The organism is Bradyrhizobium mercantei (genome assembly GCF_001982635.1).
In the GTDB taxonomy this organism is placed as follows: Bacteria; Pseudomonadota; Alphaproteobacteria; order Rhizobiales; family Xanthobacteraceae; genus Bradyrhizobium; species Bradyrhizobium mercantei.
On the sequence record NZ_MKFI01000004.1, the window covers coordinates 285,467 to 515,516 of the forward strand.

A 230,050-nucleotide genomic window follows, 5' to 3' on the forward strand; every position below is an offset into this window, starting at 1 on the left:
CGGCAGCGGCCATTTCGGCCCAGTCGCCGACACGGCCAAGATGGCCCGAGTTGCGCAGCGCGACCGCGGCGAGCCCGGCCTTCTTGCACTTCTCGATGCCGAGCTTCACCGCGATCGGCGTGACGGTCTGGCCGTAGCCGAACTTGCCGTCGACCACCGCGAGCGACGGCGTGTCGACCACGACCTCTGGGGTCTGGTTCGGCACGATCGAGCCCATCTTCTTCCACCTGACATAGACGGGAACGCGGATCACGCCGTGGCTGTCGTGGCCCGTCAGGTTCGCGGTCGTCAGATAGGTCGCGATGCGCTTGGCCTCTTCCGGAGAGGACTCCGAATGGGAAAACACCTCGGACACGAAGTTGATGAGGTTATCGACCTTGATGGTGACCATGAAAAACTAGCTCGCTCGATTAGGCGTGGGTTTTGGCGTGGCCGCCGAGATAAGCCGCGGCAATGGCTTCATTGCCCCACAATTCGTCGGGCTTGCCTCCGAGCACGATCCGCCCGGTTTCGAGAACAAAACCGTGATCAGCGACCGAGAGTCCCATGCGCGCATTTTGCTCGACGAGCAAGACCGTGGTGTCCTTCCTGATCTGCGAAATAATGCGAAACACCGCCTGCACGATCACAGGTGCGAGGCCGAGCGACGGCTCGTCGAGCAGCAAGAGCCGCGGCTTGGCCATCAGGCCGCGCGCGACTGCGACCATCTGCAACTGGCCGCCGGACAGCGTCCAGCCCAACGCGTTGGAGAATGCGCGAATATCCGGAAACAAATCGAACATCGCATCGGCCTCGCGCGAGATCTGCGACGCCGGCACCTTCCGGTTCGACGCGCCGAGCATGATGTTCTCTTTCACGGTGAGGCCCGGAAACACGCGGCGGCCCTCCGGCACATGCGAGATGCCGAGCCGGACGATCGCTTCCGGCCCGAGGCCGGCGATCGAGTGACCATCGAACATGATGTCGCCCGAAGCGGGCTTGGCGAGGCCCGAGATCGCCCGCAGCGTGGTCGACTTGCCGGCGCCGTTGGCGCCGAGCAGCGTGACCACCTGCCCCTGCTCCACGGCGATGGTGACGCCACGCAGCGCTTCGATCTCGCCGTAGCGGACCACGAGATTGCGGATTTCGAGCAGCGGCATCATTCGCTCCCGAGATAGGCGGAGACGACGTCGGGATGGCGCAGCACCGCCATCGACTCGCCGTCCGCGATGCGGCGTCCGAAGTTCAGCACGGTGATGTGCTGGGCGGCTTCCGAGACCAGCGTCATGTCGTGATCGATGATCAGGATGGTGAGGCCTTGCGCTGCGATGCGCTTGAGCAGCTCATGCAGCTCGAGTTTTTCGGTCGAGTTGAGGCCGGCGGCCGGCTCGTCGAGCAGCAGCAGCGTCGGGTTCGAGGCCAGCGCCCGCGCGATCTCGATCAGGCGCTGATGGCCGTAGGAAAAGCTCGAGATCAGTTCGTTGGCGCGGTTGCCGAGGCCGACGAAGGTCAGTGCCTCCATCGCCCGCTCGGTCAGCGCGTCGTCGCCCTTGCCGATCATGGTGTTGCCGGGGCGCTCTGCGCCGATTTCGACGTTCTCCAGCGCCGTCATCGAGCGGAACAGGCGGATGTTCTGGAAGGTGCGCCCAAGTCCGGCGGCGGTGCGCTGATGCGGTGCCATGTTGGTGATGTCGGTGCCGTCGAGCACGATCCTGCCCGCGGTCGCCTTGTAGAGGCCGGACAGCACGTTCAAGGTCGTGGTCTTGCCGGAGCCGTTGGGGCCAATCAACGCATGGACGCTGCCGCGCTTCACCGCGATGTCGACGCCGTCGACCGCCTTGAGGCCGCCGAAATGCTTCGAGAGCCCGGTGACCTCGAGCACGATATCGCCACCTGATGTCGCGGGCTTGAGCTGGAGCGCTCCGGCAACAGGCGGCGCCCTGGTGTGCGCACGCCAGCGCGTGAACGCGTCGGACACGAAGCCCCAGATGCCGTCAGGCATGAAGCGGATGATCAGGATCACCGACAGGCCGTAGATCGCAAGATAGAGACCCGGCACACTCTTGAGGAAGCGCAGCCATTCCGGGATCAGGATCAGCAGGCCGGTGCCGATCACCGAGCCGACCGGCGAGGCCACGCCGCCGAGCAGCGACATGGTCAGGAACTGGATCGATTCCGCAAACGAGAACTGGTCCGGGCTGACATAGGCGAAGCCGCCGGCGAACAGGCCGCCCGCGAGACCGCCGAGCACCGCGCACACTGCAAAGGCGGAGACCTTGGTGCGGAACACGTCGATGCCGTTGACACCCGCCGCGAGCTCATTGTCGCGCACCGCGCGCATGGCGCGGCCAAGCTTGGTGTCGGGCAGATGCCAGACCAGATAGCCGACGATGGCGAGCATCGCGACGCAGAAGGCGAGATAGCTCTGCGAGGACTGGAACAGCTCGGGCCGGCGAATGTTGGCGACGCCGTCGGGCCCGTGGGTCACCCCGATGGCATTGATCATCACCAGCGTCACGATCTGCTGGAATGAGATCGTCACCATGGCGAGGTAATGCCCGCCGAGCCGCAATGTCGACATGCCGAGGAACGCGCCAGCGACCAGCGTGATCGCGCAGCCGCCAACCAGGCAGAGCCAGAAGTTCAGATGCAGGTCGGCGGTGCCGAGGCCGACGGCATAGGCGCCGAAGCCGAAGAACGCGGCCTGCGCCAGGTTGATCTGGCCGCACAGGCCAAGCACGACCGACAGCCCGAACACCGCGATCGAGAACGTCGTGGCCTGCAGCAGGATGTTGAGGATGTAACCGTCGAACCGCATGCCGGCGGCGAGCGCCACCAGCACCGCGGCACCGATGAAATACGGCAGATGCCGGATGATCAGCGGCTTCGAGCGCACGGCCGGCGCCGGAATCATGTTGTCGCTGGCGCTCATGCTTTCTCCGCGACGCGTTCGCCGAAGATGCCCTGCGGCCGGAACACCAGGAAGGCGATCAGCACCAGGAAGGCAAAGCCGTCCTTGTACGGAACCGAGATATAGGCGGCGCCGAAGGTTTCGATGACGCCGAGCGCGAGACCGCCGACGATGGCGCCGGCAACATCGCCGAAGCCGCCGATGATGGTCGCGGCAAACGCCTTCAGCGCAATGGTCGAGCCCATCTGGATCGAGACGAACAGCACCGGCGCCACCAGGATCCCGGCGAGACCGCCGAGCACGGCTGAATAGATGAATGTGATCATGATCATGGTGGAGACGGAAATGCCGAGCAGCGAGGCCATCTCCTTGTCCTGCGAGGTCGCCTGCAGCTTCTTGCCGAGCAGCGTCTTCTCGAAGAACCAGAAATTGAACAGCACCAGGAGGATCGTGACGCCGATGATCAGGAGATACTGGCTGTCGAGATAGACCGGGCCGAGCTGGATGCCGGGCGTATCGAACCAGCCCTGCAGCACCTGCGGCTGCGGACCGTAGATCGCAAGCACCGAGTTCGACAGCAGGATCGAGGCGCCGATGGTGGCGATGATCACGGGCAGATAGGTGCGGTGGCGCAGCGGATAGTAGACGCCGAGATTGAAGATGACGCCGAACAGCGCCATGCCGGCGAGCGCGATCAGGAACGACAGCCAATAGGGCCAGCCGAGATCGACCGAGAACACCACCATCAGATAGGCGGCGACCATCGAGAATTCGCCTTGCGCGAAGTTCACCACGTTGGTGGCGCGGAAGATCAGCACGAAACCGAGCGCGACCAGCGCGTAGACCGCGCCGATGCCGATTCCGGTGAACAGCAGTTGGAGAACCAGATCCATGACAGCGCTCGATTGAAAGGCGAAGCGAACATCCCGGCATCAGCCGGATCGGAGTGATTGCCGTTCGGGAGGTGGTAGGGCTCTCTCCCCCCTTGCGGGGGAGAGTTGGAGAGAGGGGTAAGCCACGAATTCCGCCCGAGCGGCTTACCTCTCTCCCTAACCCTCCCCCGCAAGGGGGGAGGGAACCCATCCATTCGGGCCTCCCTGACCCGCTCGGATCAGTCGTTGAAGTCGATGTGCTTGTCGTAGACGATCTTGCCCTTGTCGTTCTTCACGACATTGTAGCCGTGCAGGCCGTCGCCGTTCTTGTCGAAATTATACTCGCCCTCGGCGCCGGCGAATTTCTGCGTCGCTAGGATGGCGTCGCGGATCTTGTTCGGATCGGTCGAGCCGGCCTTGTTGATCGCAGCCGACAGGATGGTGATCGCGTCATACGGCCAGGCGCTCTGGTTGTCGGGTGCGGTCTTGTAGGCATCGCGATACGCCTTACCGAACGCCTTCGCGGCATCGCTGGAATCCTCGGCGAAGTCGGCGACACCGTAGGTGTTGAACAGCGCAGGACCCGCGAGCTTGGTCGAGGAGACCGCCACGACCGAGGGCGAACCGACCCACGGAATGTTGACGCCGAGCTGGCGCAGCTGCCGGGCAAAGATGCCGAGGTCGTTTTCGAAGGTGAAGTAGGTGCCGAGCACATCGGCGCCGGACTGCTTCACCGCCAGCACGACCGGGGTGAAGTCCTGGCTCTGGTTGGCGTAGCCCTGGTCAAGCACCGGCGGCGCGCCGAGCTTGGTCAGCGCTTCCGAGAGCGCCTTGCCGCCCGCGGTGCCGAAGGCGTCGGTGGAATGCACGATCGCCCATTTCTTCTTGCCGAGCGTGTTGACGCCGAAGTCGGCGATCACGCGGCCGGAATAATTGTCGTTGGGGCGGAAGCGGAACAGCCACGGATTGCCCGAATGGGTGAGATCGGGATTGGTGCCGCCGATCATCACGGGCTTGCCGACCTTGATCACGTCGGGCGCCATTGCCTGCACCTGGGTCGAACGGATCGAGCCGAGGAACGCAACGATGTCGGACTGCGCGGCGAGCTTGGAGAACGCGAGCACGATGCCCGGATTGGTCGTCTGGTCGTCCTCGATGACGAGCTCGACCTGCTTGCCGAGCACGCCGCCGGCCTTGTTGACCGCGGCCAGCGCCAGCTTGGCGCCGTTCTGGGCCCACAGCCCCTGCTCGGCTGCCGGTCCGGTCACCGGCACGCACATGCCGATCTTGATGGTCGCTCCTTGCGCCCAGGCGCTGCGCATCAGCGCGGGAGCAGCGAGACCTGCCGCCAAGCCGGCGGAAAATTCACGCCTCGTCAGTTTCATTCAATCCTCCCTTTCGTGCGCCGAGCTTGATGCCGGCTGCGTTGCGACGAGCTGACGCGTCGATCTGTTGTCCAATCCGCGGCCATCGATCGGCGCGACGAACAAACGTGAGCCCCGCTGCAGCGCTCCAGGCGCACAACGGCGGCCATCAATCTGGCGTTTGCCGTAGCTAAACATGATTGCACATTGCACGCAATAGCCAAAAGTTCGCTGGCAACGGTGCGTAGATGCCTGCTACCAGCGACCATGACGGGATCACGTGATAGTGTGACCGACGGGCAGCCATCGATGTCGATTCCAAGAGCGAAATCGCAGACCAGACGGAAACAGCCGGCCTACGCGCTGATCAAGAGCGCATTGGCAAAGCACATCCGGGCCGGCGACGTCCCCGCCGGCGCGGTGCTCTCCGAATCGGCGATCGCAACCTTGTTCGGCTCCAGCCGCTCTCCGGTGCGGCAGGCCTTCGAACAGCTCGAGCACATCGGCCTGGTGCGCAGGTTCGACGGCCGCGGCGTCATCGCAGGCAAGCGCAAGGCCGAACCGCGCCGCGTCCCGATCACACCGGAAATGTTTGGGCTGACCGACGGCCCCGTCGACGCCGTGCGCAGCGACGCCTGGGACGCGCTCTACTACAAGCTCGAACGCGAGATCATCTACCGGTCGCTGTTCGGACGCTTCCGCGTCAGCGAGCTTGCATTGGCGCGGCACTTCCGGGTCGGACGCACGGTTGCGCGCAATCTGCTGCTACGTGCGCAGGCGATCGGAATCCTGGAGAAAGGCGCCAAGGCGCATTGGTATGTGGTGCCGCTCGACGAGGATCGTCTCCGCGACATCTTCGAGGTGCGCGCAACGCTCGAACCGCTGCTGCTCAAATCGGCGACGGCGAAGATTCCCGCCGCGCTGCTTGACCGGATGGCGGAGCGGCTGCGTGAGGGGATTCAATACCGCGACCGCGTCGGCGTCGGCGAACTCGACGAGATCGAGGGCGACCTCCATATCCGCTGCCTGGGCTACGGCGCCAATCGCGAGATGGTCGAAGCGCTCAAGCGTACCCATTGCGCCTTCGTGATCGGCAAGCACATTCAGGTGGCGCTGACCGCGCCGCAGATCGATTCCTTCATGGACGAGCATCTCGTGATCATCGACGCCCTGCGCGCGCGCGACGGCGATGGGGCGGCCGAGATCCTGCGCCGCCATATTGAATGGTCCCATTCGAAGGTCGCGGGCTGGATTGCCGAATTCCGCGCCATCAACGTGATCTCGCGCGTGCCCTATATGGCCTGACGCTACTCGTCCGCTGCCACTTCGGCGTCCTCCGAGCCCATCCCGGCGAGGCTCGCCTCCAGCGCGCCCAGCATCTCCTGTAGCTCCGCAAGCTTGCGCGCGCCATAGCGCCTGGTGATCGCGGCATAGATCACCTCCGACGTCGGCGCCACCGCCTCGATCAGTTTCAATCCCTTGGCGGAGATCGAAACCACCGCACGCCGCGCGTCGTTCTCCGCGGCCTTGCGCTCGATCAACGCGCGCGCCTCGAGATCGCGCAGGATGCGCGACAGGCTCGGTCCGAGCAGAAACGCCACGCGGGCAAGCTCGGTGACCTCGATCTCATCAACCGCGGTGAGCGCACGCAGGATCCGCCACTGCTGCTCGGTCAGCCCGTGATTGCGCAGCGAGGGACGGAATTGCCGCATCACCGCTTCGCGCGCGCGGAGCAGCGACATCGGCAGCGAGCGCGAGAACTCGCGCATCGGGGCGCGGCGCGCCGACGCGTCGTCATCCTGCCCCGGCCGCACGTCGTTCGAATTCTTGCGTACCATCGCTCAATCCACCGCAACGATCTTTTGCGTTGCAGCATGCCCCGATTCAGTTTGCGGGAATTCATTTAACATGTTAATCATCTCCCGACATCCACTTTTGTGTAGCACGCATGGCCCTCTCCAAGGACGATATCCGCGCTGCCGCCGAGCGGCTCGACAGTGCGGAAAAGACCCGCAAGCAAATCCGCCAGCTCTCGCTGGAATATCCGCGCATCACCCTCGACGACGCCTACGCGATTCAGAAGGCCTGGGTCGAGATGAAGGTGGCGCAGGGCCGCGTCGTCAAGGGCCACAAGATCGGCCTGACCTCGAAGGCGATGCAGAGCGCGCTCAATATCGACGAGCCGGATTCCGGCGTCCTGCTCGACGACATGTTCTTTGCCGATGGCGGCCTGGTGCCGACCGATCGCTTCATCGCCACCCGCGTCGAGGCCGAACTCGCCTTCGTGATGAAGCATAGCCTGGCGGGGCCGAACTGCACGCTGTTCGACGTGCTCAACGCCACCGATTTCGTGGTGCCGGCGCTGGAGATCCTGGACACCAGGGTCGAGCGCGTCGACGCCGAAACCAAGGCGACGCGCAAGATCTTCGACACCATCGCCGACAACGCCGCCAATGCCGGCATCGTGCTCGGTGGCCGGCCGATCCGCCCGCTGGAGGCCGATCTGCGCTGGATCGGCGCGCTGTGCTTCCGCAACGGCCAGCTCGAGGAAACCGGGCTCGCCGCCGGCGTGTTGAATCATCCGGCGACCGCGGTGGCGTGGCTTGCCAACAAGATCGCGCCGAACGGTTTGGCGCTGGAGGCCGGACAGGTCGTGCTGGCTGGCTCCTTCATCCGTCCGATCGAGACCCGCAAGGGCGACACCATTCAGGCCGACTACGGACCGTACGGTTCCGTGAGCTGCTACTTCGCCTGACGCACTCAGCAGGAGACCTGCATGCCGCATTTTACGCTTGAATATTCCGCCAATCTCGACGGCCTCGTCGACATGGGCGCGACCGTCGAAGTGGTCCGCAAGGCCGCGGTCGAGACCGGCATCTTCCCGCTCGGCGGCATCCGTGTTCGCGCCGTCAGGTGTGAACACTACGCGATCGCCGACGGCCGCAAGAACTACGGTTTCCTCGACATGGTGCTGCGGCTCGGCGAGGGCCGCGACCTCGCCGCCCGCAAGAAGGCCGGCGAGCATATCTTCAAGGCGCTGTCGGCGCATCTCGATCCGGTATTCGCCAACAGCAAGTTCGCTCTGTCGTTCGACATGCAGATCAACGACAAGGAAACCAGCTGGAAACGCAACAACATCCACGACGCACTGAAGGTGGAGACGGTCAATGGATAAAGCCCCGAAATCATCCGCCGACGTATTCCAGGCCAACCGCGATCGCGCCGGCCCCCTGCTCGCCAAGTTGAAGGCCGACGGCATCGGCAATGTGATCGACGGCAAGGTCGTGCCGGCGGCCTCCGGCCAGACCTTCGAGACGAAGTCCCCTGTTGACGGCGCGGTGCTGGCGACGGTCGCCCGCGGCGATGCAGAGGATATCGACCGCGCCGCAACCGCCGCGGCCAAGGCGTTCAAGGCCTGGCGCGACATGCCCGCCGCACAGCGCCGCAAGTTGCTGCATCGCGTGGCCGATGCGATCGAGGAGCGCGCCGACGACATCGCCGTGCTCGAATGCATCGACACCGGCCAGGCGCACCGCTTCATGGCCAAGGCCGCGATCCGCGCCGCGGAGAATTTCCGCTTCTTCGCCGACAAATGCGGCGAAGCGCGCGATGGTCTCAACACGCCCTCGGACGAGCACTGGAACATCTCGACCCGCGTGCCGATCGGCCCGGTCGGCGTGATCACGCCGTGGAACACGCCGTTCATGCTCTCGACCTGGAAGATCGCGCCCGCGCTCGCAGCCGGCTGCACGGTGGTGCACAAGCCCGCCGAATGGTCGCCGGTGACGGCCGATATGCTGGTCAAGCTCGCGAAGCAGGCCGGGCTTCCCGACGGCGTGTTGAACACCGTGCATGGTTTCGGCGAAGAGGCCGGCAAGGCGCTGACCGAGCACCCCGCGATCAAGGCGATCGGCTTCGTCGGCGAGAGTTCGACCGGCTCGGCGATCATGGCGCAGGGCGCGCCGACCCTGAAGCGCGTGCATTTCGAGCTCGGCGGCAAGAACCCGGTGATCGTGTTCGACGACGCCGATCTCGACCGCGCGCTCGATGCCGTCGTGTTCATGATCTACTCGCTCAATGGCGAGCGCTGCACCTCGTCGAGCCGGCTGCTCGTTCAGGAGAGCATCGCCGGCAAGTTCGTCGAGAAGCTGACTGCGCGCGTCAAGGCGCTCAGGGTCGGTCACCCCCTCGATCCCACAACCGAGATCGGGCCGCTGATCCATGAGCGGCATCTCGCCAAGGTGTGCAGCTATTTCGACGTCGCCAAAAAGGACGGCGCCACGATCGCGGTCGGCGGCAAGCCGCATGACGGGCCCGGTGGCGGACATTATGTGCAGCCGACGCTGGTCACCGGCGCGAGCGCCAAAATGCGCGTCGCGCAGGAAGAGGTGTTCGGTCCGTTCCTGACCGTGATCCCGTTCAAGGACGAGCAAGAGGCGATCGAGATCGCCAATGGCGTCCAGTACGGCCTGACCGGCTATGTCTGGACCGGCGAGATGGGCCGCGCGCTGCGCGTTGCCGATGCGCTGGAAGCCGGCATGATCTGGCTCAACTCGGAAAACGTCCGCCATCTGCCGACCCCGTTCGGCGGCATGAAATCGTCGGGCATCGGCCGCGACGGTGGCGACTACTCGTTCGACTTCTACATGGAAACCAAGCACGTCTCGCTCGCGCGCGGGACGCACAAGATCCAGAAACTGGGAATTTAAACCAGCACTGTCATTGCGGGGCGACGCTTAGCGGCGAGCCCGAAATGACGGACCACAAATTGAGGAAACACCAATGCCCGTTCCGACACACGTCTTCGACCCGCCGTTCAACATCATCCGCTGCAGCCACGCCGTGCTCGACGTCACGGACCTGGAGAAGAGCGCCGCCTTCTACGAGAAGACTGTCGGCCTCCATGTCGAGGACCGCGACGACAAGTCGTTGTATCTTCGCGCCAGCGAGGAGCACCAGCACCACTCGGTGGTGCTGCGCAAGGCGACGAAGGCGGCCTGCAACCGGCTCGGCTTCAAAGTCGGCAATGACGGCGACCTCGACAAGGCGGCCGCCTTCTGCTCCGAGAACGGCATCAGCTACGCCTTCGTCGACCAGCCGTTCCAGGGCCGTACGCTGCAATTCACCGATCCGTTCGGCTTCCAGATCGAGCTCTACGCCACGATGGAGAAGCGCCCGCATCTCTTGCGGCGCTACGATCTCTACAAGGGCTGCCATCCGCAGCGGCTCGACCATTTCAACGTGTTTGCGGCCGAGGTGCAGGACACCGTCGATTTCTACGCCCGGCTTGGCTTCCGCCTCACCGAATATGCCGAGGAGGACGGCGACAACGGCCGGATCGCCGCCGCCTGGATGCACCGCAAGGGCAACGTGCACGACTTCGCCATCACCAATGGCAAGGGTCCCCGCCTGCACCACATCGCCTATTGGGTGCCGACCGCGATGAACATCGTGCATCTCTGCGACGTGATGGCCTCCTCCGGCTTCCTCAAGAACATCGAGCGCGGCCCGGGCCGGCACGGCATCTCCAATGCCTTCTTCCTCTACATCCGCGATCCCGACGGCCATCGCATCGAGCTCTACACCAGTGACTATTTCACCGGCGATCACGACCACGAGCCGCTGCGCTGGTCGCTGCGCGATCCACGCCGTCAGACGCTATGGGGCGCCCCGGCGCCGCGCTCCTGGTTCGAGGAAGGCTCGACCTTCGCAGGCCAAGCGGTGCGCGAGCCGCGCTTCGTCGCCGACGTGCTGGTTGCGGACTGATACACGCCTCTCTCCACACGTCGTCCCGGCGAAGGCCGGGACCCATAACCACAGGACCTCGTTGCTACCGAGATTGTCGCCCCGCATGCCATAATGTGAGGCCTGTGGTTATGGGTCCCGGCTCGCGCTTCGCTTGGCCGGGACGACACCAATGATTGGATTACCGATGTCTGCCCCTCGCCTCGCCACCTATTCCGTCAACGGCGCCACCAGCTACGGCGCCGTCACCGACACCGGCATCGTCGACCTCTCGCCGCGCTTCGCCAAGGACTACCCGACCCTGCGCGAGGCGATCGCCGCCGGTGCGCTGACCAAGCTGGTCGAGGACGCTGCCAAGCGCCCCCCCGATCATGCGCTCGACGCGGTCGCCTGGCAGCCGCCGATCCCGGCGCCGGACAAGATCATCTGCATCGGCGTCAACTATCCGGACCGGAATGCCGAGTACAAGGACGGTTCGGATGCGCCGAAGTACCCGAGCATGTTCCTGCGGGTGCCGCGTTCCTTCGTCGGCCACAACACCCCGGTGGTGCGGCCACGCATCTCGCCGCAGCTGGACTATGAGGGCGAGCTGGTGCTGGTGATCGGCAAGGCCGGCCGGCACATTCCGGAAAGCAGCGCGCTCGATCACATCGCCGCGATCACGCTCTGCAATGAAGGCACCATCCGCGACTGGGTACGCCACGCCAAGTTCAACGTCACCCAGGGCAAGAACTTCGATTCCACCGGCAGTCTCGGCCCGTGGATCGTGCCCTACACCAGCGAAGCGCAGATCGCTGATATCCGTCTGACCACGCGGGTCAACGGCGAAGTGAGGCAGGACGACCGCACCTCGCGCTTGATCTTCGGCTTCCGCTACCTCATCAACTACATCTCGACCTTCACGACACTGGTTCCCGGCGACATCATCGTCACGGGGACGCCAACCGGCGCCGGCGCGCGGTTCGATCCGCCGCGCTATCTGAAGCCCGGCGATGTCGTCGAGGTCGAAGCCGAAGGCGTCGGCATCCTGCGCAACGGCGTCGTCGACGAAGCCAACTAACCCCGCAAGCGAGTGGACAGTGCCATGACCTCAACATCCGGCGGCGAAGCAATCGTCAACGGCCTCGTCGCCCACGGCGTCGACACCGTGTTCGGCCTGCCCGGCGCGCAGATCTACGGCCTGTTCGATGCGTTCCACCAGGCGCAGCTCAAGGTGATCGGCGCGCGGCACGAGCAGGCCTGCGGCTACATGGCGTTCGGCTACGCCCGCTCCTCTGGCAGGCCCGGCGTATTCAGCGTGGTGCCCGGCCCCGGCGTGCTCAACGCCTCGGCAGCGCTATTGACCGCGTTCGGCTGCAACGAGCCGGTGCTGTGCCTGACCGGCCAGGTGCCGACGCAGTTTCTGGGCAAGGGCCGCGGCCATCTGCACGAGATGCCGGACCAGCTCGCGACGCTGCGCACCTTCGTGAAATGGGCGGAGCGGATCGAATATCCCGACAACGCGCCCGCAATGGTGTCGCGTGCGTTCCAGGAGATGATGTCGGGCCGGCGCGGCCCGGCCTCGCTGGAAATGCCGTGGGACGTGTTCACCCAGCGCACCCAGGTCGGAGCCGTCAAGCCGTTCGCTCCGCTGCCGGCACCGCAGCCGGATCCTGATCGCATCAAGGCAGCTGCCGATCTGATCGCCGGCAGCAAGGCGCCGATGATCTTCGTCGGCAGCGGCGCCATCGAGGCGCGCGAGGAGATCCTCGAGCTAGCCGAGATGATCGACGCGCCTGTCGTCGCATTCCGCAGCGGCCGCGGCATCGTCTCCAACGCGAATGAGCTCGGCCTCACCATGGCCGCAGCCTACAAGCTCTGGCCGAAGACCGACCTGATGATCGGCATCGGCACGCGCATGGAGCTGCCGACGATGTCGCGCTGGCCCTATCAGCCGGCCGGGCTGAAATGCGTGCGGATCGATATCGATCCCGTCGAGCTGCGGCGCTGGCCGGCCGATGCCGGCGTGATCGCCGACGCCAAGGCCGGCACCGCCGATCTCGTCGCGGCCGTGCGCAAGGCGGGCTACAGCAAAACATCCGGCCGGCGCGCCGCGATCCGTGAGGCGACCGCGGCCACCGAGCAGGAGATCCAGCGTATCCAGCCGCAGATGGCCTATTTGAAGATCCTGCGCGAGGTGCTGCCGGCGAATGCCATCGTCACCGACGAGCTGTCGCAGGTCGGCTTCGCCTCCTGGTACGGCTTTCCGATCTATGAGCCGCGCACCTTCGTCACCTCAGGCTATCAGGGCACGCTCGGCTCGGGCTTCCCGACCGCGCTCGGCGCCAAGGTCGCCAACCCGAACAAGCCGGTGGTCGCGATCACCGGCGACGGCGGCTTCATGTTCGGCGTGCAGGAGCTCGCCACCGCTGTGCAGTTCAAGATCGGCGTGGTGACGCTGGTGTTCAACAACAACGCCTATGGCAATGTCCGCCGCGACCAGCGCGAGCGCTTCGACGGCCGCGTCGTCGCCTCGGACCTCGTCAATCCCGACTTCGTCAAGCTCGCGGAATCCTTCGGCGCCGGCGCCGCGCGCGTCACCTCGCCCGATCACTTCCGCCCCGTGCTGGAGAAGGCGCTGGCCGATGGCGGTCCCTACGTGATCTCGGTGGAAGTGCCGACGGATTCGGAAGTCAGCCCCTGGGCGTTCATTCATCCGGCGAGAAACAACTAAACGGTCCTCACGCCGCGGTGCAGCCGCGACGCGGCGATCACGAGCAGGCCGGCGCCGGCGACCGACCAGCAGGCGACCGGCGCCCAATGCACCAGCGGCGCATAGTCCGGCAGCTTCTGCAAGCCGCCGGCGACCGCCGCCATCCGCGCAAAGGTCGCAAGTGCCAGCGCCGAGAACACCAGCCCAGTGACCTTGCCTTCGGCGCCGGTCTCCCCGATCGCAAGCGCGGCCGACACCGCGCTCATCAGCATGCAGCCCCAGGCCGCGCCCGCCATGAACTGCGCCACGATCAAAACATTGAGGCTGCCGGCGATCTCGGCGGCGATGATGGCGAATGCACCGAGCAGTCCTGCGGCGCCCATCACGATCAGCCCGCCGCGATGCTTGACGACGATGCTCGCCGGAAACATCGCGATGTTGAAGCCGATCCAGAACACCGGCATCAGCCATTGCAGTTCGTTCGCCTTGGCAAAGCGCAGGTAGAACGGCGCGCTGTTGATGTTGAAGTGCAGTTGATAGCCGAGCGAGAGCAGTACCATCGATCCGATCAGGAACATCGGCACCGCGCCGAGTCGCTTTGCCGGCGGCGCAAGCCGCTCGGGCTGCACTTCCTCGGCGATGCGGCGCTCGATCCCTGAAAACGCCAGCGCGGTCAGCAGCAGCACGGCACCTGATAGCACGAACGGCAGCCGCGCATCATGGTCGCGCAGCACGACGCCGAGATAGGGCGAGACCGCGCCCGCGATGCCGTAACCCAGCATCGCCAGCGCGGCGAGGAACGGGACCGACGGTTGCGCGCGATATCTGCCTAGCAGCGTCAATGGCGGCGCGCGCAAGGCCGACGATGTGACCGCCCAGACCACGATCAGCACGATCAGCCAAACCCTTGCGCCCGGCCCGGTGCCGGCCACATAGGGCAGCGCGACAAAGGCAGCGCAGGAGATCGCCGCGAGAACGCCGACGAACAGGCCGAGGCGACCGACCAGTATCGAGATCCTGTCGGCGGCCATGCCCATCGCGGTGTCGGTCATGGTGAAGATGGCCTGATCCATCATCAGGATCAGGATGACGGTAGACGGCGCGATTCCGACATCGGCGCACAGCTTCGGCAGATAGATCAGGTAGGTGGTCCAGCCCAGCGTGAACACGAGCTGCAGCGCGGCGAGATAGACGCCGGTGCGATTGACGGCGCGGTCGGCCTTGGTGGTCATCCGCCAAGTCTAGACCACCAGGCGCCTCAGCGCACCTTGCGAAAGGTCAAATTGATGCGCTGGCGGCCGAGCACGCTGTGCTCGCCGTCGGCGAGCGGCGCCACGCCGTGATAAAATAACCGTGACGGCCCGCCCCACACCGCAACATCGCCATGTTCTAATCGATAGCGACGGGGCGTGTCGCTGCGCTTGAGGCCGCCGAACAGGAAGATCGCCGGCAGCCCGAGCGAGATCGAGACGATCGGCGCACCGTAGTCGAGCTCGTCCTTGTCCTGATGCAGCGACAGTTTTGCACCGGGCACATAGCGATTGATCAGGCAGGCTTCGGGCGCGAAGCCGTTGAAGCCGGCCGCGGCCGCAGCATCGGCCGCGAGCCTTCGCAACACCTCCGGCATCGCCGGCCAGTTCTGTCCCGTATCAGGATCGATCGGATCATAGCGATAGCCATTGGGATCGGAGACCCAGCCGAGGCTGCCGCAATTGGTCATGGCGACCGACATGCGGTGGCCGCCTGGCGTGATCAGATGCCGGAACGGTGACTGCTTGACGATCACGCGCAAGGCCGGGATTAGCTCGGCCTCGAACGGCCGGACGAAGCCGCGCAACAGCACGGCGCCATCAGCGATCGTCTCGCGCGGCGGCCGTGCATCGCCTATTGTCTCGAACAGATCAGCGGCCACGCCTCTCTCTCATTCACTTTGCGTCGTGGAAGATCACACCAATGGTGTGGCGATGGCCGGAACGAATCCGGCTGACGCCGTGGCGGAGATTGACACGATACGGCCCGCGCGTCCCCTGCACCGGCCGATGGTGCACGGCAAAGGCCACCGCGTCACCCTTCGTCAGCGGCACCACCTCGGGCCGCGACTGCATCCGCGGCCGCTGCTCGGTCAGCACGAATTCGCCGCCGCTGAAGTCGCGCCCCGGCTGCGACAGCAGGATCGCGACCTGGATCGGGAACACGTGCTCGCCGTAGAGATCCTGGTGCAGGCAATTGTAATCGCCCTCGCCATATTGCAGCAGCAGCGGCGTCGGCCGCGTCTGCCCGGCATCATGGCAGCGCTTCAGAAATGCCGCGTGCGACGAGGGATAGCTGATCTCGATCCCCATCGTCTGGTTCCAGCGATTGGCGGTGGCGGTCAGCCGCGCATACAGCACAGGCCGCAGCTCCGCGATCAGATCCGGCAGCGGATAGGAGAAGTATTTGTACTCGCCGCGGCCAAAGCCGTGGCGGCCCATCACGATCCGGCTGCGGAACCGGCGGTCATCGGGATACAGCGCGGCGATGGCATCGCACTCTTCAGGCGTCAGCAAGCCGTTGAGGACCGCGCAGCCCTGCCCGTCGAGGTCGGCCGTGATCTGGTCCCAAGCGAGCCCGTCGACGCGGGCCGGGATGCCGGAGGTGGGGCGGGTGATGGTCTTGGCTGTTGCTGTCATGGGACGGAATCTGGCCCATGATGGCCGACAGCGCCACCCGATTTCCGATCCGAATAGGCCGGGAACGCCGCCAAAATCACGCTGTCGTCCCTGCGAAAGCAGGGACCCATAATCACAGGTGCTGGTTGTTAGAAAGCCGTCTGGCCGCCCGCCCCTTTCGGAAGCCGCGGCGTATGGGTCCCTGCTTTCGCAGGGACGACCCGTGGTGAGAGTGTCGGTCGCCCGTCAAGCGAAACGGCGCGCGGAAAGAATCTAGCCCCGCACCGGCAGCGTGATCACATCATAGCCGTGGCTGATCTTGCGCTTCAGCACCGGGTCTTCCAGCTCGAACTCGAAGCGGCTGGCCGGGCGGATGCCGCCCTTGGCCGCGAAGGTGCCGCCGAACATGGCGCAGCCGTCGGGCAGTTTGCCGCCATCGAATCCGCGCGCGATCAGGTCCTGCACCGGCAGCATATGATCGAGCGTCCCTTCCTGGTAGAGCACGCGCTCGCCGCCGATTGTGGCCCAGGAGCGCAGGATCAGCTGGTCCCAGTGACCGATGACATCCTCGAGCTCCCAGAGCTCGGAGGCGACAGGCTTGTCGCACATCTGCTTCGACACGGTGACGCTGTAGCTCTCGACCTTGCGGTCGGTGTGGTCGGAGCCGCAGCCGACGAAGGTGCGGCCCTGCCAGCCGATCAGCACGAATTCGACCTCGCCGCTCGACTCCTCGCCGCAGACCTCGATGGCATCGGCGAAAGTCAGTCGGCGCGCCGAGCAGCGGTAGTAGATCGGCGTGGTCGCGGGGCGCGCGATGCCGAGCGCTTCGAGCTCGGCGATGTGCTTGTCGCGCGCCACCGGATCGCGGCCGGTCCAGCCGGCGATCACGGCTTGCTTGATTTCAAGCGTGAGCGGCGTCGCGGCGCCCTTGTCGTCGACGTTGAAGGTGAGATCAAACACGGATGACGGTCTCCATTCCGGCCGCAAGCTCGAAGATGCGACGATCCGAACCGCCGGCGGCCGCGAGCATCAGCCCGACCGGCGCCTCGCCCTCGCGATGCGCGGGCAGCGAGATGGCGCAGCCGTCGAGCACATTGATCAGCGAGGGATTACGCAGCGCACGCAGATTCTCGGTCGCGAACGCCTTGTCGTCGGCGAGGCTGGCGATGCTCGGCGGCAGGTTCGCGGTGGTCGGCAGCACCAGCGCGTCGTAGGGCGCGATCCGCGCCTCGGTGCGGGCGATGAACGACCGCCGCGCGTTGATAAGGTCGATATAGTCGGCCGCCAGAAAACCCTCGCCGCGCTGGATCCGCACGGCGACGCGAGGATCGTAGATGTCGCCCTTGCTCGCGAGCAGGAAGCGGTGCCAGGCATAGCTTTCGGCCGCGGAGAACCCGCCCTTGGTGTTCATCACGCCGACATCGAGCAGCTCGGGCAGCTCGACGTGCTCGACCAGCGCGCCGGCCCGCGACAGCGCCGCCAGCGCACGCTCGAAGGTTTTTGCGACGGCATCATCGAGATCGTCGAGCGCGACCGTGGTCGGCACCGCGAGCCGCATGCCCTTGATCGGGCGCGGGACGACGGGCGTCACCGGCTCGTCGGCCAGCACCGCATCGAGCGCGGCGCAGCAGGCCACCGAATTGGCCAGCGGGCCGTAGCTGTCGAGCGTGAACGACAGCGGCACGCCGCCATCGAGCGGAATCCGGCGCTGCGTCGGCTTGTAGCCGACGATGCCGTTGAAGGCGGCCGGAATCCGGCAGGAGCCGCCGGTATCGGTGCCGAGCGCGCCGAACGCCATGCCGTCGGCGATCGAGACTGCGGCGCCCGAGGACGAGCCGCCGGGCACGTGGCCGGCGCTCCGGTTCCAGGCGCTCTTCGGGGTGCCGTAATGCGGATTGATGCCGATGCCCGAATAGGCGAACTCGGTCATGTTGGTGCGGCCGATCACGACGAAGCCGGCGCGCTTGAGCCGCGCCACCACAGGCGCGTCGGCATCCGCCGGCGCGGAATCGTCCAGCGCCCGCGAGCCCGCCCGCGTCACCTGGCCCTTGATGTCGAACAGGTCCTTGATCGAGACCGGAATGCCGGCAAAGGGCGACGGCGCGGCGTTGGCCTTGCGCAGCCGGTCCATCGCGTCGGCGGCGTCCAGCGCCGCATCGCGGTCGACATGGATGAAGGTGCGCTGGCCCTCGCCTGCTGGATCGGCGATCCTGGCGATACATTGCTCGACGAGCTTGCGGGCAGAGGTAGCGCCGCTGGCGAGATCGGCGGCAAGGGAGGCGAGCGTCGGATTTTTCGGCATGGCTTTCACTTCACGGCTTGCACTTGATGGCTTCAGCCGATTGTCGCGCGAACCGGGGCCGATTTCCAGTGCGCCGGCCCCAAGTCTCGCATCACTATCACTTCAGCCCGAAATAGGCGCGGTGCAGCTCTTCATTGCCGCTCATCTCGGCAACCGTGCCGGAGAAGCGGATGCGCCCGCCTTCCAGCACGAACACGCGGGTCGCAATCTCGAGGAAACCGATATTCTGTTCGGCGATCAGGAGCGCCAGTCCGCGGCCCTGCAGGCTCGACAGGGCGCGCAGCACCTCCTTGACGAACAGCGGCGACAGCCCGGCCGAGGGCTCGTCCATCACGAGTAGTTTCGGCTCGGCCGACAGTGCCTTGGCGATGCCGAGCATCTTGCGCTGGCCGCCGGACAGGCTGGAGGCCGGATCGCGGCGCTTGTCGCGCAGCACCGGGAACAGGCCGTAGAGCTCGTCGACCCGCGCGCCCGGATCCGCATGGCCAAGCGCCTGCGCGCCGACGCGGATGTTCTCCTCGATCGACAGATCGGGAAACACCGCGAGCTCCGACATGTAGGTCATGCCGCGCTTCATGCGATCCGAGGAGCGCATTTTAGTGATGTCCTCGCCGCCGAGCTTGATGTGGCCGCTGCGGGCCTCGATCAGGCCGACCAGCGATTTCAAGAAGGTGGTCTTGCCCGCGCCATTGGCGCCGAGCAGCAGCACGGTTTCGCCGGGGCGGACGTCGAGATCGACGCCCCACAGGACCTGCATGGTGCCGTAGCCGGCGTCGACGCCGGTGGCGTCCAGAAGCGGCGCTGCGTCAGTGGGCATGCTCGCCTCCCAAAAACACTTCGATCACCTGCGGCTCGCGTACTGCGGTCGCAAGTGTGCCTTCAAAGATCTCCTTGCCCGCATTGAGCACGATGACGCGGTCGGTGATCTGTTCGATGAAGCCCATCAGGTGCTCGACCACGATGATCGCCATGCCGGTGGCCGCGAGCGCCTTGATGCGGCCGGCGATCCAGTCGAGCTCGGCCGGGTTGAGGCCGGCCGCGAGCTCGTCGAGCAGCAACAGCCGCGGCCGGGTAGCGAGCGCGCGGGTCAGATCGAGCATCTTCTGCTGCGCACTGTTGAGGTCGGCAGCGGGACGGTCGGCGACCTCCTTCAACCGGTACTCTTCAAGCAGTTCGGCAATCGACGGCGCGCCGGTCGCGCCGCCATAGGCCAGCGCCACCTGGATGTTCTCGCGCACCGTCAGCGACAGGAACGGCTTCGGCACCTGGAAAGTGCGGTTGATGCCGCGGTGAACGAGCTTGTGCGAGGCGACACCGCCGGCGGACGCGCCGTCGAACACGACCTCGCCCCCGTCAGGCGCATAGAGGCCGGAGATCACGTTGATCGCCGTGGTCTTGCCGGAGCCGTTCGGACCGACGAGCCCGAGGATCTCGCCGGGCACGACGTGGAAGCTCAAGCCATCGAGCGCGTGGAAGCCGCCGAAGCGTTTGACCAGCTTCGAGACGTCAAGGATGGACGTTTTCTCAGGGGACATGCCACCCCCTGCGGGTCGCCAGCGACACCAGCCCTGCGGGCAGGAACAGCACCAGGCCCATGATCAGGAGACCATAGATCAGCTGGAAATACTGCGGCGTGGTGAAGCCGATCAGATTGTAGATGCCGTAGAGGATCAGCACGCCGACGATCGGTCCGGTGATGGTGGCGACCCCGCCAAACAGCGCGAACACGATTGCGAAGATCGAGAACTCGCCGGAGAACACATTGTCGGGATAGAACACCGAGACGTACCAGGCGTAGATGCCGCCGGCGAGGCCTGCGACCAAAGCCGAGGCAAGCCAGGCGATCACCCGCATCTTGATGATGTTGACGCCGGCCATCGAGGCCGACACCGCATCCTCGCGCACGGCCTGCAGCGCAAGGCCGAACGGCGAGTTCTTCAGATACACCACCGCACCGACGGTCAGCGCCATCACCACCACGGCGGCGTAATACGCATGGGTCGGGTTGAACGTGCCGGTGAGCGACACGCCGTAGGGGCCCTTGGTGATCCCCTCCAGCGCCGGGTTGGCGACGAAGTGCAGCACCGCGAGCGAAGCCGCGAGATTGGCGATCGCGAAATAGGCGCCCGACAGCCGCAGCAGCGGCGTCAGCAGCAGGCCGAGCAAAATCGCGACGCCACCGCCGACCAGCACGGCGAACGGTGCCGGCGTGTGCAGATGCATCACCATGATGGCGAAGCCATAGGCGCCCGCGCCGAAGAAGCCGACATAGCCGAACGGCAGATAGCCGGTGAACCCATAGATGATGTTCACGCCTTGCGCGAGGATCAGGAAGATCACGAAGTTGAACAGCAGCAGATGGTTTTGATAGACGCCGGGCAGCAGTGCGAACACCACCACCAGCGGCGCCAGGATGAACAGCAGGTGTTTCGAGGCGTTATGCAACGCGCACCCGCCTTCCGAGCAGACCGCTCGGGCGCAACAACAGGATCACGATCAGCAACACATAGGGCAGCAGGTCGGCCCAGGAACTGAGATAGGTCTGCACCAGCATGTAGCAGAGACCATAGACGACACCGCCGAGCGCGGTGCCAAGCGGATTGCCGAGCGAGCCGAGCACGACGATCGCAAACGACGTCACGGTCGCATCGGCGCCGAACGCCGGCGTCACCGAGCCGAACATGAAGGGCGCGAACACGCCGGCGACCGCCGCGATGCCGAGCCCGATCCCGAACGCCGCCGCCGAGACGCGATCGACATCGATGCCGGTCGCCAGCGCCTCGTCGCGACGCGACATCACCGCTCGGGTCAGGGTGCCGAGCCGCGTGTGATAGAGATAGAGGTAGACGAGCGCGATCGCGATCAGGCTGGTGATGGCCGCGATCACCCAGGGCGCCGGAAAGCCCTGGCCGAAGATCTGGATCGGCCCCGCCCCGCCGGCCTTGCCACCGAACCATTTGACCTTGATGGTCGTGAACACGGTGCCGAGCAGCCGGCTCTGGATCGAGCGCTCGCTGGTGCCGGCGAAGATCGTGGTGACGGCTTCGATCACCTGCGACAGGCCGAAGAACAGGATGATCGACAGCATTTCCGGATTGGCCGAGCCCTGCAACCGCGGCACCAGCACCCAGTACAGCAGCACGCCCGCCAGCACGAACACCACGAAGGCCAGCGGCACCGCGAACAGCGGGTCGATGCCGGCGATGCCGACCACGCCGAGCGCGATGAAGGCGCCGAGCATCAGGATGTCGCCATGCGCAAGATTGACGATGCGCATGACGCCGAACACGAGATTGAGACCGATGCCGACCAGGCTGAAATACAGCCCGAACAGCACGCCGGCAACGAGCGCATAGGTCATGCTACCGCTCGCCGCCGAAGGTTACGCCTGCCGCCCTTAACCTGCATCACGGTGCCGGATAGATCGGCTTGCCGGTGGCGGTCTCGTGCGGATAGATCGAGACGAACTTGATGTGATCGTGCTCGTCGACCGTGAGCTGGCCGAGCGGCGTCAACTCGCCGACCTGGCCGCCGGTCTCATCCAGCGCGAAGGTGCCGTCCAGCGTCTTGAGCTGGCCGCTGAGCGAGAACACGGCGCGGCGCAGTTCCATCTGGTCGAGGCTGGTCGCAACCGACAGCGTCTTCTCGATCACCAGGGCCGTGGTGTAGCCGGCCACCGCGTTGAAGCCGAACTCCATCTTGCCGTCATTGTACTTCTTGGTCCAGGCGGCGCGGAAATCCTTCATGTTCATCCCGAAATTGACGGGATAATCCAGCTCGGACGGCGGCACGTAGGTCCAGATGTGCTCCAGGCCCTTGGCGCCGACGTTCTTCTCCAGCAGCTCGGTCTCGAGGCCGGCATAGATCGCGAACAGCATCTTGAACTTGGTGCCGACGTCCTGGACGTTGCGCAGGAAGGCGATGTCGTTCGGCGCATAGCCGAAATGGATCACCGCGTCGGGATTGGCGTTGCTGATGTTGTTGATGATGACGTTGTAGTTGGTGGTCTCGGTCGGGACGCCCTGGTCGTAGACGATCTCGATCGGCGCGCCGGACTCCTTGACGAACTTGCGGAACGCGTTGGCCTGGGTGCCGGTGAACTCGTTGGTCGAATAGAGAATCGCGACCTTCTTGATGCCGAGGCCCGGGCCGTCATGGCTGATGAAATCGGCGACCGGCTTCGGCCAGACCGTCGACACCGGGTCGGCCATCAGCGCGATGTAGGGATTGTCCTTGGAGAAGAAGCTCGCGCCGGTGCCGGTCTGGTCGAACAGGAACATCTTGTGATCGCGCGCGATCGCAACCGCGGGCGCAGTCAGCACCGATCCGGAATCGGCGACCAGCAGGTCGACCTTATCCTGGGTGACGAGCTGGTTATAAAGCGTCGCGGCGGTCGCGGTGTTGCTCTGGTCGTCATAGGAGACGAGCTTGATCGGGATCTTCTTGTCGAACGCCTTCACGAAGACGCCACCCTCGGCGTTCTTCTGCTCGACCCACAATTTGAGGGAGCTGTAGACCGGCATCGAGATCGAGGCGTAGCGCCCCGAGGATGCGTAGAGCGTGCCGATCTTGATCTCCGACGGTGCGTCGGCGGCCACAGCCTGCGTAACGCTGGCCTGCGTGACAAATGCGAGGCTGGCAGCGAGTGCCGCGCCGATGATCCTCAGCATGATATTATTCCTCCCGGACTCTTTTGAACGTAGCTTCGACGCGGCCCTTCTACGCGCCGGATCGGAGCGGCACAAGCATTGCGGCCTTAGCAATTGTGCGAGGGGCGGAATATGCGGCATGCGCAGGACACAGGCCGCCGCGCGGCGCATGGATGGACCGTTGACGGCCCTCGGTCCGATGGCGCATCAAGACTGTAACGATTTCGGGAGGAAGTATCAGACATGGCCGAACCCGCGCGCGCGAAACCCAAGCCGACACCCGAGACCCAGCATTTCTGGGATGGCACCAAGGCCGGCGAGCTGCGCCTGCAGCGCTGCGATGCCTGCGCCAATGTCTACTTTCCGCCGCGGCCGTTCTGCCCCTCCTGCGCCTCGCGCAAGGTCTCCGTCTTCAAGGCCAGCGGCAAGGGCAAGCTCTACAGCTATGTCATCAACCACCGTCCCGCCGCGCCCGGCTTCACGCCGCCTTATGCGATCGCCGTGGTCGAACTCGACGAGGGCCCGCGCATGATGAGCAACATCATCGATTGTCCGCAGACGCCGGAGGCGCTTGAGCTCGACATGCCGCTCGAGGTCGCCTTCGAAGCGCTCGACGACAAGATCACCCTCCCCTTGTTCCGTCCGGCGAAGGGGTAACGCGATGCGCAGGAACCAGGTTGCCGTCGTCGGTGCGGCCGAAACCACCGAACTCGGCGTCATCCCCAACATGTCGCAGATCCAGCTGCATGCGGACGCGGCGCTGAACGCGATCGCGGATGCCGGCCTGAAGCTGTCCGACATCGACGGCTTCGCCACCGCGGTCGAAACCCCGCAGCAGATGGCGCACTATCTCGGCATCACGCCGACCTGGGTCGACGGCACCTCGGTCGGCGGCTGCTCCTTCATGCTGCATGTCCGCCACGCCGCGGCCGCGATCGAGGCCGGCCTGTGCAAGACCGTGCTGATCACCCACGCCGAGAGCGGCAAGTCGATGATTGGCAAGCAGCCGCGCTTCACCGCTCCCGACAGCCTCAACGGCCAATTCGAGGCACCGTTCGGCGTCTACGGCCCGCCAAGCATGTTCCCGATTCCGGTGCTGCGCTTCATGAAGACCCACGGCATCACGCATGAACAGCTTGCGATGGTCGCGGTCGTGCAGCGCGAATGGGCGGCGAAGAATCCGCGCGCCACCATGAAGGACCCGATCACGGTCGCCGACGTCCTGAACTCGCGGATGATCGCCTATCCGTTCCGCCTGCTGCAATGCTGCCTCGTCACCGACGGCGGCGGCGCGCTGATCCTGACCTCGGCCGACCGCGCCAAGGATTTCCCACGCAAGCCGGTCTACATCCTCGGCACCGGCGAGAGCGTGGAAACGCCGATGGTCAGCCAGATGAAGACCTTTGATAGCTCGCGCGCCTTCAAGGTCGCGGGTCCCCTGGCCTTCAAGGAAGCCGGCATCACCCACAAGGACGTCGATCATCTGATGATCTACGACGCCTTCGCGCACCTGCCGCTGTACGGCCTCGGTGACCTCGGCTTCATGCCTTATGAGGAAGCCGGCAAGTTCATCGCCGACGGCAACACCCGCCCCGGCGGCAAGCTGCCGCTCAACACCAATGGCGGCGGCCTGAGCTACATGCACTCCGGCATGTACGGCATGTACGCGCTGCAGGAGAGCGTGCGGCAGATGCGCGGCATCGCGCCGGCGCAGGTGCCGAACGCGAAGATCTCGGTCTGCCACGGCGTGGGCGGCATGTTCGCCGCAAGTGGCACGATCATTTTTACGAACGAACGATAGCAATGGCCGGCGCGAGCGCAGCACCCGATCCGTCATTGCCGGGCTTGACCCGGCAATCCATCTTCTTCTGAAGAAAGATGGATGCGCGGGTCAAGCCCGCGCATGACGAGTGGGGTTCTGCATCGGCCGGCGAACACACGCCACCCAGGAGAACCCACATGGCAAAATCACTGCAGGATAAGGTCATCATCGTCACCGGCGCGGGCCGCGGCATCGGCCGCGAGATTGCGCTGCTCTGTGCGGCGGAAGGCGCCAAGGTCGTGGTCAACGATCCCGGCGGCGCGGCCGACGGTGGCGGCTCGAGCGCGGCGCCCGCCGAGGAGGTGGTCGAGGAGATCAAGAAGCGCGGCGGCACCGCAGTGGCGAACTTTGAATCGGTCGCGGAAGCCATCCCCGCCAGCAAGATCGTGAAGACTGCGACCGATCACTTCGGCCGGCTCGACGGCGTGGTCAACAATGCCGGCATCCTGCGCGACATGATCTTCCACAAGATGAGCGTGGAAGCCTTCGAAGCCGTCATCAAGGTGCACCTGATGGGCTCGTTCTATGTCAGCCACGCTGCGGCGCGGATCTATCGCGAGCAGGAGTCGGGCTCGTTCGTGCACTTCACCTCGACCTCCGGCCTGATCGGAAATTACGGCCAGGCCAACTACGCCGCCGCCAAGCTCGGCATCGTCGGCCTCTCGAAATCGATCGCGCTCGACATGGGCCGCTTCAACGTGCGCTCGAACTGCGTGTCGCCGTTCGCCTGGACCCGCATGATCGGCACCATCCCGACCGAGACCGATGCCGAGAAGGCGCGCGTCGAGAAGATCAAGCAGATGGGCCCGGAAAAGATCGCGCCGGTCTGCGCCTATCTGCTCTCGGATGCCGCCAAGGACGTCACCGGCCAGATCTTCGGCGTGCGCATGAACGAAATCTTCCTGTTCGGCCAGCATCGTCCGGTGCGCTCGGTGCATCGCGGCGAAGGCTGGACGCCCGAGACCATCGCCGAACACGGCATGCCGGCGTTGAAGGGATCGTTCGCCAAGCTCGACCGCTCGGCCGACGTCTTCACCTGGGATCCGATCTGAATTTCGATCTGACGGTTTTATGAAACAGTCGCCTCCGCGAAACGACGGAGGCGACACACTCTTTGGTTGTTTCTTCATGGCGTGCCCGCATTGTGCCAGAATTGCGGGGGTATAATCGTCCTCCCGATAACAAAAAGCCTGGGAGGACTTCCGTGACAAATCCAAGCAACACAGAGAAACACGAGGGCGACGGAACGAAGGCGTTCGACCGTCGAACGATTTTGCGCGGCGCAACCGCGCTTGCTGCAACCGCGATGGCCGCATCCGATGCTGCAGCGCGCGACTTCGGCCCCAATGCGGAGCCGCAGCGTTATCCCGATCCTGATATCGTCGTGATCGACGACAAGCGCTTCAAGGCCAAGGTCGGCAACACCGCGATCAAGCGGCTCTACACCGGCTGCCTCTGGGCCGAAGGCCCGGCGTGGAATGCACAGGGCCAGTATCTGGTGTGGAGCGACATCCCGGCCAATCGGCAGTTGCGCTACCTCGACGATGACGGTCACATCTCCGAGCAGTTCCACAAGCCGTCGAACGAAGCCAACGGCTCGACCTTCGATTTCGAGGGCCGCCAGATCACCGCCGAGCGCACGCGGCTGGTGCGCTACGAGCACGACGGAACCGTGACGTCATTGGCCGAGCAGGCCAATGGCAAGCAGCTCAACGGACCGAACGACATGGTCGTGCACCCGAACGACAAGTCGATCTGGTTCACCGATCCCGGCTACGGCGCGATCTCGATCTATGAGGGCCAATTGGCCAACACCGGTTCGAAGCAGCCGTACCAGAAGGAGGCGGTCTACCGCATCGACGCTGCGACCGGGCAGATCACCAAGGTGGCCGACGAGCCGTTCAAGCCGAACGGGATCGCCTTCAGCCACGACTACAAGAAGGTCTATGTCTGCGACACCGGCATCACGCATTATCCGAACGCGAAGAACATCGTCTGGCAGTACGACCTCAACGGCGACAAGCTCTCCAACCCGCGCACGCTGATCGACATGACGCTCGACGGCAAGTCGGGCTTCCCCGACGGCATGCGCGTCGACATCGACGGCAACATCTGGGTCGGCGCCGGCTGGGTCGGACCGGGCTATGACGGCGTGCAGGTGTTCGCGCCCGACGGTCAGCGGATCGGCCAGATCCTGCTGCCCGAGACCTGCGCCAACCTCACCTTCGGCGGCAAGAAGCGCAACCGTCTGTTCATGACCGCGAGCCAGTCGCTCTATGCGGTGTATGTGGAGACGAGAGGCGCGCACAACTGCTAGCGCGCTGCCTATCCGCCGTCATTGCGAGGAGCGAAGCGACGAGGCAATCCATCTCACCGCTTGCGGCCCAATGGATTGCTTCGCTGCGCTCGCAATGACGGCGGAAAAAGTCGCGGCTCTAACCGCTGTTCCTCAGCCCCGCAGAAATCCCGTTGATCGTGATCTGGATCCCGCGCAGCACCTGCTCGTCGGGGTTCTGCGCGCGATGCTCCTTCAACAGCTCGACCTGCACGTGGTTGAGCGGATCCATGTACGGAAAACGGTTGCGGATACCGCGCTCCAGCAGCGGGTTGCCTTGCAGCAGCCGGTCGTGGCCCATGATGTCGAGCAGCGTCTCGATCGACAGATGCCACTCGCGGCGGATCTGGCCGAAGATCTTCTCGCGCAGCGCGACGTCGGGCACCAGCTCGGCATAGCGTGAGGCGATCGCGATCGAGCTCTTCGCCAGCACCATGTCCATGTTGGAGAGCAGCGTGCGGAAGAACGGCCATTCCCTGTACAGCTCCTGCAGGAACGGCATGCCTTGCTCCGGATGCTCCGATATCCAGATCTCGACCGCGCTGCCGAAGCCGTACCAGCCCGGCAGCATCAGCCGGCATTGCGCCCAGGAGAACACCCAGGGAATCGCGCGGAGGTCCTCGATCTCGCGAGTCTTCTTGCGCGAGGCCGGACGGCTGCCGATGTTCAGCGTCGCGATCTCGTTGATCACAGTCGAGCCCCAGAAATAGTCGGCGAAGCCCTCGGTTTCATAGACGAGACCACGATAAGCCTTGAAAGCGAGCGCGGAAATCTCCTCCATCGCCTTGAGGTATTCGGGGCGCGGCGCGCTCTGCCGCGGCTGCAGCAGGCTGGTCTCCAGCGTCGCCGCGGCGAGGATCTCCAGATTGCTGCGGCCGACCTCGGCGTTGGAATATTTCGACGAGATGATCTCGCCCTGCTCGGTGATGCGGATCTGGCCGTTCACGGCGCCGCCGGGCTGCGCGATGATCGCATCATAGCTCGGGCCGCCGCCGCGGCCGACCGAACCGCCGCGGCCGTGGAACAGGCGCAGCCGCACGCCGTGACGTTCGAACACCTCGACGAGGCCGATCTCGGCCTTGTAGAGCTCCCAGCCCGAGGTGACGAAGCCGCCATCCTTGTTGCTGTCGGAATAGCCGAGCATCACCTCCTGCACGCTACCGAGACTGTCGACCAGCTTGCGGTAGTCGTGCAGCGCCAGCATGCGGTCCATGATGGCGCTCGAGGCCTGCAGATCCCCGATGGTCTCGAACAGCGGCACGATGTTGACGGCGCTGCGGCCGGACGGATTGACGAGGCCAACCTCCTTCAACAGCACCGCGACCTCGAGCATGTCGGACATGCCCTGGCACATCGAGATGATGCACTGGGAGATCACCTCGGGACCGAATTTGGCGTGCGCCTCGGCCGCCGCCCGGAACACCGCGAGCTCGCTTTGGGTCTCCTCGGAATATTTCACGAAGGGCGAGGCTAGCGGCCGCGCGCTGCGCAACTCGCCGAGCAGCAGGCTGACGCGCGCGTCCTCGCCGAGCGCCAGATACGACATGCCGGGATTGGCGGTGTCGAGCAGCTCGGCGATGGTGCGCTCATGCACCGCCGAATTCTGGCGGATGTCGAGCCGCGCCAGATGGAAGCCGAAGCAATCCACCGCCCGCCGCAACTGCCGCAGCCGGCCGCGCGCGATCACGCCGGAATTATTCGCGATCAGCGAACGATTCAGCACGTCGAGGTCGGCCTGGAATTCCTTGACGGTCGCATAGGGCTCGGCCTTGCCGACCGGCGGCCGCGTGGTCTCGACCTCGAGTCTCGCGGCAGTGGCCGCGAGCCGCGCATAGATGCCCGAGACCGCCAGACGATAGGGCTCACCGCTGCGATGCGGCGAGGTGTCGGGCGAACGCTCGGCCAGGATCCGCAGTTCCTCCGAGACGTCGGCGAGGTGCGCCGCCAGCGACAGCTCGGCGCCGAGCGCGTGCAGCTCCTCGAGATAGAAGCTGAGCACCCGGCTCGATTGCAGCCGCAGCGTACCGCGCATCACCTCTGCGGTGACGAACGGATTGCCGTCGCGGTCGCCGCCGATCCAGCTTCCCATCCTGAGGAACGAGGCGAGATCGCCGCCCTCGCCGCCCTCCTTGTTCAGCCGGTCCTCCAGCGCGCAGTGCAGCCGCGGTACCTCTTGCAGGAAGGTGTAGTCGTAAAACGACAGGCCGTTGGCGACCTCGTCGAGCACGGTCAGCTTGGTCCGGCGCAGCAGATTGGTCTGCCACAGCGTCACGACCGCGCGGCGCAGCTGCTCGTCGCTGGCTTCGCTCTCATCGGGCGTCATCTGCAACCGTTCGCGGCGGTCGAGCAGATCGGCGATCTCCATCTCGCGGTCCATCGTGCTCTTGCGGCGGACCTCGGTCGGATGCGCTGTCAGCACCGGGCTGACCAGCGCGCTCTTGAAGAAACTGCGCAAATCGGCCGGGCTGATGCCGGCCTGCCGGGCATGGACCAGCGTCTGCTCCAGCGTGCTCGGCCGCGGCGCGCCACTGGGCCCGCGGCTGCGCATCTGGCGGATGTTGTTCTGGTCCTCGGCAATGTTGGCGAGGTGGGAGAAATAGCTGAAGGCGCGGACGATCCGCAGCGTCTCGGCGATCGACATGCCGTCGAGGATGCCCTCCAGCTCCTGCCGCGCCAGCTTGTCCTCGTCACGATGGAACCGGACCGAGGTCTGGCGGATGCGCTCCACCAGGTCGAAGGCGTCGGCCCCCTCCTGGTCGCGGACCGTGTCACCCAGCACGCGCCCCAGCAGCCGGATGTCGTTCCGGAGCCGTGCATCCTCCTCCTGCGCAGTTGCTTCGAGAAGGCTGACCTCCGCGGCGCGCTTGGCACGGATGTCGGTCTCGGAAGGCATGGTCTGGGGAGGCAAAGTCTGGGGAGACATGGCTTGGCTACTCCAGAGGCTGCCCGGCTCCTCCCGAGTTTGCGCTTTTTTTGCCGCAGCGCAAGATGAACTTGGGGGCGGTGCACCACCGCAGTCGTCCCTGCTTTCGCAGGGACGACTGCGAGTTTGCGGCCCTAGATCCGCCGCCCTGCCCGCTCCCAGTACGGGTCGCGCAGCCGGCGCTTGAAGATCTTCCCGGAATCCTCGCGCGGCAGGCTGGTCTGGATCTCGATATGCTTCGGCACCTTGTAGTCGGCGAGCGCGGTCTTGAGCTGGGCGCGGACCGAGGCGATGTCGAGCGCGACGCCCGGCTGCGGCTCGACCACCGCCATCAGCGCCTCGCCGAACTCCGCATCGGGAATGCCGAACACCGCGCAATCATGCACGCCGGGCACCGCATGCAGCACGGCCTCGATCTCGGCCGGATAGATGTTGACGCCGCCCGAGATCACCATGTCGCGCTTGCGGTCGCAGATGAAGACATAGCCGTCCGCGTCGATATAGCCGACGTCGCCCGAGGTGATGAAGCCCTGCCGGTCGATCTCCGCGCGCTTCTCCGACTTGTTGTGATAGGTGAAATCGGGATTGCCGGCGATCCGCGAGTAGATCTCGCCGATCTCTCCCTGCGGCACCTCCTTGCCGTCGTCGCCGATGAAGCGCAGCTCGGCGCCAGGCGAGATCTTGCCGACCGTACCGGGCTTCTTCAGCGCGTCCTCGGAATTGGCGAAAGTCACCGCGCCCGACTCGGTCGAGCCGTAGAATTCGTAGATCACCGGCCCCCACCACTCGATCATCGCGCGCTTGACGTCGGGCGGACACGGCGCGGCGGCATGGATGACGTGGCGGAGCGACGACATGTCGTATTTCCTGCGCACCTCCTCCGGCAGCTTCATCAGGCGGATGAACATCGTCGGCACCATGAAGATGATGTCGATCTTCTCGCGCTCGATCAGTGCCAGAAACTCCTCCGCGTCGAAGCGCGGCATCAGCACCAGGGCGCCGCCGAGCTTGCCGGAGCGCAGCCCGAAGGAATTCGGCGCCGAATGGTAGAGCGGCCCCGGCAGGATCGCACGCGCGCCGGGCCGGAGGCCATAGATCATCTGGCGCATCGCTTCGGCATTGGCGGTCTGCTCCGGCGTCGGCGCGAAGCGGCGCACGCCCTTGGGATGGCCTGTGGTGCCCGAGGTGTAGATCATGTTCTGCGGCTGCGGCACGACAGGACCGTCGTAGCGCGGGAATTGCGCCAGCCAGGATTCGAAATCGATCGCGAAATCCGGCGTCGCGAGGTGATCGGGATTGATCTTGTAGTTGGCGAGGATTTCCGGCGGCGTCGGCACGCTGAGCACCGTGACATCATCGGGGATCGCGCCGCGTAGCGGATGCAGCATGTCGGCATGGCCGATCAGGACGCGCGTGCCGGAATCGGTCAGCACGTAGTTGATCTCCTCCGGCTTGAAGTGCCAGTTGATCGGCACGCCATAGGCGCCGAGCCGCATCGCCGCGTAAGCAGCCTCGATGAAGGCGATGTCGTTGCGCATCAGCATGCAGACGCTGTCGCCCGGCTTGACGCCGAGCTGGTTCAGGCCGCTGGCGATGCGCTCAGTGCGCTCGGCGACATCTGCGTGATCGCGCCGGCGGCCGCCGCTGACGATGCCGAGGAAGGGTTGGGACGTTTCGCTCATTTTGTTGTTGTTCTTCGTTATCGGTTAGCAAGGTTGGTTGTGTCCGTCATGGCCGAGAGAGCCCGGCCATGACGCCAGCACGCATCACACATCCGCGAACTTCGGCGCGCGCTTCTCCAGATTGGCGCGCACGGATTCGGTCTGGTTCGGGCTGCCGAGCAGCTTCTGCTGCTCGACGGATTCCGCGAGCAGCGCGGCGGCCGGATCGACCGACAGATTGCTCAGCATGCGCTTGGCGGCGCGGATCGCATCCGGGCTCTTGCCGGCGATCTCGCGCGCGACCTCGAGCGCGGCAGCGCGCGGGTCGTCGCAGATGCGGGTGGCGAGGCCGTAACTTTGTGCCTCCTGCGCCGAGAAGATGCGGCCGGTATAGGTGAGCTCGCGCAGGATATCGTCGCGCACGAGGCTCGCGAGGATCGGCGTGCCCGCCATGTCGGGGACGAGGCCCCATTTGATCTCCATGATCGACATCCGCGCGTCCGTCGAGAGGAAACGCATGTCGGCGCCGAGCGCGAGCTGGAAGCCGCCGCCGAACGCGACGCCGTGGACCGCGGCGATCACGGGCACCGGGAGTTGGCGCCAGCCCCAGACCGCCTGCTGCGGGGCATTGGCCTTGCCGTGGGTGCGGATCGTGAGGTCGCGGTTTGCGCCGCCCGGCACTCCGTTACCGCCGTCCTTCATGGCGGCGAACCGGCCCATGTCGAGGCCGGCGCAAAAGGCCCGGCCCTCGCCGGACAGCACGACCACCCGGACGTCTTTTTCCTTGGAAAGACGGTCGGTTGCGGCGACCAATGCCTCGAACATCGCGGCATCGAGCGCGTTCATCTTGTCGGCCCGTACCAGTCGGACATCGGCGATACCGTCCGAAATCGATATCGAAACGCGATCTTCCATCATTCCCTCCGCTTTGTTCCTTGAGTTGGCGCTTTACAGAAAGGCCGTTGTCCGCTTTTAGTCAATCGACCAATTAAATGACAACCCCCGTGGAGGAAACGATGTTCTCTGATCAGCTTCTTGCCGGGCGGCGCATCCTGGTAACCGGCGGCGGCACCGGCCTCGGCAAGGCCATGGCCACCCGGTTCCTGCAACTCGGCGCCGAGGTGCATATCTGCGGCCGCCGCAAGAGCGTTTGCGACGAAACTGCCACCGAGTTGATGGCCGAGCATGGCGGGCGCGTGGTCAGCCACGGCGTCGATATCCGCAACGCCATGGCGGTCGACGAGATGATCGAAGCGATCTGGACCACCAGCGGTCCCCTCACCGATCTGATCAACAACGCCGCCGGCAATTTCATCTCGCGTTCGGAAGAGCTTTCCGCGCGGGGGTTTGACGCCGTGGCCAACATCGTCATGCACGGCACCTTCTACGTGACCCACGCGGTGGGCCGGCGCTGGATCGCCGGTGGCCATCGCGGCAACGTGGTGTCGATCACGGTGACCTGGGTGCGCAACGGTTCGCCCTACGTGGTGCCGTCGGCGATGAGCAAGTCGGCGATCCACGCCATGACGATGTCGCTCGCGATCGAATGGGGCCGCCACGGCATCCGTCTCAACACCATCGCACCCGGCGAGATCCCGACCGAGGGCATGAGCAAGCGCATCAAGCCCGGCGACGAGGCCGGCGCGCGGACCAAGGCGATGAACCCGATGGGCCGCGTCGGCACCATGGAGGAATTGCAGAACCTCGCGGTGTTCCTGATCTCCGGCGGCTGCGACTGGATCAACGGCGAGACCATCGCCATGGACGGCGCGCAGGCGCTGGCGATGGGCGGCAATTTCTACCAGCTGCGCGACTGGAGCGACGACGACTGGACCAAGGCGCGCGACTCGATCAAGGCCCAGAACGAGAAGGATCGCGCGGCGCGGGGTTGAAGCGACAGCTCGCGCCTCAACCACAACTGTCGTCCTTGCCTAGTGCGCAATTGCGCACGGGAGCAGGGACCCATAACCACCGCTCAAAACCACCGAGCACGCTGCGGCCACAGCGCGCTCGACAACTCGATTCTGTGGTTATGGTTCCCGGGTCGCGCTTCGCTTGCCCGGGACGACGATGTGGATGGATCGTGCACCACACCCCGTATTGTTTTTCGCGCGCGATGCAGCCACACTCCGCGCCAACAAAAAGCATCACGGGGGAAACATGTCCGACGCGCCGAAACTGAGCAATCTCGCCGACATGGTGCGCGACCGCGCCAAAAGCCGCGGCGATGCGCTAGCCTATGAATTCGAGGGACGACAGACCTCCTTCGCCGAATTCGATATCAAGACCAACCGCGTCGCCAACGCACTGATCGCGATGGGCGTGAAGAAGGGCGAGCGCATCGCCTATCTCGGCAAGAACAGCGACTTCTATTTCGAGCTCCTGATGGGCGCGATGAAGGCCGGCGTGGTGATGGCGCCGGTGAACTGGCGGCTCGCGGGTCCCGAGGTCACCTTCATCGTCGACGACTGCAAGGCGCCCATTCTGTTCGTCGGTCCCGAATTCATCACGCAGGCGCGCAATATCAGCGACAAGCTGCCCAGCGTCCGCACCATCATCACGACCGAAGGTGGCGCGCCGGAATGGCCCGACTTCCTCGCCTGGCGCGACGCGCAGAGCGGCGATGATCCGCGCATTGCGATCGAGCCGAAGGATATCGCGATCCAGCTCTACACCTCGGGCACGACAGGCAAGCCGAAGGGCGCGATGCTGTCGCACGCCAATTTCCTCAACCTCGTGCAGAGCGGCAATGAGGCCGAGAAGCCGGAATGGAACCGGTGGACCACCGACGACGTCTCGCTGGTCGCGATGCCGATCTTCCACATCGGTGGCTCCGGCTGGGGGGTGATGGGGCTCTATCACGGCGCCCGCGGCGTCATCGCGCGCGAGTTCGATCCGACCAAGGTGCTCGATTTCTTCGAGCAGTCCGGCATCACCAAACTGTTCATGGTGCCGGCGGCGATGCAGTTCGTGGTGCGGCAGCCGCGCGCGCGGCAGGTCGATTTCTCGCGCCTGAAATACATGCTCTATGGCGCCTCCCCGATCCCGGCGGCGCTGCTGAAGGAGTGCATCGAGGTCTTCAAATGCGGCTTCGTGCAGATGTACGGCATGACCGAGACCACCGGCACCATCGTGGCGCTGCCGCCCGAGGATCACATCGAAGGGCTGGAGCGGATGCGCTCGGCCGGCAAGGCGCTGCCCGGCGTCGAGCTCGCGATCCTCGACGGCGACGGCAAGCCGCTGCCGCCCGGCGAAGTCGGCGAGATCGCCACCCGCTCCGGCTCCAACATGGCGGGCTACTGGAATCTGCCCGAGGCCACCGCGCACACGATCGATAGCAACGGCTGGCTGCGCACCGGTGATGCCGGCTACATGGACAAGGATGGCTATCTCTACATCCACGACCGCATCAAGGACATGATCATCTCCGGCGGCGAGAACATCTATCCGGCCGAAGTCGAGAGCGCGCTGTGCGACCACCCCGACGTGGCGGAAGCCGCCGTGATCGGCATCCCCGACGACAAATGGGGCGAGGCGGTGAAGGCGGTCGTGGTGATGAAGCCGGGCAAGAGCGCGACCGCGAGCGACATCATCAACTTCACCCGCGAGCGCATCGCCGGCTACAAGACGCCGAAATCGGTCGACTTCATCCCGGCGCTGCCGCGCAACCCGTCGGGCAAGATTTTGCGGCGGAGCCTGCGGGAACCATATTGGGCCGGCAAGGACCGCCAGGTGAATTAGCCCTCTCCGTCGTCCCGGCCAAGCGAAGCGCGAGCCGGGACCCATAACCACCACTGTTGGTGGTGGTAATATGCTGGGGCCACATCTCGCTTCATCAACAACCTTTTGTGGTTATGGGTCCCTGCTTTCGCAGGGACGACGATGCTGAGAGAGATGTCGGTCACGCCTTCTTCATCTTCTCCCGCAGGACGCGCCAGCGCCCCTGCGCCTCCTCCGGCCAGACCGCTCTCCGATCGTAATACTCGGCGAACACTTTTGCGCCCGGAGGGAACGTCACCCAGGGCAGTTTCGACGAGGTGAAGATGTGGACATCGGGCGGGCATTGGCTCGGGTCGTCCGTCGTGCCGACGCGGACGAAGCGGACCGCCGGTCCCGCGCCCGGATAGTTGCTCCACACCGCGACCTTGCAGATCGGGCAGCGCGCGATCTTCTGGCCCTTGCCGCTCGCCGACGGCGTGTCGACGATCTCGGGCTCGGCCGCGATGTGCGCGACCCGCTCGGCCTCGTACATCGCGTTGAGCGCATGCACGGTGCCGGTCTCGCGCTGACACCAGGTGCAGTGGCAGGCGTGCACGATCAGCGGCCTGCCGGCGAGACGGTAACGGACATTTCTGCAAGTGCATCCACCTTCCATGTCGTACCGCCTCTCTGTCAACCTAATGCTTGCCGGCTCCCATGTAGCCGAACAGGAAGCCCGCCACCTTGCGCTTCTGGATCTCCTCGCTGCCTTCGGTGATGCGATAGCGGCGGTGGTGGCGATAGATGTGCTCGAACGGCTTGTGACGCGAATAGCCCATGCCGCCGTGCACCTGCATCGCGCGGTCGGCGGCCTCGCAGCACAGGCGGTTTGCCCAGAAGTTGCACATCGAGACCCGGTCCGACAGCGTATGCTCGACCTGGGCCTGAGTCAGCTGATCCATCTCCCAGGCGGTCTTGCGGATCAACAGGCGGAGCATCTCGGCTTGCGTGGCAAGCTCGACCAGCGGCCACTGGATCGCCTGGTTCTCAGCCAGCGCCTTGCCGAACGGTTTTCGCTCGCGCGCGTATTTCACACTCTCATTGATGCAGTAGACGGCAGCGCCGAGCGAGCTTGCCGCCTGGCGAATCCGGTTCTCGTGCACGAAGCATTGCGCCAGCGACAGGCCGCGGCCGACCTCGCCGAACTGCGCATCCTCCGGCACGAACACGTCGGTGAAGCTGACCCGCGGGTGATCGGTCGGCATGTTGAAGGTCCACATATACTCCTCGACCTTCACGCCCGCCGATTTCGCCGGCACCAGGAAGCAGGAGATGCCGCGGGCGTCGCCGTCATTGCCCGATGTGCGGGCAAACAGCGCGCAGTGCGTGGCGACATGCATGCCTGTCGTCCACATCTTCTCGCCGTTGATGATCCAGCCCTTGACGTTGTCGCGGGTGGCCTGGACCGCCCTCGTCTCCATGTGCGTGGCGTCCGAGCCGTGCTCAGGCTCAGTCAGGCCGAACGTGATGCGATATTTGCCGGTGATCGAGCCGTCGATCATTGCCTTCTGCTCGTCGGTTCCATAGCGGTCGAGCATGGTCACGATCGGAAGATTGCCGACGATCGAGTGCTCGTTCTGCAGATCATTGTGCAGGCCAAGACCCTTCGAGGCGAAATGCTCGCGGATCACAGCCATCCAGAGATTGGAGCCGTCCTTGCCGCCATAGCGCTTCGGGATCGCGAAGCGCAGATGGCCGGCGGCGTCGGCCAGGTTCTTGGCCTTGCGCAGCAAGAGCTCCCATTCATGGCGCGGCAGGCCACCCTTGTCGAAATCGGTGCGCGCCCATTCGCGGCGATGATCGAAGAAGCGGATGTTGTCGTCAGCTTCTTCCAGCGGCTTGATCTCGCGTTCGATGAAGCGATCGAGCTCGGCGAGATAGGCGGTCAGGTCAGCCGGCAGGTTGAAATCCAAGGCGGTCACTCCCGGAATGATTGTTGATTCTGGTTTTGCGTTTAGGCGCTATCGCGCATCCGCATTCCGATCGATTAAGGTGAGAAGCACGCCCCCAAGTCAAGCAGCCGAGTGAGGCTTGCGCGCGCGGTCGCGTTGCGTAATTGGATGGCACGGAACGAGGTGCAGGCGTTAGGATATCAGCCATATTCTTCGCCGCAGAAAATTCACGGGAGCAAACATGGATCTGAAATTCTCCAAGGTGACGCGCAAGGGTCCCATCACCATCGTGACGCTGTCGCGGCCCGAGGTTTACAACGCGCTGCATATCGACGCGCATTTCGAGCTCAACAAGGTGTTCGACGACTTTTCCGCCGATCCCGAGCAGTGGGTCGCGATCGTCACCGGCGCCGGCGACAAGGCGTTCTGCGCCGGCAACGACCTGAAGTGGCAGGCCGCCGGTGGCAAGCGCGGCTGGGACAAGGGCGGCTTCGCCGGGCTCACCACCCGCTTCGACTGCGACAAGCCGATCATCGCCGCCGTCAACGGCGTCGCGATGGGCGGCGGGTTCGAGGTCGCGCTGGCCTGTGACCTGATCATTGCCGCTGACAATGCGACCTTCGCCCTGCCCGAGCCGCGCGTCGGCCTCGCCGCGCTCGCCGGCGGCCTGCAACGCCTGCCGCGCCAGATCGGGCTGAAGCGTGCCATGGGCATGATCCTGACCGCGCGCCATGTCAGCGCCAAGGAAGGCCTCGAGCTCGGCTTCGTCAACGAGGTGGTGCCGCAGGGCGAGGCGCTGGCCGCCGCCGAGCGCTGGGCCGAGACCATCGCCAAGAACTCGCCGATGTCGATCCGCGCCTCCAAGCAGGCGATCCAGAAGGGCCTCGAAGTCTCGCTCGAGCAGGCCATGACCGAGCAGCGCGAATACCCAGCGGTGAAGGCGATGGCCGCCTCGCAGGATTACATCGAGGGCCCGAAGGCGTTTTCGGAGAAGCGCCCGCCGACGTGGTTGGGGCGGTAGCGGCTCTTTCCGCGTCATTGCGAGGAGCGAAGCGACGAAGCAATCCATGTCTCGGCTTGCGGTGAGATGGATTGCTTCGCTTCGCTCGCAATGACGACGTGGGGGTGGAGCGCAGCAATACCCATCAACGCTTGCCAGGCGTCGCGATGGGTATCGCTTCGCTCCACCCATCCTACTTTCCGAGTTCCCTCTTATACGACGCGTAGTTCGGCTGATCGACGGCGAGCTTGTCCATCGTGGTCTGCCAGAGATGCTCTGATAGCCCCGGCGTTGTCAGATCGACCTCGCCGCTCGCGATCTTCTCCGACAACGCGCGGTTCAGCTCCATCAGCGAGCCGTCGGCGCCGAGCAATTGCTTCAGCCGCGCGGCCTCGGTCGCATCGCCGGCCTCGGCAAGCGCAAGTTGCCGCGTCACCAGGTCGAGCGCGTTGATGCCGACGCGCAGCTTGAAGCCGTTATGCCCCTTGATTACGGGCGTGATCTCATTGCGCAGGAAATCGGCGACGGCCTTGATCAGCTCGGTGGGTGTGGGTTCGTCCTGCATCTCAACGACCTCTCGGTGCCAACAAACGCAGCAGATCGATCTCGGTCTCCGACGCGCGCCGCCCGATCATCGCGCGTTCCATCGAGTGATCGGGACCTGAGCGGAAGCGCTGCATCATGCCGCAGCACATCACGCCCCAGCGCAGCGTGCCCATCACCTCCCAGAACATCACGCGATCAGGATCGGCCTTGCGGCCAGCTTCTTCATAGCCAGCGAACAGATCTTCGCGGGTGCCGAAACCGCCGACCGGCTTGTCGATCTCGCCGAAGCGCCACGAATTGACGCAGATCCACCCCAAGTCTTCCATGGGATCACCGGTATGCGCGAGCTCCCAGTCGAGCACGGCGCGCACGCCATCGGGACCGATGATCAGGTTGCCGTGGCGGAAGTCGCCATGCACCAGCGTCACTTCGGATGACGGACCGGGATCGTGATCGCGCAGCCAGCGCAGCGCCAGCTCGAACACCGGGCGTGGCCAGTTGAAGCTGTGATACTCGCGGGCGAGATCCTCGATCTCCCTGGTCGCGGTCAGGCTGCGCAGCTGCGGCAGCTTCGCCTGCGGCAGGCCGTGAATGCCGGCGATGACGCGGCCGAGCTGGCGGGCCAGGCGCGGACGCACGCCAGCATATTCCTCATCGCGCAAAATTTTCCGCGCGATGGTCTCGCCTTCCACGCGCGCCATGATGAAGCCGCGGCCGAGGCCGTCCTCCGGCCTCAAGACATGCATCACCTTCGGCGACGGCAGGCCCGCGTCATGCGCGAGCTGCATCAGCGTCGCCTCGGCATCGAGGCCGGCGGCGCGGCCGGGCGCGGCACCGTAACCGGGCGGCGCGCGGCGCAGGATCGCGCCGACATTGCCGTCCGGGTGCACGATGTCGAACGTCCAGGTCTCCTGGCTCGCGCCGCCGGAGAGCTTTGCGGCGCCGGTGACGCCGGTCGCGCCCGGATGAAACGCGGCGACGCAACGGGTGAGTTCGGTCTCGATCATTTGCCCTTGAACTTCGCCGGCCGCTTCTCGAGGAATGCGGTGACACCTTCCTTGAAATCCTCGGCGCGGCCGGCGATCCGCTGCGACTCGAATTCCAGATTGAGCTGATCCTCGAGGGTATTTTCCGGGCTGTCCCAATAGAGCTTGCGGATCAGCGACAGCGCGACCGTCGGGCCGTTGGCTAGATCGTGCGCCATCTTCATCGTCTCTTCCATCAGCGCGGCGTCGTCATAGACGCGGTTGACGAGGCCCCATTCCAGCGCCTTCTCGGCCGGCAGCCGCTCGCCGAGCAGCGACAGCTCGACCGAACGCGCCTTGCCGATCAGCCGCGGCAACAGCCAGGTCGAGCCGCAATCCGGCACCAGGCCGATGCGGCGGAACGCCTGCAGGAAATAGGACGAGCGCGCACACAGGATGAGGTCGCCCATCAACGCGAAGCTCATGCCGGCGCCGGCGGCCGGACCGTTCACCGCCGTCACGATCGGACAGTGCAGCTTACGCAATCGGCGCAGGAACGGATGAAATGCGGCCTCCAGCGCCGCGCCGGCGTTGCTCTTGCCGGGCTTCTGCTGCTGGTTGCGACCCTGCAGATTGGCGCCGGTGCAGAAGGCACGGCCGGCGCCCGTGATCACCAGGCAGCGCACCTCGTCCCGCTTGTCGTCGATCGCATCGAGCGCCTCGGCAAGGCCGCCCAGCATGTCGATCGACACCGCGTTCATGACTTCCTGATGGTCGAGCTTGAGGATTGCGACCGATCCGTCGAAGTCGAGCGTGACGTGCTTGAACTGCATGGTTTCCTCTTTACGTTGCTTCCGAGGTTGGTACCGCGGTAGGTCGATGTTTCGACCCATATTTGATTTTTGTGCCGGGCTTGTCCATGGTCGGCGGCAAGCCCATCCGTGAACGCGTGATTACCGCGCACCAAACCAAATGGAAACCCCAATGAGTGGCATCTTCGATCTCACCGGCCGCGTCGCTGTCATCACCGGCGGCAATGGCGGCATCGGCCTCGGCATCGCGCAGGCGTTGAACGCCGCCGGCTGCAACGTCGCGATCTGGGGCCGCAACGCGGAAAAAAACGCCAACGCCGCCGCCTCGATGAAGGCGGGCCCCGGCAGGGTCGCCACGCAATTCTGCGACGTCAGCGATCCCGGCTCGGTCAAGACCGCGATGAAGGCAACGCTCGACACCTTCGGCCGCGTCGACGGCTGCTTCGCCAATGCCGGCATCGGCGGCGGCGGTCGCCGCTCCTTCATCGACCGCACCGAGGAGGAATGGCGCAAGATGTTCGCGACCAATCTCGACGGCGTGTTTCACGTATTCCAGGCTGCGGCACGCCACATGACGGAGCGGTCCGAGGCCGGCGACAAGTTCGGCCGGCTGGTCGCAACCTCGAGCCTCGCCTCGCTGTTCGGCACCGCGCGCAACGAGCACTATGCCGGCACCAAGGCCGCGCTGAACGCACTGTGCCGCGCGCTCGGCGTCGAGCTGGCCCGCCACGGCGTCACCGCGAACGCCATCCTGCCCGGCTGGATCAAGAGCGACATGACCGCCGGCATCATGGCCAACGACAAGTTCGTCGCCAACGTGATGCCGCGCATCCCGGTACGCCGCTTCGGCGAGCCGAGCGATTTCGGCGGCATTGCCGTGTATCTGATGAGCAAGGCGTCGTCCTATCATACGGCGGATTGCTTTGTCATCGACGGCGGTTACACGGCGTTCTGATTGTTGCAGCGCTTCCGCATCCACCGCTGTCGTCCCTGCGAAAGCAGGGACCCATACTCCGCAGCGGATGTTGTTGAAGGGACACCTCGTTCCGGCACCGCGTAACAATGGCCATTCGTGGTTATGGGTCCCTGCGTTCGCAGGGACGACGCCGAATATGTTGCACGCCTTGTGAGTCATACATCCGCATCCTCGCGGCCCTGATGCGTCCGGGTCTTGCGTTTACTTGCCCTCTTCCGGCGCAGAGGCGCAGGGAAAGCCGGGTGCCGATCGCAGCGTCGCTTCCGTCGCGGCAAAACTGCTGCTAAGCGTTCCACCTGCGAGGGCGCAACGAGGCGGCTTTCGTAAACCAAGAGGGAGGATATTTCAGATGTTTTCACACGTGATGGTTGGCACCAACGATCTGGACAAGGCCAAGGCGTTCTATGATGCGCTGCTCGGCACGCTCGATGTCCGGCCGGCCCGGGTCGACGGTCACCGCATCATGTACCTCACCAAGGCCGGCATCTTCATGGTTTCCAAGCCGATCGACGGCGAACCGGCGACGCACGCCAATGGCGGCACGATCGGCTTTGCGTGCTCTTCGCCGGAGCAGGTCGAGGCCTGGCACGCGGCCGGCATCGCCAATGGCGGCAAGCCTATCGAGGATCCGCCGGGCGTGCGCGAAGGAGGCGGCATCAAGCTCTACCTCGCTTACTTGCGCGATCTCGACGGCAACAAGATCTGCGCGATGCACCGGATGGTCTGACGATCCGCACGCATCGTGCGCGGCGGCGTTCAAACAACGTTTGAAACGCCGTCGCGATATTCCGCGATGCGGTAGCGATCGTACGAAATCGGTGCTCGCGCTTCGCGCCGCACGCGTCTATTGTCCGCCGCGAAACGCGCCTTCGCGAGGGAGAAAAGACAATGAAGCATGCCTATGTGCCGCGCACCACGAACTACACACTCAATCCGGGCGACGAGCTCAATGATCTCCGGATGTCGGACAAGGTCCGCCCGCTCTACGACCATGTGAAGCAGTTCATCCGCGACACCGTCGACCCGATGTCGGTCGAATTCTATCGTGCCGGCGAGAAGAAGACCAACCGCTGGAGCTTCACGGACGAGCAGCTCGCGATCCTGCAGAAGGCCAAGGACAAGGCCAAGGAAGTCGGTCTCTGGAACTTCTTCCTGCCCGACGCCGAAACCGGCGACGGCCTCAACAATCTCGACTACGCCTATATCGCCGCCGAGCTCGGCAAGAGCCCGCTGGCCTCCGAGACCATGAACTGCTCGGCGCCCGACACCGGCAACATGGAGGTGCTCGAGCGCGTCGGCACCAAGGCGCAGAAGGACAAGTGGCTGAAGCCGCTGCTCAACGGCGAGATCCGCTCGGCCTATGCGATGACCGAGCCGAACGTCGCCTCCTCCGACGCCAAGAACATCTCGACCACCGCAAAGCTCGTCGGCGACGAGTGGGTGATCAACGGCGAGAAGTACTACATCTCCGGCGCCGGCGATCCGCGCTGCAAGATCATGATCGTGATGGTGAAGACCAATCCGGACGCGGCGCCGAGCAAGCAGCAGTCGCAGATCCTGGTGCCGATCGACACCCCCGGCGTCGAGATCCTGGGCCCGATGCACGTGTTCGGCCATGACCATGCGCCGCGCGGCCACATGCATCTGCGCTTCAACAATTGCAAGGTGCCGAAGGAGAACATGCTGCTCGGCGAAGGCCGCGGCTTCGAGATCTCGCAGGTCCGCCTCGGACCGGGCCGCATCCATCACTGCATGCGCACCATCGGCAAGGCCGAGAAGGCGCTCGACATGATGGTGCAGCGTGGCCTGACCCGCGAAGCCTTCGGCAAGAAGATCGCCCATCTCGGCGGCAACATGCAGATCATCGCCCAGGCGCGCTGCGAGATCGAGGCGATGCGGCTGATGGTGTTGAAGGCGGCCAAGGCGATGGACGTGCTCGGCAACAAGGAAGCCCGCGTCTGGGTCTCGATGGTCAAGGCCATGGTGCCCGAGCGCGCCTGCAAGGTGATCGACCAGGCGATCCAGATGCACGGCGCCACCGGCATCTCGCAGTGGTCGCCGCTCGGCGAAATGTATCAGGACGTTCGCCATCTCCGCTTCGCCGACGGTCCGGACGAGGTGCACTGGATGGTGGTCGGCCGCCACGAGCTGAGCATGCCGTAGTCGTTCCCTCCCCCTCTCCCCGCTCTCGCGGGCAGAGCCAAGCAGGTCTGCAAGGCGGGTTCGCGCAAGCGTAACCCGCCTTTTGCTTTCCGAACCGCCGGCGGCGGGTTACGCTTCCGCCTTCGCTCGATGAGCTACGGCGGACAAGTCGCCAACCCCGCCCTACATTTTCGGATCATCCCATGGAATACGCCCCCGACGACCTCAGCCAGCGCGAACGCTACAAAGTGCTGACCTCCTTCGTGCTGCCGCGGCCGATCGCCTGGGTGACGAGCACGAGCGCGGACGGCGTGGTCAACGCGGCTCCGTTCTCGTTCTTCAACGTGTTCTGCGAGGACCCGCCGCTCTGCATGTTCGCGGTCAACCGCAGGCCCGACGGCCGCGAAAAGGACACGCTGGCCAACATCCAGCGCCTGGGCGAATTCGTGGTCAACCTCACCGACGAGCCGCTGGCGCGCGCGATGCACGAGACCTCGGGCGACTTCCCGCCCGAGATCGGCGAGCCCGATTATCTCGGCTTGAAGCTTGCGCCCTCACGCAGGATCGCGGTACCCAGGCTTGCGGACGCGCCGTTCGCGATGGAGTGCAAGACCTGGAAGCTGATCGACGTCAACGGTGACCGGCAGCTGATCATGGGTGAAGGCATCCATTTCCACATCCGCGACGAATTGTGGGATCGTGAGGCGATGCGCGTCCATATGGAGCGCTACCACCCGATCGGCCGCATGTTCGCCGATCGCTACTGCCGCACCGACGACCGCGTGGTGTTTCCCGCGGCCGAGGGCGCACAGAAGAAATAGCCGAGGACAAGACAATGAGTGAAGCATTCCGCGACAACGCCGCGCAGAGCCGGTTCGAACTCGCCGTCGACGGCCACACGGCCTTCGTGGTCTACCGCAAGACGCCGGACACGATCACGCTGGTTCACACCGAAGTGCCGCCGGAGCTCGGCGGCCGCGGCATCGGCTCAAAACTCGCCCGCGCCGTGCTGGACGCCGTGCGCGCGCAGAAGATCAAGCTCGTCGTGAAATGCGAGTTCCTCCAGGGCTTCATGAAGAAGCACCCGGAGTATGACGATTTGCTGGGGTGAGCGTGGTCCGTAGGGCGGGTTAGCCCACGGGTCCGCGCGAAGCGCGGCCCGATGACAGACTCCGGCGTAACCCGCCGAATTTCCTCCGCGCATGACGGCGGATTACGCTTAGCTAATCCGCCCTACGCAGCTGACCGCCAGGCTTCAGCGCCAGAACTTCCACCACGGACGCGAGGCCTTGCCGCCTTGCACGCGCTTCTGCCTCGCCAGAACTTCCGCTTCATCGTCGTCCAGCCAGAAGTTCGCTCCGTCGGCATTCAATCGATCGAGCGAAACGCCGGTGAATGATTTGCAGATTTCGAACACGAACGCTTCGCCGAGGTCAGGCTCGGTCATGTCGTCATATTCAGGATGGGCGGGATCCCGATACGTAACCTCGCCATCGACGTCGTGACGTTCGAATTTGGCAAGATAGGCCTCTTCTACCGGAAGCCTCGGCCCCTCGTCCGCGAGCACGATCCCATCATAGCCGTGTTGACGGCGGATCAATCTGCCCTGACGGTAGACAGCAAATCCCCAATGCGCGACGACACTGTGCAGCGCCAAGATCGCAATCTCGGCGTCGGAAAACCTTCGAAGAATTGAATTCTTCAGCGCGGCCGACGCCTGATCCAGCTCATTGCGATCCTCCTCGTAAAAATGCCCGACGAGGTGGCTGTAGATGATCGTGCAATCGTCGACGGCGCCGATCCAAATGCTCCCCGCGCCTGCGCGACGAAACGGCGCCTCATCGACCTTGCCATACCTGTGGTAGCCGAGCTCATCGAGAAGCCTCTCGGGCCCGCCATCGATCCTGGCGGGCCGTATGAGCATCGTCTGCGTGTTCCAGGTCACCGTACCACCCCGCAATCTGTAATTGTAAGGCGGCAATAGCAGCGATCGCTCAGCGTGTCACGACGCCGCCTGCTCGCCCACCTTGTCCTGCGTCTTGGTCTCGAAATCGCTGGCCTCGTGCCGCTCGTGGAGCTGGCTCGACGGCTCGCCCCAGGTGCGATTGACCATGCGGCCGCGCTTGACCGCGGGCCGCGCCGCGATCGCGTCGGTCCAGCGCTGCACGTTCTTGTAGTCCTGCACCGAGAGGAATTCGCCGCCGCCGTAGAGCAGGCCCTTGGCCAGGCTGCCGTACCAGGGCCACACCGCCATGTCCGCGATCGTGTAGACATCGCCCGCGAGATATTCGTTGTCGGCGAGCCGGCGGTCGAGCACATCAAGCTGGCGCTTCACCTCCATCGCAAAGCGATCGATGGCGTATTCGATCTTGGTCGGCGCATAGGCGTAGAAGTGCCCGAAGCCGCCGCCGAGATAGGGTGCGGCGCCCATCTGCCAGAACAGCCAGGAAAAGGTTTCGGCGCGGGTCTTGGCATCGGTCGGCAGGAACGCGCCGAATTTCTCCGCGAGGTAGACCAGGATCGAGCCCGACTCGAACACCCTGATCGGCTCCTTCCCGCTGCGATCCATCAGCGCCGGGATCTTGGAGTTCGGATTGACACCGACAAAACCGCTGCCGAACTGGTTGCCGTCGATCTTGATCAGCCAGGCGTCGTATTCTGCACCCTTGTGACCCGCGGCGAGCAACTCTTCCAGCATCACGGTGACCTTGACGCCATTCGGCGTCGCCAGCGAATAGAGCTGCAGCGGATGGCGCCCGACCGGCAGTTCCTTGTCATGGGTCGGACCGGCGATCGGCCGGTTGATGCTGGCGAAGCGCCCGCCGCTCTCCTTGTTCCAGGTCCAGACTTTCGGCGGCTCGTAGGCAGAGGTGTCAGTCACGTCGTTGGCTCCCGGTTTCCGTTTTTCCATGGCGCGGCGACCGCCGCGCCCATCCGCATGTCCGCACTAGATGGTGGGCACGCTCCGCTTTGCCCAGCCCGCATTATCGCATTTTCTACCTTGCGGAATGCGTGGCAAGCGATGCAGCCAGAGCAGCGCCTGCACGCAAGATCGCCGCAGCCGAAAGCCGCTTGGCTTCGCCGACCGTCCTGCGCTAGCGTCGCAGGGGCTGACGCCAACAAGCACAAGAAGCAGCCGCCGGGAGAGAACCAGCCCATGAAATCACCGATCTGCGACATGCTGGGAATCGATTTCCCCCTGCTCGCTTTCAGCCATTGCCGCGACGTGGTGGCAGCGGTCAGCCGCGCCGGCGGCTTCGGCGTGCTCGGCGCGACCGCGCATTCGCCGGAAACACTGGAGCAGGAGCTGAAGTGGATCGACGCGCATGTCGACGGCAAGCCCTACGGCATCGACGTGCTGATCCCGGAAAACATCTCGACCGCGGGTGAGAAGAACGTCACCTGGAAGAGCCTCGAGGCGCGCGTCTCGCAGGAACATCGCGACTTCACCCGCAATCTGCTGAAGAAGTACGATATCGAGCTGACCAGCCGGAATGTCGCCGATAACCAGCCGCAGCCGTTCGATGCCGAGACCGCGCTCCAATTACTGGACGTCTCGTTCCGCCATCCGATCAGGCTGATCGCCAACGCGCTCGGCGTGCCGCCGAAGGCGATGATCGAGATGGGCCGCAAGCACGGCGTGCCGGTCGCGGCGCTGGTCGGCTCCAAGGAGCACGCGCTGCGCCAGGTCGCGGCCGGCGTCGACATCCTGGTCGCGCAGGGCACCGAGGCCGGCGGCCATTGCGGCGAAGTCTCGACCATGGTGCTGGTGCCCGAGGTGATCAAGGCGGTGAAAAATATCCGCGACGTGCCGGTGCTCGCCGCCGGCGGCATCATGACCGGCAGCCAGATGGCGGCCTGCATGGCGATGGGCGCGGCCGGCGCATGGACCGGCTCGGTGTGGCTCGCCACCGTGGAGTCGGAGACCTCGGAGATCTTCCGCGAGAAGATGATCGCGGCCTCCTCGCGCGACGCGATCCGCTCCAAGGGGCGCACCGGCAAGCCGGCGCGGCAGCTCCGCTCGGTGTGGACCGACGCCTGGGACCGCTCGCCGGACAGCCCCGGCGCGCTGCCGATGCCGCTGCAGAGCATCATCAGCCGCGACGCCTTCAACGCGATCGACCGCGCCGCCGCTGCCGGCAACGAGAAGGCCCGCGACCTCGTCAGCTACTTCGTCGGCCAGGGTGTCGGCCTTGTCGACAGCGTCAAATCCGCCGGCGCCGTGGTGCAGGAGTTCAAGGAAGAGTTTGTCGAAGCCGTCGAGCACATGAATGCGCTGATGGCGGAATAGTATGCCCACCGTCGTCATTGCGAGGAGCGGAGCGACGAAGCAATCCATCCATCCCCGTGCCGAGAAATGGATTGCTTCACTTCGCTCGCAATGACGCCTCAAACAAGCATCGAATCCAATACCGCAGAGTGAAACAACAAGAATGTCGAACAGCATCCCCGAAGACCGCATTCCCGTCATCGTCGGCGTCGGCGAGATCGTCGATCGTCCAAAGGACATCGCCGCCGGCCTCGAGCCGCTCACGCTGCTGGAGGAGGCGCTGAAGCGCGCCGAGGCGGACAGCGGCGCAAAGCTGCTCGCCGACGTGCAGTCGCTCGATGTCGTCAACTTCCTGAGCTGGCGCTACCGCGATCCCGAGAAGCAGCTTGCGAAGCGGCTCGGCATTGCGCCCGCGCATCTTTATTACGGCCCGGTTGGCGGCGAGAGCCCGATCCGCTATCTGCACGAGGCGGCGCAGCGCATCGCGCGCGGCGAATGCAGCGTCGCGGCGGTGTGCGGCGCGGAGGCGCAGTCGACCGCGACCAAGGCGCAGCGCACCGGCGTCGAGCTGCCGTGGACGCCGTTCGCGCATGACGTCGAGGAGCCGAAGCGCGGCGCCGCGTTCCAGAAGCCGATGGCCGTTGCGCTCGGCGTGTTCCGGCCGATCACGGTCTATCCACTCTATGAGTCCGCGACCTCGGCGCATTGGGGCCAGACGCCGCGCGAGGCGCTGAAGGAATCCGGCGACCTTTGGTCGACCTATGCACGGGTTGCCGCCGACAACCCGAACTCCTGGCTGAAGAAGAAGTTCAGCGGCGACGAAATCACCACGGCAACGCCCGATAACCGCATGATCGCCTGGCCGTATACGAAACTGATGGTGGCGAACCCGACCGTGAACATGGGCGGCGCGCTGATCCTGACCAGCCTCGCGAAGGCGCGCGCGGCCGGCGTGCCCGAGGAGAAACTGATCTATCCGCTCGGCGGCGCCTCGGCGGAGGAGCCGCGCGACTACCTGATCCGCGACCAGTTCGTCGAGAGCCACGCGCAGACTGCGGTGCTGAAGACGGTGATGGATCTCGTCGGCGGCGACGGCAAAAAGTTCGACGCGATCGAGCTCTATAGCTGCTTCCCCTGCGTGCCGAAGATGGCGCGCCGGACGCTCGGCCTGGGCAGCGACGTGCAGCCGACCGTGACGGGCGGCCTGACGTTCTTCGGCGCGCCGCTCAACACCTACATGACGCATTCGGCCTGCGCGATGGTGCGCAAATTGAGAAGCGGCGGCACGCTCGGCCTGCTCTACGGCCAGGGCGGCTTCGTCACCAAGCACCATGGCCTGGTGCTGTCGCGCGCGGCGCCACAGGCCGCGCTCAAGCAGGACACCTCCGTGCAGGCGGAAGCCGATGGCAACCGGCGCAACGTGCCCGAGTTCACCGACAAGGCCGGCGGCAAGGGCAAGGTCGAGGCCTTCACCGTGATCTATCGCGCCAATGGCGAGGTCGAGCACGGCGTCACCATGCTGCGCACCGAGGACGGCCGTCGCACGCTCGGCCGCATTCCGGCGAGCGACACCGCGACGCTGGCCTATCTGCAGAGCATGGATCGCACGCCGGTCGGCACCACGGGCAACATCGTCGCCGCCGGTGACGGCATGCTGGAATGGCGGGTGGGTTAGTTCTCTGAGCTCCCTCGCCCCGCTCTCTTGTCCGCCGAAGCCCGCCTTCGGGCGAAGGCGGATGCGGGGAGAGGGTTGGGGTGAGGGGCTCTTACCACGAGCCGTGACCGCTGTGGGACCTGTACCCCCTCACCCGGATCGCATTGGCATGCGATCCGACCTCTCCCCGCAAGCGGGGCGAGGTAAGAGGGACGCCGCGGCGTCCCTACCCCTTTACATCCTGCTTTTCGGAGGCCGTGGTCGGCTTGCCCTTGGTGGCGCCGGCACCGGTGACGCGGACATGATCGCCGTCGGCGAGGCCATCCGGCGGGGCGGTGATGATGCGGTCGTCGGGCGCGAGGCCCGAGGCGAGCTCGATCTCCTTGCCGAGGTCGCGGCCGATCGTCACGGTCTTGAACAGCACCTTGTCGTCGGGGCCGACGGTTGCGACCCGCAGGCCGCTGCTGTTGAAGATCAGCGCGCTGGCGGGAATGCTGAGCGGCGTGGAGTCGCGCTGCAGATTGAGCTTCACGCTGGCGTAGCTGCCCGGCATCAGTTCGCCGGAGGAGTTATCGAGCCCGAGTTGCATCCGCGTGGTGCCGGAGGCGACATCGACCGCCTGCGAGGAGGCTTCCACCGTCGCCTGGAATGTGCGGTTCGGGTAGTCCGGCAGGGACAGCGTGGCCTTGGCGCCGATCTTGATCGCCGGCACGTAGTTCTGCGGCACGTTGACATAGACGCGCAGCTTGGTGATGTCGGAGACCGTGAACATCGCGGGGCCCGAATTGCCGCCGGCGTTGATCAGCGCGCCGACATCGGTGTCGCGCGAGGTCACCACGCCGTCGAACGGCGCTGTGATCTTCTTGTAGCCGGCGAGCGCTTCCAGCCGCTCGACATTGGCCTGACCGGCCTTGACCGCGCCGTTCTTGTTGGAGAGGTCGGCAGTGCGCTCGTCAATCTCCTGGGCGGAGACGAAGTTCGAGGCCACCAGCGTCTTGCGCCGGGCCAACGTGGCCTCGGAGAGCTTGGCCGAGGCCTGGGCGCTGGCGAGATCGGCGCGCGCCTGCAGCAATTGCTGGTCGAGGTCGGGCGCCTCGATCTCGGCGATCACCTGGCCGGCCTTGACGCGGGCGCCGATGTCGGCGTCCCAGTTCTTCAGGTAGCCGGACACCCGGGCATAGATCGGCGCGCGGGAATAGGCCTCGAGCCGGCCCGGCAGGTCGATCGTCGGGCTCAGCGCCTTGGCGCTCGGCAGTGCCACCGCAACCGTCGGAATGGCCTGGTCGTCGGTCCATTCCTTCAGCTTGGTGTCCTGCTCCTCACGGGCGCGGATCCCGGTGCCGACGATCAGCCCCGCGCCGACCAGTGCAACCACGCCGAATATGCCCAATCTCCGGCCGGACACCGGTGGGCGCTTTTCAGTGGGCTGCATGCGGAATCTCCGATGAGGCGGCGGCTTTGGCGCCTTGCTTCTTGTGTACCATACTGAATACCACGGGAACAAACATCAGCGTCGCTGTTGTGGCGAAGATCAGGCCTCCGATCACGGCGCGGCCGAGCGGCGCGTTCTGCTCGCCGCCCTCGCCGAGCCCCAGCGCCATCGGCGCCATGCCGATGATCATGGCGAGCGCGGTCATCAGCACCGGGCGGAACCGGACGAAGCCGGCCTCCAGGGCGGCCGCGACGGGGTCGCCGAGCTCCTCATAGCGTTCGCGGGCGAAGCTGATCACGAGCACGCTGTTGGCGGTGGCGACGCCCATGCACATGATGGCGCCGGTCAGCGCCGGAACCGACAGCGTGGTCTGGGTCGTGAACAGCATCCAGACGATGCCGGCCAGCGCCGCGGGCAGCGCCGTGATGATCACGAACGGGTCCGACCAGGACTGGAAGTTCACCACGATCAGGAAATAGATCAGGACGACCGCGCCGAGCAGGCCGAACAACAGGCCGGTGAAGGCCGAGTTCATGGTCTGCACCTGGCCGAGCAGCACCACGGACGAGCCCTTCGGCACCTCCTTGGCGGTGTCCGCGATCAGCTGGCGCACATCGGTCGCGACGCCGCCGAGATCGCGGCCCTGCGTCGTGGCGTAGATCTGCACCAGCGACTGGATGTCGTATTGCGACACCACCGCGCTCGAGGTCGCGCGCTTGATGTCGGCGATGCCGCCGAGGATCGGCGCCTGGGTGTTGCCGGTCGCGGTGATCGGCAGGGTCTGCAGCGCGCTCAGCGAGTCGATCTGGTATTGCGGCGTCTGCATCACGATCGAATACGAAACGCCGTTGTCCGGATTGAGATAATAGGTCGGCGCCACCTGCGACGAGCCGGCAAGGTTCACCACCAGCGCGTTGGTGACGTCGCGCTCGGTCAGGCCGACATATTGCGCGCGGGTGCGGTCGACATCGATGTTGAAGGTCGGGTTGTTCGGCGACTGCTGGATCCGCGCGTCGGCGATGCCGGGAATGCGCTTGATCTTGGCCAGCAGCTTGTTGGCATAGGCGTAGTTGGCCTCGAGATTGGCACCGCGGATCTGCAGATCGATTGGCGCCGGCGCGCCGAAGTTCAGGATCTGGCTGACGATGTCGGCCGGCAGGAAGGAGAAGCTGGTGCCCGGGAACAGCCGCGGCAACTGCTCACGCAGCGTGCGCACGTGCTCCTCGGTCGGCTTGTGACCTTCCTTCAGCTTGATCTGGATGTCGGCATCCTGCGGGCCGATCACGCCGGTGTTGTTGTAGGTCAAATTGATGCTGGAGATCGGCATGCCGATGTTGTCGGTCATGGTCTCGATCTCGCCCGGGATCAGCTTGCGGATCGCCTTCTGGACGTCCGCCATCTGGTTGGCGGTCTCCTCGACGCGGGTGCCGACCTGGGTGCGGACATGCATCAGGATGTTGCCGGCGTCGACCGCCGGGAAGAAGTTGCGGCCGAGGAACGGCACCAGCAGGAACGACGCGGCCACGACCGCGAGGAAGCCGCCGACGAACACCTTGCGATGGCCGAGCGCCATCGCAAGCAGGCCGTGGTAGCCGCCGCGGATACGCTCGAACCGGGCCTCGAAGCCGCGCTGGAACCAGACAAAGGGATTGCGCGACTTCGGGGGCGCGCCTTCGTGATGGACATGCGCCTGCAGCAGATAGTTCGCCATCGTCGGCACCAGGGTGCGCGACAGGATGAACGACCAGATCATCGCGAACATCACAGCTTCGGCCATCGGCACGAACAGGAAGCGCGCGACACCGGTGAGGAAGAACATCGGCACGAACACGATGCAGATACAGAGCAGCGAGACGAAGGCCGGCGTCACGATCTGGTTGGCGCCGTCGAGGATCGATTGCTCGACCGGCTTGCCCTGCTCCAGATGGTAATTGATGTTCTCGATCGTCACCGTGGCGTCGTCGACCAGGATGCCGACCGCGAGCGCAAGGCCGCCGAGCGTCATGATGTTGAGCGTCTCGCCGATCAGGGACAGCATGATGATGGCCCCTAACACCGACAGCGGGATCGACACCGCGATGATGACGGTCGAGCGCCAGCTGCCGAGGAACAGCAGGATCATCACGCTGGTCAAGAGCGCCGCGATCACACCCTCGAAGGCGACGCCGCTGATCGCGCCGCGGACGAACACCGACTGGTCGCCGACGAAGCCGATCTTGAGCGCGTCCGGCAGCTGGTCCTTGACCTCGATCACCTTCTGCTTGATGCCGGCGATGATATCGAGCGTCGAAACCGCACCGGCCTTCAGCACCATCATCAGCACCGAGCGGTTGCCGTCGACGTGGACGATGTTGGTCTGCGGCGGGTTGCCGTCGCGGACGGTGGCGACGTCGCGCACATAGACCATCGCACCGTTAACGGTCTTGATCGGCAGGTCGCCGAGCTCCTCGATACGCAGCGGCGAGTTGTTCAGATTGATGGTGTACTCGAAACTGCCGATCTTCTGGGTACCGACCGGCGTGATCAGGTTCTGGGCGGCGAGCGCATTGGCGACGTCCTGGCCCGACAGGCCGCGCGCCTGCAGCGCGGTCGAGTTGAGGTCGATCTGGATCTGGCGCTGCTTGCCGCCATACGGATAGGGGATCGCGGCGCCGGGCACCGTGACCAACGGCGTGCGCAACTGGTTGATGCCGATATCGGCGAGGTTCTGCTCGGTCAGGCCGTCACCCGACAGCGCGACCTGGACGATCGGAACCGTCGAGGCGCTGTAGTTGAGGATCAGCGGCGGCGTCGCGCCCGGCGGCAGCTGCTTGAGCAGGGTCTGGGCGATCGCCGTGACCTGCGCGTTGGCGGTGCGGATGTCGACGTTCGGCTGGAAGAAGATCTTGACGATGCCGATGCCGTTATAGGAGTTCGCAACGATGTGCTCGATGTCGTTGACCGTCGTGGTCAGCACACGCTCGAACGGAGTTGTGATGCGCCCCGACATCTGGTCGGGAGGCAGACCGGTGTACGACCAGGCCACGCCGATCACGGGGATGCGGATTTCGGGAAAGATGTCGGTCGGCGTGCGCAGTGCCGCCAGCGGTCCGATAATCAGCAGCAGGATCGCGAGCACGACGAAAGTATACGGCCGGCTCAGCGCGATACGGACCAGTGCGATCATAAAAACAGCATTCCCGAAATGAAGCCCGCCCAGGCGGAGGAATCGACATTGCAAAAGCCGTTCCGCAGCGGCCGATTTACCCGATGCCCGGGCAAAATGCCAACCCGCGCAGCCGCGAGCGCCTTCACTTCCTTGGCATAGTGCGTGAGCCTGCGTGCGCCGATCGGCTGGGCCGGGCGCAGCGCCACCGGTCGCGCTCGGATCATCGTCAAAAAGAGACAGCTCTGCTGCGAATGCGAGCCGGCCGAGGACGCCCTTTCGACTGACGCGACGCCAACGCATCGCAGCTCTGCAAAAATGCAAAACGTGGTGAGCCGGCCGGCCCACCACATTGCTGTTTCGTTGCCCGAGACAAATGCGGGCAGTCCGCCCGCCGGCGTCAGGCCGCGCGGACGGCCTCGAGGAACCTGCCGACCTCGAGCTTGAGGCGGTTGCTGTCTCCCGACAGCGACTGCGCCGCCGACAGCACCTGGCTCGACGCCGAGCCGGTCTCGTTGGCGCCGTGCTGGACGTCGGTGATGTTGGCCGAGACCTGCTGGGTGCCCTGCGCCGCCTGCTGCACGTTGCGGGAGATTTCCTGGGTCGCCGCGCCCTGCTCTTCGACCGCGGCGGCGATCGTGGAGGAGATCTCCGACAGCCGCTCGATGGTCGACGAGATTTCCTTGATCGCGCCGACCGACTCCTGGGTCGCGGTCTGGATCCCGGCGATCTGCTGGCCGATCTCGCCGGTCGCCTTGGCGGTCTGCTCGGCCAGAGCCTTCACCTCGGACGCGACCACTGCAAAGCCGCGGCCGGCTTCGCCGGCGCGCGCCGCCTCGATGGTGGCATTGAGCGCCAGCAGATTGGTCTGGCCGGCGATCGTGTTGATCAGTTCGACGACGTCGCCGATGCGTGCGGCGGCCTTCGACAGCTCGCTGACGCGATCGTTGGTGGTGCGCGCCTGGCCGACGGCGTCGCCGGCCATCCGCGCCGATTCCTGCACCTGACGGCTGATCTCGGTGACCGACGACGATAGCTCCTCGGTCGCCGACGCCACCGACTGGACGTTGGTCGAGGCCTCCTCGGAGGCCGCGGCGACCGAGGTGGTCAGCTCCTGCGAACGCCTTGCGGTCGACGACAGCGTAGAGGCCGAGGCTTCAAGCTGGGTCGAGGCCGACGATACGGTCTGCACGATCTCGCCGATCATCTGCTCGAAATTGCGGGTGATGGTATCGACCCGGCGGCCGCGCTCGATCTTGGCTTCGGCATCGGCGGCCGCGGCCTCGTCAGCGGTCTTCTTGGCGATCAGGGCTTCCTTGAACACCTGCAGTGTGTCGGCCATCGCGCCGATCTCGGTCTTCTCGCCCTGGTGCGGCACGACGGCGGTGAGGTCGCCGCGGCCCAGCGCCTGCATCGGGTTCACGATCGAGGCGATCCCGGACGAGACGTCGCGGATCATCAGGAAGCTGACGCCGACGCCGACGATGATGGCGGCGCCAAGGATCATCGCAAGCAGCATGACGGCCGACGCGTAGCTGTTCGCCGCGTCCCGCGCCGCCTTGTCGGCACCGGCGTTGTTGAGATCGATGTCCTTGCGCAGGATCTCGTCCGCCTCGAGGCCGATCTTGTTCACCGTCTTGGCGTTCAGCTCATGTGCGTCGTGCTGGATCTTGCCGGCATCCTTGCGCGACAGAGCCATGACCTCTTCGGTGCCCTTCTTGTAGCGGGTCCAGGTGTCGACCCATTGATTGTAGAGCGCGCGCTCCTCCGGCGAGGTGATCATCGGCTCATAGGTCGCGCGGGCCTTGGAGTTGGCTTCGACCACCATCGCAAGGGTCTTTTCCTGCGCGAGCTTCTCGTCCAGCGTCTCGGACAGCATGTGCTCGCGGATCACGTTGCGATAGGTGATGACCCCGGCCCGCAACTCGCCGAGCACGCGCACGCTCGGCAACCAGCTCGTCGTGATGTCGACGGTGTTGGCATTGATCGACCGCAAGTTCATGACCGCGAGCAGGCCCATGCCTGTCGTCGCGACGAGCAGGAACGCAACCACGGCAATGATCTTGGCGCGGATCGAGTATTTGGCGAACATCTTGGGGTCTCTTGGATATCGGGCTCGCGAAGCCCGATCGAATGGCTGGGGGCGCGGCGGGACGCCACAGACATCAAAGCCACCCCCCCTCCTTAAGTAGGGTTAATTTGATTCCCCGTTGAACTACTGAGATGCCGGTCACGTCAGTGACGTGATGCGCGAGAGGCGCATCAGGATGTGCGAGAGGCGCATCAGGGCATCAATGCCAGCGCATCCGAGAAGAACTCCGGCCCGCCGAAATTGCCTGATTTCAAGGCAAGCACCATCTCGCCCCTTCCAGACCCGACCGCGCGCAGAACCGGCACGCCCGCCGCGATTTCCGCGCCGACCAGGAATCCCGGGATACCCAGGCGATCGACCACGGCGCCTGAAGTTTCACCACCGGCGACCACCAGCCTGTGCACCCCCGACTGCACCAGACCATCCGCGATGTCGGCCATGGCCTGCTCGATCGCATGTCCGGCTGCATCGCGGCCATGACGGGATTGCAGAGCTGCCACCTCGTCCGGGGTCGAGCTGCTCGCGATCAGCACCGGTCCGTCGCCGAGCCGATCCCTGGCCCAGGCAAGCGCGCGCTGCGCCTCGTCCTTGCCGGCGATCACCCGCTCGGGGTCGAGGTGCAGGACCGGCATCACCTTCTCAGCGCTGGCGATCTGGCGCAGGGTCGCCTGGGAACAACTGCCGGCGAGGCACGCCGCGGGGCCTCCGATCGGCGTTCCAAGCGCCGTATCCGGTTTGGCGTTGCCGGCGGCGGCCAGCGTCCGCGCCAATCCAAGCCCGATCCCGGAGGCGCCGACCGAGAGACGATGATCCAGCGCCACCTGCCCGATGGTCTCGAGGTCGCGGTCGAACACCGCGTCGATGATGGCGGCACCGACGCCGCTCTGCGCGAGCTCGGCGAGCTTCACCCGAACGGCATCGGCGCCGCGGGCGAGCGTCGCGAGATCGACCAGGCCGACCTTGGTCTTGCTCTGACGCGCCAGCACGCGGACCAGATTGGAATCGTGCATCGGGTTGAGCGGATGGTCCTTCAGCGGGCTCTCGTTCAGCGGCACCGAGCCAACGAACAGATTGCCCTGATAGACGGTGCGGCCGGTTTCCGGGAACGCCGGCGTCACCAGCACGATGCTGTCCTTGGAGTCGGCCCGCAGCGCGTCCATCACCGGGCCGATATTGCCGGCATCGGTGGAATCGAAGGTCGAGCAGATCTTGAACAGGATGTGTTTGACGCCGCGGCCGCGCAGCCAGCTTTCCGCGGCGCGCGAGCGCGTCACGGCAAGGCCCGCCTCGATCGAGCGGCTCTTCAGCGACACAACGACGGCGTCGACCTCGGGCAGCGCGAGATCGGAGGCCGGCACGCCGATGGTCTGCACCGTGCGCAGGCCGGCGCGGGTCAGCGTGTTGGCGAGGTCGGAGGCGCCGGTATAGTCGTCGGCGATGCAGCCGAGCGACAGTTTCGCAGCTGATGTCACGGCTTCACTCCGGCATAGGGCTTGAACCAGGCGAGGCCGTCTGACGTCTTGCCGCGCGGATTGTATTCGCAGCCGACGAAGCCGCCATAGCCGAGCCGGTCAAGCTCGCCGAACAGGAACGGATAGTTCAGCTCCTCGCCGTCGGGCTCGTTGCGCGAGGGGATCGAGGCGATCTGGATGTGGCCGATAATCGGCATCATCTCGCGCAGCCGCATGGTGACGTCGCCGTGGATGATCTGGCAGTGATAGATGTCGAATTGCAGCTTGAGGTTCGCCATCTTCAACTCATTGATGACATCGCGCGCGAAGATGAAGTCGTTGAGGAAGTAGCCGGGCACGTTGCGCGGATTGATGGGCTCGATCACGACGTCGAGGCCGTGCGGCGCGAAGAACTCCGCGGCATAGGCGACCGACTTGCGGAAGGCGGCGACCGCCCTGGCGTCGCCGCGGTCGGCAATGCCCGCCATCAGATGCACCCGCTTGACGCCGGTCGCCTGCACATAGGGCAGCGCGGTCTTCAGGCTCGCTTGCAGATCGGCGAAGCGATCCGGCAGCGCAGCAAAGCCCTTCTCGCCGGCGTTCCAGTCACCCGGCGGCAGGTTGAACAGCGCCTGCGTCAGTCCGGCGTCTTTCAGACGTTTGCCGACCTCCTCGGCCGGATGGTCGTACGGAAACAGGAATTCGACCGCGGTGAAGCCCGCTTTCGCCGCGGCGTCGAAACGGTCGAGGAACGGGACCTCGTTGAACATCATGGTGAGGTTGGCGGCAAAGCGGGGCATTGCAAAATCCTCTTATTTCGCGCCGGGAAGCTTGGTGCCGGTGACCTGCGCATACATCCGCGCCACCGACGCATCGTCGTCGCGGCCCATGCCGGCGGCCGCCGTCATCAGGAACATCTGCAACGCCGCGGCCGAAACCGGCACCGGGAAGCGCGCACTGCGCGCCATGTCCTGGATGATGCCGAGGTCCTTGACGAAGATCTCCACCGCGCTGCGCGGCGTATAATCGCCATCGAGCACATGCGGCATGCGATTCTCGAACATCCAGGAATTGCCCGCGGAGGCCGTGATCACCTCATAGACCTTCCTGATATCGAGGCCCTGCTTGGCCGCGAATGCGATCGCCTCGGAGGCGGCCGCGATGTGCACGCCGGCCAGCAATTGATTGATCATCTTGAACGCGGCGCCCTGCCCGGCCGCATCGCCGAGCTCGTAGAGTTTTGCCGCCATCGCATCCAGCGCCGGCCGCGCCTTCGCAAAGGCCGCCGCGCTGCCGGAGGCGAGAATGGTCAACTCGCCTTGCGCCGCGCGCTGCGCGCCACCGGAGATCGGCGCATCGAGATAGTGCCGGCCGGTCGCCTCCAGCTGTTTTGCGAGGCGCCGCGCGATGTCGGGGTCCATCGTTGCCGAGGAGATGAAGACCGCGTCCTTGGCCAGGGTCTCGGCAGCGCCCTCCTTGCCGAACAGGATGGCCTCGGTCTGCGCCGCATTGACGACCACGCTGACGACGATATCGGCATCCCTGGCCGCCTCGGCCGGCGTTTTCGCGCCCTTGCCGCCGTCAGCCACGAAGCGCGCGACCGCATCGGCCGACACGTCGCAGCCGGTCACCGCGAGGCCGGCGCGCCTCAGCGAGGTCGCCATGCCGTATCCCATTGACCCCAGCCCGATGACGGCGACGTGTGGCGTTGCGGAACTGGACATAAGGCGATCCCTCGAACATCTTTAGTTGTTTGAACATTTTCGGAAAACCGGCTTTCACTCTTCCCGATCATGCTCGTTGCTGCTTGCCTATCACGGCTTGGCCGCGCTGCCAAAGCATGAGACAAAGCCGCAAACGGATGGCGCCGAAGAAAACGCCAAGGAAAGCGGCAAGGAAAGCGCCGAGAGCGAAACCGGATGAGCGAAACAAAGCTTCGTGAGGACATCTGCCGTTTCGGCCGCTCGCTGTTCGAGCGCGGGCTGACGCCGGGATCCTCGGGCAATATCAGCGTCCGGCTCGACGATGGCGGCTGGCTGGTGACGCCGACCAACGCCTCGCTCGGCTTCCTCGATCCGGCGAAAATGTCGCGGCTCGACGCCAACGGCCGGCTGGTCTCCGGCGATGCCCCGACCAAGGAAGTGCCGCTGCACACCGCGCTCTACCAGACCCGCACCAGCGCCGGCGCCGTGGTCCATCTGCACTCGACCCAGTCGGTCGCACTCTCGATGCTGCCCGAGGTCGACCCGCGCGCCGTGTTGCCGGCGATGACGGCCTATTATGTCATGAAGTGCGGCCAGACCGCGCTGGTGCCGTATTATCGCCCCGGCGACCCCGCCGTGGCCGACGCGATCAGGGGGCTGGCCGGGAAATATTCATCGGTGCTGCTCGCCAATCACGGCCCCGTCGTCTCCGGCGACACGCTGGAAGCGGCGGTGTTCGCGACCGAGGAGCTGGAGGAAACCGCCAAACTCTATCTGCTGCTGCGCGGGCTGAACCCGCGCTATCTCTCGCCCGAACAGGTGGCGGATTTGACCAGGACATTCGGGCTCGTGCTGCCGGATCAACCTCACTAGATCAAGCGGAGGATCGTATGCGGAAGACAGTTATGATGAAGTTCACGGGCTTGGCATTAGCGGCGCCGTTCGCCGTCGGCCTTGCGGCATCGGACGCACGGACCGAAGAGACCTTGCCAGGCATGCTGGCAACCCAGCTGCGCGCGCAGGGCTATGCCTGCGACAAGCCGCTCAAGGCCGAGCGGGACGACAAGCTCTCCAAGCCCGACAACGAGGCGTGGACGCTGACCTGCAGCAACGCCACCTACCGCATCAGCCGCGTGCCCGATCTCGCCGCCAAGGTCGAGAAGGTCGAAGAGGCTAAGGAACAGGGCAAGTAGGCTGCGTGGGCTGGCTCGGTAGTAGCCCGCATGAGCGCAGCGATATGCGGGACCAGCGCTCCCGGATGTCGCTTCGCTCATCCGGGCTACGAGCTACTCGCTACAAACTCCGGCGTCATCCTGAGGTGCGAGCGGAGCGAGCCTCGAAGGATGGGGTTACGGCGGTGTGTGCGGCCATCCTTCGAGGCGCGCCGAAGAGGCGCGCACCTCCAGCGACAAAGGCTTCGCCTTTGCGCGGGGATGACGTCTGAGTGCGCGGATGTGCCCTTCCGTCAAAGCCCCAGATACGCCTTGCGCACGTCGGGATTGCTGCTGATCTCGGCTGCCGTGCCCTGCATCAGCACGCGGCCGGTTTGCAGGATGTAGGCGCGGTCGGCGATCTCGAGGCATTCGGCCATGCGCTGCTCGACGATCAGGACCGTCATGCCGGCGTCGCGGATGCGCTTCACGGCCTGGAATATCTCATCGACCAGTTTCGGCATGATGCCCTGCGACGGCTCGTCGAGCATCAGCAGGCGCGGCCGCGTCATCAGCGCGCGGCCGATCGCAAGCATCTGCTGCTCGCCGCCGGACAGCGTCTCGGCGCGCTGCTCGAGCCGTTCGCCGAGCCGCGGGAACAGATTGAACACCAGATCGAGCGGCGCATCGCGGTCGGACTTGCTGCGATAGAGGTAGCTGCCGAGCCGCAGATTGTCGCTTACCGACAGCCGCGGAAACAGCCGGCGGTTCTCCGGCACGAAGGCGATGCCGCCGGCCGTGATGACGTGCTGCGGCTGGCCGTCGATGCGCTTGCCGTCGAAGGTGACGGTGCCCGCGCGCGGGCGCTCGGCGCCGGCGATCGATTTCAGCAGCGTCGACTTGCCCGCACCGTTGGCGCCGGCGACGCAGACGATCTCGCCCTTGGTGACGTCGATCGACACCGAGGAGATCGCGACCAGGCCCTGATAGGCGGTGGTGACTTCACGCACCGACAGCATGACGATCCCCGAGATAGGCGGAAATGACTTCCGGATTGCGGACGACCTCGTTGGGCTTGCCCTCGACCAGCACCTTGCCGAGATTGAGCACGATGGCGCGGTCGACCAGCGGCATCACGATTTCCATCACATGCTCGACCATCAGCACGGTGACGCCGGTGGCGCGCACCTTGCGCACCAGCTCGACGCCGGTCTGGGCCTCGACCGGCGTCAGCCCGGTGAGGACTTCGTCGAGCAGCAAAAGCTTCGGCTCGGTCGCCAGCGCGCGGGCAACTTCGAGTCGGCGCTTCTCCGACGGAACGAGATCGGCGGCGAGCTTATCGGCGCGCGCGGCAAGGCCGCAGAACTCGAGGACCTCATAGGCCTTCTGCCGCGCGATGCGCATCTTGGTGTTGCGGATCAGCGCGCCGACGATGACGTTGTCGATCACGGTCATGGTCTCGAAACTCTTGACCACCTGGAAGGTGCGCCCGACGCCGCGCTGGCAGCGCTCCGCCGCCGGCAGCCTTGTGACGTCCTCGCCATCGAAGATGATCGAGCCTTGGGTTGGCGGCAGCACACCCGCGATCAGGTTGAACAGCGTCGACTTGCCGGCGCCGTTCGGGCCGATCAGGCCGACGATCTCGCCGCGCCCGACCGAGATCGAGACGTCGCTGTTGGCGACGAGGCCGCCGAAGCGCTGCCAGACGCCACGGGTCTCCAGCAGAGCCGTCATCGTGCGGCCCCCTTGCGCAAGGAGAACACGCTGACCAGGCCGCGCGGCAGCGCCAGCGAGATCGCGACGATCAGCGCGCCATAGACGATCAGGTCGACGCCGCGGCCGGAGCCGCCGACGAACGAGCGCGTCAGCTCGGTGAGCGGGATCAGGATGACAGCGCCGAGCACCGGCCCCCATAGCGTACCGATACCGCCGAGCACCGCGGGCAGTGCCATCAGCAGCGAGAACTGGAAGCCCATCACGCTTTCAGGGTCGATATAGGACACGAACTGGGCGTAGAAGCTGCCGCCGACGGCGACCAGGAAGGCCGAGACCGCCGCCGCGCCCATCTTGGAATTGAACACGACCACGCCGAGGCTTTCGGCGGCGTCCGGATTGTCCTTCACCGCGCGCCACCAATAGCCCCATTTGGAATCTTCCAGCCACCAGGTGACGAACCAGGCGATGCAGGCCAGCGCCAGCGCGAAATAGAAGTACGGCAGCTTCGAGCGGGTGAACTGGAATTTCAGCCAGCTGTCGCCCCGCACCGGGATATCGATGCCGAGCGCTGCGCCCGCCCAATCCCAGTTCTGGATCAAAAGCAGCGCGATTTCGGCGATCACGATGGTCGCGATCACGAAATAATGCCCGCGCAGGCGGAAGCACGGATAGCCGAGCGCCATCGCGATCACGGCCGAGATCGCCCCGCCCGCCAGCATGCCGAACCACGGCAGCACGCCGAACTTGGTGAACAAGAGCGCCGTGGTATAGGCACCGAGCCCGAAATAGAGCGCATGGCCGAGCGAGATCTGTCCGCAATAGCCGGACAGGATGTTCCAGCTCTGCGACAGCGCCGCATACATCAGCGTCAGCACCATGATGTTCTGGACGTAGACGTCCTTGACGAACAGCGGCACCAGCGCGGCGATCACCGCGAGGCAGGCCGCCATGATCAGGTCACGCCTGCGGCGTTGGGCGAAGTGGGTGTCCATCACATCGATCCGAACAGGCCGCGCGGGCGGATGAAGACGACCAGGAGATAGACGGCATAGATGCCGACCGATTTCAGCGACGGCGGCAGGATCAGCGCTGTTGTCGCCTCTACCAGCCCGACGATGATGCCGCCGGCAAAGGCGCCGAACACGCTGCCGAAGCCGCCGAGCGCCACGGTGACGTAGGCGATCAGGGCGAACGAGGCGCCGACGTCGGGATAGATGTAGAAGAAGATCGCCATGATGGCGCCGGCGAGACCGACCAGCGCTGCACCCAGGCCCCAGCCCAGCGCGAACACCCGGTTCTTGTCGATGCCGACCAGCGCCACCGCGCCGGCGTCCTCGCGCGTCGCCTCCAGCGCCCGGCCGAAATCGGTACGGTTGATGAAGAAGTAGAGCGCGACGAAGGCCGCGATCGACAGCATCGCGCCGATCAGCTGCGGCTCCGGCAGATAGATGCCGGCGATCGACACCGTCTTGCCGCCGACCCAGGAGTTGGTGACGCTGCGGTAGTCGGGCGTGAAGAAGAACTGGGCGAGGCCCCGCATCACGATCGCAAGGCCGAAGGTCGAGAAGATCTGCACCATGCCGGCATTGGCCTTGGCGCGCATCGCGAAGCGGACGATCAACAGATAGACCACCGCGCCGAACACGAACAAGGCCGCGGCGACCAGCGGCGCCGCGAGCAAGGGATCGATCGCGAAGAACGCGAACAGGAAGAAGGTCACGTACATCGCGATCATCAGGAACTCGCCATGCGCGAAGTTCACGACGTCCATCAATCCGAAGATCAATGCGAGGCCTGCGGCGATCAGCCCGTAGAGCAGCCCCATCAGGAGGCCGCTCGCCAAACTCTGGATAATGGTCTCGGCTGTCACCGTTGCGCCCCGGTCAATGTATGGCCCCAGCGTCGTCCTGGCGAAAGCCAGGACCCATAACCACAAATGCATCGGTAGGAAAGACAACAACCAATCATCGCAAAACGCCTGCCTGGGGTAATGGGTCCCGGGTCGCGCTTCGCTTGCCCGGGACGACGAGAACGTGGCCGACCGATCAGCTGTTCATCGGCCAGATCGCCTCGGAGACGGCGGCCTGTTCCGGGAAGATCGTCACGAAGTTCTTCGCGGTATATTGCAGCAGCACCGGATCGGCGAAGTTGTTTTGCCCCATCTCGTCGAACTTGACGCGCCGCCAGGGCATGATGGTGACGTCGCCCGGCATGTCGGTCGCAACCAGCGCCTCGCGGATCTTCTCGCCGTCGGTCGACTTGGCCCGGTTGACGGCATCAGCCATGATGATGAGGCCCATGAACTGGCGCGACGTATAGTCGTTGAAGTCCTTGCCGGACTTGGCGCGGTACATCTCGTTGATGAGACCGACCATCGGCCGCTTCTGCGCCAGGTCGAGCGAGAAGCTGCCGCGCGAGATCACGCCCTCGAGCTTGTCGCCAACCGCGTCATAAGTCGCCTTTTCCGAGAAGCCGGCGTCCTGCGCCATGATGTTCTTCGGCTTGTAGCCGAGCTCGGCCATGGTCTTGACCAGCAGGATCGAGTCGGTGGTGTAGCTCGACGGCATCAGCACGTCGGCATTGGCCGCCTTGAGCTGCTGCACCTCGGCGGTGAGCGACGGCGAGTTGGCGCGGTACTTGATGTCGGCCACGATCTTGTAGCCACGCTCGGCGGCGAGCTTGGTCTGCGCGTTCGCCGAATCGGTGCCGAAGATGGTGTCCTCGTGGAACAGCGCCAGCGTCTCGATCTTCTGGCCCTTCTTCTTCATCGCATCGAAGAAGTCGAACATCGCCGCCGAGAACATCTCGTCATGCGGCGAGGCGCGGAAATAGAATTTGAGGCCGCGGCGATGCAGGCTCGGCGAGGAATTGTCGGCCGAGATGAACGGCACGCCGTAGCGCTCGCAGGTCTGGCTGACGGTGACGGCGACCGCGCTCTGATAGGTGCCGACGACGGCGCAGACCTTCTCCTGGGTGATCAGGCGCTCGGTCTCGGCGCGGCCCTTCTGCGGATCGGCCTGGTGGTCGGCGAACACCAGCTTGACCTTGGCGCCGCCGAGGCCGGACAGGCCCTCGCCCTTGGCGAGCGGCAGCGCGAAATCGTAGTTCTTGTTGATGATGTCGGCCGCGGTGTTGAAGGCATGCTGCGCGTCGACGCCGATCGCGGCGCTGGAGCCGGACAGCGGGTAGATCACGCCGATTGCCACTTCGCTGGTTTGCGCGCGCGCGGCAATCGGGCCGAGGGCTGCGGCAGCGGTGGCACCCAGCAACACGTTACGGCGAGAGATCGTCATTGAAATTTCCCCTTCAGCTCTGTTCTTATCGATGTGACGCTTGTAGCGCGCAGTAAAGCCTCAATGAATTGCACGAATTGCCTATTCAGAGCACAGCGAGCTGCTTGTTCCTGAGATCGGTCACCAGCATCAGCCCCGGCGCATGCGTGATCGCAAACGGCGGCTTCGCAGCTGCGATCACCGATTGCGGCGTCACGCCACAGGCCCAGAACACCGGGATCTCGTCATCGGCCACCGGCACCGCGTCGCCGTAATCGGGCTTGGCGATATCCTGGATGCCGATCGCATGCGGGTGGCCGAGATGCACGGGCGCGCCGTGCACCGACGGGAAGCGCGAGGTGATCTGCACCGCACGGATCGCATCCGCCGGCTTGAACGGGCGCATCGACACCACCATCGGTCCCGCGAACGGCCCCGACGGCTGGCAGGCGATGTTGGTCCGGTACATTGGCACACGCAAATTGCGTTCAATATGACGGATCGGCAGCCCGTCATCCAGCAGCGCCTCCTCGAACGAGTAGGAGCAGCCAAGCACGAAGGTGACGAGGTCGTCGCGCCAGTATTTGGTGATGTCGGTCGGCTCGTCCGCCACCTCGCCGTCGCGCCAGACCCGGTAGCGCGGCACGTCGGTGCGGATGTCGAGGTCGAGGCCGAGCGCGGGAATCCTGAAATCGCCGGCATCGGACATGCCGATGATCGGGCACGGCTTCGGATTGAGCTGGCAGAAGCGGTGGAAGGCGCCGGCGAGCTTCTCCGGCAGGATCGCGAGATTGCCCTGGACGAACCCGTTGGCGAGACCGGCCGTGGTGGCCGACGCCCCGCCGTCACGGCAGGCGCGCCGCGCTTCGACGCTCGCCAGCACCGGCTCCTCCTGAGATCGCTGCACTGCCGCAAAAACAGTCATGGGATTCTCCTGCCCATAATCTCGACAAGGACAAACCAACACCAAGCATGATATAATGTCTAATCGTCCTTTCTAATCAAAATCGATAAAGCAGATTTATCGATCGGGAAATTGCTTCCAATGACGGACTTCCGCTCGATCGAAACATTCCTTTGGGTCGTCAAGCTCGGCAGCTTCCGCGGCGCCGCACAGCGGCTCAACACCACCCAGCCGGCGATCTCCCAGCGCATTGCCCAGCTCGAGCGCGAGATGGGCGTCAAGCTGTTGAACCGCGACCACCGGGTGGCCTCACCGACGCCGAGCGGACGGCTGATGATGATCTATGCCGAGAAGCTGATCGGCCTGCGTTCGGAGATGATGGCCGAGGTCGGCGACCGTTCGGCGATGCGCGGCGCGCTGCGGCTCGGTGTCGCGGAGACCATCGTGCACACCTGGCTGCCGCGGCTCGTCAAGAGCGTCAACGAGATCTACCCGAACCTGTCGCTCGAGATCGAGGTCGACATCACGCCGAACCTGACGGCGCGGCTGCTGGCGCAGGAGATCGAGCTCGCCTTCGTGCTCGGACCGGTCTCGGCGTCCGGCGCGCACAACCATGTGCTGTGCGACTACCCGATCGGCTTCCTGGCAAGCCCCGCGCTCGGCCTCGGCGACGGCCCGGTGGCGCGGCAGGATATCGCGCGGTTTCCGATCATCACCTTTCCGCGCAAGACCCAGCCCTACGAGACCGTGCGCGCGCTGTTCAACGCGCCCGATTTGCCGCCGATCCGGCTGCACGCCTCCACCTCGCTCGCGACCGTGATCCACATGGCCAATGAAGGGCTTGGCATTGCGGTGATCCCGGCGGCGATCGTCGAGAACGAGCTTGCCGACGGCCGGCTGCAACTGCTCGACACCGACCTCAAGCTGCCGCCCCTCACCTTCACCGCGAGCTGGCTTGCCTCGCCCGATGCGGTCGCCATCGAGCGCGTCGCCAATCTCGCCCGGCAGATCGCGCAGACCAGCGTGACGGTTGACGGCGCGAGAGTGTCGCGTCATGAAAAAACGGTCGCGTAAAGGGAAGAGCCGCAATGAGCCGAGCCGCAACCAACCTGCAGATCGATTCCGCCCGCCTCTGGGGCACCATCCATGAAACCGCGCAGTTCGGCGCAACGCCAAAGGGCGGCGTGCGGCGGCTGACCCTGAGCGCCGAGGACAAGCAGGTGCGCGACTGGTTCCGCAAGGCCTGCGAGAACGCCGGCCTCGACGTGCAGGTCGATGCGCTCGGCTCGATGTTCGGCCTGCGCAAAGGGCGTGACATGTCGAAGCCGCCGATCGGGGTCGGCTCGCATCTCGACACCCAGCCGACCGGCGGCAAATATGACGGCATCCTCGGCACGCTCGCCGCGCTCGAGATGGTGCGCACGCTGAACGATGCCGGGATCGAGACCGAGCTGCCGATCTGCATCTGCAACTGGACCAACGAGGAAGGCTCGCGCTTCGCGCCGGCGATGATGGCCTCGGCCGCCTATGTCGGCGATTTCACCACCGACGACATCCTGTCGCGCAAGGACGCTGAGGGCGTCACGGTGGCGCAGGCGCTGGACTCGATCGGCTATCGCGGCGATGCACCGGTCGGCCGCCAGAAGTTCTCAGGCTTCGTCGAATTGCATATCGAGCAGGGCCCGATCCTGGAGGCCGAGGGCAAGACCATCGGCGTGGTCGATTCAGGCCAGGGCGTGCTGTGGTACGACGGCAAGATCACAGGCTTCGAAAGCCACGCGGGATCGACCCCGATGCCGCTGCGCCGCGATGCGCTGGCGACGCTGTCGGAAATCGTGCTGGCGATGGAAAGCATTGCCAGGAAGCACGGCCCGAAGGCGGTCGGCACCATCGGCGAGGCCGTGATCGCCGCGCCCTCGCGCAACGTCATCCCCGGCGAGATCGCCTTCACGGTGGATTGCCGCAGCGCCGATGCCGCGATCATGGATGCGCTGGACCGCGACCTGCGTGCGGCCGTCGTCGAGATCGCAGCAAAGCGCAAGGTCGAGGTGCAGCTCGATCTGGTCTGGCGCAAGGCGCCGACGCATTTCGATCCCAAGCTGGTCGACGCCGTCGAGAACGCGGCCAATCAGCTCGGCTATTCGCACCGCCGCATCACCTCGGGCGCCGGCCACGACGCCTGCAACCTCAACACGGTGATGCCGGCCGCCATGGTGTTCGTGCCGTGCAAGGACGGCATCAGCCATAACGAACTGGAAGATGCCACGCAGCCCGATTGCGCCGCCGGCGCCAACGTCCTGATGCATACGGTGCTGGCGCTCGCCGGCGTCGCGTCCTGATCTTCACATCTCCCTTCGATGGAGGCTTTCGTGCGCGCAGTGTTTGTCGACGCCAATGAATCGCTCGCTGTCATCACCGAGCGCCTGGAAAAACCCGGCGATCCCAGGATGCGGATCAACCGCAACCCTGACATCAAGTCCGAGGACTATTCGGCCGTACTCGACGGCGCCGAGATCGCGGTGGTCGATCACACCGCGCTGCCGACAGAAGTTGCGAAGAAGTGCGCCGGCCTGAAACATGTCGTGTTCCTCGGCACCGGCGCGCGCAGCTACATGAACCCGGAAGAGCTCGCCGAGCTCGGCATCTCCGTGCACCTGATCAAGGGCTATGGCGACACCGCGGTCGCGGAGTCCGCGATCGCGCTGATGTGGTCCTCGGCGCGGGTGATCGCGCAGATGGACCGCGAGATGCGCGCCGGCAACTGGCTGCGCGAGGACGGCATGCAGCTCACCGGCAAGACGCTCGGCCTGGTCGGCTTCGGCGGCATTGCCGCCGAGGTGGCCCGTATCGCGCTTGGCAGCGGCATGAAGGTGATCGCCTGGAACCGATCGCCCAAGAGCCATCCGGGCGTCGAATTCACCGAGCTCGACACGGTGCTCGCCAACAGCGACGTGGTCTCGATCCATCTGCTGCTGAACGACGAGACCCGCGGCCTGATCACGCGCGACAAGATCGCGAAGATGAAGAAGGGCGTGGTGCTGATCAACACCGCGCGCGGCGCGATCGTCGACGAGCAGGCGATGATCGATGCGCTCAATTCAGGCCACATCCGCCACGCCGGACTCGACGTCTACAACATCGAGCCGCTGCCGAAGGATCATCCGCTGACCAAGATCCCGAACGTGACGCTGTCGGCGCACTCCGCATTCCGCACGCCCGAGGCGAGCGAGAATCTGATCCATGCGGCATGGGAGCATTGCCGCAGGATCGTGAAGGGATGATGATCTCCTTCCCTGCCGTCGTCCCGGCCAAGCGAAGCGCGAGCCGGGACCCATAACCACCGCTCCACTTTGTTACGAAGGCTGGGGCCACAGCGAGCCATGACAACGGACCCTGTGGTTATGGGTCCCTGCTTTCGCAGGGACGACAGCAACGGTGGGTTAGCGAAGCGTAACCCACCCACGCAGACCTCTTGCCTTCTCCCCCTGTGGGAGAAGGTGGCGCGGACGCAGTCCGCGACGGATGAGCGGTCTGCATCCGCGGAGAGAAACCCCTCACCCGGCTTCGATGCTACCGCATCGAAGCCACCCTCTCCCACAAGGGGAGAAGGTAACAGCAAACTTAGTCCACCATCTCCGCAACCGCCTTGCCGCAGGCGGTGGTGTCGGCATTGCCGCCGAGATCGCGGGTACGCAGCGTACGTTCGCCGAGCGTGCGCTCGATCGCGCCGACGATGGCATCAGCGGCCTGCTTCTCGCCGAGATGTTCCAGCATCATCGCGCCCGACCAGATCATGCCGATCGGGTTGGCGATCCCTTGGCCCGCGATATCGGGCGCCGAGCCGTGCACCGGCTCGAACACCGAGGGGAAATCGCCTTCCGGATTGATGTTGCCCGACGGCGCGATGCCGATCGTGCCGGTGCAGGCCGGGCCGAGGTCGGAGAGGATGTCCCCGAACAGATTGGAGCCGACCACGACGTCGAACCAGTCCGGATGCAACACGAAGTTCGCGGTCAGGATGTCGATGTGGTACTTGTCCCACTTCACGCCCGGATACTTCTTGGCCATCGCCTCCACGCGCTCGTCCCAATAGGGCATGGTGATGGAGATGCCGTTCGACTTGGTCGCCGAGGTCAGGTGCTTCTTCGGCCGCGACTGCGCCAGGTCGAACGCGAATTTCAGGATACGATCGACGCCGGTGCGGGTCATCACGGTCTGCTGGGTGACGAATTCGCGGTCGGTGTCCGGGAACATGCGGCCGCCGACCGAAGAGTATTCGCCCTCGGTGTTCTCGCGCACCACCCAGAAATCGATGTCGCCGGGCTTGCGGTTGGCCAGCGGCGACGGCACGCCGGGCATCAGCCGCACCGGGCGCAGGTTGACGTACTGGTCGAACTCGCGGCGGAACTTGATCAGCGAGCCCCACAGCGAGACGTGATCCGGGATCTTGGCCGGCCAGCCGACCGCGCCGAAATAGATCGCATCGTGCTTGCCGATCTTGTCCTTCCAGTCGGCCGGCATCATCTCGCCGTGCTTCTCGTAATAGTCGTAGGAGGCGAAGTCGAAATGGTCGAACTTGACGTCGACGCCGTGCTTCTTCGCCGCCGCCTCGATCACGCGCAGGCCCTCCGGCATCACTTCCTTGCCGATGCCGTCGCCGGGAATGACCGCAATCCGATACTGCTTTTTGCTGCTCATCGAGAACACCCTTGTGATTTGCCCGGCCGGCAATGCCGCCTATCCTGATCGCCCTGCAATGGACCAAACTTCGCGCCAGCGCAACGCTGCAGTGCAGTGTTGACCGCGGCGCGACCCTGCCCCACCAATTTCGCCGACACCCCACTCCTCATAACCAGCGAGACATTCCATGGATCTGCATCTGCGCGGCAAACGTGTCCTGATCACCGGCGCCTCCAAGGGCATTGGCGCGGCCGCCGCCGAAGCCTTTGCCGAGGAAGGCGCCAATCTGCTGCTCGCCGCCCGCAACGGCGATCAGCTCAAGGCGCTCGCCGAGCGGCTGCGCTCCGCACACCAGATCGATGCCGCGATCAGCGTGGTCGACCTGCGCAAGTCCGAGGACCTCGCGCGGCTGGCCAGGGAGGCGGCCGACATCGACGTCCTCGTCAACAATGCCGGCGACATCCCGGGCGGCTCGATCGACAAGATCGACGAGACGACCTGGCGGCACGCCTGGGAGCTCAAGGTGTTCGGCTACGTCAATCTGACGCGCGCGATCTATACCCAGATGAAGGCGCGCGGCGGCGGCGTGATCGTCAACGACATCGGCGCGGCCGGCGAGAAGTTCGACGCCAATTACATCTGCGGCAGCGCCGGCAATGCGGCGTTGATGTCGTTCACCCGCGCGCTCGGGGGAAAAAGCCTCGCCGACAACATCCGCGTCGTCGGTATCAACCCGGGCCCCGTCGGCACCGACCGCCACGTCACGCTGCTCAAGACCCGCGCCAAGAACCAGTTCGGCGACGAGAACCGCTACAAGGAATTCCAGAAAGGCCTGCCGCTCGGCCGCCCCGCGCATGCGCGCGAGATCGGCGACCTGATGGCGTTCCTGGCGTCCGATCGCGCGGGTTATACATCGGGCGTGATCTACACGGTGGATGGCGGGCTGACGTCGGGGTGGGGTTAAGCCTCTCCTCGTCATTGCGAGCGAAGCGAAGCAATCCATGCTTCAGCATATGCGGAGCGATGGATTGCTTCGTCGCTTCGCTCCTCGCAATGACGGCCTAATTGGCTGTCCGCTCGAACAACTGCCGGATCAGCGTCGTGATGCGGCCCTGCGGCGCCAGCATCTGGTTCATGATGGAGAAATGGTCGGCGCCGGGGATCTCCTCATAGGTCACCGGCAAGCCGTGACGGGCGCGATGGCCGGCGAAATCGGCGGTTTGCTTGCGCAGCAGCGGCAGTTCGGCGCTGCCGACCACCAGCGACAGCGGCTTTGCCGTGCCGCCCTCCTGCATCATGGGCGAATTGCGTCGCGAAGCCGCTTCGTCGAGCCTGAGCTTCTCGTTGAGGTAGGAGTGCCTGATCGGCTCGAGGTCATAGATGCCCGAGATCGCCATGCCGGCCCGGACATGGGCGTTCGACAGCGCCATCGATGTCAGATGGCCACCCGCCGACCAGCCTGACACGACGATGCCATCGGCAGCGGCGCCGAGCGCGGGCAGCCGCTGGGCCAGATAATCGATGCCTGTGTGAATCTCGGCGACGATCTCGTCGAGCGTCGCATCCGGCGCCAGCGTATAGCCGATCAGGGCGACATTGATGCCGTGCGCCAGCGGTCCCTCGGCAAAGATCGTGAACACCTCCTTGGCGCGGGTCTGCCAATAGCCGCCGTGGATGAACAACAGCGTCGGCGCGCCATCGCGGGCTTTCAGGAAATCGATCCGGTTGCGCTCACGCGGGCCGTACCGGAGGTCGAGATGGTCGGAGTGCTTCTGCCGCAATGCCGCGGAACGCTGCTCCCAGCCGGCGGCGATCTCGGCGCTGCCCTTGACCGCAACGCCATTGTTCAAGCCGAGGTCTCGCTCCTGCTGGCCCATCGCGCGCCAGTCCAGCGCGGAAAACAACGCTGCCATCCCTGTCCCTTCCGTTCTCGTCGCATTGCCACGACGGCAGGAAATGTTCTACAGCACAAGCAAACAGAACACATAGGAGCAACGGCGCATGGCTGATCAGGGCTTGGTGAAGGAAACGGCGTGTGCCGTCGTCGAGAAGCTGAAAGCCGGTGACGTCACGCCGCTCGATCTGCTCGACGTGCTGGAACAGCGCATCGCCGAGGTGGACGGCAAGGTCAACGCGCTGCCGACGCTCTGCTTCGACCGCGCCCGCAGCCATGCCAAGGTCCTGATGCAGAAGCCGGCGAGCGAGCGCGGCCTGCTCGCGGGGCTTCCCGTTCCGATCAAGGACCTCACCGCGGTCTCCGGCGTGCTGACCACGCTGGGCTCGCCGATCTTCAAGGACAACATCCCGGCGAAGTCCGACATCCTGGTCGAGCGCCTCGAACAGAATGGCGGCGTGATCTACGCCAAGTCCAACACCCCTGAATTCGGCGCCGGCGCCAACACGTTCAACGAGGTGTTCGGCCCGACCCGCAATCCCTGGGACACGTCGCGCTCGGCGGCCGGCTCCTCCGGCGGCGCCGCAGCAGCACTGGCGAGCGGCACCGCGTGGCTCGCGCACGGCTCCGACATGGGCGGCAGCCTGCGCAACCCGGCGAGCTTCTGCGGCATCGTAGGCCTGCGGCCGTCGATCGGCCGCGTCGCGCAGACGCCGAAATTCGGTGTCGACCGCACGCTCGGCCAGCAGGGACCGATGGCGCGCAATGTCGAAGACCTTGCGCTGCTGCTCGACGCGATGAGCGGCGAGCACGCCGCCGATCCGCTGTCGCTGCCCGCGCTGCCGACGTCGTTCCTGTCCGCGGCGCGCTCCGACAGCAAGCCGAAACGCATCGCCTACTCGCCCGATTTCGGCATCACGCCAGTCGATCCCGAGGTCAAGGCGGTGACCCGCAAGGCGGCCGAGCGTTTCGCCGAAGCCGGCGCGATCGTCGAGGAGGCATCTCCCGATTTCAGCGAAGCCCATGAATGCTTCCACGTTCTGCGCGCGTTCGATTTCGCGATCAGCAAGGCCGAGCTGCTGCGCACCAAGCGCGACCTGCTGAAGCCCGAGGTGATCTGGAACATCGAGGAAGGGCTGAAGCTCACGGTCGAGAAGCTCGAGCGCGCCGAGGCGCAGCGCGTCGCGATATCAGCACGTGCGCTCGAATTCTTCGACAAATATGACCTGTTGCTGGCGCCGGCGACCATCGTGCCGCCATTCCCGGTCGAGCACCGCTATGTCGCCGAATGCGACGGCAAGACATTCGACAATTACGTCGAATGGCTCGGCATCGTCTATGCGATCACGCTGGCTTGCTGCCCGGCGCTGTCGCTGCCCTGCGGCTTCACCGCATCGGGCCTGCCGATCGGTTTGCAGATGGTGGCAAAACCGCGCGCCGAGGCGCAGCTTCTGGCCGGCGCGAAAGTGCTGGAGGATATTCTGGGCGTGCGTGGCACCACCCCGATCGATCCGCGGCCGCCACGCTAAGGTGTGGGTTACGCCTTACCTTCCGCCGCCTGCAGCGCGAACGTAAGTGCGGCCTTGGTCTGCTCGACGATCTCGTCCAGCAGCTCCTCGCGGCTGATCTGCGCGGCCTCGCCGGTGAGCAGGCCCTGCTCGGCGAGCATCACGATGCCGTGCAGCCCGGCCCAGATCTTCAGCGCCTGCCGCTCGCGCAACAGCCCGACGGCCGGCGCCTCGAACGACTCGACCAAGAGCGCCAGCGTTTCCATCGCCGCGGTGTGCAGCTCGCTGCCCTTGGGCGCGCAGGCCATGGTGCGCGACGCGAACATCAGCCGGTAGATGCCGTGGCGCTCGAGCCCGAACGCCAGCGCCGCCTGCGCGAAGCGCGACAATTTCGAGCCCTTGCCGGGCTGCTCGATCGCCTCGCGCATGATGACATTGAACTGCCGGAACGCCTCCGCGGTCACCGCCTCCAGCAAGGCCTCACGGTCGGCGAAATGCCGGTATGGTGCCGGCTGCGAGACGCCGAGCTGCTTGGCCAGCGCCTTGATGCTGATAGCCTCCGGCCCGCCAAGCTCGACCTCCTGCAACGCGGCCTGAATCAGCGCTTCGCGGAGGTCGCCATGGTGGTAGGTTTTCAACGGCTTACGAACGATTTGTCCCATTGCGGCAATGATCGCTGAATTTTCGCTTGACGCGCAAGCGCGACGATAATGTAATATGCTATAACTTAGCGGTCCGGTTAAGAGCCGACCCGCCCAAGCAAGCTAGAACTTGCATAAACCGGAATGAGGAACCCGGCGCAACCCGCATTGCGCCAGAGCCGAGGGAGAGTGCTTGCATGGCCAAGCTCAGAATCCGCGTCGACCAGGACAAATGCCAGGGTCACGCCCGCTGCAAATCACTCGCCCCCGAACTGTTCGAGCTCGACGAATACGGCAACGCCCATGAGGTCGGCGACGGCACCGTTCCGGCCGGGCTCGAGGACAAGGCCTGGCTCGCGCAGACCAACTGCCCGGAAATCGCGATCGAAGTCACCGAGGAATAGCGGCGGCGACGGATGGCCGCGCGCCTCCGCCGAGCCGACCAGCATTTGATCGAACGAGAAGGAAACGAGCTGATGTCCGATTCCCCGTCCGCAAGCTATCTGCCCGAACATCCCAAAGTCACCGACTGGGTCCATGATTTCGACCATACCGATCCGGTCTGGACCGACGACCCGTTCCCGATCTGGGAGACGCTGCGCGCGGCCTCGCCCGTCGTGCACACCGAGCGCTTCCTCGGCTGTTACATGCCGACCACCTATCAGGCGGTGAAGGAGATCGCCTACGACACCGAGCATTTCTCCTCGCGCCGCGTCATCGTGCGCGACGTGCGCCCCGACATCACCGCCCGCGCGCCGCCGATCACCTCGGACCCGCCGGAGCACAAGCCCGCCAAGCAGGTGCTGCTGCCGCCGTTCACGCCGGATGCGATGAAGCGGCTGGAGCCGCGGGTGCGCGCGATCTGCAACGAGTTGATCGACGAATTCATCGCCGATGGCCGTTGCGACGCCGCGGCGTGCTACACCAAGCACATCCCGGTACGCGCCATCGCGCATATGCTCGGGATCCCCGAGAAGGACGGCGACCTCTTCATCAAGTGGATCCACCAGATCCTCGAGCTCGGCATCAAGAACGACGAGGAGCTGATGAACGGCGTGCGCGAGATGACCGGCTATTTCATGGCCCATCTCGAGCAGCGCAAGCTTGCGCCGGGCGACGATCTGATCTCGCAGCTGCTGCGCGCCAAGGGCCCCGGCGGCCAGGCGCTGACCGACGAGCACGTGCTGGGCTCGCTGCGGCTGCTCCTGATCGCGGGCATCGACACCACCTGGAGCGCGATCGGCTCCTCGCTCTGGCATCTCGCCAGGACACCCGCCGATCGCGAGCGCCTGGTTGCGGAGCCGGCGCTGATCCCGACCGCGATCGAGGAATTCCTGCGCGCCTATGCGCCGGTGACGATGGCGCGCGAGGTGATGAAGGAGACCACGATCTCCGGCTGCCCGGTGAAGGCCGGCAACATGGTGCTGCTGTCCTTCCCCGCCGCCAACCGCGATCCCGCCATGTTCCCCGATGCGGACAAGGTGGTGATCGACCGCAAGGAGAACCGCCACGCCGCGTTCGGCCTCGGCATCCACCGCTGCGTCGGTTCCAATCTGGCGCGGATGGAGATGCAGGTCGCGATCGAGGAATGGCTGAAGCGGATTCCGGACTTCCGCCTCGACCCCGCCGGCAAGGTCACCTGGTCTGAAGGCACGGTGCGTGGCCCGCGTCAACTGCCTGTTCTGTTCGGCAAGAACGCCTAAAGGAACAGGTCAGCAGTTACATCGCACAACCCAATGAGGTAGCTTGCCCCGGAATCGAACCGACGAGTCCGGGAGCAAAGCTATGTCCGATCAAACCGCTCAATCCGCGAGCGATCATCTCGACATCCACGACGTCGAGCGGCGGGTGAAGGCGATCTTCATCGGCTCGGTCGGCAACCTCGTCGAGTGGTATGATTTCTACGCCTACACCGCGTTCGCGCTGTATTTCGCGCCGGCGTTCTTCCCGCACAGCGATCCGGTGGTGCAGCAGCTCAATGCGGCCGTGCTGTTTGCCGCGACCTTCCTGATGCGCCCGCTCGGCGGCTGGCTGTTCGGCTTCATCGCCGACCGCTATGGAAGGCGGCTGTCGTTGACGCTCTCGGTGGTCTGCATGTGCTTCGGCTCGCTGATCATCGCGGTGACGCCGACTTACGCCACCATCGGCATCGCGGCCCCGGCGATCCTGGCATTGGCGCGCGTCATCGAGGGGTTGAGCCTCGGCGGCGAGTACGGCGCGAGCGCCACCTATCTCAGCGAGGTCGCCGATGCCAAGCATCGCGGCTTCTATTCCAGCTTCCAGTACGTCACCCTGATCGGCGGCCAGCTCACCGCGATCATCGTGCTGCTGTTGCTGCAGAAGGTGTTCCTGACGCCGGACGAGTTGAAGGCCTGGGGCTGGCGGATTCCCTTCGTGATCGGCGCCCTGCTCGCGATCTTCGCGGCGGTGATGCGGCGCAGCCTGCACGAGACCGAGGCGTTCGAGGAGGCCAAGAAAGTCTCGAAGCCGACCGGCTCGATCATCGGCCTGTTGAACTATCCGCGCGAATTGCTGCTGGTGGTCGGCCTCACCGCCGGCGGCACCGCGGCGTTCTACACTTTCACCACCTATATGCAGACCTTCGTGAAACTGTCGGTCGGCCTCACCGAGGACCAGACCACCTTCGTGATCTTCGGCTCGCTGATCTTCGCGACGTTCCTGCAACCGATCTATGGCGCGCTGTCCGACCGCATCGGCCGCAAGCCGCTGCTGATCTTCTTCGGCGTCGTCGGCACCATCGCCACGATCCCGATCCTGACCGCGCTGAAGGAGACCAAGTCGCCGTTCATCGCGTTCCTGTTGATCTGCGGCGCCTGGATCTTCGTCGCCGGCTACACCTCGATCAATGCGATCGTGAAGGCCGAACTGTTTCCGACCAATGTCCGCGCACTCGGCGTCGGCCTGCCCTACGCCATCACGGTGTCGATCTTCGGCGGCACCGCGCCCGCGGTCGCGCTCTACTTCAAGAGCATCGGGCACGAGGACTGGTTCTACTATTATCTCAGCGGCATGATCTTCCTGTCGCTGCTGATCTACTCGACCATGCGCGACACCAAGCACGATTCCGCGATGCATCGCCACGAATGACGGCCCGACGCCATGGCTGACGATCAGGAACCGCCCGAGAGCAAGCTGACGCGCAGCAAGCAGCGCTGGGCGCGCGAGGGCAAATTCCTCACCGGCAAGATCACCCGACCGGAGGAGCAACGCCTGCCGCCGGGCCAGCATCTGACGGCGGATTGGCCGGTGCTCGATCTCGGGCTGCTGCCGAACGTGACGCAGCAGCGCTGGCGGCTCGACGTCTACGGCGCGGTCGAGCAGACGATCTACTGGGACTGGCCGCAATTCATGGCGCAGCCGCAGACCAAGTTCGTCTCCGACATCCACTGCGTCACCACCTGGTCGCGCTACGACAATCAGTGGGAAGGACTTGCGACACGCGACCTGCTCGCGGCCTGCCAGCCGCGCGAGGATGCGCGGTTCGTCGCACTGCATTGCTATGACGGTTATACGACGAACCTGCCGCTCGGGGATTTCGCCGCCGAGGACGCGCTGCTCGCCCATAGCTGGTCGGGCAAGCCGCTGGAGCAGGAGCATGGCGGCCCGGTGCGGCTGGTGGTGCCGCATCTCTATTTCTGGAAGAGCGCGAAATGGCTGCAGCGCATTGAATTCCTGACCGCGGATGCGCCGGGCTTCTGGGAAGTGCGCGGCTATCACAATCGCGGTGATCCCTGGGCCGAACAGCGCTATTCTGGCGACTGACAAACCAACACGATGATGGAGCCTGCCCGTGCCGCACGAACGCTTTCAATTCACCGGTGTCGGCGGCCATCAGCTGGCCGCAGCCCTTGATACGCCCGACGGCCCGATCATGGCCTATGCGCTGTTCGCGCACTGCTTCACCTGCGGCAAGGACGTGCTGGCGGCAAAACGCATCGCGGTCGCGCTCGCTGCCAAGGGCATTGCCACGCTGCGGTTCGACTTCACCGGCCTCGGCTCCAGCGAGGGCGATTTCGCCAACTCGACCTTCTCGTCGAACGTCGCCGATCTGGTCCGCGCCGCCGACCATCTGCGCGAGACGCGCAAGGCGCCGGCGATCCTGATCGGCCACAGCCTGGGCGGCGCCGCGATCCTTGCGGCCGCCGGCCAGATCCCCGAGGCGAAGGCGGTCGTCACCATCGCCGCGCCGTCCGATCCGGTCCATGTCACGCACTTCTTCAAGGACCGGATCGAGGATATCCGCGCGCAGGGCGAAGGCGAGGTGTCGCTTGCCGGCCGCCCGTTCCGCATCAAGCGCGAATTCCTCGACGACGTCGCCGAGCAGAATTTGATGGCGCAGGTCAAGCAGCTGCACAAGGCGCTGCTGATCATGCACTCGCCGACCGACGACACCGTCGGCATCGACAACGCCACCAACATCTTCATCGCGGCCAAGCATCCGAAGAGCTTCGTCTCGCTCGCGGGCGCGGACCATCTTCTGAGTGGCAAGCAGGATGCCGCTTATGTCGCCGACGTGATCGGCGCCTGGGCCGAACGCTATGTCGATCTCGCGGCACAGCCCACGGCGGAGGCTGGCAGCGCGCCGCGCAACGTCGTGGTGCAGGAGACCCGCAATGGCAAGTTCCAGCAGATCGTCACCACCGGTCCGCACCGGCTCATCGCCGACGAACCGGTCACCGTTGGCGGCGATGACACCGGTCCGGGACCGTACGACTTCCTGCTCACCGGGCTCGGTGCCTGCACCTCGATGACGATGCGGATGTATGCCGACCGCAAGTCGCTGCCGGTCGATCGCATCACCGTCACGCTCCAGCACAACAAGATCTATGCGAGGGATTGCGAGGAGTGCGAGACGCGCGAGGGCATGCTCGACCAGATCGACCGCGTCATCAGGATCGAGGGCGACCTCGACGCCGATCAGCGCAAGCGGCTGATGGAGATCGCCGACAAGTGCCCGGTGCACAAGACGCTGACGTCGGAGATACGGATCGTCACCAAGGCGGCCGAGTGAGCCTGCAACGCTGCGAGGCGGGCGGAGGCGTAGCAGCTTGTCAGCTGCATCCCCTCCCCCGCGGGCTGTCGCAAGGGCGCGCTGACAAAATATCGAAAACAACCCCATGCAAAGGAGCCGGCCACCGCCGGCGCGCGACAAGCTGCTTGACACGTCGGGCAACTCAGCAATATACTTCTGATATTCCGAAATAGCGCAAGCCTACCTCCGTCATTGCGAGCCAACCGGTCGGCGCGAAGCGCCGCCGGATGACAGGCTCCGCGAAGCAGTCCATCCAACCGGGTATGCGGACCCATGGATTGCTTGGTCGCTTCAGCGCAAAATTGCTTTGCAAATTTGTCGCGAGCTCCTCGCAATGACGCCGATGGTCAAGCACGCGTCGCACGCTTGCCGGTCAGGCAGTTCGCCATGATGCGGACTGCGGCGCCGATCTCGTTCTCGCGCCAGGCGGCGAAGCCGAGCAACAGGCCGAAATCACGTGGTCGCCCCGCGGCAAGGGTCGAAAGCGCGCGCACCTCGACACCAGCCCCGACCAGCCGCGCCACGGCGTCCTGGTCGGAGGCGCCGTTCTGAAAGCGCGCGATCAATTGCATGCCTCCCGCCGGGACCTCGGCAGTGACGACTCCGCCGAGCTGTCGCGCAAGCGCTGCCGCGAGATGGTCGCGGCGCGTGCGATAGATGCGGCGCATGCGCCGGACATGCGCCAGGAAGTGTCCGTCGGCCATGAAGCCGGCCAACGCCTCCTGGACGTGCACGGAGGCGATCAGCCCGAGATGGCGCTGCGCGATCTCCATCGTCCGCGCCAGTTGCGGCGGCACCACCAGATAGCCGATGCGGATATCGGCGGTCATCGCCTTTGCAAACGTACCGAGATAGAGCACGCGTCCCTCGCGATCGAGCCCCTGCAAGGCAGGCATCGGGCGGCTGTCATAGTGAAACTCGCCGTCGTAATCGTCCTCGACGATCCAGGTCTTGCCCGGCGTGGCGGAAGCCAGCAGCTCGGTGCGGCGCGCCACCGGCATCACCCGCCCGGTCGGATGCTGATGCGACGGCGTCGTGAAAATGAGTTTTGGCGCGCGGGTCTCCCGCACGCGCATCATGCCCCATTGATCGAGCCTGACGCCGACGACGTCGGCACCGGTCGCGCGAAACGCCGCCGCAGCACCGGGATACCCGGGGTCCTCGGTCCAGATCGCGTCACCCGCGACGATCGTGGTCGCAGCGATCAGCGTCAGCGCCGCCTGCGCCGACGGCAGGATCAGGATCTGATCGGCCTCGGCGCGCACGCCTCTGTTGATTTCGAGATAGTCGCGCAGGGCTTCGCGCAGCGCCGGCCGGTTGATCAAGGTCTGGTCGTTGAAGCGCCGGCGCAGCGCGCTGCGGCGCAGGCAGCGCGCCCAGATCTCGTGCGGAAACTCGCGCGCATCCGCGAGCCCGGAACGCAGCGGCCGGAAGTTCGCCTGGTAGGACAGCGGCCAATCCGTGTCGGAGAGCTGCATGGCCCACGGCGATAGCAACGGTTTGCGGGCGGCCTCGCGCTTTGGCACGGGCGCAGGTCTGGCAAAGCGCGCTTCGATATCGTCGGTCACCACCGGACGCCGCCGCGCGGCGAGCCGCAGATAGCCCTCGGCGGCGAGCTGCTCATAGGCGTGGATCACCGTGTTGCGCGCCACCTCGAGCTCGGCCGCAAGGCTGCGGCTCGACGGCAGCATCGCCCCGCTCCTGATCTGACCGCCGGACATCAGCGCGCGGAGTTGCTGCGTCAGCTGCGCGGCGAGCCCGGCCTCGTCCGAGCGCTTCAAGGCGAGCAATTCGGCGAGGATCAATCTGGCTCCTTCATTCTATCCAGTCTGGCCCTTTCGATAGGACCAGTGCGATCCTATTCACAGAAGGTATCGCCGGCAAGGATTCTGTCGTGAATCAATCGCTCTCCCCCGCCAAAGCCGCTGCCCTGTTCATCGTCGTGGTGCTGGCGTGGGGCACCAACTGGTCGGTCACCAAAACGCTGGTCGAGGCGGTGCCGCCGCTTTGGACCGCATCGATCCGCAGTTGGGTCGCCCTGATCGCGCTTTTGGTGATCCTGCGCGCCAGCGGCAATCTGATCATTCCGCGGATCGGCGACATCCCGGTCGTGCTCAGCGTGGCGCTGCTGCACATGACGTTCTTCTCGACGCTGGTCGCTGCCGGGCTGCGCTATTTGCCGGCGAGCAAGGGCATCGTGCTTGGCTACACCACCCCGCTCTGGGTCGCGCTCGCCGCCGGAGCCGCGCGAACCGAGCGGCTCGGCGCGCTGAAGCTCGTCGGTGTCGCGCTCGGCCTCGCCGGCCTCTGCGTGATCCTCAACCCGGCGTCGCTGGACTGGAGCAATCTGCACGTCATCGCAGGCGCCGGCATGATCATCCTCGCCGCGATCTGCTGGGCCGCCAACATCATCTATATCCGCTCGCACCGCTGGATCGCGACGCCGCTGCAATTGCTGCTGTGGCAGGTGCTGGTCGCGACGCTGGTGCTGACCACGACCGCGCTGGTCACCGAGGGCGTGCCCGCGGTGAAATGGTCGCCGCACCTCGTGCTGCTGTTCCTCTATTCCGGCTTCATCGGCACGGCGCTGGCCTATTGGGCGATGTCGATGGTCAACAAGAGCCTGCCGGCGCTGACCACCTCGCTCGGGACGACCGGAACTCCGATCGTCGGCATCGTGACCGCGGCGTTATTGCTCGGCGAGCCGATCGATCTCTCGCTCGCGATCGCCGCGGCCCTGATCGTCGGCGGCATCGCGCTGAGCTCGCTCGCGGATGCGCCGGCGCGGGCCTAAGCGCAGGATGGGAATAAGTTGAGTTGGAGCGGCGGGGCAAGTTCACCTCTCCCTTGGGAGAGGTCGGCGCGTAGCGCCGGGTGAGGGTTTAAGGTCCCTCGTTAGAGCTGCGGCCCCTCACCCGATTTGCTGCGCAAATCGACCTCTCCCCGTCGGGGAGAGGTGCTCGCCCGAGTTCCTGGCGAAGCGACCCGGTCTAAACCCATCACGCTTTAGAGCATGATCCGCTTCAAGCCGCCGCGAGCGGCCTGACCCGCAACGCGCCGCGCAGGCCGGCGCCGGTGCCGAGCATGATGCCGGCGATTGCGATGAACGACGACAGCGACAGCGTCGACAGTCCGGTCAGCCCCTGCCCGACCGAGCAGCCGAACGCCATCACGCCGCCGACGCCCATCAGTGCGGCGCCGCCGGCCGAGCGCAACATGTGCTGCGGCGACCGGTAGCCCTCGAGCTGGAAGCGCCCGGTGGCAAGCGCAGTGAGCAGGCTGCCCGCGAACACACCGAACACGGTGACGATGCCGAAATTGAGCGTCGAGCCGGTCGACAGCATGACGTATTGCAAGGCATCGGCGATCGGCGCGATGAAGGTGAGCGACGTCACCGGCACCGGATTGAAATCATCGGCGCCGAGATAGCCGGTCGCGTACCAGCCGCCGGCCACCAGCAGGCCGACGATCAGGCCGGCCGCGATCTGGCCAGGCGACTTGCGGAACGGCGCATGGGCAAAGGCGAAGATGATCAGCAGGGCCGCGAGCACCGAGGCCGCGACCATCCGCGCCGGCACCGCGCCGAGGCCGCTTCCTGCCAACAGCGCCGGCACCGAATTGGTGGCAACCGTGGCCTGCGAGGCCTGCACCATCGCGATCCGGGCCGGGGCGATCAGGCCCTTCAGCGTCATCTCGGCGAAGATGCCGAGCACGATCACGACCACGAAGGAACGCAAATTGCCGCGCCCGAGCAGCACCAGCGCCCGCGAGCCGCAGCCGTTCGACAGCACCATGCCGTACCCGAACAGGAGCCCGCCGAGGAACATCACCGGCGCCGAAAACGACGGCTGCAGATAGATCGACTTGCCGAGATCGACGAGACCAGCCGCCGCCAAGAGCTGCGAGGCCGCGATCGCAATCCCCATCGCCAGCGCGTAGGTGCGCGCCAGACGGCCATCGCCCTCCGCCCACCAGCCGCGCAGGCCGCTCATCATGCAGAAGCCGCTGACGAGCCCGACCGAGCCGTAGATCAGGCCGATGATGAGGGCGGCGAGGATGACTGTTGTGGCGGGGTCCATGCAATGTCCTTTGGAATCGTCATTGCGAGCGAAGCGAAGCAATCCACACTATCACACGGGGAGAGAATGGATTGCGTCGTCGCTTCGCTCCTCGCAATGACGGCTGGTCATGGCCGCAGGATCACGCGGTCGCGCGACGAGCCTGCCACGGCAACGAAAGCTGCCTTGGCGTGTTCCAGCGGATAGATCGCGCTCGGCTGGATCGGAAACGGCTTCAGATGCCCGCTGGCAAAGCCCGGCGCGAGCTCGCGCAACACCTCGCCGGTCGCAACCGACGAGAGCGCAAGCGTGTCGATGCCGACATAGGTGTGCTGGCCGCGATAGAACTCGAGGATGTTGAACTGCACGATGCGGTCGACCGCCGCGATCAGGATCTGGCGGCCGCGCAGCGCCAGCGACTTGTGCGCGGCCTGGAAATAGGGATCGCCGACCGTGTTGTAGACGATGTCGGCCCCCTTGCCGCCGGTCAGTTCGCGCACGCGGGTTGCGACATCGGTTGCGGAGGCATCGATCACCTCGACCGGCGCATTGCTGTGGCCTTCATAGGGCTCGCGCTTGCGCACCACGCCGATCACACGCGCGCCGTGCCAGCTTGCGATCTGCACCGCGGCCTGGCCGACCTTGCCGTTGACGCCCATCACAAGCACGGTCTCGCCCGCCTTCGGCAGGCCGGCACGGCGCAGGCCTTCCATCGCGGTGACGAAGGGCACGCCGATCCCGGCGGCCTCGTCCCAGGAGATGCCGGCGGGCTTTTCCACCACGGCATCGGCCTCGACCACCAGATGGGTGGCATGGGTGCCGTCGCGGCGGATACCGAGGTCGCCGGACGAGCCGAACACCTCGCGGCCGACCAGGCCTGACGGGCCGTCGATCACGACGCCGGCGTAGTCGCGCCCGGAGGTGCGCGGGAATACGGCATAGGGCATCAGCCCGGTCGCGGCCTTGACGTCGGATGGATTGACCGCCGCCGCCTTGACCTCGATCAGGACGTCGTTGTCGCCGCGGGACAGAGCGTGCGTCTCGACGACCGGCGCCACCGCCGCCGTGTTCTCCACCTTCGTCAGCAGGCGGACGCAACGGGCGTCAACAGGATGACGATCTGCTTGCGGGGCCGACATGAGCATTCCAGTCTTGATCATGAAGTAGCGGCCTGATGGCCTCAGGCCATGACTAGAGCATTTTCGGTTCTGATTGTATCAGAACCGAAGCTCTAGATTCTCTTTTGACGCGTTTTCTTCACGCGAACCGGCGTCCACTTCGCTCGAAAACGCTCTAATCGACTGATCGATCAATTCAAGGGGCTTGTTGACGCCGGCAAAGTCAGAGCTTTGGTGGCGGGGCCGTGCCCAGGATCGCCTCGATCGACAGGCCAAGCCCGAGCAGCCTCGCATCGCTGCCGACCGGACCATCGAGCTCGAGCCCGACCGGCAGGCCGCCAGGCGTCATGCCGGCATGGAGCGACAGCCCGGGAAGGCCGGCATTGCTGGCGGGATCGGTGTTGCGGATCATGGTGCCGAAGGTCGGCACCGGCTCGCTGCCATTGACCGACATCTCGCCGGACCCGGTCTTTTCGTCGATGAGCGGCGCAGGCGCGATCGTGGTTGGAAACAGGATGGCATCCAGTTTGTTGTCCCTGAGATAGGCGGCATAGATCGCCTGCAGCGCCGGCCGCTGCACCTTGATCGCATCGTCATAGGCAGCGCCGAAGGCGTCCGCCGTGATGGCTCCGAAAGCGCCGACCACATCGGGACTGGCGACGCCGGCCGCGATGTCGGACAGCGTGATCCCCTCGATCCCGGAGGCGGCGAGCCAGGCCGGGATATCGGCGATCGGCTCATGCAGCGCGACGACGAAGGACACCTTGTCGTTCTGCTCGAACAGATCGGGCATATCGACATCGACCAGCACGGCGCCGGCGGCCTTGAGGCGGACGCAGGCTGCGCGGGCCACAGTCTCGACATCGCGATCGAGGCCGCTCCAGAAACAGGCGGGAATGCCGAGGCGCACGCCGCGCAGCGGGATGGCCGTGGCGAGCGGCGTGCCCGATATCACGGCATCGAGCAGCGCGGCATCGGCGACCGTGCGCCCCATCGGGCCGACGGTGTCGCGGGTATGGCTGATCGGAACCACCTGGTTGTCGTCGTGATAGCGCCGCTCGGCGCCACCATTGCCGACCGACGGCCTGAGGCCGACGGTCCCGGTCAACGCCGCCGGCACGCGGGTCGAGCCGCCGGTATCCGATCCCAGGCCGCAGGTCGCAATACGCGCGGCGATCGCCGCCGACGTTCCGCCGGACGATCCGCCAGGGATCCGGCTGGTGTCGTAGGGATTGCGCACCGGTCCGGCGAACGACGCCAGATTGGTGCTGGTGATGCCGAAGGCGAGTTCGTGCAGATTGGTCTTGCCGATCACGATGGCACCGGCGTCGAGCAGCTTTTGCAGCGACGGCGCGTTCCGCACCGGCCGCGCGCGTTGCAGCGCCGGCGTGCCGCCCGACGTCGGCAGATCCGACGTGTTGATGTTGTCCTTGACGACGACCGGAAGCCCGGCCAGCGCGCCGGTGCGCGTCCCGGCATCGACCTCGCGCGCCGCGGCCAGCGCGCCGTCGCGGTTCAGCACGATGAAGGCGTTGAGGTGCCTGAGCCGCTCCGCACGATCGAGCGCCGCCTCGACGACGCCGACCGCGGTCACCTTCCGGTTTCGGATCGCCGCGACGATCTCCGCAGCGGTTGCCTCATTGGTATCGGCCATGCCCAGCACCCTCTTGGATTGCGGGCGAAAGCTATTCTTTCGGCCGCTTGTCGTAAACACGTTTCGCCTTGCCGAGCGAACGCTCCAGTGTCTCGGGCGCGACGACGCGGACGCGGGTGGAGATGCCGATCGTGTTCTTGATGAAGGCGGCGACCTTCTCGGCATGCGCGGTCAGCCCCTCGCCGTCCCAGCTCTCCGGCCGAGCTTCGGCGAGCACCGTCATCTCGTCCATGCGGCCCTCCCGCGTGAGCTCGATGACGAAGTGGCCGCCGCACCAGTCGGTCGCCAGCAATGCTTCCTCGATCTGGGTCGGGAACACGTTGACGCCGCGCAGGATGATCATGTCGTCGGAGCGGCCGGTCACCTTCTCCATCCGCCGCATGCCGGGCCGCGCGGTGCCGGGCAACAGCCGCGTCAGATCGCGGGTGCGGTAGCGGATGATCGGGAAGGCTTCCTTGGTCAGCGAGGTGAACACCAATTCGCCCTTCTCGCCATCGGGCAGCACATTGCCGGTCAGGGGATCGATCACCTCGGGATAGAAGTGATCCTCCCAGATGTGCAGCCCGTCCTTGGTCTCCACGCATTCCTGCGCGACGCCGGGACCGATCACTTCCGAGAGGCCGTAGATGTCGGTGGCGTCCATGTCGAAGGCCTGCTCGATCTCGACGCGCATCGCGTTGGTCCAGGGCTCGGCGCCGAAGATGCCGAACTTGAGCGACGATTTGCGCGGGTCGAGGCCCTGCCGCTTGAACTCGTCGAGGATCGCCAGCATGTAGCTCGGCGTCACCGTGATGACGTCGGGCCTGAAATCATTGATGATCTGCACCTGCCGCTCGGTCATGCCGCCGGAGATCGGGACCACCGTGCAGCCGAGCCGCTCGGCGCCGTAATGCGCGCCGAGACCGCCGGTAAACAGGCCGTAGCCATAGGCATTGTGCATCAGCATGCCCTTGCGGCCGCCGGCGGCACGGATCGAGCGCGCCATCACATCCGCCCAGGTGTCGATGTCAGCTTTGGTGTAGCCGACCACGATCGGCTTGCCTGTCGTGCCCGAGGAGGCATGGACCCGCACCAGCTGCTCGCGCGGCACCGCAAACATGTTGAAGGGATAGTTGTCGCGCAGATCGGTCTTCACCGTGAAGGGAAACCTGGCGAGATCGGAGAGCTGCTTGAAGTCCGTGGGGTGTACGCCGGCGGCGTCGAACGCCTTCTTGTAATGCGCGACATTGTCATAGGCGTGCTTGAGCGACCAGGCCAGCCGCCCGGTCTGCAGCGCCATGATCTCGTCGCGCGAGGCGCGCTCGGCCGCATCGAGCTCGGCGCGATAGGAGCTGTCCTTGACCTTGAGCTTTGCCGTTGCCATCGCCGTTTCCCCTGAAGCCTTACGCCTTGATGTCCGTGGCCGGCAGCCAGCTGCCGGCTATCACCCGCGAATGTCCGCGGAATTCGGCGATCACGCTGCCGCCGGACGTGACGCGCACGTCGTAAATTCCCGAGCGGCCGCTGCGCGAGACTTCGCGCGCGGTCGCAACCAGGCGGTCGCCGAGCTTGCCGGGCCGGATGAAGGTGATGTTGCCCTGCGCCGCGACTGCGCGATCGTTATGGCTGTTGCAGGCAAAGGCGAAGGCGGAATCCGCCAGCGTGAAGATGTAGCCGCCATGGCAGATGCGCTGGCCGTTGACCATGTGCGGCTGCACCGTCATCGCCATCGTCGCCTGCCCCGGCCTGATCTCGACGAGCTCCATGCCGAGACCCTTGCTGGCGTCGTCTTCCTTCCACATCGCGTCCGCGCAGGCGCGCGCCAGATCTTCCGGTGTCAAGTCCTCGGGCGATAGCGTGGCCTTCACGTTCACATCGAACTCCCTGTGCGCGGGCCCGTTGCAACGGGCCTCTTGGTTTCAAGTGTTGGGCGTGACACCGGAGGTGTCAACGCGCGCGTAGGATTAGACGTGGTCGTAGTCGACCACGACCTTCTCGGAGCACGGCTTGGCCTGGCAGGTGAGGATGAACCCCGCCTTCAGCTCCCACGGCTCCAGCGAATAATTCAGATCCATCGGCGCCTCGCCTTCGACCAGCTTGGCGCGGCAGGTCGAGCACATGCCGCCCTTGCAGGCGAAGGGCAGGTCCATGCCGGCGCGCAGCGCGGCGTCGAGGATCGACTCGCCGTCGGCCACCGGGACCTCGCGGCGCTTGCCGTCGATGATCAGTCCGGCGATCGCCTTCGGCGGCGCGCCGGCGGGAACGACGACCTTCGGACGCGGCTTGCCGCCGAATTCCGAGACGAAGCGTTCGACATGGATGCGCTCGTCGGCGATTCCGATCTCGCGACAGGTCGCCTCGATGGTCTCGCTCATCGCGGCCGGGCCGCAGACGAAGACATGATCGACGGTCGAAGCCGGCACCAGCGAGCGCAGCAGCACCCGCACCTTCTCGCCGTCGAGCCGGCCGTGCAGGATCGGGATGTCCTGCTCCTCGCCGGAGATGACGTGGAACACCGAGAGCCGCTGCATGAAGCGGTCCTTCAGCTCCTCCAGCGCCTCACGGAACATGACGCCTTCGGTCGAACGGTTGCCGTAGAACAGGAAGAAGCGGCTGTCCGGCTCGCACGCCAGCACGCCCTTGATGATCGAGAGGATCGGCGTGATGCCGCTGCCGGCGGCAAAGCCGACATAGGTCCGCGCCTCGCCGGGCGCGTGCGCGACGCCGAAACGGCCGGTCGGCGTCATCACGTCGAGCTCGTCGCCGGTCTTCAGCTCGTCGGCGGCCCAGTTCGAGAACGCGCCGCCGTCGACCTTCTTCACCGCGATGCGCAGCTCGCCGTCGTCGGGACCGGAGCAGATCGAATAGGAGCGGCGGACTTCCTCGCCGTCCATGGTGGCGCGGAGCGTCAGGTACTGGCCGGGCGTGAAGCGGTAATCGCCTTGCAGATCGTCGGGGATCGCAAAGGTCATCGAGATCGCGTCCGACGCCTCGCGGCGCAGGTCGCTGACGGACAGACGGTGAAAGCGTGGTGTCGACATGGTCAATGACACTTGAAGTAATCGAAGGGTTCACGGCAGCTCTTGCAACGCCACAGCGCCTTGCAGGAGGTCGAGCCGAATTCGGACAGCAGCTCGGTATCGCCTGAGCCGCACTGCGGGCACGTCACCTGCTGCTCGCCGAACAGTGCGCGGCGCGAGGAGCCCGGCAGCGGCGGCGCGATGCCGTATTCCCTGAGCTTGCGGCGGCCGTCCTCGCTCATCCAGTCGGTGGTCCAGGCTGGCGACAGCACGGTGCGGACCTTCGGCTTGTGAATGCCCTCGCGTTCCAGCGCGAGTTCGATCTCGAGCGCGATCATGTTCATGGCCGGGCAGCCGGAATAAGTCGGCGTGATCGCGACCTCGACATGGCCGTCCTGCACCGCGACGTCGCGCAGCACGCCGAGGTCGGCGATGGTCAGCACCGGGATTTCCGGATCGACCACCTGCGCGGCCGCGCTCCAGGCGCGCCGGCGCAGATCGGCATCGCTGAGGGCAACCGTCACCATGTCGCCCCCGGGAAGGTGCGCTGCAGGGACTGCAATTCGCTGAGCAGATGTCCGAGATGCTCGCTGTGGCTGCCGACGCGACCGCCCTGTTGCATCCAATCGCTCTTCGGCAACGCCAGCGTCGCCTCGTTGACGATGCCGGTCACGGTCTTCAGCCAGCGCGACTTCAGCGTCGCCGGATCGATTGCAATGCCGGCGTCGATCAGGCCGCGTTCGCCATCGTCGACCGCGAACATCTCGCCGGTATAGGCCCAGAGATCGTCGATCGCATTCTGCGTGCGGCGGTGGCTCTCCTCGGTGCCGTCGCCGAGGCGGACGATCCATTCCGAGGAATGCCGCAGATGGTAGGCGCTCTCCTTCTCCGACTTCGCCGCGATCGCAGCAAATGTCGGATCGGACGATCCCATCATCGCACGCCAGTAGAGATCGGCGAACGCGGCGTAGAAGAACTGCCGCACCATGGTGCGGGCGAAATCGCCGTTCGGCTGCTCGACCAGCAGCAGGTTGCGGTACTGCCTGACGTCGCGCAGATAGGCGAACTTGTCCTCGTCGTTGCCGCGGCCTTCGACCTTGGCGGCGTAGCTGTAGAGCTCGCGGGCCTGGCCGAGCAGGTCGAGCCCCATATTGGCGAGCGCCATGTCCTCTTCCATCGCGGGCGCATGGCCGCACCATTCGGACAGCCGATGGCCGAGGATCAGCGCATCGTCGGCGCGGCGCAGCGCATAGAGCACCAGCGGCGTTTCGGAGACTTCGATGTTGGCGACGGCCATTTGATCAACTCGCTATATTTTCGTCATTGCGAGGAGCGGAGCGACGAAGCAATCCACACTTGCCTCGCGGTCCGATGGATTGCTTCGCTTCGCTCGCAATGACGAGCGATGCGCGGTCACATATGCCCGACTTCGTCGGGAACGTCGTAGAAGGTCGGGTGACGGTAGATCTTGGATTCCGCCGGCTCGAACATCATGCCCTTCTCGGACGGGTCCGACGCGGTGATCGCGTTCGAGGGCACCACCCAGATCGACAGCCCCTCGCCGCGGCGGGTGTAGATGTCGCGCGCGGCTTGCAGCGCCAGCGTCGAATCCGCCGCGTGCAGCGAGCCGACATGCTTATGCGCAAGGCCATTGCGGCTGCGGATGAAGACTTCCCAGAGCGGAACGTTCGGCGTGGCCATCTCGGGCTCCCTTATTCGGCGGCTTGCGCGAGCTGGCGGCTCTTGCGCTTCTCGGCATAGGCCGCGGCCGCCTCGCGCACCCAGGCGCCCTCCTCATGCGCCTTGCGGCGCGCGGCGAGGCGATCGCGGTTGCAGGGGCCGTTGCCGGCCAGCACCTGCTTGAACTCGTCCCAGTCGATCGGGCTGTGCACCCAATTGCCGTTCTCGTTCTGCTTCATGCCGGGATCGGGGATCGTCAGCCCGAGGAATTCGGCCTGCGGCACGGTGGCGTCGATGAATTTCTGGCGCAGCTCGTCGTTGGAGAAGCGCTTGATCTTCCATTTGGTCGAGGTGTCGCTGTGCTGGCTGACCTGGTCCGGCGGGCCGAACATCATCAGCACCGGCCACCACCAGCGATCGAGTGCGTTCTGCGCCATCGCCTTCTGCTCGGCGGTGCCGCGGCACAGCGTCACCATGATCTCAAAGCCCTGGCGCTGGTGGAACGACTCTTCCTTGCAGACGCGGATCATCGCGCGGGCATAGGGGCCGTAGGAGCAGCGGCACAGCGGGATCTGGTTCATGATCGCCGCGCCGTCGACCAGCCAGCCGATGGTGCCGATGTCGGCCCAGGTCAGGGTCGGATAGTTGAAGATCGAGGAATATTTCGCCTTGCCCGAGAGCATCGCGTCGACCAGCTCCTCGCGCGAGGTGCCGAGCGTCTCGGCGGCGGCATAGAGATAGAGCCCGTGGCCGCATTCGTCCTGCACCTTGGCAAGCAGCGCGGCCTTGCGGCGCAGCGACGGCGCGCGGGTGATCCAGTTGCCCTCGGGCAGCATGCCGACGATTTCGGAATGGGCGTGCTGGGAAATCTGCCGGGTCAGCGTCTTGCGGTACGCGGCAGGCATCCAGTCGTTCGGCTCGATGCGCTCGTCGGCATCGATGCGGGCCTGGAACTGACTGGCACGGGCAACATCCTCAACGCCGCGATCGTCGCCGTCGGATGAGTTGAGCGCCTGCGTATACATGGCCGACCTCCCGGTGTGTTGTTAGGCGGTAATATATAACACAAATTTCAGAATGCAAGATATTTTTGTAATACGTTCAGATGCCCTCGAAACGGCGCGCCACCGCCCCGTTGGGCTTCGGCAGCGGCCCGTCCTCGTTGGTTGCGTGATCGTCAAGCCATTGTTCCGACGGCGAAAGCAGCCCGCGATAGATCTCGCCGCAGAGCTTGCGCGCGGCCCTGCCCGGCCAGTCCTTCGGCAGCAAGGGGGCCGGCAGCAGCGGATCACGCAGCACGACCCGGCGATAATGGTGGATCAAGAGGATGCGCGCGGTGAAGGCGTCGGCATCGCTCAACGTCTCGCCTCTGGCGATCCAGCCGTGCAGCGGCTCGAAGGTCTTCATGAACTTCAGATAGGCATCCGCGGTGCGATCGAGCGGCCAGCTCTCGCTGAGCAGCCGGCGCCCGCTGTCGTCTTCGGCGGACACTTCGAGACGGATCGCGCGCGACGCTTCATCGGGGATCGGCGCACCAGATGGTGCGACCCACACGCCGGGCAGCGGGCTGCCGAAGCCGGCATTCTTCAGCGCCTCGCGCGCGGCGTCGCGATCCTCGGCATTGCCGATCAACAGCAGCTCGAAGCGGCCGGTCCAGTCCGACGGCGGCGGATCGTAGATGTGCCTGGTCGCGGTGTCGAAGGTCTGCCGTCCCTTGGCATTCAACCGATAGAAGCTGTTGCGGCCGACCTTGCTGCGCTCGAGCCAGCCGTCGGCGGCGAGCCGCGACATCGCGGTGCGCACCACGTTGCCGTCGATGTCGAGCGACTTGAAGAATTCGAGCAGCGTGCCGAGCCACACCGCGCCGCCGCGCGGCACGATGGAGTCGCCGAACACGGTGATGATGATCGAGCCGGTGCGTGACGGCTCGCGCTTCAGCTGATCGACGATGCGGGCAAGCGGCTGTGGCATGCCTCAACGCATAGCGCGTTTTGTCGATTCACGACAATGCGGGGTGCGGTGCCTCAACCGCCTCGCCCCGCAAGCGGGGCGAGGCAAGGAGAAGCGCTTAGCGGTTCGGATCCGGATAGACGAAGCTGCGCCAGCCGCTGCGATCGAACGGCGCCCACTCGCCGTCCTTCTGCGCGAGACGATCGGCGACCGCATAGACCACGGCCGGGTGATGGCCCATGCCGCAATGGCTGCTCTCGACCTCGATGCTGTCGGTCATCGACGAGGTCTGCTCGCGACAACCCTGCCAGGCGCAGACGCCGTCGGTGCGGCTGAAGATCGCGGTGGTCGGCACCGGCGGCGCGCTGGCGAGCGACCCGCCGAAACGGGAGTCGTCCTCCTCGGCGCGGCGGCCGCTGGCCATCTCATAGACGCGCCAGGCATTGGTCGATTTCGGGCCGGCGGCAAACGGGCTGCCGAGCGTGATCACCTGGCGCACGCGCTCCGGCATCATCTTGGCGAGCTGGCGCGCATAGAGGCCGCCGAGGCTCCAGCCGATCAGCGAGACCTTGCGGCCGCTGGTCTCATGCATTTCCTGCAGCAGGTCGACCATGCCGTCCTGCACGCCGGACCGCAGACCGAGGTTACGGCCCTGGCGCCAGCCACTGACGGCGTAGCCCTTGCTCTTGAGGAAGTCGCGCAGCGGCCGGGTCGACATGTCGGAGGCGATCAGTCCGGGCAGCACCAGCACCGGATGCCCATCGCCGCGCGGCGCGAGGCTCAGCAGCGGCAATGCACCAAGGAAGGCACCGAGTTCGTGAATGGCGCGGCCTTCCAGGAACATCAGCGTCCTGGACGGCGGGCGTAGCGTCTGCGCAGCAACCGACATTTCAGCTCCTCTTCACGGCCCCTGACGTCGCGGCGGCCGGCAATGGGATCATCGGGAATGGGTCAACAGGATTGACGCAAACCCGGCGGAATCGTTCCGCAACGCAACAAACAGTCTTGAAAAGCTAGGGAACCGATTACTTTCGTGCAAGCCGGCCAGATCACACTTGTCACAACTATTGTGACCTCCGTGCCCAATCGGTCACAGCAGCCGCAGCACGTATTCCAGCGTGTAAAGCGCGAGCCCGGCAAGCCCGCCGATCAGCGAGCCGTTGAAGCGGATGTATTGCAGGTCCTTGCCGACATTGACCTCGATCAGCGAGATCAACTGCTCCATGTCCCAGCTCTTCATCTGGTCGGCGATGAAGCTCGAGACGCCGCTCTTCTGCTCGGCGACGACCGAGCGCAGGATCGCGACCAGGCCCTGGTTGATCTCGGCGCGCAACTCGGCGTCGCCGTCGAGCGCGTCGCCGGCCTCGACGAACATTCGCGCCAGCTGATGCTGCAGCACCTGCGACTCGCCCGAGGCGCTGCGCTCGATGAAATCCTTGACGTTGGCCCAGATGGTGCGCCCGAGATTGGCGAGCTCCGGCCGCGCCATCAGATCGCGCTTGAGCCCGTCGATGCGATCGGCGAAGGCCCTGTCGCTGCCGAGCCGGTCGACAAAGGACAGCAGCATGCGATCGAACTCGCCGCGGAACGGATGCTGCGGATCGTTGCGCACCTCCTCGAAGAATTTCGTGGCCGAGGCGATGATCCGGTTCACCACGAACTTGTCGGCACGATAGAGCCTGAGCAGCGTCGGCATCTCCGCGCGGACCTTGTCGCGGATCACGGCCATGGTCTCCTGCTGCGTCAGCGTCTGGTGCAGCACGCGCAGGATGTCGTCGAGCAGGCCGCCGTGCTTGCCCTCCTGCACGAAACCGCGCAGCGCACCGGCCGCGAGCGGCGCGAGGTCGATCGAGAGCACCTGCGTCGTGACGCGGCGGCTGATGAACTGCATCAACCCCGAGCTCTCGGTCGCGGCAAACGCTTCGGGCAGCATCCGCAGCACGAAGCGCGCGAGATCCTCCGAGCGCTTGCGGTCGCGCAGCCAGTCGGCGATGAACGAGCCGAAATCGATCTCGCGCAGCTTGGCCTCGACCGGCCCGGATTCCAGGAAATTGTTCTCGATGAATTCGCCGAGCTTCTCGGCGATGCGCTCCTGATTGCTCTGGATGATCGCGGTGTGCGGGATCGGCAAGCCCAGCGGCCGCTTGAACAGCGCGACGACGGCATACCAATCGGCGAGCCCGCCGATGGTCGCGGCCTCGGCGAAGGCCGCAATGAATCCGAACACCGGATGCACCGGCAGCAGCGCCTTCGCTGCGATGAAGATGATCAGGGTTGCCGCCAGCACGCCGGTCGCCAGCCACTTCACGCGCCGCAATTCGGCTGCGCGTTCGGCATCGACGGGCGTTGCGATGAGGGCGGCGGGAAGGGTCATGGGGACTTCGAATGTACGCTAGTTTGCGTCCGCTCGCACCTCCAGCGACAAAGGCGAAGCCTTTGCGCGGCAGTGACGGAATTGACTTACTCAGCTTGCTCAGTGTCATCACCCGCGCATGCGGGTGATCCGGTATTCCAGAGACAGCAGTGATTGAGCCGATAGGCCGCGGCGTACTGGGTCGCCCGGTCAAGCCGGGCGACGACAACAGTGGATGAGGCCAAAGCTCCACATCCACTCAGGATGACGACCGTGAGGCAAAAAAGAAGGCCCGCAAAATGGCGGGCCTTCGAAAAGGGCAGTCGGTCAGTGCAAGCGCGATCAGGCGGTCTTGCCGTAGACCTTGGCGAAGTTGTCCTGCGCGGTCTTCGCACCGTCGGTGACGAGCTTGCCGAGATATTCGGTGGTGGCCTTCGCCCGCGAGACGAACAGTTCGCCACGCGCACGGACCATGTCCGACTGGATCTGGGCAGCTTCGCTCAGCGACTTGGCGGAAGCGAGCTTGTCGATGCCGGCGAAGAACGCCTCGGCGTCCTGGTAGATCGCCTGCTGGATGTTGCGGCTGATCTTGGCGGCCTCGGTCACCGAACCGGCAACGGCGGTCTCGATCACGTTGGTCACCTTCTCGGAGCCGGCATACGCGTCGGCAGCGCGGGTCTTGGCAGCCTCGGCCTGCTTCTTCACGAACTCACGGGCGGCTTCCGGAACTTCCAGGTTCTGGAGCTTGGTGAACGCCTCGGTGACGGGCGCGAAGGCTTCCTTGACGCTGTTCAGCACGGAATTGGTTTCGGTGGTCATTGGGGTCTCTCCATCCTCAGGTTTGAGCTATGGGCTCACCCCGTCCGGATTGGCCCGGGGCAACGGTGTTATGACACACCCCATGGTGCGCCGCAACATCGATGTTGCAGCGCGATATCACGAACTCGTGAATAGCATGAATAACCGGCAGATTGCCCGCGGAACCGGCAGCTAGAGGTATTTAACCACCACCAACCGCCCCGGGTAGCCCGTAGGCCTCCATCTGCGCCCGAACCTGCGCCACATTGTGCCCGAGCACGACGATGTCGTGGGTCTTGCCCTCGACGTCGCGGACATGGTCGCGCAGCAGGGCCTCCGCCTTGAAGCCGAGGCTTTCGAACAGCGCGATCGCCGCCCGCTGGTCCACCGTCATCTGCACCGAGAACTTCTCCAGCCCCGCACCAAGGGCAATCGCGAACGTCTCCTGCGACAGCGCCCGCCCGACGCCCTGCCCCCGCACATCGAGCGATACCACCATCCGGATCTCGCCGACATGCGGCGACCAGGAGTGCGGATCGCGCACCAAGGTGCCGCAGCCGACCACCTTGCCGTCCTTGACCGCGAGCAGGCTCGTGATGTCGCCGCGCTCGATCTCGTTGATCCAGGCCGACAGCACCTTCGGCTGGCTGATGTTGCGCGGCAGGAACAGCAGATCATGCGTCGGCAGCTTCTGTGCGAAGGCCAGCACCGCGGCCTCGTCGGCCCGCTTCATCAGCCGAAATTCGATGTCGCCCGCCTCGGTCTTGACGTGGCGCGGATAGGAACGTTGTTCGGTCATGTCGATCTCTTGCTCAACCAGGAGTCCAGTTTCGGCCACAGCCGCTTGATTGCATTGGCGCCGGCGACCAGCGAGACGTGACCGCCCTTCAGCATCACCTCCTCCTTGTCCTCGGAGCCGATCTTGGTGATCAGGTGCTTTGCCGCGTCATACGGCACGATGTGGTCGTGCTCGGCGACCGCGTGCAGGATCGGCACCTTGATGTCGGCGAGCTTGGCCGCGCGGCCGCCGACCGTCATGGTGTCGTTGTAGAGCTTGTTGTCCCACATCAGGTCCTTGGTGATGGCGCGGAAATATTCGCCGGCGAGCGGCAGCGTGTCGGTCGCCCAGCGGTCGAACATCCGGTACGACTTCACGAACTCGTCGTTCCAGATGTTGTCCCAGAGCTGGATCTGGCCGACGACGCGCGCGGCCGGCCGCAGCATGTCGAACGATTGCAGGATCAGTTCGGGCGGCATGTTGCCGGTGCTGTCGATCAGCCGGTCGACGTCGAAATAGCGGCGGTCGGCGAAGTTCGAGAACAGCTTCATCTCGCGGAAGTCGATCGGCGTGGTGAAGCAGATCAAATTCTTCATCGGCCCGTCGTTGAAGATCGAGCCATAGAGCAGCGACAGCACGCCACCGAAGCAATAGCCGATGACGGAGACGTCCTTCTCACCGGAGTCCTGCTGCACGCGGCGGACCGACTCCGGAATGAAGTCGAGGACGTAGTCCTCCATGCGCAGCGATTTTTCTTCGGGCTTCGGCGCGGTCCAGTCCAGCATGTAGACGTCGAAGCCGCGCTTGAGCAGGAACTCGATGAAGCTCTGCCCGGGCACCAGATCGAGGATGTAGCCGCGGTTGGTGGTCGCCATCACGATCAGCACCGGCACGCGATAGACTTCACTGGCCTGCGGCCGGTAATGATAGAGGTTCATGGTGCCGCGCGAATACAGCACGTCCTTCGGTGTCTCGCCGAGCGTGGGACCGGAGCTCGAGAAATACTCGACGCCCTTGATGCTGCGCTGGATCGCGCGCTGCACCTCGGACTGCACCCGCTCGGAGATCGAGGCGAAATCAAACGGCGTGGGAGCATTCATTTGCTGCCTCCCTCCGCCGGCGGCTGTCTGGTGCGCGGCGGCCTGGGCGTCGCGCCGTGGCCGTCGTCCGGCGCCAGCGAATTGTGATGCACCTGCTGCAACAGCGTCTTGATCTCGTTGAGCTGGTTCTCCATCGATTGCAGGCGCTCGGCCATACCGACGAGCTGGGCGCGGCTCGGCAGGTTCATCGCGAGCAGATATTTCTCCATCAGCTCGCCGAGCTGCTTCTGCGCGCCGGCCGCGACGCCGCCCGCCTGGTTCATCACCTTGGAAAATTCCGGCGAGCTCATCAGCTGGCTGCCGAAGGAGTTGAACCCCTTCTCCATCTCGCCAATCATCGTCTGCCAGATCACGGCAGGGTCGTTGCCCTTGTCGGCCATGCGGCGCTCCTCCTCACCAATTCCGGCGCTTGCCGCGCTTCGACTTGTTTGTGCCATACGACACTGTTGCCGCTGATCGGTCAACAGCGCGACGCGACCCGCGGCGCCAACGCTCTTCTGCGCTGCGTCAATCCGTGGCATAGAGATCCTGACCGCGACACCAGCAGGGGATGCCCGTGACCACGCTCGCCCATCAGCCGCCGCAGCTCGCCCGCGCCAATGGCATCGACATCTGCTACGAGGTCTTTGGCGACGCGAATGCCGAGCCGCTGCTGCTGATCATGGGCCTCGGCGCCCAGATGATTCATTGGGACGACGAGTTCTGCCGCCAGCTCGCCGCGCGCGGCTTTCGGGTGATCCGATTCGACAACAGGGACATCGGCAAGTCCACCCGGATGAGCGGCGGCAAGCGGCTGAGCGCGCTCGAACTGCTCAAGCTGCGCTTCCTGAAGATCCCGGTCGCGGCGCCCTACAAGCTCGCCGACATGGCCCGGGACACGATCGGGCTGATGGACACGCTCGGCATCCGCAAGGCGCATCTGGTCGGCGCCTCGATGGGCGGCATGATCGCGCAGGAGGTTGCGATCACCTTTCCCGAGCGCGTGCTCTCGCTGACCTCGATCATGTCGACCACCGGCAATCCGAAGATCCCCGGGCCGACCCGCGAGGCAACCGCGGTGCTGATGGCGCCGCCGCCAAAGAGCAAGGAAGAGTATTTCGTCCGCTTCGGGCAGACCTGGAAGGTGTTGCGCAACGGCTCATTCCCCGAAGACGAGGCGCTCGATCCCGAGCGCGCGCGGCGCACCTTTGAGCGCGGCCTCAATCCGGAAGGCGTCGGCCGCCAGCTGCGCGCGATCCTCGCCTCCGGTAGCCGCAAGGAGCGCCTGCGCAGCGTCAAGGCACCGACGCTGGTGATCCACGGCACCATCGATCCGCTGGTGCATCCCGAAGGCGGCAAGGACACCGCGGCCTCGATCCCGGGCGCGAAGCTGCTGATGGTCGAGGGCATGGGCCATGCGCTGCCGATCCCGATGTGGCACGAGATCATCGACGCCATCGACAAGCACGCGCATGGCGCGGCGGCGAAGGCGGCGTGAGGCTAGAGCGTTTTCGAGCGAAGTGGATACCGGTCGGTTCGCGTCGATCCAGCCCTTGAGGAGACGACGATCGCTTACTCAAGGAACGCCCTGCGGCTTGTTCGGCAGCATCGGCTTGATGGCAATCCATTCACGATCGGCAAGTTCGCAGCGCATGTCTCGAGCGCTCAGTTTGGGAATTTGAACCACAGGCGTCCGGCCAAGCTCAACGCTCCTGACCCGCCCCACCAGACGCGCTTGGGACGAGCGGCTATAGATAGGCCGTGTAGGAGTTGACCCATACCAGGATAGAGGCGAGCAGCCCGATCACACCGGCGTTGCTGGCAAAGGCGGTGGCGGTGCCGGACATGCCCAAGCGTAGCGCATCACGATTGATCCCGTCGGGGATCGATATCTCCGCCGGATAGATCGTCGCACCGCCTAATGCATTGGTGCGGGCGAGCGTACCCGACACCGCGATCTGTCCCTGGCCGATACCCTTCGGAATGGCCATGATCTTCGCGTGGTAGATGCGACCTGGCAGGTTGTCGAACACGATGTCGACCGGGGCGCCTTCCTTGATGGTCTGAAATCCGTTTTGCGAGAACATGCCGACCAGGGCGATCTCCTTCTCGACAATGAACGACATCGCCGAGCGCGCCTGCAACGCCCGGTCGCCGACCGTCAGGGCAACGACGGTGACATAGCCGTCGGCAGGTGCGCGAACGGACGTCTGCGACAATTCCCAGTTTGCGTTCTCAAGTTGCGCCTGAAGTTGCGCGACCGACGTGTTGACACCACCGATCTCGGAATCCAGCGCAAGCTTGGCGCTCTGCTGGGCCGCTCTGGCCGCACCGAGCTGCGCCGACACAGTCTCGTACTGAACCTGCTTGTCCTGCGCCTGGAATCTCGTGTTGGCATCATCGGCGGCGAGCGCCTCAATGTCGGCGAGACGCTTTCTGTTGTAGGCGGCTTGTGCAGCAAGTCCCGCCACATTCGCTGTCGCTTGCTCGTAGTTCGATTTCAGGATTTCGGTCTGTTGTTTTGCCGCCGCAAGCGAGGCCTGCAACTGGTTGACCTTGTACTGAAACGGCGCCGGGTCGATCTCAAACAGCACGTCGTCCTTCTTCACCGGCACGTTCGGCTTGACTGGAATTGCGACAATTTGTCCTGTCACGTTCGGCGTCACTTCCACGACGCGACCGGTCACCGTCAGGCGGCCGGAGGGCGTGAGATAATTAAAAAGCGCGAGAAATATCGCGAGAATGAATCCGCCGATCAGTAGCGAGATCGTCCCCGACAACCATCCCCACCGTACGAGCCTGAACTTCGAGAATATGAGCCACATCGCAAGGATATAGAGACACAACACAATAAGCATGGCTTGGCTTCCATTTTTGCCCCACGCTACCTTTTTTCCGTGAAGGTAGTCGAAGCATCACCATCTAAAGCCTAGATTGCACGTTTTCGCCCTCTATTTCCAGCGACCGAAACGAGGGTAATGGCGCCGACAACTGCGCATGTCGGCTATCGGCCTATCGCGTCATTTGCTGCGGTTGCACAAAGCAGCCATTATCGAAGCGAAGCGGATATGCAAAAGAATCTGTGATTACGCACCCTAGTATCTCCCGGTAACCATGTGAGCCGGGAGTGCGTTCTTTCGGGCAAGGCATGGAGGCTGTAGAGAGCGCGGTGCGCCGCGCGAACTTGCGCGTCATCAGCCTCGGGAGTCACCAGATGAAGTCCTTTCTCCGGCCGCGGACAGCCGTCGCCGCTCTCCTCCTCGCGCTCGCGTCTTCGTCCGCGATGGCCGCGACCAGCGAGGCGCAGCAGGAAGCCAACCGCAAGGCGGTGCTGGCGTTTTACGACAAGGGGCTGAACCAGAAGGACGCCGACGCGGCGCTCGCCTATGTCGGCAACCGCTATGTGCAACACAATCCCGGCGCGGCCGACGGCCCGGAAGGCTTCCGCAAGTTCATCGGCTTCCTGCGCGAGAAGTTTCCGAACTCGCACAGCGAGATCAAGCGCTCCTTCGTCGACGGCGACTACGTGATCCTGCACGTCCACGCGGTGCGCGAGCCCGGCACCCGCGGCAATGCGATCGTCGACATCTTCAAGCTCGAGGACGGCAAGATCGTCGAGCATTGGGACGTGGTGCAGCCGATCCCGGAAAGTCCGGCGAACGGCAATACGATGTTCTGAGGTTCACCTCTCCCTTGGGAGAGGTCGGCGCGTAGCGCCGGGTGAGGGGTCACGGTCTCTCGTTGGAGCTAAAGTCCCCTCACCCGATTTGCTTCGCAAATCGACCTCTCCCCAATGGGGAGAGGTGAAGCGAGCACTTAGCCCACGCGATTCGATCTTCGTCATGCGCTACCGGCTGCGGCCCAACCAGCGCTGCGTGGGGAAGAGCTGCAACTGCCAGCGGCGGGCCGCCGCGCCCCACACGCCTCTCGGCATGAACAGCATGATCAGGATGGCGAGCGTGCCGAGCACGACCAGATACAGACTGCCGTACTGGGCGAGATAGGTCACGAGCCCCCACAAGAGGAGCACGCCGACCATCGGACCTTCGATCGTGCGCACGCCACCGATCACGACGATGAAGATCACGTACGCAGTCCAGTCGGTGACGCTGAAGGCGGCGTCCGGCGAGATGCGCGCCTTCTGCAGATAAACCACCGCGCCGACCATGCCGGTGGCGAAGGCGACCGCGATCCAGAGCAGATGGCGGATCCGCGCGGTGCGGACGCCGACGCTGCGCGCCGCCGCCGCATTGTCGCGGCTGGCCGCCAGCGCAAGGCCATGGCGCGAGCGCATGAAGGCGTAGGTGCCGAGCGTGACCAGCACGGCAAGCAATAGCGCGAGCCAGTAGACCAGCACGTCGCGCGCCGCCGCCGGACGCAGGCCGAGCAACGCCTGCACCGCCTTCAGCCCGAACATCTGCGACAATTCGCTCGGCGAGATCGACATCCCGGTGCCGCCGCCGAGCGATTTGAACTGGGCGCAGATCAGCCGCAGCGCTTCAGCGGCGACCCAGCTGCCGATCGCGAAATATGGCCCTTCCAGCCGGAACAGCAGCGGCCCAAGCACCGCCGCGACCAACGCCGCGAACAACCCCGCCAGCGGGATCGCCGCGACGGGATCGAGCCCGGCCGTCACGATGCCGGCAAACAGCGCATAGGCGCCGAGCCCGACAAAGGCCTGCTGCCCGACCGACACCAGCCCGCCCCATCCAGCCAGCACGTTCCAGAGCTGCGCCAGCGTCAGCATGGTGAGGACGAAGATCAGGTCCTGGATCAGGTTGCGCGATGCGATCGCAGGCAGCGCGGCCAACGCCACGACCAGCACGATGCCCGCCACCGCCGCAACGCGCGAGAGGCGCGTGCCGACCCGGATTTGCCACACCGGCAGATCTGCCGGCCGCTGCTCCCGGCTTGCCGGAATGGTGATGCTTTCTACGCTCATGTCCGCCTCGCCGGGAACAGACCGCGCGGCCGCACCATCAGCACGGCAAGGAAGGTGAGATGGCCGGCCAGGATCTGCCACTCCGGATTGATCCGCCCGCCGATCGCCTGCGCGAGCCCGAGCACGATGCCGCCGGCCAGCGTGCCCCACAGGCTGCCGAGCCCGCCGATGATCACGGCCTCGAACGCATAGAGCAGCCGCGCCGGGCCGATCGACGGATCGAAACTGGCGCGGATGCCGAACACGACAGCGGCGATCACCGAGACCGCGAGCGAGAGCCCGACCGCGATGGCGTAGACGTTGCGCTCGTTGACCCCCATCAATTGCGCGATCGCGGGATTGTCGGCGGTGGCGCGGAAGGCACGGCCGAGCGAGGTGCGATAGAAGATGAGCTGAAGCAGCGCGACGGCGGCGATCGCGGTCACCAGCGCCGTGAGCGGCGCGAGGCCGACGCTCAGGCCAGGCGCCAGCGTCACCGACGAGGATTCGAAGGCGCCGGCCTGCAGCCGGCGGCTGTCCGCGCCGTAGCCGAGCAGCAGCCCGTTCTGGATCACGATCGACAGGCCGAAGGTGACGAGCAGCGGCGGCAGGATGTCGTCGCCGAGCACGCGCTCCAGCACCAGCCGCTGCAGCACGAAGCCGAGCACGAACATGACAGCGACCACCAGCAGCGATGCGGCCGCAAGCGGCAGGCCGAGCGCGGTGCTGGCGCTGAGCACGAGATAGGCCGCAAGCAGGATCAGGTCGCCATGCGCCAGATTGACCAGGCGCATGATGCCGAAGATCAGCGACAGGCCGAGCGCGAACAGCGCATAGACGCCGCCGAGCAGCACGCCTTCGATGATGGTGTCGAATCCGCTCATCGCTCCCTCATGCTCCGAAATAGGCCGCGCGGATCGTGTCCTGATCCACATCCTTTGGCCGCCCGCTCAGCGTCACCCGGCCCTCCTGCAGGCAGTAGAACCGATCCGCGGCGCGCAGCGCGCGGGCGATGTCCTGCTCGACCAGCACCACCGCGGTGCCGCCGGCACGGATCTGCGGCAGCATGCGGTAGATGTCCTCGACCACGATCGGCGCGAGGCCGAGGCTGATCTCGTCGCACAGCAAGACCTGTGGGTTCGACATCAGCGCGCGGCCGATCGCCACCATCTGCTGCTGGCCGCCCGACAGTGCCGTGACGGCACCGCGCCGCCGCTCCTTGAGCACCGGAAACATCCGGTAGACCGCGGCGAGGTCCCACGGCGCGCTGCGTTCGCCGCCATAGGCACCGACCAGGAGATTCTCCTCGACGCTGAGCGAGGGAAACAGCTGGCGACCTTCGGGGACCAGCGCGAGGCCGAGCCGCACGATGCGGGCGGCGGATGCATCGCCGATCGCCCGTCCGCCGAGGCGGATGGCGTCGGGGCGATTGCGGACGAGTCCAGCCAGCGACTTCAGCATGGTCGACTTGCCGGCACCGTTGGCGCCGATCACCGCGACAGCCTCGCCCTGATCGAGCTCGAAGTCGATGCCGAACAGCGCCTGGAAGTCGCCATAGAACGCATCGAGCGCAGAGACATTGAGCAGCGCGGTCATGCCGGCACTCCCATATAGATGGTCTCGACCTCGCGCGAGCGCATCACCTCGGCGGGCGCGCCCTGCGCCACCACCTTGCCGAAGTTCAGCACGACCAGCCGCTGCACCACCGCGAGCAGCGCGTGCACCACGTGCTCGATCCAGATGATGCCGACACCTTCGGCGTGGATGGTTCTGATCGTCTCGACCAGTTCATGGCATTCGGCATCGGTGAGGCCGCCTGCGATCTCGTCGAGCAGCAGCGTGCGCGGCCTGGTGGCGAGCGCCCGCGCGAGCTCCAGGCGCTTGCGATCGAGCAGCGGCAGGCTGCCGGCAAGCCGGTTGGCCTTGGCTTCGAGGCCGGTCAGGTCAAGCATGCGGCCGCAATGCTGGATGGCATCGGCCTCCGAGAGGCCGCCGCCGAACAGGGCCGCCACCGCGAGGTTCTCGAACACCGAGAGATGGTCGAACGGCTGCGGAATCTGGAATGAGCGCCCGATCCCTGCACGACAGCGCGCTTCGGGAGAGAGGCCCGTGATGTCGACGCCATCGAGGACGATGCGACCGGCGTCCGGCCGCAGCAGCCCGGTGACCAGGTTGAACAGCGTCGACTTGCCGGCGCCGTTCGGACCGATCACGCCGAGCGCCTCGCCGGACGCAAGGCTCAGGTCGATGGCATCGGCGACCACGATGGCGCCGAACCTCTTCGAGACGGAATGGAGTTCGAGCATATCAGCTCACCGCATGGATTGGTTTGACGGAGATGCACAGACGTGCCGCGCATCTCCGATGAACAATGGAACGCGCTAGCTCAGCGCCTGCATGTCGCCGCCGAGCGGGATCTGCGGCGCCAGCTTGTTGTCGGTGATCACCATGTCGTATTTGTCGACGTTGAGCCGCCATTGCCCGCCGACCAGCGGCGTCTTCGCAATGTTCTTTGCCGCGAACGGCGGCACCGCGCTGGAGCCGAACGCGACCTGGCCCACGATCGTATCGAGCTTGGTAGAGCCGATCGCCTTCGCCAGCGCCGCGCCGTCGCTCGGATCGCCGGAGCGCTTGATCGCATCGACCGCAACCTCGAACAGCGAATGCACGAAGCCGATCGGCTGGGTCCATTGCTTGCCGGAGGCCAGCTCATAGCCCTTGGCGAGATCGGCTGCGCTGACGCCGCTGAGGCTCGATCTGTAGGGATGCGTCGGCGTCCACCACACCTCGGTCGAGATGTTGTTGCCGCCCTTGCCGAGCGCCTGCACCGAGGCCGGGAACAGCAACGCCTTGGCGACCGACACGACTTTCGGCTTCAGCCCCTTCTGCCGCGACTGGTTCCAGAAGGTGGTGAAGTCGGGCGGGATGATCACGCCGGTGATGATCTCGGCATCGGCGCCACGGAACGCCGCGATCTGCGAAGAGAAATCGTCGGTGAGATTCTGGAAGCGGCCGGGGTCGGTGAGCTTGAAGCCCTGCTTGGCCATCACGGGCGGGAAGCCGATCGTGGTGTCGCCCCAGGCGTTGCCGTCGGCATCGTTCGGAAACAGCGCGCCGACCGATTTGTTGGTCGCGACCTGGCTCCACATGCTGGTGAAGACGCCGATCACGTCCTCGAGTCCCCAGAAATAGTGGAAGGTGTAGTCGAACGGCTTCCAGCTCTTGGGGTCGCCGGGGTTGGCCTGCCGGCCGATGAAGTTGGTCTGCCACGGCGCGACGGAGGAGATGCACGGCACCTGCTCGAGCTCGCACTGCGTCGCCACCGGATTGTTGGTCTCGGGCGTGGCGCCGACCACGATCAGGCTGACATTGTCGCGGGTGATCAGTTCCTTGGCGACTTCAGCGGCACGGTTCGGGTTCGACTGGCTATCCTTGGTCACGACCTCGACCGGATAGGTCTGCGATCCGACCTTGACGCCATCCTTGATGAACTTGCGGAATTCGCCGAGCACGAAATCGTCGGCCTCGGCGAAGGCCGCGAGCGGCCCGCTCTTAGGCGAGACATAGCCGATCCTGATCGGCTTGCTGGCGGCGCGCACCGCCGGCGCGAACAGCGTCGTCGTGCCTGCTGCGGCGAAGCCACCGGCGATGCCTTGCAGCACGCGGCGGCGATCGAAAGACATCGTGTTCAAATGGTCCTTGCGCATTTTCCCCTCCTTGAGGCAAGCCGGTTGCAGGCCGGCGGCCGTTTCATTTCGTTCTGAAAAAGTATTGCCGGCGCCGCCCGCTTCACGCGGCGGCGACGGACTTTGCTTGCGCGCTGCGACCGAGGATCCGGCCAAATACATCCAGCAGCACACCGCTGGCGTCAGCCGCCGCCTCCCCGGCGCGCCAGGCGACATACATGTCGGGACGCACCAGCACACAGCCGTCCTCGTCGACCTCGCTCTGGCGATACCAGTCGGCATAGATGTCGAGCGCATCGCAGCCCTGCGGACCGATCGTCACGACGTCGACCGGCAGGCCATAGGCCTTCTCGACCGCGGCCGCGGCCGTCTTCCAGCCGTCGCCACCGATCCCGGTGAGCAGCGTGAAGCGGCCCTTGCCGGTGAGATCGAGCGTCGATTTGCGCTCGCCTTGATGCTCGACCCAGACATGCGGCAGATGCGCGCCGGGCCAGGTGGTGGCCTGATAATAGAGCTCGTGATCCCTGGTGAAGGCCGGCATCGGCGTGCCATCCGAGACCACGGCGGCCGAGCCGTAGCGCTGGTTCAGCTCTACGCCGTGGCAGTTGAACTCGTAGCTCTTGTTGGCGATCGCCTCATAGAGTTTCCTGCGGCGTGCCTTGCCTTCGGCGGTCGGCGCCTTGCGTGCGGCGATCGCCTTGCGTGCCTCGGCCGGATCGGTCGAGGCGACGAGGCCCACTGCCTCGAAGATCGGCGGGAAGTCGCCGATGCTCTTGTTGGCGCGGGTCACGATCTGCTTCCCGACCGGCTGCCGTTCGGCCGAATAGGTTTCGAGCAACGACGGCGCCGCATGGCGCTCGAGTACCAGCTTCAGCTTCCAGCACAGATTGAAGGAGTCCTGGATCGAGGTGTTGGAGCCGAGGCCATTGGTCGGCGGATGGCGATGCACGGCGTCGCCGACGCAGAACACGCGGCCCGACGAATAGTGGCCGGCATACATCTCGTTCACGGTCCAGGTCGAGGTCGAGCGGACCTTGACCTCGAGCGTCTCGTCGCCGACGAGATTGCGCACGATCGAGATCGCCTCGTCGTTGCTGAGCTTGCGCTCGCCCTGCTCGATGTCGTAGCCCCAGATGATCAGCCATTCGTTCCACGGCCGCACCATGCGGATCAGGCCGGCGCCGATGCCGCCGATCTCGGCGCCCGGCTGCAGCACCCAGTACAGCACGCTCGGCCGGTGCGCGACGTATTTGCTTAAGTCCGCCTGCACGATGATGTTCATGCTGCCGGCGCGGCCCATCTGGCCCTCCATCGGCAGTCCGATCACTTCGGCGACCCGGCTGCGGCCGCCGTCGGCGCCGATCAGATATTTGGCGCGGATCTGATAGGTCTCGCCGGACAGGCGGTCCTTCACCGTCGCGGTGACGCCGTCGGCATCCTGCACCAGGTCCACGAATTCGGTGTTGAAGCACAGCGAGGTGCCGCGCTGGCCGGCAGCCTCGATCAGGATCGGCTCGAGGAAATTCTGCGGCAGGTCGCAGATCCGGGTGGGGCTCGCGAGATCGTAATCGGCCTTGCGCGAGGGATGGTTGCCCCAGGAATAGAGCCGGCCGAATTCCTCGCCGGCGAGGCTCTCGCAGAACACGTTGTTGGCCATCAGATGCTGCGGCACCGCCTGCGCGACCGCCTTGTCCTCGAGACCGAGATCGCGCAGCACCTCCATCGCACGCTGGTTGGTGATGTGGGCACGCGGCGTGTCGGCGAGCCAGCCGTATTTCGTCACCATGATGTGCTTGACGCCGTACATGCCGAGCAGCGCCGCCGCTGTCGCGCCGGCCGGGCCGCTGCCGACGACAAGCACGTCGGTCTCAACAGGTTTGCTGGTCATGGTCCTCTCCTTGGTCGTCTTGTTGGTTGTGATCGTCATTCCGCGGCCATCATCGGCTTCGGCACCAGGCCTGCGCCGGGCTTCATCTGGAAGTCGTAGGTCATCAGGTGCCACGGGCCGGACACGCGCTCGCCGTTCGGCAGCGCCGGTTCGTTCTTCGGCGCGACGCGCGCGATGAGTTCGTCCTTGACGCCGAACACCACGTCGCTGCGCAGATATTCGTCGCCATCGAGGAAGACGTGGGTGATCAGCGGCTCGTAGCCCGCGGCCTTGACCAGGAAGTGCACATGCGCCGGCCGCATCGGATGGCGCTTCGTAGCGGTGATGAGATCGCCGACCGGACCGTCGGTCGGGATCGGATAGCTGCACGGCAGGATGGTGCGGAAGGAAAAGCGGCCGTCGGCGTCGGTGACGAAGCGCGCGCGCAGCGACGGGCCGTGCGCGGCATAATCGGCTTTCTGCGAATCGTAGAAGCCGTCGTCGTCGGCGTGCCAGACGTCGATCTCGGCGCCGGCGAGCGGCTTGCCGGCAAGGTCGGTGACACGGCTCTGCACGAACATCGGCTCACCGTCGATCCCTTCGGAGATGTTGGCGCCATGCGGCGTGACGCGGTGCTCGCCGACATAGAACGGGCCGAGCACCGTGGTCTCGGTGGCGCCTTCGCGCTCGCGGTGATTGACCGCATCGACCAGCATCGAGACGCCGAGCACGTCGGAGAGCAGGATGAACTCCTGGCGCAGCGGCGTGCAGGTCTGGCCGGTGCGGGTCAGGAATTCGATCGCCTGATTCCATTCCTCGAAGGTGAGTTCGGTGCGACGCACCAGATCGTGCAACGACTTGACCGTCTCCTCGATCAGGAACTTGAGCCGCTTGTTCGGCGTATTGGCGAAGCTGCGGATCACCTCGTCGGTGAGATCATGCTCGTTGAAATTGGCCATCGTGTTGTCCCTTGATCTTGAGATGTCAGTGCTGCGCGGGCGCGTCGCCGCGCCAGGCGGCCGCGATCAGGTCCTGGATCGCGACGCGCTCCACAGGTCTTGGATTGGCATAGGGGCTGCGCACCGCCATCTCGGCGGCGCGTGCGATGCCGTCCTCGGGCATGCCGATGTCGGCCAGGCGGCGCGGCAGGGCGAGCCCGCGGGCAAGGTTGAACAGCCCTTGCGGGGCATCCGTCGTGCGCAATGCGCGCGCAACTCGCGTCATCGCGTCGGGCGCCGCGACGGCGTTGTAGGCGGCCGCGTGCGGCAGCACGATCGCATGGGTTTCGGCGTGCGGCAGGTCGAACATGCCGCCCAGCACATGGCAGAGCTTGTGGTGCAGCGACATCCCGACCGCGCCGAGGCAGACGCCGCACAGCCAGGCGCCATAAAGCGCATCGCGGCGTGCTCCGGCATCGGCCGGCGCATCCATGATGCGCGGCAGCGCGCGGGCGAGCGCGGCAATGCCGTCCTCCGCCATCAGCGAGGTCAGCGGATTGGCGTCGGGCGCATAAAGTGCCTCGACGGCGTGGGCGATCGCATTCAGGCCACTGGCGGCGGAGACATGCGGCGGCAGGCTGACGGTGAGATCGACGTCGTAGATGACGGCGTCCGGCACCAGATCCTGGGAATGCTGCGTGGTCTTGATGCCGTTGGTGGTTTCGCCGAGGATCGGCGTCATCTCCGAGCCGGCATAAGTGGTCGGCATTGCGATATGCGGCAGCCCGGTGCGCAGCGATAGCGCCTTGCCGAGCCCGACCGTGGAGCCGCCACCGATCGCGACCAGCCCGTCGATGTCCTTGGATTCGACGATGCCAAGCGCCTGGTTGGTGACCTCGACCGGCGTATGCATCCGCGCACCGGCGAACAGGCCTGCAAGCCGGTCGCCGAGGCCGGCACCGATCCGTTGCCCGAGATCCTGCTGCTCGGGGGTTGTGAGCACCAGCGCCCGCTTGATGCCGAGGCGCTCGGTCTCTTCGCCAAGCCGCGCCGAGGTGCCGACGCCGAACACCACGCGATATTGCTGCGAGCAATACGCAAACGTGCCGCGGCCGGCATCTCCCGCCGCCACGACGGGCGAACGTGGTGCATCGGGCGCTACGATGCTCATGATGTTTCTCCCAGGCCGGCGGACCGGCAAATTTTCGCTTTGTTGGGAGAAAGCTAGCGGCAGGCGCCGGCCGCCGGCCTGCACGAAACCGGAGAGAATCTGCACAAAACCGGAAAAATCGTCAGGCGAGATGCGGCGGGCATCGCCCTCGCCGATCCCGGCAACCGGCCGCTGCGCCTAGTGGCTGCGCCGGTACCTGCCCGGCGTCACGCCGGTGAAGCGGCGGAACATCCGCGTAAAATGTTCCTGGTGCGAGAAGCCGCAGGCCAACGCGATGTCGGCCAGGCTCTGCGTCTCGTCGGCGAGCAGCGCCCTGGCGCGCTCGATGCGCAGGTTGAGCACATATTGATAGGGCGAGACGCCGCTGGTCGCCTTGAACAGGCGCACGAAATATTCGGTGCTGCGGCCGCACAGCTCCGCCAGCTGGTCGAGCCGGATATCGGTATCGAGATTGGCATCGACGAATTCGCGGATGCGCGCCATCTGCCGGTTGCTCAGCAAGTTCGGATGCTTGCCGGCCTCCACGCTCGGCTTGTGGAAATTGATCGCGACAAAGCGGTTGGCGATCGCCTGCGCGATCGGATCGACGAACAGCGACGAGGCCGGCAGGCCGCCGGTGATGGTGTCGCCGATCGCCGCGGCGAGATGCTCCAGCACCGCATCCTGATCGCCGAGCATCGGCGCGAGCCCACCGATCAGGCTGGGGGCGCCGTCCCGGCCCGCGAACAGGTCGGAGCGCAGATAGATGTGGGTGGATTCCAGCGCTTCATGCAGGACCACGTTGCAGGTGTGCCCCGCCGGCAGGAAGAACACGCCGCCGCGCGGGATGTGCCGGGCAACCGACTTGCCGTCCATCACATAGGTGATGTCGACCGGGCCGCCCCGGTGCAGCACCATCAGATTGTCCGATAGCGCGTGGAAATGCCCGTCAAACGGCCGCTCGCGTTGCACCGAGGCGAACGCCGACGACCAGCCGAGTCCTTCGCTCGAGCCGCGGAAATCCGCCTGGAAACGGTTCAGGATCCCGTGCGTCTCCTGCACCCCAAAATTCGACGTCGCCTGCATCCGACAGACCAAGGGCTCGAGGCTTCGGTTGCTGTCGAGTGAAACCCAACAGCCCCCGATTTTCAATACATCGAACCGGAGGAGCCCACCTTGCTGCGCCGCAATAGCGGCGCCGGGCTATTCCTTGACCGCGATCCAGATCACGTGGCGGACGCCGCGGCCGCGGCCGGTGGCGCGGACGGCGATCTCGTTGACCGCGAACCCGGCCCGGGACAGCGATTTCGGGAACTTGGCATTCGGACCCGACGACCAGACCGCGAGCACGCCGCCGCGCCGCAACCCGGTGTGGGCGAGCTTGAGGCCGGAGACATCGTAGAGCGCGTCATTGGCCTTGCGGGTCAGGCCTTCGGGGCCGTTATCGACATCGAGGAGAATGGCATCGAAGGTGCGCGGGTGGCGCTCGATGACGCCGGCAACATCCTCCTCGTGGATGCTCACGCGCGGATCGCTCAGGCTGTCGCCGAAGATCTCGGCCATCGGGCCCCGCGCCCAGGCAACCACCGCCGGCACCAGCTCGGCCACCGTGATTGTCGCCTCGGAGCCGAGCACTTTGAGCGCCGCCCGTAGCGTAAAGCCCATGCCGAGGCCGCCGATCAGAAAATGCGGCCGTGCGACCGTCTCGATCTTCTTCGCCGCCAGCGTCGCCAGCGCCTCTTCCGAGCCCGACAGGCGGCTGTTCATCAGCTCGTTGGTGCCGAGCATGATCGAGAATTCGCGGCCGCGTCGCATCAGGCGCAATTCACCTTCGGTGCCGGGAATCCGCGCGGTGTCGATCTTTTCCCATGGAATCATGCGGCGGCTTGTAACATGGCCGGCACCTTTGCCGAAGGCGTGAGCCTAGAATCGATTCGACGACGCACGGCTTCACCTCTCCCCATCGGGGAGAGGTCGATTTGCGCAGCAAATCGGGTGAGGGGCCGCAGCTCCAACGAGGGACTGTAACCCCTCACCCGGCGCTACGCGCCGACCTCTCCCAAGGGAGAGGTGAACCTCCGCCGTCGATCCAGTTCAACGTCATCTCATCACGCTTTAGCCGCCGGCCCAGACGTCGAGCACGTAGCGATTCCCCGTGCCCATCTCCTCGATCCAGCGCGCGGCGGCGTCAGCATCAGTGCCGGTGCGTTCGCGATAGATCGACATCAGGGTCGCCTTGACGTCGGGCTCCATCTTGCCGCCGTCGCCGCAGACATAGACGATCGCGCCTTTCTGGATCAGCTCCCAGACCCGGTCCTTCTGCGCGGCGACGAGGTGCTGCACATAGGTCTTCGGGCCATCGGCGCGCGAGAAGGCGGTGTGGAGCTCACTGATGCCGTCGGTTGCGAACGCCTTCAGCTCATTCGCGTAGATGAAGTCCTGTTCGGGATGGCGGCAGCCGAAGAACAGCATCGCGGGCCCCAGCGTGGCGCCCTGCGCCTTGCGCGCGGCGCGCTCCTGCAGGAAGCCGCGGAACGGGGCTAAGCCCGTGCCCGGCCCGATCATGATGATCGGCACCGTGTTGTCGTCGGGCAGGCGGAAGCCGGCCTTGGTTTCCTTGATGGTGGCATGGACGGTGTCGCCGGCGCGGCGGCGCGCCAGATAGTTCGAGCAGACGCCCTTGTAGATGCCGCGGCCTGAGCTCGCGGGCGCCTCGACGACACCGACGGTGACGCTGCAACGCTGCGCCTCTCCCGCCGGCGACGACGAGATCGAATAATAGCGCGGTGCCAAGAGCGACAGCATTTCAAGATAGAGGTGAAACGGCAGCTCGCAGGCCGGATGTTCCTCGAGCAGGTCGAACACCGATTTGCGCCTGGCCAGCACCTCGGTGCGATAGCGCTCGGCCGAGGCGTCGTCGTCGCCGACATAGGCCGTCAGCTTCGGCTTGGTCATCGGGCAGCGGGTGTGCTCGGCCATGATCTGAATCTGCTTGCGGGTCGCAACCTGCTGCAGCTCGACGAATTCGGTGAGCAGCCGCCCGACCGACACGGCGTTGCCGACCGGCAATTGCGCGCGGCGGCCTTCGGAGACCTGCAAACGGATCTGGTCGGCCGGCAGGAAGCCGAATCGGCGCGCGACGGAATCGACCAGGGTCGGGTCGTTGCGCGGCACCACGCTGAGATGATCGCCGACGCGGTATCTGAGATTGGCGGGCAGCTCGACCTCGATGTGCCGGGTCGAGCGCTCCGACGGTTGCGCGCCATCCTTGGTCTGCAGCTCGTCGTTGGCGAGCACCTTCATCGGCACCGCGCCGCCTTGCGTCACGATGGTGTTGACCGCGCCCTGCGCCACCGGCTCGATCGCGTAGAGCGGCTCGTCCTCGGCGGTGCGGGTGAAATTCCAGTCGATGCCGAATTCCTTGGTCGCGACCTTGGCCGCCTCCGGGAACCATTTCTGGAACTGGCCGTCGAGATCGCTGCGCGCATCGCCCTCGCCGCGCGGATAGACCGCGCGCGCACCATGCTTGGTCAATTGCTCGTCGATGAAGCGCGGCACCGACTGGTAGGTCGCCGCCCAATCACTGTTGCCGCAGCCGAACACCGCGTAGCGCACCTTGGCGAAGGCATCCTTCGGCAGGTCGCTGTCGAGCCATTTGACGAATTGCGTCGCATTGTCGGGCGCCGCGCCATTGTAGGAGGCGCAGATGATCAGCACGCCGCCCTCCTCCGGCAGCTTGCCGACATAGTCGTCCAGCGGGCCAAGCCGCGTCGCAAAGCCGTTGATCTCCGACAGATCGGCCATGCGGGTCGCGAGCTCCTCGGCAGAGCCGAGGTTGGAGCCGTAGAGCACCAGCATCGGCGTGTTGTGGCCGGGCCGCGTGGTGGGTGCGCGCGGGGCCTTCGGCGCGGCCGCAAACGCGCCCGTGCTGCCGGCGAACGCGCCGCGATCCCTGTCGTCGCGCGGCCGCACCTTGATCCTGAAGCCGTCGGGCTTGACGGTCAGTGTCTCCTTCAGATGCATCTGGTAGCGATGCACGTCGAGCAGCTTGAAGCGTTGCAGGATCATCCCGATCGCGAGCGCGGCCTCGTGCATGGCAAAGCCGCGGCCGATGCAGGCGCGCTGGCCGTTGCCGAACGGCTTCCAGGCGTTGATCGGACGCTTGGCCTCGGCCTCGCGGCTGAAATTCTCGGGATCGAACACGTCGGGGTTCGGCCCCCAGACAGCGGGATCGCGATGCAGCGCCATCACCAGGATGGTGATGAAGGTGTTCTTCTTGAGCTTGTACTTGCCGCCGATCATCTCGTCGTTGAGCGGCGCGATGCCGTAAGCCGGCGCCGGCGGCCACAGCCGCAGCGCCTCCTTCAGGCATTGGGTGATGTAGGTGAGCTGCGTCACCTGCTGATAGGTCGGCCGCGCATCGACGTCGGGCCCGAGGACGCGATCGACTTCCTCATAGGCCTTCTTCAGCACCTCGGGATGCTTCAGCAGCGCATAGATCGTGCACGACAGCAGGCCGGAGGTGGTCTCGTGGCCGGCGATCAGGAAGGTGTTGATCTGGTAGCGGATGTTGACGTCGTCGAGCTGCTCGCCGGTTGAGCGGTCGACGCCGGTCATCATCGCCGCCAGCATGTCCTTCTTGTCGTCGGTCACGTCGGTGTTGCCGCGCCGCTCGGCGATGATCTCGTCGACCATCTTGTTCATGAAGGCGACGTCGTCGGCCAGCATCTTGCGCCGCTTCTGCATCCACAGACCCTCGAGCGGCAGGCCGCGGGTCATCATGATGGTCTCGAGCGAGCGCACCAGCGATTCCACGAACGGATGGTAGTCGCGCCGGTAGAACGAATTGAAGCGATAGTCGAAGCCGCACAGCCCGATGGTGTCGAGGGTCAGCGCCGTCATGTCGTGGACGACCTCGATCTCCTCATCGGCGTTGAGGCGCTCCCACTTCTTGACCAGTTGCTCGGCGATATCGACCATGCTCGGGTGGTACGACTGCATGGCGCGGTTGCCGAACGGCTGCATCAGGATGTTGTGCGCCTTGCTCCAGTTCGGCTCCCTGGTGTCGGCGGTGAACAGCCCGTCGCCGCCGACCGCGCGCACCCGGCGCAGCGAACCGCGCACCGCCTTGTCGAAGCGCTTCTCGTCGGAGAGCTCCTCGACCAGGTCGTGACCTGACACGATCACGATCGGCGCGCCCATCATGTCGAGCCAGAAGATCGGGCCGAGCTCCTTGGAGAGCTTGACCAGATGCTGCACCGGCGCGGTCGAATCCAGCGACAGCATGTTGCCGACCACCGGCTTCGTCGGCGGATGCGGGATCGGACTCAGTCTGTTGCCGGACGCCATGTTGGAAATGCCCCCTTGTCTTTCCACCCGTCATTGCGAGGAGCGAAGCGACGAAGCAATCCATCTCTCCTCACATGCGGGTAGATGGATTGCTTCGCTTCGCTCGCAATGACGGCGCTAGTGTCTCACCCTCACCCAAACCGCTTTCTGCGCCATTCGATCAGCTTGGCGCTGACTTCGTCAGGCTTTTCCTGCTGCGTCCAATGGCCGCTGTCCTTGACCAGGTACTTCTCGAGGTCCGGCACCAGCTTCTCCATGCCGTCGGCCGCCGAGGGCGGCAGCACCGCGTCGTTCTCGGCCATGATCATCAGCGACGGCACCCGCACATGGTGGTCGAGCCCGGCCGAGCGCTCCCAGTTGCGGGTGAAGTTGCGATACCAGTTGATGCCGCCGGTGAAACCGGTCCTGGTGAAGGTGTCGACGAACACCTTCTTCTCGTCCGCCGTCAGGATCGGCGTCCGCGGATCGTGCTTGGCGTCGTAGTTCGCGATCATCTGCGGGAACGCCAGATTGAGCCGGGCCGAGGCGCCGACGCCGGCGATCGGCTGCTCGGGTGGGGCATCCGCCGGACGCGGCGCCGGCTTGCGCATGAAGGCGTCAAAGGTCTGCTCGACCCGGCTGCCGAAGATCCGGTCCGGCTCGCGCGCCGGATCCTGGAACTGGACGATGTACATGTGATCGCCGAAGCGCTGGCGAAACAGCGCGATCGGGTCAACAGGCGCCCGGTCCCAATGCGGCGTGTTGACGCCGACGACGCCGGCGACCCGCTGATGATGCCGGAGCGGCATCTGCCAGACGACGAAGCCGCCCCAGTCGTGACCGACGAAGATCGCCTTGTCGATCTTGAGATGATCGAGCAGGCCTATGAGGTCACCGGTCAGGTGCTCCATGTCATAGGCTTCGACCGGCTCCGGCCGGTCGGTCGCGCCGTAGCCGCGCTGATCCGGTGCGATCACCCGGATGCCGGCCTCGCCCAGCGCCTTGATCTGGTGGCGCCAGGAGAACGCCAGTTCGGGCCAGCCGTGGCACAGCACCACGGGCGGCGTGTCGGTCCTGGGGCCCGCTTCGTAGAACCCCATGCGGATTCCGTTCGTCTCGGCGAACTGCAGCGGTGGCATCTCAATCATTGAAGCAATTCCTATTCGGCTGCGCCCTTGATGTCCGCGGGCGGGGGAGCAAATGCCGCCTCGAGTGCATCGAACTCGAGCGGCAGCATGTCGCACATCACCTGCACGTGGGGAATGATGTTGGCGCCGACGATGAACCCGAAATCGAGCTGATCGCGGTAGCTCTGCACGGTGATGTTGAGCGCAACGCCGTGGGTCGAGATCGAAACCGGGAAGATGTGCAGCAGCTCGGCGCCCGCCGCATACAGCGTCTGCCGCGGTCCCGGCACGTTGGAGACCGTGATGTTGGTTGCCGGCGGCAGCACGTTGGAGAGGTCGGAGCGGCTGTAGAGCAGCGCCATGATCTGCACCAGGATCGGCGCACCCAATAGCGAGATGTTGGTCACCTGCGGCACCAAAGCGCGCAACGGATGCGACATCTCCTTGGACTTGGTGGACTGCGCGATGATGGTCTCGAGCCGCTTCCTTGGATCCTCGATGTCGGTCGCGATCGAGCAGATCATGCCGAACACCTGGTTGTTGGATTCGGCGTTGCCCTCCTCGCGCAGCGAGATCGGCACGCCGGCGGTCAGCGACTTGTTCGGCAGCGCGCCCTGGCTGATCAGATAGCGCCGCACCACGCCGGAGGCGAGCGCCAACACGACGTCGTTGAGCTTGCCGCCCGACGCCTTCGCCACCGCCTTGGCGCGCGACAGCGAGATCGAGGTGCCGGCAAAGCTGCGCTCCGACGAAATCGCCTTGTTGAGGATGGTCGGCGGCGAGGACATCGCCTGCAGGCTCTCGCGCGACCTGGGATCGGCGACCTTGGCGACGACGTCGGACAGGCTCTTCATGACGGTCGGCATGGAGCCCGCGAACTTCACCGCGCTCTCGATCTGGAACATGGCATTGTCGAACAGGATCGAGCCGAGGTCGCTCTTGCCGGAACGCGGCAGCTCCAGGCTCTTCTGCGCGGTCGCGGCCGCCTCGAACGGCTGGGTCCAGAGCTGCTGATAGGCATCGATCAGATTGGCGGCGATGTCGCGCGGCTCCTGCGCGACCTTCTTCGCGCTCGGCGGCTCGATCTCGCGCGGCACCGGCGTCAGGTCGTAGATCATGCTGGTCAGCGCAGCACCGGCGCCGCCGTCGATGCAGGCGTGGTGCATCTTGGAATAGAGCCCGATCTCGTTGTCCTTCATGCCCTCGAAGACGTAGAATTCCCAGAGCGGACGGGCGCGGTTCAGAAGCTTGGCGTGCATCCAGCCGACGATCCGCTCCAGCGTGGCGCGGTCGCGCGGCGCCGGCAGGCTGGCGCGGAAGATGTGGCGGTCGATGTCGAACTGGTCGTCCTCGATCCAGGACGGGTGATCGATGTCGAGCGGCGCCTTCTGCAGGCGCGCCTTGAGGATCGGCGCGATGTGCAGCCGCGAGGCGATCATCGCCTTGAACTCCTCGAAGAAGTCGCCCTTGTAGCCGTCAGGCAGGCGGAAGATCGCCATGCTGCCGACATGCATCGGCATTTCCGGCGTTTCCAGATACAGAAACGATGCGTCCAGCGAGGACAGCTTCTTGGCGTCGCTCATGATCTCCTCCCGAGAGCCAACTCACGCGGGCGCCTTGGCGGCGCTTCTCGTCGTTAGGATAGTGCCTGTTCTGCCGGCCCGTAGGCAATGGCAAAGGGGCCCGACCGGTCAAAATGCCGGAACTCCCCTTCCGGCTGCGCCAGCCGGTCCGCGATCGCCCACAAAGCTGCGGGGTTGACGCCGAGGCCGATATGGCTGGCGAAATGCACCTCGATGTTCTCGGCGGTCGCCGACGGCCGCAGCCGCGAGGTCCGCCAGTTCACGATGCCGTCGGTGCGGGAATAGATCGAGGTGGCCGGCACCGGCATGTCGCCCGCGATCGCCGCGCGAATCTCGGGGATGGCGTCCACCCCCTCGCCGGACAACAGCTCGTACAGCCGGGTCGCGTTGGTGGCGCGAATGTCGTCGGCGAACGGACTGCCGAGCGTGATGATGGAACGCACCAGCTCCGGCATCTGCGACGCCAGGTCGCGCGCATAGACGCCACCGAGGCTCCAGCCGATGATCGAGACCTTGCGGCCGGACGCCTCGTGAACCCGCTTCAGCAGGTCGCGCAGCGCAGCCCGCCTGCTGGAGATCCCGCCGAAATTGCGGCCCATGTTCCAGGCATAGGCGTCGTAACCGAGCTCCTTCAGATAGCGCCGCATCGGCGCCATCGACAGGTCGCTGGCGAGGAAGCCCGGCAGCGCCAGCACGGGATGGCCATCGCCCTTCGGCGCCTGCATCAAGAGAGGCGACAGCAGCAGGCTCGAATTCAGCTCGAGCACGCCGCGCGCTTCCGCCAGCATCAGGAACAGGCTGGGCGGGCGCAACCGGCGTTCGGTCCCATCAGCGCTCCTGTCCATGTCGGCCACTATTTCTTCTTGCTCGTGCCGCCGAAGCCGGCCATCGCCACGAACATGTCCTGGAAGCGCTCGGCCAGCTTGGGATCGAAGGTGAACCAGCTCTGCATCAGCGATTCCGGCGAGATCTTGTCGATGTTCGAGGTCATCTGCTGCTGCAGCTTGTCCATGACGGCGGTCTGCATCGGCGCCACGTCCGGCAGGCCGAAGAATTGCCGCGCTTCAAGGGGCGTACAATCTATCTCGACGTTGACCTTCATATCCGCCTCCTCAAATGCGCCTTGACCCACCTTAGTATCGCCGCGACGGGGTGCGTTGCGCAAGTGAGCCCTTCCCGCCCCGAGGTGCAGTCGGCCTCAATCATCCGTTATGGTCAACCAAACCGTTTTGGGCGACCGGCATGACGGGCCCGCCGGCGATCGTTCGCATGACCGGCAAGCGGCACGCCGAAAGTCGAATGTCGCGCGTTCGCATCGGCCGTCACTCTCAAACCTGCTCATTGCGCCGCACCCGCGCGAACCGATTAACCCTTTGGGAAATCGCGCTTGCGCGGCCGGTAAACTCTGGCAACATGGATCAATAATACCAGCCGGACAAAGCAGCCGGCGGACAAAAACGGGGACGCGGGATCACATGTCGGTACGTTGGAGTTTGTTTGCGGCGACTGCCGCCGCGCTGGTTGCCCTTGCCTTGCCGGCATCGGCCCAGACCTTGAAATACGCCAACCAGGGCGAGCTCAAGTCGCTGGATCCCTACACCCTGAAGGAAACCACGACGATCGCGCACCATGCCCACGTCTACGAGGGCCTTACCGCGCGCGACAAGGACCTCAAGATCATTCCGGCACTGGCGGAAAGCTGGGAGACGCTGAGCCCGACCAAATGGCGCTTCCATCTGCGCAAGGGCGTGAAATTCCACAATGGCGATCCCTTCACCGCCGACGACGTGCTGTTCTCCGCCGAGCGCGTCCGCGCCAAGGGCTCCAATTTCCTCAGCAACGTCCCGGCCGACGCCAAGTTCACCAAGGTCGACGACTACACGGTCGACGTGACGCTGGACTCGCCCAATCCCATCCTCACCTCGCAATGGGATAGCTGGTACATCATGGACAAGAAGTGGTGCGAGGAGAACAACTCGGTCGCACCGACGCCGGCCTCCGCGACCACGCCGAGCTACGCGGCGCTGCACGAGAACGGCACCGGCCCCTTCACGATCGAGAGCCATCAGCCCGGCGTGAAGACCGTGTTCAAGGCGTTTCCAGGCTATTGGCGCAAGCCCGAGCATAATCTCAAGGAGATCATCTTCACCCCGATCGGCTCGGACGCCACCCGCGTCGCCGCGCTGCTCTCGGGCGAGGTCGATGTCATCGAACCGGTTCCGCTGCAGGACATCCAGCGCGTCAATTCCAGCGGCGTCGCCACCGTCATGACCGCGCCGGAGATCCGCACCATCTTCATCGGCATGGATATGGCGCGCGACGAGCTGTTGTTCTCCAATATCAAGGGCAAGAATCCGTTCAAGGACATCAAGGTCCGCGAAGCCTTCTACAAGACGATCGACGTCGACCTGATCAAGACCCGCGTGATGCGCGGCATGTCGACGCCCTCGACGCTGATGATCGCGCCCGAGCTCTATCCGCTGTCGAAGGAGTTCACCCGGCCGAAGCTCGATCCCGAAGGCGCCAAGAAGCTGCTGGCCGAAGCCGGCTATCCGAACGGCTTCGAAGTCACGATGGATTGCCCGAACGACCGCTATGTCAACGACGCCGCGATCTGCCAGGCGGTGGTCGGCATGCTGGCCCGCATCGGCGTCAAGGTGAACCTGCTGGCGCAGCCGAAGGCGCAGTATTTCGGCAAGGTGCTGAAGCCCGGCGGCTACCAGACCTCGTTCTTCATGCTGGGCTGGACGCCCGCGACGTCAGACTCGCACAACGTGCTGCACGACATCCTCGGCTGCCGCGACGATCCGAAGGATTCCACAAGGGGCGAAGCCAATCTCGGCGGCTATTGCAACAAGGAAGTCGACGCGCTCACCGACAAGATCCTGGTCGAGAGCGATACCGCCAAGCGCGACCAGCTGATCAAGCAGGCCTACGAGATCGTCATCAAGGATTACGGCTACATTCCGCTGCATCAGCAGCCGCTGGTGTGGGGCGTGTCGAAAAAGGTCAAGCTGACCCAGCGCGCGGACAACCAGGTGCTGCTGTACTGGGCGACCAAGCAGGGTGAATAGTGGTTTCGGCGAATTGGGTCCCGGAAGCGCAGGCTTCCGGGACCTCGCGCTTTCCGGCCGCGCAAAGCCGCGCGCCAAATGTCAAAAGCAGTGAAAGGTAGAGATGCTCGCTTTCACTCTTCGCCGCTTCCTGCAGGCGATCGGCGTCATGCTCGCCGTAGGCGTCATCGCGTTCGCGATGTTCCGCTTCGCCGGCGACCCGGTCAACCAGATCGTCTCGATCGACACCTCGGCCGCGCAGCGCGCTGAGATCCGGCATTCGCTCGGCCTCGACGATCCCGTGCTGGTGCAGTTCGGCCGCTACTTCATCAATGCGCTGCAGTTCAAGTTCGGCGTGTCCTACCAGTTCCGCCTGCCGGTCTCCTCGCTGCTGGCCGAGCGACTGCCGGCGACGCTGGAGCTCGCGATCTGTGCGACGCTGTTTGCGATGGTGGCCGGCATCCTGATGGGGGTCTATTCGGCACTGCGCCGCGACACCATCCTCGCCCGATTATTCCAGGCGGTATCGCTGATCGGCATCTCGCTGCCGACCTTCCTGATCGGCATCCTGCTGATCTACCTGTTCGCGGTGACCCTGGGCTGGCTGCCCTCGTTCGGCCGCGGCGAGGTGGTGAAGCTCGGCTGGTGGTCGACCGGGCTGCTCACCGTCTCCGGCTGGAAGGCGATCATCATGCCGGCGATCACGCTCGGACTGTTCCAGATGACCCTGATCATGCGGCTGGTGCGCGCCGAAATGCTGGAGGTGTTGCGGACCGACTATATCCGCTTCGCCCGCGCCCGCGGCCTGACCACGCGCGCGATCCATTTCGGCCACGCGCTGAAGAACACCCTGGTTCCCGTGATCACGGTGGCCGGACTTCAGTTTGGCTCGGTTATTGCTTTCTCGATCATCACCGAAACCGTGTTCCAATGGCCGGGCATGGGGCTTCTGTTCGTGCAGGCCGTGCAGAACGTCGATATCCCGATCATGGCCGCGTATCTCTTGATGGTCTCGCTGATCTTCGTCACCATCAATCTCGTGGTCGACATCCTCTACACCGTGGTCGATCCGCGCTTGCGCTCGCCCGTCGGCCGCGCGGCGTGAGGGATCAACCGATGTCCGACGCCGTCGTCCCCCATCGCTCCGAGGATCACCACGCACCCACAGGCTGGTTCAAACGCGCGCTCGATAGCGACATCTTCTATTCGTTTCGCCGGTCCCGCCTGACCATGGTCGCCGCCGCGATCACGCTCACGTTCTTCCTGCTGGCGATCTTTGCCTCATGGCTTGCGGTGCAGAACCCGTTCGATCCGGCGCAGCTGCAACTGATCAACTCGCGGATCGCGCCGCTGTGGACCGCCGACGGCCAGAGCCCGTTCCTGCTCGGGACCGACGAGCAGGGCCGCGACGTGCTCTCGGCGATCCTCTACGGCCTGCGCATCTCGCTTGCGGTCGGCATCGCTGGCGTGGTCTTCGCCGGCGCGCTCGGCATCGCCCTCGGCCTGATCGCCGGCTATTTCGGCGGCGTGGTCGACAGCGTCATCATGCGGATCGCCGACGTGCAGCTCACCTTCCCGGCGATCCTGATCGCGCTATTGGTCAACGGCGTCGCCAAATCGCTGCTCGGCAACCGGCTCGACGAGATGAGCACGCTCGGCGTGCTGATCATCGCGATCGGGCTCAGTTTCTGGGTGCAGTATGCCCGCACCGTGCGCGGTTCGGTCATGGTCGAGAAGAACAAGGATTATGTCGCGGCGGCGCAGCTGATCGGCCTGCCGGCGCCGAAGATCATGCTGCGGCACGTGCTGCCGAACACCATGGGCCCGATCCTCGTCATCGCCACCATCAACCTCGCGCTCGCAATCATCACCGAGGCGACGCTGTCGTTCCTCGGCGCAGGGATGCCCGACACCATGCCCTCGCTGGGCACCCTGATCCGGATCGGCAACAACTATCTGTTCGCCGGCGAATGGTGGATCGTCGCCTTCCCTGGCATTGCGCTGGCCGGCCTCATCCTCTCCATCAATTTGCTCGGCGACTGGCTGCGCGACGCCCTCAACCCGAAGCTCCGATGACCCAGCCTGTTCTCTCCGTGCGCAATCTCGAGGTGGAATTCGTCACCCGCCGCGCGACGTTGCGCGCCATCAACGGCGTGTCATTCGACATCGCCAAGGGCGAGGTGCTCGGCGTGGTCGGCGAGTCCGGCGCCGGCAAATCGGTCACCGGCCTTGCCGTGATCGGCTTGATCGATCCGCCCGGCCGCATCTCCGCCGGCGAGATCGAGCTGTCGGGCACCCGGATCGACCATCTTCCGCCGGAAGAGATCAGGCGCGTCCGCGGCAAGCGGATCGGCATGATCTTCCAGGATCCGCTGACCAGCCTCAATCCGCTGTACCGGATCGGCGACCAGATCATCGAGACCATCCGCACCCACACCAACTTGAGCGAAAGCGCCGCGCGCAGGCGCGCCATCGATCTGCTGGCCGAGGTCGGCATCCCCGCGCCGGAAAAGCGCATCGACGGCTACCCGCACGAATTCTCCGGCGGCATGCGCCAGCGCGTCGTCATCGCGCTCGCGATCTGCGCCGAGCCCGAGCTGATCATCGCCGACGAGCCGACCACCGCGCTCGACGTCTCGGTGCAGGCGCAGATCATCGCGCTGATCAAGCGGCTCGGCCGCGACCATGGCACCGCCGTGATGCTGGTGACCCACGACATGGGCGTGATCGCCGAGACCTGCGACCGCGTCGCGGTGATGTATTCGGGCCGCATCGCCGAGATCGGCCCGGTGCAGGAGGTGGTGCGCAATCCCTTGCATCCCTACGCCCGTGGCCTGATGGGCGCGATCCCGACGCTCGCGGGCGAGGACAAGCGCCTGGTGCAGATCCCGGGCTCGATGCCGCGGCTGTCGGCGATCCCGCCGGGCTGCCCGTTCAATCCGCGCTGCGCGTTCGCCTTCGATCGCTGCCGCATCGAACGTCCCGAGCCGATCCGGCGGGGCACCCAATCCGTCGCCTGCCATCTGTTCGAGCCCGCGAAGGAGACCGCGGCATGAGCGGGACATTGATCGAGGTCAGGAATCTGCGCCGCGTCTTCGATGTCTCGAAACCGTGGCTCAACCGCGTGATCGAAGGCGGCCATCTCGAATTCCTGAAAGCCGTCGACGGCGTCTCTTTCGACATCAAGCGCGGCGAGACCTTTGCGCTGGTCGGCGAATCCGGCTCCGGCAAGACCACGGTCGCACGCATGGTCGTCGGCCTGTTGCCGCCGAGTTCGGGCGAAGTCGTCATCGACGGCGTCTCGATGACCGATCCGCGGCAGGGCCAGGCGCGCCGCCGGCTGCGCCGGCGCATCCAGATGGTTTTTCAGGACCCCTATGCGAGCCTCAATCCGCGCTACCGGGTCGCCGCCATCGTCGCCGAGCCGATCCGCGCCTTCGACCTGATCCAGGGCGAGCGCGACATCAAGGCCCGAGTCGGCGAACTGCTGTCGCTGGTCGGCCTGCACCCCGACGACGGCCAGAAATTCCCGCATGAATTTTCCGGCGGCCAGCGCCAGCGCATCGCGATCGCCCGCGCGCTGGCGTCCGAGGCCGAGTTCATCGTCTGCGACGAGCCGACCTCGGCGCTCGACGTCTCCGTGCAGGCGCAGATCCTCAATCTGATGCGCGACCTCCAGGACAAGTTTGGCCTGACCTATCTCTTCATCAGCCACAATCTCGCGGTCGTCCGCCACATGGCGAGCCGGATCGGTGTGATGTATCTCGGCCGCATCGTCGAGATTGCCGAGGGCCGGCAATTGTTCGAGAACCCACGGATGCCCTACACCAGGATGCTGCTCGGCGCGGTTCCGGATCTGGCGATGTCCGGCCGCCAGCGCATCCCGGTCAAGGGCGAGATCCCGAACCCGATCGATCCGCCGCGCGGCTGCTCGTTCAACCCGCGCTGCCCCCTCGCCTTCGATCTCTGCCGTGAGAAGACGCCCGAGCTGATCGATGGCGTCGCCTGTCACGCCGTCAACAGTCCTGCCGCCGCCGTACCAGTGTGATCACGCGGATGGGAGCGGCCATGTCTACCAAGCGGTTGGCATACCAGCCCACCTGTGATCAAGTGCGCGCGCAAAAGGCCCAACGGGCCACCCAAGAACAAACCGCGTAACGGTCAATCGCCATGAGCAACGTCAACCCCGATCCATTCACGACACGGCCCGAGATCGAAGGGACATTCGGCGTCGTCACCTCGACGCACTGGATCGCCACCGCAGTCGGCATGGCGACGCTGGAAAAGGGCGGCAACGCCTTCGACGCGGGCGTTGCAGCCGCCTTCACGCTGCAAGTCGTCGAGCCGCATCTGAACGGCCCCGGCGGCGACGTCCCGATCATCGTACACGACGTCAAACGCGGCAAATCCGAAGTGATCTGCGGCCAGGGCCCGGCGCCGGCCAAGGCCACGATCGCGCACTACCGCAGCGAGGGCCTCGAGATGGTGCCCGGCACCGGCCTGCTCGCCGCCTGCGTGCCCGGCACGTTCGAAACCTGGATGCTGCTGCTGCGCGACTACGGCACCATGAAGCTGCGCGACGTGCTCGAGCCCGCGATCGGCTATGCCCGCGACGGCCACCCGCTGGTCGAGCGTGCGTCCGCCACCATCAAGACCGTGGAGCAATTGTTCCGGAAATACTGGACCACGTCGGCCGACGTCTATTTGCCCAACGGCGAGGTGCCGAAGCCCGGCACCCTCTTCACCAACAAGAAGCTCGCGGAGACTTACACGCGGATCCTGACCGAGGCGGAGAGCGCAGGCGGCGACCGCGTGGCGCAGATCGAGCACGCGCGGCAGGCCTGGTCGAAGGGCTTCGTTGCGGAGGCGATCGACAGATTTTGCCGCACTCAGGAGGTGATGGACGTCTCGGGATCGCCGCATCGCGGCGTGCTGTCGGCCGACGACATGGCGCGCTGGCAGCCGACCATCGAGGCGCCGCTCACTTATGACTACGGCCGCTACACCGTGCAGAAATGCGGGGTCTGGAGCCAGGGTCCGGTGATGTTGCAGCAACTCGCGCTGCTCAAGGGTTTCGAGCTCGACGGGCTCGATCCCGCAGGCCCCGACTTCATCCATCTGCAAATCGAAGCCGCCAAGCTCGCCTATGCCGATCGCGAGACGTTCTATGGCGACCCCAAGTTCACCGACATCCCGATCGAGACGCTGCTGTCGGACGCCTATAACAACGAACGGCGCAAGCTGATCTCGAAAGACAAGGCCTCGCTCGACTTCCGCCCCGGCTCGGTCACGGGTTTTGGCGGCGTCGTGAAGCTGCGCCACGCCGAAGGGCACCGCGAAGCGGTCGGCGCGATGGGCGCGGGCGAGCCGACCGTCGGCCGATTCGGCGAGGTGCGCGGCGACACCGTGCATTTCGACATCATCGACAAGGCCGGCAACATGATCTCGGCGACGCCGTCCGGCGGCTGGCTGCAATCCTCGCCTGTGATTCCCGAAATTGGCTTCTGCCTCGGCAGCCGCGCCCAGATGTTCTGGCTGGAGGAAAACCATCCTGTCTCGCTCGCGCCGGGCAAGCGACCGCGCACCACGCTGTCGCCGACCATGGCGCTGCGCGACGGCGAGCCGTATCTCTCCTGGGGCTCGCCGGGCGGCGACCAGCAGGACCAGTGGATCACGCAGTTCTTCCTGCGCCATGTCCATGCCAGGCTCAATTTGCAGGAGGCGATCGACGCGCCGGCCTGGCACTCCGAGCATTTCCCGATCTCGTTCTGGCCGCGCACCTCGCGCCCCGGCGTGCTGGTGCTGGAAAATCGCGTGCCGAAATCGACCATCGACGAATTGAAACGCCGCGGCCATGTGGTGGAGATTGGCCCCGATTGGTCGGAAGGCCGCCTCACCGCGGCCTCAAAGGTCGGCCCCCGCCGCCGCGCCGCCGCCAACCCGCGCGGCATGCAGGGCTACGCCGCGGGGCGCTAGAGGTTTCGGATGACCTGGTCGATCATCGCCCGCGACAGCGCCACCGGCCAGCTCGGCATCGCCGTCGCCACGCGGTTCTTCGCGGTCGGCGCGCTCGTCCCGCACATTGCACCCGGGATCGGCGCCGTCGCGTCCCAGGCGCTGGTCAATCCCTACTACGGCATCGACGGCCTCGCGCTGCTGCGCGAGGGCAAGAGCCCGCATGAGGTGATTGCGGCGCTGATCGCACCCGACGGCGGCCGCGAGAGCCGGCAGGTGCATGTCATGGACGCCAAGGGGCGCATCGCGGCGCATTCCGGCAAGGACTGTATCGACTGGTTCGGCCATATCGCGGGCGACGGCTTCTCGATCGCCGGCAACATGCTGGCCGGGCCGGCGGTGCTCGACGAGACCGCGCGTGTCTATGCCGCGAACGAAAAGCTCCCGTTCGCAGAGCGGCTGATCCAGGCGATGTTCGCCGGCGAAGCGGCCGGCGGCGACAAGCGCGGCAAGCAATCGGCGGCGCTGCTGATCCACGGCGCGGAGCAATGGCCGTTGCTCGACCTGCGGGTCGACGACCACGCCGATCCCCTGCGCGAGCTGGAGCGGCTGGAAGCGGTCAGCCGCGAGCACTGGGTGCCGTTCCGGCAGTTCATGCCGACCCGCGACAACCCGGCCGGAACCAGCGACCGCGCCAAGATCGACGCCGGCATCGCAGCGGCGAGCACGAGCCGCGAATGACTGCCGGCCCGCTGATCGAGATCGAGGGCCTGCGCGTCAGCTTCCACGGCGATGACGGCCGCATCACGCATGCCGTCGACAGCGTCGATCTGTCCGTCGCCAACGGCGCCACGCTCGGCCTGGTCGGCGAGTCCGGCTGCGGCAAGAGCGTGACCTCGCTCGCGATCATGGGGCTGCTGCCGAAGCAATCCGCCGCAGTATCCGGCGCGATCCGCTTCGACGGCTTCGACCTGCTCGACGTGCCGGATGCGACGCTGCGCGACCTGCGGGGCAATCGTCTCGCGATGATCTTCCAGGAGCCGATGACCTCGCTCAACCCGAGCTTCACCATCGGCGACCAGATCACCGAGACCATCCTGCGCCACCGCGGCGGCTCCCGGCGCGCCGCGCGCGAGCGCACCATCGAGCTGCTGCGCCGCGTCCACATCCCCTCTCCCGAGAAACGCATCGACGAATTTCCGCACAAGCTGTCCGGCGGCATGCGCCAGCGCGTGATGATCGCGATGGCGCTGGCCTGCGATCCGCAGCTCCTGATCGCCGACGAGCCGACCACCGCGCTCGACGTCACGCTGCAGGCGCAGATCCTCGACCTGATGCGCGAGCTGAAGGCCGCGAGCGGGGCGGCGATCATCCTGATCACCCATGATCTCGGCGTCGTCGCCGAAGTCTGCGACGAGGTCGCGGTGATGTATGCCGGCGAGATCGTCGAGCGCGCCCCGGTCGACGAGCTGTTCGCCAATCCACAGCATCCCTACACGGTCGGCCTGCTCGGCTCGATCCCGCGGCTCGATCGCCGCACGAGCCATCTCGCCACCATCGAGGGCATGGTGCCGAACATGGCGAACCCGCCGGCGGGTTGCCGCTTCGCCGCCCGCTGCCCGTTCGTCGAGGCTGCCTGCACCCGATCGTCGCCGCCGCTCGCGATGCTGAGCCCGACCCACGCCTCGCGCTGCATCCGTGCGCCGCTGGAACGGCTGGTGTCATGACCGCGCTGCTCGAGGTCGAAGGGCTGGTGAAGCATTTCGTCGCCGAACGTTCGGTGTTCGGGCGGCCGACCGCGCATGTGAAGGCGGTCGACGGCGTCAGCTTCACGGTCGAGGCCGGCAAGACGCTGGCCCTGGTCGGCGAATCCGGCTGCGGCAAATCCACCGTCAGCCGGCTGGTGCTACGGCTGATCGAGCCGGACGCCGGACGTATCCGCTTCGAGGGCCGCGACCTCGGCACGCTCAATGCCGAGCAGCTGCGCGCTTTCCGCCGCGACGCGCAACTGATCTTCCAGGACCCTTATGCGTCGCTCAACCCGCGCATGACGGTGAGCCAGATCCTGACCGAGCCGCTGGCGCTGCATAATCTCGTGCCGGCAGCACGCCGCCGCGAACGGGTCGAGGAGCTGCTGCGGCTGGTTGGACTCGAGCCGCGCTTTGCGCGCCGCTACCCGCACGAATTCTCCGGCGGCCAGCGCCAGCGCATCGCGATTGCCCGTGCGCTCGCGGTCGAGCCGAAGCTGATCATCTGCGACGAGCCGGTGTCGGCGCTCGACGTCTCGATCCGCTCGCAGATCCTGAACCTGCTGCGCGATTTGCAGGATCGGCTGAAGCTCGCCTACATCTTCGTCTCGCACGATCTGGCCGTGGTGAAGCACATCGCCGACCGCGTCGCCGTGATGAATCTCGGCACCATCGTCGAGACCGCGGACGCGCAAGCACTGTTCGCCGCCCCGCGCCATCCCTACAGCCGCGCGCTGTTGTCGGCGATCCCGGTGCCGAAACCGCGCGCCAAGCGCAGCCGCATCGTGCTTGAGGGCGAGTTGCCGAGCGCGCTCAATCCGCCGTCCGGCTGCCGCTTCCATACCCGCTGCCCCTACGTGATCGCGCGCTGCCGCAGCGAAGTTCCGCAACTGCTGGCAGACGGCACAGGCCATGCGACGGCCTGCCACCGCACCGCGGAGCTGCCGCCGGCGGAGAACATCGTTCCCGCCGATGGCGGCTTCTCGCCGTCGCTTGAGAAATTGGTCGCGGCTTTCAGCGGAGCCGCGGAAGGGACCGGGCGCGCCGGGGTTGGTCATTTCGGGACGGCGCCGCAGACATGAGATGGGGAGTTGCGCGATGAGGATGTTTCGTTTGGCGGCGGTGGCCGCCGCCCTGCTGCTGTCGCTCGTGGCAGGTGCCCAAGTCCAGGCCGAAGCCCAGACCACGCTGCGGATCGGGCTTGCCGAGGACCCCGACGTGCTCGATCCGACCATGGCGCGCACCTATGTCGGCCGCATCGTGTTCGCCGCGCTCTGCGACAAGCTGTTCGACATCGACGAGAAGCTCAACATCGTGCCGCAGCTTGCGCTGTCGCACGAGACCTCCGCCGACGGCAAGGAGGTCACGATCAAGCTCAGGCCCGGCGTCAAATTCCAGGATGGCGAGCCGCTCGACGCGGAAGCGGCGAAGTTTTCGCTGGAGCGGCATCTGACTTTCCCCGGCTCGTTCCGCGGGCCGGAGCTGGCCAGCATCGACCACATCGAAATCGTCGATCCCCTGACCATCAAGCTGGTGCTCAAGGCGCCGTTCTCGCCCCTGATCGCGCAGCTCACCGACCGTGCCGGCATGATGGTGTCGCCCAAGGCCGCCAAAGCTGCCGGCGACAAGTTCGGCCTGCATCCCGTCTGCGCCGGTCCGTACAAATTCGTCGAGCGCGTGCAGCAGGATCGCATCGTGCTGGAGAAATTTGCCGACTACTGGAACAAGGACAACGTCTTCATCGACCGTATCGTCTATCTGCCGATCGTGGATGCCACGGTGCGGCTCGCTAATCTGAAATCGGGCGGGCTCGACCTGATCGAGCGCGTGCTGGCGACCGACCTGAAGGACGTGCGCGCCGACTCGCGGCTGAAGGTGTCGAGCGCGATCGAGCTCGGCTATCAGGGCATCACGCTCAACATCGGCAAGGACAAGGCCAAGGGTCCGCTGAGCCAATCCGCCAAGGTGCGGCAGGCGCTTGATCTCTCGATCGACCGCGAGGCGATCAACCAGGTCGTGTTCAACGGTGAGTTCAAGCCTGGAAACCAGTGGGTCAGCCCGGATCATCCCTACTATCAGAAGGATTTTCCGATCCGCCCGCGCGATGTCGCAAAGGCCAAGGCGCTGTTGAAGGAGGCCGGCGTGACGCCGCCGGTCAGCGTCGATTTCATGGTGCCGAAGGGGCCCGAGACCGAGGGCACCGCACAGGTCATCCAGTCGATGGCGGCGGAAGCCGGCTTCGACATGAAGATCCGCGTCACCGAGTTCGCGACGTCGCTGAAGCAGGCCGAGGCCGGCGAATACCAGGCCTATATGCTGGCGTGGAGCGGCCGCATCGATCCGGACGGCAACTCCTATGTCTTCCTGCACAAGGACGCGCCGCAAAACTACAGCGCCTGGGCCAATCCGGAGGCCGACAAGGCGCTCGACGATGCCCGCCTCACCACCGACATGGCGCAGCGCAAGGCAATCTACGCCAAGCTCACCAAGCTCGAACTTGAGGACGAGGCCATTCTCTATATCTATCATCGCCGTATCATCATCGCGCACACCACCAAGCTCGACGGCTACAAGCAGATGCCCGACGGCCTCGTGCGCGTGGTCGGATTGAAGCTGAAGTGATCGCGCCGGTGTCCGGGACACGAGCATCGTCATGCTGAACTTCCTCGCCAAGCGGCTGGTTCAGATCGTGCCGACGCTGTTCTTTGTCTCGGTGCTGATCTTCTCGCTGCAGCATCTGCTGCCGGGCGATCCGGCGCTGGTGATGGCCGGCGAGGAGCGCGATCCGGCGGTGATCGCGCAGATCCGCGCGCAGTACCACCTCGATCAGCCGATCCCGGTGCAGTACGTCTACTGGATCAAGGGCGTGCTGTCGGGCGATTTCGGCGAGTCCCTGCGCAACAAGATGCCGGTGCTGGAGCTGATCGCGCAGAAGCTGCCGGTGACGCTGCAGCTTGCCGCCATGGCGATCGCGATCGCCTTCCTGATCGGGATTCCTGCGGGCATCGTCTCGGCGGTGAAGAAAGGCACCGCCTGGGATTACGGCGCCAATCTGTTTGCGCTGTGGGGCATCTCGACGCCGAACTTCTGGCTCGGCATCATGCTGATCTTCCTGTTCTCGATCGAACTCGGCTGGCTGCCGGCCTCCGGCTATGTGCCGCTGACCGAGAACTGGCGCGCCAGCCTCGCCGCCACCATCATGCCGGCCTTCGTGCTCGGCAATGCAATCGCCGCGATCCTGATGCGGCACACAAGAAGCGCCATGCTCCAGGTGCTGGAGAGCGACTATGTCCGCGCCGCGCGCGCCAAGGGCCTGTCCGAGCGCACGGTCATCCTCAAGCACGCGATGCGCAACGCGCTGACCCCGATCATCACGCTCGGCGCGCTCGAACTCGGCACGCTGCTGTCGGGCGCGGTTCTCACCGAACAGATCTTCTCGATCCCGGGCTTCGGCAAGCTGATCGTCGATGCCGTGTTCAACCGCGACTATGCCGTTGTGCAGGGCGTGGTGCTGACGACGGCGACGATCTACATCACGCTCAATTTGATCGCCGACATCGCCTATATCCTCGTCAACCCGCGGCTGAGGGGCTGACCGGATGACGGACACAGCATTCCCGACATCAGCTTCACTCGCCGCCGCCGAGACGCTGGAAAGCCCGGCACGGCGCGCCTGGCGGCGGCTGATCCGGCGCAAGGGCGCCGTGCTCGGCCTTGCCGTGATCGCGCTCTTCATCCTGCTCGCGGTGTTCGCGCCGCTGATCGTTCCCTATGATCCGATCGCCACGAGCTGGTCGCTGGTGCGCAAGGCGCCGTCGGCACAGCACTGGTTCGGCACCGACGAGCTCGGCCGCGACGTGCTCGCCCGCGTCGTGTACGGCGCCCGCGCCTCGCTGCTCGCCGGCGTCATCTCGGTCGGCATCGCGCTTGCGATCGGCGTGCCGCTCGGCCTCGTCGCCGGCTATCGCGGCGGCTTCATCGACGCCCTGATCAGCCGCATCACCGATGCGATGCTGGCCTGCCCGTTCCTGATCCTGGCGATCGCGCTCGCCGCCTTCCTCGGCCCGAGCCTCGGCAATGCGATGATCGCGATCGGTGTCTCGGCGACCCCGATCTTCATCCGCCTGACCCGCGGCCAGGTGATGAGCGTCAAGGTCGAGGATTATGTCGAGGCGGCCCGCGCCATGGGCAATCCGCGCTGGCGCATCGCACTGGTCCACATCCTGCCCAACATCCTGCCGGCGCTGCTGGTGCAGGCCACACTGTCGATCGCGGCCGCGATCATCGCCGAGGCCGCGCTGTCCTTCCTCGGCCTCGGCCAGCAGCCGCCGGCACCGTCCTGGGGCAGCATGCTCAACGCCGCGCAACGCTTCCTGACCAGCGCGCCATGGATGGCGATCTGGCCGGGGCTCGCGATCTTTCTGGTCGTGCTCAGCTTCAACCTGGTCGGTGATGGCCTGCGCGACGCGCTGGACCCGAAGGCGCGGTGAGGCGTCGCCATCGCTGCCGCGGCGAGCGCAGTGTCTGACCCGTCATCCTGAGGTGGCCGCTTCTTCAGCGGCCCTCGAAGGATCGACGGCCGCCAGCCGGGCCGTGCATCCTTCGAGGCTCGCTTTGCTCGCACCTCAGGATGACGGGGAAAGTCGGCGACGTCCCAGCCGCGTCATTGCGAGCGAAGCGAAGCAATCCATCGGGCCACGTATGCGGAGCGATGGATTGCTTCGTCGCTTCGCTTCTCGCAATGACGGCGGCTAGTTTCTCCGAGAGCTAAATCACCACTTCCCGCAACACCCTGCGGCAATCCATCTCGTATTCGAGATCGACCACCGGCGGGCGGCAGAAGTGCCAAGTCAGGCCGGAGCGCGTGGCGCCGCGGCGGACCAGCTCATCGACGACCACGGGATGGATGTCGTGCACGGTGTAGGCCTGCACTGCCGTCGTCTCCTGCCAGCCGAAGCTGAACTCGGCCAGGCGCCGCTCCATCTCGCCGGCGGTGAAGCGGACCTTCTCCCGCCACGCGCCAGGGCTGAGATCGCGATAGCAGACGATGCGATCGGGGTAGCTGGCGGTACCGCTGCGGGCCTCGGCGCCGCCTGCGATCACGAAGGACGGCGAGGTGCTCGTGCTCGGCCGCGTGAACGAGAACGCATAAAACGACGGCTCGGCCGGCGGATCGATCTCGGGACAGACGTTGCTGCGCGCCACCGGATTGATGGTGCCGTCGAACAGGCCCCATTCCGCGAGCGTCTTGACGTAGTGCTGGTTGAAGGCGCGAAAGCCGTCCTCGGTGAAGGCGGCCGGCGAACGCAATTCGCAGGCGCAGAACGAGGTCAGCGGCCGCCCCGCCTCCTTGATGTAGGCCGCGATCCGCGCAAAGCCCGCCGCGAGCGGCACCAGGCGATCGAAGCGGACCCGCTCGATCTCATAGCCCGCGTTCGCCTGCGCGCCGCTTGAATATTGGAATACGGCCGGAATGAACCGGTAATTGCCCGCCGCAAACTCGCTCGCCATGGCTGTTTCCTCCGGATTTCTTGCGGCGAGTGCTTCCTGCCCGCCTATCGGCGAAGGCTATCACGAGACAAAGAAAAGGCGGCAATGGCTTTCGCCAGTGCCGCCTTCCCTGCGAGCATGAGCCTGGAGGGTTCAGGTTGGTTTCAATGCGCCGCCGCGGCCTTCGAGCTCGTAGTCGGCGATCTGCTTGGCACGGTCGGAACGGGCCGCGGCCTGGTGGTCGGTCGCGATCACCGTGTAGACCATCGGCAGCACGAACAGGGTGAACAGCGTGCCGATCGTCATGCCGGTGACGACGACAAGCCCGATCGAGAAGCGGCTGGCGGCGCCGGCGCCCGAGGCGGTGAGCAGCGGCAGCAGGCCGGTGACCATGGCCGCCGTCGTCATCAGGATCGGACGCAGACGAATCCGGGCCGACATCTCGATCGCCGAACGGCGGTCCAGGCCCTCGTTGAGCTGCAGCTCGTTGGCGAACTCCACCATCAGGATGCCGTGCTTGGTGATCAGTCCGACCAGCGTCAGCAGGCCCACCTGGGTGTAGATGTTCATGGTGGCGACGCCGAAGAACAGCGGGATCAAGGCGCCGACGATCGCCATCGGCACCGAGATCATGATCACGAACGGATCGCGCAGGCTCTCGAACTGCGCCGCCAGCACCAGGAAGATGATGATGATGGCGAACGCGAAGGTGACTAGGAGCTGGTTGCCCTCATGGACGTATTGCCGGGAGTCGGCCAGGAAGTCGTAGCTGAAGCCGGACGGCAGCTTCTTGGCTTCACCCTGCAGGAACTCCACCGCCTGGCCCATCGAGACGCCGGGCATCGGCACGGCCTGGAAGGTCGACGAGTTGAGCTGGTTGTAGTGGGTCAGCGCGTTCGGATCGACGCCGGTCTCGACCGAGACCACCGTCGACAGCCGCACCAGCTGCCCGGTCGCGGTCGGGACGTAGTAGTTGTCGAACGACTCCGGCGCGAGCCGGTTGGCGCGCGGCACCTGCGGAATCACCTGGTAGGAGCGGCCTTCCAGATTGAAGCGGTTGACGTAGTTGCCGCCGAGCAGCGTCGCCAGCGCGCCGCCGATCGACTGCATGGTGATGCCGAGGTCGCTCGCCTTGGAGCGATCGACCTTCACCCGGACCACCGGCTGGTTGAAGTCGAGGTCGCTATCGGTGACGATGAACAGGCCGCTCTTGCGCGCCGCGTCCTTCAGCTTGTTCATCTGATCGAACACCTGCTGGAAGCCGGCCGTCGACGAGATCACCATCTGCACCGGCAGACCGCCGGGGCCGCCGGGCAGCGGCGGCAGGCTGAACGCGAACGCGCTGACGCCTTCGATCTTCGACAGCTCGGCCTGCACCAGCGGTTGCAGCGTCTGAGCCGAGCGCTTGCGCTCATCCCACGGCTTGAGCAGCATGCCGGCGAAGCCGCCCTGCGGACCGGTGATGCCGTTCAGGATGAACCGCAGATCGGTCTCGGGAAACTTCTGGAACTCCTTGTCCATCTTGTCGCCGTAGAAATCGATGTAGTCGATATTGGCGTATTTCGGAGCCTTGGTGATCGCAAACACGATGCCCTGGTCTTCCTGCGGCGCCAGCTCCTTCTGGATGTGCATATAGAGGAAGCCGACCAGGCCGAGGATGGTCAGGGCGAACAGCGCCGTGATCGGGCGGTAGTCGAGCGAGCGATCGAGCATGCGGCCATAGCCGCGCGTCATCGCGCCGAACACGCGATTGACCAGCCTGGAGAAACGGCCCTCTTCCGTGCTCTTGAGGAATACCGAGCACATCATCGGCGACAGCGTCAGCGCGATCACGCCCGACACGATCACCGAGCCGGCCAGCGTGAAGGCGAATTCGCGGAACAGCGTGCCGGTGACACCGCCAAGGAAGCCGATCGGCGCGTACACCGCAGCCAGCGTGATCGTCATGGAGACGACGGGGCCGACGATCTCGCGTGCACCTTTCAGCGATGCCTGCACGGGTGGCAGGCCCTCCTCGAGATGTCGATGGATGTTCTCCACCACCACGATGGCGTCGTCGACCACGAGGCCGATCGCGAGCACCATCGCCAGCAGCGTCAGCAGGTTGAAGCTGAAGCCGGCGGCCAGCATCAGGATGCAGACGCCAACCAGCGACAGCGGAATGGTGACCACGGGAATGATCACGGAACGGAACGACGCCAGGAACAGGAAGATGACGACGACGACGATCAGGACCGCTTCGCTCAGCGTCTTCTCGACCTCGTCGATCGACGATTGAATGAACTTGGTGGAGTCGTAGGCCACCTTCATCTTCATCGACGGCGGCAGGTTGCGCTCGAGATCGGGGAACAGCGCGCGCACGCCCTTCACCAGGCTCAGCGGGTTGCCCTGCGGCGTCGCCTTGATGCCGATGAAGATCGCATGCTCGCCGTTGAAGGCGACGCTGGCGTCGGTCGACTGCGCCGCGAGCTCCACCGTCGCGATGTCCTCGATCCGCACGAAGCCGCCGTCCTTCGACTTCACGATCATTCGCTTGAACTGATCGATGTTCTGAAGGTCGGTATTGGCCGAGACGTTGGAGACGATGAAGAAGCCCTTGGTCTGGCCGGCGGCCGCCTGGAAGTTGTTGGCGGCAATCGCAGCCGCAACGTCGTTGGGCGACACGCCGCGTCCGGCCATGCGCGTCGGATCGAGCCAGACGCGCATCGCAAAGGTCTGGCCGCCGAGGATGTCGGCCGATGCGACGCCGTCGACCGTCGAGAGCACCGGCTGCACGACGCGGGTCAGATAGTCGGAGATTGCCGATCCGGTCAGTTCTTCACTGGAGAAGCCGAGATACATCACGGCGATGGTGTCGCCGGTCGCCTTGGTCACGACCGGATCGAAGGCCTCCTTCGGGATCAGGTATTTGACCGAGTTGACCTTGGCGAGCACCTCGGTCAGCGCCTGGTTCGGATCGTGATTGAGCTTGACGTAGACCTGGATCGTCGAGGTGCCGAGCACCGAGTTCGACGTCATGTAGTCGACGCCTTCGGCCGACGCGACGGCCTGCTCGATCGGCGTGGTGATGAAGCCGTTGATCAGCTCCGGCGACGCGCCGGGATACGACGTCGTGATCGTCACCACGGTGTTCGAGAGATTCGGATATTGCCGGATCGGCAGCACCATCGCCGCGCGCAAGCCGATCAAGAGGATCAGCAGGCTGACGACGACCGACAGCACCGGGCGCTTGATGAAAATATCAGTGAAGGCCATCGCCAACTCGATTCGTGTTGTCTGCCGGTTGCGGCAACATGTGGCGGAGGGCCGACCGGCCCTCCGGGTTTATGATCGGAATTAGTAGCGCGGCGGCTCGGCCGGAACCGGCGGCGGCGGATCGTTCGAGATCGCGACCGCCATGCCCGATTGCAGCTTGATCTGGCCGACGGCCACGACCTTGTCCCCGGCCTTCAGGCCCTTGAGGATCTCGACGCGGCCTTCGACGCGGTTGCCCGTCTTCACGAAGGTGCGGTCCGCGGTCAGGGTGGTCTTGCCGTCCTCGCCCTTCTTCTCGGTGATCAGGAACACGGAGTCGCCGTACAGCGTGTAGTCGACCGCGGTCTCGGGAATGGTCACGACCGGCGGCTTCGCGGGCAGCACGATCGTGGTGGTCGCGAACATGCCGGGCTTCAGGATGCTGTCCGGATTCTGGATCGTGGCCTGGACCCGGATGTTGCGGGTGTCGGTCGCGATCTGCGGCTCGATGGTCGTGATCTTGCCCTCGAAGGTGCGGCCCGGATAGGCATCGACTGCGATCCGGACGGCCTGGCCGACCTTGATCTGCGAGCTCTGCTTCTCGGTCACGGTCAGGTTGGCGTACAGCACCGACAGATCGGTCAGCGACACGATCTGCGTGCCGGCCGTCAGATACTGGCCGACTTCAACCTGACGAACGCCGAGATCGCCTTCGAACGGTGCTCGCACCAGCTTCTGCGAGATCAGCGCCTCGGTCTTGGCGATGCCGGCCTTGGCCTGGTCGTAGGTCGCCTGCGCCGTGTCGACGGTCGACTGCGGGCCGAACTGGCGCGACGCGAGCTGCTTCGCGCGGTCGAGCTGCTGCTCGCCCACGGTCGCCTGCGCCTTGAAGCTCGCGAGGTCGCCCTGCTCCGGCGCGTCGAACAGCTGCACCAGCGGCGTACCTGCCTTCACGTGGCTGCCGGCGGTGAACTGGATCTCGGTGATGCGGCCCGGCACGTCGGTCGTGACGTTGACCTGGTGCACCGCGACGAGATCGCCGACGGCGGTCAGAAGATTCGGAATCACCTCGGTCTTCGCCTCGACGGCCGACACGTTCGACGGCGGCGGCTTATTGTTGGCGAAGAACTGCGCGATCATGTGGCTGCGGAAGGCGTTGAAGCCGACCAGCGCGCCGACCAGCAGGGCCAGCAACAGCCCTACGATGATGAACCAGCGCACCATGCGAACAGGACGCTTGGCTTGCTTCTCCTTGATCGGTTGCCCCGAGATGTGGCTTTCGGTCTGAATATTCATGTCATGCACTTTCTGCAGTTACCGACGATCCTGCGCTCGGCGACGGCTGGCGGCCCAAATGAGTTGAAATTGCGGCTTCGGTAAGTCCGATGCCGCGAAGAATGAACTGGCAAAGCTGCTGCTCGGCCGCGGCGGCATCGCCATAGGGGAGACACGGTGTCGCAGGCAGCTGCGTCAGCGCAGCCATAAGCACGGTGTGATGCGCAAACCAGAACAGGTTGAGCGGCTCGTCGCCGATCCGCGTCGCCTCGCCGGCGGCGATCGCCCGCTCGAGCGAGGCGGCGAAGGTCGGGCCGATCAGCTTGCCGACCTTGTCGTAGAGCAGGCGCGCAAACTCGCCGTCGTCGAGATGGCTCGTCACCATCAGCCGCATCCGCTGCGCCTCTTCCTGATCCGGCGCATCGCGCAGCTGCATGAAGTGGCCGACCATGCCCTGCACCAGTTCGACCAGCGTCGCGGTCGAGGGTTCCTGCCCGAGCAGATGCGCGAGATCGGGATCCGCCTCGCACTCCTCGGCAAGGATCTCGGCGTACAGCGCAGCCTTCGACGGGAAGTGCTTGAACAGCAGCCCTTCCGAAATGGCAGCCGCGGCCGCCACGCTCTTCGTCGTGGTGCCGGCAAAGCCGTTCCGGGCGAAACATCGCTTTGCGGCACTCAGGATCAACTGACGCCGCAAGTCACTCGTCATGCGTAAGGTAGACATTTGGGTCGTGAGTAATCACTCACTTTACCAAAAGTCAAGGTTCTATTGCACCGCGAAAGCCACTTTAAATTGGAGTGTGGCCGATCGACCCTCGAATACGATTCACAATGTAAGTGCCGTCACGACTGGACAGCACACGCTCCAGATTGGCCCCGTCGATCTTCGCGCTGGCGAACCGCGGTCCTGCCGTAACATCCTGTAAAGACGAAGCAAAAGCCTCGACCTCAGCCATCGTGCTGATCGCCCGGCTATCTCCGATACCACAGGCCTTGGCAACACCGACGAGGTCGGCGGTTCCACCGGTATGGCTGGTCTGGCCGCCGGTCTCGCCATAGGCCTCATTGTCCAGCACGATGATCGAGAGGTTTTTGGGCTGCTGCAGGCCGACGGTCGCAAGGCTCCCCATCCCCATCAGCATCTCGCCGTCGCCGGTGATCACGACGACCGGCAGGGTCGGCTGGGCCAGCGCGAGGCCGAGCCCGATCATCACGGCGCCGCCCATGCCGCCCCAGAGATAGAAATTGCGGTCATGGTCGCCGGCGGCGGCGATGTCATAGGTCGAGGCGCCGAGGCCGCCGATCGCAAAGGCGCCCTTGCGGTCCCTCAGCAACTCGAACACGACGGCGCGGCGGTCGAGGAGATTGGCTTTGCTCATTTGGTGAAGACCTTTGCCCCGATCAGGCGCTGCGACAGCAGGACGGCGGTGGGCGTGCAGGCGTTGTAGGCCTGCGCTGCGCCGGCTTCGACGACTTCGCGCACCTCGCCGGGATGCGAGGCGCGCAACACCTTGATCCCCGACAATTCGAGAATGCCTTGCGTGTTCGAGCCCATCGGCACCTGCCATGGATTGAACTCGCCCCATTCGCCGCGCATCGTCACCAGGGTGAGGAACGGCAGGCGGAAGATCTGCACCAGCGACAGCATGTTGATGCAGTTGCCGACCCCGCTCGACTGCATCAGCAGCACGCCGCGCTGGCCGCCGGCCCAGGCGCCTGCGAGCAGCGCCACGCCCTCCTCCTCGGTCGTCAGCGCAATTCCGCGCATCGCGGACGAACCCAGCACCCGCTCGATCAGTTCCGAATGCCCGGCGTCCGGCACGTAGGGCACCTGGCGCACCTCGAAGCGCTGCAATATCGAGAAGATCTCCTCGGGCCAGGAGGCCGCGGTGTCGGCACGGGCATGCATTGGCGTTTCCGGCTCTCTATTGATTGTTTGGCCGCGACTGTAGAGGGGCGCGCGCGCTTCATCAAAGCGCAAAACCGCATATGGCTCTGCGATTTACTCGCATCACGCGACGCGCTCCGGGCCCGTTGCCGATGCCTGCAAATTGTGTTGCGCGGCCGCCGCCCGGGGCTTACGATAGTTGCAAATGAAACTAATTGGGTTGGATGCGCCATGAACGGACACGCGCCAGAGCTGGCTGACGGCTTCGACCTCGAGAAGCTGACGCCGGAGTTCTACGCCGACCCCTACCCGACCTATCGCGCGCTGCGCGAGACCGCGCCGGTCAAGCTAATGCCGAATGGCTGCTACTTCCTCACCCGCTACGACGACCTCATCGCCGCCTACAAGAACACCAAGGCGTTCTCCTCCGACAAGAAGAAGGAGTTCCTGCCGAAATACGGCAACTCGCTGCTCTACGAGCACCACACCACGAGCCTCGTCTTCAACGATCCGCCGGCGCACACCCGCGTGCGGCGGCTGATCATGGGCGCCTTGTCGCCGCGGGCGATCGCCGGCATGGAGCCGGACTTGATCGCGCTGGTCGACAGCCTGCTCGATCGGATCGCGACCAAGGAGCGCTTCGAGCTGATCGGCGATTTCGCCTCGGCTATTCCGGTCGAGGTGATCGGCAATCTGCTCGACGTGCCGCACGACGAGCGCGAGCCGCTGCGCGACTGGTCGCTGGCGATTCTCGGTGCGCTGGAGCCCGTGATCGGCAAGGAGGCGTTCGACCGCGGCAACAATGCGGTGAAGGATTTCCTCGCCTATCTCGAAACCCTGGTCGAACGACGCCGCGGCAGACCGGGCAATCCCGAACGCGATGTGCTGACCCGGCTGATCCAGGGCGAGGACAGTGGCGAGCGGCTGACCGCAAAGGAATTGCTGCACAATTGCATCTTCCTGCTCAACGCCGGCCACGAGACCACGACCAATCTGATCGGCAACGGCCTCGTGACGCTCACCCAAAATCCGGATCAGAAGCAGCGGCTGATCGCGCAGCCCGAGCTGATCAAGACCGCGGTCGAGGAGATGCTGCGCTACGAAAGCTCGAACCAGCTCGGCAACCGCATGATCGTGGAAGAGACCGAGCTCGGCGGCATCAAGCTGCCACCCGGCACGCTGGTCACGCTGTGCATCGGCGCCGCCAACCGCGACCCCGCACAATTCCCCAACCCCGAAAGCTTCGACGTCGCGCGCACGCCGAACCGCCATCTCGCCTTCGGCACCGGCGCGCATCAATGCGCCGGCATGGCGCTGGCGCGCCTCGAAGGCGCGATCGCGATCTCGCGCTTCCTGGCTCGCTTTCCGAACTATGTGCTCGATGGCGAGCCGGTGCGCGGCGGCCGGGTGCGCTTCCGCGGCTTCCTCAGCGTGCCCTGCAGCATCAGCGCATAGGACAGGCATTATCCCCTGCGAATTTGGCCGGCTGCTCGACTTCCCTGTGGAGGAACTGATGCCCACATCAACGGTAGGCGCGGATTGATGTAATCTCTCCTACGCTGCAGCGGGAGTGACGCATGATGAATGCACTGGTCACTGATTTCCTCGCAACCGAAGCCCAGTTCGGCACCTACAATTACGAGCCGATCGGGGTCGTGCTGTCCCGCGGCGAAGGCGTCTGGGTCTGGGACACCGACGGCAACCGCTATCTCGACTGCCTCTCCGCCTATTCGGCCGTGAGCCAGGGCCACTGTCATCCGAAGATCCTGGCGGCAATGATCGAGCAGGCGCATCGGCTGACGCTGACCTCGCGTGCCTTCCACAACGACCAGCTCGCTCCCTTCTACCGCGAGCTTGCGGAGCTGACCGGCTCGCACAAGGTGCTGCCGATGAACAGCGGCGCCGAGGCGGTGGAGAGCGCGATCAAGTCGGTGCGCAAATGGGCCTACGAGGTCAAGGGCGTGCCCGATGGGCAGGCCGAGATCATCGTCTGCGCCAATAATTTTCACGGACGCACGCTCGGCATCGTCGGCTTCTCGACCGACGCCGGGTCGCGCGACCATTTCGGCCCATTCGCGCCGGGCTTCAAGATCATCCCGTTCGGCGATGCCGCAGCGCTCGAGCAGGCGATCACGCCGAACACCGCCGCTTTCCTGGTCGAGCCGGTCCAGGGCGAGGCCGGCGTCATCATTCCTCCGGTGGGCTATTTCGCCCGTGTGCGCGAGCTGTGCACCGCGCACAATGTGATGCTGGTGCTCGACGAGATCCAGACCGGGCTCGGCCGCACCGGCAAGCTGCTCGCCGAGCAGCACGAGGGCATCGAGGCCGACGTCACGCTGCTCGGCAAGGCGCTGTCGGGCGGCTTCTATCCGGTGTCGGCGGTGCTCTCCAACAACGCCGTGCTCGGCACGTTGCGGCCGGGCCAGCACGGCTCGACCTTCGGCGGCAATCCGCTGGCCTGTGCGGTGGCACGCGCAGCGCTGCGCGTGCTGGTCGAGGAAGGGATGATCGAGAACGCCGCGCAACAGGGTGCACGCTTTCTCGCCGGATTGCAGGACATCCGCGCCAACGTGATCCGCGAGGTGCGCGGGCGCGGGCTGATGCTGGCGATCGAATTACATCCGGAAGCCGGCGGTGCCCGCCGCTACTGCCTGGCGCTGCAGGCGCGCGGCATCCTCGCCAAGGACACCCACGAGCACACCATCCGCATCGCGCCGCCCCTGGTGATCACGGCCGATCAGGTCGACTGGGCGTCGGAGCGGATCGCGGCCGCCCTGACGCAGGATATCTCCTGACGGTTCCCTGCGTCGGAAGACCGCAGAACTGGTTGCGATCTTCAAGAACGATTTCAACGTCCATGCGTTGAAGCTCTGCGGGCAGGGATGGACGGAGAGCCACGCTCATGTCTTCCCGGCGCGCAGGACTTATTGTACTTTTGATTGGTGCCTCAATGCTCGCGACGAGCGGCGGTGCGTCCGCCCAGCCGCACGTCAAGGGTGGACCGGCGGCACGCCCAGCCGCGCCGCCGGCGATGGCGCGTCCTGCCGCGCCGATGGTCCACGCCGCCCCGCCCGCAATGGCGAGACCGCCTGCAATGGCGCGGCCACAAGCTATGGCTCGGCCCGCCGCACCCGCGTTCCACGCGCCGCAGCGACCGGCGATGGCGCCGCGCCCGGCGCCGCATTTCGCCGCCCCGTCAGTGCGCCAGGCTCCCCGTATCGCCGCGCCGCACGTTGCAACGCAACGGCCCGAATTCCGTCGCGGGGCACCGCCGCAGCGCCCGGCTCCCCATGTGGCCGCGCCATCGCGCCCGAGCCCGCCGTCGCGCTTGAGCGAGCGGCCGTCGCCGACGGAGCGAATTCAACAGCGCGCGCAACAGCGGCAGCAGCTGATCCAGCAACGCCAACAGACCGCGCAGCAGCGGCAGCGTGACACGCTGTCGCGCCAGACCGCCGAGCGGCAGACCCGGATCGATCGCCTGCAGCAACGCGTGCAGCAGTTGCAGTCGCAGAAGGTTCAGGGCGCACGCGCGCAACGCGCCCACGACCGCGCCCTGCAGGCACAGAACCGCCTGCTGCAACGCGAGCAGCGCTCACAGCAAGCCGACCTTGCCCGCCAGCAGCGATTGGCACCGGCCACGACGGTTGGGGCCGCAACCGCGACCACAGCCGCGACGCATGCGGCTCAGCGCGAGCGATTTGCCGCGCACTTCCGCGACCAGGCCGGAGCGCAAAGCCAGGCGGCACTTGCGATGCGCCAGGGCGGCTGGGCGCCCCGCAATGCCTGGCGGCGCGGCCATCGCGCGGCGTTCGTGGCGTGGCTTGGTCCGGTGTTCCTGCCTTACGCCTATTCGGACATCTTCGACTACACGTTCTGGTCCTATGCCTACGAGCCCGGCTATTGGGCCTATGCGTATGACGACTTCGTCGACACCGTGTTCTGGGACACCAACAGTCCCTATTCGGCCTATGCCAGCATCGAGCCTGGCGACTATCCGGCGACCGCAGGCCGCACGCGGTCCCGTCAGCGCGCCGACACCAGCCCGCAGGCGATCAAGCAGCTGTGCGGTGAACCGGACAAGGGCGTCACGGCCTGGCCGCTCGCCGACATCGCGCGTGCGGTGCGGCCGACCCAGCAGCAGCGCGCCCTGCTCGACGACTTGAAGACGGCCGCAACGCGGGCCGCCAATGTCTTCAAGGACACTTGCAGCGACACCTACGCGTTGACGCCAACCGGCCGCTTGCGGTCGATGCAAAACCGCATCAGCGCGACGCTCGAGGCGATCAAGATCGTGCGGCCCGCGCTGGAGAATTTCTACAGCTCGCTCAACGACGAGCAACAGGCCCGCTTCAACGCGCTCGGCCCGCATGTCGGCGAGCGTTCGCCGCAACAGCAGGAAACAACCGCGCAATCCGGCAATTGCGGCGATTCGAAATCCGACCTGGCGCAGCTGCCGATCAACCGGATCGAGTCCTCGCTCCACCCGGCGGGCAAGCAAAAGGAAGCGCTCGACCGCCTCAGCGATGCGACCGCAAAAGCCATCGCGGACCTGCAGGCCGCCTGCCCCAACGACATCCCGCTGACGCCGGTCGGACGACTGGAGGCGATGCAGCACCGGCTCGAGGCCATGCAGAAGGCCGCCAAGCTGATCGAGCCTGCGCTGGACAAATTCTATGCCTTGCTGAGCAGCGAGCAGAAGGCACGCTTCAACACCCTGGAGCGGGTCGCGAGCCCCTGAGGCCTGCGATCCCGACCGCCCCGTCTTGCGTTTGCCGCCGCCCCGCAGCAATGTTTGGCACCGGCATCCCTAAGCGATGCCGAACGGCGGGGCGGGGATGAAACGGGGTTGGACGAACATCGGCGAGCTGCGCGAGCGCTGGGGCGATTCCCTGCTGACCGTGCTCACCATCCTGATGCTTGTCATGATGTTCGTGGTGGCGCCGCTGCAGGCATTGGGCCTGTTCGAGTTCCAGATTTTTGAGCTGCTGCTCGCGCTGGTCCTGGTCGGCGGCGTCTTCCTGATGTCTGGCAGCACGGTCGCGGTCGTCACGATGCTGGTCGCGCTCGTCATGATCGTCACGGGCGGAATCCTGCGGCTGCGCTCACCTTCGATTGTCGATCTCAACCTGTTCGCCGGCTCGTGGCTGCTCGTCGGCCTGACCATGGCCGTGACGGTGGCGCGCGCGACGTTCGCACCGGGCCGCGTCACCTATCATCGCGTGATCGGTGCCGTCCTGCTCTATCTCACGGTCGCCGTGATCTTCGCGGCGCTCTACACCTTTGTCGGCACGCTGAGGCCCAACGCGTTTCCCGGCATGAAAGTCGAAGACAGCCCGGCGCTGGCGAGCCGGGTGATCTATTTCAGCTTCGCTACGCTCACGACCACGGGGTATGGCGACGTCGCGCCGCTGCATCCGATCGCACGAAGCCTGTGCAATCTCGAAGCGATCTTCGGCCAGCTCTATCCGGCAACGCTGCTGGCGCGGCTCGTCACCCTGGAGATCGAGCACCGCAACGAGGAGTCCTGATGACGCGGTGAGCAGTCCGCACATCTCAGGGAGCGATCGACCAGCTACCTGAACCGCAGGTTTGCGCGCGAAAGCTGGCTGATCGACGAGCACCCCATCAGCCGCATGTCTCGCACCAGCTCGGCCTGCATGAGACCAAGCGCACGCTCGACTCCCGCCTGGCCCGCGGACGCAAGCGGATAGAGATAGAACCGTCCGACGCCAACGGCCTTGGCGCCCAACGACAGCGCCTTCAGCACATGGCTGCCGCGCTTGATGCCGCCGTCCATCATCACGTCGATACGGTCACCCACAGCATCAACGACTTCAGCCAGCTGATCGAACGCCGCCCGGGAGCCGTCGAGCTGCCGGCCGCCATGGTTGGACAGGATGATGCCAGTGCAGCCGATCTCAACGGCACGTTTGGCATCGTCAACCGACATGATCCCCTTCAGGCAGAACTGCCCGTTCCACTCCCGGACCATTTTGGCGACGTCGTCCCATGTCATGGCGGGATCGAGCATTTCGGTGAAATACCGCCCGATCGACATCGCGCCGCCGCTCATGTCGACATGCTCGTCAAGTTGCGGCAGCTTGAAGCTTTCATGGGTGACATAGTTGATGGCCCATGCCGGCTTGATGGCAAATTGCAGCATGCCGCCAAGTGTCAGCTTGAACGGAATTGAGAACCCGGTGCGCAGATCGCGCTCGCGATTGCCGCCGGTGATGCTGTCGACGGTCAACATCATCACATTGACGCCGGCCTGCTTGGCGCGCTGCATCATCGCGGTGTTCAGGCCGCGATCCCGATGGAAGTAGAACTGATAGACCTGCGGCGTATCGTGCGCCTTGCGCAACTCCTCCAGACTCACAGTACCAAGTGAAGACACGCCGAACATCGTACCGTACTTCGCAGCCGCCGCGGCGACGGCCCGTTCGCCCTGATGGTGGAACAGGCGCTGCAGCGCGGTCGGCGAGCAATAGAATGGCGTTGCCAGCTTCTGGCCCATCACGGTGACGGAGAGATCGACGTTCTCGACGCCGCGCAGGACATTGGGCACCAGATCGCAGCGCTCGAAGCTCGCGGTGTTCTGGCGCAGCGTCGCCTCATCATCCGCCGCACCATCGATATAGTCGAAGATCGGCCCCGGAAGCCGCCGTCGCGCCAGCTCCCGGAAGTCGTGGAAATTGTGACAGTCGCTCAGACGCATATCATGCTCCGAATATCCGGATCGCGGCGTGCCACGGCTCTTCTGCACCGTGACGCTCAGCACCAACCGGAATAACGGGCACGCCTCGGCTTGTCCACCGAACCGGGCTGGCGGGTCAAACCACCGTCCGGTGGCGCGCGATGCAGGTCCGCAGCACCTCGTCCAGCGGCCGGCTCCACCAGTCATTCGAGAAGATCTCGATCTCGGAATAGCCGGCAAAGCCCTGCGCCTCGACCGCCGCGCGCACCGACTTGATGTCGATGACGCCGTCGCCCATCATGCCGCGGTCGTTGAGGATGTCCTTGGTCGGCACCAGCCAGTCGCAGACATGGAACGCGAGCAGGCGATCCTTGCCGGCGCGCGCGATCTGGGTCATCAGCTCCGGATCCCACCAGATGTGATAGACGTCGAGCGCGACGCCGATCGCGCCGCTGCGGGCAGGATCGAGCGCATCGCAGATGTCGAGCGCGTGCTTCGTCGTGTTCACGCAGGCACGGTCGGCCGCGTAGGCCGGATGCAGCGGCTCGATCGCGAGCGGCAATTTCGCCTGCCGGGCATAGTCCAGCATCTCGGCGATGCCGTCATGCACCTGGTTGCGCGCCGCCGCGATGTCCTTCGAGGCCGTGCTGCCCGGCCGCGAATATTGCGGCAGGCCGCCGACCACGAGCACGATGCAGGAGGCGCCGAGCGCTGCCGCCTCGTCGACCGCACGGCGGTTGTCGTCACGCGCCTCGCTGCGATGTGCGTCATCGGCCGTGAACATGCCGCCGCGGCAATAGCCCGAGAGATCAAGTCCGGCGTCCTTGACCGCGCGCACGGCACGGTCGAGCCCGACGGAAGCGACCTGGTCGCGCCAGGGATCGATGGCGCGGATACCATGGCGCGCGCAGGCCTCGACGATGGCGAGAAGATCGCCCTGCCTGCGGACCGTCGCCGTGTTCAGCGACAGCCAGCGGTGGTCATTGGAAAAATCGCGCATCAGGCGTCGATGCCGCGGGTGGTCAGGATAGCCTGCATCCGTCGTGTCGCGAGCTCCGGATCGGCGAGCAACCCCGCCTGGTCGGCCAGCCGGAACAGCTCGGCGAGATGCAGGGTCGAACGCCCGCTCTCCTGTCCGCCGACCATGGTGAAGTGATCCTGATGTCCGTTGAGATAGGCCATGAACACGATGCCGGTCTTGTAGAAGCGCGTCGGCGCCCTGAAGATGTGGCGCGACAGCGGCACCGTCGGCCCGAGCACGTCGTGGAAGCCGGCCTCATCGCCTGCGGCCAGACGTGACAGCGCATAGGACGCCGCCGGCGCGATCGCGTCGAAGATGCCGAGCAGCGCGTGGGAAAATCCCTTGTCGTCGCCGGCGATCAGTTCGGCATAGTTGAAGTCGTCGCCGGTGTACATCTTGACGCGGGAATCGAGCCGGCGCCGCATGTCGATCTCGCGCTGCTTGTCGAGCAGCGAGACCTTGACGCCGTCGACCTTGGCCGCGTTGGCGTTGATGATCGCGACCGCAATGTCCATCGCTTTGTCGAGATCGGCCGTGCCCCAATAGCCCGACAGAGCCGGATCGAACATGTCGCCGAGCCAGTGGATGATCACGGGCTCACGGACCTGCGACAGCACGCGGTCATAAACCCTGGCGTAATCCTCCGCGTTCTTGCCGAGCTTTGCCAGCGCACGCGAGGCCATCAGGATGATGCGGCCACCTGCCTTCTCGACCGCCGCGATCTGCTCCTCATAGGCGCGGATGACGTCGTCGATGGATTTTGCGTCTTCGACGGCAAGGTGGTCGGTGCCGGCACCGGAGAACACCAGCGCATTGCCCCTGGCCTTCGCTGCCGTCACCGAGCGCTGGATCAGTTCAAGTGAGGTCGCCCAGTCCAGCCCCATGCCGCGTTGCGCGGTGTCCATCGCCTCGGCGACGCCGAGGCCAAGATCCCAGACGTGCTCACGGAACGCGATCGTCTTGTCCCAGTCGATCGCGGCCGTCAGCCAGGGATCGACGTCGGCGCGCGGATCGGCCACCACATGGGCGGCCGAGAACGCCACGCGATTGAGCGTGCCCGCGAGCTTCGCGGGAAAGGTCCGCGACGCCGCCAGGCGATAGGTCTCGAGGCCGCCATCGGCGGTCGGCAGCTTCAACGAGAGCGATGACATCGGCAGGACCGGCTTGTTCATGGCAAAGTCCTTTCTCAGGCTGATATCGGGGCGACGTCGATCCAGCGCCGCTCTTTCCAGCTCTGCAGCGCACATTCGGCGAGCTGCACGCCCTTGGCGCCTTCGAGCAGGGTGTATTTGTAGGGCGCATCCTCGCAGACATGGCGGATGAACATCTCCCACTGCTCCTTGAAGCCGTTATCATAGACGACGTTCTCAGGCAGCTTCTGCCAGTCGGCATAGAAATCGTGCATGCGCTTCTCGTCCGGATTCCACACCGGCCGCGGCGTCGCCTGGCGCGCCTGGATCACGCAGTCGGTCAGGCCCGCGACCGCCGAGCCATGGGTGCCGTCGACCTGGAAAGTGACGAGGTCGTCGCGATAGACGCGCGTCACCCAGCTCATGTTGATATGCGCGATGACGCCGCCCTTCAGGCGGAAGGTGGCGTAGGCCGAATCGTCGGCAGTCGCCTGGTACTTCTTGCCCTTCTCGTCATAACGCTCGGGAATGTCTGTCGTGCCGATGCAGACCACGCTCTCGACCTCACCGAACAGATTGTCGAGCACGTAGCGCCAGTGGCAGACCATGTCCAGGATGATGCCGCCGCCGTCCTCGGCACGGTAATTCCACGACGGCCGCTGCGCTTCCTGCCAACCGCCCTCGAACACCCAATAGCCGAACTCGCCGCGCACCGAGAGCATGCGGCCGAAGAAGCCGGAGTCGCGCAGGAAGGCGAGCTTCTTCAGGCCCGGCAGGAACAACTTGTCCTGCACCGTGCCGTGCTTGAGCCCCTTGGCATTGGCGAGCTTCACGACCGCAACGGCCTCCTCGAGATTGGTCGCGATCGGCTTCTCGCAATAGACATGCTTGCCGGCATTGATCGCCTTGGTCAGCAGCGAAGGCCGCGCCTGCGTGGTGGCGGCGTCGAAGAACACGGTGTCGCCCTGGTTGGCGAGCGCGCGGTCAAGATCGGTGGTGTGACGCTCGATATTGTAGCGTTTCGCCAATGCGCCGACCTTCTCGGCGTCGCGGCCGACCAGGATCGGATCGGGCATGATGCGGCCGCCGTTCGCGAGCTGCACGCCGCCCTGCTCGCGGATCGCGACGATCGAGCGGATCAGATGCTGGTTGAGCCCCATCCGGCCGGTGACACCGTTCATGATCAGGCCGAGGCGTTTGGTCGTCATACTGTCTGCTCCTGCGAAACGCGTGGTGTTGGCCGCTTGAGCGGCTGCATGGTGGACCAGTCCGGATGGATCGAACTGGCAAATCCGGCGGCGGCGGCGATCGATCCGGTCAGGAGATCGCCGTCATGGATCGCGAGGCGGACCTTGCTGCCGTCGCGCGCGTAGAGATCGGGATGCGCGGTGAGGAAGGCGTCGGCCTCGTCGGCCGGGGTGTCGGCAAAGCCGTCGACGTAATGGTGCCCGTTGCGTTCGGCATGCGGGACGCCGATCAGCGCACCGAGTGCGAGGTCCTGCTGCACGCCGAGCCCGGCCTGGCAGGTCAGATCCTCGCCGCTGATGAAATAGGAAGCGCCATCGACACTCCACGCCGCCGCGCGCGTGGCGTTGATGACGGACTTGTAGATGCCCTTGCACGATTTCGAGGAGATGCCGCGATAGCCGAGCGCCCGCGCCTGCGGAAATGCGTCGTAGGAATCGTCGGCCTCGTCGATAATGAAATTACGCGCGGCAAGTCGCCAGATTGGCGAGGCCTTGGTGATATCGCGCGGCATCGGCTGCTCGATGTAGAGCAGGTTCGCCGAGATCGACTGCAGTGCCGGGTCATCGTCAAGCCGATCGACCAGCGCGTTCAGTGCGGCAAGATCGGCATATTGCTCGTTGGCATCGAGCGTGATCCTGGTGGTGTAAGGCAGCTTTGCAAGCTCGCTGCCGATCTGCGCCAGCCGCGCCGCGTCATGAGCGGGATCGCCGTTCAGCTTGAGCTTGAAATAGCGCGCGCCGGCGTTCTCGTTGCGGTCGGCGACGCCGCCCTCGCCTTCGACCTTGTCGTCCATCCCGACCGTGTGCCTGACGGCGACACGTTCGAGCCGTTGGCGCGCCGACAGAAACCGCGCGATTGCGGCATCGTCGAGATCCGGCGTCAGCCGCGCGTCGACGCCGGCGATATTGCCGGCCATGCCGTCGAAGAAATTGACGCCGGCCGCGCGCAGCAGCGCATCCAGGATCGCCTTGTCGATCTCGGCCGGGCCGAAGCCGGCGGCGAGCGGCGGAATGTCCTCCGCGGCGCAGGCCGCGACCTGCGGGCCAATACAGGCGGCATGCAGGCCGAATGCGGTCTCAAAGCCCGTGTTGGCGAGATAGAGCTCGCGTGCGCTCGCAAGCGAACGGCGGAGGCCGTCGAGCGACTGTGGGTCCGTCAGATGCGGCCGCTTGTCGAACCATTTCGGTGCCAGCATCTCGGCGCTGGCGCCGGTCGACCGGCCCTTGCCCTCCACCTCGATCTCGACCCGGACGAAGAGCTGCGTCGACGCGGTGATCGTGACGGCGCCGAAGCGGAACGGCCGGGCGAACACCAGCGGCCGTTCGAAGAAGGCGATATCTTTGACTGCGAGACGAGGCGGCATTGGAGGCTCGATTCAGTCCAGCGACCCCTGCGTGAAGAAATGCTTGCGGATCCGCTGCACCAGTTCGTTGAAGACGGGATCGGACATCGTCTCGAGCGAGCGCGGCCGCGGCATCGGCACGTCGTAGATCGCGGCAATCGCGCCGGGGCGTTCGGTCATCACGAGCACGCGGTCGGCGAGGAACACGGCTTCGGGAATCGAGTGCGTGATCAGCAGCACCGTCTTGCCGGTCTCGCGCTGGATTCGCATCAGTTCGACATTCATCCGCTCCCGCGTCATGGCGTCGAGCGCGCCGAACGGCTCGTCCATCAGCATGATCTTGGGATCGTGCACCAGCGCACGGCAGATCGAGGCGCGCTGCTGCATGCCGCCGGACAGCTGCCACGGCAACTTCTTCTCGAAGCCTTCGAGGCCGACCAGCTTCAACAGCTCCCTGGCGCGGGCAAGATATTTGTCCCGCGGCAACTGCTTCATGTCGATCGGCAGCATCACGTTGGAGAGGATGTTGCGCCATGGCAGCAGCAGCGCGTTCTGGAACACGATGCCGACATTGCCGTGCGGCCTGGTCACCGGCTCGCCGTCGACCAGCACCTCGCCTGATGTCGGCGGCAGCAGGCCCGAGATCATCTTGAGCAGCGTGGACTTGCCGCAGCCGGAGGGCCCGACCACGACAAAGAATTCGCCGTCATTGATGGTGAAGTCGAGCGGCCGCAGCGACGGCACATCGCCATCGCGCGAGCGGTAGGTCTTCGACACGCCGGACAGCTTGATGCCGGGCGCGGCGCCGGCCGCGCGGTCCGACACCAGCCGCAGATGCGCGGCGGGCTGGCTGACTTCGGTTGGCTTCGGTAGGGGATTCATCGCGCCTCTCTCCCCCCGTCGTCCCTGCGAAAGCAGGGACCCATACGCCGCGGCTTTTCCTTCGGGCACATGGGGAGAGACCTCCCGCAAAAACCAACGACGGTGGTTATGGGTCCCTGCTCCGTGCGCAATCGCGCACTCGGCAGGGACGACAGCGGGGGTTGACTGCTCACGAATTACCCTTCGGCAGATAGTCGTTGGTGTAGAACGCCTTCGGATTGGCCTTGGCCTTGGCGTCGAGGCCGCCATATTCGACCATCAGGTCGACCGACTCGGTCATGTTCTGGTCGGTGACCTGGAACGGCCGCTTGGTCTTGGTCTCCGCCGTGCGGTAGAGCGGGATCGTCAGTTCGAAGCCTTGCGTGAGCGTGTCGATCTTGCCGCCCTTCGGATTGGCGTCGAGGATCGACTGCGCGGCGGCCTTCGGATCCTTCTCCGCAGCTTCCACCGCCTTTGTCGTCGCCGACATGAAGCGGCGGACCAGGTCGGCATTGGCCTTCACGTAGTCGGAATTCGCGATGATGCCCGACGACACCATGTTGATGCCGTAGTCGGCGAACTTGATCGGATAGACGTCCTTGCCGGTGGCGTCCTTGATCTTCATCGACTGGTCCATGACGTAGCCGAGCAACAGATCGGCCTGGCCGTTGATGACCGCGTTGAGCTTGGTCTGGCCATCGCCGGCAACGGTCTGGAAGTCGCTTTCCTTCAGCCCGGTCTTCTTCAGGAACAGCGGCCAGATCTGCGTCATCGAATCCGCGGGCGTGATCGCGACCGTCTTGCCCTTGATATCCTCCGGCTTCCTGATGTTCTTGTCGGCAAGGCTCATCGCCGACATCGGGCTGGTCTGCAGCAGCACGCCGGTGGCGATGACAGGGGCGCCCTTCACCGCCGCACGCATCATGGTGGGTACGTCGACATAGCCGAAGTCGGCGGTCTTGGCCGCCACCGCCTGCGTGGTCGCGGCCGAGCCGCGGCCTTCCTGGATCTCGAGGTCGATGCTCTCAGCGGCATAGATGCCCTTGGCCTTGCCGTAATAAAACGGCGCATGCTCGCCATAGACGTACCAGTTCAGCATCAGCACGACCTTGTCCGCGGCGGATGCCGGGGCCACCGCCAGCGCGGTCCAGGCCAGCGCGGCTATAACAGCAGTGATCAATCGCATCACATTATCCTCCCGTTTTTCTTTTCGTCATTGCGAGCGAAGCGAAGCAATCCATCGTGCAGCAAGCGGGAAATTGCTTCGTCGCTATCGCTCCTCGCAATGACGTTGCTGTTGTTTCTGTGCACATCCTACGAAGCGAAGCTGATGTCGTCGCGCTGGCTGACGTGCCAGGGGATCACCAGCCGCTCGATGCGGTCGACGATCCAGAACAGGATGACGCCGAGCAGCGCCAGGATCACCAGTGCAGCGAACATCGTCGGCAGGTCGAAGGTGCCGATCGAGCGCTGCATCACATAGCCGATGCCGGAGTTGGAGCCGACGAACTCACCGACCACGGCCCCGACCACAGCGAGCGTCACCGACACCTTCAGGCCGGAGAAGATCGCAGGCATCGCATGCGGCAGGTTGACCGCGCAGAACACCTTGAAGCGGCTGCCCTGCATCGCGCGCGCCAGGTCGACCATGTCGGGGTCGACCGACTTGAAGCCCTGCACGGCCGAGACGACCACCGGGAAGAAGCCGAGCAGGAACGCGGAGATCACCTTGGGGATGATGCCGAAGCCGAACCACACCACGAACAGCGGCGCGATCGCGATCTTCGGCACGGATTGGGAGAACACCAGCAGCGGATAGACGTAGCTCTCGACCGTCTTCGAGCCCGCGATCAGCATCGCGACGGGAATGCCGAACAGCGCCGAGAGCAGGAAGCCGCACAGCGTCGCATAGGTGGTCGGCCAGGACTGCCGCAACAGCTCCGGCCAGTCGGTCCAGAGCACCGCGACGACGTCGCCGGGCGACGGGATCTGATAAGCCGGAATGTGGAACAACCGGATCGAGAGATCCCAGGCCGCCACGATCACAACCAGGAACAGGAACGGGCGCAGCCACGCCGCATTCAGCACCTTCGACAGGCCCGAAGGGCTCTTTGCCTCCGCCACGTCACGCTCCCTTGCAGTCTCTGTTCGGAGAGAAATTAACCCGTTGGATAAATACTGTCCAGCCCCTGGCGCGCGGCAAAATCGCGCCGAAACATGCAACTTTCGTCAGGCAAGATTTTTGGTCCGAATGTTTGGTAGCCCGGATGAGCGAAGCGATATCCGGGGGAAAACCTGTCCGGGGATGGCCCGGTCCCGGATGTCGCTTCGCTCATCCGGGCTACGAGCTATCGTGCTTGGCAATGACTTCAGACGAACCGCGAAGCGTTCACACCACCCGGTGTTCGCTGGTACGCAGCAGCGGCATCGCGCTGCCGACTTCGGCCGTGGACTTGCCGGTCAGCGCCGCCAGCACCAGCGCGGTCATGTGCTCGAGGCGCTCGTCGCGAGCGTCCTTCTTGAGGAGATCGCGGCCGAAGATCACGCTCAAGGTGGCGCTGTTGGAGAGATAGAAGAACGCGAGCCCCGCGATCGAGATATAGAGCTGCACCGGATCGACCGCGACGCGGAAATCGCCGCTCTCCACCCCGCGCGTCACCACCGTGCGGATCATCTCGACAAAGGGCGAGTGCATCGACTTGACCTTGGTCGAGCGCTTCAGGTGCTTTGCCTTGGCGAGGTTTTCCGTGTTCAGCAATGCCAGGAACTCGGGATTGCGCAGGAAATAGTTCCACGTGAAGTCGATCAGCCGCCCGATCGCCTCGGGCGGATCGAGATGCTCGAGATCGAGCGTGCGCTCCTCGGCGCGGATCTTCTCGTAGGCGCCTTCCAGCACCTCGAGATAGAGATCCTCCTTGTTGCCGACATGGTAGTACAGCATGCGCTTGTTGGCGCCGGCATTGGCCGCGATGCGGTCGACCCGCGCCCCGGCGAGGCCATGGGCGGCGAATTCCTGCTTGGCCGCCTCGAGAATCCGCAGCCGCATCCCTTCCGGGTCGCGCTGCCATCTCTGTATTCGCTTTGCCTTCGCCAATTCGATCGCCCGGTGATGCCCAGTAGATCAATGTAACATGACGCGCGACGTTTGAGAACGAATGTTGTCGTGACCGCGATGCGGGAATATTTCTCGCGTTGCACCTTCGTCATTCCGGGGCGCGCCTTTTGGCGCGAGCCCGGAATCCATCGAACCGCATACTCCGTGGATCAATGGATTCCGGGTTCTCGCTTCGCGAGCCCCGGAATGACCAATGAAATTGCGCCGCCATATCCCCGCGGCGCGTTGCCGGGACGACGCGCAGATGAAACGCGGCCTAGCCTGGCTTCCCTTGGGAGGGCTGCACCAGAAGCGTCGGCACGCCGCAGGTGCCGGTGCGCACCGTCATCACGCGCGTGCCGGGCTTGCGGCCGGTGCGAACCTCGGAGACGTCGACGCCGGCGGCGACCAGCCGCGCATGCGTGGCATCGATATCGGCGACGCGCCAGCAGATCCCGCGCAGCCGGTCCGGCGCGTCTGTCTCCGATTTGCCGGGCCGGTGCGTGACCTCGACCACGAGATCGCCGCAGCGGAAGAACATCAGCCGGCCCCACTCGGGATGCGAGCGATCGAGCGCCATGTCGAGCCCGAGCCGCGCGCCATAAAGCGCGGCGGCGCGTTCCGGGTCGGCGGTCGCAACCACGACATGATCCATCGCGGTGATCGAGGCCGGCATGGTGCGCACCGACAGCGGCCGCTCCTGCTCCCGCTCCAGGAAGAACATGCGCACGCCGCGCGTCGCATCGGTCGCGGCGCGTGTGCGTTTCCACGACAGCGTCGCGCCGCTCGCCTCATCGCGGCTCTCGACCTCGGCGACCGGCTCGGGCTTCAGCGTCAGCCGGTCGAGCCTGCGGTGCGTCCTGGCGATATCGCTGGTGCGGAAGCAGAGGCTCGCGAGGCCCTCGCCCTGGGTGGCGAGCGCCGTCCGGACACGCTGGGCGGCATCGTCATCGCCGCGCGGCGCCATCAACTCCAGCGTCGTGTTGTCGAGCGTGAACAGCACGCGGTCGGCGCCGTCGCCGCTGTTGCGCCAGGAAGGCGTCCGCGCGAACAGCGTCTCGTAGGCGGCGCTGGCAGCATTGATATCGCCGGTCAGGACGACGACGTGATCAAGGCTGGTAATCATGGCTGCGGCCTCCCCGAATCTGCCGTCATTGTGCTTCTCCCTTGCGCGTCCCGGAACAAGTGGCCGCGGGCGGCCGTTATGCCGAATGCCAGAACGATCCTCGATCCGCGCGCCCGCTTCATCTGTACCCGCAAACCAGGCAGGGTTGCGAATATTTTCAGCGATATCGGCCGACCAGCAGTGCTAGTCTGATCACCAGCCGGGACCACAGCAAGCCACGACGGAAAGCGAATGCAGGCTCTCTTCATCGGACAGACCTATATCGACGTCACCTTCATCACGGATCACATGCCTGTCGGCGACGAGAAGCACGTCGCCGACGCCTATGCGGTGTCGTTCGGCGGCAACGCGGTGACCGCAGCGTTCTGCTGCGCCAAGCTCGGCATCCACCCGGATCTGATCGCCACCATGGCCAATGACTGGCTGGGACGGATGTTCTGGGACATGGCCGACCGGTACGGCATCTCGTTCCATCCCCGCAAGGTCAACTCCTCCTCGCTGTCCTTCATCATGCCCCATGACGGCAAGCGCGCCATCGTGCGCTGCCGCGACGACCAGCACATCCATCCCTTTCCGCTCTTGAACATCAAGGGCTGCCGCGCGCTGCATATCGACGGCCACCAGCCGGACGCCGCGATCCATTACGCAAAACTCTGCCGCGAGGATGGCATCCTGACCTCGCTCGACGGCGGCGGACTGCGCACCAACACCCACGAGTTGCTCGCCTTCATCGATATTGCGATCGTCGCCGAACGGCTGTGCGAGCAGATGGACAAGACGCCGGAGCAGATGCTCGACTATCTCAAGAGCCGCGGCTGCAAGGTCGGCGGCGTCACCATGGGCGAGCGCGGCCTGCTCTGGTACGACGAGGCCGGCACGGTGCGCACGCTGCCGGCGTTTCCGATCCCGCGCGAGCGGGTGATCGACACCAACGGCGCGGGCGACGTGTTCCACGGCGCCTACATCTACTCCTACCTCTCAAATCCGAGCAAAGGCTGGCATGAACACTTCAAGTTCGCGCGCGCGGCTTCGACCTACAAGATCCAGAAGCTCGGCAACGAGGCCGGCCTGCCGACGCTCGCCGACATCGCCGCGGTCAAGCAGGAGTTTCGCGCCGAAGCCTGATCTGGCCGATCGAGGTTAGGCATATCGAGGTTGGCCATGGGGCGCGTCTTCGTCGCCGGCAGCATCAATATGGACGTCGTGGCGACCGCCGAGCGCCATCCCAAGGTCGGCGAGACCGTGGCCGGCGAGGCCGTGCTGTATTTTCCCGGCGGCAAGGGCGCCAACCAGGCCGTTGCATCGGCCAAGCAGGGCATGCCGACCACGCTGATCGGCCGGCTCGGCACCGATGCGTTTGGGAGAGAGCTGAGAACGTTCCTGGCGGCGCAAGGCGTCGATCTGACCTTTGTTCGAGACACCGACGGCGCGCACAGCGGAACCGCGATCATCACGGTCGCCAATGCCGACAACACCATCGTGGTCGTGCCGGGCGCCAACGGGCTGGTCGATCCGGACGATGTCGCGGCGCCCGTGCTTGCGAAGGGCGACATCGCGGTCAGCCAGTTCGAGATCCCGCTGCCGACGATCGCTGCATTCTTCAAGCGCGCCCGTGCCGCCGGCGCCACCACGATCCTCAATCCGGCGCCGGCGAAGAGGATCGATGCAGCGTTGCTCGATCTCGTCGATGTCCTGATCCTCAACGAGACCGAGCTCGGCCTGCTCACCGGCCGCGAGCTCAGGGATGGCGACACATACGAGACTTTGATGGACGCCGCGCGATCGCTGCAGGCCCGCGCGCATCAGATCATCTGCGTCACGTTGGGCAAACGGGGCATTGTGGCGCTGCTCAACGGCAACATGCACGTCGATCAAGGGCGCGCCGTCAAGGCGGTCGACAGCACCGGCGCGGGCGACTGCTTTGTCGGAGCAGTCGCGGCCCTGCTCGCAGACGGACAGCCGGTCCAGGCCGCGATGTCATACGCCAACATCGCCGCATCGATCTGCGTCCAGCGGATGGGCGCTGCGCCATCCATGCCGACGGTCGAAGAGGTGAAGGCCGTGCTCTCCACACGTCGTCCCGGCGAAGGCCGGGACCCATAACCAATGATGTCGATTGTCTTGAACCGACATCAACCCGCACCACCTCAATCGAGAGGCCGCGGAGTATGGGTCCCGGCTCCCGTGCGCGATTGCGCACTAGGCCGGGACGACGAGATTGTTAGGTCAGCGCGCTCTTGAGATCAAAGCTCGCATCCCCCGCCTGCTCCGGCGTGATCGAGCCGCCGGCGCCGAGCAGCCTGCGGCCGAACATGTGATCGCCGGCGCGATTGACCGACTCGATACCGAGCAGCTTCTCGCCGCGATAGCAGAACGCCGAGAACGCGCCCTGCGCGCGGTCGCCGCGCACCACGACACGGTCGTAGCCGGTGGTGAGGCCGGCCATCTGCAGCTTGTCGGGCCCCTGGTCGCTCCAGAACCACGGCAGGCCGTCATAGACCTCGGTCTTGCCGGTCAGCCGCGCCGCCACGCAGCGCGCATGGTCGGTGGCGTTCTGCACCGACTCCAGCCGCAGCGAGCCGCCGAAACGCTTGCTGGTATAGAGCGCGCAATCGCCGATCGCGGAGACGTTCGGGTCAGCAGTCAACAGATGCTGGTCGACAATGATGCCGGATGCGACCGGCAGCCCGGCCTCCGCAGCGAGCTCGACATTCGGCAGCACGCCGACGCCGACCACGACGAGATCGGCCGGGATATGCGTCCCCTTGCTCAGGCTGACGCCGGTGACCTTGGCGCCATCGGCCTCGATCGCCGTGACCTGCACGCCGAGATGAATCCGGATGCCGGCAGCAGCGTGGCGGGACTGCGAGAACTCGGAAATCTCCACGGTCACCGCGCGCGCCATCACGCGGGAGGCAAGCTCGACCACATCGACCTCGAGCCCCTTGGCCCGCGCGGTCGCCGCGAATTCAAGTCCGATGAAGCCCGCGCCGATCACCACGACCCGCATGCCGGGCGCGATCAAGTCGCGCAGCGCCTGGCTCTCGTCGAGGATGCGCAGGTAGCGGACTGCATCAAGCTTCGCGTTCGGAATATCCAGCAGCCGGTTCCGCGCGCCGGTCGCGAACACCAGATGGCCGTAGTCGAGCGACGCGCCGGAGGCGAGCGCCACCTTCCGCGCATTGCGGTCGATCGCGTGCGCCCGATCGGTGATCAGCTCGATCTTGTTGTCCTGGTAGAACTTGTCGGGCCGGAACATCAAGGTCTCGGGCCCGCCGGTGCCCTTCAGATAGGCCTTCGACAGCGGCGGCCGCTGGTAGGGCAAATGGCCTTCGTCATTGAGCAGGGCGATGCGCTCGGAAAAGCCAGCCTGACGCAGCGACGCCGCGAGCTGGAAGCCGGCATGTCCGGCACCGACGATGATGACCGAGCCTGTCATCGGAACAACCCACATACGCGCGAGCAGGAGTGACCCATGCCGTTTCCTCTTTGTCGATGTTAGCTTGCTCGCCCCGTTCCCACAGCGCTCGTGTCTGCGTACCGAAGGCGCGGGCCATTTGGCCTCATGGCTCGCGCGGGCGCAAGGGGGTTTCTGGCGATTCCCGGGACGCCTATCGGGGGACGCCAAGGCCGCTTCCGGCGCCGCGCCGGATTGCCATGGCTCCCGCCAGGGCCTTAAATGCCCGGAACCAACAAGCCCAAGGTCTTCAAAATGCCAGCCCCCGCCTCTGCCAACGACCCTGCCTTGCTCCGCATCGACGGCGCCATCGCGACCATCACGCTGAACCGCCCGGCCGCTTTCAACGCAATCGACCTGACGATCGCCAAAAAGCTCGAACAGCTCAGCGCCGAGGTCGAAGCCAACAAGGATGTCCGCGTGCTGGTCATCGAGGGCGAAGGCCGCGCCTTCTGCGCCGGCGGCGATCTGCAGACCATCGGCGCCGCCGCCGAAGCCAACACTGTCACCCCCGTGGTCAGCGAGATGCTGCATCACTACCATGCCTTCATCGAGACCGTCCGGCGCATGCCGAAGATGGTGCTGTCGAGCGTGCACGGTTCGGCGGCCGGCGCCGGCATGGGCCTCGCATTCGTGACCGACCTTTGCATCGCCGCGGACGATGCCCGCTTCACGCCTGCCTATGCCAAGATCGGCGTGTCGCCGGACGGCGGCAGCACGGTCGGCATCGTCGGCACCGTCGGTACCCGCCGCGCGCTGCAGATTTTCCTTGCCGAGGACGGCTTCACCGCCCAGCAGGCCTATGAATGGGGACTGGTCGTCAAGACCGTCCCCGCGACCGAGCTGAAGGCGGCCACCCGGCAACTCGCCGAACGGCTGGCAAAGAATCCGCCCGCCGCGATCGCCGCGACCAAATCGCTGGTCTATCAGGCCGCCACCACGCCGACCAAGCAGCAGCTCGACGCCGAGGAACACAAGATCATCACGACCATGCACACGGACGATTTCCGCGTCGCCGTGAAGAAGTTCACCAGCAAGTCGAAGTAGGAACGCTACGGCTTCCCCAAGGCATGTCCTCAAAACGGAATTGTTCGGATACGGACCATTAGCGGGCCAAGATCGGCCCCGACCGAATGGCCCCCTTGTGACCCGCTGCGTCCTCTCAGCGCCTGAACGGCGCAAAGGTGAGATGCGGCGGCCACCGGTACAGTCGTGTCAGCATTACTGCCCTATCGAATACGCACCGTCACATTGCCGGTCTGATCATAAAGCTATAGTGTTTGTCCTGACGCATCCTCCGCGAGAAGAGGGATTTTAGCTGATGTCTATTTTGACGCTGAAGATCTTTGCGGGCCTTCTGCAACTGCATGGGCCGGGCGCGACCATTCAGAGTGATCATCCGGGCATTGACGCGTTGCTGCCCGACATGCGCGATCAGAATGCGAAGCAAGATTCCCGATCCGATCAAGACGGCTCGGGCATGACCGCTTCCGAAGAATTCCTGTCAGACCAGCCGCTGGTGACGGAGGCCTATTTCAGGCGCGGTTTTGTGCGCGGCGCGCCCTATCACGGCGGCGGTTTCCGGCGGGGTACGTCGGTGCCGTATGGCGGATTCCGCCGTGGATTTGCCCGCGGTTACTAGCTTCTTCGGAGTCTTTCCGCTTGGTTCGGTGTCCGCATGTCGCCTGACGCGGCAGATACGGTCGACTTCCCAAGTCAGCCGATCGCGCAACTGTTGGTCAAGGTTGCCACGCGCTGCAACATCGATTGTTCTTACTGCTACTGGTTTCGCGACGCCGCCGTCTACGACAAGCCAAAGCTGATGAGCGCTGCGGTGCTGCGTCAGCTGTTGTTGCGCATCGAAGAGCACGTTCGCGAACATGATCTGCGCGATTTGCCCATTGTCCTGCATGGTGGCGAGCCGCTGTTGTGGGGCGTAGACAATTTCAACACTTTTGCCGAAGCCTGCGCCGCCATTACGACACGAACGGGTAGCGACATCCCGATCTCGGTCACGACCAATGGCGTCCTGATCGACGATCGATGGCTGGACTGTTTCGAGCGGCATCAAATTTCGGTGGCGATCAGCCTCGACGGGCCCGCGCATATCCACGACCTGCACCGCAAGACGTTTCAGGGCGGCGGCACCCATGAAGCAGTGACGCGCGCAGCGCGCCTGCTGGTTTCGCGCGACATCCGCACCAGTGCACTGGCGGTCTGCAACCCGGCTTACGCCCCGCGCGACTACGTCGAATTCTTCGCCGATTGCGGCATCACCCATTACGACATCATGATTCCGGATGCGACGGTCGACGAGAAGCCGCCCGCGATCGCAGGCTTCTACAACGGCCTGTTCGATCTCTGGTTCGAGGCCAACCGCAGCCGGCCGGCCGTGAATATCCGCATCGTCACCGACATGGTTACTGCATTGCTCGGCAACAACTCGCCGACCGAAGGTGTAGGTCACCATCCCGTGGAGCTGTGTACCGTCATGACCGACGGCTCGGTCGAGGCGCATGACGTGCTCAGGATCGCGGGCGACGGCTTCACGCGGACGACATTCAACATTTTCGACCACGCACTCGACGAGGTCCGCAACGAACCGCGCTGGCGGGCCGCGCGCGACGCCTCGATCAACCTCGCTGCCAAATGTCAAGAATGCAAGTTCCTGAACGTCTGCGGAGGCGGCTATCTTCCGCATCGCTTCTCGAAGGCCAACGGCTACGACAACCCGTCGGTTTATTGCGACGATCTCTATGCGATGTTCGAGAACATGCAGAATGTGCTGGAGCAGCACCTTTATGTCCAAAAGCCCGGCGGCGGCCGGGTCGCGATGCGCGACGCGCTCAAGGATGGGTAGTCGAGCGCCACGCGCGCAGTGGATTTAAGAGCTCATCCCCTAGTTCGGGCAGATATATCCCGTGCCGCCGGGCGCCTTGAAGCAGCCGACCGATTCCGGGATCACCTGCTTGGGCAGCCACAGCACGACCTTGGGGAAATAGATCGTGAAGCAGATCGTGACCAGGAACACGACATAGATCGGCAGCGCCGCCCGCAGCGCTTTCGCAAAGCTGATGCCGACGAATTTCGAGGCCATCAGCAGCACGAGCCCGTAGGGCGGCGTGATCAGGCCGAAAGCCAGCGTCGCGATCAGCACCACGCCCATGTGCACGCCGTTGATGTCGCCGGCCTGGGTCAGCGCGTTGACCAGCGGCATGAAGATGATGATGGTCGGCACCGGCTCGATGAAATCGCCGACCACCGTGAACAGCAGCACCATCAAGAGCATGATGAGGTGCGGATCGTTGCCGGCGATCGAGGTGATCCAGTCGGCGATGTAGATCGCGCCGCGCAGATAGGCCAGCATCCAGCCGAACGCGTTCGCCGCGCCGATCGTGATCAGGGGCAGCGAGAAGATCAGGCCGGCCAGGCAGAAATCGTACGGGATCTTCTTCAGGTGCCCGCGGTTCAGCGCCGGGATCACCACGATGATGATGTAGGCGACCGCGACCACGCCGGCCTCGGTCGGCGTGAACCAGCCGGTCAGGATGCCGCCGAGCAGGATCACCGGGATCATCATCGGCAGCGCGGCGTCGCCGGCGGCGAACGCGACCTGGCGCAGCGGCGCGCGCGGCTTGCGCAGGCCCGACGGTCCGAAGAAATAGCAATAGATCATCAGCCCGAAGCCGATCATCAATCCCGGCACCACGCCCGCCATGAACAGGCCGGCGATCGAGACATTGCCGACCGCGCCGTAGACCACCGCCGTGATGCTCGGCGGCACCAGCGCCGCAATCGTCGAGGCCGAGGCGATGATCGCGGCGATGAACGCCGGCTCATAGCCCTCCCGCCGCATCGGCCCGCCGAGCGCCCGGCTCATGACAGCGACATCGGCGGTGGTCGAGCCCGACATTTCCGAGAAGAACATGCTGAACACGACGACGACCTGCGACAGCCCGCCCCTGATGTGGCCGACCAGCGAAACCGACAAATTGGCGATGCGGACCACGACATTCGCCGAGCTCATGAGTTCGCCGACCAGGAGGAAGAACGGGATCGCCAGCAGCGCCTCGGAATCGACGCCGTCGAAGATCTTCTGGATGATCGCCGCCAGCGAGACATCGGACAGCACCGCGCCGACGAACACGCCGGCCAGCAGCGAGAACGGCACCGGCACGCCGAGATAGCCGAAGAACAGGAAGCAGAACGACATCAGCGCAAGGACGACCGGCGCGCTCACGATTGCACTCCCGTGGTCGCGCCGGTGTTGATCGCCGGGATTGGAAGGTCGGCTCCGCATGGTCGAAGCCGTTGCGGATGCCGTTGACGAGCTGCTCGATCGTGAACAGGCCGATCAGGATGCCGGACAGCGGGATCACCGCGTAGAGCGACGCAATCGGCGTGCCCGACGGCAGGCGGAAGCTGCCGAAGCCGCGGAGGTAGTTCTGATAGCCATACCAGACCAGGCAGAAGGCGACGCCGAGCACGACCAGGCGAATGACGATCTCGACGAATGTCCGCGACCTGCCGTGCATCGCCTCCGAGATCGCGGTGAGATAGAGATGATCGTTGCGCCTGGTCGCGACCGCCGCACCAATGAAGATCGCGTAGATAAACAACGTCGAGGTCACCTCCTGAAGCCACAGCCAGGGATGACCGATGGTGCGGGTGACGATGTCGGCGGTCACCGAAAGCGAGAAGCCGAAGCACAGCAAGCCGCACAGCATCATCAGGATCAGCTCGAGCCGGTCGAGCGCTCGCCATTTCAGATGCCGCTGCCGCTGCAGCACCAGTCTGTCGGCGATGGCCATGCTTCAAACTCCGTCGTCCCGGCCGAGTGCGCGTTTGCGCACGGGGGGCCGAGACCCATAACCCCCGGCGCATGTTGCTTGCAGAAAGTCGGCGACTTAATCGCCCAACTGAAGGGCCGCGGCGTATGGGTCCCGGCTTTCGCCGGGACGACGTGGAGCACGCGTTCAGTTGATCGCGCGGATCAGGTTCTTGATCTTCTCCGCGTGCGGGCCGAGCTCCTTGGCGAGCTTGTCGAGATAGGGATCGGCGATCGCGGTAAAGCTCTTCTTGTCCACATCCTCGACCACCTTGACGCCGAACGACTTCAGCTTGGTCAGCGCGTTCCGCTCCAGCTCGAAGGCCTTCTGCGGCTCCTTGGCGCTGACCTCGTTGGCGGCGGCCTGCACCCACTGCTTCTGCTCGGCGGAGAGGCTCTGCCAAAGTCTGTCGGAGACGAACAGCAGCGCGTTGTTGGCCTCGTGCTCGGTGATCGAGAGCACCGGCGCGACCTCATAGTGCTTGTTGACGAGATAGACGTTGATGCTGTTCTCGGCGGCATCGACCACGCCGGTCTGCAGCGAGGTGTAGACGCTGCCGAACGGCATGTGCACCGTCTGCGCGCCATAGGCCGGGAACATGGTGTCCTCGGTCGCGGTCGCCTGCACCCGGACCTTCACGCCCTTGAGGTCGCCGACATTGTGGATTTCCCGCTTGCTGTAGATGTGGCGCACGCCCTGTGAGCCGGTGCCGATCACGTGCAGGCCCTGGGCGGTGTCGTCGATCATCGTCTTGATGGCCTCGAACACCTTGGGGTCGGCCAGCGCCTTGATCACATGGGCGTCGTTGCGGAACAGGAAGTGCAGCGACATCACGCCCGCCTGCGGCGAGATCGTCGCGGTGTTGGCCGAGGAGATGATCGCGAATTCGATATCGCCCGACTTCACGAGCTGCAGCAGCTGCGGCTCCTGGCCGAGCTGCGCGCCGGGATATTGGTCGACGATCATCGTCCCCTTGCTCAGTTCCTTGAGCTTGTCGGCGAACAGATCACCGGCGACCGAATAGCCGGTGTTGCGCGGCTGGTCGTAGGCGAAGCGGAAGTGCTTGACCTCCTGCGCACCGACGCGCGCCGGCAGCAGCAGCGCTGCCGCGGCCATGGCGATCCCGACGATCCTGGCTGAAGTGCCCATCGCGACGTTCCCCCTGTTTTTGATTGACGCGATCATCCCACCAGTCGCGCGGGATTGTCAATAAAACAGAGGTAATCAGCTCGTCGTAGGCATCAATGAGCGCTGCACGCCGGGAATTATCGACAATTTGGCCGCAGCGCCGAACGGCGCCAATTACTTGCCCTTGGCGCGCATGAAGTCGAAATCGCAGCCCTCGTCGGCCTGCAGGATGGTCTCGTTGAAGAGGTGCGCGTAGCCGCGCTTGGCCCAATCCGGCGTGCCGGCCGGCGCGAGTGCAGCGCGACGCTTCGCAAGTTCAGCCTCGTCGACCAGCAGATCGATGCTGCGCTTGGCGACATCGAGCCGGATCATGTCGCCGTTGCGCACTAGCCCGAGCGGACCGCCGACGGCGGATTCCGGCGTGATGTGCAGCACGATGGTGCCGAACGCGGTGCCGCTCATCCGCGCATCGGAGATGCGGACCATGTCCTTCACCCCGGTACGCGCAAGCTTCTTCGGGATCGGCAGGTAGCCCGCCTCCGGCATGCCCGGCGCGCCCTTCGGGCCGGCGTTGCGCAACACCAGCACGTCGTCGGCGGTCACATCGAGCGCGGGATCGTCGACCCGCAGCGTCATGTCCTCGACCGATTCGAACACCACGGCGCGGCCGGTGTGCTGCAACAGCTTCGGGCTCGCCGCCGACTGCTTGATGACGGCGCCGCGCGGCGCGAGATTGCCGTGCAGGATCGCCATCGCGCCTTCGGACTTGATCGGGTTCGCCTTGGAGCGGATCGCATCCTGCCCCGGCACGTCCTCCGCATTTGCCACGACCTCGCGCAAGGTCTGACCGGTGATGGTTTTGGCATCGAGGTCGATGAGGTCGCCGAGTTGCGCCATCAGCCTCGGCACGCCGCCGGCATGATGGAAATGCTCCATGTAGTGCTCGCCCGACGGCTTGAGGTCGACCAGCACGGGCACCTCGCGGCCGAGCCTGTCGAACGCCTCGAGGTCGATCTTGTGCGGCGAGCGGTTGGCGATCGCGGTGAGGTGAATGAGGCCGTTGGTCGAACCGCCGATCGCCTGCATGACCACCTGCGCGTTGCGGAACGAGGCCGGCGTCAGGATCTCGCTTGGCTTCGGTCCCTTGGTCTTCGCCATCTCGGCGGCGACGCGGCCGCTGGCCTCCGCGGAGCGGAAGCGTTCGGCATGCGGCGCCGGGATCGTCGCGCTCATCGGCAGCGACAGGCCGAGCGCCTCGGTGATGCAGGCCATGGTGGAGGCCGTGCCCATCACCATGCAAGTGCCCACGGAAGGCGCAAGGCGGCCGTTCACCGCCTCGATCTCATTGTCGTCGATCTCGCCGGCGCGATACTTGCCCCACAGCCTCCGGCAATCGGTGCAGGCGCCGAGCACCTCGCCCTTGTGATGGCCGACCACCATCGGGCCGACCGGAATCACCACCGTCGGCAGATCGGCGCTGATCGCGGCCATGATCTGCGCCGGGAGGGTCTTGTCGCAGCCGCCGATCACGATCACCGCATCCATCGGCTGGGCGCGGATCATCTCCTCGGTATCCATCGCCATCAGGTTGCGCAGATACATCGAGGTCGGATGTGCAAAGCTCTCGGCGATCGAGATGGTCGGAAACACGAACGGCATCGCGCCCGACAGCATCACGCCGCGCTTCACGGCCTCGATGATCTGCGGGACGTTGCCATGGCAGGGATTGTAATCGCTGTAGGTGTTGGTGATGCCGACGATCGGGCGATTGAGCGCATCGTCCGAATAGCCCATCGCCTTGATGAACGCCTTGCGCAGGAACAGCGAGAAGCCGGCGTCACCATAGCTGGTCAGTCCCTTGCGAAGTCCGTCGGCCATTTTCTTCTCGTCCTTTTGGTGGTTCGGCCGCACTTAAGGAGCGGCGGGAATTATTGTCAATATGAGATAATCTGGCGGCGGCGGGCAGCTGGTCTGCGGCAAAATCGCCCCCATTATTGACAATAACCACGGCGTCATGCTGACCTCCCGCATCGATCCGAAGCCGAGCACGCATGACAGCCGCGCCCACCTTGCCCGAACTCCAGCCCCCCTCGCGCGAGGAGGAGCAGGCGGAAGTAATCCGCCGGCTGGAGGAGGACATCATCTTCGGCCGCTTCGCGCCGGGTTTGCGGCTGGTCGAGGATACGCTGATGCAGCGCTACAGCGCGAGCCGGCATTTCGTCCGCCAGGCGCTGTTCCAGCTCGAGCGCCAGGGCATCGTGCTGCGCGAGAAGAACGTCGGCGCCACGGTGCGGTTCTATTCGGCCGAGGAAGTGCGGCAGATCTATGAGGTGCGCGAGATGCTGACGCGCCAGGCCGCGCTGATGATCGCCCTGCCCGCGCCCGACAGCCTGATCGACCAACTGAGCGAGCTGCAACGGCATTATTGCATCAAGGCCGACGCGCAGGACATGCGCGGCGTCCACGAAACCAACGATGCGTTCCACCTCGCGCTGTTCTCGGCCTGCGGCAATCCCTACCTGGTGCGCTCGCTGCAGGACTACATGAACCTGACGCTGCCGATGCGCGCCAAGAATCTCGCCGACAGCGATGGCCTCGCGCTGTCGCGGCGCCAACATGAGTTGATGATCGAGCTTTTGAAGGGTCGCGACAGCTGGGCGCTGGCGCAGCTCTGCGTCGATCACATGCAGTACAGCAAGGCGGATTATCTTGTCCGCATCTCCAACGACAAAAAGCCGCAATAGCGCGATACCCGGCCTCCTCGTGAAGGAGACGGCGATGCGCTATGTGACTTTGCTGATTGGATCGTTCGCCGTGCACCTCGCACTTGGCGGCATCGCCGAGGCGGCCGATCCGCGCGCCACCGAGCTCACCTACGAGCCCTGGGCCAAGACCTGCCTGACCGAGGCTAGCTGCTTCGTCGCCGCCGCCGCGCGCGGCAAGTGCGCGCCGTCGGGCGGCACCATCAGCATCTCGCCGCAGAGCAGCACGCGTGCGCTGCTCACCGCCAATGTCGGAACGCGGACCATGCTGGAAGGCACAATCAGCCTCCGGATCGATCAGGACGAGCCGATGCAGATCGCCAGAACACATTGCTACACGCTCGGCTGCGGCGGCACGCTGGAGGCCAATGGCGAGCTGATCGAACGGCTCAAGCACGCGCAAACGATCGCGGTAGAAGCCAAGAACCTGACCGGGCAGAAGATCAGCCTCACCTTCCCGCTCAGCCACTTCTCGCAGACCTATGATGGGCCCGGAAGCGCACCGAAGGCGACATCCGGGAAAGGCGCGAACGAGCCGCAGCGCGAGCACACCGAGGCGGTGAAGCAGCTGCCGCAGTGCGAGGACTGATCACGTCTTCCAGTCGATCACCCTCTCCTTGTCGCCGTCGAACTCCATGCTGCAGAACGCGCCGCCCTGGTAATAGTCGCCGACCGGATCCGGCAGCAGCTTCGCCTGCTCGGCCATTGCATGCTCGCGGAAGTCCTCGCCGCGGCCGGTCGGGCGATAGCCGAGATCATAGGCGCGGTGATTGTCCCACCATGAGCGCTCATTGTAGGACGCGCCGTACAGCACCTCGAAATGGATATCGGGGTGCTCGAGCCCGATCCGGCAGAGCTGCACCAGATCCTCCGGCTTGAGCCAGATCGAGAGCCTGCGGTGATCGAGCGGCGCCTCGCCGAAATTGCCGATCCGGATGCAGGTCACCTTGATGCCGTGCTTGTCGGCATAGAGCGCGCCGACGCCTTCGCCGAACACCTTGCTCACCCCGTAGCGGCTGTCCGGCCGCGCGGTGACGTCGGTGCCGATGCGGTGATGGCGGGGATAGAAGCCGACCGCGTGATTGGATGAGGCGAAGACCACCCGCTTGACGCCCTTTTTGCGCGCCGCCTCGAACAGATTGTAGCAGCCGATGATGTTGGACTGCAGGATCGCATCCCAGGGACCTTCGACCGAATAGCCGCCGAAATGCAGGATGCCGTCGACGCCCTCGCAGATCGCCTCGACCTGTGCGAGATCGGCGAGATCGGCTGCCTTGAATGTCTCGTTGTTGCCGAGATCGGACGGCGGCTTGATGTCGCTCAGCAGGAGGTCCGGATAGATCGGCGGCAATAGCTTGCGCAGGCTCGCGCCGATTCCACCCGATGCACCGGTCATCAATATGCGTGGCATGCCGTCCCTCGTCTTTCCTGTTTGCTGCAGCCGAATTGCGATCGCAGGCCGACAATGATAGCAAACCATGCGCTCAAGGAAACACCATCGAAACACAACAACGAGAACAGCAAATGTCCGATGTTCATTCCGCCGGCTGGCGTCCCGCAACCTACTATCCCGATCCCGCGATCCACGCACTCGATCCGCGCTTCGAGAAATACTGGCTGAAGCTCTCCGCCGTCGAGCGCATCGCCACCGGCCTGCGCTGGGCCGAAGGTCCGGTATGGTTCGGTGACGGCCGCTATCTGTTGTGCAGTGACATCCCGAACCAGCGCATCCTCAAATGGGAGGAGGAGACCGGCGCGGTCAGCATCTTCCGCAAGCCGTCGAACTTCGCCAACGGCAACACCCGCGACCGCCAGGGCCGGCTGATCACCTGCGAGCATGGCGGCCGCCGTGTGGTGCGCACCGAATATGACGGATCGATTACGGTGCTGATCGATAGCTTCGGCGGCAAGCGGCTGAACTCGCCGAACGACGTGGTGGTGAAATCCGACGGTTCGATCTGGTTCACCGATCCGATCTTCGGCCTGCTCGGCAATTACGAAGGCTACAAGGCCGATCCCGAGATCGAGCCGAATGTCTATCGGCTCGATCCCGCAACCGGCAAGGCGACTGTCGTCGCCGAGGGTGTGCTCGGCCCGAACGGGCTGTGCTTCTCGCCGGACGAGAGGATCCTCTACGTCGTCGAATCCCGCGGCGAGCCGAACCGCAAGATCCTCGCCTATGATGTCTCCGCCGACGGCAAATCGATTTCCAACAAGCGCGTGTTCATCGACGCCGGCCCGGGCACGCCCGACGGCATGCGCTGCGACATCGACGGCAATCTGTGGTGCGGCTGGGGCATGGGCGATCCCGAGCTCGACGGCGTCGTGGTGTTCGCGCCCGACGGCGTCATGATCGGCCGCATCGCGCTGCCGGAGCGCTGCGCCAATCTCTGCTTCGGCGGCGTCAAACGCAATCGCCTGTTCATGGCGGCGAGCCAGTCGATCTATGCGCTCTACGTCAACACCCAGGGCGCGCTCGGCGGTTGACCCGACCGTCATTGCGAGGAGCGAAGCGACGAAGCAATCCATCTCTCCGCGCACGAGGAGAGATGGATTGCTTCGCTTCGCTCGCAATGACGAAGTCGTAAGACTTCAAACCTTCTAAACTTTACATCCCGAAACGTCTGACGCCGGAGCGGTGATCCGCCCCGGCGCCAGAATGTCGTCTCTCGTGCTTTCGGCTTACGCGGCGTTGTAGCCGGCGACAGCCTTGGCCTCGAGATATTCTTCCAGACCGTAACGGCCCCACTCGCGGCCGTTGCCGGACTGCTTGTAGCCGCCGAACGGTGCGGAACGCTCGTTCGGCACGCCCTGCAGGTTGACGTTGCCGGCGCGGATCTGGCGGCCGACGCGGCGCGCGGTTTCCACGGTGTCGGCCGAGACGTAACCGGCGAGACCATACGGCGTGTCGTTGGCGATCTTGACGGCTTCAGCCTCGTCCTTGGCGCCGAGAATGGTCAGCACCGGTCCGAAGATCTCCTCGCGGGCGATCGTCATGTCGTTGGTGACGTCGGCGAAGATGGTCGGACGGACATAGAAGCCCTTGTTGACGCCCTCGGGCAGGCCCGGGCCACCGGCGACGAGCGTTGCGCCCTCGTCGATGCCCTTCTGGATCAGCGCCTGGATCTTGTCCCACTGGCCGCGGTTGACCACGGGGCCGATCGTGGTGCCGTCGGCACGCGGATCGCCGGCCTTGGTCTTGTCGGCGACGCCCTTCGCGATCGCGGCCACTTCCTTCATCTTGGAGAGCGGCACGATCATGCGCGACGGCGCGTTGCAGGACTGGCCGGAGTTGTTGAACATGTGCATCACGCCGCCGGTCACCGCCTTGGCGAGGTCCGCACCCTCCAGGATCACGTTCGGCGACTTGCCGCCGAGCTCCTGGCTGACGCGCTTGACGGTCGGCGCCGCACGCTTGGCGACGTCGACGCCGGCGCGGGTCGAACCGGTGAACGAGATCATGTCGATGTCCGGGTGCTCGCTCATCGCGGCACCCACCTCCGGGCCGAGGCCGTTGAGGAGGTTGAACACGCCCTTCGGCACGCCGGCTTCATGGAGGATTTCCGCGAAGATCAGCGCCGAGGTCGGGGTGAACTCCGACGGCTTCAGGATCATGGTGCAGCCGGCGGCGAGCGCGGGCGCGACCTTGCAGGCGATCTGGTTGAGCGGCCAGTTCCAGGGGGTGATCATGCCGACGACGCCGACCGGCTCGCGCACGATCACGGCGGTGCCCATGGTCTCCTCGAACTCGTACTTCTTGAGCACTTCGAGGGTGTTCATGAGGTGGCCGAGGCCGGCGCCGGCCTGCAGCTTCTCGGCCATCGGCAGCGGCGCGCCCATCTCGTCGGAGACGGCGGCGCCGATTTCCTTCATGCGGCCCTTGTAGACCTCGACGACCTTGGTGAGCAGCGCGATGCGCTCCTCGCGGCTGGTCTTGGAATAAGTCTCGAACGCGCGCTTGGCGGCGGCAACTGCCTTGTCGACATCGGCCTTGGAGCCGAGCGCAATCTCATACATCGCCTCTTCGGTCGCCGGATTGACGACGGGGGTGGACTTGCCTTTGACGACGGGATCGACCCAGGCGCCGTCGATGTAGAATTGCATGCGATTGACCATCGGAAACCTCTTGTACGGGGCGTATGGAATTGGGAACGGAAAGCGTTCGGCAGGCATCCTTGCACGAAAGCAGGGCGAATTGAACCCGCCATATGCGGGGCGCGGCTCGTGCACGCCCACGGCATATAAGATGCGAGGCGCGCAGGTGGCAAGGCTCCAACTGTCGTCCCGGCGGAGGCCGGGACCCATAACCACCACCGCTAATGGTGAGAGAGTGCTGGGGCAACGACTCGCGTTCAAAACACTCTTCTGTGGTAATGGGTCCCGGCCTTCGCCGGGACGACGATGGGGAGAGGATTAGGCCTCACACCGCCATCTTGCGATGCCGTACCGGCGCGCCGACAGACACGCTTTCCGCCGCGTCGATGATCGCGTTGGCGTCGATGCCGTAGTGGCGGTAGAGGTCGCCGATCGTGCCGGTCTGGCCGAAATGCTCGACACCGAGCGCCTCGAGGCGGTTGCCGCGCACGCTGCCGAGCCAGCCGAGCGTTGCCGGATGGCCGTCGATCACGGTCACAATGCCGCAGTCGCGGCCGAGCGGCGCCAGCATGCGCTCGATATGACTCAAATGCTGCGCGCCGCGGCGGTCGCGGCGCAAATTCCGCGCCGCGGACCAACCCGCATAGAGCCGGTCGGCGGAGGTTACCGCCAGGAGACCGACATCGCGGTGGCTCTCGCCGATCAGGCCGACCGCCTCGATCGCCTCCGGCGCGACGGTGCCGGTATAGGCAATCACGATGTCGCAGTTCGGGCCCGGCTTGCGCATCCAGTAGGCGCCTTCGGTGATGTCGCGCTGCAAATCCGGCGTCATGATCCGTTGCGGCTGCTCCAGCGTTCGCGTCGAGAGTCGCAAGTAAACCGAACCACCCTCGGCGCCCTCGCGCTGCATGTGGCCAAAACCCCAGCCCATGATCACGGCAAGTTCATCGACGAAGGCCGGATCGAACGAGGCGAGCCCGTCCTGGCCGATCCCGATCAAGGGCGTCTTGATCGACTGATGCGCGCCGCCTTCCGGCGCGAGCGAGATGCCCGACGGCGTCGCCGCGACCATGAAGCGGGCGTCCTGGTAGCAGGCGTAGTTCAGCGCATCGAGGCCACGCTCGATGAAGGGATCGTACAGCGTGCCGACCGGCAAGAGCCGCGCGCCGTTGATCTGGTGCGACAGGCCGAGCGCCGAGAGCATGATGAACAGATTCATCTCGGCGATGCCGAGCTCGAGGTGCTGCCCCTTCGGCGAGTATTCCCAGGTGAAGGCGGACGGGATCTTCTCCTGCCGGAACAGGTCGTGGTTCTCCAGTTTCGCGAACAGGCCGCGGCGGTTGACCCAGGCGCCGAGATTGGTCGACACGGTGACGTCGGGCGACGCGGTGACGATGCGCGAGGCGAGCTCGCTGTCGCCGCGCGCCAGCTCATGCAGCACGAGGCCGAAGCCCTGCTGCGTGGACATCTGTGCGGAGACCTTGAACGCCAGCCGCTCCGGCACATCGATGACGGGCGCCGACAGCCGGCGGCGTCCCTCGCGATTGAAAGGTGCCTCTGCAAGAAATGCTTCGAGCCTCGCAGGCTCCTGCATCAGGCCCTCGAACTTGTCCCACTCGTGGCCGACGCGGATGTTCTGCGCGGCGCGCCACTTCTCCATCTGCGCGACCGTCATCAGGCCGGCGTGGTTGTCCTTGTGGCCCTGCATCGGCAGGCCGACACCCTTGATGGTGTAGGCGATGAAGCAGACCGGGCGATCATGGTCGATCGCCTCGAACGCCTCGATCATGCTCGCCATGTCGTGGCCGCCGAGATTCGACATCAGCGCCAGCAATTCGTCGTCGCTGCGGCGGTCGATCAGGGCCGAGACATCGCCCTGGTCGCCGATGTCGTCGCGCAGATGCTTGCGGAACGCAGCACCGCCCTGGAAGCACAGCGCCGCGTACATCTGGTTCGGGCAATTGTCGATCCAGCGCTTGAGTGCCTCACCGCCGGGCTCGGCAAACGCCTCGAGCATCAGCTTGCCGTATTTCACGATCACCACGTCCCAGCCGAAATTGCGGAACATGGTCTCGAACTTCGCCCACAGCCCCTCGCGCACCACGGCGTCGAGCGACTGCCTGTTGTAGTCGACCACCCACCAGGTGTTGCGCAGGCCGTGCTTCCAGCCTTCCAGCAGCGCCTCGAAGATGTTGCCCTCGTCCATCTCGGCGTCGCCGACCAGCGCGATCATGCGGCCCTCGGGCCGGTCTCCCAGCCAGCCATGCGCCTTGACGTAATCCTGCACCAGCGATGCGAACAGGGTCTGCGCCACGCCGAGCCCGACCGAGCCGGTCGAGAAGTCGACGTCGTCGGTATCCTTGGTGCGCGACGGATAGGATTGCGCACCCTTGTAGCCGCGGAAATTCTCCAGCTTGTCGCGGGTCTGGTGGCCGAACAGATACTGGATGGCGTGAAACACCGGGCTCGCATGCGGCTTCACCGCGACGCGGTCCTGCGGACGCAGCACCGAGAAATAAAGCGCCGACATGATGTTGGCGAGCGAGGCCGAGGAGGCCTGATGGCCGCCGACCTTCAGGCCGTCGGTCGAGGGCCGCACATGGTTGGCGTGATGGATGGTCCACGACGACAGCCACAGCACCTTGCGGGCCATAGCGGACAGCATGTCGAGGCGTTCAGACGCGATACCCATGGCAATGCTCCAGCGATATTTACAGATGTTACTGCCGCGAGGCCCGCCGAAAATCTCAATTCCACGCGACAGCACAGGGAAAATTGGGATAAATTCCCACGATCCGGCCGCAACTAGCGAGTTCATCCCAATGCCTGCCCTCGATGCCATCGACCGCAAGATCCTGGCCCTGCTCCAGACCGACAGCCGCATGACCATGCAGGAGCTCGCCGACAAGGTCGGGCTGTCGGTGTCGCCCTGCCATCGCCGGGTCAAGCTGCTCGAGGAGCGCGGTGTGATCTCGCGCTACATCGCGACCGTCGACCAGAAATCGATCGGGCTGCACGTCTCGGTCTTCATCTCGATCAAGCTCGCGCGGCAGAAGGAGGAAGACCTCAATCGCTTCGCGCGCGCGATCTCCAAATGGGACGAGGTGCTCGAGTGCTATCTGATGACCGGCAACCGCGACTATCTGCTGCGCGTCGTCGCCGCCGACCTCTCGTCCTATGAGGCGTTCCTGAAGAACAAGCTGACCCGCCTCGACGGCATCGCCTCGATCGAGTCGAGCTTTGCGCTGAGCCAGGTGAAGTATTCAACGGCGCTGCCGGTGTAGGATTGTTGGCCGGCTCGTGCCGACACCGCATCGTCGTCCCTGCGGAAGCAGGGACCCATACTCCACGGCGGGAGTTGTGAGAGGTCCTCGTCGTTCCAGCATCGCACAACAATGACCATCGGTGGTTATGGGTCCCTGCCTTCGCCGGGACGACGATGAGGATGGTTCTCGATTCAAGATGCCAAACACGCGGTGTCATCACCCGCGCATGCGTGTGATCCAGTATTCCAGAGGCGGCCGTGCTTGAGCCGAGAGGCCGCGGCGTACTGGATCGCCCGGTCGAGCCGGGCGATGACTGCTGAAGATGGGGCGCGACTTCACGCTCTCGGGACAGGGAGAGAGGCACACCGGAGGGCGAAATCGGATCCTGCATGGCAGCCCCTGCGGAACAGCTGGCACGCAAAGAGTTGCCTGCGGCTCGCGGCGCGGCGGGAACCGAGCGGCAACGTCCGGTGTTGATGTCAGGCACTATTGAGTATTTTGACACAAGTGAGAACGAACATGGCCCGCCGCAAACATTCATGGTTGGCACTCGCCGCAATTCTCGCGACTGCAGCATCGGTGACGCTGCTCGCTGATCCGACGCTGGCGGCCCGCGGCGGTGGTGGCGGTCATGGCGGTGGTGGCGGGCATGGCGGCGGCGGTTTCCACGGAGGTGGCGGCGGATTTCACGGCGGCGGAGGCTTCCATGGCGGCGGTGGTGGCTTCCACGGCGGCGGGCTTCGCGCCGGAGGTTTTCACGGCGGAGGCGCTCGCGGCGGCGGCTTTCACACCATTCATGCTGCGCCTCATGCCGCACCAAGGATGGGGCGCGGCGGCGGGGCGCGGCAATTCCATGCCACCCGCAATCCTGCCATCACGCATAACCCGGCGATGACCCGCAATCCGGCCGTCGCACACGGCGTCGCGGCGGGCCGCCATGCCCCCTCGGCCGCCGCGATGCGGCGCAACGCCGGCGCCGTTGGCCGCAGCCTGTCCTCGCGCCCGGTCACCGCCGCCCTGCACAGGCCGGGCGGATTGCGCAATCCGATGGCGCGCGCTGCGATCATGACAGCCGCCGCCGGCGCGGCCTGGGGCTATCACAACCGTAATGGTGATTGGTGGTGGCGCCATCCGCATGGCGGCTTCGGCTGGGTCGGCCCGGTGTTCTGGCCCTATGCCTATTACGACCTCTATGACTATGCCTGGTGGGGCGATGACTACGACCCGTATTTCTGGGACTATGGCTACAACGACATCTACGCCGGCCTGTTCGGTCCCTATGACTACGATGCCTTGAGCGGCTATGCCGACTACCTGCCAGGCCGTGCCGGTCCCCGGCCGCCGGTGACCGGTCGATCCCGCGCCCCCGATCCAGCCGCGACCCTTGCCGACATGTGCGGCAGCGACAGAAGCGACATCGCGGGCTTCCCGATCGAGCAATTCCGCAGCGCCATCCAGCCCAATGCGGAGCAGAGCGCTGCGCTCGACGAACTCGCCGCGGCATCGCAGAAGGCGTCCCAGAGCATTCTCAATTCATGTCCCAAGGACGTGCCGTTGACCGCGCCGAGCCGCCTCGCCTCGATGCAGCAGCGCCTCCAGGCCATGCGTGACGCGGTCGGCATCCTGCAACCGGCGCTGGAGAAGTTCTACGGGCTGCTCAGCGACGACCAGAAAGCCAAGGTGACGGCGCTGGCGGCCGATCGGCGCCGCACCACACGTGCGGCGACGGCGGATAACGGCAACTGCAACGCGGCGCAACCCGCCGCGATCGCATGGCCCGGCGACGTCATCGACCGCGATGTCAAGCCGACCGACGCGCAGCGGGCGAGCCTCGACGCCCTGCGGGATGCGGCGACAAAGGCCGAGGACACATTGAAATCATCCTGTCGGCCCACCGGCGCGCGCACGCCACCGGCGCGCCTTGCGGCGGTCGGGGCAAGACTGGATTCGCTGCTTCAGGCGATCGGCACGGTGCGTCCTGCGCTGGACACCTTCTACAATTCGCTCAGCGACGAGCAGAAAGCCGCGTTCGACGCGGTCGGCCCCGAGCGGGACGGCGGGCAGAGCGCGATGGCCGCCGCAACTGGCGACGAACCGCCGCGAAACCGCCATCGCCGTCATTACCATCGCGGTCCCAATATCGGAGGCATGATCTTCCGGATGATGGGCTTGTAAGGCTCGCCATCGCCGGCGCGTATCGCGGTGCCATCCCGCGCGCTCAGCGGATCGGCCGGCGGCGCCGCCGGGCTACGGCGCGATCCAGATGCCAATCACAATGATCGCCAGTGAGACGGCAATCACGAGCATATCGGTCGTGAGCCAATCAGGCATTCCGTTTGAAGGCTGCTCGCTCATGTCCGCGACTCCTTCTGTTCGCGTCGAGCCAACATGCTGAAGCGGACCGGCGCGAACGAGGATGAACTAGATCACATAAGAGCGCGACAAGCGGTCGCTCTGAATTTCGCGCATCTGCGCGCGTTCAAGTTGCGGCGTGCAATCGATCTTCCGCCCAGGTTTCTGAACATGTTCGACAACGAAGGCGGCTTCAGCAAACACGGCAGCACGTCTTAGCCCGGCGTTGCTGCCAATCGCCCGACGATCCAGTCGCGGAATGCCGACAGCGCGGGCTCGTCGGCGAGCCGCGCCTCGTATTGCAGCACGAAGTGGCGGCGGGTCTGGCGCACCTTGGGATGCGCGATCACGATCTTGCGACGCGCGAGGTCGGGCGCCAGCAGTGCCTCGATCGCAATCGCAACACCCATGCCCGCCGCAGCCGCCTCGATCGCGAGACCTACGCTTTCAAAACTGCTGCCGACCTGCGCGGGCACGTTGCTCAATCCGGCATGATCGAGCCAGCGGCGCCAGTCGTCGGGACGCGGCCGCGCGTGCAGCAGCGGCACGGCGGCGAAATCGAGCGGGCCGCGCTTCAGCCAACGCGGCGCGCAGACCGGCACGGTCGCGATCGGGACCAGCTTATGGGTGACGAGCCCGGGCCGCGGCGCGCCGTCGGACACCGCGATGACGGCGTCATAGCGGCCGGGCAACAGATCGAGCGGATTGGGCGAGGTGTGCAGATCGATCGCGAGATCGGGGTGTGCCGATCTGAGCTCCGGCCAGATCGGCAGCAGCAGCCGCGAGGCGACGAAGCCGTACACGCCGATCGAGAGCCGCCGCAGCCGCGTCAGCTTCACGCCGCTGACGCCGTCAGCGATGCGGTCGAGGCCTTCGCGCGTCGCCTGCGCCAGCGCCTCGCCGGCGCTGGTCAGGATGAGACCGCCCGGCTGCCGCAGGAACAGCGGCTTGTGCAGCCCGTCCTCCAGCGCGCGGATGTGCCGGCTCACCGCGCCTGCCGTGACGCCGAGCTCCTCGCCAGCGCGGGTCATCGACAGATGACGCGCGACGGCTTCGAAGGCACGGATCGCATGCAGCGGGGGTAAGCGGCGCCAGGACATGAGTTGATTATGATCCGGATTGAGTATGACTCAATCCATCCTGCGGATAAATCGTTTGCTGTGCGGCAAACACAATCCTATCCGCTGCGCACCACCGGCATCGCCACGCCGGCAAAGCGTCTCGAGGTCTTCGATGGATATCGCCCGCCAGCGTGAACTTGCGCGCCTGCTTGCCGCCCTTCGCCGTGACGGGCGCCAGCAGAGCGGGCTCGATCCTAAACTGGTGCCGCCGGACAAGGAGACCGCCTACCGCGTCGCGCAGATGGTTGCCGACGAGATCGATCGGCCGGTCGCAGGCTGGAAGATCGCCGCGATGAAAGCGGGCCTGCAGGCGCAGCTCCGCACGGACTCGCCGATCTATGGCCGCGTCTACGCACCTGATATCCGCGAGGCTCCGGTCAGTGTCGCGCATGCGAGGCAATGCAGCCCGATCCCCGAGGTCGAGTACCAGGCGCGGCTCGGCGCCGATCTGCCACCGCGCGACAAGCCCTACACGATCGACGAGGTGACCGAGGCGGTGGCCTCGCTGCATCCCGGCATCGAGCTCGCCGAATGCCGCTTCATCCATGATGCGGCATTCCCTGCCCTGCCCGCGATCCTCGCCGATGGTGCCGGCGCCGGCAGCATCGCCTACGGGCCTGCGATCGCGGACTGGCGGACGCGCGACATCGCCGGACAAGAGGTGACGCTCACCTGCAACGGCGCGCTGCGGCGCAAGGGCACCGCGGCGGACGCGCTCGATCACCCGATCGTGCCGCTCATCTGGCTCGCCAACGAATTGTCGCGCACCGGCGTCGGGCTGAAGGCCGGCCAGATGATCTCGACCGGCACACTGACCGGCATGTTGCGGCCGAAGCCGGGCGACAGCTACGTCGCCGATTTCGGCCCGTTCGGCAGCGTGACGGCGAGCTACGTGTGATGCGCGGGCTGGATCAGCAAAATGTAATCCACCAACTTCGCCGCGCGATCGAATGATCGGCTGCGCTGCGCCCACGTGAGGCACGCACCGGCGGAAGGGTTCCCTCCCCCCTTGCGGGGGAGGGTTAGGGAGAGGGGTACCACACGGCGTGCTCTCTCAAGTTTTGTTGGCGGCGAGATGCGTGCATTTTGAAAGCGACGCTCTCACTCTCATCACGCCCGGGGCCACCCCTCTCCCCAGCCCTCCCCCGCAAGGGGGGAGGGAGCCTGACTAGTGTGCTCACCTGACTTAGGGCTACATCCTCACAGCACCTTGCGCTGGCCGAGGTTCTTCATCAGCGCGCCAACGCCGAAGGTCCAGGGCTCGCATTCGTCGCTGCCGCGCATGCGGTTGACGAGCTTGCCGAGCTGCGGGGCTGCGATGGTGACGATGTCGTCGCGCTTGTGGGTGAAGCCTTCACCCTTGGCGTCGCGGTCCTTCACCGGTGCGAACATCGTACCCAGAAACAGCGCGAAGCCGTCGGGATATTGATGCACAGGGCCGATGGTCTGCGCGACCAGATCGGTCGGGTCGCGGCTGATCTTGGAGATCGAGGAATGCCCCTCGAGCACGAAGCCGTCGGTGCCCGTCACGGTGAGGCCGACATCCATCTTCCTGACGTCGTCGAGCGAGAAGGTCTGATCGAACAGCCGGAGCAGCGGGCCGATCGCACAGGAGGCGTTGTTGTCCTTGGCCTTCGACAGCAACAGCGCCGAGCGGCCCTCGAAGTCGCGCAGATTGACGTCATTGCCGAGCGCGGCGCCGACGATCTTGCCGGCGGCGGAGACGACCAGCACGACCTCCGGCTCCGGATTGTTCCAGGTCGATTTCGGATGCAGCCCGGCATCCATGCCGGTGCCGACGGACGACAGCGTCGGCGCCTTGGTGAACACTTCGGCATCGGGGCCGATGCCGACCTCGAGATACTGGCTCCAGGCGTTCTGGTCGATCAGCACCTGCTTCAGCCGCATCGCCTGCTCGGAGCCGGGCTTCAGCTTCGAGAGGTCGTCGCCGACCAGCCGCACCACCTCCTTGCGGATCGCATCCGCCGAGGACGGGTTGCCGCGCGCCCGCTCCTCGATCACGCGCTCCAGCATCGAGATCGCGAAGGTGACGCCGGCGGCCTTCAGCACCTGGAGGTCGACCGGTGCGAGCAGGTGCGGTTTTCCCTTGTCGCGGGTGTCGGGCGGCGTGTTGGCGAGGATCACCTCGAGATCACCGATCCGCTCGCCCTTGGTCGCACGCAGCGCGGCTGCGGGATCGCCCTCCTCGCACAGCGCGCTCACCGTCGGGAAGCGCGCGGTGATGTCGAATACGCCGTCCGCCCGCACCGCGACCACGGCGGGTCCGCCCGCCTGCGGCAGCCAGGCCCGTCCGACCAGCGTGCCGGCGGTGCCGTCCTCCGGCAGGACGTCTCTTGGCGTAAGCGAAATCATCAGCGTCTCCCATTTTCGTGTTGTTGGCGCTTGTTAGCACAGTCCGCCCCGCGGCGTGAAACAGCCGTCATGGCAGTGTCATAGAGGGGTAACATCGCCCGTCAATGCTCTCGCCGATCCATCTAACACACTGAAAGACGGACCTTCATGACCGCCTCCGACCTCACCGACGAAGCCGCCCGTGACGAAGCTTTGCGCGCCCGCATCCACCAGGAGATGGCCGACAGCCTCGACGAGGAACTCGAGCTCGAACTCGACGACATGAGGCTCGACGAGCTCGACCACGACGGGGCCGCCGGCAAGCCGTCGATCGACCGCAAGTTCTACTTCCGCGAATTGCTGCGGCTGCAGGGCGAGCTGGTCAAGCTGCAGGACTGGGTGCAGCACGAGAAGAAGAAGGTCGTCGTGCTGTTCGAGGGCCGCGATTCCGCCGGCAAGGGCGGCGTCATCAAGCGCATCACCCAGCGGCTCAACCCGCGCGTCTGCCGGATCGCGGCGCTGCCGGCGCCGAACGAGCGCGAACGCACGCAATGGTACTTCCAGCGCTACGTCTCGCACCTGCCGGCCGGCGGCGAGATCGTGCTGTTCGACCGCAGCTGGTACAACCGCGCCGGCGTCGAGAAGGTGATGGGGTTCTGCTCCGACGAGCAGTATGAGGAATTCTTCAACTCGGTGCCGGACTTCGAGCGGATGCTGATCCGCTCCGGCACCATCCTCTTGAAATACTGGTTCTCGATCACCGACGAGGAACAGGCGTTCCGCTTCTCGATGCGAATCCAGGATCCGCTGAAGCAGTGGAAGCTGAGCCCGATGGATGTCGAGGCGCGGACCCGCTGGGAGCTCTACACCAAGGCCAAGGAGACCATGCTGGAGCGCACCCACCTGGCTGATTCACCGTGGTGGATCGTCGATGCCGTCGACAAGAAGCGCGCCCGGCTCAACTGCATCTCGCATCTCCTGAGCCAGATTCCGTATCAGGCGGTCACCCACCAACCGGTGGTGCTGCCGCCGCGGGTGCGCAACCCCGACTATCACCGCGGCCCGATCCCGCCGGAGATGTACGTGCCGGGACAGTATTGATCTGACCACACGCACGCTCTCAATTTCCCCTCTCCCCGTTTCGGGGCGAGGGCATGTGGCCACGCCACGTCTCGGCGCGCGGGGTGATGCGTGTCGCGCATTTTCGGAATAATAGAATTATGCCACTGATTTGCCCGACATGTCAAGTTGCAGTGTTCAATGCCGGCACGCGGCCGGCTCCTTTGCATGGGGTTGTTTTCGAAGTTTTGGCCGTGCGGCCCCACGGAGGCAGCGATAGTCCTGCCGCAAGCGCGACGAGGTGAAGAGACAGGCATCTCCTCGTCGCCTCGCCTACCAATGGTGCAGGCGCGCGCCCTTGCTGGCGCCGGAACCCGACGCTAGGCTTCGGCGATCTGGTGCAGGGAGGCCCGCTTGACTCAATCCGACGACATCAAGATTTCCGAAGATCGACGCGACGCGCTGCGCTACGCGCTCGGGATCGGCAGCGGCGCGGCGCTCGCGGCCGCGATGGCGACGCCGGCCTCGGCACAGACCCAGGCCGACAACACGCTGGATCGTATCCGCGCCAACAAGGTGCTGCGGATCGCGGTGCTGCCGGGCGAGCTGCCCTATTTCAACAAGGACCTCGCCACCGGCACCTGGTCCGGCTTCTCGATCGAGATGGCCAACGACCTCGCCAAGCTGCTCGACGTCAAGCTGGAATATGTCGAGTCGACCTACGGCAATTCGATCCTTGATCTGCAAGCCAACAAGATCGACCTCGGCTTCGCGCTCAACCCGACGCCGCAGCGCGCGCTGGTGGTCGATTTCACCAACCTGGTGTTCCCGCACCCGTTCGGCGCGATGCTGAAGAAGGGGCTGGAAGCCAAAACCTGGGCCGACATCAACAAGCCCGAGGTCAAGATCGCGGTCGACGTCGGCTCCGCCAACGAGGCGGTGGCGCGGCGCTTTGCACCCAATGCCACCATCAAGTCGCTGAAGTCGCGCGACGAGGTGATGCTGGAAATGTCGTCGGGCCGCGTCGATTGCGTGGTGAACGCGCTGGTGCTGGGGCTGACCGCGATCGCCAAGAACCCGAACCTCGGCACCTACAAGATCCTGGCCTCGCCCTCGGTGACGATCGCGAGCGGCACGGCGGTGCGCCGCGAACAGGACAAGCGCTGGCGCGATTTCCTGTCGGTGTGGATCGACTACAACCGCGGCATCGGCCAGATGCGCGAATGGTTCGTCAAGGGCCTCAGCCTTGCCGGCGTCAAGCCGGAGGACGTCCCGGTGGAGCTGAATATCTAGCGAGTCATGCTCTCGTCACCATGAACTCGTCATGCCCGGCCTTGTGCCGGGCATCCACGTCTTTTCGTCCGGCGAGCAAAGACGTGGATGGCCGGGACAAGCCCGGCCATGACAGTGGGGCCACTCACACCTTGTCGTAAGTCAGCCCGCGCTCCAGGTGCCTAGCCACCAGCGTCGACGGAAACAAGATCGCGAAATAGATCAGCGCCACGATGGTGTAGACCTCGAGCGGCCGGTAGGTGTCGGCATTGATGAGCGTCGCGTTGTAGACGAGATCCGGCACCGCGATGATCGAGACCAGCGAGGTGTTCTTCAGCTGCGTCACCGACTGGTTGACATAGGGCGCCATCATCGGCTTCAGCGCCTGCGGCAGGATCACGAGCCGCATCAGGCGCCAGCCGCGGAAGCCGAGCGCCTTCGCCGCGTCCCACTGCCCGACCGGCACACTCTCGATCGAGCCGCGCACGATCTCGGCATAGAACGCGCCGCCGTAGAGCGACAGCACGCTGACGGCGGCGACATGCGCCGGGATGTTGACGCCGATCACGACCGGAAACGCGTAGTAGAACCAGATGATCTGCACCAGGAGCGGCGTGCAGCGGAACAATTCGATATAGGCGATCAGGAGCCAGTCGATCACCGGAATGCGCCGCAGCCGCAGCATGCCGACGATCAGGCCGATCAAGGTGCCCAGGATGATGGTGCCGATCGTGTAGGCGATGGTCCAGCCGAGCCCGAGCCAGAACAGATGGCTGTACTTGGCGAGGATCCCGAAATCCCAAACGTAATTCATCCTGCCCCTCGGTTGCCGCGCGTGCCCTTCACATCAAAGTCAAACCGCCATCGACCGGCAGCGTGGCGCCGGTGACGTGGCCTGCGTCCGGCGACAACAGGAAAGCGACGACAGCGGCGACCTCGTCGGGCTCGGCCAGCCGCTGCATCGGATTGGCCTTCGCGACGCGTTCCCAGGTCGCGGTATCGAGTGCGCCGAACAGGCCGGGATCCTTGCGGGTGTAGCCGGGAATCACGGCGTTAGCGGTGGCGCCCGATGCGGCGAGCTCGACCGCGAGCGATTTCACCAGCACTTCGAGCGCGGCCTTCGCGGCGGCCGATCCCGGATAGGTGGCGCCGGGCACGAAGCGATGCGGCCCGAAGCTCGACACCGCGACGACGCGGCCGCGCGCGCTGCGCGTGAGGTCGGGCAGCGCGGCCGCCGCGATCTCGTGGAATGCCGCCGCCATCACCGCGAAGGCGCGCTCCAGCGCCGCGCGCGGCAGGCTTGCGAATTCGCGCCGGTCGGCAAAGCCCGCAGCGTGCACGATGCTGTCGATCGGCCCAAACGCCGTGCGCGCCGCCTCGACCAGTGCCGTGCCCGCGCCGGCGTGGGCAAGATCGCCGGTCGAGATTTCGACCTTTGCGCCCTTGCCGCGGCATTCCCCCGCAACCGAATTCAGCCGCGCGAGCCCGGACGCCTCGGCGCCCTGGCCATGCAGCATCAGGCACTGATCGGGTCCGGCGAGCCGGCGTGCAACCGCGGCACCGATGCCGGAGCCGCCTCCCGTGATGATTGAAACGCGCATGAGGTGGTGCTGTCACTGCGATGAAGGGACAGCGGACTATAGGTTCGGTGTCACGAAATGCAAATTGCACGCCGCCAAGTTCAACGCCAAATCAACGCCAATTCAACGCCACGGCTCGACCAGGATCTTGGTGTGCGCCTCGGGATTGGCGAGATCGGCAAAGGCCTGCGCGACGCCGTCGATGCCGACGCGGCCGGTGACGAGCGAGGCGGCATCGACCTGGCCTTCCGCGATCAGGCGCAGCGAATAGGCGAACTCCTCCGGCGTGTAGCCGAGCACGTACTGGACGTTGAGCTCCTTGATGATGCCGAGCATCGGCTCGGACTTGTCGGTCTCCATGCAGACGCCCACCACGACGACACGGGCGCTGCGCGGGGCGCCCTCGAACACCTGCTGCAACACGCCGGGCACGCCGACGCATTCGAAGATCAGCGCGGGCTTCAGCGGCGGCAGCAGCGCCTGCATCGGCGGCCGCGCCGCCTTCTCCGCCTCGGTCATCTGGGCGTGCTCGGCCCAGCTCGCATAGGGCTGTGTCTTCGCCGGATCGACCACGACATCGGCGCCCATCTTCTCGGCCAGCAGTCGCCGCGCCGGCGAATAATCGGCGGCGACGATCGGGCCGAGCCCCCTGATCTTGAGCGCCGCGATCACCGCGAGACCGACCGGCCCGCAGCCGATCACCAGCGGCACCTCACCGCCCCTGATGTTGGCCATCGCCACCGCATGCACGCCAACCGCAAGCGGCTCCGTGAGCGCGGCGTGCTCGGCGGAAAGCCCGTTCGGGACCTCGAGCAGCAGCGGCTCGCTGAGCAGCATCTGCTCGGCATAGCCGCCGAGATGATCGTTGGAATAGCCGATGCCCTTCGGGCCCTCCGGCGTCAACAGCGCCGGCAGCGAGCACACGCGTGTGCCGGGCTTCAGCTTGCGCGTGGTGCCCGGGCCGTAATCGATGATCTCGCAGCAGAACTCATGACCGAACACCACGTCGCGCGACAGATCCATCGGCGTGCGGCCGGGCAGGAATTTGCTCAGCTCCACCATGCGGTGGGCGTGCTTGCGCGCGTGCAGATCGGAGCCGCAGATGCCGCAGGCGAGCGATTTGACCAGCACCTGGCCGGCACCCGGCTTCGGTTCCGGCATCTGGTCGACGACAATCTCGCCGTTTCTGAAGATCGCTGCGCGCATGTTCCCTCCGCGTGGGTTTTGTCCCACTCATTTTGATGCGTATTTCGTCCTGCGAAATGCTGTCGCGGATCAAGTCCGGGACAGGTTTTCGCTGCAGGACGCTATAGCACGGAGGGTCACCACGTATAGCGCATAACGCCCTTGCCGGCGTAGGACTGGGTCACGTCCGAGAATTCGCCTTCGAAGGTCGCAGCCGCCGACCAGCCGCTCCGCCACTTCATCTCGAGGGAAGCCGTGGTGAGCGCGGAGTCGCTGGCCTGCGCCGCGCCGTTGACCACGAAGGCCGCGCCCGGCAGCGTCTGGAACACGGCACCAACCGTGCGGTTCGAGTTGAAGTCATGCGCCCAGGCGACACGGCCGCGCAGTGTCACGATGCCGCTATCGACCGCGAACGATTTGTCTGAGCGCAGACCGAGCTCGCTCCTGACGTCTGTGACGCTCTTCGCTGCATAGTTCAGCGCGAAGGCGCCGCCGCCGGAGACCACGCTCTCGGCATAGGCCGGCAGCTCGAAGCTGGTGAACTGGGCCGCCGCGTAGGGCGTCAGCCCAATCCACGGCGTCGCGGTGCGATAGCCGCCCTCGAGCCGGCTGGACCACGCATTGGCGTTGAAGTTGGCGCGCAGATGATCGACCCCCGCAGCCGTGACGATACGGTCGGTGGTGATGTCCTGCCAGCCATAGGCGAGCGCCGCACTCAGATAGGCCGCGCCGACGCTGTGGCGGACGAACGCGCCGGCCTGGAACAGGTCGGAGCGGCCCCAGCCGAGACCGTTGACGCTGAAGCTGGTGCCGCCGCCAGCCAGCGCAAAGCCGGCAATCGTGTTCGGCGAGACGCGGTAGTCGGCGCCGACCGCCGTGCCGTAGATGCTGCTGCTGGTGTTGTTGGAGCCCAGCACCGCATTGCCGCTGGTGGTCTGCGAGCCGCCATAGCCTGCCGCCCACACGCTCCAGCGTTGATCGAAGTTCGGTTGCGGCGGCGGTGCCTTGGCATAGATCGCCGCCAGCGCATCGCGCGGCTCGGTCTTGCGCGCCGCATAGGCAAGCGTTGCGCTCTCCGCGGCATAGGGCACGGCGCCAGCGCCGCCACCGAAGCCGCCGTCGCGTCCGGCGACGAACGGATCAGTCAACAGACCGAGGAACTGGTTCATGGCGTTGAACGTCGTCTGCTGCGATCCGGTTGCGCCCTCGCCCGAGGCCTGGGTCAGGCCGTTCGGCGTTAATCCCGCAAAGGCCACGTTGATGCCGCCATTGGCATTGAAGAAATTCTGCAGCGTGGTGGCGACAATGTTCTGGTTGACGTTCAGCTTCGACGCTGCGCCATAATCGAGCGCGAAATTGAGATACGCATTGTTCGCGTCGTAACCGAGCGTCGCGACCAGACCCGACGGCAGGCCGGTTGAATCGAGGCCGGCGAACGCACCGCTGCGGCCGCCGGCCGCCGACAGGATGGTGTATTGCTTCGCGATCGTGCTGCCGGCGGCGACGCTGGCGCCGACCGATCCGGCAAGCGCTGCGGTACCGGTCACCTTGGTTGACGTCGACGCCGTCGAACTGAGCCCGACGAGATACAGCGCACCGGACTGCAAGGCGAGATTGCCTGCCACGTTCAGGGACGTGCCCGATGTGCCATTGCCCGGCAGCAGGATGCCGCCGCTTGCAATCGTGGTAGTGCCGACGGTGCCGCTGCCGGACAGCGCACCGCCTGAATTCACCGTCACCGAGCTCGACGACGCGATCGAGCCGTCGACCTGCAGGATGCCGCCATTGACGACGGTGGTGCCGGTGTAGGTGTTGACGCCGGATAGGGTCAGCGTGCCGCTGCCGATCTTTTCGAGATTGGCGGGACCGGTGCGACCGGCACCGAAGCAGCCGCAGATGCGGAACGGGTTCAACGGATCGTAGTCTGCGAGCACGCCGCTGAGCGTCGTCGAGAGATTATTGCTGCCAACGACCAGCGTGTTGCCCGAGCCGATGTAATAGAAGCCGGAGCCTGCGATCGACCCCGCGGTGATCCGTCCATCACCGTTCGGCCCGGTGCTGAGCGAGAAATCGACCAATCCGGTCCCGTTGGTGATGAATTGCGCGTTGCCGCCGGTCGAGTTGTCGTAGAAGCCGACGGCGCCGCCGGCTTCTGTGGTGATGGTGGCGCCGCCCGCCGTGGCGAACGCCATGAAAGCCTGTTGGCCGCCGGCCTTGTTGTCGATCGTCGCATTGCCCGCCGTGGCGTGGGCATCGAACTCGAGAAAGCCGCCAGCCCGGTTAACGATCGTCGCGCTGGCCGCGGTCGGCGCTTCCAACGGGCTGAAGCCGGACGATCCGAAATAGAGCAGACCGCTGTTGTCGAAGCTGGCGTTCGCCGCGGTGCTGTTCTGGAAGAAGGCGACCTGCCCGAACGCTGCCGTGACGATGGTTGCCGAGGCGGCCGATGAGGACTCGAAGAACAGCGTTCCACCACTGATGCCGTTGCTGATCTTCGCCTGACCCGCGTTGGTATGTCCCAGGAACACGGTGCTGCCGCCATCATGATTGTCGATCACCGCCTTGCCGGCCGTGCTGGTGTCCGAACCGCCGGGTGGGCCAAGCGCGTCGCCAAAGACCAACGTCCCGCCAAAGCTGTTGCTGAACGTGGCATTGCCGGCCGAGCTGGCGTCGCGGAAGATCGTGAGAGCACCGTTGGTGTTGCTCACGGTCGCATTGCCGGCGGTGCTGCTGTCACGAAACTCCGTGAGGCCGAAGTTCTGGTTGATGATCGTCGCCGTCGATGCCGTCGTGGAATTGTAGAACGTCGTGGTGGCAATCCCGTTGAAGCCGTCGTTGACGATCTTGGTGATTCCAGCCGTGTCGGCGTTGACGATGTCGAGCTTGCCGTCGACGGCGACCTCGCCGACGATCGAGGCGGTATGGCTGGCATCACCGAGTTGCAATGTCGCGCAATCGCAGATCGAGGTGCCGCCGGTAAAGGTGTTGGTGCCAGTCAGCACCACGCGGCCGAGGCCGCCTGAATTATCCAGCACCGTCAGCTTGCCGGGGCCGTTGCCGTCGGCGATGTTGCCGGCGATCGTGAGCGTCACGCCGTTGGCATCGATCGCGCTGCCGATCGCCGAATTGTTGATCTTGAAGTTGTTGCCGAAGGTCAGGTTGCTCAGGCCATCGGCCTGGAACGAGGCGTTGTCGAGCGTGACCGCGCCTGACCCGACCGACTTGCTGTTGGTGACGATGACGGTGGTATCGACCACCTGCGTTCCGCCGCTGTAGGTGTTCACGCCTGAGAGCTGAACGTTGGAGAAACCGGACGCGGACGAATCGATCAGGCGCAGGACCCCGGCGCCGGCGCCATCGGCGATCACGCCCTGGAGATTGACCTGGGCGCCGTTCGCATCGACCGTGCCGCCGGCCGCATTGACCGCGATGCCGTTTGAGAAGGCGATGCTCGATACCGTCGGCGACTGCATCTGGAACGTGCCGCCGTTGAGCGTGATGGTGCCGGTGCCGACCGAATCCGCGTTGGTCACCTGCACGATTCCAGCCGAGATCAGCGTGCCGCCGGAATAAGCATTGGTGCCGGCGAGCACCAGCGTGCTGTTGCCAAGCTGCTGCACCATCGCTGGTCCGCCAATGCCGTTGGTGAGGTTGGCATTGATGGTGATGGTCTGGCCGTTGTTGGCCTGGTTGATCAGGCCGCCGGCCGGACCCGACACGCTGAAGCCCACCGGATTGCCGTTGATCGTGTAGGACTGCGAGTTGGCGGTGAAGGTCCAGGAACCTGGCAGCATCGGGCCAGGCCCAATGATGACCGTCGCCGATCCCGACGAATCGAAAATGGCCGACTGGGGCGGAAGGATCGGCGGCGCGCCGGGCGACGTGGTCGACCAGTTGGTCGGAAGCTCGTAGACGTCCGTGCTCGTCGAGCTGCCGGCGCCACCCCAGGTGTAGCTCTGGGCCCCGGCCGAACCGAACGGCAAAACGATCAGGGTGCAAAGCGAGAGCGCAATTGCGCCTCCCCGCAGCCGATATCCCACTGAAAAAAACGACAAACCAAAATGCACGTGCACTGCCCCCAAACGCTCTACGGCGCTCTTGGAGTCAGGTTAGCACGCAGCGAACCGCACGATTGCTGATTGTTGCCGAATCCTTCGATTCAGCACCAGGGAAGCAGAGTTTTCGGGCGATCTGTTGTACCCGCGCAACGATTAGAGTGCGCACCTTCGCAACCAGCGCACGATTTGTCGCACCTTCAGGCGTTCGGCGACGGCTCGCTTGCCACATCAAGCAATTGCGAGCGGCGGATGCGCTCGCGATGCGCGGTGTAGAGGCCCGAGGCGACGATGAAGCCGGCGCCGAGGATGGTCCAGCTGTCCGGCACTTCGCCGAAGATCAGGAAGCCGAGGATGCTGACCCAGAGCAGCTGTGTGTAGGAGAATGGCGCCAGCACCGATGCATCGCCATAGCGGAACGCCAGCACCACGATCCACTGTCCGACGGTGGAGGCAACGCCGATCAGGATGCCGAACATGATGTCGTGCCAGCTCGGCGTGACCCACACGAACGGCACCAGCGCGCTGACGATGGCGACACCGACAATGGACGAATAGGTCATCACCGTGACCGGACGCTCGCTGCCGCTCATCATGCGCGTCAGGATCAGCGTGCCGGCCCAGGCCAGCGCCGAGACGATCGGGAAGATTGCGGCAGGGTGGAAGGCGCTGGTGCCCGGCCGCAGAATGATGAACACACCGGCGAGGCCGACCGCGGTCGCGATCCAGCGCCGCATGCCGACCTTCTCGCCAAGGAAAGCGATCGACAGCGCGGTGACGAACAGCGGCGAGACGAAGCTGGTGGCCGAGGCCTCGGCGATCGGCAAGAAGCCCAGCCCCGTGATGAAGATCAGGGACGAGCCGAGCAGCGCGGCACCGCGCAGCACATGCAGGCCGGGACGGCTGCTGCGCAGCGCGAACAGCGGCGAGCCCGGCAGCATCGCCGGCGTCATGATCAGCGCGAACACCAGGAAGCGGATCCAGGCGATCTCGATCGAAGGCAGCGAGGACGAGAGATATTTTGCGGTGACGTCGGAGGTGCCCAAAAACACCGTCGAGAGCAGGATCAGCGCGATGCCCTTGAACGGCCGGTCGGTGCGGGCCGGCGCTTTGCTCGCCAGGCTTGTCGTTGCGGGCGCAGTCTTTGCGGGCAATGAAAGAGGAACGCTGTCCAGCCTGGCGGCTACGGCGGCGGGGGGCGGTGTCACGGCAATCTCGATGAGCAAAATAAGGGGAATCTGCTGTTGATACAGAACGCCAATTCCGCTGAGAGAACAATGCCCGAAAACGGGACTCCGATATGCGTCAGCGCGCGCGACGGCCCGCCGCAGCCACAATGCGGCCGCAGCTGCAACAGTTTGTTAACACCTGTGTGGAGCGGAGCGGTGTGAATCCCGCGAATTTGCGGGACTCCGGATTGTTGTGTGACGTGTTTCTTCAGAGCATCGGCAGCGAGCGCGGCTTCGGCCCGCGCGCGAACGCCTCATCGAGCGCGGCGATTTCATCGGCGCTGAGCTTGAGCGTTCCCGCTGCGGCATTCTCTGCCGCGTGCTCCGCATTCGACGCCTTCGGAATTGTCAGCACCGACGGCAGCCGCGTGAGGAAGCTCAGCGCGACCTGGCGCGGCGTCGCCTGGTGCGCCTGTGCGATCGATTGCAGCACCGTGCCGGCCCTGGTCGACGGCGAGGGAAAATCATTGTGGCCGAATGGCGAATAGGCGACGACGGCAACGCCGTGCCGCTCGCACCACGGAATCACGGCGTGCTCGATGGCGCGCTCTTGCAAATGGTAGAGCACCTGATTGCAGGCGATCTTGCCCTCGCCCGCGACGTCGAGCAGCTCGTCGAGATCATCGGCATCGAAATTGCTGACGCCCCAGGAGCGGATCTTGCCGGCTGCGATCAGTTCGTCGAACGCTGCGACGGTCTCGGCGAGCGGATAGGTTCCGCGCCAGTGCAACAGATAGCAATCGAGCCGATCGGTTTTCAGCCGCTTCAGCGAGCGCTCGCAGGCGGTGATGGTGCCGCGCCGCGAGGCGTTGCTCGGCAACACTTTCGAAACCAGGAACAGCCCGTCGCGCCGGCCGGCGATCGCGTCCGCGATCACGAGCTCGGCGTCGCCATACATCTCGGCGGTGTCGATATGCATCATGCCGGCGTCGATGCCGCGCTTCAGCGCAGCGACGGCCGCCTTGCGGTCACCGCGATCGAGATACCAGGTGCCTTGCCCGATCACCGAGACCTGCGGGCCGTTTCTGCCGAATTTTTTTGTCTGCACGATCGCCTCGTTCGTTGGAGCCACGCAGACGATAAAGGAAACGGGCGATGATGTCTCCACATCGTCGATGTCACCACTCCGTTCGATACCACCACATCGTCGTCCCGGCGAAGGCCGGGACCCCATAACCACAAAAGCCTGTTGTGAACGTCGCTGCGGCCCCAGCGTGTTCCAACAAAGCGAATTAGGGGTTATGGGTCCCGGCCTGCGCCGGGACGACAGGTGTTGTGTTGCGCGCTCTCGCGCAATCCCAACGGCGCGGATCCGCCGATCCGCGCCTTCTTGCTGGCATTACGTGCCATCAGACGTTGAGATTCATCCACACCGCCTTCGGCTCGGTGAAATTGTCGAGCGCGGCGGTGCCGTGCTCGCGGCCGAGGCCGGAGTCGCGTTCGCCGCCCCACGGCAGCCGCACATCGGTGTAGCCATAGGTGTTGATCCACACCGTACCGGCGCGGGCCTTCTTGGCGAAACGCTGCACGCGGCCCATGTCGGCGCTCCAGACGCCGGCGGCGAGGCTGTAGGCGGTGCCGTTGGCAATGCGCAGCGCGTCGGCCTCGTCCTTGAACTTGATCACGCTGACGACGGGACCGAAGATCTCCTCCTGCGAGATCCGCATCTCGTGCGCGACATTGGCGAACACCGCGGGGCTGATGAAATAGCCGCGGTCGCCGACCCGCGCGCCGCCGGTAGCAAGCTGCGCGCCTTCGTTCTTGCCGATCGCGACATAGTCGAGGATCGAGCGCATCTGCTTCTCGGAAATCACCGGCCCGAGCGCGGTGGCGCGATCGGCGGGATCGCCGATCCGCAACGCCTCGGCGCGCGCGACCAGGCGCTCCACCACCTCGTCATAGGCGTTCTCCTGCACCAGCACGCGGGAGCCGGCCGAGCAGACCTGCCCGGCGTTGAAGAAGATGCCGGCGGCCGCAGCCTTAGCGGCGGCCTCGAGATTGGCATCGTCGAAGATCACATTGGCGGACTTGCCGCCGAGCTCGAGCGAGACCCGTTTGAAGTTGCCGGCGGCGCCCTTCATGATGCCGCGCCCGACACCCGGCGAGCCGGTGAACGTCACCTTGTCGACGTCGGGATGATTGACCAGCGCGTCGCCGACGACGCGGCCGGGCCCGGTCACGATGTTGAGCACGCCCTTCGGCAGCCCGGCCTCGAGCGCGAGTTCACCGATCCTGAGCGCCGACAGCGAGGTCAGCTCGGCCGGCTTCATCACCACCGTGCAGCCGCAGGCCAGCGCCGGCGCCAGCTTCCACATCCCGATCATCAGCGGGAAATTCCACGGCACGATCGCGGCGACCACGCCGACCGGCTCGCGCACCGTGTAGGTCAGCGCGTCGTCGCGCGTCGAGACCACGTCGCCGCTGATCTTGTCGGCCCAGCCGGCATAATAGGTCAGCGTGTCGATGGCGGCGGGGAAATCCTGGCGCAGCACGCCCGCGATCGGCTTGCCGGCATCGAGACTTTCCAACGCGACGATTTCATCAGCGTGCTGCTTCAACAACTCAGCCCATTTCAGCAGGATGTGGCCGCGCTCGGCGGCGCGCATGCTGCGCCAGGGGCCCTCGAAGGCGCGCCGGGCGGCGGCAACGGCGCGATCGACATCCGCCTCGTTACCTTCGGCAACGACGGCGATCACCTGCTCGGTGGCGGGATTGAGCGACTTGAAGCTGTTCCCGGACAGCGAGCGGACGCGGGCGCCGTCGATCAGCAGCAGTTCATCCCGAACGGCCGGGGCGCGGCGGGCGTTGCGTTCATAGTCATATGCAATCGACATCATATTTCCTCCTGGTATTGTCCTTCAACCTAGGAGGCTTTGATCAGCAGTAAATATGATATCTTGTGCCTATTGGTATACCAGGATATGAAGTTGAATTCATAAGTGGTGACCACGATGCTGCAGATCGAGATCGAGACCGTCTGGCGCTTTCGGAAAGAGAACTCGCCGCAGACCGCGGTCGTGATGCTCGGCATCCTCAACGAGATCCGGAAGACCGGGAAGATCACCAGCGCCGCCAGCGACGCGCATTTGTCCTATCGCCATGTCTGGAACCTGATCGAGCAGTGGTCCGAGTTCTTCGGCGTGCCGCTGGTGGAAACCCAGCGCGGCAAGGGCTCGAAGCTGACGCCGTTCGGTGAGAAGCTGGTGTGGGCCGGCGAGCGCATGCAGGCGCGGCTCGGATTGCAGCTCGAGAACCTCGCACAGGAACTGGTCACCGAGATCAAGCCGTTCCTCGAGCAGCGGCCGCAGGTGATCCGGGTCCACGCCAGCCACGGCTTTGCAGTGTCCAAGCTGCGCGAGTTCCTCGATCGCGAAGGCGGCGTCGGCGTCGACCTGCGCTATGTCAGCAACCAGAATTCGCTGGTTTCGCTGGCGCAGGGCGCCTGCGACCTCTCCGGCGTGCATCTGCCGCGCGGCGAGTTGCGCGCGCAGGGCATCAAGGCTTGCCGGGAATGGCTCGATCCGCGCGAGGACCGCGTGATCAATTTCGTGACCCGCGAGATGGGCCTGATGGTGAAGCGCGGCAACCCGCTGAAGATCAGCTCGCTGAAGGACCTGGTCGACCGCAAGGCCCGCTTCGTCAACCGCGACCATGATTCCGGCACGCGGCTGCTGTTCGATCAATTGCTGGCGCAGCAGAAGATTGCGGAGAGCCGGATCAACGGTGCCCAGCAGATGGAGTTCACCCATGCCGCGGTCGCCGCCTATGTCGCCAGCGGCATGGCGGATGCGAGCTTCGGCGTCGAGGCCGCCGCGCGGCAGTTCGGCCTCGATTTCATCCGCCTGCTCACGGAAGATTACTTCTTTGTCTGCAAGCGCGCGTTCCTCGAGACCGAGCCTATGCAGCGCGTGCTCGAGATCATGAAGAGCAGCGAGTTTCACAAGGCCGTGGGCGCCCTGCCCGGCTATGTCGCTTCGCTGACCGGCGCCGTCAGCGGTGTGAAGGAATTTCTCGAGAAGATGCATTCCGACCGCTGATCCGATACGATTCCTTGTACGATCCCTTGCGACTGGACTCGTTCCGATCCGCCACGCTATATTTGAGATTATACAGCGAAAAGACCGGACCTAACCGATGCGACCACCGCGCTCCGCCATTGCCATCCGCCATGTGGCGTTCGAGGATCTCGGGCTGCTTGCCCCGATCATGGAGCGCACGGGCTGGAGCGTGTCGTTCTGCGACGCGCCGGTCGACGACCTCTCCGATCCTGCGATCCGCGATGCCGATCTCCTGATCGTGCTGGGCGGGCCGATCGGGGTCTACGAGACCGGCACCTATCCGTTCCTCGTGGCCGAGATTGCGCTGCTGGAACAGCGGCTGCGCCGTGGCCTGCCGACGCTGGGCATCTGCCTCGGCGCGCAATTGATGGCGCAGGCGCTCGGCGGGCGGGTGTTCCCGGGCAAGGTGAAGGAAATCGGCTGGGGGCCGGCCGAACTGACGGCGGACGGCAAGTCATCGTGCCTGCGCAACCTCCACACCAAGGTGCTGCACTGGCATGGCGACACGTTCGAACTGCCGAGCGATGCCGTGCGGCTGGCCTCGAACGCCAATTACGAGAACCAGGCCTTCGCCTGGGGCCAAAACGCGCTGGCGCTGCAATTCCACCTCGAAGCCGATCCGCGGCAGCTCGAGGAATGGTATGTCGGCCACGCCGTCGAGCTGGCGGCGGCGAAGGTTTCGATCCCGGAGCTGCGCGCGACGACGCAGGCGCTTGCAAGAGCGGTCGCGGCGCAGGCCGAGCAGGTGTTCGGCGACTGGCTTCTTTCCATCGCACCGGCCGACGGCGTCCGACGTTCCAGCGCCGGCGCATAAGCCGACGCCGCTGTGGCCGCAGCAATCAGGAGCCTGCACGCACGGCGTAGCTTCCCGGCCCATAGGCCGCGATCAGCGCGAGCGCACCGAGCAGGCCGAGGTTCTTCAGGAAGTTGATGGTCTGGGTCACGACCTGCGCCTCGGGCGCGGCCCAAAAATTGTGAAACATCAGCGTCGCGGCGATTGTGAACAGAAACAGGACGGCGGCGGCCTGCCGCGCGAACAGGCCGAGCACGAGCGCCACGCCACAGCCGAGCTCGACCGCCGTCGCACCTGCTGCAAGCACCGCACCGATGCCGTCGGCGCCACCGAGGCGGCCGGCGGTCGCGGAGAACGCCATCAGCTTGCCGATGCCGCTGTAGAGAAACAGCGGCGCGATGGCGAGCCGGGCAAACAGCAGGACCCAGGAATCGGAAAGTCGCCCGGTCTTGTCGGCCGCCGCAAGGTGAGTGGAACTGGACATCAGTTGTCTCCTTCGATGTTAGGAAGCGGTTTCAAGCCAAACCGGTATGTGAGGCCGCGCTGAATATTTCCGGACTGGTCGTCGCGGGAGAACGGCGCAATCAGCGAGCTCTTGACGCCGAACACCGCATCGGAATCCAGGTATGGGCTTTCCGCATCGAAGATGTGGGTGATCAGCGTCTCGTAGCCTTCGGCGGCGATCATGAAGTGGACATGCGCCGGGCGGTATGGGTGGCGTCCGAGCGCCTCAAGCATTGCGCCGACCGGACCGTCATGCGGAATCGGATAGAACGCCGGCATGATCGACGTGAAGGCGAACCGCCCGTCGCGATCGGTCCTGAACCGCGCCCGCATTGCGAGCGATTGCAGGTCCGCCTGCTGGACGTCGTAGTAGCCGTCATCGTCGGCGTGCCACACGTCGACCGTCGCACCGGCGAGCGGCCGGCAATCGGGCGCGCAGACGACGCCGTTCACGCTGAGCCGCTCGCCTTCGATGCCGCCGGAGATGTCGGCGCCGAGCGGCAGCTCAGGCGCGGCGGCAACGAAGAACGGCCCCAGCACCGTCGTCTCGGTCGCGCCTTCAGGCATCCGATGGTTGATCGCGTCGACCAGCATCGAGACGCCGAGCGTATCGGACAGCAGGATGAACTCCTGCCGCGTGTCGCTGCACATCTGTCCGGTCCGGGTCAGGAAATCGATCGCGGCGTTCCATTCGTCGAAGCTGGGTTCGACGTCGCGGACGAAATCATGCAGGTGACGCACGAGGCTCGTCATCACGGTCTTGAGGCGCGCGTCGCCGGTCTGCGCCAGGCTGTCAATCACGGCCTCGGTGATGTTGTGCTCGTCGAAATCACGCATGCGAGGCCTCCCGGCCGCTCGATGAAGCAATTGGCCGCGCGCCATGCAGCGCGTCTGAGAGCAGCGCGTGCAGCGCCGGCAGGGACAGCGGCCGCGGATTTGGATAGGGCGTTTCCGCAGCGGCTGCCGCCGCGCGGTCGATGTCCGACGGCTGCAATCCCAGCGCAGCAAGTGAGGTCGGCGCGCCGAGCCGGTTCGCCAGGTCATACAGGCCGACGCTCGCATCGCTTGCGCCGAGCGCGAACGCGATACGCTGCATCGCATCGCCGGCCGCCGGGGCGTTGTAGGCAACTGCGTGCGGCAGGATCACCGCATGGGCCTCCGCATGCGGCAGGTCGAAGATGCCGCCGAGCGTGTGGCAGAGCTTGTGGTGCAGGCGCATGCTCACCGCGTTGAGGCAGCAGCCGCATAGCCACGCCGCGTATAGCGCGTCGGAGCGCGCCTCGCGATCATCGGGTGCCGCGACCAGCTTCGGCAGCGATTGCGTGAAGCGGCGGATGGCTTCCGCGGCGATCAGGGAGGTGACCGGATTGCGATCATGCGCGTACAGCGCCTCGACGGCATGGGCGATCGCGTTGAGGCCGGAGACGGCGCTTTGCTGCGGCGGCAGCGTCAGCGTGAGATCGACGTCGTAGATGATCACTTCCGGCTGCACCTTTGGGCTGCGCAGCGTCGTCTTCCGGCCGCCCTCGGTCTGGCCGAGGATCGCGGTCGCCTCGGAGCCGGCATAGGTGGTCGGCAGCACGATCTGCGGAAGATCGGTGTGGAGCGCGATCGCCTTGCCAAGCCCGGTGGCCGAGCCGCCGCCGATTGCCACCACGCAATCCGCGTCCAGCGCCCTCGCCTGCGCCACGGCGCGTGCCGTGATCTCGATCGGCGTATGCATCGCCGCTTCCGCGAACACGCCAGCCGCAAGCGGCCCGAGATCGGCGGCGAGCGCGTCGGCCTCGCCACGCTGCGGCGCAGTCGACAGCAGCAGCGCTCGGCGACAGCCGAGCCGGCGGACTTCATCGGCGAGGCTCGCGCGGGTGCCCGATCCGAAGATCACGCGGGTTGCCGGCGCGTTATAGGCGAAGGGCTGCATCGTCACTCCGCGGGCGCCGTGTCGATCGCCGCGGGCCGGGGCACGACGGCTAGTCCAAGCGAGCCGATCGCGAAGGCGCCGACGATCGCGGCCCCGCCGATCACCCAGAACACGATGTCGGGCCCGCCGGTCACCTGCTGCAACAGTCCGATCAGATAGGGCCCGAGAATCGCGCCGACCCGGCCGACGCCCAGTTCCATGCCGACGCCGCTGGCGCGCAGCAGCGTCTCGTACGAGCCCGCGGTGAAATTGTTGAGCACATGTTGCGCGCCGATGATGCAGAACCCGGCGATGGCGACGATCGCGAGATTGACGCCGTGGCCGCTGACGAACACCAGCGCCAGCACGGCGATGCCGCCGGTCAGCCACCATGTGGCGAGATAGCGCGGGGTCAGCGACAGGTTGCGGTCGGCCAGCATCGCGAGCGTGAGCCCGCCGACGAACGACATCGCCTGCATGATCGCCCCGAAACCGAATGATGCCGCAAAGGTCTCGCCGCGTTTCTGCATGACAGTCGGAATCCAGCCGGTAAGACCGAAGATCGCGAACAGGCTGAGGAATGCGGTGATCCAGATCGTCAGCGAGACGCGGCGGTAGCGCGGGCTCAACAGCGCCGCGATCGGATTGGGCACGCTCGCCGCGTCAGCCGAGGTGAAGGTCGCGTTGCGATAGGCCGCGGCGCGCTCCGGGCGAAGACGCGCGAGCAACGTACGCAGTTGGTCGGTGCGGCGCCGCGCCGCCAGGAATTGCGGGCTTTCGGGCAACACCGCGTGCGCGACGAAGGTCAGCGGAATCGACAGCGCACCGAGATAATAAAGGATCTGCCAGCCGTAATGCGGCGTCAGATAGACCCCGACCAGCCCGGCGCAGACGCCGCCGAGCGACCAGCCCAGCGTCACGCCCCACAGTGAGAATGCGTTGCTGACGCGGCGCGGCGCCAGCTCGTTGACGAAGGTCGTGCCCAGCGGCAGCAGCACGCCGAGGCCAAGCCCGGTCGCGAAGCGCAGCGCGCAGAAGCTCCAGAACTCATTGCCGATGGTTGCGGTCAGCAGCGTGAAGACGTTGACGATCCACAGGCCCGCGAGCAGCGTGCCGCGCCGGCCAAGCCGGTCGGCGACCGTGCCGTGACCGACCGCGCCGAACAGGAATCCGACCAGGCCCGAGCTCACGAGAAACCCCGCCTGGCTCGGCGACAGTCCCCAGGGTTTGGCCACGTAGTGGATGACATAGGCCGGATTGAACGTGTCATAACCATCGAACAGCGTGATGAGCGTGATCAGGATGCCGAGGAGTATGTGCAGCCGGCCGACGGCCGCGTTGGACAATTCCTCATGCACATCGATTTCAGGCGAAGTGCTCACGGTTTCCTCCCTTGCAACGGATGAAGCGCACTGCTCTGCGGCAGGTTGGAAGGCGCTTAGAGCTTGAAGAGCTTGCGGGCGTTGTCGCGGCCGATCTTGAGGCGATCGCCTTCGGCGATGGTCGCGGTATCGAACCATTCGGCGGCGTGGTCGATGTTCTCGAACGGCCAATCGGCCGAGAACAGGATGCGGTCGGCGCCGATCTCGAGCATCGCGTCGATCAGGGTTTGGGTGCGGAAATTGCCTGACGTCGTGATGTAGAAATTCTCCCGGAAGTAATCGGCGATCTTGCGCTTGGCGGGATAGACGTTCTGCGCGCGCATCCATTTGTTGTGGTTGTCAACCCGCCACATCGAATACGGCAGGCCCTCGCCCATGTGGCCGATGACGATCTGCAATCGCGGATGGGCGTCGAACAATCCCGAGCCCATCAGGCGCAACGCATGCACCGCGGTCTCCTGGCCGAACGCCCAGGTCGGCCCCATCAGCCAGCGATGGCCCTCGTAGATCGCGGCATCCTTCGCCAGCGGGTTACGCGGATGCAGATAGAACGGGACGTCGAGGCGCTCGACCTCCGACCAGAACGGCCAGAACTCCTTACGGTCGTAGTAGACCGCGCCGTCCTGGCCTTCGACCTCGCTGAAGCCGTTGACGAGCGCGCCGCGGAATTTCAGCGCGCTGACGCAGCGATCGAGCTCGCGCGCGGCGGCTTCGGGATCCTGCATCGGCAGCGCGGCCAGACCCTGGAAGCGCTGCGGCCGCCGCGCCACCTGCTCGGCCAGGAAATCATTGGCGCGGCGCGACAGCTCCAGCGCGCGGGCGCGATCCGGGATGGCCTGGATCGCCGGCGCGTTGAGCGACAGCAGCATCAGCTCGATGCCGTGCGCGTCCATCTCGGCAAGACGGCGGTCCTGGATGTCGAGCAGCCGGGCCTTGAGCTCGATCCAGTCGTCGGCCGGCGAGAAGCCCGCGCTGTCGCGAACCGTCTCCTCGATGGCGAAGTGCTCTTCCAGCGCGATCTTTCCCTGCATGGCGTCGTCCTTTCCGGCTCGCGTCCTCGTTTCCGTGTTGACAGGACAAAACATCCAGTCCAATTATTTGTCAATGAGAAAGTTGCAAATGCAAATGATTGAGATGCAACTGTTGTCGATGCGAAGACCGGCGGCTATTCCGGGCGGGCGTCTCCTGCCTGGAATCAAGCCCGGACCTAAGCCCATGTACCGATTTTCGAATTCGCTGCCCTATCTGCTCGCAAGACTCGGCGTGCGGATGGGCGATCTGTTCGTCCGCGTCATCCGTCACGAGAAGTTGACGCTGCCGATGTACCGCGTGCTCGCCGCGCTCTCGGAGCAGGGACACCCGCTGCGGCTCGGCGAAATCGCCGAACTGACCTCGGCCGACGTCTCGACGCTGTCGCGCATCGTCGCCGAGATGAGCCGCGCCGGCCTGCTGACGCGCGACCGGCCGGAAAACGACCAGCGCAGCCTTCAGGTCGCGCTGACGCCTGATGGCGCCGAGCTGGCCTCCCGGCTGATGCCGATCGCCCAACACTATGAGGAGGTCGCGACCGGCGCGATGTCGGCGAAGGAGGCTGCCGAGCTGAAGCGGGTGCTGGTCGAGCTCTACAGGAATCTCGATCGGCTCGAGCACGAGGTCGAGGCCGGCCTGATCGAGGTGCCCGCAGCGGCGGCGCCGAAGGAGACGCGCGAGGCCAAGATCGGCGCCAGGACTAACGCAAAGCCCGACACCAAGGGCAATGCCGGCCGCCGGCGCAAGATACCGAGGAAATAGAGCCACAAACCCAGGGAGAGGACATGCGCAGGGATCCGATCATCATTGCAGGCGGCGGCATCGGCGGACTGGCCACGGCGGTCGCGCTGGCCCGCAAGGGATTTCAGGTCACCGTGCTGGAGCGCGCACCGCGCTACCAGGAGATCGGCGCCGGCATCCAGCTCGGCCCGAACGCCTTCCATGCCTTCGACCATCTCGATCTCGGCGATGCCGCCCGCTCGATTGCGGTGTTCATCGATCAGTTGCGGCTGATGGACGCGATCTCGGCCGAGGAGATCACCAGCATCGATCTGACCAGCTATTTCCGCCGGCGCTTCGGCAATCCCTATGCGGTGGTGCATCGCGGCGATTTGCACGGCATCTTGCTGCGCGCCTGCGAGGCGCATCCTTCGATCACGCTGCGCAGCGATTGCGACGTCACCGGATACGAGCAGGACGGCGAGGCCGTGATTGCACGGCTGAAGTCAGGCGAGCGCGTCAGGGGCTGCCTTTTGATCGGCGCCGACGGGCTGCGGTCCCGGATCCGCCAGCAGATGGTCGATGACGGCCCGCCGCGGATCGCCGGCCACACCACCTATCGATCGGTCATCCCGACCGAGCAGATGCCGGAGGATCTGCGCTGGAACGCTGCGACCCTATGGGCCGGCGCCAAGTGCCATCTGGTGCACTACCCGCTCTCGGGCTGGAAGGTCTTCAACCTCGCCATCACCTGTCACAACGCCCCGACGGAAGCCTTTGCCGCCAGGCCGGTGACGCACGAAGAGGTACTGGAGGGCTTTCGCGATGTTCATCCTCGCGCCAAGGCGATCATTCACCACGGCAAGGACTGGAAGGCGTGGGTGACCTGCGACCGCGATCCCACCGAGCACTGGGTCGACGGGCGCGTGGTGCTGCTCGGCGACGCCGCCCATCCGATGCTGCAATATTTTGCCCAGGGCGCCTGCATGGCGCTGGAGGACGCGGTCTGGCTCGCCGAACTCCTGGGCGAGACGCCGGATCGCTTCGCGCATGCGCTGGAAAAATACCGGCAGGTCCGGCTGATGCGCACGGCGCGGGTCCAGCTTCAGGCCCGTGAACTCGGCACCCACGTCTATCATCCCGCCGGCGTACACGCGCTGCTGCGCAACCAGCTGATCCGCGAGACCAGCCTCGAGCAATTCTGCGACAAACTCTCCTGGCTGTACGACTCGCCGTTCCCCGAACGGCCGCGCGCCGCCGCCTAGCCGAGCCCGCTGATGTCGGCGACCAGCACCGAGCCGGTCACCGATTCCGTGATGTAGAGCCGGTCGCGGTTGGCGCCGCCGATCGCGACATTGGTGCAGCTCTGTCCGGCGCAGGACTTGATCCGCGCGATGCATTCGCCGTTGGGTGCGAACACGAAGACATGGCCGAGTGAGGCGTGCGCGACGAACAGCCGCCCTGCTCTGTCCATCGTCATGCCGTCGGGCCCGCTCGGGCCGAACAGCGAGCAGAAGCGCCCGACCTTGGAGACGCTGCCATCCTTCATGAACGGCGCGCGCCAGACCGCATTGTCGCGCGTCATGGCGACGAACAGCACCGCCTCATGCGGATCAAGCACCAGGCCGTTCGGGCTGATGCCGGTGTCGATCAGGCAGTCGAGCGCGCCATTCACGCGCAGCCGATAGACCCGGCCGGTCGGATCGTGCAGCCCGGTCTGGCCCTGGTCGGTGAAATAGATGTCGCCGTTCAAGGCGATGTGCAGATCGTTGCAGCCGCGGAACGATTCCGAATTGCGCGAGCGCAGCAGCGGCGTGACCTCGCCGGATCGGGCATCGAGTTCCATCAACCCGTGCCGGTAGTCGGCGATCAGGATGCGGCCCATCGCATCGATCTTCAGGCCGTTCGGCCAACCGTCATATTCGGCGACCTGCGCCCATGATTTGTCCGGCGCGATCCTGAAGATGCGGCCGAACGGAATGTCGACGATGTAGAGATTGCCATCGGCATCGAACGACGGCCCCTCGATGAAGCAGTCGGTCACCGCGCCCGGCCGGTTGGCATCGGCCCATTCGCTTGCCACCTTGCGGCGAAATTCGGCCGGCACGGCGGTGAAGATCTCGGTCGGGATCAGTTTCGGCGGCGTTTCCAGGAACATCATTATTGGTTCACCCGTTGGCGGAACGGGTGGACCATAGTGGAGAAGGCACGTGTCGTCGAATGCGCTGAGGACATTCCGTCACTGCGAGCGACGCGAAGCAATCCATGTCTCCACTTGTGGAGCGATGGATTGCTTCGCCGCTTCGCTCCTCGCAATGACGGCGGGACAGTCGTACCGCCGGCCTCCGCCTGGATCGTTCCCTACTCGGCCGCCTGCGCGCCGCTATAGGCTTCTGCAATCATATAGCCGGACAGCGTGCCGTAGGCCGTGGTCCACGCAGCCGCCACGTCGGGCGTCCAGGCCTCGCCGAGGCCCTTCTCCAGCGTCCACAGCAACGCACCGCCCACCACCGGATAGTGCGCGGGCTTGGCGCCATAGTTGACGTGGCGCTTGGCCAGCGCACTGGCGGCCGGAAGCACCGACGACAGATTGCTCAATCCATTGACGACGACGGCAAGCGTCGCAATCAGCTTCTTGCGCTGCTCGGCCATGTCGGAGGGGAACATTGCCTTCACCGCCGGCGCGACCTCGAACAGCCGGTCATAGAAGATGACCGCCGCCTGCTCCGAGATCGGCGCCACCTGGACGAGCTTGACCTGGTCGGGTGTCATGTGTGCCTCCGTGCACGCTGCTTCCCTCGCCGCGCCGTTGCGTGAGGTGAAGGAGTTACGCCGCCTCGACGAAGCTGTGGCGCTCATAGAGGAATTCGAGCACGCGCTGCCGGCACTTCAGGTAGCCGGGGTTGGTCGCGAGCTCGAGCCGCTTGCGCGGGCGCGCCAACGGCACCTCGAGCACTTCGCCGATCCGCGCACTCGGGCCGTTGGTCATCATGACGATGCGGTCCGACAGCAGCACGGCCTCGTCGACGTCGTGGGTGATCATCAGGATGGTGTTGCCGAGCTTCTGGTGAAGCGCCATCACCGAATCCTGCAAATGCGCTCGGGTCAGCGCGTCGAGCGCGCCGAACGGCTCATCGAGCAGCAGCACCTTGGGCTCCATGGCGAGCGCCCGCGCGATGCCGACGCGTTGCTTCATGCCGCCGGAGATCTCGCTCGGCCGCTTGTCCCTGGCATGCGCCATCTGCACCAGGCTGAGATTGTGCATCACCCAGGCATCGCGCTCGGCCCTGCTCTTGGTTTTGGCAAACACCTTGTCGACGGCGAGCTTGACGTTCTCGTAGACGGTGAGCCACGGCAGCAGGCTGTGGTTCTGGAACACGACGGCGCGATCCGGTCCCGGCGAATTGACCTCGCGGTTCTCCAGCAGCACACCGCCATTGGTGGCGCCGGTGAGGCCGGCGACGATGTTGAGCAAGGTCGACTTGCCGCAACCGGAATGGCCGATGATCGAGACGTATTCGCCCCTCTCGATCGTCAGATTGATGTCCTTCAGCACCTCTGACGTGGCGTTGCCGCGGGCAAAAATCTTGTCGATGTGATCGAGCTTCAGATAGGCCTGCATGACTTGTCCCCCTCAGTTCGCAGCGGTGCCGCGGGTCACGACCTTGCCGAGGCCCGCAATGAGGCGGTCGAGCACGAAGCCGATGATGCCGACATAGAACAGCGCCAGGATGATCTCGCTGATGTGCGAGGAATTCCACGCATCCCAGATGAAGAAGCCGATGCCGACGCCGCCGATCAGCATTTCGGCTGCGACGATCGCGAGCCAGGACAGGCCGATGCCGATGCGCAGGCCGGTGAACATGTAGGGCGCGGCCGCCGGGATCATGATCTTGGTGAAGAACTCCAGCGGATTGAGCTGCACCACGGCGGCGACGTTGCGGTAGTCCCGCGGAATGTTGCGGATGCCGACCGCGGTGTTGATGATGATCGGCCACACCGAGGTGATGAAGATGACGAAGATCGCCGAGGGCTGGCCGTCGCGAAACGCGGCGAGCGACAGCGGCAGCCACGCCAGCGGCGGAATCGTGCGCAGCACCTGGAACAGCGGATCGAGGCCGCGCATGGCCCAGACCGATTGTCCGACCAGCGTGCCGAGCGCGATGCCGGCGATCGCCGCCAGCGAGTAGCCGTAGGCGACGCGCTGCAAGCTCGCGGAGAGATGCCAGAACAGGCCCTTGTCGATGCCGCCATTGTCGAAGAACGGATCGAGGATCAGCTCCCTGGTGTCCTTGAACACTTTTGACGGCGGCGGCAGGCTGGAGCCGGCGCGCCGGCAGATCAGCTCCCACACCACGAGCAAGAGCGCGACCACGATCAGCGGCGGCACCACGCGCGCGGCGGTCTCCTTCGCCATCCTGGCGTAGCTCTCGGCGCGCGGCGTGCGCTTCGGCGTCATGGTCACGACCGGCGCCGCGGCGGCGGCCGGCGCGATCACCACCGCCGACACTTCGGTCTTCATGGCAGGCATCGACATTGAATGAAAATCTCCGTGGGCAAAGGAAGAGCCGCACGAGACGCGCGGCTCGCTCAAATCAGACGTCGACACGCTTGATGGACAGCGACTTCAGGTAGGCGGCGGGATCGGCGGGATCGAACACCTTGCCGTCGAAGAAGGTCTCCTTGCCGCGCGAGGTCGAGGTTGGAATGTCGGAGACGCCAAGCTCCTTGGCGGCCTCCTTCCAGAGATCCTCGCGGTTGACCTTGGCGATCAGCGCCTTGGTGTCGAAGCCCGCCTCATACTTGCCCCACCTGATGTCCTCGGTCAGGAACCAGAGGTCGTGGCTCTGATAGGGATAGGACGCGTTGTCCTTCCAGAACCGCATCTGCTGCGGCGAGTTCTCGACCACGCGGCCGGTGCCGTAGTCGAACTTGCCCTTCATGCGGTCGGTGATGTCCTCGACCGGGCAGTTGATCCACTGCCGCTTGGCGCAGATCGCCGCGGTCTCCTCGCGGTTCTCCGCCTTCTCGCACCACTGCTGGGCTTCCATGACAGCCATCAGCAGCGCCTTGGCGGCCTTCGGGTTCTTGTCGACCCAGGCGGCGCGCAGGCCGAACGATTTTTCCGGATGCTTGTCCCAGAGCTCGGCGGTGGTGATCGCGGTGTAGCCGATCTCCTGATGGATCAGCTGCAAATTCCACGGCTCGCAGACGCAGAAGCAGTCCATCGTGCCGACCTTCATGTTGGCCACCATCTGTGCCGGCGGCACCACGATGGTCTCGATGTCCTTGTCGGGATCGATGCCGCCGGCGGCGAGCCAGTAGCGGATCCAGAGATCATGCGTGCCGCCGGGGAAGGTCATCGCGGCCTTCACCGCCTTGCCGCCGGCCTTCTTCTTCTCCAGCGCCGGCTTGAACGGCGCGGTGTCGACGCCGATCTTGAGATCGGCATATTCCTTGGCGACCGAGATGCACTGACCGTTCAGATTGAGCCGCGCCATGATGTACATCGGCGTCGGCTGATTGTTCTGCGTCACCTTGCCGGCCGAGATCAGATACGGCATCGGGGTCAGGATGTGCGCGCCGTCGATGCCGTTGCCCTCGGAGCCGAGCACGAGATTGTCGCGCGTGGTGCCCCACGAGGCCTGCTTCTGCACCTCGACGTCGGGCATGCCGTATTTGGCGAAGATGCCCTTCTCCTTGGCGACGAACAGCGGCGAGGCATCGGTGAGCGCGATGAAGCCGAGCTTGGCGCCCTTCACTTCCGGGCCCGCGCCTTGCGCGAATGCACCAGCGGGAAAGTTGAGCCTGGCCGCGGCGAGCAGCGCGGCGGCGCCACTGGTTGCCTTCAGGAGCTGGCGGCGGTTGATCGCACGGCCTGGAGGCTTGTCGGTGGGCTTGGTCATCGGTCGTCCTTTGCGTCGTTGCGTTGCGGTGTTGCGTCTGTGCGTCGAGCACCGGTCCGTCGGGCGGCGACGCGCGCAGGGCGCAAAAGGGCGTGCACCGGGGAGCCCCGGTGTGGTGGCGTCAGCAATCCGATGGGGTGGCCTCGAGGGACGGCTTCAATGGCGTCGGCACCAGACTATTCAAGCCCTGTGCCAAGCTACCGCGGTGCAAAAACGGATTTTATTGCAATGTTTTGCGCGACTTGTCGCAGCGCACGCGCAATTTCCGCGCGCTGTCAAAACTTGCGATTCGCTCAATCCTTGTGCGGCGCACAAGGATTGAGCAATCGGCTTCGACGACGGCGATCAGGCGTCTTCGGTGACCTTGGTGCCGAGCGGCGCCGGCGCCATTCCGCCGCCGGGCTTCACGCGGAATTCGTAGGTCATCAGGCTCCACGGGCCGTCCGATGGCTGGCCGTCGGGCATGACAGGATCGCTGCGCCGCTCGACCTTGGCGATCAGTTCGTCCTTCACGCCGAACACGACATCGGAATCGATATACTTGTCGCCCTCGACGAAGACGTGCGTGATCAGCGGCTCATAGCCCTTGGCGTTGACCAGGAAGTGCACATGCGCCGGCCGCATCGGGTGACGGTTGGTCTGGGTGATCATCTGCCCGACCGGACCGTCGGTCGGGATCGGATAGCTGCACGGCACGATGGTGCGGAAGAAGAAGCGGCCATCGGCGTCGGTGATGAAGCGCGCCCGCGACGACGGACCTTCGCTGGCATAGCTCGGCTTCTGCGAGTCATAGAACCCGTCGTCATCGGCGTGCCAGATATCGACCGGCACGTTGGCAAGCGGCTTGCCGTCGAGATCGGTGACGCGGCTTTGCACGAACATGCGTTCGCCGGGCAGGCTCGCCGAGACGTCGGTGCCGTGCGGCGTCACCTTGTGCTCGCCGACATAGAACGGGCCGAGCACCGTGGTTTCGGTGGCGCCGTCGCGATCCCTGTGGTTGACGGCATCGACCAGCATCGACACGCCGAGCACGTCGGAGAGCAGGATGAATTCCTGGCGGATGTCGGTGCACTTCTGCCCGGTGCGGGTCAGGAAGCCGATCGCGTGGTCCCATTCCTCGAAGGTGAGATCGGTCCTGCGCACATAATCGTGCAGCGACTTCACCAGTTCCTGCAGCAGGAACTTAGCCCTGGGATCGGGCGTCTGGTCGAAGCTGCGGATGACGGCGGCGGTGAGCTCGGTTTCGTTGAACTGGGTCATCTCGGCGTTTCCCTTGAGGCCCTTACGGGGCGCGTTTGCGGGCGCGAGCGTACACCACCGGCCCTGTGCCGGTAAGCAGCAGCGGATTGGTGAAACGGACACTTTTCGGCTATCAAGGCTGCCTTGCAAGCCGGAGAAACGCCTGATGCTAGCCCCCACGCCTGCCTCGCCCGAATCCGCGGGAATGTCGACCACCGCGCTGAACCGCCTCGAAGCACATCTGAAGAGCCGCTATATCGACTCCGGCCGCTTTCCCGGCACCCAGCTCCTGATCTACCGCCGCGGCAAGATCGTGCATTCCACCGTCCAGGGCTTTGCCGATCTCGAGCGCAAGGTGCCGGTCAAGGACGACACCATCTTCCGCATCTATTCGATGACCAAGCCGATCACGTCGGTCGCCTTCATGATGCTGGTCGAGGAAGGCAGGGTCGCGCTCGACGAGCCGGTCGCCAAATACATTCCGGAATGGAAGAACCTCGGCGTATTCGTCGCCGGCACCGCGCCCGCGTTCCTGACCCGCCCGCCGAGCCGGCCGATGCAGATCGTCGACCTGCTGCGCCACACGTCGGGCCTCACCTACGGCTTCCAGCAGCGCTCCAATGTCGACGCAGCCTATCGCGAGAAGAAGATCGGCGAGGTGATCAAGGCCGGCACGCTCGATGGCATGATCGAGGATCTCGCCAAGATCCCGCTGGAGTTCGCGCCGGGTGAAGCCTGGAATTACTCGGTCTCCACCGACGTGCTCGGCTATCTCGTCGGCAAGATCTCGGGAATGCCGTTCGAGCAATTCCTGAAGGAGCGCATCTTCAAGCCGCTCGGCATGAGCGACACCGACTTCTTCGTGCCGGCCGACAAGGCGCATCGCTTTGCCGCCTGCTATTCCGCCGACCCACAGGGCGGCTTCAACCCGCTCGCCGCCGAGCGCAAGGGCACCCTGACCTTGCAGGACGATCCGACGACCAGCTCTTTCCTGTCGCCGCCCTCGCTGATCTCGGGCGGCGGCGGGCTGTGCTCGACCGCCGCCGATTATCTCACCTTCGGCCGGGCGCTGCTCAATGGCGGCGAGCTCGGCGGCGTCCGCCTGCTCGGCCCCAAGACGCTGAAGCTGATGACCTCGAACCACCTGCCCGGCGGGGTCGACCTGCCGGCGATGTCGCGCTCGATGTTTGCCGAAGCCGCCTATCACGGCATCGGCTTCGGCCTCGGCTTCGCCGTCACGATGCATCCGGCGCAGACGCTGATCGCGGGCAGCCCGGGCGAATTCAACTGGGGCGGCGCGGCGACGACGTCGTTCTTCATCGATCCGGCCGAAGAGCTGATCACCATCTTCATGACCCAGGTGCTGCCGTCGAGCGCCTATCCGCTGCGGCGCGAGCTGCGCACCATGGTCTACGCCGCGATCACCGAGAGCAATCTCTGACCAATGACTCCTCCGCGGCGCAGGGTGTGCGCCGCGGAATTTTTCCGACTACCAGTCATTTCCTTTGGCGGACTTTTCCCGCTTCCCCTAAGCTCGCCGCAAATTGGGCACCGACCCGGGGACTTCGTGCCGAAACTGACATTGCCAGTACGTCTCGTGCTTCTGGTCGCGGGAACGATGTTGCCGCTGATCATTTTCGCGGTCGGCATCGTCTTTCACAATTATCAGCGCGACCGCCAGGCTGCCACCCAGCGCGTACTGGAGACGGCGCGCAGCATCCGCCTGCTGCTCGATGCGGAAATGCAGCGCATGACCGGCGGGCTGGAGGTGCTGGCGCTGACCAACTCGCTGCGCAACGGCGAGTTCGACAATTTCCGGCGCGTCGCGGCCGGCTTCATCGACCAGTACGGCAAGGACGGCGTGGTGCTGGTGGCCGACCGCGGGGGACGGCAGGTGTTCTCCTCGCTGACGCAGGACACCGCGAGCCTGCCGCCGCGCAACAATCTCGAGATCCTCGGGAAGGTGTTCGCGACAAGGCAGCCGCAATACTCCAACCTGTTCTTCGGCATGGTGAAGCAGCGTCTGATCATCACCGTCGAGGTGCCGGTGATGCGCGACGGCGAGGTGCTCTACGACATCTCCTTCAGCCCGCCGATCGAGGTCTTCCAGGCCATCATCGAGAAGCAGCGCCTGAACCAGGACTGGACCATCTCGATCTTCGACAGCGACGGCGTCAACCTGGCGCGGGTGCCAAATCCGCAGGCGACCATCGGCCAGCGCGCCGCGCCATCGCTGTTTGCCGAGATGTTCCGCAACACCGAGGCGACAATGCCGACGGTCTCGCTCGAAGGCGTGGCGCTGATCACCGGCTTCACCCGGTCGCGCGTCACCGGCTGGACCGTCGCCGCCGGCATTGCCGAGAATTCGCTGGTGGCGCCGCTGTGGCGCTCGCTTGCGATCACCAGCGTGATCGGCGGCGTGCTGCTGCTGGTCGGCCTCGCCTTTGCGGTCCGGATGGCGACCACGATCGCGCGCGGCGAGATGCTGCACGACCTCTTGATCGAGGAGCTCAACCACCGCGTCAAGAACACGCTGGCGATCCTGCAATCGATCGCCACACAGACCTTCCGCAGCGCGAGCCGAGCCGAGCGCGAGAAATTCGAGGGCCGGCTCGGCGCGCTGGCCGAGGCGCACAATTTGCTCTCGACCGACAAATGGCAGGGCTCCGACCTCCAGGACGTGATCAGCCGCGTGCTGCGGCCCTATCTGCTCAACACCTCCGAGCGGGTCAGGATGTTCGGGCCGCGCGTGCCGCTGTCGCCCCGGTTTGCTTTGGTGCTGTCGATGCTGTTGCACGAGATGGCGACCAACGCCGCCAAATATGGCGCGCTGTCCAACGACACCGGAACGGTGACGCTGGACTGGGAAATCCTCGAGCAAGGTCCCGCACCGAAGCTCCGGATGATCTGGACCGAGGCCGGCGGCCCGGCGGTCACCGCGCCGGTCCAGCGCGGCTTCGGCTCCCGCCTGATCGAGCGCAGCGCCCGCGACCAGCTCGGCGGCGAGGCCACGGTCGATTTCCTGCCCCACGGCGTCGTCTACACCGTGACCAGCACCCTCGAAACCGGCGATTAACCCGGCAAATGGCCCCGATCCTGCGACATCTTGGCACGCAAGTTGCTAAGATGGGGCGGGTTCGGACGACCAGAAACAGGGGGAAGTTCATGTCGACCATCGCCGCGGAAGCCACAGTGGCACGCAAGCCGCTTTACACATCACTGTTCGTGCAGGTGCTGGTCGCGCTGCTGCTCGGTATCGTCATCGGCATGGCCGCGCCGGATTTCGCGATCGGGCTGAAGATCTTCAGCGATGCCTTCCTGAAGCTGATCTCGATGATCGTGGCGCCGATCGTGTTCTGCGTTGTGGTGCACGGCATCGCGGGCGCCGGCGACCTCAGGAAGGTCGGACGCGTCGGCGTCAAGGCGCTGGTCTATTTCGAGGCGATGACGACGGTCGCGCTCGTGGTCGGCCTGATCCTGGCCTATCTGTTCGGGCCCGGTCACGGCATGAACATCGACACCTCGACGCTGGACGCCAAGGCGCTCGGCAACTATGCCAGCAACGCGCAGAAGCTGAAGGGCGAAGGCATCGGCAGCTTCCTGCTCAACATCATCCCGACCACCTCGTTCGACGCGCTGTCGCGCAACGACGTGCTGCAGGTGCTGTTCTTCGCCATCATCTTCGGCGTCAGCCTGGCGCTGGTCGGCGGCGAGAAGGGCGAGCGGATCTCCTCCTTCATCGAAGCGGTCTCGACCGTGCTGTTCCGCGCCATGGGCCTGATCGTGCGCTTCGCGCCGATCGGCGTGCTCGGCGCCGTCGCCTACACGGTCGGCAAATACGGCGTCGGCTCGCTGAAGCAGTTGCTGTCGCTGGTCGCCCTGTTTTACGTTTCGGTTGCGATCTTCGTGCTCGGCGTGCTCGGCGGGGTGATGGCGCTCGCCGGCGTCAACATCCTCAAATTCCTCGGCTACCTGCGCGAGGAGCTGATGATCGTGGTCGCCACCGCATCCTCCGACGCGGTGCTGCCGCAGGTGATGCGCAAGCTGGAGCATTTCGGCGTCAAGGATTCCGTGGTCGGCCTCGTGATCCCGACCGGCTATTCCTTCAACCTCGATGCGTTCTCGATCTACCTGACGCTCGCGGTCGTGTTCATCGCGCAGGCGACCAACACGCCGCTGTCGTTCGGCGATTTGCTGCTGGTGCTCGGCGTGTCGCTGATCACCTCGAAGGGCGCCCACGGCGTGCCGGGTTCGGCGATCGTCATCCTGGCGGCGACGCTCAACGCCGTGCCGAGCATCCCGGCGATCGGCCTCGTGCTGGTGCTCTCGGTCGACTGGTTCATCGGCATGGCGCGCGCGGTCGGCAATTTGATCGGCAATTGCGTCGCTACCGTCGTGGTCGCGGCATGGGAAGGTGACCTGGACCGTGACAAGGCCCGTCGCGTGCTGGAAGGCGCCGAGGCGGTCGACGTCACCGCGGGCTGAGCGGCGCGGCTCAGAACCCGTAGCGTCCCGCGCCTGGCGCGGGGCGCCCGCTTACTTGATCAGCCGCAGATAAGGCGGCAACTGCCTGCCCGCCGGTTCCTGCAACGGCTCGTCCGACACGATCATGTCACACAGCGCCTTCAGCTCGGAATCCGTCACCTTGTGGAGCTCCATCCGGAGCTCGAGGATGGCAAGGGACAACAGCCGCGCCGTCTCCGTATTCGCCCGGTCCGCCAAAATTGCCTGACATTCTTCCAGTGTAGCCAGCAGTGCCAGCAACCGTTCTTCCGTATTTGCGACCGGCATATCTTCCACTCCCGAAGCCGCGAGGTAGAGTCGGGGCGTACCCCTCTTTCGCTTCATTGGCCTCTCCCGCCAAAGTTCGCCGGCTTGTCGTAGACGCACAATTGTTCCAGATGATCGAGAACTTTTGGGCAATTGTCCAGCAACATTCCGAAAGCCTGACTTGGACTTACGTCAAACTTTTCGCCTCGGCGGCGATTCAGTCAAGCAACCATGGTCCATCGCCGCGACCTCAGGATGCACTAGCTGGGGTTGCATCCATGCAAGGACGCCCGTACAATATAATTGCCCGTAGAACTACGGGCGCAGTGCAGTGCCGCCCAGTAAGCATGCGCGCAAAATCTGTGACGATCAAACTCGCGCTAGTTGTGATTTGGTCAATATTTTGCCAAATGTTGAGGGCGGGGTGTCGAGAGACACCTTGGTGCGATCGACTTCAGGTAGTCGGCCGTGTCGGTAAAGGGTGCTTCCAACGCGCCAATGCGTTTGGATACCATCCCGCGATCTTCTTGGAATTCGTCGTTCGGACGAACTGACGATCCACTCGAGCTTAACGCGGTACATCATCAACGTGTCCCTGACCCGACCGGGCCAGGGATTCTCGATTTGAAGGACGGGTCACAAGAATGAACAGATCAGCAGCAAAGAAGATGAAGCAGCGCAGCGCCGGCAAGCCGGACATCGAGTTGGGCAAACGGATTCGCCTGCGCCGTGTCGAGCAGAAGATCTCGCAGGCCGAACTCGGCGACAAACTCGGCGTCAGCTTCCAGCAGGTTCAGAAGTACGAGAAGGGCGTCAACCGTGTCGGCGCCGCTCGCCTGCAGCAGATCGCGACTGCGCTCGATGTGCCGGTCACCTTCTTCTACGACGGCGACAACAAGGCCCGCGAAGTCGAGAGCCTGCTGTTCCTCGACAGCGCGTTCAGCCTCCGGTTGCTGCGCGCCTACAGCAAGATCAAGGATCAGACCGTGCAGCGCCAGTTGGTGTCGCTGATGGAATCGATCGCCGCCAACGAAGACTGAGCCGCGGATCGGGTCGCGAGGCCGCGAACGCGATCCACCATGCCGCAGGGATCGGCCGCAGGCCGGTCGCCGTGACCGCCTCACGCCGGTCGGGCCGGGAGATATCAAAGCGCTGCCGTCAGCGATGGCAGCGCTTTTTCTTTGACCAGACAAGCCCTCAAGAATTTGTGATCCGGCCCTCCTCAGCTTCCTCTGCCCCGCTGCCCGACGCGCGGCCGTGAAGCGACGGCACGCATCGCACCATGATCTCGGATCGGCACTCGAGCATGGCCTTGCTGCGAGCGGCTGCGCATCAACGCAACCTTTTCAGCTCACGCCCGACCGCAAATTTCATACAGCGCATGCGAGCGCGATGCGTTGCTATTCTGTCGCGCGGCCAATTGTCGCCCGCGCATGCAGCGACCTCACAACTCCCGCATTTACTGCGTTGAACCGGCGTCGCCAGGACCACGTGCACGGCGCGTCTTTTTTGTCGCAGCAACCAGGCGGCCGCACGAACGTTTTCAGGCTTCAACCAAGGAGATCTCAATGAATATCAAGCTTGCCGTTATTGGACTGGCCGCGCTCGGAAGCGCAGCGTTGATGTCCGGTGCGGCGTCGGCGATGCCGAACGGGCTGCCGCAGGCCGGCCACATCGCAGGCGAAACGTCCAATGTCGACAAGGTGCGCCAGGTCTGCGATCGCTGGGGCCGCTGCTACTGGCAACCGGGCTACGGCTACGGACCGCGCCATCACGGATGGCATCATCGTCCGCACTTCTATCCCCGCCATCATCATCACGGGCACCGTCACCGCGGCGGACATCATGGTGGCGGACACCACGGCGGCGGACACCGGCGCTGATCATCATCGAGGGGGCTGCGGCCCCCTCACCTTTTGGCGCGAGATCACGATCGCCATCATCAGATACTGAGAAAAAACCTTCACCTTCACGAAAGCCGAAAATCAAACGATAGATGCGAGGTACATTCCGCTTGAGCTGGCAGCAGCAATCCGCGATCGGTTTCCGCTGTACCGAGTCAAGGAGATCGACGGACTGGAGCGAGTGGCAGCGCAGACCATCAGCGTTGCGGCCGACCGCCACTTTCGGCATGTGTCACAAAATCGATTGGCTCTAGCACTAGCGGGAGTGCTAACCTAAAGCGCCGCCAGCACGGCCTTCGCGACGTCGACGGTGCCGTTGCTGCCACCGAACTCGAACGGCTTGATGCCGCCGGCATAGACCTTGTCGACCGCGCGCTCGATCCGCTCGCCGGCTTCGGCGGCGCTTTCGAGACCGTGCTTGTCGGCGAGCCAGTCCAGCATCATCGCGGCCGACAGGATCATCGCGGTCGGGTTGGCCTTGCCCTGCCCCATGATGTCGGGCGCCGTGCCATGACACGGCTGAAACACCGCGTAGCGATCGCCGATATCGGCGGACGGCGCCATGCCCATGCCGCCGATCAGACCGGCGGTGAGGTCGGACAGGATGTCGCCGAACATGTTCTCGGTCACCATGACGTCGAAATCCCAGGGGCGCTTCACCAACGCAGCCGCGGTCGCGTCGATATAGAGGTGATCAGCCCTGACGCCGGGATGGCGCTTCGCGGTCTCGTCGAAGATGTTGCGGAAGAATGCGAACGCCTTGAACACGTTCGCCTTGTCGACGCAGGTCAGCCCGCCATTGACCTTGCCGCGCGCCTTGCGGCGTTCGGCGAGCCGGAACGAGAACTCGAACAGCCGCTCGGAGGTGTGGCGCGTGATCACCATGGTCTCGCGCGCCTCGCTGTCGGTGACGACGCCCTTGCCCATCGAAGCGAACAGGCCCTCGGTCGATTCCCTGATCACGACGAGGTCGATGCCCTTCTGATCGGCGCCGACGATCGTGCTCGCCACGCCCGGGATCAATCGCGCGGGCCGCACGCCGGCATAGAGATCGAAGATCATCCGCAACTCGATCTGCGGCGCGATCTCGGTGTTGTCGGGGTAGCGCACCGACGGCAGGCCGCAGGCGCCGAGCAGGATCGCATCAGCCTCCTCGCACAGCCGGATCGTGCTCTCCGGCATCGACTTGCCGGTTTGCGTGTAATGGTCGGCACCGGCCGGCGCCTCGGTGAAGCGGAATTTGAGGCCGGCCGACGCCTCGATCTTGCGCAGCACTTCGAGCGCCGGCGCCATCACCTCGGGACCGATGCCATCGCCACCGAGGACTGCGATGTGAAGTGCGTCGTTGGCGGACATGGGGGAATTCCTTTGGAAATCGAAGCGCCGCGATAGTCTAGTCGTCATTGCGAGCGAAGCGAAGCAATCCATGCCGCCGCTTACGGAGATATGGATTGCTTCGTCGCTTCGCTCCTCGCAATGACGGAAGCGACTACGGCGTCAGCACCGCACGCCCGACGAGCTGGCCCTTTTGCAGGTTGGTCAGCGCCTCGTTCGCCTTGGCGAGCGGCATCGGGGTGACCGGGATCGCCGGAATCTTCTTGGTCCGCACCAGGTCGAGCAGTTCCTGGGTCTCGCGCAGATTGCCGACATAGCTGCCCTGGATGGTGACCGCCTTGATCGGGATCAGCGGCAGCGCCCAGGGCGCGCCACCGCCGAACAGGCCGACAATCACGAGCTTGCCGCCCTTGGTCAGGCAGTCGAAGCCGAGCTGCGAGGTCTGGGCATTGCCGACCAGGTCGATCGCGGCGCGGATCGGTTGGCCGGCCTTCTTGACGAGCTGCTCCAGTGCATCGGGCGCCTTGCCGTCGACGGTTGCGAGCGCACCGGCGGCTTCGGCCGCCTCGCGCTTCCTGGCGTCGATGTCGACCACGATCGCGCCCTTGCCGCCCATCGCCTTCAACAGCGAGAGCGCCATCAGGCCGAGACCGCCGGCGCCGAAGATCACGATCGGCGTGTCGAGGTCCTTCTCGACCTTCTTCAGCGCGCTGTAGGTGGTGACGCCCGAGCAGGCGTAGGGCGCGGCGGTGACCGGATCGAGGCCCTTCAGGTTGAGAAGATACTTCGGATGCGGCACCGTCATGTGATCGGCATAGCCGCCGTCGCAATAGACGCCGAGCGCATTCGGCTTGATCGCGCACATGTTCTCGTCGCCGCCGAGGCAGGTCGGACATTTGCCGCAGCCGAGCCAGGGATAGGCCAGCGCGATGTCGCCGGCCTTGAGGCCGCCCTTGTCGGCGTCCTTGACGTCGGGCCCGAAGGCCACGATTTCACCGACCGTCTCATGGCCCATCGTGCGGGGCAGCGAGACGCCGCGATCCTTCAGCGACAGCGGCTTGCGGCCATGACCGAGATCATAGCCGCCCTCCCAGATGTGCAGATCGCTGTGGCAGACGCCGGCGGCCTTGACCTTGATCAGCACCTGCGTGCCCGACGGCTGCGGCGTCGGCTGATCGACCTCTTTCAAGGGGGCGTTGAAATCGACGACCTGGAAACTCTTCATCGCTGTTCTCCCGAGACTTGTTGTTGCGGCGGACCTTGCCACGCCTGCCCGCGCGGGACAAACGGATCGCGACCCCATTTCGAGCAAGCCGCCATGCAGCTCGCTCGAAGCGTCTATTCAGACCAGCGGATGATGGCAAGCCGCGAACTGGCCGGGCGCAACCACGCGCAGTTCCGGCACCTCGCTGGCGCAGCGCGCATCGGCCCGCGGGCAGCGGGTGCGGAAGCGGCAGCCCGACGGCGGCGCGATCGGCGACGGCGGCTCGCCGACCGGCACGCTCTGGGTCGGGCGGACATCCGGATCGGGCACCGGGATCGCCTCGATGAGCAGCGCGGTATAGGGATGCGCCGGCCGTGCGAACAGCTGCTCCGACGGGCCGACCTCGCAGAGCCGGCCGAGATACATCACCGCGACGCGATCCGAGACCGCCTTCACCACGGCGAGGTCGTGGGCAATGAACAGCAAGGTCAGGCCGTAACGCGCCTTCATCTCCTCCAGCAGGTTAAGGATCTGGGCACGAATAGAAACGTCGAGCGCGGATACCGGCTCGTCGCAGATCACGAATTCCGGATTGAGCACCAGCGAGCGGGCAATGCAGATGCGCTGGCACTGTCCGCCGGAGAATTCATGCGGCAGGCGTCCGCTCACCAGCGCCGGATCGAGGCCGACCGCCGACAGCACCTCGGTTACACGCCGCTTGCGTTCTTCGGGATCCTTGACGCCCGCGATCACCAGCGGCTCGGCGACGATATCGCCGATCCGTCGCCGCGGATTGAGCGAGGCGATCGGATCCTGGAAGATCAACTGCACGCGCCGGCGCATCTGGCGCAGCGCCTCGCCCTTCAGGGTGGTGAGATCGTGGCCGTCGAACAGCACCTTGCCGGAGACGGCCTGACGCAATTGCAGCACGGCGCGGCCGAGCGTCGACTTGCCGCAGCCGGATTCGCCGACCAGCCCCAGCGTCTCGCCGCGCGCGATTTCGAGGCTGACGTCGGAGACGGCATGAATGGTCTTGCCGCCCACCGAATATTCGACGACGAGGTTTTCCACTTTCATCAGCGGATTGGGTGCGGCCTGCAACATCATGCGCCGACCCTCGCGGCGATCGGATGGAAGCAGGCATAGAGATGCTCCGGCGTCTCCGCCGTGCTGAGCTGCGGCTTCTCCGTGCCGCAGCGCTCGGCAGAGTAGCGGCAGCGCGGCGAGAATGAGCAGCCCTTGAGCGGCCGGGTCGGATCCGGCGGCCGCCCTGATATCGCCGGCAGCGGCGTATGCGGCGCGACGTCGAGTTTCGGCAGCGCGGCGAGCAGCGCCTCGGTGTAGGGCATCCGCATCTGCTTGAACAAGGCCGGCGTCGGCGCGCGCTCGACGACGCGCCCCGCATACATCACCGCGACCTCGTCGGTGCGGCCGGCGACGACGCCGAGGTCATGCGTGATGATGATCATCGCCATATGACGGCGCTGCTGCTCCCGCGCCAGGAGATCGAGGATCTGCGCCTGGATCGTGACGTCGAGCGCGGTGGTCGGCTCGTCCGCGATCAGGAGCTGCGGCTCGCAGGACAGCGCCACCGCGATCGCGACGCGCTGGCGCATGCCACCGGAGAGCTGGTGCGGATATTGCGCCAGCCGCTGCTCGGGTGCGGGAATGCCGACCGCCGCCAGGAGCTCGATGCTGCGCTGCCTGGCCTGGGCGAGATCGAGCTCGAGATGTTCCTGAATGGTCTCGATCAGCTGGGTGCCGATGGTCAGCACCGGATTGAGCGAGGTCATGGGATCCTGGAACACGACCGCAAGCGAGCGGCCGCGCAGCTTGCGCAACTTCTCCGCCGGCAGTCTCGTCAGATCCTGCCCGTCGAACATCACGCGACCGGACAGTTTCGCCTTCTTGGGCAGCAGTTGCAGGATCGCGCGCGACAGCATGGTCTTGCCGCAACCGGACTCGCCGACAATGCCGAGCGTCCTGCCGGCACCGACGGCGAGATCGACATGATCCACCGCCCGCAGATTGCCGCGCGGCGTCGGCAGGTCGACCACCGCGTTCTCGACTGACAGCAGCGCACTGCTCATAGCGCACCCTGCCTGGGATCGGTCAGCGCGCGCATGGTGTCGCCGATCAGGTTGAACGCGAGCACGGTGAGGAACATCGCGGCCGCCGGAATGAAGGCGAGGCGCGGCGCCACGTCGAGGCTCTCCCGCCCCTCCCCGATCATGCTGCCCCAGCTCGAGATCGGCGGCGGCACGCCGAGGCCGAGGAAGGACAGCGATCCTTCGACCACGATGGTGACGGCGACGCCGAGCAGGAAGAAGGCAAGCAGCGGCAGCAGCACATTGGGCAGCAGCTCACGCAGCAGGATGCGGGTATGCGTGGCGCCGAGCGCCTGTGCCGCGATGACGAATTCGCGCCGCGCCAGCGTCAGCGTCGCCGCCCGCGCCACCCGCATGAAGGCGGGAATGCCGAGCACGCCGAGAATGCAGGTCAAATTGAAGATCGACTGGCCGAGATAGGCGGTGACCGCCAGCGCCAGGATCAGCGGCGGGAATGCCAGCAGCACATCCATGCTGCCGACCACGATGGATTCGAAGCGGCCGCGGAAATAGCCGGCGAGCATGCCGAGCGCGCCGCCGATCGTGACCCCGATCATCGGCGCGCAGAGGCCGACGATCAGCGAGATCCGCGCGCCATAGATCAGCCGCGACAGCTCGTCACGGCCGAGACCGTCGGTGCCGAGCCAATGCTCGGCGGAGAACGTTCCGCGCCGTTCCAGCATGTCCATGTCGGTCGGACTCGGCAGCGGCAACAGGTCGGCAAGGATCGCGACCGCAAATACCACGACCGTCCATCCGACCGCGAGCCAGAACAGCGTGCCAATCCGGCGCTTGCGCCGCGCCGGTGCGGCACTGCTCTCGTCGAGGCTGAGCTCAAGCGTGGCCATGGCGGATCCTCGGATCGAGTAAGGCGTAGAGCAGATCGACGATGAAGTTCATGATGACGAAACCCGCGCCGACCAGCAGCACCACGCCCTGCAGGATGATGAGGTCGCGGGTCAGGATCGCGCCGACCAGCAGACGGCCGATGCCGGGCAGCGCGAAGATCGTCTCGACGATCACGGCGCCGCCGATCAGGCGGCCGATATTGATGCCGGTGATGGTGACGAGGGTCAGCGACGACGGCTTCAGCGCATGCACGAACAGGATACGCGACGGCTTCAGGCCCTTTGCCTTGGCGAGCGCGATATAGTCCTCCTGAAGTGCAGCGATCATGTCGGAGCGCAGCACCCGCATGATGCCCGGCCACTCCGCAAGCCCGAGCGTCAACGCCGGCAGCACCATGAAGCGCAGATTGGCGAGCGGATCCTCGGTGAACGGCACATAGCCGGTCGCCGGCAGCCAGCGCAGCTCGACCGCGAACAGATAGATCAAGAGGATCGCGGACAGGAAGGTCGGCACCGACAGCATGCCGAACGCCGAGCCGGTCATGAGGCGGTCGAACGCGCTGCCGGCCTTGGCCGCGCAGGCGATCGCAAGCGGCACGCCGATCGCAAGCCCGATCAGCTCGGCCAGGATCATCAGCTCGAACGAGATCGGGACGCGTTCGCTGACGGCCTGCAGCACGGTCTGCCCGGTGCGGAAGGATCGTCCGAAGTCACCCTGCACGATGTGCCAGAGCCAGCCGAGATAGCGCAGCCAGATCGGCTGATCGAGCCCCAGGTCGTGACGCAGCGCCGCGACATTCTCCGGCGTCGCCTGGTCGCCGAGGATCACGTAAGCCAGATCGCCGGGCAGCAGCGAGGCGATCACGAAGGTCAACACCGAAACCGCGATCAGCACCGGCACCAGGTACAGGAGCCGGCGCGCGACGAAGAACAGCATGAAAGGCTATTCCTTCCAGGCGTAGGAGACGTCGAGCACCCCGTTGAACATCTTTGGCACGCCCTTCACCTTCACGCTCGACATTGCGTAGTAGGTGTTCTGGAAGGTCCAGAACCAGATCGCCTCCTTGTTGATCAGGCGGCTGATCGCGCAATAGTCGTCGGTACGCTGGGCGACGTCGGCGGTGGTCCGTGCATGCTCCAGCAACCGGTCAAGCTCCGGGTTGGAATAGTTCGCCAGCGCCACCGGACTGCCGGTGTGGAAATTGGCGTACATCTGCGGATCGGGATCGGCGAGATCGACGATGCGCCACGGCGTGAGCTGGAACTGGCGCATAAAGGCGCGCGGCGGAATGGTCGCCTGATCGACCTGCTCGATCTCCATATTGGCGCCGATGCGTTTCCAGAACTGTTGCAACACCTGACCGCCGGTGCGACCGCGCGGCGTCGCCGTGACCAGCATCTTGAACTCGACCGGCTTGCCGTAGTCCTTGATCAGCGCCTTGGCCTTCTCGACATCGTAGGGCAACGCGCCGTCATCCTTGCACTTCACCCAGGAGCCGTCGCCATAGGGATTGCTGGCCGGCCGCGCCAGACCATTGGTGATCGCTTGCGACATCTTCTGGCGGTCGAGCGCCATTACCAGCGCCTGGCGCACGCGCACGTCGTCGAAAGGTGGGACCTTGGTGTTGAAGGCGGCGACTGAGGCCCCCGAGCCCTGATAGGTATGCACGGTCAGACTCGGGTCCTTGCGCGCCTTGAGAATGTTGTCCGCGTCTGCCTCGTCGTCCCAGATGATGTCGGCCTCGCCGGATTGCAGCGAGGCGAAGCGCGACTGCGCGTCAGGCAGCGGCTTCAGGATGATGCGATCGAGATAGGGCTTGCCCTTGTCCCAGTAATCCGGGTTCTTCTCCAGCACCATGCGGTCGCCGGCGGTCCAGGATTTCAGGATGTAGGGACCGGTGCCGACCGGGTTGCGGTTGTAGTCGTCGCCCTTGGTCTTCCACGCCGTCGGCGACTGCATCACATTGTTGGAGCTCTGGATCGACTGCGTCGCCGGAAAGTTCACCGCCGGGTCGCTGAAATTGTAGCGCACCGTGAGATCATCGATGACGTCCACGCTCTTGATGCTGGTAATGTAGAACGCGCAGCGGCACTTGTTGGCCGGATCCTTCTGGCGGTCGAAGTTCTCCTTCACCGCCTGCGCATTGAACGGCGTGCCGTCGTGGAATTTGACGCCGGGCCGCAGCTTGATGTTCCAGGTCTTGAAGTCTTCGGAATGCTCCCAGGACAATGCGAGCTTCGGCTTCGGCTCGCCCTTGTCGTCAAGCGTCATCAACGTGTCGAAGATCGCGGCCGCCGCGGTGTTGGCCGAGGTGTCGTAGACGCCGACCTTGAGCGGGTCGAAGCCCGGTATGTCCAGCTCCTGGCCGACAGTCAGCGTACCGCCCGGCTTCTGCGCATGAGCTGGTGCAGCAAATGCCGCCGCACCAAATCCCGCCACAAGAAATATGCGCGCAACTGCGTGCGCGCGCCCGACCAAATTCATCCGTGCTCCCTCCCAAGTGGGCGACGTCCGGTGTTCCGGATCGTCGTATGTCGGGCGGCAGCTTGTCCGGAATCGCCGCGCGCGACAAGACCGTAATACGGATGAAAAGCCGCAGGCTTAACTGCTCACGGTTTTCGCCGGTTGCGCTGCGAAGCCTGCGATCTGGTCGTCGGAGAGGCCGATCTCCTTCAGGTAGGACAGCGTGTGCTCGCCGAGCGTCGACATCCGCTTTCGCGCCCCGACGGTTGCACCGGACATGCGGAACGGCAGGTTGAGCACCTTGAAGCTGCCGCCGCCGTCCGCGACCTCGGCCAGCGCGCCGCGATGGGCGATTTGCGGATCGGCGAGCGCCTCGCGCACGGTGCGGTAGGCCGACGACGGCACGCCATATTCATTGAGTGCAGCAAGACAGGCCTGCGTGCTGACCGCGCGCGACCACGCCTCGACGCCTTCCATCAAGGCTGCCCAATTGTCCCGCCGATCGGAATATCTGGCGAAGCGCGGATCGGACACCCATTCCGGACGGCCGATCACCTGCATCAGGTTCTGGAACGTCTTTTCGCTCGCGATCGCCACCATCACGTAGCCGTCGGTGGTCCCGATCGGGCCGAACATCGGGCGCTGCGGCGGCTTCACCTCGAACTGAGCGCCCTGCACTTCGTTCAGGGTCAGGCTCAGCATCGATTCCAGCATCGAGACGTCGATATGCTGGCCCTCGCCGCAGGCACTGCGCTGATAGAGCGCCGCCGAGATCGCGCCGAAGGCGTAGACGCCGGTCAGCACATCGGCGTGATAGATGCCGCAATAGTCCGGGCGCGAGCGGCCCGGCTGGTAGGCGAGATGCGCCATCTCGTAGCCCGAGGCGGCATGGATCACCGGCGCATAGGCCGGCAATTCCGCCGACGGGCCGGTCTGGCCGTAGCCGGAGATCGAGCAAAAGATCAGCTTCGGATTGATGTCGCGGATCGAGGCATAATCGAGCTTGAGCCGCCGCATCACGCCGGGGCGGAAATTCTCCACCAGCACGTCGGCGGTCGCGATCAGCCGGCGTACGGCTTCGACGCCGGCCGGCGACTTCAGGTCGAGCACCAGACTGTTCTTGCCGATATTGAGCTGGCCGAACGCCGTCGAGCAGTTGTTGCGCACCGGCGGCCGCGTCCGCATCGTCTCACCTTCGGCCGGCTCGATCTTGATCACCTCGGCGCCCATGTCGGCGAGCATCCGCGTGCAATGAGGTCCGGCGATCGTGGTCGAAAAATCCAGCACGCGAAGGCCGTCGAAGCTCCGTGTCAAATTCCCCTCATCGTCAGCGGCTATTGTCGTCGGCAAGGCTTCCTCCACCTTCGTCATTGGTTGTTCGGCGTCGCGTGACCCTAAAGTGAGCCGTCCCGACAGGAAAGCGTCTCGTCCAGACCGGGAGCGCGGGCCGTCTTGCATTTTACTCAAAGGCAGATTGGACCCGATCTTGCATAGCCTTGTCATGGGCTGGAACGAGGGCGCTTGTTGAAGGTCTTATTCGTCACGACGGAGATGGACGATTTCGTCCGCGTGGGCGGGCTCGGTGCCGTTTCCGCAGCACTTCCCCGGGCGCTCCGCGCCTGGAGCGACGTCAGGATCATGCTTCCCGGTTACCGGGATGTGGTCGAGCAGTTCACGCATATTGAAATCGTTGGGCAATGCGCGGCTCTTGCCGAGATGCCGGGCTGCACGCTCGGCCGCGCATCGACCAAGGACGGGCTGCCCGTCTACGTACTGCTGTGTCCGCAGCTCTACGATCGGCCCGGCAATCCCTACGGCGATGAGTCCGGCCGCGACTGGCCCGACAACGACATCCGCTTCGGCCGCTTTGCCTCCGCCGCTGCCGAACTTGCAGCCGGAACGCTGGACAAGAATTGGGCAGCCGACCTCGTTCACGCCAACGACTGGCAGGCCGCGCTCACACCGGCCTACCTCGCATGGCGCAACGCGCCGATCCCGTCGATCCTGACTATCCACAATCTCGCCTATCAGGGCCTGTTTCCGAAGGACTCGCTGCGACGGATCGGCGCACCGGAAAGCTCCTTCCACATCGACGGGCTGGAGTTCTACGACAAGCTCTCGTTCCTCAAGGGCGGCCTCGTCTACGCCTCGCACCTGACCACGGTCAGCGCGACCTATGCGAAGGAGATCACCACGGCCGAGCTCGGCTGCGGGCTGGAGGGCCTGTTGCGCGTCCGCTCCGAGGCCGACCAGTTGACCGGCATCCTGAACGGCATCGACGAAAGCTGGGACCCGCGCCATTGCGCGCTGCTCGCGCAGCCGTTCGGCGCCGGCGACTGGAAGGGCAAGCAGGCCAACGCCGATTATGTCCGCCGCCAGTTCGGGCTCGCGGTCTCGCGCGGACCGATCTTCGGCCTGGTCGCACGGCTCGTGCATCAGAAGGGCGTCGACCTCGTGCTGTCGGCCGCCGACGAGATCATCAGGGATGGCGGGCAGATCGTCGTCACTGGCAGTGGCGAGCCCGCGATCGAGGACGCCCTGGTGGCCGCGCACCGGCGCCGGCCCGACGCGATCGGCGTCATCATCGGCTTCAACGATGCACAGGCGCGCCGGATCTTCGCCGGCAGCGATTTCACCCTGATGCCGTCGCGCTTCGAGCCTTGCGGCCTCAGCCAGATGTATGCGCAGCGCTTCGGCTCGCTGCCGATCGGGCACCAGACCGGCGGGCTTGCGGAGACCATCGCCGACGGCGAGACCGGCTTCCTGTTCTCGCAGCCATCGGCGGAATCCTTCCTCGGCGGCGTCAGGCGCGCGTTCGACGCCTATCGCGCCAAGGATCGCCTCAACGCCATGCGCGCCAGCGCGATGGCCAAGTCCTACAGCTGGGACCTGTCGGCCGCCTGCTACAGCGCGCTGTACAAGAAGCTCATCCTGCCGCGCGCGGCGGCTTAGGCCGCCTGCCTCGCAGGGTTGTGAAGCCCGACCGCCGTGGGATCCCAGCGGACCAGTAACAATCGGGTCATTGCGCCGAACCTTTCATGCGATCACGTCGCCCCACGAGTGGACGACGACGCATGCGTGAAATTGCGAATGATGGACTTTTGGCCAAACGCGATTGCGATGGAGAAACATCATGGACGTGAACGAGGAACGTCTCAATTCATTCATGGGAAAGATGATCGGCGATGTCGGCGCGGCGATGAACGCCTCGCTGATGCTGCTGGGAGACAAGCTTGGGCTCTACAGGGCTCTCGCGCAGCAAGGACCGATGGACGCCGCGGCCCTTGCCAAGGCGACCGGAACCGCCGGCCGCTACGTTCAGGAGTGGCTCTCGGCGCAGGCAGCTTCCGGCTA

General features: G+C 65.2%; 207 protein-coding genes and 1 pseudogene (2 of these 208 cut by a window edge). 79 read left to right on the top strand and 129 right to left on the bottom strand.

Annotated features, from left to right (window positions below; all coding sequences use genetic code 11):
- From BI327_RS19510 to BI327_RS19530, 5 genes are all read right to left on the bottom strand, one after another.
- Positions 1-391, bottom strand: the beginning of a protein-coding gene (locus BI327_RS19510) for a malate/lactate/ureidoglycolate dehydrogenase (RefSeq protein ID WP_076862428.1). The gene continues 695 nt to the left of window position 1, outside the view; 391 of the gene's 1,086 nt are visible here — the first part of the coding sequence; its start codon is at positions 389-391; its stop codon lies off the left edge, out of view.
- 19 nt (positions 392-410) lie between these two features.
- On the bottom strand, positions 411-1,139 hold the full coding sequence (locus BI327_RS19515) for an ABC transporter ATP-binding protein (RefSeq protein ID WP_057015754.1): 729 nt from the start codon (positions 1,137-1,139) through the stop codon (positions 411-413).
- Positions 1,139-2,911 carry a branched-chain amino acid ABC transporter ATP-binding protein/permease gene (locus BI327_RS19520; RefSeq protein ID WP_076862429.1) on the bottom strand — a complete coding sequence of 591 codons (1,773 nt, stop codon included), beginning with the start codon at positions 2,909-2,911 and terminating at the stop codon, positions 1,139-1,141. The genes BI327_RS19515 and BI327_RS19520 overlap by 1 nt, the downstream gene beginning before the upstream one ends.
- Positions 2,908-3,783, bottom strand: coding sequence for a branched-chain amino acid ABC transporter permease (locus BI327_RS19525; RefSeq protein WP_029082157.1), 876 nt, complete (start codon positions 3,781-3,783; stop codon positions 2,908-2,910). The genes BI327_RS19520 and BI327_RS19525 overlap by 4 nt, the downstream gene beginning before the upstream one ends.
- 218 nt (positions 3,784-4,001) lie before the next feature.
- On the bottom strand, positions 4,002-5,147 hold the full coding sequence (locus BI327_RS19530) for an ABC transporter substrate-binding protein (protein ID WP_028331737.1): 1,146 nt from the start codon (positions 5,145-5,147) through the stop codon (positions 4,002-4,004).
- A 288-nt stretch (positions 5,148-5,435) separates the two neighbouring features.
- Here BI327_RS19530 and BI327_RS19535 point away from each other — a divergent pair, with 288 nt between their 5' ends.
- Complete coding sequence (locus BI327_RS19535) at positions 5,436-6,431, top strand: GntR family transcriptional regulator (RefSeq protein WP_076862430.1); 996 nt, start codon at positions 5,436-5,438, stop codon at positions 6,429-6,431.
- Between the two features lie 2 nt (positions 6,432-6,433).
- On the opposite strand, the gene hpaR is transcribed toward BI327_RS19535, so the two are convergent.
- Positions 6,434-6,964, bottom strand: a complete 531-nt coding sequence (gene hpaR, locus BI327_RS19540; RefSeq protein WP_076862431.1) for a homoprotocatechuate degradation operon regulator HpaR — start codon at positions 6,962-6,964, stop codon at positions 6,434-6,436.
- 110 nt (positions 6,965-7,074) lie between these two features.
- Between hpaR and hpaH the strand changes: the two genes are divergently transcribed.
- The 6 genes from hpaH (at position 7,075) to BI327_RS19570 (ending at position 13,584) form a co-directional block, all read left to right on the top strand.
- Positions 7,075-7,881, top strand: coding sequence for a 2-oxo-hept-4-ene-1,7-dioate hydratase (hpaH, locus tag BI327_RS19545; RefSeq protein ID WP_076862432.1), 807 nt, complete (start codon positions 7,075-7,077; stop codon positions 7,879-7,881).
- 21 nt (positions 7,882-7,902) lie between these two features.
- Positions 7,903-8,301, top strand: a complete 399-nt coding sequence (locus BI327_RS19550; RefSeq protein WP_076862433.1) for a 5-carboxymethyl-2-hydroxymuconate Delta-isomerase — start codon at positions 7,903-7,905, stop codon at positions 8,299-8,301.
- Positions 8,294-9,835, top strand: a complete 1,542-nt coding sequence (gene hpaE, locus BI327_RS19555; RefSeq protein ID WP_076862434.1) for a 5-carboxymethyl-2-hydroxymuconate semialdehyde dehydrogenase — start codon at positions 8,294-8,296, stop codon at positions 9,833-9,835. The genes BI327_RS19550 and hpaE overlap by 8 nt, the downstream gene beginning before the upstream one ends.
- Positions 9,836-9,908: 73 nt before the next feature.
- Positions 9,909-10,892: a 3,4-dihydroxyphenylacetate 2,3-dioxygenase gene (gene hpaD / locus BI327_RS19560; RefSeq protein WP_076862435.1), complete on the top strand. Its 984-nt coding sequence runs from the start codon at positions 9,909-9,911 to the stop codon at positions 10,890-10,892.
- A 166-nt stretch (positions 10,893-11,058) separates the two neighbouring features.
- Positions 11,059-11,931: a fumarylacetoacetate hydrolase family protein gene (locus BI327_RS19565; protein ID WP_076862436.1), complete on the top strand. Its 873-nt coding sequence runs from the start codon at positions 11,059-11,061 to the stop codon at positions 11,929-11,931.
- Positions 11,932-11,955: 24 nt separating this feature from the next.
- The gene (locus BI327_RS19570) at positions 11,956-13,584 is read left to right on the top strand and encodes a thiamine pyrophosphate-dependent enzyme (protein ID WP_076862437.1); all 1,629 of its coding nucleotides are present in this window, start codon (positions 11,956-11,958) and stop codon (positions 13,582-13,584) included.
- On the opposite strand, the gene BI327_RS19575 is transcribed toward BI327_RS19570, so the two are convergent.
- The 10 genes from BI327_RS19575 to BI327_RS19620 form a co-directional block, all read right to left on the bottom strand.
- Positions 13,581-14,795, bottom strand: coding sequence for an MFS transporter (locus tag BI327_RS19575; protein WP_076862438.1), 1,215 nt, complete (start codon positions 14,793-14,795; stop codon positions 13,581-13,583). The two genes, BI327_RS19570 and BI327_RS19575, sit on opposite strands and share 4 nt — an antisense overlap.
- A gap of 26 nt (positions 14,796-14,821) precedes the next feature.
- Positions 14,822-15,475 (bottom strand): DNA oxidative demethylase AlkB, encoded by a 654-nt coding sequence (gene alkB / locus BI327_RS19580; protein ID WP_076862439.1) that lies wholly within the window; start codon positions 15,473-15,475, stop codon positions 14,822-14,824.
- A 13-nt stretch (positions 15,476-15,488) separates the two neighbouring features.
- Positions 15,489-16,232, bottom strand: a complete 744-nt coding sequence (locus BI327_RS19585; protein ID WP_076862440.1) for a 2OG-Fe(II) oxygenase — start codon at positions 16,230-16,232, stop codon at positions 15,489-15,491.
- 252 nt (positions 16,233-16,484) lie between these two features.
- Positions 16,485-17,171 (bottom strand): DUF2848 domain-containing protein, encoded by a 687-nt coding sequence (locus BI327_RS19590; protein ID WP_076862441.1) that lies wholly within the window; start codon positions 17,169-17,171, stop codon positions 16,485-16,487.
- Positions 17,164-18,513: an amidase gene (locus BI327_RS19595; RefSeq protein ID WP_076862442.1), complete on the bottom strand. Its 1,350-nt coding sequence runs from the start codon at positions 18,511-18,513 to the stop codon at positions 17,164-17,166. Before BI327_RS19595 ends, BI327_RS19590 begins: the two co-directional genes overlap by 8 nt.
- Positions 18,514-18,610: 97 nt before the next feature.
- The gene (locus BI327_RS19600) at positions 18,611-19,330 is read right to left on the bottom strand and encodes an ABC transporter ATP-binding protein (RefSeq protein WP_076862443.1); all 720 of its coding nucleotides are present in this window, start codon (positions 19,328-19,330) and stop codon (positions 18,611-18,613) included.
- On the bottom strand, positions 19,320-20,048 hold the full coding sequence (locus BI327_RS19605; RefSeq protein WP_076862444.1) for an ABC transporter ATP-binding protein: 729 nt from the start codon (positions 20,046-20,048) through the stop codon (positions 19,320-19,322). Before BI327_RS19605 ends, BI327_RS19600 begins: the two co-directional genes overlap by 11 nt.
- A complete protein-coding gene (locus tag BI327_RS19610; RefSeq protein WP_076862445.1) occupies positions 20,038-20,958 on the bottom strand; it encodes a branched-chain amino acid ABC transporter permease in 921 nt (306 codons plus the stop codon). The genes BI327_RS19605 and BI327_RS19610 overlap by 11 nt, the downstream gene beginning before the upstream one ends.
- Positions 20,951-21,874 carry a branched-chain amino acid ABC transporter permease gene (locus tag BI327_RS19615; protein ID WP_076862446.1) on the bottom strand — a complete coding sequence of 308 codons (924 nt, stop codon included), beginning with the start codon at positions 21,872-21,874 and terminating at the stop codon, positions 20,951-20,953. Before BI327_RS19615 ends, BI327_RS19610 begins: the two co-directional genes overlap by 8 nt.
- 46 nt (positions 21,875-21,920) lie before the next feature.
- On the bottom strand, positions 21,921-23,183 hold the full coding sequence (locus tag BI327_RS19620) for an amino acid ABC transporter substrate-binding protein (protein WP_076862447.1): 1,263 nt from the start codon (positions 23,181-23,183) through the stop codon (positions 21,921-21,923).
- Between the two features lie 222 nt (positions 23,184-23,405).
- Between BI327_RS19620 and BI327_RS19625 the strand changes: the two genes are divergently transcribed.
- The 4 genes from BI327_RS19625 (at position 23,406) to BI327_RS19640 (ending at position 27,301) form a co-directional block, all read left to right on the top strand.
- On the top strand, positions 23,406-23,819 hold the full coding sequence (locus BI327_RS19625) for a Zn-ribbon domain-containing OB-fold protein (RefSeq protein WP_050420086.1): 414 nt from the start codon (positions 23,406-23,408) through the stop codon (positions 23,817-23,819).
- A 4-nt stretch (positions 23,820-23,823) separates the two neighbouring features.
- Positions 23,824-24,963 (top strand): thiolase C-terminal domain-containing protein, encoded by a 1,140-nt coding sequence (locus BI327_RS19630; RefSeq protein WP_076862448.1) that lies wholly within the window; start codon positions 23,824-23,826, stop codon positions 24,961-24,963.
- A 158-nt stretch (positions 24,964-25,121) separates the two neighbouring features.
- Positions 25,122-26,036, top strand: coding sequence for an SDR family oxidoreductase (locus tag BI327_RS19635; protein WP_028338734.1), 915 nt, complete (start codon positions 25,122-25,124; stop codon positions 26,034-26,036).
- A gap of 152 nt (positions 26,037-26,188) precedes the next feature.
- On the top strand, positions 26,189-27,301 hold the full coding sequence (locus tag BI327_RS19640) for an SMP-30/gluconolactonase/LRE family protein (protein WP_076862449.1): 1,113 nt from the start codon (positions 26,189-26,191) through the stop codon (positions 27,299-27,301).
- 118 nt (positions 27,302-27,419) lie between these two features.
- On the opposite strand, the gene ppc is transcribed toward BI327_RS19640, so the two are convergent.
- From ppc to BI327_RS19655, 3 genes are all read right to left on the bottom strand, one after another.
- Positions 27,420-30,227 carry a phosphoenolpyruvate carboxylase gene (gene ppc / locus BI327_RS19645; RefSeq protein ID WP_089025536.1) on the bottom strand — a complete coding sequence of 936 codons (2,808 nt, stop codon included), beginning with the start codon at positions 30,225-30,227 and terminating at the stop codon, positions 27,420-27,422.
- A 149-nt stretch (positions 30,228-30,376) separates the two neighbouring features.
- Positions 30,377-31,924: an acyl-CoA synthetase gene (locus tag BI327_RS19650; protein WP_076862451.1), complete on the bottom strand. Its 1,548-nt coding sequence runs from the start codon at positions 31,922-31,924 to the stop codon at positions 30,377-30,379.
- A gap of 84 nt (positions 31,925-32,008) precedes the next feature.
- Entirely contained in the window at positions 32,009-32,818 is an 810-nt protein-coding gene (locus tag BI327_RS19655; protein ID WP_076862452.1) for a crotonase/enoyl-CoA hydratase family protein, read from the bottom strand.
- A gap of 101 nt (positions 32,819-32,919) precedes the next feature.
- Between BI327_RS19655 and BI327_RS19660 the strand changes: the two genes are divergently transcribed.
- Positions 32,920-33,795 (top strand): SDR family oxidoreductase, encoded by an 876-nt coding sequence (locus BI327_RS19660; protein WP_076863067.1) that lies wholly within the window; start codon positions 32,920-32,922, stop codon positions 33,793-33,795.
- A gap of 268 nt (positions 33,796-34,063) precedes the next feature.
- Complete coding sequence (locus BI327_RS19665) at positions 34,064-35,644, top strand: fatty acid--CoA ligase (protein ID WP_076863069.1); 1,581 nt, start codon at positions 34,064-34,066, stop codon at positions 35,642-35,644.
- 160 nt (positions 35,645-35,804) lie between these two features.
- Here the strand turns inward: BI327_RS19665 and BI327_RS19670 are convergent, their stop codons facing one another.
- Positions 35,805-36,278, bottom strand: a complete 474-nt coding sequence (locus tag BI327_RS19670; protein ID WP_076862453.1) for a GFA family protein — start codon at positions 36,276-36,278, stop codon at positions 35,805-35,807.
- Positions 36,279-36,300: 22 nt separating this feature from the next.
- Positions 36,301-37,575: an acyl-CoA dehydrogenase family protein gene (locus tag BI327_RS19675; protein WP_076827204.1), complete on the bottom strand. Its 1,275-nt coding sequence runs from the start codon at positions 37,573-37,575 to the stop codon at positions 36,301-36,303.
- Positions 37,576-37,795: 220 nt separating this feature from the next.
- Here BI327_RS19675 and BI327_RS19680 point away from each other — a divergent pair, with 220 nt between their 5' ends.
- Entirely contained in the window at positions 37,796-38,575 is a 780-nt protein-coding gene (locus BI327_RS19680) for an enoyl-CoA hydratase-related protein (protein WP_076862454.1), read from the top strand.
- Positions 38,576-38,747: 172 nt separating this feature from the next.
- Here BI327_RS19680 and BI327_RS19685 read toward each other — a convergent pair whose 3' ends face one another.
- The 3 genes from BI327_RS19685 to BI327_RS19695 are packed head-to-tail and all read right to left on the bottom strand — an operon-like array spanning position 38,748 to position 40,898.
- Complete coding sequence (locus BI327_RS19685; RefSeq protein WP_076862455.1) at positions 38,748-39,119, bottom strand: DUF6285 domain-containing protein; 372 nt, start codon at positions 39,117-39,119, stop codon at positions 38,748-38,750.
- 1 nt (position 39,120) lies between these two features.
- The gene (locus tag BI327_RS19690) at positions 39,121-40,107 is read right to left on the bottom strand and encodes a phosphotransferase family protein (RefSeq protein ID WP_076862456.1); all 987 of its coding nucleotides are present in this window, start codon (positions 40,105-40,107) and stop codon (positions 39,121-39,123) included.
- Positions 40,104-40,898: an enoyl-CoA hydratase/isomerase gene (locus BI327_RS19695; RefSeq protein WP_076862457.1), complete on the bottom strand. Its 795-nt coding sequence runs from the start codon at positions 40,896-40,898 to the stop codon at positions 40,104-40,106. Before BI327_RS19695 ends, BI327_RS19690 begins: the two co-directional genes overlap by 4 nt.
- Positions 40,899-41,049: 151 nt before the next feature.
- On the opposite strand from BI327_RS19695, the gene BI327_RS19700 reads away from it, so the two are divergent.
- The 5 genes from BI327_RS19700 (at position 41,050) to BI327_RS19720 (ending at position 45,106) form a co-directional block, all read left to right on the top strand.
- Entirely contained in the window at positions 41,050-41,832 is a 783-nt protein-coding gene (locus BI327_RS19700) for an SDR family NAD(P)-dependent oxidoreductase (protein ID WP_076862458.1), read from the top strand.
- Between the two features lie 370 nt (positions 41,833-42,202).
- Complete coding sequence (locus BI327_RS19705) at positions 42,203-42,580, top strand: VOC family protein (protein WP_074125505.1); 378 nt, start codon at positions 42,203-42,205, stop codon at positions 42,578-42,580.
- A gap of 161 nt (positions 42,581-42,741) precedes the next feature.
- Positions 42,742-44,016, top strand: a complete 1,275-nt coding sequence (locus BI327_RS19710) for an acyl-CoA dehydrogenase family protein (RefSeq protein ID WP_076862459.1) — start codon at positions 42,742-42,744, stop codon at positions 44,014-44,016.
- Between the two features lie 182 nt (positions 44,017-44,198).
- Entirely contained in the window at positions 44,199-44,816 is a 618-nt protein-coding gene (locus tag BI327_RS19715; protein ID WP_076862460.1) for a flavin reductase family protein, read from the top strand.
- 14 nt (positions 44,817-44,830) lie between these two features.
- Positions 44,831-45,106 (top strand): GNAT family N-acetyltransferase, encoded by a 276-nt coding sequence (locus tag BI327_RS19720; RefSeq protein WP_076862461.1) that lies wholly within the window; start codon positions 44,831-44,833, stop codon positions 45,104-45,106.
- Between the two features lie 144 nt (positions 45,107-45,250).
- On the opposite strand, the gene BI327_RS19725 is transcribed toward BI327_RS19720, so the two are convergent.
- Entirely contained in the window at positions 45,251-45,940 is a 690-nt protein-coding gene (locus tag BI327_RS19725) for a DUF6928 family protein (RefSeq protein WP_076862462.1), read from the bottom strand.
- Between the two features lie 57 nt (positions 45,941-45,997).
- Positions 45,998-46,876 (bottom strand): glutathione-dependent disulfide-bond oxidoreductase, encoded by an 879-nt coding sequence (gene yghU / locus BI327_RS19730; RefSeq protein WP_076863071.1) that lies wholly within the window; start codon positions 46,874-46,876, stop codon positions 45,998-46,000.
- 276 nt (positions 46,877-47,152) lie between these two features.
- On the opposite strand from yghU, the gene BI327_RS19735 reads away from it, so the two are divergent.
- Entirely contained in the window at positions 47,153-48,286 is a 1,134-nt protein-coding gene (locus BI327_RS19735; RefSeq protein WP_076862463.1) for a nitronate monooxygenase, read from the top strand.
- Positions 48,287-48,428: 142 nt separating this feature from the next.
- Positions 48,429-49,940: an acetyl-CoA acetyltransferase gene (locus BI327_RS19740; protein WP_076862464.1), complete on the top strand. Its 1,512-nt coding sequence runs from the start codon at positions 48,429-48,431 to the stop codon at positions 49,938-49,940.
- Positions 49,941-50,145: 205 nt separating this feature from the next.
- On the opposite strand, the gene BI327_RS19745 is transcribed toward BI327_RS19740, so the two are convergent.
- The 7 genes from BI327_RS19745 to ltnD form a co-directional block, all read right to left on the bottom strand.
- Positions 50,146-51,351, bottom strand: coding sequence for an efflux RND transporter periplasmic adaptor subunit (locus tag BI327_RS19745; RefSeq protein WP_076862465.1), 1,206 nt, complete (start codon positions 51,349-51,351; stop codon positions 50,146-50,148).
- Entirely contained in the window at positions 51,338-54,517 is a 3,180-nt protein-coding gene (locus BI327_RS19750; protein WP_076862466.1) for an efflux RND transporter permease subunit, read from the bottom strand. The genes BI327_RS19745 and BI327_RS19750 overlap by 14 nt, the downstream gene beginning before the upstream one ends.
- On the bottom strand, positions 54,514-54,849 hold the full coding sequence (locus tag BI327_RS19755; RefSeq protein ID WP_076862467.1) for a hypothetical protein: 336 nt from the start codon (positions 54,847-54,849) through the stop codon (positions 54,514-54,516). Before BI327_RS19755 ends, BI327_RS19750 begins: the two co-directional genes overlap by 4 nt.
- 47 nt (positions 54,850-54,896) lie before the next feature.
- Positions 54,897-56,588: a methyl-accepting chemotaxis protein gene (locus tag BI327_RS19760; protein WP_076862468.1), complete on the bottom strand. Its 1,692-nt coding sequence runs from the start codon at positions 56,586-56,588 to the stop codon at positions 54,897-54,899.
- A 191-nt stretch (positions 56,589-56,779) separates the two neighbouring features.
- Positions 56,780-58,060 carry a 3-oxo-tetronate kinase gene (otnK, locus tag BI327_RS19765; protein ID WP_076862469.1) on the bottom strand — a complete coding sequence of 427 codons (1,281 nt, stop codon included), beginning with the start codon at positions 58,058-58,060 and terminating at the stop codon, positions 56,780-56,782.
- The gene (gene otnI, locus BI327_RS19770) at positions 58,057-58,839 is read right to left on the bottom strand and encodes a 2-oxo-tetronate isomerase (protein ID WP_076862470.1); all 783 of its coding nucleotides are present in this window, start codon (positions 58,837-58,839) and stop codon (positions 58,057-58,059) included. Before otnI ends, otnK begins: the two co-directional genes overlap by 4 nt.
- Positions 58,840-58,851: 12 nt before the next feature.
- Positions 58,852-59,763: an L-threonate dehydrogenase gene (ltnD, locus tag BI327_RS19775; RefSeq protein WP_076862471.1), complete on the bottom strand. Its 912-nt coding sequence runs from the start codon at positions 59,761-59,763 to the stop codon at positions 58,852-58,854.
- Positions 59,764-59,839: 76 nt separating this feature from the next.
- Between ltnD and BI327_RS43570 the strand changes: the two genes are divergently transcribed.
- The 3 genes from BI327_RS43570 to BI327_RS19785 are packed head-to-tail and all read left to right on the top strand — an operon-like array spanning position 59,840 to position 60,935.
- Positions 59,840-59,962: a hypothetical protein gene (locus BI327_RS43570; RefSeq protein ID WP_283807805.1), complete on the top strand. Its 123-nt coding sequence runs from the start codon at positions 59,840-59,842 to the stop codon at positions 59,960-59,962.
- Positions 59,959-60,615, top strand: a complete 657-nt coding sequence (otnC, locus tag BI327_RS19780) for a 3-oxo-tetronate 4-phosphate decarboxylase (protein ID WP_076862472.1) — start codon at positions 59,959-59,961, stop codon at positions 60,613-60,615. Before BI327_RS43570 ends, otnC begins: the two co-directional genes overlap by 4 nt.
- 17 nt (positions 60,616-60,632) lie before the next feature.
- The gene (locus tag BI327_RS19785) at positions 60,633-60,935 is read left to right on the top strand and encodes a hypothetical protein (RefSeq protein WP_076862473.1); all 303 of its coding nucleotides are present in this window, start codon (positions 60,633-60,635) and stop codon (positions 60,933-60,935) included.
- Positions 60,936-61,207: 272 nt separating this feature from the next.
- Here the strand turns inward: BI327_RS19785 and BI327_RS19790 are convergent, their stop codons facing one another.
- The 6 genes from BI327_RS19790 to BI327_RS19815 all read right to left on the bottom strand — a co-directional run bounded on the left by BI327_RS19790 (position 61,208) and on the right by BI327_RS19815 (position 66,806).
- The gene (locus tag BI327_RS19790; RefSeq protein WP_076862474.1) at positions 61,208-61,912 is read right to left on the bottom strand and encodes an ABC transporter ATP-binding protein; all 705 of its coding nucleotides are present in this window, start codon (positions 61,910-61,912) and stop codon (positions 61,208-61,210) included.
- Positions 61,896-62,627, bottom strand: a complete 732-nt coding sequence (locus BI327_RS19795) for an ABC transporter ATP-binding protein (RefSeq protein ID WP_076862475.1) — start codon at positions 62,625-62,627, stop codon at positions 61,896-61,898. Before BI327_RS19795 ends, BI327_RS19790 begins: the two co-directional genes overlap by 17 nt.
- The gene (locus BI327_RS19800) at positions 62,624-63,601 is read right to left on the bottom strand and encodes a branched-chain amino acid ABC transporter permease (RefSeq protein ID WP_076862476.1); all 978 of its coding nucleotides are present in this window, start codon (positions 63,599-63,601) and stop codon (positions 62,624-62,626) included. The genes BI327_RS19795 and BI327_RS19800 overlap by 4 nt, the downstream gene beginning before the upstream one ends.
- On the bottom strand, positions 63,601-64,479 hold the full coding sequence (locus BI327_RS19805; RefSeq protein ID WP_076862477.1) for a branched-chain amino acid ABC transporter permease: 879 nt from the start codon (positions 64,477-64,479) through the stop codon (positions 63,601-63,603). The genes BI327_RS19800 and BI327_RS19805 overlap by 1 nt, the downstream gene beginning before the upstream one ends.
- A gap of 175 nt (positions 64,480-64,654) precedes the next feature.
- Positions 64,655-65,902: an ABC transporter substrate-binding protein gene (locus BI327_RS19810; RefSeq protein WP_076862478.1), complete on the bottom strand. Its 1,248-nt coding sequence runs from the start codon at positions 65,900-65,902 to the stop codon at positions 64,655-64,657.
- 85 nt (positions 65,903-65,987) lie between these two features.
- On the bottom strand, positions 65,988-66,806 hold the full coding sequence (locus BI327_RS19815) for a putative hydro-lyase (RefSeq protein WP_076862479.1): 819 nt from the start codon (positions 66,804-66,806) through the stop codon (positions 65,988-65,990).
- 120 nt (positions 66,807-66,926) lie between these two features.
- Between BI327_RS19815 and BI327_RS19820 the strand changes: the two genes are divergently transcribed.
- The 3 genes from BI327_RS19820 to BI327_RS19830 are packed head-to-tail and all read left to right on the top strand — an operon-like array spanning position 66,927 to position 70,066.
- On the top strand, positions 66,927-67,859 hold the full coding sequence (locus tag BI327_RS19820) for a LysR family transcriptional regulator (protein WP_076862480.1): 933 nt from the start codon (positions 66,927-66,929) through the stop codon (positions 67,857-67,859).
- 14 nt (positions 67,860-67,873) lie between these two features.
- Positions 67,874-69,124 carry a Zn-dependent hydrolase gene (locus BI327_RS19825; protein WP_076862481.1) on the top strand — a complete coding sequence of 417 codons (1,251 nt, stop codon included), beginning with the start codon at positions 67,874-67,876 and terminating at the stop codon, positions 69,122-69,124.
- Between the two features lie 30 nt (positions 69,125-69,154).
- Positions 69,155-70,066 carry an NAD(P)-dependent oxidoreductase gene (locus tag BI327_RS19830; protein WP_076863073.1) on the top strand — a complete coding sequence of 304 codons (912 nt, stop codon included), beginning with the start codon at positions 69,155-69,157 and terminating at the stop codon, positions 70,064-70,066.
- A gap of 340 nt (positions 70,067-70,406) precedes the next feature.
- Here the strand turns inward: BI327_RS19830 and BI327_RS19835 are convergent, their stop codons facing one another.
- Complete coding sequence (locus BI327_RS19835; protein WP_076862482.1) at positions 70,407-71,483, bottom strand: tartrate dehydrogenase; 1,077 nt, start codon at positions 71,481-71,483, stop codon at positions 70,407-70,409.
- Positions 71,484-71,652: 169 nt separating this feature from the next.
- On the opposite strand from BI327_RS19835, the gene BI327_RS19840 reads away from it, so the two are divergent.
- Positions 71,653-72,429, top strand: a complete 777-nt coding sequence (locus BI327_RS19840) for an SDR family oxidoreductase (protein WP_076862483.1) — start codon at positions 71,653-71,655, stop codon at positions 72,427-72,429.
- Positions 72,430-72,526: 97 nt separating this feature from the next.
- Here the strand turns inward: BI327_RS19840 and BI327_RS19845 are convergent, their stop codons facing one another.
- Positions 72,527-73,378: an alpha/beta hydrolase gene (locus BI327_RS19845; protein WP_076862484.1), complete on the bottom strand. Its 852-nt coding sequence runs from the start codon at positions 73,376-73,378 to the stop codon at positions 72,527-72,529.
- 88 nt (positions 73,379-73,466) lie between these two features.
- Here BI327_RS19845 and BI327_RS19850 point away from each other — a divergent pair, with 88 nt between their 5' ends.
- A complete protein-coding gene (locus tag BI327_RS19850) occupies positions 73,467-74,888 on the top strand; it encodes an amidase (protein WP_076862485.1) in 1,422 nt (473 codons plus the stop codon).
- Positions 74,889-74,896: 8 nt separating this feature from the next.
- Here the strand turns inward: BI327_RS19850 and BI327_RS19855 are convergent, their stop codons facing one another.
- On the bottom strand, positions 74,897-75,529 hold the full coding sequence (locus tag BI327_RS19855; RefSeq protein WP_076862486.1) for a TetR/AcrR family transcriptional regulator: 633 nt from the start codon (positions 75,527-75,529) through the stop codon (positions 74,897-74,899).
- 176 nt (positions 75,530-75,705) lie between these two features.
- Between BI327_RS19855 and BI327_RS19860 the strand changes: the two genes are divergently transcribed.
- The 5 genes from BI327_RS19860 to BI327_RS19880 all read left to right on the top strand — a co-directional run bounded on the left by BI327_RS19860 (position 75,706) and on the right by BI327_RS19880 (position 80,540).
- Positions 75,706-75,912, top strand: a complete 207-nt coding sequence (locus tag BI327_RS19860; RefSeq protein ID WP_076862487.1) for a ferredoxin — start codon at positions 75,706-75,708, stop codon at positions 75,910-75,912.
- A 72-nt stretch (positions 75,913-75,984) separates the two neighbouring features.
- Positions 75,985-77,211, top strand: coding sequence for a cytochrome P450 (locus BI327_RS19865; protein WP_076863075.1), 1,227 nt, complete (start codon positions 75,985-75,987; stop codon positions 77,209-77,211).
- 82 nt (positions 77,212-77,293) lie between these two features.
- Complete coding sequence (locus BI327_RS19870) at positions 77,294-78,616, top strand: MFS transporter (protein ID WP_076862488.1); 1,323 nt, start codon at positions 77,294-77,296, stop codon at positions 78,614-78,616.
- A 12-nt stretch (positions 78,617-78,628) separates the two neighbouring features.
- Positions 78,629-79,291 (top strand): sulfite oxidase-like oxidoreductase, encoded by a 663-nt coding sequence (locus tag BI327_RS19875; protein ID WP_076862489.1) that lies wholly within the window; start codon positions 78,629-78,631, stop codon positions 79,289-79,291.
- Between the two features lie 28 nt (positions 79,292-79,319).
- Positions 79,320-80,540, top strand: coding sequence for a bifunctional alpha/beta hydrolase/OsmC family protein (locus BI327_RS19880; protein ID WP_076862490.1), 1,221 nt, complete (start codon positions 79,320-79,322; stop codon positions 80,538-80,540).
- A gap of 368 nt (positions 80,541-80,908) precedes the next feature.
- Here BI327_RS19880 and pdxR read toward each other — a convergent pair whose 3' ends face one another.
- Positions 80,909-82,363: a MocR-like pyridoxine biosynthesis transcription factor PdxR gene (pdxR, locus tag BI327_RS19885; protein WP_076863076.1), complete on the bottom strand. Its 1,455-nt coding sequence runs from the start codon at positions 82,361-82,363 to the stop codon at positions 80,909-80,911.
- A gap of 92 nt (positions 82,364-82,455) precedes the next feature.
- On the opposite strand from pdxR, the gene BI327_RS19890 reads away from it, so the two are divergent.
- Positions 82,456-83,355, top strand: coding sequence for a DMT family transporter (locus tag BI327_RS19890; RefSeq protein WP_076862491.1), 900 nt, complete (start codon positions 82,456-82,458; stop codon positions 83,353-83,355).
- 229 nt (positions 83,356-83,584) lie between these two features.
- Here BI327_RS19890 and BI327_RS19895 read toward each other — a convergent pair whose 3' ends face one another.
- The 17 genes from BI327_RS19895 to BI327_RS19975 all read right to left on the bottom strand — a co-directional run bounded on the left by BI327_RS19895 (position 83,585) and on the right by BI327_RS19975 (position 99,429).
- The gene (locus tag BI327_RS19895) at positions 83,585-84,640 is read right to left on the bottom strand and encodes a YeeE/YedE family protein (RefSeq protein ID WP_076862492.1); all 1,056 of its coding nucleotides are present in this window, start codon (positions 84,638-84,640) and stop codon (positions 83,585-83,587) included.
- 107 nt (positions 84,641-84,747) lie between these two features.
- Positions 84,748-85,758 (bottom strand): quinone oxidoreductase family protein, encoded by a 1,011-nt coding sequence (locus BI327_RS19900; protein WP_089025555.1) that lies wholly within the window; start codon positions 85,756-85,758, stop codon positions 84,748-84,750.
- Between the two features lie 202 nt (positions 85,759-85,960).
- Positions 85,961-87,391 carry an indoleacetamide hydrolase gene (gene iaaH, locus BI327_RS19905; protein WP_076862493.1) on the bottom strand — a complete coding sequence of 477 codons (1,431 nt, stop codon included), beginning with the start codon at positions 87,389-87,391 and terminating at the stop codon, positions 85,961-85,963.
- Between the two features lie 31 nt (positions 87,392-87,422).
- Entirely contained in the window at positions 87,423-88,754 is a 1,332-nt protein-coding gene (gene paaK, locus BI327_RS19910) for a phenylacetate--CoA ligase PaaK (protein ID WP_076862494.1), read from the bottom strand.
- A gap of 19 nt (positions 88,755-88,773) precedes the next feature.
- Positions 88,774-89,244 (bottom strand): hydroxyphenylacetyl-CoA thioesterase PaaI, encoded by a 471-nt coding sequence (paaI, locus tag BI327_RS19915; protein WP_076862495.1) that lies wholly within the window; start codon positions 89,242-89,244, stop codon positions 88,774-88,776.
- A 90-nt stretch (positions 89,245-89,334) separates the two neighbouring features.
- The gene (gene paaE / locus BI327_RS19920) at positions 89,335-90,411 is read right to left on the bottom strand and encodes a 1,2-phenylacetyl-CoA epoxidase subunit PaaE (protein WP_076862496.1); all 1,077 of its coding nucleotides are present in this window, start codon (positions 90,409-90,411) and stop codon (positions 89,335-89,337) included.
- A 2-nt stretch (positions 90,412-90,413) separates the two neighbouring features.
- The gene (gene paaD, locus BI327_RS19925; RefSeq protein WP_076862497.1) at positions 90,414-90,917 is read right to left on the bottom strand and encodes a 1,2-phenylacetyl-CoA epoxidase subunit PaaD; all 504 of its coding nucleotides are present in this window, start codon (positions 90,915-90,917) and stop codon (positions 90,414-90,416) included.
- Positions 90,911-91,687, bottom strand: a complete 777-nt coding sequence (gene paaC / locus BI327_RS19930) for a 1,2-phenylacetyl-CoA epoxidase subunit PaaC (protein ID WP_076862498.1) — start codon at positions 91,685-91,687, stop codon at positions 90,911-90,913. Before paaC ends, paaD begins: the two co-directional genes overlap by 7 nt.
- 116 nt (positions 91,688-91,803) lie before the next feature.
- Positions 91,804-92,091, bottom strand: coding sequence for a 1,2-phenylacetyl-CoA epoxidase subunit PaaB (gene paaB / locus BI327_RS19935; RefSeq protein WP_024579339.1), 288 nt, complete (start codon positions 92,089-92,091; stop codon positions 91,804-91,806).
- 11 nt (positions 92,092-92,102) lie between these two features.
- On the bottom strand, positions 92,103-93,095 hold the full coding sequence (gene paaA / locus BI327_RS19940; protein WP_076862499.1) for a 1,2-phenylacetyl-CoA epoxidase subunit PaaA: 993 nt from the start codon (positions 93,093-93,095) through the stop codon (positions 92,103-92,105).
- A gap of 76 nt (positions 93,096-93,171) precedes the next feature.
- Positions 93,172-94,041, bottom strand: a complete 870-nt coding sequence (gene paaX, locus BI327_RS19945; RefSeq protein ID WP_076862500.1) for a phenylacetic acid degradation operon negative regulatory protein PaaX — start codon at positions 94,039-94,041, stop codon at positions 93,172-93,174.
- A gap of 97 nt (positions 94,042-94,138) precedes the next feature.
- Entirely contained in the window at positions 94,139-94,909 is a 771-nt protein-coding gene (locus tag BI327_RS19950) for an esterase/lipase family protein (protein WP_076862501.1), read from the bottom strand.
- Positions 94,910-95,110: 201 nt separating this feature from the next.
- A complete protein-coding gene (locus BI327_RS19955; RefSeq protein ID WP_076862502.1) occupies positions 95,111-96,394 on the bottom strand; it encodes a DUF445 domain-containing protein in 1,284 nt (427 codons plus the stop codon).
- 321 nt (positions 96,395-96,715) lie between these two features.
- Positions 96,716-97,192, bottom strand: coding sequence for a phasin (locus tag BI327_RS19960; RefSeq protein ID WP_074130326.1), 477 nt, complete (start codon positions 97,190-97,192; stop codon positions 96,716-96,718).
- Positions 97,193-97,373: 181 nt separating this feature from the next.
- Positions 97,374-97,970, bottom strand: a complete 597-nt coding sequence (locus BI327_RS19965) for a GNAT family N-acetyltransferase (protein ID WP_076862503.1) — start codon at positions 97,968-97,970, stop codon at positions 97,374-97,376.
- Positions 97,967-99,049 carry a PHA/PHB synthase family protein gene (locus BI327_RS19970; protein ID WP_076862504.1) on the bottom strand — a complete coding sequence of 361 codons (1,083 nt, stop codon included), beginning with the start codon at positions 99,047-99,049 and terminating at the stop codon, positions 97,967-97,969. Before BI327_RS19970 ends, BI327_RS19965 begins: the two co-directional genes overlap by 4 nt.
- A complete protein-coding gene (locus BI327_RS19975; protein ID WP_076862505.1) occupies positions 99,046-99,429 on the bottom strand; it encodes a hypothetical protein in 384 nt (127 codons plus the stop codon). Before BI327_RS19975 ends, BI327_RS19970 begins: the two co-directional genes overlap by 4 nt.
- Positions 99,430-99,599: 170 nt before the next feature.
- On the opposite strand from BI327_RS19975, the gene BI327_RS19980 reads away from it, so the two are divergent.
- Positions 99,600-100,526 (top strand): alpha/beta fold hydrolase, encoded by a 927-nt coding sequence (locus BI327_RS19980; protein ID WP_089025538.1) that lies wholly within the window; start codon positions 99,600-99,602, stop codon positions 100,524-100,526.
- Positions 100,527-100,776: 250 nt separating this feature from the next.
- Here the strand turns inward: BI327_RS19980 and BI327_RS19990 are convergent, their stop codons facing one another.
- Positions 100,777-101,886 (bottom strand): HlyD family secretion protein, encoded by a 1,110-nt coding sequence (locus tag BI327_RS19990; RefSeq protein WP_076862506.1) that lies wholly within the window; start codon positions 101,884-101,886, stop codon positions 100,777-100,779.
- A gap of 425 nt (positions 101,887-102,311) precedes the next feature.
- Here BI327_RS19990 and BI327_RS19995 point away from each other — a divergent pair, with 425 nt between their 5' ends.
- Positions 102,312-102,707, top strand: coding sequence for a nuclear transport factor 2 family protein (locus tag BI327_RS19995; protein WP_394329874.1), 396 nt, complete (start codon positions 102,312-102,314; stop codon positions 102,705-102,707).
- Positions 102,708-102,875: 168 nt separating this feature from the next.
- Here BI327_RS19995 and BI327_RS20000 read toward each other — a convergent pair whose 3' ends face one another.
- The 15 genes from BI327_RS20000 to BI327_RS20070 all read right to left on the bottom strand — a co-directional run bounded on the left by BI327_RS20000 (position 102,876) and on the right by BI327_RS20070 (position 120,730).
- Positions 102,876-103,970 (bottom strand): branched-chain amino acid ABC transporter permease, encoded by a 1,095-nt coding sequence (locus tag BI327_RS20000; RefSeq protein ID WP_089025539.1) that lies wholly within the window; start codon positions 103,968-103,970, stop codon positions 102,876-102,878.
- Positions 103,967-104,833 carry a branched-chain amino acid ABC transporter permease gene (locus BI327_RS20005; RefSeq protein ID WP_076862508.1) on the bottom strand — a complete coding sequence of 289 codons (867 nt, stop codon included), beginning with the start codon at positions 104,831-104,833 and terminating at the stop codon, positions 103,967-103,969. The genes BI327_RS20000 and BI327_RS20005 overlap by 4 nt, the downstream gene beginning before the upstream one ends.
- Positions 104,834-104,840: 7 nt before the next feature.
- Positions 104,841-105,545: an ABC transporter ATP-binding protein gene (locus tag BI327_RS20010; RefSeq protein WP_076862509.1), complete on the bottom strand. Its 705-nt coding sequence runs from the start codon at positions 105,543-105,545 to the stop codon at positions 104,841-104,843.
- Entirely contained in the window at positions 105,542-106,255 is a 714-nt protein-coding gene (locus BI327_RS20015; RefSeq protein ID WP_076862510.1) for an ABC transporter ATP-binding protein, read from the bottom strand. The genes BI327_RS20010 and BI327_RS20015 overlap by 4 nt, the downstream gene beginning before the upstream one ends.
- A 75-nt stretch (positions 106,256-106,330) precedes the next feature.
- Positions 106,331-107,656, bottom strand: a complete 1,326-nt coding sequence (locus BI327_RS20020; RefSeq protein WP_394329869.1) for an ABC transporter substrate-binding protein — start codon at positions 107,654-107,656, stop codon at positions 106,331-106,333.
- An 82-nt stretch (positions 107,657-107,738) separates the two neighbouring features.
- On the bottom strand, positions 107,739-109,523 hold the full coding sequence (locus tag BI327_RS20025) for an FAD-dependent oxidoreductase (RefSeq protein WP_076863086.1): 1,785 nt from the start codon (positions 109,521-109,523) through the stop codon (positions 107,739-107,741).
- Positions 109,524-109,558: 35 nt separating this feature from the next.
- Positions 109,559-110,461, bottom strand: coding sequence for an intradiol ring-cleavage dioxygenase (locus tag BI327_RS20030; RefSeq protein WP_076862511.1), 903 nt, complete (start codon positions 110,459-110,461; stop codon positions 109,559-109,561).
- Between the two features lie 25 nt (positions 110,462-110,486).
- Positions 110,487-111,611 (bottom strand): maleylacetate reductase, encoded by a 1,125-nt coding sequence (locus BI327_RS20035; protein ID WP_083742160.1) that lies wholly within the window; start codon positions 111,609-111,611, stop codon positions 110,487-110,489.
- Between the two features lie 177 nt (positions 111,612-111,788).
- Positions 111,789-112,652, bottom strand: a complete 864-nt coding sequence (locus tag BI327_RS20040; protein WP_159450475.1) for a helix-turn-helix domain-containing protein — start codon at positions 112,650-112,652, stop codon at positions 111,789-111,791.
- A 141-nt stretch (positions 112,653-112,793) separates the two neighbouring features.
- Positions 112,794-113,468: a spermidine synthase gene (locus tag BI327_RS20045; protein WP_076862513.1), complete on the bottom strand. Its 675-nt coding sequence runs from the start codon at positions 113,466-113,468 to the stop codon at positions 112,794-112,796.
- A gap of 237 nt (positions 113,469-113,705) precedes the next feature.
- Complete coding sequence (locus tag BI327_RS20050; protein ID WP_076862514.1) at positions 113,706-116,939, bottom strand: bifunctional cytochrome P450/NADPH--P450 reductase; 3,234 nt, start codon at positions 116,937-116,939, stop codon at positions 113,706-113,708.
- Positions 116,940-117,070: 131 nt separating this feature from the next.
- Positions 117,071-118,066, bottom strand: coding sequence for an alpha/beta fold hydrolase (locus tag BI327_RS20055; RefSeq protein WP_076862515.1), 996 nt, complete (start codon positions 118,064-118,066; stop codon positions 117,071-117,073).
- An 11-nt stretch (positions 118,067-118,077) separates the two neighbouring features.
- Entirely contained in the window at positions 118,078-119,628 is a 1,551-nt protein-coding gene (locus BI327_RS20060) for a WS/DGAT/MGAT family O-acyltransferase (protein WP_076862516.1), read from the bottom strand.
- A 53-nt stretch (positions 119,629-119,681) separates the two neighbouring features.
- A complete protein-coding gene (locus BI327_RS20065) occupies positions 119,682-120,473 on the bottom strand; it encodes an alpha/beta hydrolase (protein WP_076863089.1) in 792 nt (263 codons plus the stop codon).
- A gap of 8 nt (positions 120,474-120,481) precedes the next feature.
- The gene (locus BI327_RS20070) at positions 120,482-120,730 is read right to left on the bottom strand and encodes a DUF6489 family protein (protein WP_076862517.1); all 249 of its coding nucleotides are present in this window, start codon (positions 120,728-120,730) and stop codon (positions 120,482-120,484) included.
- 373 nt (positions 120,731-121,103) lie between these two features.
- On the opposite strand from BI327_RS20070, the gene BI327_RS20075 reads away from it, so the two are divergent.
- The 12 genes from BI327_RS20075 (at position 121,104) to BI327_RS20130 (ending at position 134,874) form a co-directional block, all read left to right on the top strand.
- Positions 121,104-122,702 carry an ABC transporter substrate-binding protein gene (locus tag BI327_RS20075; protein ID WP_076862518.1) on the top strand — a complete coding sequence of 533 codons (1,599 nt, stop codon included), beginning with the start codon at positions 121,104-121,106 and terminating at the stop codon, positions 122,700-122,702.
- 103 nt (positions 122,703-122,805) lie between these two features.
- Entirely contained in the window at positions 122,806-123,786 is a 981-nt protein-coding gene (locus BI327_RS20080; protein ID WP_076862519.1) for an ABC transporter permease, read from the top strand.
- A gap of 11 nt (positions 123,787-123,797) precedes the next feature.
- Complete coding sequence (locus tag BI327_RS20085) at positions 123,798-124,757, top strand: ABC transporter permease (RefSeq protein WP_076862520.1); 960 nt, start codon at positions 123,798-123,800, stop codon at positions 124,755-124,757.
- Positions 124,754-125,737 (top strand): ABC transporter ATP-binding protein, encoded by a 984-nt coding sequence (locus BI327_RS20090; RefSeq protein ID WP_076862521.1) that lies wholly within the window; start codon positions 124,754-124,756, stop codon positions 125,735-125,737. The genes BI327_RS20085 and BI327_RS20090 overlap by 4 nt, the downstream gene beginning before the upstream one ends.
- The gene (locus BI327_RS20095; protein WP_076862522.1) at positions 125,734-126,729 is read left to right on the top strand and encodes an ABC transporter ATP-binding protein; all 996 of its coding nucleotides are present in this window, start codon (positions 125,734-125,736) and stop codon (positions 126,727-126,729) included. The genes BI327_RS20090 and BI327_RS20095 overlap by 4 nt, the downstream gene beginning before the upstream one ends.
- Before the next feature lie 122 nt (positions 126,730-126,851).
- A complete protein-coding gene (locus BI327_RS20100) occupies positions 126,852-128,657 on the top strand; it encodes a gamma-glutamyltransferase family protein (protein ID WP_076862523.1) in 1,806 nt (601 codons plus the stop codon).
- Between the two features lie 9 nt (positions 128,658-128,666).
- On the top strand, positions 128,667-129,377 hold the full coding sequence (locus BI327_RS20105; RefSeq protein WP_076862524.1) for a DUF1028 domain-containing protein: 711 nt from the start codon (positions 128,667-128,669) through the stop codon (positions 129,375-129,377).
- Complete coding sequence (locus tag BI327_RS20110) at positions 129,374-130,363, top strand: ABC transporter ATP-binding protein (protein WP_076862525.1); 990 nt, start codon at positions 129,374-129,376, stop codon at positions 130,361-130,363. Before BI327_RS20105 ends, BI327_RS20110 begins: the two co-directional genes overlap by 4 nt.
- Positions 130,360-131,466, top strand: a complete 1,107-nt coding sequence (locus BI327_RS20115; RefSeq protein WP_076862526.1) for an ABC transporter ATP-binding protein — start codon at positions 130,360-130,362, stop codon at positions 131,464-131,466. Before BI327_RS20110 ends, BI327_RS20115 begins: the two co-directional genes overlap by 4 nt.
- Before the next feature lie 16 nt (positions 131,467-131,482).
- Positions 131,483-133,006, top strand: coding sequence for an ABC transporter substrate-binding protein (locus BI327_RS20120; RefSeq protein WP_076862527.1), 1,524 nt, complete (start codon positions 131,483-131,485; stop codon positions 133,004-133,006).
- A 31-nt stretch (positions 133,007-133,037) separates the two neighbouring features.
- A complete protein-coding gene (locus tag BI327_RS20125) occupies positions 133,038-133,979 on the top strand; it encodes an ABC transporter permease (RefSeq protein WP_076862528.1) in 942 nt (313 codons plus the stop codon).
- Between the two features lie 4 nt (positions 133,980-133,983).
- The gene (locus BI327_RS20130; RefSeq protein ID WP_076862529.1) at positions 133,984-134,874 is read left to right on the top strand and encodes an ABC transporter permease; all 891 of its coding nucleotides are present in this window, start codon (positions 133,984-133,986) and stop codon (positions 134,872-134,874) included.
- Between the two features lie 277 nt (positions 134,875-135,151).
- On the opposite strand, the gene cnbZ is transcribed toward BI327_RS20130, so the two are convergent.
- From cnbZ to BI327_RS20160, 6 genes are all read right to left on the bottom strand, one after another.
- Complete coding sequence (gene cnbZ, locus BI327_RS20135) at positions 135,152-135,895, bottom strand: 2-amino-5-chloromuconate deaminase CnbZ (RefSeq protein WP_076862530.1); 744 nt, start codon at positions 135,893-135,895, stop codon at positions 135,152-135,154.
- Between the two features lie 132 nt (positions 135,896-136,027).
- On the bottom strand, positions 136,028-139,129 hold the full coding sequence (locus tag BI327_RS20140; RefSeq protein WP_076862531.1) for a multidrug efflux RND transporter permease subunit: 3,102 nt from the start codon (positions 139,127-139,129) through the stop codon (positions 136,028-136,030).
- Between the two features lie 81 nt (positions 139,130-139,210).
- Positions 139,211-140,404, bottom strand: a complete 1,194-nt coding sequence (locus BI327_RS20145; protein ID WP_076862532.1) for an efflux RND transporter periplasmic adaptor subunit — start codon at positions 140,402-140,404, stop codon at positions 139,211-139,213.
- 1 nt (position 140,405) lies between these two features.
- Positions 140,406-141,107, bottom strand: a complete 702-nt coding sequence (locus tag BI327_RS20150; protein ID WP_076862533.1) for a TetR/AcrR family transcriptional regulator — start codon at positions 141,105-141,107, stop codon at positions 140,406-140,408.
- A gap of 64 nt (positions 141,108-141,171) precedes the next feature.
- Complete coding sequence (locus BI327_RS20155) at positions 141,172-141,762, bottom strand: thiamine pyrophosphate-dependent enzyme (RefSeq protein ID WP_076862534.1); 591 nt, start codon at positions 141,760-141,762, stop codon at positions 141,172-141,174.
- Positions 141,759-142,292 (bottom strand): thiamine pyrophosphate-binding protein, encoded by a 534-nt coding sequence (locus BI327_RS20160; RefSeq protein WP_076862535.1) that lies wholly within the window; start codon positions 142,290-142,292, stop codon positions 141,759-141,761. Before BI327_RS20160 ends, BI327_RS20155 begins: the two co-directional genes overlap by 4 nt.
- Before the next feature lie 210 nt (positions 142,293-142,502).
- Between BI327_RS20160 and BI327_RS20165 the strand changes: the two genes are divergently transcribed.
- From BI327_RS20165 to BI327_RS20180, 4 genes are all read left to right on the top strand, one after another.
- Positions 142,503-143,726 carry a cytochrome P450 gene (locus BI327_RS20165; protein ID WP_076862536.1) on the top strand — a complete coding sequence of 408 codons (1,224 nt, stop codon included), beginning with the start codon at positions 142,503-142,505 and terminating at the stop codon, positions 143,724-143,726.
- Between the two features lie 125 nt (positions 143,727-143,851).
- Entirely contained in the window at positions 143,852-145,066 is a 1,215-nt protein-coding gene (gene rocD / locus BI327_RS20170) for an ornithine--oxo-acid transaminase (RefSeq protein ID WP_076863091.1), read from the top strand.
- 533 nt (positions 145,067-145,599) lie between these two features.
- A complete protein-coding gene (locus tag BI327_RS20175) occupies positions 145,600-147,009 on the top strand; it encodes a Spy/CpxP family protein refolding chaperone (protein WP_245334876.1) in 1,410 nt (469 codons plus the stop codon).
- 97 nt (positions 147,010-147,106) lie between these two features.
- Positions 147,107-147,799: a potassium channel family protein gene (locus BI327_RS20180; protein WP_076862538.1), complete on the top strand. Its 693-nt coding sequence runs from the start codon at positions 147,107-147,109 to the stop codon at positions 147,797-147,799.
- A gap of 44 nt (positions 147,800-147,843) precedes the next feature.
- Here the strand turns inward: BI327_RS20180 and BI327_RS20185 are convergent, their stop codons facing one another.
- The 10 genes from BI327_RS20185 to BI327_RS20230 all read right to left on the bottom strand — a co-directional run bounded on the left by BI327_RS20185 (position 147,844) and on the right by BI327_RS20230 (position 158,790).
- Complete coding sequence (locus BI327_RS20185) at positions 147,844-148,989, bottom strand: alpha-hydroxy acid oxidase (protein ID WP_076863093.1); 1,146 nt, start codon at positions 148,987-148,989, stop codon at positions 147,844-147,846.
- A 115-nt stretch (positions 148,990-149,104) separates the two neighbouring features.
- On the bottom strand, positions 149,105-149,968 hold the full coding sequence (locus BI327_RS20190) for a sugar phosphate isomerase/epimerase family protein (RefSeq protein ID WP_076862539.1): 864 nt from the start codon (positions 149,966-149,968) through the stop codon (positions 149,105-149,107).
- Positions 149,968-151,161: a dihydrodipicolinate synthase family protein gene (locus BI327_RS20195; protein WP_076862540.1), complete on the bottom strand. Its 1,194-nt coding sequence runs from the start codon at positions 151,159-151,161 to the stop codon at positions 149,968-149,970. The genes BI327_RS20190 and BI327_RS20195 overlap by 1 nt, the downstream gene beginning before the upstream one ends.
- 14 nt (positions 151,162-151,175) lie before the next feature.
- Entirely contained in the window at positions 151,176-152,327 is a 1,152-nt protein-coding gene (locus tag BI327_RS20200) for a Gfo/Idh/MocA family protein (RefSeq protein ID WP_076862541.1), read from the bottom strand.
- Positions 152,324-153,730 (bottom strand): hypothetical protein, encoded by a 1,407-nt coding sequence (locus BI327_RS20205; protein WP_076862542.1) that lies wholly within the window; start codon positions 153,728-153,730, stop codon positions 152,324-152,326. Before BI327_RS20205 ends, BI327_RS20200 begins: the two co-directional genes overlap by 4 nt.
- 12 nt (positions 153,731-153,742) lie before the next feature.
- The gene (locus tag BI327_RS20210) at positions 153,743-154,591 is read right to left on the bottom strand and encodes an ABC transporter ATP-binding protein (RefSeq protein WP_076862543.1); all 849 of its coding nucleotides are present in this window, start codon (positions 154,589-154,591) and stop codon (positions 153,743-153,745) included.
- Positions 154,592-154,760: 169 nt separating this feature from the next.
- Positions 154,761-155,759 carry an ABC transporter substrate-binding protein gene (locus tag BI327_RS20215; RefSeq protein WP_076862544.1) on the bottom strand — a complete coding sequence of 333 codons (999 nt, stop codon included), beginning with the start codon at positions 155,757-155,759 and terminating at the stop codon, positions 154,761-154,763.
- A gap of 125 nt (positions 155,760-155,884) precedes the next feature.
- Positions 155,885-156,694: an ABC transporter permease gene (locus tag BI327_RS20220; RefSeq protein WP_076862545.1), complete on the bottom strand. Its 810-nt coding sequence runs from the start codon at positions 156,692-156,694 to the stop codon at positions 155,885-155,887.
- Between the two features lie 265 nt (positions 156,695-156,959).
- Positions 156,960-157,616 (bottom strand): TetR/AcrR family transcriptional regulator, encoded by a 657-nt coding sequence (locus tag BI327_RS20225; RefSeq protein ID WP_076862546.1) that lies wholly within the window; start codon positions 157,614-157,616, stop codon positions 156,960-156,962.
- Between the two features lie 325 nt (positions 157,617-157,941).
- Complete coding sequence (locus tag BI327_RS20230) at positions 157,942-158,790, bottom strand: VOC family protein (RefSeq protein WP_076862547.1); 849 nt, start codon at positions 158,788-158,790, stop codon at positions 157,942-157,944.
- A gap of 231 nt (positions 158,791-159,021) precedes the next feature.
- Here BI327_RS20230 and BI327_RS20235 point away from each other — a divergent pair, with 231 nt between their 5' ends.
- On the top strand, positions 159,022-159,915 hold the full coding sequence (locus tag BI327_RS20235) for a sugar kinase (RefSeq protein WP_076862548.1): 894 nt from the start codon (positions 159,022-159,024) through the stop codon (positions 159,913-159,915).
- Positions 159,916-159,951: 36 nt separating this feature from the next.
- Positions 159,952-160,893: a ribokinase gene (locus BI327_RS20240; RefSeq protein WP_076862549.1), complete on the top strand. Its 942-nt coding sequence runs from the start codon at positions 159,952-159,954 to the stop codon at positions 160,891-160,893.
- A gap of 118 nt (positions 160,894-161,011) precedes the next feature.
- Here BI327_RS20240 and BI327_RS20245 read toward each other — a convergent pair whose 3' ends face one another.
- Positions 161,012-162,229 (bottom strand): NAD(P)/FAD-dependent oxidoreductase, encoded by a 1,218-nt coding sequence (locus BI327_RS20245; RefSeq protein ID WP_083742197.1) that lies wholly within the window; start codon positions 162,227-162,229, stop codon positions 161,012-161,014.
- A gap of 273 nt (positions 162,230-162,502) precedes the next feature.
- On the opposite strand from BI327_RS20245, the gene BI327_RS20250 reads away from it, so the two are divergent.
- The 3 genes from BI327_RS20250 to BI327_RS20260 all read left to right on the top strand — a co-directional run bounded on the left by BI327_RS20250 (position 162,503) and on the right by BI327_RS20260 (position 165,107).
- Entirely contained in the window at positions 162,503-163,294 is a 792-nt protein-coding gene (locus BI327_RS20250; protein ID WP_076863095.1) for an enoyl-CoA hydratase/isomerase family protein, read from the top strand.
- Positions 163,295-163,568: 274 nt separating this feature from the next.
- Positions 163,569-163,889, top strand: coding sequence for a hypothetical protein (locus BI327_RS20255; RefSeq protein WP_143271663.1), 321 nt, complete (start codon positions 163,569-163,571; stop codon positions 163,887-163,889).
- A gap of 36 nt (positions 163,890-163,925) precedes the next feature.
- Entirely contained in the window at positions 163,926-165,107 is a 1,182-nt protein-coding gene (locus tag BI327_RS20260) for a radical SAM protein (protein ID WP_076862552.1), read from the top strand.
- 39 nt (positions 165,108-165,146) lie between these two features.
- Here BI327_RS20260 and BI327_RS20265 read toward each other — a convergent pair whose 3' ends face one another.
- The 4 genes and pseudogenes from BI327_RS20265 to BI327_RS20280 form a co-directional block, all read right to left on the bottom strand.
- Positions 165,147-166,487, bottom strand: a complete 1,341-nt coding sequence (locus BI327_RS20265) for a TRAP transporter large permease (RefSeq protein WP_076862553.1) — start codon at positions 166,485-166,487, stop codon at positions 165,147-165,149.
- A 49-nt stretch (positions 166,488-166,536) separates the two neighbouring features.
- A pseudogene (locus BI327_RS20270) lies at positions 166,537-167,058 on the bottom strand (TRAP transporter small permease); the annotation flags it as partial.
- Between the two features lie 165 nt (positions 167,059-167,223).
- A complete protein-coding gene (locus tag BI327_RS20275; RefSeq protein ID WP_089025556.1) occupies positions 167,224-168,192 on the bottom strand; it encodes a TRAP transporter substrate-binding protein in 969 nt (322 codons plus the stop codon).
- A gap of 186 nt (positions 168,193-168,378) precedes the next feature.
- Complete coding sequence (locus tag BI327_RS20280) at positions 168,379-170,082, bottom strand: IlvD/Edd family dehydratase (RefSeq protein WP_076862554.1); 1,704 nt, start codon at positions 170,080-170,082, stop codon at positions 168,379-168,381.
- Between the two features lie 173 nt (positions 170,083-170,255).
- Here BI327_RS20280 and BI327_RS20285 point away from each other — a divergent pair, with 173 nt between their 5' ends.
- Positions 170,256-170,948: a GntR family transcriptional regulator gene (locus BI327_RS20285; RefSeq protein WP_076862555.1), complete on the top strand. Its 693-nt coding sequence runs from the start codon at positions 170,256-170,258 to the stop codon at positions 170,946-170,948.
- A 34-nt stretch (positions 170,949-170,982) separates the two neighbouring features.
- The gene (locus BI327_RS20290) at positions 170,983-171,555 is read left to right on the top strand and encodes an invasion associated locus B family protein (RefSeq protein ID WP_143271664.1); all 573 of its coding nucleotides are present in this window, start codon (positions 170,983-170,985) and stop codon (positions 171,553-171,555) included.
- Here the strand turns inward: BI327_RS20290 and BI327_RS20295 are convergent, their stop codons facing one another.
- A complete protein-coding gene (locus tag BI327_RS20295) occupies positions 171,556-172,377 on the bottom strand; it encodes an NAD-dependent epimerase/dehydratase family protein (protein WP_076862557.1) in 822 nt (273 codons plus the stop codon).
- A gap of 113 nt (positions 172,378-172,490) precedes the next feature.
- Between BI327_RS20295 and BI327_RS20300 the strand changes: the two genes are divergently transcribed.
- A complete protein-coding gene (locus BI327_RS20300; protein ID WP_076862558.1) occupies positions 172,491-173,453 on the top strand; it encodes an SMP-30/gluconolactonase/LRE family protein in 963 nt (320 codons plus the stop codon).
- Positions 173,454-173,648: 195 nt separating this feature from the next.
- Here BI327_RS20300 and BI327_RS20305 read toward each other — a convergent pair whose 3' ends face one another.
- Positions 173,649-175,082 carry an aldehyde dehydrogenase family protein gene (locus tag BI327_RS20305; protein ID WP_076862559.1) on the bottom strand — a complete coding sequence of 478 codons (1,434 nt, stop codon included), beginning with the start codon at positions 175,080-175,082 and terminating at the stop codon, positions 173,649-173,651.
- 304 nt (positions 175,083-175,386) lie between these two features.
- Positions 175,387-177,753: a transketolase gene (locus tag BI327_RS20310; protein WP_076862560.1), complete on the bottom strand. Its 2,367-nt coding sequence runs from the start codon at positions 177,751-177,753 to the stop codon at positions 175,387-175,389.
- Between the two features lie 130 nt (positions 177,754-177,883).
- On the opposite strand from BI327_RS20310, the gene BI327_RS20315 reads away from it, so the two are divergent.
- The 3 genes from BI327_RS20315 to BI327_RS43255 all read left to right on the top strand — a co-directional run bounded on the left by BI327_RS20315 (position 177,884) and on the right by BI327_RS43255 (position 180,898).
- Positions 177,884-178,345, top strand: a complete 462-nt coding sequence (locus tag BI327_RS20315; RefSeq protein ID WP_021076302.1) for an Lrp/AsnC family transcriptional regulator — start codon at positions 177,884-177,886, stop codon at positions 178,343-178,345.
- 501 nt (positions 178,346-178,846) lie between these two features.
- Positions 178,847-180,502: a Spy/CpxP family protein refolding chaperone gene (locus BI327_RS20320; protein ID WP_076862561.1), complete on the top strand. Its 1,656-nt coding sequence runs from the start codon at positions 178,847-178,849 to the stop codon at positions 180,500-180,502.
- Between the two features lie 213 nt (positions 180,503-180,715).
- On the top strand, positions 180,716-180,898 hold the full coding sequence (locus BI327_RS43255; protein WP_245334877.1) for a hypothetical protein: 183 nt from the start codon (positions 180,716-180,718) through the stop codon (positions 180,896-180,898).
- Here BI327_RS43255 and BI327_RS20330 read toward each other — a convergent pair.
- Positions 180,895-181,779 carry a LysR substrate-binding domain-containing protein gene (locus tag BI327_RS20330; RefSeq protein ID WP_076862562.1) on the bottom strand — a complete coding sequence of 295 codons (885 nt, stop codon included), beginning with the start codon at positions 181,777-181,779 and terminating at the stop codon, positions 180,895-180,897. The two genes, BI327_RS43255 and BI327_RS20330, sit on opposite strands and share 4 nt — an antisense overlap.
- Before the next feature lie 9 nt (positions 181,780-181,788).
- On the opposite strand from BI327_RS20330, the gene BI327_RS42390 reads away from it, so the two are divergent.
- Together BI327_RS42390 and BI327_RS20335 are read left to right on the top strand one after the other, a co-directional pair.
- Positions 181,789-181,935, top strand: a complete 147-nt coding sequence (locus tag BI327_RS42390; protein WP_159450476.1) for a hypothetical protein — start codon at positions 181,789-181,791, stop codon at positions 181,933-181,935.
- Positions 181,913-182,698 carry a 2-keto-4-pentenoate hydratase gene (locus BI327_RS20335; RefSeq protein WP_076862563.1) on the top strand — a complete coding sequence of 262 codons (786 nt, stop codon included), beginning with the start codon at positions 181,913-181,915 and terminating at the stop codon, positions 182,696-182,698. The genes BI327_RS42390 and BI327_RS20335 overlap by 23 nt, the downstream gene beginning before the upstream one ends.
- Before the next feature lie 302 nt (positions 182,699-183,000).
- On the opposite strand, the gene BI327_RS20340 is transcribed toward BI327_RS20335, so the two are convergent.
- Positions 183,001-184,173 carry a fumarylacetoacetate hydrolase family protein gene (locus tag BI327_RS20340; protein WP_076862564.1) on the bottom strand — a complete coding sequence of 391 codons (1,173 nt, stop codon included), beginning with the start codon at positions 184,171-184,173 and terminating at the stop codon, positions 183,001-183,003.
- A 147-nt stretch (positions 184,174-184,320) separates the two neighbouring features.
- Between BI327_RS20340 and ppk2 the strand changes: the two genes are divergently transcribed.
- Together ppk2 and BI327_RS20350 are read left to right on the top strand one after the other, a co-directional pair.
- Positions 184,321-185,253 (top strand): polyphosphate kinase 2, encoded by a 933-nt coding sequence (ppk2, locus tag BI327_RS20345; RefSeq protein ID WP_076862565.1) that lies wholly within the window; start codon positions 184,321-184,323, stop codon positions 185,251-185,253.
- 372 nt (positions 185,254-185,625) lie between these two features.
- Positions 185,626-186,504, top strand: a complete 879-nt coding sequence (locus tag BI327_RS20350; protein ID WP_076862566.1) for a transporter substrate-binding domain-containing protein — start codon at positions 185,626-185,628, stop codon at positions 186,502-186,504.
- 124 nt (positions 186,505-186,628) lie between these two features.
- Here the strand turns inward: BI327_RS20350 and BI327_RS20355 are convergent, their stop codons facing one another.
- The 7 genes from BI327_RS20355 to BI327_RS20385 all read right to left on the bottom strand — a co-directional run bounded on the left by BI327_RS20355 (position 186,629) and on the right by BI327_RS20385 (position 197,366).
- Positions 186,629-187,297: an amino acid ABC transporter permease gene (locus BI327_RS20355; RefSeq protein ID WP_076862567.1), complete on the bottom strand. Its 669-nt coding sequence runs from the start codon at positions 187,295-187,297 to the stop codon at positions 186,629-186,631.
- A 28-nt stretch (positions 187,298-187,325) separates the two neighbouring features.
- On the bottom strand, positions 187,326-188,084 hold the full coding sequence (locus BI327_RS20360) for an SDR family NAD(P)-dependent oxidoreductase (RefSeq protein ID WP_076862568.1): 759 nt from the start codon (positions 188,082-188,084) through the stop codon (positions 187,326-187,328).
- A 102-nt stretch (positions 188,085-188,186) separates the two neighbouring features.
- Positions 188,187-189,269 carry a zinc-binding dehydrogenase gene (locus BI327_RS20365; protein WP_076862569.1) on the bottom strand — a complete coding sequence of 361 codons (1,083 nt, stop codon included), beginning with the start codon at positions 189,267-189,269 and terminating at the stop codon, positions 188,187-188,189.
- 116 nt (positions 189,270-189,385) lie between these two features.
- Positions 189,386-193,042 carry an autotransporter domain-containing protein gene (locus tag BI327_RS20370; protein WP_245334878.1) on the bottom strand — a complete coding sequence of 1,219 codons (3,657 nt, stop codon included), beginning with the start codon at positions 193,040-193,042 and terminating at the stop codon, positions 189,386-189,388.
- Positions 193,043-193,503: 461 nt separating this feature from the next.
- A complete protein-coding gene (locus BI327_RS20375; RefSeq protein WP_076862570.1) occupies positions 193,504-194,457 on the bottom strand; it encodes a DMT family transporter in 954 nt (317 codons plus the stop codon).
- A 283-nt stretch (positions 194,458-194,740) separates the two neighbouring features.
- Positions 194,741-195,580 (bottom strand): aldo/keto reductase, encoded by an 840-nt coding sequence (locus tag BI327_RS20380; protein ID WP_076863101.1) that lies wholly within the window; start codon positions 195,578-195,580, stop codon positions 194,741-194,743.
- Between the two features lie 301 nt (positions 195,581-195,881).
- The gene (locus tag BI327_RS20385; protein WP_076863103.1) at positions 195,882-197,366 is read right to left on the bottom strand and encodes an aldehyde dehydrogenase family protein; all 1,485 of its coding nucleotides are present in this window, start codon (positions 197,364-197,366) and stop codon (positions 195,882-195,884) included.
- Positions 197,367-197,483: 117 nt separating this feature from the next.
- Between BI327_RS20385 and BI327_RS20390 the strand changes: the two genes are divergently transcribed.
- Both BI327_RS20390 and BI327_RS20395 read left to right on the top strand, forming a co-directional pair.
- Positions 197,484-198,569, top strand: coding sequence for a substrate-binding domain-containing protein (locus BI327_RS20390; protein WP_076863105.1), 1,086 nt, complete (start codon positions 197,484-197,486; stop codon positions 198,567-198,569).
- Between the two features lie 97 nt (positions 198,570-198,666).
- Complete coding sequence (locus BI327_RS20395) at positions 198,667-199,404, top strand: glutamine amidotransferase (protein ID WP_076862571.1); 738 nt, start codon at positions 198,667-198,669, stop codon at positions 199,402-199,404.
- 25 nt (positions 199,405-199,429) lie between these two features.
- Here the strand turns inward: BI327_RS20395 and BI327_RS20400 are convergent, their stop codons facing one another.
- From BI327_RS20400 to BI327_RS20420, 5 genes are read right to left on the bottom strand one after another with little or no spacing between them, the layout of a single operon-like run.
- Positions 199,430-199,867, bottom strand: coding sequence for a DoxX family protein (locus BI327_RS20400; protein ID WP_076862572.1), 438 nt, complete (start codon positions 199,865-199,867; stop codon positions 199,430-199,432).
- Positions 199,867-200,724 carry an intradiol ring-cleavage dioxygenase gene (locus BI327_RS20405; protein WP_076862573.1) on the bottom strand — a complete coding sequence of 286 codons (858 nt, stop codon included), beginning with the start codon at positions 200,722-200,724 and terminating at the stop codon, positions 199,867-199,869. The genes BI327_RS20400 and BI327_RS20405 overlap by 1 nt, the downstream gene beginning before the upstream one ends.
- The gene (locus BI327_RS20410) at positions 200,717-201,808 is read right to left on the bottom strand and encodes a maleylacetate reductase (protein WP_076862574.1); all 1,092 of its coding nucleotides are present in this window, start codon (positions 201,806-201,808) and stop codon (positions 200,717-200,719) included. The genes BI327_RS20405 and BI327_RS20410 overlap by 8 nt, the downstream gene beginning before the upstream one ends.
- A gap of 2 nt (positions 201,809-201,810) precedes the next feature.
- Complete coding sequence (locus tag BI327_RS20415) at positions 201,811-203,169, bottom strand: MFS transporter (protein WP_076862575.1); 1,359 nt, start codon at positions 203,167-203,169, stop codon at positions 201,811-201,813.
- Positions 203,170-203,225: 56 nt separating this feature from the next.
- The gene (locus BI327_RS20420) at positions 203,226-204,200 is read right to left on the bottom strand and encodes an amidohydrolase family protein (RefSeq protein WP_076862576.1); all 975 of its coding nucleotides are present in this window, start codon (positions 204,198-204,200) and stop codon (positions 203,226-203,228) included.
- Between the two features lie 184 nt (positions 204,201-204,384).
- Between BI327_RS20420 and BI327_RS20425 the strand changes: the two genes are divergently transcribed.
- Both BI327_RS20425 and BI327_RS20430 read left to right on the top strand, forming a co-directional pair.
- On the top strand, positions 204,385-204,960 hold the full coding sequence (locus BI327_RS20425) for a MarR family winged helix-turn-helix transcriptional regulator (RefSeq protein ID WP_076862577.1): 576 nt from the start codon (positions 204,385-204,387) through the stop codon (positions 204,958-204,960).
- A gap of 23 nt (positions 204,961-204,983) precedes the next feature.
- Positions 204,984-206,183 (top strand): 3-hydroxybenzoate 6-monooxygenase, encoded by a 1,200-nt coding sequence (locus BI327_RS20430; protein WP_076862578.1) that lies wholly within the window; start codon positions 204,984-204,986, stop codon positions 206,181-206,183.
- On the opposite strand, the gene BI327_RS20435 is transcribed toward BI327_RS20430, so the two are convergent.
- The 6 genes from BI327_RS20435 to BI327_RS20460 all read right to left on the bottom strand — a co-directional run bounded on the left by BI327_RS20435 (position 206,180) and on the right by BI327_RS20460 (position 212,084).
- Positions 206,180-207,079, bottom strand: a complete 900-nt coding sequence (locus tag BI327_RS20435; protein ID WP_174683056.1) for an SMP-30/gluconolactonase/LRE family protein — start codon at positions 207,077-207,079, stop codon at positions 206,180-206,182. The genes BI327_RS20430 and BI327_RS20435 overlap by 4 nt on opposite strands.
- Positions 207,080-207,279: 200 nt before the next feature.
- Positions 207,280-207,690 (bottom strand): globin family protein, encoded by a 411-nt coding sequence (locus BI327_RS20440; protein WP_076862579.1) that lies wholly within the window; start codon positions 207,688-207,690, stop codon positions 207,280-207,282.
- 55 nt (positions 207,691-207,745) lie between these two features.
- Entirely contained in the window at positions 207,746-208,540 is a 795-nt protein-coding gene (locus BI327_RS20445) for an ABC transporter ATP-binding protein (RefSeq protein WP_076862580.1), read from the bottom strand.
- Between the two features lie 12 nt (positions 208,541-208,552).
- Positions 208,553-209,455 carry a nitrate ABC transporter permease gene (gene ntrB / locus BI327_RS20450; RefSeq protein WP_076862581.1) on the bottom strand — a complete coding sequence of 301 codons (903 nt, stop codon included), beginning with the start codon at positions 209,453-209,455 and terminating at the stop codon, positions 208,553-208,555.
- Between the two features lie 58 nt (positions 209,456-209,513).
- The gene (locus tag BI327_RS20455; RefSeq protein ID WP_076862582.1) at positions 209,514-210,824 is read right to left on the bottom strand and encodes a CmpA/NrtA family ABC transporter substrate-binding protein; all 1,311 of its coding nucleotides are present in this window, start codon (positions 210,822-210,824) and stop codon (positions 209,514-209,516) included.
- Between the two features lie 345 nt (positions 210,825-211,169).
- A complete protein-coding gene (locus BI327_RS20460) occupies positions 211,170-212,084 on the bottom strand; it encodes an intradiol ring-cleavage dioxygenase (RefSeq protein WP_076862583.1) in 915 nt (304 codons plus the stop codon).
- 145 nt (positions 212,085-212,229) lie between these two features.
- On the opposite strand from BI327_RS20460, the gene BI327_RS20465 reads away from it, so the two are divergent.
- From BI327_RS20465 to BI327_RS20475, 3 genes are all read left to right on the top strand, one after another.
- Positions 212,230-213,504: a serine hydrolase domain-containing protein gene (locus tag BI327_RS20465; RefSeq protein WP_076862584.1), complete on the top strand. Its 1,275-nt coding sequence runs from the start codon at positions 212,230-212,232 to the stop codon at positions 213,502-213,504.
- Between the two features lie 126 nt (positions 213,505-213,630).
- A complete protein-coding gene (locus BI327_RS20470; protein WP_076862585.1) occupies positions 213,631-215,139 on the top strand; it encodes a sensor histidine kinase in 1,509 nt (502 codons plus the stop codon).
- 89 nt (positions 215,140-215,228) lie between these two features.
- Positions 215,229-216,548, top strand: a complete 1,320-nt coding sequence (locus BI327_RS20475; protein WP_076862586.1) for a dicarboxylate/amino acid:cation symporter — start codon at positions 215,229-215,231, stop codon at positions 216,546-216,548.
- Between the two features lie 51 nt (positions 216,549-216,599).
- Here BI327_RS20475 and BI327_RS20480 read toward each other — a convergent pair whose 3' ends face one another.
- A complete protein-coding gene (locus tag BI327_RS20480) occupies positions 216,600-216,854 on the bottom strand; it encodes a hypothetical protein (RefSeq protein WP_083742198.1) in 255 nt (84 codons plus the stop codon).
- A 623-nt stretch (positions 216,855-217,477) separates the two neighbouring features.
- Between BI327_RS20480 and BI327_RS20485 the strand changes: the two genes are divergently transcribed.
- Both BI327_RS20485 and BI327_RS42395 read left to right on the top strand, forming a co-directional pair.
- Complete coding sequence (locus BI327_RS20485; protein WP_016844123.1) at positions 217,478-217,873, top strand: helix-turn-helix domain-containing protein; 396 nt, start codon at positions 217,478-217,480, stop codon at positions 217,871-217,873.
- A 528-nt stretch (positions 217,874-218,401) separates the two neighbouring features.
- Positions 218,402-218,716 (top strand): hypothetical protein, encoded by a 315-nt coding sequence (locus tag BI327_RS42395; RefSeq protein ID WP_083742164.1) that lies wholly within the window; start codon positions 218,402-218,404, stop codon positions 218,714-218,716.
- 294 nt (positions 218,717-219,010) lie between these two features.
- Here the strand turns inward: BI327_RS42395 and BI327_RS20495 are convergent, their stop codons facing one another.
- The 8 genes from BI327_RS20495 to BI327_RS20530 all read right to left on the bottom strand — a co-directional run bounded on the left by BI327_RS20495 (position 219,011) and on the right by BI327_RS20530 (position 228,067).
- Entirely contained in the window at positions 219,011-220,093 is a 1,083-nt protein-coding gene (locus BI327_RS20495) for an isocitrate/isopropylmalate dehydrogenase family protein (RefSeq protein ID WP_076862588.1), read from the bottom strand.
- Between the two features lie 133 nt (positions 220,094-220,226).
- A complete protein-coding gene (locus BI327_RS20500; RefSeq protein ID WP_076862589.1) occupies positions 220,227-221,297 on the bottom strand; it encodes an alcohol dehydrogenase in 1,071 nt (356 codons plus the stop codon).
- Positions 221,298-221,414: 117 nt separating this feature from the next.
- On the bottom strand, positions 221,415-222,383 hold the full coding sequence (locus BI327_RS20505) for an ABC transporter ATP-binding protein (protein WP_076862590.1): 969 nt from the start codon (positions 222,381-222,383) through the stop codon (positions 221,415-221,417).
- The gene (locus BI327_RS20510; protein ID WP_076862591.1) at positions 222,380-223,366 is read right to left on the bottom strand and encodes an ABC transporter ATP-binding protein; all 987 of its coding nucleotides are present in this window, start codon (positions 223,364-223,366) and stop codon (positions 222,380-222,382) included. The genes BI327_RS20505 and BI327_RS20510 overlap by 4 nt, the downstream gene beginning before the upstream one ends.
- A complete protein-coding gene (locus BI327_RS20515) occupies positions 223,363-224,232 on the bottom strand; it encodes an ABC transporter permease (protein WP_076862592.1) in 870 nt (289 codons plus the stop codon). Before BI327_RS20515 ends, BI327_RS20510 begins: the two co-directional genes overlap by 4 nt.
- A complete protein-coding gene (locus BI327_RS20520; protein ID WP_076862593.1) occupies positions 224,219-225,169 on the bottom strand; it encodes an ABC transporter permease in 951 nt (316 codons plus the stop codon). Before BI327_RS20520 ends, BI327_RS20515 begins: the two co-directional genes overlap by 14 nt.
- 6 nt (positions 225,170-225,175) lie before the next feature.
- Positions 225,176-226,717 (bottom strand): ABC transporter substrate-binding protein, encoded by a 1,542-nt coding sequence (locus BI327_RS20525; protein WP_076862594.1) that lies wholly within the window; start codon positions 226,715-226,717, stop codon positions 225,176-225,178.
- A 117-nt stretch (positions 226,718-226,834) separates the two neighbouring features.
- Positions 226,835-228,067 (bottom strand): CaiB/BaiF CoA transferase family protein, encoded by a 1,233-nt coding sequence (locus BI327_RS20530; protein ID WP_076862595.1) that lies wholly within the window; start codon positions 228,065-228,067, stop codon positions 226,835-226,837.
- A 153-nt stretch (positions 228,068-228,220) separates the two neighbouring features.
- Here BI327_RS20530 and glgA point away from each other — a divergent pair, with 153 nt between their 5' ends.
- Both glgA and BI327_RS20540 read left to right on the top strand, forming a co-directional pair.
- Positions 228,221-229,648, top strand: coding sequence for a glycogen synthase GlgA (gene glgA, locus BI327_RS20535; RefSeq protein WP_076863111.1), 1,428 nt, complete (start codon positions 228,221-228,223; stop codon positions 229,646-229,648).
- A gap of 181 nt (positions 229,649-229,829) precedes the next feature.
- Positions 229,830-230,050, top strand: partial view of a class I SAM-dependent methyltransferase gene (locus BI327_RS20540; RefSeq protein WP_076862596.1) — the 5' portion only. 838 nt of this gene lie beyond the right edge of the window; only the first 221 of its 1,059 coding nucleotides appear in the window; the start codon lies at positions 229,830-229,832; its stop codon lies off the right edge, out of view.

Coding starts and splice junctions, on each gene's coding strand:
- BI327_RS19850 (WP_076862485.1), top strand. CDS start 73,467: ATGGCTGATCAGGGCTTGGTGAAGGAAACGGCGTGTGCCGTCGTCGAG.
- ntrB (WP_076862581.1), bottom strand. CDS start 209,455: ATGTCGATGCCTGCCATGAAGACCGAAGTGTCGGCGGTGGTGATCGCG.
- BI327_RS19955 (WP_076862502.1), bottom strand. CDS start 96,394: ATGACCCTTCCCGCCGCCCTCATCGCAACGCCCGTCGATGCCGAACGC.
- BI327_RS19715 (WP_076862460.1), top strand. CDS start 44,199: ATGGAATACGCCCCCGACGACCTCAGCCAGCGCGAACGCTACAAAGTG.
- BI327_RS20485 (WP_016844123.1), top strand. CDS start 217,478: ATGAACAGATCAGCAGCAAAGAAGATGAAGCAGCGCAGCGCCGGCAAG.
- BI327_RS20400 (WP_076862572.1), bottom strand. CDS start 199,867: ATGTCCAGTTCCACTCACCTTGCGGCGGCCGACAAGACCGGGCGACTT.
- BI327_RS20505 (WP_076862590.1), bottom strand. CDS start 222,383: ATGATGTTGCAGGCCGCACCCAATCCGCTGATGAAAGTGGAAAACCTC.
- paaX (WP_076862500.1), bottom strand. CDS start 94,041: ATGCCACAGCCGCTTGCCCGCATCGTCGATCAGCTGAAGCGCGAGCCG.
- BI327_RS20230 (WP_076862547.1), bottom strand. CDS start 158,790: ATGATTACCAGCCTTGATCACGTCGTCGTCCTGACCGGCGATATCAAT.
- BI327_RS20025 (WP_076863086.1), bottom strand. CDS start 109,523: ATGACCAGCAAACCTGTTGAGACCGACGTGCTTGTCGTCGGCAGCGGC.
- BI327_RS20155 (WP_076862534.1), bottom strand. CDS start 141,762: ATGAGCAAAGCCAATCTCCTCGACCGCCGCGCCGTCGTGTTCGAGTTG.
- BI327_RS20275 (WP_089025556.1), bottom strand. CDS start 168,192: ATGGCCGCGGCAGCGCTGCTGCTGCCGGCGCGCGTCGGTGCGCAGGAG.
- BI327_RS20355 (WP_076862567.1), bottom strand. CDS start 187,297: ATGAATTACGTTTGGGATTTCGGGATCCTCGCCAAGTACAGCCATCTG.
- BI327_RS19520 (WP_076862429.1), bottom strand. CDS start 2,911: ATGAGCGCCAGCGACAACATGATTCCGGCGCCGGCCGTGCGCTCGAAG.
- BI327_RS20460 (WP_076862583.1), bottom strand. CDS start 212,084: ATGACCCAGTTCAACGAAACCGAGCTCACCGCCGCCGTCATCCGCAGC.
- BI327_RS20035 (WP_083742160.1), bottom strand. CDS start 111,611: ATGAGCATCGTAGCGCCCGATGCACCACGTTCGCCCGTCGTGGCGGCG.
- BI327_RS19740 (WP_076862464.1), top strand. CDS start 48,429: ATGTCGAACAGCATCCCCGAAGACCGCATTCCCGTCATCGTCGGCGTC.
- BI327_RS20030 (WP_076862511.1), bottom strand. CDS start 110,461: ATGGCCAATTTCAACGAGCATGATCTCACCGACGAGGTGATCCGCAGC.
- BI327_RS20475 (WP_076862586.1), top strand. CDS start 215,229: ATGTCGACCATCGCCGCGGAAGCCACAGTGGCACGCAAGCCGCTTTAC.
- BI327_RS19980 (WP_089025538.1), top strand. CDS start 99,600: ATGCCCGTGACCACGCTCGCCCATCAGCCGCCGCAGCTCGCCCGCGCC.
- BI327_RS19690 (WP_076862456.1), bottom strand. CDS start 40,107: ATGATCGAGACCGAACTCACCCGTTGCGTCGCCGCGTTTCATCCGGGC.
- BI327_RS20315 (WP_021076302.1), top strand. CDS start 177,884: ATGCCTGCCCTCGATGCCATCGACCGCAAGATCCTGGCCCTGCTCCAG.
- BI327_RS19800 (WP_076862476.1), bottom strand. CDS start 63,601: ATGGACACCCACTTCGCCCAACGCCGCAGGCGTGACCTGATCATGGCG.
- ppk2 (WP_076862565.1), top strand. CDS start 184,321: ATGACCGCCTCCGACCTCACCGACGAAGCCGCCCGTGACGAAGCTTTG.
- BI327_RS19965 (WP_076862503.1), bottom strand. CDS start 97,970: ATGACCGAACAACGTTCCTATCCGCGCCACGTCAAGACCGAGGCGGGC.
- BI327_RS19790 (WP_076862474.1), bottom strand. CDS start 61,912: ATGCTGTCGGTGCGTGAAGTCACCACCGCCTATCAGGGCCTGGTCGCG.
- BI327_RS20065 (WP_076863089.1), bottom strand. CDS start 120,473: ATGGACAGGAGCGCTGATGGGACCGAACGCCGGTTGCGCCCGCCCAGC.
- BI327_RS20310 (WP_076862560.1), bottom strand. CDS start 177,753: ATGGGTATCGCGTCTGAACGCCTCGACATGCTGTCCGCTATGGCCCGC.
- BI327_RS20480 (WP_083742198.1), bottom strand. CDS start 216,854: ATGCCGGTCGCAAATACGGAAGAACGGTTGCTGGCACTGCTGGCTACA.
- BI327_RS20405 (WP_076862573.1), bottom strand. CDS start 200,724: ATGCGTGATTTCGACGAGCACAACATCACCGAGGCCGTGATTGACAGC.
- BI327_RS20225 (WP_076862546.1), bottom strand. CDS start 157,616: ATGCGGCTGCGGATTCTCGAGGCGGCCAAGCAGGAATTCGCCGCCCAT.
- BI327_RS20090 (WP_076862521.1), top strand. CDS start 124,754: ATGACCCAGCCTGTTCTCTCCGTGCGCAATCTCGAGGTGGAATTCGTC.
- BI327_RS19760 (WP_076862468.1), bottom strand. CDS start 56,588: ATGTTCGCCAAATACTCGATCCGCGCCAAGATCATTGCCGTGGTTGCG.
- BI327_RS20110 (WP_076862525.1), top strand. CDS start 129,374: ATGACTGCCGGCCCGCTGATCGAGATCGAGGGCCTGCGCGTCAGCTTC.
- BI327_RS20200 (WP_076862541.1), bottom strand. CDS start 152,327: ATGACGACCAAACGCCTCGGCCTGATCATGAACGGTGTCACCGGCCGG.
- BI327_RS20045 (WP_076862513.1), bottom strand. CDS start 113,468: ATGATTCCATGGGAAAAGATCGACACCGCGCGGATTCCCGGCACCGAA.
- BI327_RS20360 (WP_076862568.1), bottom strand. CDS start 188,084: ATGCGCGTTTCAATCATCACGGGAGGCGGCTCCGGCATCGGTGCCGCG.
- BI327_RS20395 (WP_076862571.1), top strand. CDS start 198,667: ATGCGACCACCGCGCTCCGCCATTGCCATCCGCCATGTGGCGTTCGAG.
- BI327_RS19530 (WP_028331737.1), bottom strand. CDS start 5,147: ATGAAACTGACGAGGCGTGAATTTTCCGCCGGCTTGGCGGCAGGTCTC.
- BI327_RS20465 (WP_076862584.1), top strand. CDS start 212,230: ATGCTAGCCCCCACGCCTGCCTCGCCCGAATCCGCGGGAATGTCGACC.
- rocD (WP_076863091.1), top strand. CDS start 143,852: ATGAATGCACTGGTCACTGATTTCCTCGCAACCGAAGCCCAGTTCGGC.
- paaD (WP_076862497.1), bottom strand. CDS start 90,917: ATGGTGACGGTTGCCCTCAGCGATGCCGATCTGCGCCGGCGCGCCTGG.
- BI327_RS19860 (WP_076862487.1), top strand. CDS start 75,706: ATGGCCAAGCTCAGAATCCGCGTCGACCAGGACAAATGCCAGGGTCAC.
- BI327_RS19855 (WP_076862486.1), bottom strand. CDS start 75,529: ATGGGACAAATCGTTCGTAAGCCGTTGAAAACCTACCACCATGGCGAC.
- BI327_RS20020 (WP_394329869.1), bottom strand. CDS start 107,656: ATGCGCAAGGACCATTTGAACACGATGTCTTTCGATCGCCGCCGCGTG.
- BI327_RS20205 (WP_076862542.1), bottom strand. CDS start 153,730: ATGCCGCCTCGTCTCGCAGTCAAAGATATCGCCTTCTTCGAACGGCCG.
- BI327_RS20425 (WP_076862577.1), top strand. CDS start 204,385: ATGTACCGATTTTCGAATTCGCTGCCCTATCTGCTCGCAAGACTCGGC.
- BI327_RS20085 (WP_076862520.1), top strand. CDS start 123,798: ATGTCCGACGCCGTCGTCCCCCATCGCTCCGAGGATCACCACGCACCC.
- BI327_RS19995 (WP_394329874.1), top strand. CDS start 102,312: ATGGCCGCGACCAGCGAGGCGCAGCAGGAAGCCAACCGCAAGGCGGTG.
- BI327_RS19970 (WP_076862504.1), bottom strand. CDS start 99,049: ATGAATGCTCCCACGCCGTTTGATTTCGCCTCGATCTCCGAGCGGGTG.
- BI327_RS19870 (WP_076862488.1), top strand. CDS start 77,294: ATGTCCGATCAAACCGCTCAATCCGCGAGCGATCATCTCGACATCCAC.
- BI327_RS20140 (WP_076862531.1), bottom strand. CDS start 139,129: ATGGCCTTCACTGATATTTTCATCAAGCGCCCGGTGCTGTCGGTCGTC.
- BI327_RS19635 (WP_028338734.1), top strand. CDS start 25,122: ATGGCAAAATCACTGCAGGATAAGGTCATCATCGTCACCGGCGCGGGC.
- BI327_RS20010 (WP_076862509.1), bottom strand. CDS start 105,545: ATGACCGCGCTGCTCAATGTCTCTGCGCTCGATGCGTTCTATGGCGAC.
- BI327_RS19695 (WP_076862457.1), bottom strand. CDS start 40,898: ATGCAGTTCAAGCACGTCACGCTCGACTTCGACGGATCGGTCGCAATC.
- BI327_RS20495 (WP_076862588.1), bottom strand. CDS start 220,093: ATGTCCGCCAACGACGCACTTCACATCGCAGTCCTCGGTGGCGATGGC.
- BI327_RS20060 (WP_076862516.1), bottom strand. CDS start 119,628: ATGAGCGACGCCAAGAAGCTGTCCTCGCTGGACGCATCGTTTCTGTAT.
- BI327_RS19680 (WP_076862454.1), top strand. CDS start 37,796: ATGGATCTGAAATTCTCCAAGGTGACGCGCAAGGGTCCCATCACCATC.
- BI327_RS19865 (WP_076863075.1), top strand. CDS start 75,985: ATGTCCGATTCCCCGTCCGCAAGCTATCTGCCCGAACATCCCAAAGTC.
- BI327_RS20365 (WP_076862569.1), bottom strand. CDS start 189,269: ATGCGCGCAGCGATCTTCAGAAACGGCGAGATTGTCGTCGACCAGATG.
- BI327_RS20245 (WP_083742197.1), bottom strand. CDS start 162,229: ATGACAGGCTCGGTCATCATCGTCGGTGCCGGACATGCCGGCTTCCAG.
- BI327_RS20235 (WP_076862548.1), top strand. CDS start 159,022: ATGCAGGCTCTCTTCATCGGACAGACCTATATCGACGTCACCTTCATC.
- paaA (WP_076862499.1), bottom strand. CDS start 93,095: ATGTATACGCAGGCGCTCAACTCATCCGACGGCGACGATCGCGGCGTT.
- BI327_RS20290 (WP_143271664.1), top strand. CDS start 170,983: ATGCGCTATGTGACTTTGCTGATTGGATCGTTCGCCGTGCACCTCGCA.
- BI327_RS20195 (WP_076862540.1), bottom strand. CDS start 151,161: ATGAACAAGCCGGTCCTGCCGATGTCATCGCTCTCGTTGAAGCTGCCG.
- BI327_RS19750 (WP_076862466.1), bottom strand. CDS start 54,517: ATGATCGCACTGGTCCGTATCGCGCTGAGCCGGCCGTATACTTTCGTC.
- BI327_RS20280 (WP_076862554.1), bottom strand. CDS start 170,082: ATGGCCGACGGACTTCGCAAGGGACTGACCAGCTATGGTGACGCCGGC.
- paaC (WP_076862498.1), bottom strand. CDS start 91,687: ATGGCCGTCGCCAACATCGAAGTCTCCGAAACGCCGCTGGTGCTCTAT.
- BI327_RS20285 (WP_076862555.1), top strand. CDS start 170,256: ATGACAGCCGCGCCCACCTTGCCCGAACTCCAGCCCCCCTCGCGCGAG.
- BI327_RS20300 (WP_076862558.1), top strand. CDS start 172,491: ATGTCCGATGTTCATTCCGCCGGCTGGCGTCCCGCAACCTACTATCCC.
- BI327_RS19975 (WP_076862505.1), bottom strand. CDS start 99,429: ATGGCCGACAAGGGCAACGACCCTGCCGTGATCTGGCAGACGATGATT.
- BI327_RS20150 (WP_076862533.1), bottom strand. CDS start 141,107: ATGTCTACCTTACGCATGACGAGTGACTTGCGGCGTCAGTTGATCCTG.
- BI327_RS20335 (WP_076862563.1), top strand. CDS start 181,913: ATGGATATCGCCCGCCAGCGTGAACTTGCGCGCCTGCTTGCCGCCCTT.
- BI327_RS20145 (WP_076862532.1), bottom strand. CDS start 140,404: ATGAATATTCAGACCGAAAGCCACATCTCGGGGCAACCGATCAAGGAG.
- otnC (WP_076862472.1), top strand. CDS start 59,959: ATGAGCGAAACAAAGCTTCGTGAGGACATCTGCCGTTTCGGCCGCTCG.
- BI327_RS19735 (WP_076862463.1), top strand. CDS start 47,153: ATGAAATCACCGATCTGCGACATGCTGGGAATCGATTTCCCCCTGCTC.
- BI327_RS19660 (WP_076863067.1), top strand. CDS start 32,920: ATGTTCTCTGATCAGCTTCTTGCCGGGCGGCGCATCCTGGTAACCGGC.
- BI327_RS19600 (WP_076862443.1), bottom strand. CDS start 19,330: ATGCCCACTGACGCAGCGCCGCTTCTGGACGCCACCGGCGTCGACGCC.
- BI327_RS19585 (WP_076862440.1), bottom strand. CDS start 16,232: ATGACAGCAACAGCCAAGACCATCACCCGCCCCACCTCCGGCATCCCG.
- BI327_RS19595 (WP_076862442.1), bottom strand. CDS start 18,513: ATGCCGAAAAATCCGACGCTCGCCTCCCTTGCCGCCGATCTCGCCAGC.
- BI327_RS20070 (WP_076862517.1), bottom strand. CDS start 120,730: ATGAAGGTCAACGTCGAGATAGATTGTACGCCCCTTGAAGCGCGGCAA.
- BI327_RS20080 (WP_076862519.1), top strand. CDS start 122,806: ATGCTCGCTTTCACTCTTCGCCGCTTCCTGCAGGCGATCGGCGTCATG.
- BI327_RS19655 (WP_076862452.1), bottom strand. CDS start 32,818: ATGGAAGATCGCGTTTCGATATCGATTTCGGACGGTATCGCCGATGTC.
- BI327_RS20185 (WP_076863093.1), bottom strand. CDS start 148,989: ATGCGTCTGAGCGACTGTCACAATTTCCACGACTTCCGGGAGCTGGCG.
- BI327_RS19565 (WP_076862436.1), top strand. CDS start 11,059: ATGTCTGCCCCTCGCCTCGCCACCTATTCCGTCAACGGCGCCACCAGC.
- cnbZ (WP_076862530.1), bottom strand. CDS start 135,895: ATGGCGAGCGAGTTTGCGGCGGGCAATTACCGGTTCATTCCGGCCGTA.
- BI327_RS20100 (WP_076862523.1), top strand. CDS start 126,852: ATGAGCAACGTCAACCCCGATCCATTCACGACACGGCCCGAGATCGAA.
- BI327_RS19710 (WP_076862459.1), top strand. CDS start 42,742: ATGAAGCATGCCTATGTGCCGCGCACCACGAACTACACACTCAATCCG.
- BI327_RS20340 (WP_076862564.1), bottom strand. CDS start 184,173: ATGATTTCGCTTACGCCAAGAGACGTCCTGCCGGAGGACGGCACCGCC.
- BI327_RS19700 (WP_076862458.1), top strand. CDS start 41,050: ATGAGTGGCATCTTCGATCTCACCGGCCGCGTCGCTGTCATCACCGGC.
- BI327_RS19525 (WP_029082157.1), bottom strand. CDS start 3,783: ATGGATCTGGTTCTCCAACTGCTGTTCACCGGAATCGGCATCGGCGCG.
- BI327_RS20210 (WP_076862543.1), bottom strand. CDS start 154,591: ATGAATCCCCTACCGAAGCCAACCGAAGTCAGCCAGCCCGCCGCGCAT.
- BI327_RS19535 (WP_076862430.1), top strand. CDS start 5,436: ATGTCGATTCCAAGAGCGAAATCGCAGACCAGACGGAAACAGCCGGCC.
- BI327_RS19650 (WP_076862451.1), bottom strand. CDS start 31,924: ATGAGCGAAACGTCCCAACCCTTCCTCGGCATCGTCAGCGGCGGCCGC.
- BI327_RS20530 (WP_076862595.1), bottom strand. CDS start 228,067: ATGACGAAGGTGGAGGAAGCCTTGCCGACGACAATAGCCGCTGACGAT.
- BI327_RS42395 (WP_083742164.1), top strand. CDS start 218,402: ATGAATATCAAGCTTGCCGTTATTGGACTGGCCGCGCTCGGAAGCGCA.
- BI327_RS20095 (WP_076862522.1), top strand. CDS start 125,734: ATGAGCGGGACATTGATCGAGGTCAGGAATCTGCGCCGCGTCTTCGAT.
- BI327_RS20180 (WP_076862538.1), top strand. CDS start 147,107: ATGAAACGGGGTTGGACGAACATCGGCGAGCTGCGCGAGCGCTGGGGC.
- BI327_RS20445 (WP_076862580.1), bottom strand. CDS start 208,540: ATGCAGGCCTATCTGAAGCTCGATCACATCGACAAGATTTTTGCCCGC.
- BI327_RS20260 (WP_076862552.1), top strand. CDS start 163,926: ATGTCGCCTGACGCGGCAGATACGGTCGACTTCCCAAGTCAGCCGATC.
- BI327_RS20165 (WP_076862536.1), top strand. CDS start 142,503: ATGAACGGACACGCGCCAGAGCTGGCTGACGGCTTCGACCTCGAGAAG.
- BI327_RS19665 (WP_076863069.1), top strand. CDS start 34,064: ATGTCCGACGCGCCGAAACTGAGCAATCTCGCCGACATGGTGCGCGAC.
- BI327_RS20420 (WP_076862576.1), bottom strand. CDS start 204,200: ATGCAGGGAAAGATCGCGCTGGAAGAGCACTTCGCCATCGAGGAGACG.
- paaB (WP_024579339.1), bottom strand. CDS start 92,091: ATGGCCACGCCGAACGTTCCGCTCTGGGAAGTCTTCATCCGCAGCCGC.
- BI327_RS19820 (WP_076862480.1), top strand. CDS start 66,927: ATGACGGACTTCCGCTCGATCGAAACATTCCTTTGGGTCGTCAAGCTC.
- BI327_RS19685 (WP_076862455.1), bottom strand. CDS start 39,119: ATGCAGGACGAACCCACACCCACCGAGCTGATCAAGGCCGTCGCCGAT.
- BI327_RS20055 (WP_076862515.1), bottom strand. CDS start 118,066: ATGATTGAGATGCCACCGCTGCAGTTCGCCGAGACGAACGGAATCCGC.
- BI327_RS19950 (WP_076862501.1), bottom strand. CDS start 94,909: ATGTCGGTTGCTGCGCAGACGCTACGCCCGCCGTCCAGGACGCTGATG.
- BI327_RS19705 (WP_074125505.1), top strand. CDS start 42,203: ATGTTTTCACACGTGATGGTTGGCACCAACGATCTGGACAAGGCCAAG.
- BI327_RS20385 (WP_076863103.1), bottom strand. CDS start 197,366: ATGTCGATTGCATATGACTATGAACGCAACGCCCGCCGCGCCCCGGCC.
- BI327_RS19785 (WP_076862473.1), top strand. CDS start 60,633: ATGCGGAAGACAGTTATGATGAAGTTCACGGGCTTGGCATTAGCGGCG.
- BI327_RS20250 (WP_076863095.1), top strand. CDS start 162,503: ATGCCAGCCCCCGCCTCTGCCAACGACCCTGCCTTGCTCCGCATCGAC.
- BI327_RS20330 (WP_076862562.1), bottom strand. CDS start 181,779: ATGTCCTGGCGCCGCTTACCCCCGCTGCATGCGATCCGTGCCTTCGAA.
- BI327_RS43255 (WP_245334877.1), top strand. CDS start 180,716: ATGCTGAAGCGGACCGGCGCGAACGAGGATGAACTAGATCACATAAGA.
- BI327_RS19755 (WP_076862467.1), bottom strand. CDS start 54,849: ATGTGGTGGGCCGGCCGGCTCACCACGTTTTGCATTTTTGCAGAGCTG.
- BI327_RS19515 (WP_057015754.1), bottom strand. CDS start 1,139: ATGCCGCTGCTCGAAATCCGCAATCTCGTGGTCCGCTACGGCGAGATC.
- BI327_RS19835 (WP_076862482.1), bottom strand. CDS start 71,483: ATGAGCAGCAAAAAGCAGTATCGGATTGCGGTCATTCCCGGCGACGGC.
- BI327_RS20120 (WP_076862527.1), top strand. CDS start 131,483: ATGAGGATGTTTCGTTTGGCGGCGGTGGCCGCCGCCCTGCTGCTGTCG.
- BI327_RS20240 (WP_076862549.1), top strand. CDS start 159,952: ATGGGGCGCGTCTTCGTCGCCGGCAGCATCAATATGGACGTCGTGGCG.
- BI327_RS20105 (WP_076862524.1), top strand. CDS start 128,667: ATGACCTGGTCGATCATCGCCCGCGACAGCGCCACCGGCCAGCTCGGC.
- BI327_RS42390 (WP_159450476.1), top strand. CDS start 181,789: ATGATCCGGATTGAGTATGACTCAATCCATCCTGCGGATAAATCGTTT.
- BI327_RS20305 (WP_076862559.1), bottom strand. CDS start 175,082: ATGGTCAATCGCATGCAATTCTACATCGACGGCGCCTGGGTCGATCCC.
- BI327_RS19875 (WP_076862489.1), top strand. CDS start 78,629: ATGGCTGACGATCAGGAACCGCCCGAGAGCAAGCTGACGCGCAGCAAG.
- hpaD (WP_076862435.1), top strand. CDS start 9,909: ATGCCCGTTCCGACACACGTCTTCGACCCGCCGTTCAACATCATCCGC.
- BI327_RS20115 (WP_076862526.1), top strand. CDS start 130,360: ATGACCGCGCTGCTCGAGGTCGAAGGGCTGGTGAAGCATTTCGTCGCC.
- iaaH (WP_076862493.1), bottom strand. CDS start 87,391: ATGGCCGATACCAATGAGGCAACCGCTGCGGAGATCGTCGCGGCGATC.
- BI327_RS20005 (WP_076862508.1), bottom strand. CDS start 104,833: ATGAGCGGATTCGACACCATCATCGAAGGCGTGCTGCTCGGCGGCGTC.
- BI327_RS19895 (WP_076862492.1), bottom strand. CDS start 84,640: ATGGACCCCGCCACAACAGTCATCCTCGCCGCCCTCATCATCGGCCTG.
- BI327_RS20050 (WP_076862514.1), bottom strand. CDS start 116,939: ATGGCGTCCGGCAACAGACTGAGTCCGATCCCGCATCCGCCGACGAAG.
- BI327_RS20430 (WP_076862578.1), top strand. CDS start 204,984: ATGCGCAGGGATCCGATCATCATTGCAGGCGGCGGCATCGGCGGACTG.
- BI327_RS19795 (WP_076862475.1), bottom strand. CDS start 62,627: ATGACGGCTCTGCTGGAGACCCGTGGCGTCTGGCAGCGCTTCGGCGGC.
- BI327_RS20190 (WP_076862539.1), bottom strand. CDS start 149,968: ATGCGCGATTTTTCCAATGACCACCGCTGGCTGTCGCTGAACACGGCG.
- BI327_RS19625 (WP_050420086.1), top strand. CDS start 23,406: ATGGCCGAACCCGCGCGCGCGAAACCCAAGCCGACACCCGAGACCCAG.
- hpaR (WP_076862431.1), bottom strand. CDS start 6,964: ATGGTACGCAAGAATTCGAACGACGTGCGGCCGGGGCAGGATGACGAC.
- BI327_RS19825 (WP_076862481.1), top strand. CDS start 67,874: ATGAGCCGAGCCGCAACCAACCTGCAGATCGATTCCGCCCGCCTCTGG.
- BI327_RS20510 (WP_076862591.1), bottom strand. CDS start 223,366: ATGAGCAGTGCGCTGCTGTCAGTCGAGAACGCGGTGGTCGACCTGCCG.
- BI327_RS20520 (WP_076862593.1), bottom strand. CDS start 225,169: ATGCTGTTCTTCGTCGCGCGCCGGCTCCTGTACCTGGTGCCGGTGCTG.
- BI327_RS20015 (WP_076862510.1), bottom strand. CDS start 106,255: ATGCTCGAACTCCATTCCGTCTCGAAGAGGTTCGGCGCCATCGTGGTC.
- BI327_RS19670 (WP_076862453.1), bottom strand. CDS start 36,278: ATGGAAGGTGGATGCACTTGCAGAAATGTCCGTTACCGTCTCGCCGGC.
- BI327_RS20125 (WP_076862528.1), top strand. CDS start 133,038: ATGCTGAACTTCCTCGCCAAGCGGCTGGTTCAGATCGTGCCGACGCTG.
- hpaE (WP_076862434.1), top strand. CDS start 8,294: ATGGATAAAGCCCCGAAATCATCCGCCGACGTATTCCAGGCCAACCGC.
- BI327_RS19630 (WP_076862448.1), top strand. CDS start 23,824: ATGCGCAGGAACCAGGTTGCCGTCGTCGGTGCGGCCGAAACCACCGAA.
- BI327_RS20130 (WP_076862529.1), top strand. CDS start 133,984: ATGACGGACACAGCATTCCCGACATCAGCTTCACTCGCCGCCGCCGAG.
- BI327_RS19960 (WP_074130326.1), bottom strand. CDS start 97,192: ATGACCACCGAAACCAATTCCGTGCTGAACAGCGTCAAGGAAGCCTTC.
- BI327_RS19615 (WP_076862446.1), bottom strand. CDS start 21,874: ATGACCTATGCGCTCGTTGCCGGCGTGCTGTTCGGGCTGTATTTCAGC.
- BI327_RS19745 (WP_076862465.1), bottom strand. CDS start 51,351: ATGCAGCCCACTGAAAAGCGCCCACCGGTGTCCGGCCGGAGATTGGGC.
- BI327_RS19570 (WP_076862437.1), top strand. CDS start 11,956: ATGACCTCAACATCCGGCGGCGAAGCAATCGTCAACGGCCTCGTCGCC.
- BI327_RS19605 (WP_076862444.1), bottom strand. CDS start 20,048: ATGTCCCCTGAGAAAACGTCCATCCTTGACGTCTCGAAGCTGGTCAAA.
- BI327_RS19575 (WP_076862438.1), bottom strand. CDS start 14,795: ATGACCACCAAGGCCGACCGCGCCGTCAATCGCACCGGCGTCTATCTC.
- BI327_RS20295 (WP_076862557.1), bottom strand. CDS start 172,377: ATGCCACGCATATTGATGACCGGTGCATCGGGTGGAATCGGCGCGAGC.
- BI327_RS20390 (WP_076863105.1), top strand. CDS start 197,484: ATGCTGCAGATCGAGATCGAGACCGTCTGGCGCTTTCGGAAAGAGAAC.
- otnI (WP_076862470.1), bottom strand. CDS start 58,839: ATGCCCCGCTTTGCCGCCAACCTCACCATGATGTTCAACGAGGTCCCG.
- BI327_RS19900 (WP_089025555.1), bottom strand. CDS start 85,758: ATGTCGGCCCCGCAAGCAGATCGTCATCCTGTTGACGCCCGTTGCGTC.
- paaK (WP_076862494.1), bottom strand. CDS start 88,754: ATGGCAACGGCAAAGCTCAAGGTCAAGGACAGCTCCTATCGCGCCGAG.
- BI327_RS20255 (WP_143271663.1), top strand. CDS start 163,569: ATGTCTATTTTGACGCTGAAGATCTTTGCGGGCCTTCTGCAACTGCAT.
- BI327_RS20075 (WP_076862518.1), top strand. CDS start 121,104: ATGTCGGTACGTTGGAGTTTGTTTGCGGCGACTGCCGCCGCGCTGGTT.
- BI327_RS19620 (WP_076862447.1), bottom strand. CDS start 23,183: ATGCTGAGGATCATCGGCGCGGCACTCGCTGCCAGCCTCGCATTTGTC.
- BI327_RS19550 (WP_076862433.1), top strand. CDS start 7,903: ATGCCGCATTTTACGCTTGAATATTCCGCCAATCTCGACGGCCTCGTC.
- ltnD (WP_076862471.1), bottom strand. CDS start 59,763: ATGTCCAGTTCCGCAACGCCACACGTCGCCGTCATCGGGCTGGGGTCA.
- BI327_RS20525 (WP_076862594.1), bottom strand. CDS start 226,717: ATGAATTTGGTCGGGCGCGCGCACGCAGTTGCGCGCATATTTCTTGTG.
- BI327_RS20500 (WP_076862589.1), bottom strand. CDS start 221,297: ATGAAGAGTTTCCAGGTCGTCGATTTCAACGCCCCCTTGAAAGAGGTC.
- BI327_RS20455 (WP_076862582.1), bottom strand. CDS start 210,824: ATGACCAAGCCCACCGACAAGCCTCCAGGCCGTGCGATCAACCGCCGC.
- BI327_RS19990 (WP_076862506.1), bottom strand. CDS start 101,886: ATGCTTATTGTGTTGTGTCTCTATATCCTTGCGATGTGGCTCATATTC.
- BI327_RS20435 (WP_174683056.1), bottom strand. CDS start 207,079: ATGATGTTCCTGGAAACGCCGCCGAAACTGATCCCGACCGAGATCTTC.
- BI327_RS19810 (WP_076862478.1), bottom strand. CDS start 65,902: ATGACGATCTCTCGCCGTAACGTGTTGCTGGGTGCCACCGCTGCCGCA.
- BI327_RS20515 (WP_076862592.1), bottom strand. CDS start 224,232: ATGGCCACGCTTGAGCTCAGCCTCGACGAGAGCAGTGCCGCACCGGCG.
- BI327_RS19845 (WP_076862484.1), bottom strand. CDS start 73,378: ATGGCAGCGTTGTTTTCCGCGCTGGACTGGCGCGCGATGGGCCAGCAG.
- BI327_RS20160 (WP_076862535.1), bottom strand. CDS start 142,292: ATGCATGCCCGTGCCGACACCGCGGCCTCCTGGCCCGAGGAGATCTTC.
- BI327_RS19840 (WP_076862483.1), top strand. CDS start 71,653: ATGGATCTGCATCTGCGCGGCAAACGTGTCCTGATCACCGGCGCCTCC.
- hpaH (WP_076862432.1), top strand. CDS start 7,075: ATGGCCCTCTCCAAGGACGATATCCGCGCTGCCGCCGAGCGGCTCGAC.
- BI327_RS19720 (WP_076862461.1), top strand. CDS start 44,831: ATGAGTGAAGCATTCCGCGACAACGCCGCGCAGAGCCGGTTCGAACTC.
- BI327_RS20440 (WP_076862579.1), bottom strand. CDS start 207,690: ATGACACCCGACCAGGTCAAGCTCGTCCAGGTGGCGCCGATCTCGGAG.
- paaE (WP_076862496.1), bottom strand. CDS start 90,411: ATGTCGACACCACGCTTTCACCGTCTGTCCGTCAGCGACCTGCGCCGC.
- BI327_RS20320 (WP_076862561.1), top strand. CDS start 178,847: ATGGCCCGCCGCAAACATTCATGGTTGGCACTCGCCGCAATTCTCGCG.
- BI327_RS20370 (WP_245334878.1), bottom strand. CDS start 193,042: ATGCTGCCAGGTTCCTGGACCTTCACCGCCAACTCGCAGTCCTACACG.
- BI327_RS20000 (WP_089025539.1), bottom strand. CDS start 103,970: ATGAGCGTAGAAAGCATCACCATTCCGGCAAGCCGGGAGCAGCGGCCG.
- BI327_RS20410 (WP_076862574.1), bottom strand. CDS start 201,808: ATGCAGCCCTTCGCCTATAACGCGCCGGCAACCCGCGTGATCTTCGGA.
- BI327_RS19815 (WP_076862479.1), bottom strand. CDS start 66,806: ATGACTGTTTTTGCGGCAGTGCAGCGATCTCAGGAGGAGCCGGTGCTG.